Genomic DNA, 221972 nt, shown 5'->3' with positions numbered 1-221972 from the left:
CACGGAGTCGGGAGTCGCCGAACAGCTGGGAACCAGCAGGGCGCCGGTCCGCGAGGCGCTGCGCCAACTGGAGCAGGAGGGCCTGGTGATCTCCTACCCCTACCGCGGTACGGAGGTGCTCGGCGTCTCCCAGGAGGAGATCGAGAACGTTCTCGTACCGGTCCGCCTCTCCCTGGAGAAGTTCGCCTTCCGCAAGGCGATGCCCCGTCTGACCGACGCGGATTACGCCCATCTCCAGTCGCTCGTCCGCAACATGGAGGAAGCAGCCGACGCGTCCGACGCGGCACTGCTCGCCGACGAGGACATCCGCTTCCACGAGGCGGTCGTGACCTTGTCGGGGCAGCAGCACTGCCTGCAGATCTGGCGGTCGATCCAGCCCCGCGTGCGCGCCTACTTCCGGCGCGACGCGAGCCACTACCCGGACGCGACCGTGGTCGCCGGGCAGCACCGCGAGCTCATCGACGCACTTCGCGCGGGCGACGAGCACGCACTGGACCGCGCCGTCACCACCCACATCCAGACCCACTCCAGAACCACCGAGGACTCCTCCGAATGACCAGAACGATCTTGATCACCGGCGGCGGAAGCGGCATCGGCCGCGCCACCGCGTTCGAAGCCGCACGTCGGGGCTGGGCCGTCGGCGTCCTGGACCGTGACGGCGAGAGCGCCGAGCGGGCCGCGGCCGAGGCCCGGCGCGTCGGCGCCCGCAGAGCCTGGTCGGCCGCGGCGGACGTCACCGGCGAACGGGAGCTCGTCGACGCGTTCGGCGCGGCGAGCACCGCACTGGGCCCGGTGGACGGGGTGATCGCGAGCGCCGGCATCGAGGTCAACGCGCCCCTGCCGCAGATGCCTCTCGACACATGGCGCCGCGTTCTCGACGTGAATCTCACCGGCGCCTTCCTGACCGTACGCACGGCCGCGCAGGCTCTGCGGGACGCCGGGAGGCCGGGCTCCCTCGTGTGCGTGTCCTCCCCTTCCGCCTTCGTCGGCTTCGCGGGCGGCTCGAACAGCGCGTACGGGGCGTCCAAGGGCGGAGTCTCCGCGTTCGTGCGGGCGGCCGCCATCGACCTCGCCCCTCACGGCATCCGCGTCAACGCGGTCGTCCCCGGTGCCACCGACACGCCGATGCTCTACTTCGGCCTCGACGGTGACGCACTCGAAGCGGAGCGCGCGCGCCTGAGAGACGCCGCGGCACGGCAGATCCCGCTCGGGCGGATGGCCGACCCCGCCGAGATCGCGCGCGCCGCCGCCTGGCTGCTCTCCGACGACGCCTCGTATGTCACGGGCAGTCACCTGGTCTGCGACGGCGGCCTCATGGCCAAGAGCGCGAACGATTTCTGACCGGACTCCCGGCAAGCCCCGAAAACCCACCGCAGAAAGGCCGGACTCACATGACAACTCAGGCGATCGGCGCCACGACATGGGTGGTCGCGGACGGCTACATCCCCCCGAGCAGCACCGGACCGGCACCCGCGATGACCAGCCATGACAGCATCTGCATGCTCAACGCTGGCGACGACCCCGCACACGTCGCCGTCGAGGTCTTCCACACCGACCGCGAGCCGGTCGGACCCTATGAACTCACCGTTCCCGCACGCCGCGCACACCACCAGCGGATCAATGATCTCCGCGGCCCCGAGCCGATCCTTCCGGGCGTCGACTACTGCCTCGTGATCCGGAGCGACCACCCCATCGTCGTCCAGCACACCCGCCTCGACTCCCGGCAGGCGGAGAACGCCCTGATGTCCACCATCGCCTACCCCTCCTCCCGGTGATCCCCCATGGCCCATTTGGTCGACAATCCACAATCGACAAGGATCGGTTCGTCATGTCCCACGCACACCCCGGTGAGAGCGGCCGCCTGACCCGCCGGGTGGCCGCGATGGCGGTGGCCGCCGCCATCGGCGGCTTCCTCTTCGGATTCGACACCGCAGTGGTCAACGGCGCTGTGAACGCCATCGAGACCAACTTCGCGCTGGACTCCATCGGCCTCGGCACGATCATCGCCGTCACCCTGCTGGGCGCCGCGCTCGGCTCCTTCACCGCCGGCTGGCTCGCCGACCGCATCGGGCGACCCCGCACCATGGCGGTGGCCGGTGCCGTCTTCCTCGTCGCCGCGATCGGCTGCGGCCTCGCCCAGGGCCTCTGGGATCTCGCGATCTGGCGCCTGCTCACCGGCTACGGCGTCGGATTCGCGACGGTGATCGGACCGCTCTACATCTCGGAGATCGCTCCGGCGAACGTGCGCGGCCGCCTCGCGTCGCTCCAGCAGATGGCCATCGTCCTCGGCATCTTCGCCGCTCTCCTCTCCGACAGCTCGATCGCGCTCGCGCTCGAAGGCGCGGACGCGCGGGCGTTCCTCGGGCTCCCCGCATGGCGGTGGATGTTCATCGTGGGCATCGTGCCGGCCCTCGTCTACCTGGTCATCGCGCTCACGGTCCCCGAGTCGCCACGGTTCCTCGTCGCGCGCGGGCGAGCCGCCGAAGCGCGCGACGTGCTGCAGAGGCTCCAGGACATCACGGCCGAAGAAGCCGCCACACTGACCGACCGCATGACCGCGACGCTGCGGACCGGCCGCTCCGCCCGCTTCCAGGACCTCCTCGACCGGCGGCGCGTCCTTCTCCCCGTCGTCTGGACGGGGATCGGGCTCGCGGCCCTTCAGGCCCTGGTCGGCGTCGACGTCATCTTCTACTACTCCACGTCGCTGTGGCAGTCGGTCGGCTTCGGTGAGTCGGCGGCGTTCGCGCTGTCGGTGCTGAGTTCCTTCGTGAACGTGGCCGCGACGGTGGTCGCGATGCTGCTCATCGACAGGGTGGGCCGCCGCCGGCTGCTGCTCGCCGGATCGACGGGCATGTTCCTGAGTCTCGTCACGGTGGCGGTGGGCTTCTCCACCGCCACCGTCGCCGCGGACGGTGAGCCCGCGCTGTCCGGGATCTGGGGACCGGTCACCCTTGTCGGCGCGAACCTGTTCGTCGTGGCCTTCGCCGTCTCCTGGGGCCCGGCCGTCTGGGTCCTTCTCGGCGAGATGTTCCCCAACCGCATACGCGGCCTCGCGCTGTCGGCGTGCGCCGCCGCCAACTGGCTCGCCGGCGTCCTGCTCAACTTCACGTTCCCGAGCCTGCGCGACCTCTCCCTGGCGGGAAGCTACGGGGTCTACGCGTTCATGGCTCTGCTCTCGTGGCTGCTCGTGTTCTTCTTCGTCGGTGAGACGAAGGGGCGCTCACTGGAGGACGTGCAGGAAGACGCCACGCCCGTGATCAGCCCGCTGAAGTGAAACGCGCCGACGAGGCGCCGGGTACCGCGGCGCTCAGGCCCGGCCTGACCGGACAGGACAGCCCCAGACGCAGGTATCGAGCGCGACGGCGAGGACCATGGCCGTCCGTCTGACGCGCGGTCAGGAGCCCGCGTCGGGTGTGGCCGAAGACACCTGACGCCCTGCCCGGTCCGCGGCGCCCGGCCGCCATGCCGGCCTTCCGGGACTCGTGCACCGCGTCGTAGCCGTCGCGCTGGAGCACGGTGAGAACACCGCTGGTCGGCAATCTCCAGCGGATGCGTAGACGCTTGAACTGCTGGAGCCACGCGAATGTGCGACGCGGAGACCTTCACCGGGAACTCGGAGCCCCCATCCGCGCCGACCGCCGCCTATGTCCTTCCCTCGTCCGCGTCCGAGCCCGGTCCTGCCCTGCCCGCGGTCTGAGCGGGCGCTGCACGCTCCTTCCGCGTCCCCACCCCCGGACGCATGGCACTCGGCGGGGCGGAGTCCCACCGAGTCCCGGGGGCGAGCGTGCCGCGGCGCGCCGCCCGGCTCCTCAGGGGCCGGGCCGTACATCTCCAGCCCGCGGAGCAGATGGTGCTGGTGACCAGTTCGTGGTGAAGACCAGCTCTTCCGGATCCCACTCGCCCGTTCGCGCACCTTGGGCCGCCGCCGGGGCTGCCCTCTCCGCGCTGCTTCAGGACATCCTGAGCAAGGAGACATTGCAGAAGCGGCTCACCGCCGTCGACCGGCGAGCCCTGTCCCGCTGCTCTGGAGCCACGTAAACCCCTATGGCCGGTTCGAACTGGACATGAACTCCCACCTCAACCTGGCCCTTGCCGCTGCGGCTGCGGCTGCGGCTGCGGAAGGTGTTACAGGGCTGGCATCATGAAGGCCCGTATTCCCAGAATCGCTCCTGGGCGCCAGGCGCCCTGTGCGGTGCGCTTCTCGTGCACAGCCCAGTCACCGCTCCTGCCTTCCCCGATCGGCGAACCACTTGCCGCCGCACACTTGGCCGCTTTGGCTCGGTCCCCCGGACGGTCCACGGCGGTGGCCGGCTTCTTGCCCCTGCGGGAACGTGGCAGTGGCCACGGAGAGCGCGAGGACCCACCACGCCGTCCAGGCCGTCGCCGCCCTGCACAACCTCGCCCTGACAGGGTGAAAACAGCAGGTCAGCCGCCACTCAACCCTGCCCACCACCGACCTTCTGCAACACCTTCAGCACTCCAGCCGTAGATCGTGGCTGGCTGGAGTTGGCTCATGCTCTCCGAGGCTTGCGAGGCTTGGCCCAGTTGCCGTGTGGTCGGTTTCGTTCCTGGGCCAGCATTGCCGCGTCGAACTCGACCTTGGTGGTGACCGTTCGTGGTTCGGGTTCGAGCACTGCCGCAGTCGACCGCCACGGGACAGTCGCGGCCCAGCCGACGAGGGGCATGGTCTCGTTGAAGTGGGGGGCGAACTGCGCGATGACGAGGGCCGGCATCTGGTAATTCAGGTCACGCGCGTGCTCGATGAACGCTTCGGGGAGCAGGACGTGGTGCGTTTCCACGTAGTGTGGGAAATCCTGGCGCCAGAGCCAGGTGCCGTCGGTGACCAGCGATGAGCAGCCCAGGGAGTGGCGGTGCGCGCTCCCGGTGATGACGTCACGGCCCCCTTCCATGACGTCGATGAGGATGTGGCCAGCATCCAGGTAGGCCACCAGGTCTGCCTCGTCCGGCTCTCCGACGGGCTGGACGGCATCGCGTAGGGATCCGTTCGGCTGGCCGGGGCGGTTGTCGATTTCGTCGTAGAAACCCAGCAGTCCCAGCACCGCATCTCCCTCCACGACGGGCCTTCCGTCCCGCTGGCACCCATGCGCTCGGCCACCGCTGATCATCGGTGTCTGAAGACCAACGTTCTTGCGGTGGCCGCGGTTCACAGCGTAGACCCTGCCCGCTGGCAGGAGGCGTTCGAGATCCTGATGGGCCGGTTCGCGCGGGTGGAGCCCTGGCGCCAGGTGCGGGAACTGGTGCTGGGGGCTGTTGTCGGACCTGCCGCGCAAGAACTGCTGGTCGATCGCCGAGCAGGGCGGGCCGCGCTCGGCGTCGCCGACCGTCAGCGACAGCACCGGCGCGTACAGGTCACCGAGCCCGCCGGAGGCCTGGACGTCAGAACGCGGCGACCGTCTCGTTGAACGGGTCCTTCGGGTCGTAGCGGGTCAGCGGCCACACCCGGTGAGTGGGTCCTCGGGCCGCCGGACGCGCACAGGCTTGGGCCGCAGCGGCAGACCGTCGTCGGCCTCGGCTTCCGCGAGCGCCCGTTTAGAGCGAGACGACCGGCGGGGACCTGCCCGCGTTCTTCCGGGTCTTGATGGTCAGCTTCTTCGCGATCTCGGGGACGGGGACGTCCTTGTCCTCGCGCGCGACGGCGAAGGTGAGCATGTCGTCGTCGATGACGGCGAAGAACATGGTGCCCATGCCATTGGGGTGGTAGATCCCGGTGAGCGGACCGGTGAGGAGTTCGAGCTGGATGCCGCCGGCCTGGAGCTCGGCGGACAGCGTCATCAGCTCGGCCGCGTTGCGCGCGAACCGCTTGAGCTCGTGGACGGTGAGGATGTCCGGGGTTTCGGGGGCGGCCTCCTGGCCAACGACTGCTGCTTCGCCCGCAGCAACACCACCGGCTGCCTCGGACTCCTGCACGCCCTCCGCCTCACCGACGCCATCCGCTTCCACCTCAAGGCAGGCGAACCACCGCACCCCACCCAGGACCAGCAGGTCACCGACGCCCTGGCCACCGGCCGCGCACGCGCCGTGCTGTCCGGGGCCGGCTGGGAACTGAAGGCATACATCTGGCCCGAGCAGCTCACCCGCTGGTTCGGCATGCCCCTGGCCACCACCGGCACCGCGGCCGGTGTCCTCATGCCACGCGTGACCTCCTCGGCCGGCGCACCCGCGCACGTGAACGCCGACCGCAGCAACAAGGTCACCGCCGACGTCTTCGTGACCTCGGGCGAGGAGCGCCACCCCGACTTCCTCGGCTTCACCGACGCACACAACAGCGGAACGCCCGGCGCGCACACCGAAACCCTTCACCACCTGAACGGGCTGCCGCAGCAGGCCGTCGACCTGAACCACAACCCGGCGGCCAACGCACACGTGCTCGCTGCCTTCACAGCATCGCTCCAGCCGATGACACCCAGGTGACGACGGCGTCCGGGAAGCCGCACAACGAAGCTGCGGCAGAACACCGCCCGTCCGCCGCCCAAGGACCGTCGCACCCTGTCCCGGGCGCGGGCGGGGTTCGGAGCCCAGCCGCTGTGCCATCCCCACCCTGTCGTCTGCGCGTCCGTCGCGCGGCCGGTCCGCGTCTCGGCCATCTCGTGTCCTGGCCGGTCCGTCATGTTTCCGGTCAGGGGAAAGGCGCGTCGAAGAAGCACCGGAAAGGGAGCGGCGTTCCCTGGAGCAGCAGGCCAGCCGGCCAGTGACCGTCCGGCGCCGGCTGTGTGGTCCACCGGGCGGTGGCGCTACGCGCCCGTCATGGCACGGCAGGACTGGCCGGACGGGACGGTCCGCTACCTGATGGAGATGGACCTGCACGGGACGACGTCCGTCACGGCCCGGACGTACCGGTGCCCGCAGCCCGGACTGCGCAAGGCCCACGGAAGCAACTGCAAGCCGATCACGACGGGCACGGACGAGACACGATAAGGCGGCCTGCCGCGGACAATCCGTTGAGCAGACAGGCCGACCTCGTAGGCCAGCTAGTAGGCGACAGAGAGCGCTGGGTCTCAGGTCGAGCGGGGACCGCGCGGAGTCGAGGCCGGCATCCCCGGTCGCTCATCGATGACCCGCGTGGAACTCCTCAACGCCCGCACCGGCAGGAAAGGTCGCCGCACCGCACGGGCGTCCTGACGCTGCCAGCACTCGAAGCCAGGGTGACGGCCCGCGCTGGGGGGATATCCCCAGCGCGGGCCTGGGGTGCGCCGGATCGCACCGCAGAGAGGGCGAAATTAGCGTTCGTCCATGCCTTCGACTCTGCGAAAGCACCTCGCTGTGACACTCGGTGTAGCTACGCTGCTCGCCGCCGAGGTGGGCACCGCCGTCGCCCAGCCCGCCGGTCCCGCTTCTGTGAAGCAGTTGCGCCAGGACACCAAGGCGATCCATGCCCTTGGTATCAGCGGTGTGCAGGCCAGGAGGATCGGGCCTGACGGTCGGCAGTCGGTCGCCACCAGTGGAACCGCCGACCTGAACACCGGCCGCCCGGTCCCCTCCGACGGCTACTTCCGCATGGCCAGTACGTCCAAGACACTGGTCGCCACCGTGGTCCTCCAGCTGGATGCCGCGGACAGGCTGTCCCTGGACGACACAGTCGACCACTGGCTGCCGGGAGTGGTGCAGGGCAACGGCAACGACGGCAACCGGATCACCATCCGCCAACTGCTGCAGCACACCAGCGGCATCCGTGACGACCTGCCCGGATACACCACGCCGGAGGAGTATTACCAGCAGCGCCAACGTCTACGGCCCCGAGCAGCTGGTTGCCCGCGCCATGGCCCACACGCCGGACTTCCCACCCGGCGAGGGCTGGGAGTACTCCAACACCGGCTACGTCCTGCTCAGCATGATCATCCAGAAGGCGACCGGTCAGGCCGTTCACCAGGAGATCGAAGACCGCATCCTGCGCCCGCTCGGACTCCACGAGACCCGGTGGATGGGAACCTCGCGGGTACCGCGAACACATAGCCGGGGTCGGCGCCGTCCGAGGCCTCGCGCAACTCCTGGCTGCGTCCGTACACCTCGTCCCGGTTGCCCACTTCGGTCTCATCCCGGCGGCCAGCGCCCGTTTCGTCTGCGCGAGGGCGAGCGCCGGCTTGGTGGCGAATGCGTGATCCTTGGGAAACCCGCCGTCGCCATCCGCGTCGGATCGGCGAACCCGTCGGCCCGCACGTACAGGTCCCGATCGATGAGGGCGAGACCCCGCACCGCGCACCGTGAGACCCGGGACGGAAAGAGGTCAGCCCTGGGGTGTGGTGCCGGGCCGGAACGTCACGTTCGGGGTGTAGTAGAAGCTTCCGCCGCTGACCTGGTTGCCGGTGACCAGGACATCGCTCACCGGTGAGACGAACCCGACCGTGTCCGCGCTGACGCGGACCGCGTTGCGCGCGACTCCGGAAGCGCCTGGCGTGATCGTCACCTGGTTGTCGACGATGTCTATCCCGGAGATGGGGTTCGGTCCCACCTGGACGGGTGGCTGGCTGACCGTCCTCGCCGACACGGAACTGACGTAGACCCCGCCGACGCTGTTGTTGATCGTGTTGCCGCGGACGGTGATCTGGGTGGTGTTCATCGCGCCGATGGCGTCCCACTTGGCGTTGTCCACGACATTGCCCTCGATCAGGACGCGCGCGTGCACATGGCCCACCTTCTCGCCGCCGGTGTGCGAGCCGACCAGCTTCGCCCAGGACGGCTGGGAGCCGGACGCACCGGCGTAGTTGCGCTGGACCTGCACATCCACGGTCGGTGTGCCGTCACTGGCCCCCGCCCAGGTGTTGTTCGCGAGCGGGAGGTCGAGCTGGACGGCCTCACCCTGCCACAGGCCCCACGTGGGGTTCTCGACCCAGCCCTTGAAGAAGCAGTCCCGGACCGCGCCCCGGCGCACGGCGTTGAGTTCCACCGCGTGCCACCACTTGACGTTCCAGACCGTCACGCCTTCGACCTCCACGTCCTGGGTGTGGGTGAAGGTCAGCACGTTCATCGGCGGAGCCTTGTCGGCACGCGCCCGCACCGCCCCCGAATCCGCCCACACCCACGCCGAGATGGGGTCCCACTCACCGCCCTTGACCATGATGTTGCCCGGCGCCGAATAGCCCGTCGTGCCCGCGGCGACATGGTTGATCAGCATGGTGGACCTGGTGCCGCTGACGGCGGGCGCGGTGAACATGCCCTGACTGTCTGTCACATACGTGGGACTGGGGGAGTGCGAATTCGTCCGGTCCAGCTTGTACTGCTTCATGACGGTGCCGAACTTGGCGACGAACCGCGCACCGGTGGCATCGAGAACCGTGTTGCCGCCGATGACCAGGGTCTTGAGCAGCGTGTAGGTGGGAACGCCCGCGCACCCGGCCTTCACGATGATCCGGCCCTTGCCGTCGACGCCGTGCGGGCCGACAATGCCCGCCGCCGCGTCGTCCAGCGCCTTGCGCAGCGCCCGGACGTGCGCCGCTTCATCCGCTACCGTCGGATTGATGCCCTCGGCACTGGCCCCGGCCGCCGAGGCCGCAGCCCCCAGGACCGTGACGGCCCCGGCCACCACACCCCCGCGCAGCAGCCCCCGTCGACTAATTCCTGTCATGTTCCTGCCCCCACCTCTCGGCCATCTGGCCGCCTTGTCCGAACAGCCGGGGATGCCTCAGGCATCCGCACAGCGGTCCGGTTCTGTACGGTCGATACCGGCGCCGACGGCGCCCGCCTCTCAAACTTCACGATCTCATGAGCCGGTGTCAGCACGCCCGGAACCAGGGCTTCTGCGACCGGCAGGACCCTCTCGGCGTCGGGATGTTCTGCCTGGCCGCGGAAACGGCCCGACGCTTCGCTGGTCCGGGCGCCGCCCGACCCTCCGGGAACCGCCTCTGTCCACAAAGGGCCGGGCAGCAGAAGAACGGACCACCTCATGCGAAGGAGCCGGCCGTCCGGCACTTCACGGAGGCAGCGGGTCAGAGAGTGATCATGACCTTGCCCTGGTCGCAGTAGGTGCTGTGGCTGGCGCGGACGGCGATGTTGCCGTCCTTGGTGTGAACGATCATGTCGGCCTTGCCGTCGCTGTCGATGTCGGCCGAGTAGTTCCGGTCGCGGTTACGGACGTCCTTCACCCAGTCCGCGAGGCCGTCGACCCTGGCGTCCACCGCACCGGTCCGGGTCTCGGTCTCGCCGAAGCACCCACCCTGCCAGGAAAGACTGTGGACGGCGGTCAGCTCGACCTCAGCGCCCTTGCGGCGCAGGGCCGGGCCACCGGCGTCGCCCTTGCAGACGGAGACTCCGTCCTGGCCGGTCAGCGCCACGGTGGTGCCGGCCACGGAATCCACCCGGAAGTCACCCGTGTGCAACTGGTCCGGGACCCACTCGGTGGCGGTCCGCCCGAATCCGGAACCGAGCAGGGTCTCACCCGCCGTGGGGGCGTCGGCGGCCAGGACCACCGGCTTGACCGCGGTGACGGGCTCGGCCAGCCGGACCATGGCCACGTCCCGGTCGTCGCGCGGAACCACCTCGACGACGTCGAGGGTCTGCTTGCCCACGGTCGCGCTGGACTTCAACACAGGCTTGCCCGGCTTGACGACGGCACCCGGAGTGGGAGCGAAACAGCTCGTGGCCGTCAGCAGCCACTGCTGCTGCACCAGCGCGCCGGAGCAGGCGCGCATGGTGTCGCCCTCGCCGATGCGGAGCCGGGCGGCGAACGCGTAGTCGCTTGCCGCTGCGGGCTTTCCCGAAAGCGCCTGCGCAGCCGGCCCCGCGGTGAACATCCCTGCGTCGACCGCCAGGACGACACCGGCGGCTACAGCTCCGCGAGTCCGCCGAGTACAGATTCCTATGTTGGACAACACTGCTTCCCTATTCTGTTCATCAGCAACTAACGGGCGTCTGCCACGGCGATGGGGCTCCCTGCGGTGCTGCGGACGGACAAAAAAGGGACGCTTGCGGTGGGCTGCTGAGAAATCCTGGTCTCGCCCAGTGACGCACACACCGTCGAGCCCTTGGACCCGCCTTCACCACGGTGCCACTCAGCCGGTCACGCGGAGCTCAAGGAGCACGGTCGCCGCCGAGCCGACTCCCTCGCCCACTCCCTTGAACTCGCCCTTGGCCAGGTTCACTTCCTGCGACTTTCATTCGGCGCTCAGCTCTACGTGGAGAGCTCTCGCTTCAGTCTGCAGTGCATACACCTCGGGCACTTCCGGGCTCAGATAACCGGAGGTGGAGGTGGTGCGGAAGCAGAATTTTCCGTCACTGTTCTTGCGGGACCAGACCTGTATCTGCTGAGAGGAATTATCGCAGTCTGCGAAGACAATCCGGCCGTCCCCCTTGAAGAGCTTTATACCCTTATCTTGAAAAATTCGACCGGCTCCTGGATGTTCGAAGCTCTCGACGGTCGACGGAGGCGTGGACCCGGCAGTGACCGCTCGCGGTTCGGTGCCAGGAGAGCGGCGGGACACAGTGTCGGCGATGGCCAGCGTCGAGGCGCCGACGACACTGAGTGCGGCGAGCAGGGCGGCGAATATCGGCTTGCGGAGATGTCGCATCACGACGGTTCCCCCTCTTGGATGGAACGGGCTCAGCATGGCACCGATCCGGATCGCCCTCCGGCGTCTCAGATCTGCGCCTAGCGCGTCGATCGGTGAGGCCCTCCGCACCTGAATTCCCCGCCGGACACGACGCGGAGAGACCAGCCTCCCCGGCAAGGACCCACGTACGACTGCACAGCCCGTTCCAGAAGGCCGGCACCCAAGTCACCGTGACCGCGCCCGAACAGCCGGTGCGAAGGATCGTGCTCGTCCTGTCCGTCGAGAGGGCGACGGGAGCAAGTACGGCCACAGCCTGGACGAGATCGGGCGGCTGCCTCCGGATCTGCGCGAGCACACTGCCTTCGCCGCACCGACGTACAGCGACTCTCCTTGGCTGGTCGACCACGCAACCCACCCGCTGCTCATCGAGGCCGCCGGCAGCCCCGAGCGGCTCAACGACTACGACGCACGGCACAACCTGCGCCGCCACGCACAAGCACTACGCCGCACCCGCGCATCGCGCTCGGGGGCACCGGCACCCTGGAAGCCGACTGGCATGCCAGCCACCGGCTCTTCCAGGCCCACCACATCCCCCACCGCGCCTACCGCGACGCCCCGGCAGACCACCGCTGGGACGTCGCGCGGCCGGCACCGGCGATGCAGCATTTACTCGCTCTGGAAGCCACACTCGCCTCCCGGGGGTGGGCGCCACAGCTCAGTCCTTCAGCATCTTGTCGCGCACCGGAATCCAGTCCAGCACAGATCGGATGCTCTGCTCCAAGGACAGCTTCGGCGTCCACCCCAGCATGCTGACGACGTTGTTGAAAGCCGCGCACAGCTCCCGCACCGTGGTCCCGTTGCCGGTACCGAGGTTGACCGCCACCGCCCGCTGCGCCTGAGTGCAGATGGTATCGAAGCGCTCGATCGCCGCGATGTGGGCCGCGGCCAGGTCCCAGACGTGCACGTAGTCACGGATACCCGTTCCGTCCCGGGTCGGGTAGTTCACGCCGGTGACCGAAAACGCCGTGCCCGCCTGGTGGGCCTGGATCAGCTTGCCCAACGCGTGGCTGGGCCGCTTGAGCTGAAGCCCGGTACGCAGCTCGGGGTCGGAGCCGACCGGATTGAAGTATCGCAGCGACAGCACCCGCATCTTCGCCGGAGTCCAGGTACACGTCCTCCGCCGGATCGCCGGCCACGGCTCCCTGACCACCACCCGGCCCTATCTACACCCCGACGTACACAGGGTTACGGCCGCCGGGGCGGCGCTCTCCGCACACCTCAGCGTACTCCGCGCACCTCGCTCGCTGCCGAGCCCGATCGTCGCGACCCGCTGACCCCCGTCAAGGGCGCCGGTCCCCATCTGGTCCCCGAAAATGATCAAGGGCCGGTTCCGGATGCCTCCGAAACCGGCCCTGACCTGCGACTGTCTCCAGTCGGGACGACAGGATTTGAACCTGCGACCCCTTGACCCCCAGTCAAGTGCGCTACCAAGCTGCGCCACGTCCCGATGCGCTCACGTGCGGTGGACCGCGTGAACGCGCAGGTAAACATTACCGCACGCGCGCGGGTGCTCTCAGCCGGTGGGCGAGGCGGTGGGTTCGTGGTCGGGGTCCACGTCCTTGGCGTAGGCGAGGAAGTCGTCGACCATGCGGTGGAACAGGGTGGCGAGCTGGCCGAGTTCGTCCGCGGACCAGTTGGACAGGGCGGCCTCCATGCCGCGGGCGCCGACCTCGCGGACCCGGGCTATGGCGTCGCGGCCCGTCTCGGTGAGCCGGATGCGCTGGGCCCGCCGGTCGTCGGGGTCGGGGACACGGGTGACGTGCCCGGTCTTCTCCAGTTGCTGCACGGTGCGGGTGACGTGCGAGGCCTCCACGCCGAGGCGGTGCGCCAGTTCGCCGGGGCGCAGCGGTTCGGAGTCGGCGATCTGGCGCAGCAGCGCGACCGCGGCGCGGTCCAGCGGGACTCCGGCCAGGCCCATCATCTTCTCGTGCTGCCGGGCCCGCGTGCTCAGATAGGTGATCCTGGTGAGCGCGCGCTCGATCTCGGCCACTTCGGGCGAGACGGGTCCGGGCGACGGGGATGATGCAGAGGCCATGGCTCCAGTTTACCATATCGTTGCGTTACTCAAGTAGTTCGCGAGTGCACAGCGGGTGAGGGCCGCGCCCAGCTCGGCTTCCGCCGGATGCTGATTCCCCGGAGCGATCGTTGCGGTGTGCCCGCCGCGCGGTCCCGGGGACGTCCCCGCCGTCCCCGGGACGCGGGGACGGCATCGGGGGCGGCCGACGCGGAAACGCTGGGCGACGTGTGATCACGTCAGGTGGTCACCGTCACCGGAACGACAGCCCGGAGGTTTCCATGATCCGACGGACCCTCACCGGCGGCCTGCTGGCCACGGTCGCGATGCTCGCGCTCGTGCCCACGGCAGCCGAGGCCACCCCCGCCACCCCGCGCGCCGCGGTGTCGACGGCCGCCCCGACCACATCGTCCGCGCCCGCCGCACGGCCCGCGCACCACGTCAACCACCGGGCCACGCACGGCCGTTCGACACACGCCTACGGACGGGTGATCACCCGCCACTCCCCGCTGCTGGTCCGCTCCGGCCCGGGTACCGGCTACCGGGTGACCGGCCGGCTGCGCGCGGGCAGTCTGGTGGCGCTCCGGTGCCGGACGAACGGCTCCTCGGTGCACGGCACACGCCAGTGGTACCGGCTCGCCCAGAGCCGCGGCTATGTCTCGGCGCACTACGTGCGGGTGGTGCGCGGCACGCTGCCCTGGTGCTGACGCCCCTCCCCCGGCCGTGACCGGCGCCCGTCGCGGCCGGTGACGGACGGGGCCGCCGCCGCCCGGCTGGTTCCCGTGGGCGGCGGCGGGCCCGTACCCGGCTCACCCTTCTCATACCGGCCGGATGTGTGGCGGTGCCCCCGTCCCGGGAAGCCATGGGGGCATCCGGGGTGAAATCACCCGAAGCGGCACGGAGTCGGGAGCAGCACATGCGCCAGCCCCAGGAAGCGGCACCCTCGTCCGGGCCGCTGGCGGCGAATCTGCGCGAGCTGAGGGGGCGCACCGGTCTCAGTCTGGCGGCCCTGGCCGCGCGCACCCCGTACAGCAAGTCCGCCTGGCACCGCTATCTCAACGGCGCCAAGCACCCGCCCCGCTCGGCCGTGGAGGCGCTGGCCCGGCTCGCGGGCACCGACCCGGGCCCGGCACTGGCCCTCTGGGCGGCACCGGTGGAGACCGGGCCCCGGGCGGACACCTGTACCGGGGCGGACCTCGCACCGCTTGCGCACTCCGCACCCGGCGTCCCCGCACAACGCGCGCCGGCCCCACCGACCGCGCCCGTCCCACCGACCGTGCCCGTCCCACCAACCTCGCCCATCCCACCGACCTCGCCTGTCCCACCTACCGTTTCCGACCCTGAAGGCGGGTCCGAAGCAGCGTCCGGCCGTCCGGGCGCCGCCCGGCCGCGGCGGCGGGGCCGGGGGCTGGTGCTGCCCGCGCTCACCCTGCTCACCGCGCTCGCCGCGGTGGTCACGGCCCTGGCCACCTCCTCGCGCGGTGCCTCCCCGGGCGCGCGGGCCGCCGTACTGGCCGCCCTGCGCTGCCACGGCCGGTCCTGCCAGGGCGCGTTGCCCGGCGCCTCGGCCTGCGCCCGGGACGCCCGCACCGAGAGTTCCGTCGCCGACGCGACGTACACGGTGCGGCTGCGCTGGTCGCCGTCCTGCCGTGCCGTCTGGTCCCAGGTGGCGGTGCGCGGCGCGGTGGCCCGGGAGGTCTCCGTGCGGAGCGAGGAGGACACCCTGTCCGCCGCCTACTCCGCCGCGGACACCGCAGGCGACGCCAGTCCGATGCTGGCCGTCTCCTCGCCGCGCGGGGTGGAGGCGTGCGCCGTGGTGCGCGGGAGGGTGGCATGCACCGGTCTGGACGACGCCGGGGCCGGACGGGTGCTCTGAGTCTGAGTCTGAGTCCGGGGCGGCCGGAGCGGCCCCGCCTTTCCCGCGCCCCACCGCGCTTCCCGCACCCCACCGCGCGGGCGCCAGGTCACTTGATGACCGCGTTGGCCACCACGACGAGCAGTCCGAACAGGGCGTCCACGAACCCGGTGGCCAGCGCCGCCGTCCAGCGCCGCCCGGCCCGTCTGGCCGAGGCCAGGCCGAGGGCGAACAGCAGGGCGATGTTGAGGACGAACGCCGGGTACTCCACGCCGTCCGCGGACCACCAGCCCCAGCCGGCCCCGGCGAGGATCAGCACCGTGGGCAGCATGGCCGCGACCAGTGGCCACTCGGCGGCGAGCGCGCGCAGCGCCTCGCCGCGCCGGTGCGGTCCGCGTTCGGCGATGTGGTGGGAGTAGCCGTGGGCGAGGGCCGAGGCGAAGGCGGTGACCAGCAGCCAGGCGGCGTCGTAGCGGCGGGCGGCCGGTGAGGTGTGCCCGTACTCGGTGAGCGCGGCGACCATGGCACAGGCCACGACGGCGCCGTAGACCCCGCCGAACAGCAGCATGGCCCGGGGGTCGTCGTGGGCGGGCCGCGCGGGCACGGCCGACGTGGGGTCCGCCATGGGCTGCTCGCTTCCCGGGCGTACGGAGTCGCAACCCCCCAACGATCACCCGGGGCGCCCGCCCGCGCCACTCCACAGAGCGCGACGAAGTGTCCGCGCCCGCGCGCCGATCCCGCACACTGTGTCCACGCCGCGCGGCGGCGTCCCCCCGTTAGGGTCCCCGCATGACCCACAGTTTCGCGCTCCACGTACCGGCCGTCCCCGACAGCGAGCTGGTCCCCGAACCGCTCGACCCGGCACAGATCGTCTCCGGCAGCCCGGAGGTCACCGGGAAGGTCCTCTGGGAGTCGGCCGACGGCCGGCAGGCGCGCGGGATCTGGCAGATCACCCCGGGCGTCGTCACCGACACCGAGGCGGACGAGCTGTTCTTCGTGGTCAGCGGCTCGGCGACGATCGAGGTGGATGACGGCCCGACCCTGCGCGTCGGCCCCGGCGACGTGGCGGTGCTGCGGGAGGGCGACCGTACGACATGGACGGTGCACGAGACGCTGCGCAAGGTGTACGCGGTCGATCTCTGAGCGTTCGGCAGAAGACGGAAGACGGAAGACGGAAGACGGGTGGCGGGTGGCGGGTGGCGGGAGGCCGCCGAGACGGCGGCTGGCTGGGGCGGGCCCCGGCGCCGCGCTCAGGCACCCCGCCAGACGTTGGCGAAGGCGGCGTCCTCGATGGCGCGGCGGCGGCGCACCGCCTCCAGTTCCATCACCGCGTCGTGCACGGCGGCGAGCACGGTGAGGACCGTGTCGTCGGTGGCCGTCGGCTCGTCCGGGGCGATCTCGTCGCGGATCCCGGCCGCCGCGGCGAGGGCGAGCAGTACGGGCTCGTCGGCGGCCCAGCGGTACGCCGCCCGCCGCCGTGCCGCGGTGTCGCCGAGGACGGTGCGTCCGCCGCGGAACGGCAGCCACCGGCTCCGTTCCCAGGACACGTGCCCCTCCTCCGCGAGCGCGGCCAGCCGGAGCGAGGCCAGGCCGCGTCCGCGCCGCCAGAGCCAGTCCGGCAGCGACTCGTAGGGCGCCTCGCGCCGGAGTGCGGCGGCGGCCTCCTCCAGGAGCCGGTCCGCAGGTCCGGGGCCGGGGCCGGGGCCGGGTTCCGGACCCGGTCCGTGGCCGGTGCGGGGTACCGGCAGGATGCGTCCGCCGCCGTCCAGGACGATCGTCCCGGCCCGGAGCAGGTCGTACGCCTCCGCACCGGCCAGCGCGAGCGAGAGGTCGCCGCGTTCCAGGCGGCGGGCCGGTGCCGTGTCCAGGGCGACGATCATCAGGTCACGCGCTGTGCTCATGAGGCTCCCCGTCGAAGGGCGTGTCCGGCACCGGCACCGGCACCGCGCCACCTGCGGCCGTCACGGCCGCCGGTGATGCCGTACCAGGGGCGACTCTAGCGCGGGCGGTGCGCCCGGGGACGGGACGCGGGTCCGGCCGGGCCGCCGCCGGACACCCGCGCGACCCCGGTCGCCGGACACCCGCGCGGACCGGGCCGCCGGTTCGCCCCACCGGGGTGGACGTCAGTCCGCCCCCGCCCGCGTCAGGCGCCGCAGGATCGCAGGAAGCGGCGGGTGCGTACGGCGATGGGCAGGGGCGCGTCCGGCGCGCACGGGTACATGTCCTGTTCGACGATCGCGAACAGGTCGACGCCCAGCTTCTGCGCGGCGGCCAGGACGGGCTCCAGGTCCGGGACCCCGGAGGGCGGTTCGCACATCACCCCGCGCCGCACGGCGGGCCCGAACGGCACCCCGTCGGCCACCACCCGGGCCAGGATCTCCGGGTCGACCTGCTTGAGGTGCAGATAGCCGATCCGGTCGCCGTAGGTCTCGATCAGCCGCACGCTGTCCCCGCCGCAGTAGGCGTAGTGCCCGGTGTCCAGGCACAGCCGGACCAGGTCGGGGTCGGTGGCGTCGAGGAAGCGGGCGACGTGCGGTTCGGTGTCGATGTGGGTGTCGGCGTGCGGGTGGACGACGATGTCGAGGCCGTAGGTCTCCTTGACCTCGCGGCCGAGGCGTTCCGTGCCCCGGGCCAGGTGCCCCCACTGCTCGCTCGTCAGCTCGGGCGGCTCCAGGATCTCGGCCGTCCTGTCGTCCCGCCAGAAGGAGGGGATGACGACGAGGTGCCGTGCGCCCATGGCGCGGGTGAGCGCGGCGACGCGGCCGACGTGCTCCCAGGTGTCCTGCCACACGGACGGGCCGCGGTGCAGGCCGGTGAAGACGGTGCCCGCGGAGACCTTCAGGCCGCGCCGGTCCAGTTCGTCGGTGAGCCGGGCCGGGTCGGTCGGCAGATAGCCGTACGGGCCGAGTTCGATCCAGGGGTAACCGGCCTCGGCCACCTCGTCCAGGAAGCGGTGCCAGGGGGTCTGCCGCGGGTCGTCGGGGAACCAGACGCCCCAGGAGTCGGGGGCCGAGCCGACCCGGATCCGGTCGAGCGCGGGGGCCGTGGCCATGGCAGCCGTTCCCTTCGGGGGTCGTCGGTGCGGGCCCGGCGGGGTCCCGCGTCGTCCTCCCCCGCGAGTCCACCCCGTGGCGCGCCCGCTGTCAATCCACCGCCGCCGATCCGCGGTCAGGACACGGGCTCCGCACGGCGGTCTGGCGGAAACGGGTGTGTTCGGGTGTGATCGGGGGAGCAGAGGAGGGAGATCATCCGATGACGTCCACGCCCGCCGCCGCGCCCGGAGCCGGCGGCCCCGCCGCACCCGGCCCCCGGCTCCATCTCCCCGCGGGCCGGGCCGCCGACGGCCCCTACGCCGTGCGGGTCACGCCCGAGTCCGCGGGCTGGGGCCACTCCTCGCTCCGGATCCTGGAGCTGGCGCCGGGCGGCTCGCACACCTTCGACACCGGCGACAGCGAGTGGATCGTCCTGCCGCTCGGCGGGGCCTGCGAGGTCGGCTGCTCCGACGGCTTCGGGCACGGCACGTTCGCGCTCACCGGCCGGGAGAGCGTGTTCGCCGGGGTGAGCGACTTCGCGTACGTGCCCCGGGACGCGCGGGTGACCGTCTCGTCCGGCGGGGGCGGGCGCTTCGCGCTCACCGGCGCGCGCTGCGCCCGCCGCCTGCCCGCCCGGTACGGACCGGCGGCCGGGGTGCCGGTGGAGCTGCGCGGCAGCGGATCGTGTTCGCGCCAGGTCAACAACTTCGCCGCGGCGGGCGTGTTCGACTGCGACCGGCTGATCGCCGTGGAGGTGCTCACCCCGGGCGGCAACTGGTCGTCGTTCCCGCCGCACAAGCACGACGAGGACCGGCCCGGCGAGGAGTCCGTCCTGGAGGAGATCTACTACTTCGAGTTCGGCTGCGAGTTCAGCGGCCACGACGGCACGCCGGGGCTCGGCTACCAGCGGGTGTCGCCGTCCGGGCCGGGCCGGGACACGGACGTGCTCGCGGAGGTCCGCGACGGCGACGTGGTACTGATCCCGGACGGCTGGCACGGACCGTCGATGGCGGTACCGGGCCACCACATGTACTACCTCAACGTCATGGCGGGCCCGGGGGCCGACCGGGCGTGGCTGATCCGCGACCACCCGGACCACGCCTGGATCCGCGGCATCTGGCCCGAGCAGCCCGTCGACCCCCGCCTCCCCTTCTACCGCGCCCCGGAGCCGTCCCGATGAGCACCCGCACCCCCGCGACCGGTCCCGGCCCCGGTCCCGATCCCGGCCGCTCCCCCGGCACCCGCCGGACGACCGTCGCCCAGGCCCTGATCCGGTTCCTGGCCGCCCAGTACACCGAACGCGACGGTGTGCGGCGGCGGTTGATCGCCGGTACCTGGGGCATCTTCGGCCACGGCAACGTGGCGGGCGTCGGACAGGCGCTCGTCGAGCACGCGGACGTGATGCCGTACCACCAGGGCCGCAACGAGCAGGCGATGGTGCACGCGGCGGTCGGCTTCGCCCGCCGCAGCGGGCGGCTGTCCACGATGGCGGTCACCACGTCCATCGGGCCGGGCGCCACCAACCTGGTCACCGGCGCGGCCCTGGCGACGGTCAACCGGCTGCCCGTGCTGCTGCTGCCCGGCGACTACTTCGCCACCCACCGGGCCGATCCGCTGCTCCAGCAGCTGGAGCATCCCTCGGCGGCCGACGTGTCCGTCAACGACACGCTGCGCCCGGTCTCCCGCTTCTTCGACCGGATCACCCGCCCCGAGGCGCTGATCCCGTCCGCACTGCACGCCGTACGGGTCCTCACCGACCCGGCGGAGACCGGCGCGGTCACGCTCGCGCTGCCGCAGGACGTGCAGGCGGAGGCGTACGACTGGCCCGAGGAGTTCTGGGCGGAGCGGGTGTGGCGCGTCCGGAGGCCCGCCCCCGACCCGGCCGAACTCGCCGCCGCAGCCGAGGCGGTCAGGTCGGCGGCCCGTCCGCTGATCGTCGCGGGCGGCGGGGTCCGGCACAGCGCGGCCGAGGACGCGCTGCGGGCGCTGGCCGACGCCACCGGCATCCCGGTCGCCTCCACCCAGGCGGGCAAGGGGGCGCTGCGGTACGACCATCCGGCGGACGTCGGCGGTGTCGGGCACACCGGCACCGAGGTCGCCGACGGGCTGGCGCGCGGCGCCGATCTGGTCCTCGGCGTCGGCACCCGCTACACCGACTTCACCACGGCCTCGGGGACGCTCTTCCGGCATCCGGACGTCCGCTTCGTCAACCTCAACATCAGCGCGGCGGACGCCCACAAGATGGCGGGCACCACCGTGGTGTGCGACGCGCGGGCCGGGCTCACCGCGCTCACCGCCGCGCTGACCGGGCACCGCGTCGACGCCGCCCACGAGGCCGCGTGCCGGGAGGGGAAGCGGCGCTGGGAGCGGGTGGTCGAGGCCGCCTTCCGCGCCGACGACGACGCCGTGCCGACGCAGACGCAGGTGCTGGGCGCGCTGGACGCGGTGGTCGGCGACGAGGACGTGGTGATCAACGCGGCCGGTTCGCTCCCCGGCGACCTGCACAAGCTGTGGCGGGCGCGTTCGCCGCACCAGTACCACGTGGAGTACGGCTACTCCTGCATGGGCTACGAGATCCCGGCCGCCATCGGCGTGCAGCAGGCGGCGCCCGGCGTGCCGGTGTGGGCGCTGGTCGGCGACGGCACCTATCTGATGATGCCCACGGAGATCGTCACCGCCGTCCAGGAGGGTCTGCCGGTCAAGCTCCTGCTGGTGCAGAACCACGGGTACGCCTCCATCGGCGGTCTGTCGGAGGCGGTGGGCGCCGAACGCTTCGGCACCGCCTACCGCCACCGCGGGGCCGACGGCGCCTTCACCGGCGCCCCGCTCCCGGTCGACCTCGCCGCCAACGCCGCCAGCCTCGGCATGGACGTGCTGCGCGCCCGGACCGCGGGCGAGCTGCGCGCCGCGCTGCGCACGGCCCGTGCCGCCGACCGGCCGACGTGCGTGTACGTCGAGACGGACACCTCGGACGGAGGCGCGGCGGCGCCGCCCGCCGCGGCCTGGTGGGACGTGCCGGTGGCCGAGGTCTCCGGCCGCGAGGCCGCGGTCCGGGCCCGTACCGCCTACGACCGCGAGGCCGCCGCCCGCCGCCACGCGCTGTGAGGCGCAGTCGCTCCCGGCGGCGGCCTACGTACGGCCGTAGCCGGTGAGGGGCGGGGTGCGCAGGGCCAGGACCGCCATGTCGTCGTGGCCGTCGCTGGGATGGTGCTCGGCCAGTGCCCGGCACAGTTCCTCGGGCGGCTGTCCGGCGTGGCGCGACGCGGTGGCGGCGAGTTCGGCGAGGCCCTCGTCGATGGATTGGCCGGGGACCTCCACCAGGCCGTCCGTGTACAGGACGACGGTGCTGTCCACGGGCACGGACTCGCGGTGGTCGGGCCGGGCGAGGTCGGCCGCCACGCCGAGGGGCAGTCCGGGGTCGGTGTCCAGGTAGCGGACGCGGCCGTCGGGCAGCAGCAGGAGCGGCGGCGGATGCCCGGCGCTGGACCAGTGCAACTGCCAGGCGCCTTCGACGGGTTCGAGGCGGGCCAGCAGCGCGGTGGCGACGGGCGCCTCGTCCAGGGAGTGGATGATGCGGTCGAGCCGGGTGAGGGAGGTGCTGGGCGGGGTGCCCCGGTCGTAGTAGAGCGCCCGCAGCATGTTGCGGATCTGCGCCATGTCGGCGGCGGCCCGCAGATCGTGGCCGACCACGTCGCCGATGACGGCCACGCAGGCGCCGTCGGGCAGCCGCATCGCGTCGTACCAGTCGCCGCCCACCGCGGCCGGTGCGCTGGCCGGGCGGTAGGCCGCGCCGGCGGCGAAGGGTCTCAGGTCGGGCAGCCGGGGCAGCAGGAGCCGCTGGAACTGCTCGGCGCTGTTGCGGGCCTGGTGGTAGAGGCGGGCGTTCTCGATGGCCACCCCGGCGGTGCCGGCGAGCGCCCGGATGACGCCCTCGTCGTGCCGGTCGAAGGGCCGGCCGTCCTTGCGCTCGGCGAGGTAGAGGTTGCCGTAGACGCGTCCGCGCACGCTGATGGCCACGCCGAGCAGGGTGTTCATCGGCGGGTGGCCGGGCGGGAACCCGGCGGACTCCGGATGCCGGGAGATGTCGCGCACCCGCAGCGGCTCGGGGTGGTGGATCAGGTGGCCCAGCAGCCCCCGGCCCCGGGGCAGCTCCACGCCCTTCAGGTCCGCGAGTTCCTGCGCGCTCAGACCGAGCGGGATGAACTCGTCCAGCAGCCGCCCCTCCTCGTCGAGGACGCCCATGGCGCCGTAGCGCGCGCCGACCAGGTCCATGGCGGTGCGCACGATACGGCGCAGCACCCTGGGCAGTTCCAGGTCCCCGGTGATGTCGACGACCGCCTGGAGGAGTTCCTGAAGGGTGCTCTGGGCACGGGCCAGGGCGTGCAGTTGCTCGCCGATGCGGTTCAGGTCGGAGCTGAGCGGCAGGCCGAGCAGTGAGGCGTACGGGTCCTCCCCCGCCGCGTCGCGTGTCCGCGGCTCCTCGTCCCCGTCCCGTGGCCCGTTCCGGTCGTCCGCCATCACCGCTCCGCCGTCCTCCGCCGTCCGCCGCCCGCAGTCCGCTCCGGGCGACCCTCGCGCCCGGCCGTGGTCCGGCCCGTCGCCCGGACCGACTCCGACATATGAACCGCGGACCTGCTCCCACCGCCCGGCGACGGGCCCGCACGCCGCGCGGGGACACCCTATCGGCCCCCTCTTCGGGGCGCGGCGGGGGCGGGGCCGGGGCACCGGGGCGTGCCGTCCGGCGCCCCGGCCGCCGTGTCCGCGCACGGGGACACGGCGGGCCGGAAGAGGACCGGAAAGGGGCCGGAAGAGGGCCGGAAGAGGGGCGGTGACGGTGTGTGTGGGGGGACGGTGCGTCGGCGGGTCAGGAGGCCGGGACGCTCGCCCGGGGCCGTCCGGCGACGCGCAGTGCCTTGTGGGCGAGGGCGTCGGTCAGGGCCTGCATGGCGGCGACGACGACACTGGCGTGCACACCGGTCGTGGTCCACTCCCGTTCGGCGTCGCGGGAGACGACGAGGACGCGGGTCAGCGCGGTGCTGTCCGCGGAGCCGTCCGCTGAGCCGTCGGTCACCGCGTCCAGGACGCGGACGCTGTGGTCGGCGAGGCGGACCTCGTCGAGCCACGGCAGGTGCGGGGCCAGGGCCCGGCGCAGGGCCGCGTCGAGCGCTTCGAGGGGGCCGTTGCCCTCGGCGGTCGCGGCGGCCTCCCGGGTGCTCCGGCCGGTCGCCGGGGCGCTGCCGACCGTGCCGGGCCCGCCGACCGTGCCACCCATGTCGTCGTTCCCGTCCGTGCCCTCCGTGCTGTCCGTGTCGGGCAGGCTCAGCCGGACCGTCGCCTCGGAGACGACCGCGCCGTCCGGGGCGCGGCGCTCCACGACCTGGTACGACAGGGGGGTGAAGGGCGGGAACGGGCGTCCCGGCCCGCCCCGGCCGCCGGGCTCGGCGGCCGTCAGTTCGTCGTGCAGGAGCAGTTCCAGGGAGGCGTCCGCCGCCTCGAAGGACCAGCCGCCCGCCTCCAGACGCTTGATCCGGGCGACCGCCCGGGAGAGGACTTCCAGGTCGTCGAGTCCGAAGCCGAGTTCCAGGCACTTGAGTTCCAGGCTGGTGCGCCCGGCCATCTCGCTCACCAGGATGCGGGTGCCGTTGCCCACGACGTCCGGGTCGATGTGGTGGTAGAGCGCGGGGTCCGCCTTGATCGCGCTGGCGTGCAGGCCCGCCTTGTGGGCAAAGGCCGCAGCGCCGACGTAGGGCTGGTGCCGGTCGGGGCTGAGGTGCGCGGTCTCGGCGAGGGCGCGGGCGGTGCGGGTGAGGTCGCCGAGCCGGGGGCGCGGCACCACCGGCATGCCGAGCTTGGTGGTGAGGTTGCCGATGACCGCGAACAGGTCGGCGTTGCCCGCCCGTTCGCCGTAGCCGTTGGCGGTGCACTGGACGTGGGTGGCGCCCGCCTCCACGGCGGCGATCGTGTTGGCCACGGCGCACCCGGTGTCGTCCTGGCAGTGGATGCCGATACGGAACCCGGTGCGGGCGGCGACCTCGCCGACGGTCTCGGCGAGCCGGCCGGGGAGCTGGCCGCCGTTGGTGTCGCACAGGACGGCGACGTCGGCGCCCGCGCCCATGGCGGCGTCCAGCACCCGCAGCGCGGTGGCGGGGTCGGCGGCGTAGCCGTCGAAGAAGTGCTCGGCGTCGAGGAAGACCCGGCGGCCCTCGGCCACCAGGAGGCGCACAGTGTCCCGGACCATCGCGCAGTTCTCCGCCACGTCCGTGCGCAGCGCCCGTTCGATGTGCCGCCGGTCGGACTTGGCGACCAGGGTGATCACCGGGGCCCGGGAGTCGAGCAGGGCCCGTACCTGCGGGTCCTGCTCGGCGCTGCGGCCCGGCTTGCGGGTGCTGCCGAAGGCGACCAACGCGGCGTGCTTCAGGTGCAGTTCCTCCGCCGCGCGGGCGAAGAAAGCGGTGTCCTTGGGCAGTGCGCCCGGCCAGCCGCCCTCGATGAAGCCGACGCCCAGGGCGTCCAGGGTGCGGGCGGTGGTGAGCTTCTCCGCGACGGAGTAGGAGATCCCCTCGCGCTGCGCGCCGTCGCGGAGGGTGGTGTCGTACAGATGGAAACCGTCGCCGAGGGGGGTGTCTGCCGGTGTGGTGCGGGTGTGAGCCACTGGGCGTCCTTCCTGGGGAGTTCCTGGGTCCGTGCGCGGCGGTCTACGGGAGCACGGTCCTGCGGCGCGAGCGGTCGCCGTCCCAGGCGGCGCGGTTGACCGGTGCGGCGGGGAGGTCGCCGCGCAGCGCCGTCCCGAGCTGGGTGACCGCGGAGTCGGTCATCCGCACGATGGTCTCGGCGGTCAGTCCGGCGGTGTGCGGGGTGAGGATGACGCGCGGGTGGCTGAGCAGCGGGTGCCCGGCGGGCAGCGGCTCCGGTTCGACGACGTCGAGTCCGGCCGCCGCGACATGGCCGCTCTCCAGCGCGGCGACCAGCGCCTCGGTGTCGAGGACGCCGCCGCGGGAGCAGTTGACGACGAAGGAGCCGCGCGGCAGCCGGGCGAGCTGGTCGGCTCCGATCAGCTCCCGCGAGGTCGCGGTCAGGGCGGGTGCGAGCGCGAGGATCGTGGACCGGGACAGCAACTCGTCCAGATCGGGGACGAGTTCGGCGCCGACCAGATGGGCGATGCGGGGGTCGGCGTACGGGTCGTAGGCGAGTACGTCCGCGCCGAATCCGGTGGTCAGCTTCCGGGCGGTCTCGGCGCCGACGTAGCCGAGTCCGACGACGCCCACCGTCCTGCCGTGCAGTTCGTGGAGGCTGAGATCGCTGCGCTGCCGCCAGGCGGAGCCGTCGCGGGTGGCCGGGTCGGCCCAGTTGAGCTGTTTGAGCGTGGCCAGGATCAGCATGACGATGTGTTCGCTGACCGGAATCCGGCCGAAACCGAGCTGGTTGACGACGAGGATCCCGTATTCGGTGGCCGCCTCGATATCGACGTTGTCGGTGCCGAATCCGGAGGTGGAGACGACGGTGAGCCGGGGGGCCGCCGCGAGTATCCGGCGGCTGACCTTCTCGGGATAGCGCACCCACAGCGCGTCGGCGTCGGCCACCGCCGCCGTCACCTCGGATTCCTCCGAGGAATCCACGACGACGACTTCGGCGCCGAGGCCGCGCAGTCTTTCGGCGCCCGAGGAGTCGTACATCGGACGCCAGAGAACGATCTTTGTCACTTCTTCTCTTCCCATCCCCGGATGCTCACGCACGCGGAATCGGCGGTGTCGGAGGGGCGGTGTGCGGGCCACGCGGCACGGGACGGGCGCGGAAACGGCCGCCGGGGCGGTCGCTTCGCGTGCGGTCACCGTGGAACGCGTGCGCGCGGGCACGCCGGAATAGGCCCCCGACGGGGCTAGGCGAGGATGGAGAAACCCGGCGCCGAAAGCGTGCGGCGCCCTGTCTCGGCATGCGGGAGATTCCCGTAACGCATCAGCACCATCCTCGTGGGCCTCGTCGTGACACCTGCGGGCGGCAATCTGACTTCCGGGGATCTCTCCCCGGTCACAGTGGCGGGACCGTGCCGGATTCTCACCGGCTTCCCCGCTTCGCAGGCACTGGTGGTCCATGTATAGCAGCGGGCCCCGTTCCCCGGACCCCCCTACGGCCGCCGCGAACCCCCCTATTCGGTAGGGGAATTCACGAGGGGTCGGGCGGAGCGCCGCCCGCCCGGGTGCCCGGCGGTCACACTCCGGCGAGCAGGGCGGCGAGCGGCGCCGGTACGTGCCCCGGTGCGAGGGCCTCCACGAGGACCCGGCCGTAGTGGATCTTGCGGCCCTTCTTGGTGCCGAGGAAGCGCCGCAGCCGCTGCTGCGCGGTGCGCTCGCGCTGCGCGGGCTGGTTCCCGAAGGTCCGCAGGGCGCGCAGGTCGCCCTCGTCCCGGATCAGCTCCTCGACGCGGGCGGTGCCCAGGGCCCGGACGAGTTCGTCCTCCAGGTCCGCCGCGCACACGAAGTACGCGTCCGGTGCCGCACCGGCCGGGGCGAGGGCACGGGCGTAGTAGCGGCGCTCCCCCTCGTCGCACAGTCCGGTGAGGCGCAGGCCGAGACCGGTGGGGCCGAGGAGGCGGGCGAAGCGCCCGACGTTGGTGACACCGCCCATCGGCAGCACGCAGACGCCCTCGGCCGCCAGGTCCCGGCCGTGCAGGGCGGCCAGCGCGTCGACCGCCGCCGCGTCGCTCGGCCCTTCGAGCAGGACGGCGGTCCGGACGGGCGGCAGCGCGGCCAGTTCGCGCGCGGGACCGCCGGGTCCGCCCGACGCCCACGCGAGGACCGCTTCCCGGAACGCGTCCATGTCAGCCATGGGAGGAGTCTCCGCCCCGCTCACGCCACCGTGCCAGAGGATTTCCCCGGCCCCCGCCCCGGACCTGGCCCCGGCCTACGTGAGCGGCCCGGCGCCCGTGACCGGATAGGGCACGAAGGTGCTGCTGTGGTGGTCGATGAGCAGCGGGCGGCCGAGCGGTGGCGCGGCCCGCTGCGAGCAGTCGAGGCGTTCGCAGACGCGGCAGCCCATGCCGATGGGGGTGGCCGCCGCGGTGTTGCCGAGGTCCAGGCCCTCGGAGTACACGAGGCGGTGGGCGTGGCGGATCTCGCAGCCGAGGCCGATGGCGTAGACCCGGCCGGGCTCGCCCCAGCCGCCGCGGTGCCGGGTGACCGCGCGGGCGGTCCACAGGTAGCGGCGCCCGTCGGGCATGGCGGCGATCTGCACATGGATGCGGCCGGGCACGGCGAACGCCTCGTACACGTTCCACAGCGGGCAGGTGCCGCCGCCCCGGGAGAAGTGGAAGTCGGTGGCCGACTGGCGCTTGGACATGTTGCCGGCCCGGTCGACGCGGACGAAGGAGAAGGGGACGCCGAGCAGCCGGGGCCGCTGGAGGGTGCTCAGCCGGTGGCAGACGGTCTCGTAGCCGACTCCGTAGTGGTCGGTGAGGCGTTCGATGTCGTAGCGGGCCTCCTCGGCCGCCGCGTGGAACGCGGTGTACGGGAGGATCAGCGCGGCGGCGAAGTAGTGGGCGATGCCGATGCGGGTCAGGCCGTGGGCCGGGGTGCCGGGGGCGAAGTCCTCGGCGGCCAGCCGGGCGAAGTCGTCGCCGTGTTCCAGCAGGGCGAGCTGGGTGGCCATGCGGAAGGCGCGGCGGCCGGGGCGCAGCCGCGGGGACAGGTGCAGGGTGCGGGTGCTCTCGTCGTAGTGGTGCAGCCGGTCGCCGGTCTCGGCGGCCAGGTGGACGCCGTGGGAGGCGGCGAGCCGGGCGGTGAGGGCGGCGGTCGTCTCGCCCGGCCGGACCCCGGTCCGCGCGGCCAGGTCCTCGGCGGCGAGGTCGGTGGCGTGCAGGTAGTTGCGCCGCCGGTAGAAGAAGTCCCGTACCTCCTCGTGCGGTGAGGAGACGGGGGTGCGCGCGCCGTCCCGGCCGTCGGTGGCACCGGCCAGCCGCTCGGACAGCTCCTGGTTGCGGCGGCCGAGGTCCAGCAGCACCCGGGCCACGGCGGGCGTCCGGGAGGCGAGGTCGGCGAGATCGGCCGCGGTGACCCGGGACTCGGCGATCTCCCCGGCCAGCGCCTCGCGCAGGTCGGCCACCAGCCGGGTGGTGTCGCGCTCGGAGAAGAAGCCCGGGTCGATGCCGAAGGTCTCGGTCAGCCGGAGCAGCACGGGCACGGTGAGCGGCCGGGAGTCGTGCTCCATCTGGTTCAGATAGCTGGGCGAGATGCACAGCACCCGGGCCAGTTCGGCCTGGCTCATCCGGCGGTCCTCGCGCAGCCGCCGCAGCCGGGCGCCCGCGTACGTCCTGCTCACCGCTCACTCCTCCGGGCCGACGGCGCGTCCCGCCCAGCCTAGGCGAACCGGCGTCGCGCGCGGTCTTCGCAACCTTGGCAAAAAGCGAGGGAAAGATACGCAGAACTTGGCAGCCGTCCACGGTTGTTGGCACTCAGTGCCAGTGCCAGAGTCGTAGTGCGGCCCGCCGGAACGGGCCGGCGCCACCGGGGAGCGGGGTCCGATTCACCGCCCTGACGTCGGAGATCCTGACACCGGTGGCGTCCTGGACCGGCAACGTTGCTCACGTGCGCCCACCACCGGTGGCGGCGGGCCGCACCCTTCGACGAGCCGTTCAAGACACGCAGTGCCATTGCATGCCATGACGGCCGGTGAATTCGCATCCGTGGCAGACCGAGGAGACGGTGACAGACATGACCAAGCCGAACACACAGGCGGCCGCGGAACTCGCGCGGCGCTGGGCCACCGACCCGCGCTGGCAGGGCGTCGAGCGCACCTACGGCGCCGAGGACGTGGTCCGCCTCTCCGGCAGCGTCCGCGAGGAGCACACCCTGGCCCGGCGCGGCGCCGAGCGGCTGTGGCGGCAACTGCACGAACTCGACTACGTGCACGCGCTCGGCGCGCTCACCGGCGGCCAGGCCGTCCAGCAGGTCAGGGCGGGTCTCCAGGCGGTCTACCTGTCCGGCTGGCAGGTCGCCGCCGACGCCAACCAGGCCGGTCACACCTACCCGGACCAGAGCCTGTACCCGGCCAACTCCGTGCCCCAGGTGGTGCGCCGGATCAACAACGCGCTGCTGCGCGCCGATCAGATCGCCACCGCCGAGGGCGTGGGCGACACCACCGACTGGCTGGCGCCGGTGGTCGCCGACGCGGAGGCCGGCTTCGGCGGCCCGCTCAACGCCTTCGAACTGACCAAGGCGATGATCGCGGCGGGCGCTGCGGGCATCCACTACGAGGACCAGCTCGCCTCCGAGAAGAAGTGCGGCCACCTCGGCGGCAAGGTCCTGGTGCCCACCTCGCAGCACATCCGCACCCTCAACGCGGCCCGGCTGGCCGCCGACATCGCCGATGTGCCCACGGTGATCGTGGCCCGCACCGACGCGCTCGCCGCCACCCTGCTGACCAGCGATGTCGACGAACAGGACGCGGAGTTCACCACCGGCGAGCGCACCGCCGAGGGCTTCTACCGGGTCCGCGGCGGCATGGACCCGGTGATCGCCCGCGGGCTGGCCTACGCCCCCTACGCCGACCTGCTGTGGATGGAGACCGGCACGCCCGACCTGGAGCAGGCGCGCACGTTCGCCGAGGCGATCCACGCCCGGTACCCGGACCAGCTGCTGGCGTACAACTGCTCGCCGTCCTTCAACTGGAAGGCGGCCCTGGACGACGACCGGATCGCCAAGTTCCAGCGTGAACTGGGCGCGATGGGCTACCGGTTCCAGTTCATCACGCTGGCCGGATTCCACTCGCTCAACCACGGCATGTTCGATCTGGCCCGCGGCTACGCCGAGCACGGCATGACCGCGTATGTCGACCTCCAGGAGCGCGAGTTCGCCGCGCAGGCCGACGGGTTCACGGCGGTCAGGCACCAACGCGAGGTCGGCACCGGCTACTTCGACCTGGTCTCCACGGCCGTCAACCCCGCCTCCTCCACCACCGCCCTGGCCGGCTCCACGGAGGAGGAGCAGTTCCACTAGGCGGTGCACGGCTTGTACGGCGGTACGGCTTGTACGGCTGTACGGCGCGGCCCCCGCCCGGGGCCGCACGTGGGTCCTGTCGCGTCCGAAGGAGAACCCGATGACCACCCTCGCACCGCCCCGGCCCGTCCGTGTCCTCGCCGCTCCCGGCCCCCGGCACGAGGAGATCCTGACCCCCGAGGCCCTGGACTTCGTCGGCCGGCTGGCCGCCGCGTTCGCGGAGCGCCGACGCGGCCTGCTGAAGGAGCGGCGCCGCCAGGCGATGCGGCTGGCGGCGGGCTCTCCGCCCAACTTCCCCATGGTGACCGCCGCGGTGCGCGCCGACCCGTTCTGGCGGGTCGCGCCGCCCGCGCCCGGTCTGGCCGACCGACGGGTGGAGATCACCGGGCCGCCCGACCGCCGGACTGCGGTCGCCGCGCTGACCTCCGGCGCCCAGGTGTGGACGGCCGACTTCGAGGACGCCACCGCACCGCTGTGGGACAACGTCGTGGGCGGGCAACTGACCCTGCTGGACACCGTCGAGGGCCGGATCGGCCTGCCCGCACCCGGCGGCGGGGAGCACCGGGCGGACGGCGGACGGCTCCCCGCCGTCATGGTCCGCCCGCGCGGCTGGCACCTCGACGAGGCGCACCTGGAGCACGACGGCGCACCGGTGCCCGCCGCCCTGGCCGACTTCGGCCTGTACTTCTTCCACTGCGCCCGGGGGCTGACCGAGTCCGGGAGCGGCACGTACTTCTCGCTGCCCAAGCTGGAGAACCGGTACGAGGCACGGCTGTGGAACGACGTGTTCCTGCTCGCCCAGGAGCTGCTGGGCATCCCCCGGGGCACCGTCCGGGCCACCGTGCTGATCGAGACGGTCACCGCCGCCTTCGAGATGGAGGAGATCCTCCACGAGCTGCGCGAGCACGGCGCGGGCCTGACCGCGGGCCGCCGGGACTACCTGTTCAGTCTTGTGCGCACCTTCGGCCACCGCACCGACTTCCTGCTGCCGGACCGCGCGGGGGTGACGATGACGGCGCCGTTCCTGCGGGCGTACACCGAGCTGCTGGTGCGCACCTGCCACCGGCGCGGCGCGCATGCCGTCGGCGGCCGGGCCGCCCAGGTGCCGGGCGCGGACGCGGCGGCGCGCGAGGCGGCTGTCGCGGCGGTCCGGCTGGACAAGGAGCGGGAGGCGGAGGACGGCTTCGACGGGTCCCAGGTGGCCTGTGCCGAGCTGGTCCCGGTCTGCCGGGAGGCGTTCGACGGGGTCCTCGGCGAGCGGCCGCACCAGCTCGACCGCACCCGCGCGGACGTCGAGGTGAGCGCCGCCGATCTGCTGTCGGTGCGCCGGACCGGCGCCCCGCCGGTCCCGGAGGGGGTGCGCACGAGCGTCGCCGTCGCGCTGCGCTGCTTCGCGGCCTGGCTCGGCGGGCGGGGCACCGTCGTCGTGGACGGGGTGCTGGTGGACACGGCCGACGCCGAGGTGGCCCGGACGCGGATCTGGCAGTGGCTGCGGCACCGGGTGGTCGACCGGGAGACGGTGGAGCGGGTGCTCGACGACGAGCTGGCCGCGCTGGGCGCCGCCTACCCGTGGGCGCCGCTGGAGGAGGTGCGCGCGCTGTTCGAGCGCACCGCGCTCGCCGCCGAGCTGCCGCTGTTCTTCACCCCCGACGCGTACGCGCGCCACCTGGTGCGCCGCACGGGAGCCGGGGGGTGCGAGCGGGGATGAGCCTGCGGCCGGACTGAGGGGTCCGGGCGCGGCGCGTGCCGAGGGGTGCGCGACGGCACCGGTGCGGTGAGGGCCGCGGCGGTGCCCCGGGAGACGGGCGGGCAGCGCGGGTACGGCGCTTCCCGCCCGTGCCGTTTCCGGGTCCGCGCGCCGTGCGCCGCCGCCACCGCGACAGGGCTTAGGTATACCTAAGTTTTCCCGAAGACACAACATCTGGGGCTGTGCACCACGGCAGTGTTCTAGATGTAGTGTTGGCCGTGCTGGTGGTTCGCCAGGCACTCCGGTGCCCGGCGAGGCAAGAGGGAACCCGGTGGGAATCCGGGACTGCCCCGCAGCGGTGAGCGGGAACGACCGCCGTCATACGCACTGGACCCGGTGGACCGGGCCTGGGAAGCGACGGCCAGTAGACGTCTCGTACGACACGAGACACGCCCGCGAGTCCGAAGACCTGCCACCGGTGCGTACGCCGACGAGCGGCGTGCGTGCTCCGAGGCCCCGAGGGAGGGCCGCGTGGCAGCAGCACGGACCCGGGTCCGGCGTGCCCTTCTTCCGCCGCCGCCCGGCCCCGCCGTACGCGCCGCGACGCTCCTCCTCCCCCGGTCCTCGGACAGGGACGGGAACGAGCGAGAGGAGCGGCGGTCGATGAGCGGCCTCGTGTATTTCTCCAGCGTCTCGGAGAACACCAAGCGCTTCGTGGAGAAGCTGGGTCTGCCCGCCACGCGCATCCCCCTGCATCCGCACCGCGCCGGCCTGCCGCGGGTGGCCGGGCCGTATGTGCTGATCACGCCGACCTACGGCGGCGGCGAACGCGCCGGGGCGGTCCCCAGGCAGGTGATCCGCTTTCTGAACGTCGAGGCCAACCGCGCGCTGCTGCGCGGGGTCATCGCGTCCGGCAACACCAACTTCGGCGCGGACTACTGCCTGGCCGGACGGGTGATCGCGGCGAAGTGCGGGGTTCCCGAGCTGTACCGATTCGAACTGCTGGGCACGGAGCGCGACGTCCGTGCCGTGAGGGAAGGACTGAGGACGTTTTGGACACGACACTCATCGGCGGCGGCGTGATCACCGCCCCGCGCGAATCGGTCGGTACGCGCAAGGACTACCACGCGCTCAACGCCCTGCTGAACATGTACGACTGCGACGGCCGCATCCAGTTCGACAAGGACCGCGAGGCCGTACGCCAGTACTTCCTCCAGCACGTCAACCCGAACACGGTGGTCTTCCCCACCCTCAAGGAGAAGATCGACCACCTGATCGAGAACGACTACTACGAGGAAGCCCCGATCCGGCGCTACGACTGGGAGTTCGTCAAGGGCCTGTACCGGCGGGCGTACGCCCACGAGCACCGCTTCCGCACCTTCCTCGGCGCGTTCAAGTACTACACGTCGTACACGCTCAAGACCTTCGACGGCTCCCGCTACCTGGAGCGCTACGAGGACCGGGTGGCCGCGACCGCGCTCTTCCTCGGCGCCGGGGACGAGGCGCTGGCGTCCCGGCTGGTGGACGAGATGATGACCGGCCGCTTCCAGCCGGCCACCCCGACCTTCCTCAACGCGGGCAAGGCGCAGCGCGGCGAGCTGGTCTCCTGTTTCCTGCTGCGCGTCGAGGACAACCTGGAGTCCATCGGCCGGGGCGTCAACTCGGCGCTCCAACTGTCCAAGCGCGGCGGCGGGGTGGCGCTGCTGCTGACCAACCTGCGCGAACAGGGCGCCCCGATCAAGAAGATCGAGAACCAGTCCTCCGGGGTGGTCCCGGTGATGAAGCTGCTGGAGGACTCCTTCTCCTACGCCAACCAGCTCGGCGCGCGCCAGGGCGCGGGCGCGGTCTACCTGCACGCCCACCACCCGGACATCATGCGGTTCCTGGACACCAAGCGGGAGAACGCGGACGAGAAGATCCGCATCAAGACGCTGTCGCTGGGCGTGGTCGTCCCCGACATCACCTTCGAACTGGCCAAGCGCAACGAGGACATGCACCTGTTCTCGCCCTACGACGTGGAACGCGAGTACGGCAGGCCGCTGGCCGATCTCTCCGTCAGCGAGCACTACGACGACCTGGTCGCCAACCCGCGCATCCGCAGCACCACGCTCAGCGCCCGCGAGTTCTTCAAGACGATCGCGGAGCTCCAGTTCGAGTCGGGCTACCCGTATCTGCTGTTCGAGGACACCGTGAACCGGGCCAACCCGATCCCGGGCTGGATCAACATGTCCAACCTGTGCTCGGAGATCCTCCAGGTCAACACGCCGAGCACGTACGACGCCTCGCTCGGCTACGAGACCGTCGGCCGGGACATCTCCTGCAACCTGGGCTCGCTGAACATCGCCGCCGCCATGGCCTCCCCCGACCTCGGCGCGAGCGTGGAGACGGCGGTGCGCGGTCTGACGTCCGTCTCCGACCAGTCGCACATCGACGCGGTGCCGTCCGTGGCACACGGCAACGACCTCTCGCACTCCATCGGCCTGGGCCAGATGAACCTGCACGGCTACCTCGCCTCGCAGCGCGTCCACTACGGCAGCGCGGAGGGCGTCGACTTCACCGACCTGTACTTCTACACGATCGCCTATCACGCGCTGCGCGCCTCGAACCGGATCGCGATCGAACGCGGCACCGCCTTCGACGGGTTCGAGAAGTCCGCGTACGCCGACGGCTCGTACTTCGACCGGTACACCGAGCGGGCGTGGGAGCCGGCCACCGCGCGGGTGCGGGAGCTGTTCGCCGACGCGGGGATCGCGCTGCCCACCCAGGACGACTGGCGCGAGCTGAAGCGGTCGGTGCGGGAGCACGGCATCTACAACCAGTACCTCCAGGCCGTGCCGCCGACCGGATCCATCAGCTACATCAACGACTCGACCGCCTCCATCCACCCGATCGCCTCCAAGGTGGAGATCCGCAAGGAGGGCAAGCTCGGCCGCGTCTACTACCCGGCGCCGCACATGGACAACGACAACCTGGAGTACTTCCAGGACGCGTACGAGATCGGCTACGAGAAGATCATCGCCACCTACGCGGCGGCCACCCGCCATGTCGACCAGGGGCTCAGCTGCACCCTGTTCTTCCGGGACACGGCCACCACCCGCGACCTCAACAAGGCGCAGATCCTCGCCTGGCGCCAGGGCATCAAGACGCTCTACTACATCCGGCTGCGCCAGGAGGCCCTGGAGGGCACCGAGATCGAGAACTGCCTGTCCTGCACCCTGTGACCCCCTCGCACGCCCCGTTCACGAAAGCACCCCGATGACCACCACCCCCGCCCCGCTGACCGAGATCTCGGTCACCCCGCCGGCCTTCCGCCAGGACCCGGCCGCCCGGCTGCGCCCGGTCAACTGGAACCGCGTCACCGACGAGAAGGACCTGGAGGTGTGGAACCGGCTCACCGCCAACTTCTGGCTGCCCGAGAAGGTGCCGCTCTCCAACGACGTGGGCGCCTGGCAGCAGCGGCTCACCGCGGACGAACGCACCCTGACCATGCGGGTGTTCACCGGTCTGACCATGCTCGACACCGTGCAGGCCACGGTCGGCGAGATCGTGCAGATCCAGGACGCGCGCACCGAGCACGAGCAGGCCGTCTACACCAACATCGCCTTCATGCAGGCCGTGCACGCCCGCAGCTACTCCTCGGTGTTCTCCACCCTCGCCAGCACCCCGGAGATCGACGACGCCTACCACTGGGCGGTGGCCAACGACGTCCTCCAGCAGCGCTGCAAGACGGTGCTCGCGCACTACTACGGCGACGACCCGCTCAAGCGGAAGGTCGCCTCCACGCTGCTGTCGTCCCTGCTGCTGTACGCGGGCTTCTATCTGCCGCTGCACTTCTCCACGCACGCGCTGCTCACCAACACCGCCGACATGATCCGGCTGATCCTGCGCGACAAGGCGGTGCACGGCTACTACTCCGGCTACAAGTTCCAGCGCGGCCTGGAGCGGCTGACTGCGGCGGGCCAGGAGGAGATGCGCGCCTTCACCCACGCGCTGCTGGAGGAGCTGTACGAGCTGGAGCTGCGCTACTCGGGCGAGCTGTACGAGCCGCTGGGCCTGATGGACGACGTGGCCGTCTTCGTCCGCTACAACGCGAACAAGGCGCTGATGAACCTCGGTTACCCGGCCCGCTTCGGCGCCGCGGAGACCGAGGTCAACCCGGAGATCCTGGCGGCGCTCTCGCCGGGCGCGGACGAGAACCACGACTTCTTCTCCGGTTCCGGCTCCTCGTACGTCATGGGCAAGGCGGAGAACACCTCCGACGACGACTGGGACTTCTGAGAGGCTCATATGTCCGGCAACCCCCAGGTGCCCGCTCCCCGGGCGGGCACCGCGCCGCACGGCGCCTGCGTCCTGCTCAAGCACGGCGAGATCTTCCTCAAGGGCCGCAACCGGCAGCGCTTCACCGAGCGGCTGCACGACAACCTGCGGATCGCGCTGCGCGGGATCGGCGGCTCGACCTGGATCAAGACCGCGCAGAACGTCACCGTGGTCGGCGGGCAGGTCCCGCAGGACGCGCTGGTGGAGCGAGCGCGCCGGGTGATCGGCTTCAACTCCGTCGAACCGGCCCTGCGGGTGCCCAGCACCCTGGAGGAGATCACCCGGACGGCCGTCGCGGAGCTGCGCGCGGCCGGTGCCGAGCGGCCCGGACTCGGCTTCGCGGTCCGGGCCCGGCGCCGGGACAAGCAGTTCCCGCTGACGTCGTCGCAGGTGGCGGGGTATCTGGGGGCGGAGGTGCTGCGCGCGGTCCCCGGACTGCGCGTCGACCTCACCCGGCCCGAGGTGACGCTGTCCGTGGAGATCGACCGCAAGGAGACGTATCTGTCCTGGCGGCGGCACCGGGGGCTGACCGGGCTGCCGGTCGGCTCCAGCGGGCGGGCCCTCGTGCTGCTGTCCGGGGGCTACGACTCTCCGGTGGCCGCGCACCGGGCCATGCGGCGCGGGCTGCACTGCGACTTCGTGCACTTCAGCGGCGCCCCGTACACGAACCCGGCGTCGGTGTACAAGGCGTACGCCCTGGCCCGGGAGCTGAACCGGTACCAGCCGCCCGGACGGCTGCACGTCATCGCGCTGGGCAAGGCGCAGAAGCAGCTCGCCGTGGCGGGCGCCGGGCGGCTCCAGGTCGTCGCCCAGCGCCGCCTCATGGTCCGCACCGCCTCGGCACTCGCCGCCCGTACCGGCGCCGAGGCGCTGGTGACCGGCGACAGCCTGGGGCAGGTGGCCAGCCAGACGCTGGCCAACCTCGCGGCGGTGGACGAGGCGGCGGCGCTGCCGGTGCTGCGTCCGCTGATCGGCTGGGAGAAACAGGAGATCATCGACGAGGCGGGGCGCGTCGGCACCGCGGAGATCTCGGTGCTGCCCGACGAGGACTGCTGCCAGTTGCTGGCACCGCCACGCGCCAGCACCCGCGCGGGTCTGCCCCAGCTACGCGCCGTGGAGCGCCGCCTCGACCTCGACGAGGTGACGGCGGCACTGCTGGAGAGCGCCCGGGTGATGCTGCCCGGCGCGGACACCGACCCCCTCCCCGAGACCCCGGTGGCCGCCTGCCCGGCCCCCGCACCCGCCTGACCGGCACGCGACCGCGCCACGCCCACGGGCCCGGCACGACAGGCACCACCGCACGGCCCGGCCGCTCACCACGACGCCCCACCCCGGCGGCCGGGCCGCGCGGCCGGGCACGGCCGCCCACCGCGGTGACGCTGCCCTGCGCCGGCATCGAGACCCGCCGCGACAAGACCCCCGTCCCCGACCGCTCCACACCCGCACCCGCCTGAACACCGCACGCCCACGGCCACCCACAGTCCCACCGACCGGTTCGGCGCGTCAGGACACGCCGAACCGGCCCGGCCGCTCACCACGACGGCCCACCCCGGCGGCCGGGCCGCGCGGCCCCGGTCCCGCCGCCCGCCCGCCGTCGGGACGCGCGGCGACGCGCCGCCCCGCCACCGGCGCTCTTCCCGGTGCTCCGGGCGCGCGGCGGCGCGTCGTCGTCTCACTCACCCGAGCGGCCTACGCCACACTCGGGGAGAGAACAAGGTCACAACCTCGGCCTCTGCCTGCGCTCCACCGGACTGTCCTAGCATCCGACCATGACGGTCCTGCCTGACGACGGGCTCTCCCTGGCGGCCGACTTCCCTGACGCGACGCATGAGCAGTGGCGCCACCTGGTGGCGGGTGTGCTGCGCAAGTCGGGCCGGGAAGTACCGGACGACGAGGCGGAGGGCGCTCTGTCCACCGCGCTGGAGGACGGGTTGCGCGCCCGCCCCCTGTACACCGCGCGCGACCACGCGCCCGACCCCGGCCTGCCCGGCTTCCCGCCGTTCGTGCGCGGCGGGAAGGCCGAGGGGAGCACGGTCGGCGGCTGGGACGTGCGCCAGCGGCACACGGTGGCCGAGGCGGCGCCCGTCCTGAACGACCTGGAGAACGGCGTCACCTCGCTGTGGCTGGCCGTCGGCGACCGCGGCATCCCCGTCTCCGCGCTCGGCACCGTCCTCGACGGCGTGTACCTCGACCTGGCCCCGGTCGTGCTGGACGCGGGCGAGGCGGCGGAACCGGCCGCGCGCGAGCTGCTGCGGCTGTTCGCCGCGCGCGAGGTGGCCGCCGACGCGGCCCGCGGCAATCTGGGCGCCGACCCGCTGGGCCTGGAGGCCCGCACCGGCCGGCCCGGCGACCCGGCGTCCGCGACGGAGGCGGCCCGGCTGTGCGCGGCACGGTACCCGGGGCTGCGCGCGCTGACCGTGGACGCGCTGCCGTACCACGAGGCCGGCGGCTCGGCCGCGCAGGAGCTGGGCTGCTCGCTGGCGACCGGCGTCGCCTATCTGCGTGAACTGACCGGGGCCGGGCTGGACACCGCCCAGGCGCTGGCGCAGCTGGAGTTCCGCTACACCGCGACCGCCGACCAGTTCCTGACCATCGCCAAGCTGCGCGCCGCCCGGCGGCTGTGGGCGCGGGTGGCCGAGGTGTGCGGGGCACCCCGCGCGGGCGGTCAGCTCCAGCACGCGGTGACCTCCTCGGTGATGATGACGCGCCGCGACCCGTGGGTGAACATCCTGCGCACCACGGTGGCCGCGCTGGCCGCCGGGGTGGGCGGCGCCGACGCGGTGACCGTGCTGCCCTTCGACCACGCGCTCGGCCTGCCCGACGCGTTCGCCCGGCGGATCGCCCGCAACACCTCCGTCATCCTCGTCGAGGAGTCGCAGCTGTCCCGGGTGGTCGACCCGGCGGGCGGCTCCTGGTACGTGGAGCGGCTGACCGACGAACTCGCCCACGCGGGCTGGGAGTTCTTCCAGGAGATCGAGCGCGCCGGAGGCCAGGGGCCCGCGCTGCGCTCCGGGCTGGTCGGCGAGCGGCTGGCGGCGACCTGGGCCGCGCGCAGCGCGAAACTCGCCAAGCGCCGCGAACCGGTCACCGGCGTCAGCGAGTTCCCGCACCTGGCGGAGAAGCCGGTGGTGCGCGAACCGGCGCCCGAGCCGCCGTCCGGCGGGCTGCCCCGGGTGCGCCGGGACGAGGCGTTCGAGGAGCTGCGGGCCCGCTCCGACGCCCACCTCGCCGCGACCGGGGCCCGGCCCCGCGTGTATCTGGCGGCGCTCGGCCCGGCCGCCGCGCACACCGCCCGGCTCACCTTCGCCGCCAACCTGTTCCAGGCGGGCGGCATCGAACCGGTCACCGAGGGCACCTTCGAGGAGAGCGGCGCGCGCGAGGCGTGCCTGTGCTCCAGCGACGCGCTGTACGAGGAGCAGTCCGGCGCGGTCGTCCGGGGCCTGCGGGAGGCGGGCGCCGCGCATGTGTTCCTCGCCGGCCGCCCCGGACCGTACGAGGACGTGGACACCTATGTCTTCGCCGGCTGCGACGCCGTCGCCGTGCTCTTTGCCGCACTCGACCGCATGGGAGTGTCCTGATGTCCGTCCCCGACTTCTCGGCGATCGAGCTGGGTCAGCCGCGCCCCGACGGCGGCGCCGACGAGTGGCGTACCGCCGTGCAGAAGGCCGCCGACGGCGACGACCTGCTGTGGGAGACGCCCGAGGGCATCACCGTCAAGCCGCTGTACACCGGGCAGGACGTGGAGGGCCTGGACTTCCTGGACACCTTCCCGGGCGTCGCCCCGTATCTGCGCGGCCCGTACCCGACGATGTACGTCAACCAGCCCTGGACGATCCGCCAGTACGCGGGTTTCTCCACGGCGGAGGAGTCCAACGCGTTCTACCGGCGCAATCTGGCGGCCGGTCAGAAGGGCCTGTCGGTCGCCTTCGACCTGCCCACGCACCGCGGCTACGACAGCGACCACCCGCGGGTGACCGGTGACGTCGGCATGGCGGGCGTGGCGATCGACTCGATCTACGACATGCGGCAGCTCTTCGACGGCATCCCGCTGGACCGGATGACGGTGTCGATGACGATGAACGGCGCGGTGCTGCCGGTGCTGGCGCTGTACATCGTGGCCGCGGAGGAGCAGGGCGTCCCCGCGGAGAAGCTGGCCGGGACCATCCAGAACGACATCCTCAAGGAGTTCATGGTCCGCAACACCTACATCTATCCGCCGAAGCCGTCGATGCGGATCATCTCCGACATCTTCGCCTTCACCTCGCAGCGGATGCCCCGCTACAACTCCATCTCGATCTCCGGGTACCACATCCAGGAGGCGGGCGCGACGGCCGACCTGGAGCTGGCGTACACGCTGGCGGACGGCGTGGAGTACATCCGGGCGGGCCGGGACGCGGGCCTGGACGTGGACGCCTTCGCGCCCCGGCTGTCGTTCTTCTGGGCGATCGGCATGAACTTCTTCATGGAGATCGCCAAGTTGCGCGCGGCCCGGCTGCTGTGGGCCAAGCTGGTCAGGCAGTTCGACCCGAAGAACGCCAAGTCGCTCTCCCTGCGCACCCATTCGCAGACCTCCGGCTGGTCGCTGACCGCGCAGGACGTGTTCAACAACGTCACGCGCACCTGTGTGGAGGCGATGGCGGCCACCCAGGGGCACACCCAGTCGCTGCACACCAACGCCCTGGACGAGGCGCTGGCGCTGCCCACCGACTTCTCCGCGCGCATCGCCCGCAACACCCAGCTGCTGATCCAGCAGGAGTCCGGCACCACCCGGGTGATCGACCCGTGGGGCGGCAGCGCGTACGTGGAGCGGCTGACGTACGACCTGGCCCGCCGGGCGTGGCAGCACATCCAGGAGGTGGAGCAGGCGGGCGGCATGGCGCAGGCCATCGACGCGGGCATCCCCAAGCTGCGCGTGGAGGAGGCGGCGGCCCGCACCCAGGCGCGCATCGACTCCGGTCGGCAGCCGGTGATCGGGGTGAACAAGTACCGGGTGGACAGCGACGAGCAGATCGAGGTGCTCAAGGTCGACAACTCCTCGGTGCGCACCCAGCAGATCGCCAAGCTGCGGCGGCTGCGCGAGGAACGGGACGAGACGGCGTGCCGGGACGCGCTGGACGCCCTGACCCGGACGGCCGGCGGCGAGGGCAACCTGCTGGAGCTGGCGGTGCGGGCGGCCCGCGCCAAGGCGACCGTCGGGGAGATCAGCGACGCCCTGGAGAAGGTGTACGGGCGGCACGCGGGCCAGATCCGTACCATCTCCGGTGTGTACCGCAACGAGGCAGGCCAGTCGCCGAACGTGGACCGCACCCGCGCGGTGGTGGACGACTTCGCGGAGGCCGAGGGCCGGCGGCCGCGCATCCTGGTCGCCAAGATGGGCCAGGACGGGCACGACCGCGGCCAGAAGGTGATCGCCACGGCCTTCGCCGACCTGGGCTTCGACGTGGACGTCGGCCCGCTGTTCCAGACCCCGGCGGAGGTCGCCCGGCAGGCCGTCGAGGCGGACGTGCACATCGTCGGGGTGTCGTCGCTGGCGGCCGGGCATCTGACGCTGGTGCCCGCGCTGCGCGAGGCACTCGCCGAGGAGGGCCGCGGCGACATCATGATCGTGGTGGGCGGGGTGATCCCGCCGCAGGACGTACCGACGCTCCTGGAGATGGGCGCGACGGCCGTCTTCCCGCCCGGCACGGTGATCCCCGACGCGGCCCGCGACCTGGTGACGCGGCTGGCGGCGGATCTCGGCCACGACGAGCTGTGAGCCGGTGAGCTGATGGCCATCGATCTGGACACGTACGTCAAGGGCGTCCTGGACGGCAAGCGGGCGCTGGTGGCCCGCGCGATCACGCTGGTGGAGTCGGTGCGGCCGCAGCACCGGGCGCTGGCCCAGGAGTTGCTGACCCAGCTGATGCCGCACAGCGGCCGGGCCCGGCGGATCGGGGTGAGCGGGGTGCCGGGCGTCGGCAAGTCGACGTTCATCGACGCCTTCGGCACCATGCTGACCGGGCAGGGGCACCGGGTGGCGGTGCTCGCCGTCGACCCGTCCTCCACCCGGACCGGCGGTTCCATCCTCGGCGACAAGACCCGTATGGAGCGGCTGGCCGTCGACCCGGCGGCGTTCGTCCGGCCCTCCCCCAGCGCGGGCACGCTCGGCGGGGTGGCCAAGGCGACCCGCGAGTCGATCGTGGTCATGGAGGCCGCGGGCTACGACGTGGTGCTGGTGGAGACGGTCGGGGTGGGCCAGTCCGAGACGGCCGTCGCGGGCATGGTCGACTCCTTCCTGCTGCTCACCCTGGCCCGCACCGGCGACCAGTTGCAGGGCATCAAGAAGGGTGTGCTGGAGCTGGCCGATGTGATCGCGGTGAACAAGGCGGACGGGCCGCACGAGCGCGACGCCCGCGCGGCGGGCCGCGAACTGGCCGGTGCGCTGCGGCTGATGCACGGGAAGGACGCCTTCTGGACGCCGCCGGTGCTCAGTTGCAGCGCCCGCGAGTCGACCGGTCTGGACACCGTCTGGGAACGCCTGGAGCAGCACCGCGTCCTGCTGGACTCGGCGGGCCGCCTCACCGCCAAGCGCCGTGCGCAGCAGGTCGACTGGACCTGGAGCATGGTCCACGACGAGCTGCTGGGCCGGCTGCACGCCGACCCGGCCGTCCGTTCTCTCGCGCCCGAGCTGGAACAGCAGGTCAGGCAGGGCGGTCTGACGGCCACTCTCGCCGCCGAACGGATCCTGCGCGCCTTCGCCGGGGGCGGCGCTCCGTCCGGCTCCGGCGGTCCCGGACCCGGGCCCGGACCCGGCCATGGAGCAACGTGACATTGTATAGTGGGAGGTCATCGGGCTGAGCACCGCAGACCGGTCACACGGAGGAGCGCACAGATGGCCCATCTCGAACCGCGGGCGATCTCCGTCCAGACCCATCTGCGCGACCAGGTCGCCGACGCGCTGCGGGCGGCGCTCATCGCCGGTGAGCTGCGCCCGGGGGTGATCTACTCGGCTCCCGCCCTCGCGGGCGAACTCGGCGTCTCCGCCACCCCGGTGCGCGAGGCCATGCTGGACCTGGCCCGGGAGGGCCTGGTCGAGGCGGTGCGCAACAAGGGCTTCCGGGTCACGGAGATGACCGAGCGGGACCTCGACGAGTTCACCGACATCCGTGCCCTGATCGAGGTCCCCACCGTGGGCCGCGTCGCCGCGTCGGCGACCACCGAGCAGTTGGAGGCGCTGCGCCCGCTGGCGCAGCAGATCGTCACGGCGGCGCGGGAGCACGACGTCCTGAAGTACCTGGAGGCCGACCACCGGTTCCATCTGGAACTGCTGTCCCTGGCGGGCAACCACCACCTGGTGGCCGTGGTGGCCGATCTGCGCAAGCGCTCAAGGCTGTTCGGGCTCGGCAGCCTGAACGAGACCGGCCGCCTGGTCGCCTCCGCCGAGGAGCACGTCGAACTCCTCGATCTGCTGGTGGCCGGCCGGGGCCGGGAGGCGGAGGAGTGCATGCGCCGCCACCTCTCGCATGTGCGCACCCTGTGGGCGGACGGCCGGCCCGAGCCCGAGCAGCCCGGACCGGCCCTGCGGCTCGGCAACCGCTGACCCTGCCCGCCACCCGGACCGCCCCCCTCTCACCCGTCCCACCCGTCCCTCCCGTCCCGATCCCGCCGCGCCGGCCGAGTCCGGCGCGGCGGCTTTCGTGTGCCCCGCCGCCGTACGGACACCTGCCGCCGCACGCCCGGCCGCCCCGCCCCTCCCCGTCCATCTGCGGGAAGCCCTCAATTCCTCCAGACGCCTTCCCTGAGACATGTGACCTGTGCAATGGTACATGGCGCAGGTCGTGGCCATGTCAATCGTGGCGCGGCCGTGCGATCCGATCCGTCGGCGGCACGGCCCTCCCCTGAACACGACCTCCCCATCCCATCGGCCACGCACCGCGTGGCCCGACCCCTCATGGGAGGCGCAGTGAGAAAGTCACCGGTCCGGCGAGCCCGGCGAAGTCTGGGCGCGGCAGTGCCGCTGGCCCTGGCCCTCGCCCTGGCCGTCGGTCTGCCGGCACAGCAGGCCGACGCGCGGACGGCGACCCCCGCGTCCGCCCCGTCCGCCGCGCCCGCCCCCGCGGCGCACGGCGCGCGGCACACCGGAGCCCCACCCGCGGCGCAGTCCGCCACGACCGCGGCCGGACACACGGGCCGGGGACGCCTGAAGGCGTCCGAGCTGCCCCCACTGGCCGCGAGCGACGACGCCCTCAAGGAGCCCTACGGCGAGACGGCGAAGCCGCCGGTGCGGCCCTCCAAGTCGATGGAGACGGCGGCAGGCAACGCTGCGGGGAAACAGCGCGCCGCCGCCACGTGCGACGTCTCCGGCTTCACCACCCGCACCGGCAGTGCTCTGGTGCGGCAGATCCAGACATCCACGACCGACTGCGTGAACACTCTGTTCAACCTGACCGGCAACGACGCGCGCAACGCCTTCCGCGAAGCCCAGATGGCCACCGTCGCCGACGCGCTGCGCGACGGCTCGGCCGCCTACCCCGGCGACGCGAGCACCGGCATGCCGCAGACCGTCCTCTACCTGCGCGCCGGCTACTACGTGCAGTACTACAACGCGGGCACGGTGGGCCCCTACGGCAGCACCCTGCGCACCGCGATCCGCGGCGGCCTCGACGCCTTCTTCGCGAGCGCGCACTCCCACGACGTCACCGACGCCAACGGCGAGACCCTCGCCGAGGCCGTCACCCTCATCGACAGCGCCGAGGAGAACGCCCGCTACCTCTACGTCCTCAAGCGGCTGCTGGCGGACTACGACACGTCGTGGAACGCGTCCTGGTGGATGCTCAACGCGGTCAACAACGTGTACACGGTGACCTTCCGTGGCCACCAGGTGCCCGAGTTCGTCACGGCGGTCGAAGCGGACCCGAGCCTGATCGACTCCCTGTACCGCTTCGCCTCGGGCCACCTCGCCCTGCTCGGCACGGACCAGTCGTATCTGACGTCCAACGCGGGCCGGGAACTCGGCCGGTTCCTCCAGCACGCCTCGCTGCGGTCCAAGGTCCAGCCGCTCGCCGTCGCCCTGCTGCACGCCGGCTCGATCACCGGCGCCACCGCGCCGCTGTGGGTCGGCGTCGCCGAGATGACGGACTACTACGACCGGGCGAACTGCTCCGTGTACGGCACCTGCGACCTCGCGGCGCAGCTGACCAGGGCCGTCCTCACCACCACCTACCCGTGCAGCTCCAGCATCACGATCAAGGCGCAGCAGATGACCTCGGCGGAACTGGCCGCCACCTGCACCAGCCTGCGCAGCCAGGACGCCTACTTCCACGGTGTGGTCAAGGACAAGGGCCCGGTGGCCGGTGACCGCAACAGCACCATCGAGGTCGTCGTCTACGACTCCAGCGCCGACTACCAGACCTACGCCGGTGCCATGTACGGCATCGACACCAACAACGGCGGCATGTATCTGGAGGGCGACCCGGCGGCGGCCGGAAACCAGCCGCGCTTCGTCGCCTACGAGGCCGAATGGCTGCGCCCGGACTTCCAGATCTGGAACCTCAACCACGAGTACACGCACTACCTCGACGGCCGTTTCGACATGTACGGCGACTTCGACGCGGGCGTCACCACGCCGACCGTCTGGTGGATCGAGGGCTTCGCGGAGTACGTCTCCTACTCCTACCGCGGGGTCCCCTACCCCGAGGCGATGGACGAGGCGGGCCGCGGCACGTACGCCCTGAGCACGCTGTTCGACACCACCTACGACAACGACACCACCCGCGTCTACCGCTGGGGCTATCTCGCCGTCCGGTACATGCTGGAGCACCATCCCTCCGACATGGCCACGGTGCTCGGCGACTACCGCGCCGGTGACTGGAACGCCGCCCGCAGCTATCTCACCGGCACCATCGGCACCCGCTACGACAGCGACTGGCGCACCTGGCTGGCGTCCTGCGCGGCCGGCAGGTGCAGCGGCGGCGGCACCACCACCCCGCCCGGCACCCCGTGCACCGGCACCGACGCGCGGGAGCTGGGCCAGAACTGCACACGCGCCGGCCAGTCCGCCACCACCGGGAACTACGCCTACCTCTATCTGCGCGTCCCGGCCGGCACCTCCCGGCTGACCGTCACCACCTCCGGCGGCACGGGCGACGCCGACCTGTACTACAGCGCCGTCGGCTGGGCGGGCACCGGCAGTTACACCCAGCGCGCCACCGGCCCCGGCAACAGCCACACCCTGACGGTCGACAACCCGCCGGCCGGCACCCACTACATCAGCCTGTACGCGGTGAACGGCTTCAGCGGAGTGAGCGTCGCCACCGCCTACTGAGCCGGACGGCCGCCCCGCGCCGGCAGAGCGCTGACCATCACGGGCGCGGGGCGGCCGCCGTCCGATGCCGCCTACGCCTGCGGGCCGCCCTCACCCTGGGCGGCCCGCAGGTCGGCGAGCAGTTCGGCCTGGCCCGCAAGGACCCCGGACAGGATGGTGCGGGCCACCCTGAGCAGCTCCGCCACATGCGGGCTGGTCAGGGAGTAGTACACGGTCGAGCCCTCCTTGCGGGTCACGACCAGGTTGGCGCGGCGCAGCACGGCCAGTTGCTGGGAGAGGTGCGCGGGCTCGATACCGATCTCGGGCAGCATCTCGGCGACCGCGTGCTCGCGCTCGCTCAGCAGCTCCAGGACGCGGATGCGCGCCGGATGGCCGAGCGTCTTGAAGAACTCGGCCTTCAGCTGGTACAGCGGGGTGCTCATGCTGCTGCCGTCGCCTCTCCCGCCCGCCGGTACGGCCGACCGGACCGGACCTCGGCGCATCACATCCACCCACTCGTCGTGCCGAACTCGTCGATTGCCGAGGTCAGCAATTCTATACACCGTGTCTTCCGGGTTCAGAGGGGCAGGGTGATCCAGATCGTCTTGCCCTGCCCGTCGGCGTCGCCGCGCACGACCGCGGTGCCGCCCAGGCCGAGGGTGAGTTCCATGACGGTGGCCAGGCCCCCGGCGGCCGTACCGCCGATCATCCCGGTCAGCCGCGGCCGGTAGGGGTGGCGGTCGTGGACGCCGAAGGCCAGGCAGTCCGCGCCCGCCGCGTAGAGCACAGTGGTCTGCGGGGAGAGCGCGGCCGCGTGCCGTACGGCATTGGTGACCAGCTCGCTGACGATCAGCAGCGCCTGGCCGACGGCGGGATGGAACAGGCTGACACCCCACTCCGTCAGTGCCTGCTCGGCGGTCTCCCGCGCCAGGCGCACGGCGGACGGCAGTGTCGGCACGGTCAGGACGTGGCGGTGGGGCAGGGCTTCGAGCCGCGTGGTCACGGTCATGCTCCTTCAGCCCCGTACCCGGGCCGGCCGGGACGGACCGCTGCCCGCTCCCGCCGGGCGTACACCGGCCGCCCCGGGCGGCCGCCCTCCAGGAGCCACGGGGCCTCGGGGCCGGAGACCCCGGTCATGCGCAGCGCTGCGCGGGCGGTGCTCATCGGACGGGTTCCTCACTGCCGCGCTGCGGCCGGGCGGGGACGGCGGCGGGTTCGGCGGCGGGTTCGGCGGGCAGCGGCCCGGCCAGGTCGACGTGGTCGCGCGCGCCGCGCAGCGCCTCCGCGGTGGTCGCGTACTCGCGGCCCTCGCGGCGCAGCAGCTCCAGCGCGCCGACCGAGTCGAGGACCCGGCGCTGTCCCGGCCGTATCCCCGAGGTCATCACGGCGATGCCGCGCCGGTTCAGCTTCTCGACCACGTCCTTGAGGACCAGCGCGCCGGTGGCGTCCACCGTCGTCACCCGCGACATGCGCAGGACGACCACCCGGACCCCGGCGACCTCGCCCAGTTCCCGCAGGAAGCGGTGGGCGGCGGCGAAGAACAGCGGCCCGTCGATGCGGTAGGCGACGATGTGCCCGGCCGACAGGGCGTCGGCCGCGGCCGTGCGCTCGCCCTCCCCGTCGTCCCGCCCGTCCGGCTCGTCCGGCTCGTCCAGCGGCATCCGGTCTAGGCGGACCTGCCGGGCGACCGCGCGCAGGGCGAGGGCGCCCGCGACGACGAGGCCGATGATCACGGCGTAGACCAGGTCGAGGACGAGGGTCGCGGCGGCCGTGAGGACGAGGGTCAGCGCGTCCGAGCGGGTGGCGCGCGCCATCGCCTTCAGCGAGGCCACCTCGACCATGCGGACCGCGGTGGCCAGCAGTACGCCCGCGAGCGCGGCGAGCGGGATCTGCGACACGAGCGGCGCGGCGGCGAAGACGATCACCGCGAGGACGGCGGCGTGGGTCAGTGCGGCGAGCCGGGAGCGCGCCCCGGTGCGGACGTTGACCGCGGTGCGCGCGATGGCGCCGGTGGCGGGCACCCCGCCGAACAGCGGGGCCGCGATGTTGGCGAGGCCCTGCCCGAACAGCTCCCGGTCCGGGTCGTGCTTCTGTCCGGTCGTCATCCCGTCGGCCACCGAGGCGGACAGCAGCGACTCCAGCGCGGCCAGGGCGGCCACCGCGACCGCGGGTGCGAGCAGCGAGCCGAGCGCTCCCGCGTCGAGGAAGGCCAGCGACGGCGCGGGCAGTCCGGCGGGCAGGTCGCCGATCGGCGCGGCCGCGTCCAGACCGGCGAGCCGCGCCACCACGGTGGCGGCCACGACGGCGACGACGGAGAACGGGACGGCGGGACGGCGGCGGGCACCGGCCAGCATGAGCGCCGCCACGGCGACGGCGAGGCCGACCGCCGTCCAGTTCGGCGTCCTCGCGAACTCCTCGACGGCCCGCCAGGTCACCACCAGCACACGGTCACCCTCGGGTTTGGCCACGCCCAGTGCGTTCGGCACCTGCTGCAAGCCGATCACACAGGCGATGCCGAGCGTGAAGCCCTCCACCACGGGGGCGGGCACGTACTGCATGTACTTCCCCGCCCGCAGCACGGCGAGGGCGACCAGCAGGAAGCCTGCGATCAGGCCGACGGTGAGCACCCCGCCCGCCCCGTACCGGCCGAAGATCGGTACCAGGACGACGGTCATGGCACCGGTGGGCCCGGACACCTGGAGGTTCGACCCGCCGAAGACAGCCGCGACCGCCCCGGCCACCACGGCGGTCGCGAGGCCCGCCTCCGCGCCGAGTCCGGAGGACACCCCGAAGCCGAGCGCGAGCGGCAGCGCCACGATCGCCACGGTCAGACCGGCCAGCAGGTCGCGGCGCGGATCCCGGCGGACGTCCGCCAGGTCGGACCGCGCGGGCAGCAGCGAGCGCGCCGAGCGGGCGGCCCGTGTCAGCGGGGTGCTCATCGCGCGACGACCTCGGCTTTCCGCAGCACATTCCGTACCGGCACCGGCCCGACCCCTCGACTGTCGACTCTCCCGCCGTCCGCCCCAGGCCGGGCGCACGCACAAGGCTGTGCCCGCGCTTCCTGCGGGCACAGCCAACACAGCATCTAACCAATTGCGAACTTTTGCAATTCAGCAGCACCCCTCACTGCCGCGCATCTCACCGCCGCCGCACCGCGCCGCGGCGGCGCCTCGCAGCGGCCGCTCGGCTCTCCCGTCCGCTACGAGGCGGCCTCCCGCGCGGCCCGGCGGTGGCGCCGTACGGCGTCACGGTTGGCGCAGGCGTGGGAGCAGTACCGCTGGCGCCCCGGCCGACTGTGGTCGACGTAGGCGTCACCACACTCGGGCAGGGCGCAGCGGCCGAGGCGCCGCATCCCGTGCGCGGTGAGGTGCTGGGCCGCCGCGACGGTGGTGGAGGCGGTGAGGACCGCGCCCAGACCCGCGCCGTCCGGCCGGTAGTGCAGGTGCCAGCCGCTGCCGTCGTGGTCGGTGACGGTGGGCGGCCCCGCGTAGCGGGTCAGCAGCGCGTTGAGGACCGCGACGCGGGCCGGTTCGTCCTCGGCGTCGACCAGGCGCCGCCAGCCGCGGAGATAGTCGCACACCAGTGCGGCGTCGCCCTCGCGGGCCTCGTTCTCCAGGGGCATGCCGACGGCGACCCAGCGCGCGGTGATGTCCTCGATGCCGGTGGGCGGCCGGTTGAGCAGGTCGGTCACGTTGTCCAGCAGCGGGCGCCCGTAAGGGTTTACATGCACAAGAGCATTACATCACTGTCGGGCCATGACCGCCCGCGACCGCATCCGCACCCTGCCCCCGACGACGCCCGACGCCCCTCGCGCCCCTTCGCGCGCCGCCCCGGCGGGGACCGGGAGCGGACCGGGGTGGCTGCCGCTGGCCGCCTGCTGCCTCGGTACGTTCCTGCTCCTGCTGTACACGACGGTCGTGACCGTCGCCCTGCCCGGCATCGGCGCCGGTCTCGGCGCGGACCACGGCGCCCAGCAGTGGGTGATCGACGTCTACACCCTCGCGCTGGCCGGACTGCTGCTCGGTGCCGGTGCGATCGGCGACGCGCTCGGCAGCCGCCGGGTGTGCCTCGCGGGGCTGGCCGGGTTCACCCTGGCCACCCTGGCGTGCGGGCTCGCCACCTCGCCGGGCCTACTGATCGCGGCGCGGGCCGGCCAGGGCGTGGCCGGGGCCGCGATGCTCGCCACCATCGTCCCGCTGATCGGACTGACCTACGCACGCCCCGGGCAGCGGGCGACCGCGTTCGCGGTCTGGGGCGCGGTGGCGGGGGCCGCGTCGGCGGTCGGCACCGTCTGCGGCGGCGTACTGACGGAGTACGCCGGATGGCGCTGGCTGTTCCTCGGCTCGCTCCCCCTGTGCGCCGTGGCGCTGGCGCTGGCCGCCCGCTCGTTGCCGCACGCGACAGTGCCTCCGTCACCGGCCTCGGCCCCCGCCCCGGCCCCGGCACCGGAGTCGGGCTTCACCCCGTGCGGGGCCCGGACGGCCCGGCGGCTGTTCCGCACCCGGGTGGACTGGCCGGGCATCGTGCTGGTCAGCGTCGCGGTGACGGGTCTCGCCTACGCGGTGATCTCCGGCGGCGAATCGGGGTGGGGCGCGCCGGACTCGCTCGCGGGCTGGCTCACGGCCCTGTGCGCGGGGGGCGGGTTCGTGCTGGCCGAACGCCGTTGCCCGCGGCCCATCCTGCCGCCCGCGCTCATCACGGCACCGAGGTTCGTCGCGGTCCTGCTGGCGGCCTTCGGCTACTACTTCGCCGCGTTCGGGGCGCTGCCCGCCCTGGCGACGTGGATGCAGACCGGTCTCGGCCTGGCCTCGCCGGCCGTCTCCCTCGTCCTCGTCGCCCAGCTCGTGGTCTTCGTCGCGGTCTCCGGCCTGGTCAGCAGGCATCTCCACGCGCTCCACCCGGCCTGGACCCTCGGCGCGGGCACGATCCTGGTCGGCGTCGGCGCGCTCACCGCCACCGCGGTGGCCGGGCGGCCGGACTGGCCCGTGCTGCTGCCGTTCCTGGTGCTCAGCGGAGTCGGCGCGGGCGTGGTCTCGCCCGTGCTGCCCGCCGTCGCCATCGCCACGGCCCCGCCCCACCACGCGGGCGCGGCCGGCGGCGCGGCCAACGCCGTCCGGCAGCTCGGCCTCACCCTCGGCGTGGCGGTCTGCGGCACCCTCACCCACACCTCGACCGCCCCCCGCATGTCCCTCGCCTGCGCCGCCTGCGCGCTCGTCGCCATCACCACGGGAGCACTCGCCGTCCGGCTGCTGCGACGCTCCGACAGCAGCTGAGCGGCCCGTACCGGACCGGGCCGCCCCCCCGGAACCGGAAAACGCTCAGGGGCGGTCTCCAGTCGGGACGACAGGATGTGAACCTGCGACCCCTTGACTTGACCCCCAGATCGATGGGTCGGGGGGAAAATCATGACACGTGCTACGACATGGACGCTGGTCCCCAACTGGTCCCCAAGTGCGCCACCCTGACCCTCGGGCTGTCCTCGTCACAAACGGTCGCTAGGCGACCGCAGCTACGGCCACGACAAGTACCGCCGCCTGGTCCGGGGCCTCGGCGTGAAGCCGTTGATCGCGCGCCGCGGCACCGAGCACGGCTCCGGCCTGGCCGCCCAACGCTGATACGCAGAGCGCGTGTTCGCCCATCTGTCCTGTTCCACAGCCTGCGGATCCGCTGGGAGATACGCGACGACATCCACGAAGCCCCCCTCACCCTCGGATGCGCACTCATCGGCCGGCGACGCCTGAAGTCATTCCGATAGGAGTTCTTACTAGACAGGCTCGGCGGCTCTCCGGATTACCCACCGGTCATATGGTCACGCCTCTTACCGGGAGACTGCTCGGGCCGTTACGTTCCCGGCCAACCCGATCGTCTACGCGCGTCACGTCGCCAGGAGAAGTTCATGAGCATGCGTAAGGCCGTCCTGCCCGCAATCGCCCTGCTCGGTGCGGTGGCTGCCGTGGTCGCCACCACAGGAGTGACCGCGGCCCGGACAAGTGACGCGCCGACGACCACGGCCCCCCGATGGGAACCGGCCGGACACGACATGCGAAGCGGCATCAGCGGGCTCGCCGTCGTCTCACGCTCGGGCGGCACCTACCGAACCCTGATCGCCCGGGACAACAAGCTGCCCGGAGAGAACCGCATCGCCCGACTCACCTACCGCCCCGGTGAGCCTGGGCGCGCAACCGTCGTGCAGCCGCTCGATTGGAGGGGCGATGCCGAGCCGATCGACCTGGAGGCTCTCGAAGCGGTGCCCGGCACCTCCGACGAGTACCTGGCCGTGGCGAGCCGGGGACTCATGTACCACCTCAAGGTCACCGACGACGGGAACGCGGCCGAGGTCCGCGACCTCTCGCCGCTCCCGGCGATCGGTCAGGGCGACAACTTCGAGAGCCTCACGCTGGTTTCGCGCCATGGCAAGCTGGTGGCGGTCTGGGCCGACAGGGGCGAGGGCGATGACCGAGCGGCGACGCTCTACGCGGCACCACTGTCGTTCAACACGTACGGGGAGTCGGTGTTCGGCGCCGTGACGAAGGCCGTCTACCGTGCTCCGTATCCCACGGGAGACGTCCGGCACGTCTCCGACCTCTCCGTCACAGACTCGGGCCGGCTGCTGATCGCTTCGGCGTCGGACGAGGGTGATGACGGGCCGTTCGACTCGGCGGTGAGCGACGCGGGCTCGGTGTCGCTCGACCGCTCGGGCCAGGTGCGGCTCACGGTGGCCAAGTCCCCAAAGGTGCTGCGGAAGTTCAAGGGCCACAAGGTCGAGGCATTGGACTGCGTGTCCGGCTCCGGCGTCGCGGTCCTTGGCACGGACGACGAGAATGCGGGCGGCGGCGTAACGACCGCCCGTATCTGTGACTGACCCTCGGCTCAGCTCGGGAGCCGGTCCGGATGCCGCTTGCGTCCTGGGTGCCTGGTCCGTCACTCGACCTCGGGCAGCAGCGGCTCGATCACCGCCCACAGCTCATCGCCGACCTCCCACGGCTTCGGCCGTGCCACTTCGCACCCCCAGATCACCGGTTCCGGAGTGGTCCGACCACCTCGGAGATCATTTCCAGTCCGGAGCCGTGGGCGACGCCGCGTCGGGCGATCAGCTGGGCTGCGCGCGCGGGAGCGCTCCGCAGCGCGCGGCTGCGGAGCACCCAGTGGCGTTCAGTCGACTATCTTGCCGTTTTGCGTACCACCCACGCAGGTCCCGGTGTGGGGTATCTGCGCCTTGCTCCAGTCGACCGTTCCGCCGCCCGCCGTGCACTCGCCCGGGGTGAGGGCGGCGCCGTCCTGACTCGGGGTGTGGGTGGCGGCGGTGGCGGTGGCGGCGCCCGTGAGGCCGAGTCCGGTGAGGGCTGCCGTGGCGATGACGGCGGCGAGGGCTCGTCGAATGCGCATTTGTTTTCCCCTTCTGCGGATTGCCTTGACTGGGACACTCACCAGCGTGATGTTCACCCGTATGGGTGGCACGCCACGTTAGGCCGTTCGAGTGACGGTGCTGTCGGGTGAGGGGTCGGCGACGCGGCCCGTCGGACAACCAGGGACCCGCTTGCCGGAACACGCGTAGCGGCCCACCGTGTACAGGCGAGCCGCCAGGCGGGATGACCCGAAGATCAGGAGCCGCTGCCCGTGGGCATACGGTGGGCCACCCACGAATCGGCCATTCGCTGCGCCTGGCCGACGGTGAATCGGTACATGCACGCGTCGTCCATCCATGTCCCTGTAGTGGTGCAGGTCGAAGGGTGCCTCGGGGCACCCTTGGGTGGGTGGCACCGTGGTCGAAACGGCGCCGAGCAGGGCCTGCGGCGGGAGCTGACGGTGCTGATGAGTCCTTCGGCCTGGCCGAGCAGTTCGCGCGCCTTGTCGTCGTGGCCGCACGGGCTGGTCACAGGCGAGCCAGGCCCGGCCGGTGGCAGCGTCCACGGAGTCCTTCGTCAGCCAGGCCGCCCACCAGGGCGTGCAGTCGTCGGGCGTGTCGAGGTGAAGAAGGGCCTGGTCGCGGAATCGGAGCACCGCGTCGGGGTCGTGTCGTCGGCCGGCGGCAAAGACCCGGCGGCATTACGGCCGCCGGGGCGGCGCTCTCCGCACGCCTCAGCGCTCTTCGCGCACCTCGCTCGCTGCCGAGCCCGATCGTCGCGCCCCGCTGACCCCCGTCAAGGACGCCGGTCCCCATCTGGTCCCCAAAAATGATCAAGGGCCGGTTTCGAATTCCTCCGAAACCGGCCCTGACCTGCGACTGTCTCCAGTCGGGACGACAGGATTTGAACCTGCGACCCCTTGACCCCCAGTCAAGTGCGCTACCAAGCTGCGCCACGTCCCGATGCGCTCTCGTGCGGTGGACCGCGTGATCGCGCGAAGGTCACTTTACCGCACGCCGGGGGCGGTGCCGAAGGGGGCACTCGGGGCGGCACGGCGACAAGGGAGAATCGTGGGTATGAGCAGCACATCATCCGACCGGGTGGCCGGTGCGCGGGACCGGGACAGTGAGGGGCGGGCGCGCAACGCCCGGCCACGCGACGGCCTGGGGCGCCCGCTGCCCTACGGCGCGGACGGAGTGGCGCGGCAGCCCGAGGGGGTGGTGCGCACCCCGGACCGGACGGTCGCCGAGGCGCAGACGCTGCTGGACGCGGGACGGCCGTTCCACGCGCACGAGGTCTTCGAGGACGCCTGGAAGTCCGGGCCCGAGGGCGAGCGCGGGCTGTGGCGCGCGCTGGCCCAGCTCGCGGTGGGCCTCACGCACTCCGCCCGCGGCAATGTGACCGGCGGCGCCCGCCTGCTGCGGCGCGGCGCGCAGGGCGTACGGGACTGGACGGCGGACTCCGGGGTGCGGGAGCCGTACGGCATGGACGCGGCCGGGCTCGTGGGCTGGGCGCGGGCGCTGGCCGACGCGGTGGAGGACGGGACGGCCGGGGTGGTGGACGCGGCACGGAGCGCGCCCCGGCTGCGCGCCGGGGCGTAAGCGCCGGAGCGTAGGCGCCCCGGCGGATCCGCCCCGAAAAAGCGCCGCCGGTGACCGGGCGCAGCACCTGGTGCACGCGGTGTCAGTGCCCTGCGGCACACTCGGAGGGTGCGAGAGATTCATGTCATCGGTATCGGTGCGGGCGACCCCGACCAGCTCACGTTGCAGGCGGTCAGGGCGCTGCGCGACACGGACGTGTTCTTCGTCCTGGACAAGGGCGAGGTGAAGTCGGACCTCGTGCGGCTGCGCCGGGACATCCTGGACGCCCATCTGCCCGAGGGCGGGTACCGGGTGGTGGAGGCGCGCGACCCGGAGCGGGACCGCGCGGCGGGCGGCCGGGGCTACTCCCCCGCCGTCGACCAGTGGCGCAGCGCCCGCGCGGACATCTACGAGGGGCTGATCACCGGCGAGCTGGGCGAGGACGAGACCGGCGCGTTCCTCGTCTGGGGCGATCCCGCGCTGTACGACAGCACCCTCGGCATCCTGGAGGAGGTGCTGGCGCGCGGTGCCGTGGAGTTCTCGTACGACGTGGTGCCCGGCATCAGCAGTGTCTCCGCGCTGGTGGCCCGGCACCGCACCGGGCTCAACCGGGTGGCCCGGCCGGTGCAGATCACCACGGGACGGCGGCTGGCCGAGGGGTTCCCCGAGGGGGTGGACGACGTGGTGGTGATGCTCGACGCGCAGCAGGCGTTCCGGCAGTACGCCGACCAGGACATCGACATCTACTGGGGCGCCTACATAGGCACCCCGGACGAGATCCTCGCCTCCGGTCCGATCGCCGAGGCCGGGCCGCGCATCGAGCGGCTGCGCGCCGAGGCCCGGGAGCGCAAGGGCTGGATCATGGACACGTATCTGCTGCGCCGCAGGCCGCAGGGGTAGGCGGGGCGCCGGGAGGCGGCGCGGCCGGGGGGTGTGCGCCGGTGCGCCGACGGCTCCCGGTCCGGCCGGTCACCTCGTGTTCCGCCAGGGTGCCCACGTCCCAGCCGGCCTCCCGGCAGGCGGCGACGAGGCCGGGCAGGGCGCCGAGGGCGGCGTGCCAGCAGCCGGGGGCCGAGGCGCGGTCGGTGTCGTGCAGCAGGACCGTGCCGCCGCCGCGCAGATCCGCCATGACGCTCGCGTGCACGGAGGCGGCGGTCGCGTCCGCCGTCCAGTCCCGGCCCCACGCGCTCCACAGCACGGGCCGCAGGCCCAGGCGCCGGGCGGCGGCCCAGCGGCCGCCGGTGAGGATGCCGTAGGGCGGCCGGTACCAGAGCGGGCGGCGGCCCGTGAGAGCGTGCACGGCGCGGACCGCGCGCGCCGTCTCCCGCAGGTCCCGGCCCGGGTCGGGCAGCCAGGGGCGGCTGTGGGTCCAGCCGTGCACGGCGATCTCGTGTCCGCGTCCGGCGATGGCGCGGACGAGTCCGGGGTGGCGGACCGCGCTCTCGCCGAGCACGAAGAAGGTGGCGCGGACGTCGAGCCGGTCCAGCGCGTCCAGGAAGTGCGGGGTGCTCGCGGGGTCGGGGCCGTCGTCGAAGGTGAGCGCGACATGGCCGGTCCGGCCGTGTCCGGCCAGGTGCGGCAGACAGCGGGAGCGGAAGCGCGGCAGCCAGGACGCCGCCGGGGCGATGTGCGCGGCGGCCAGGGCGGCCACGGCGGCGAGGGAGGCCACGGGCACGAGCGTCCCCGCCGAGGCGAGGGGGCCGACGGGAGCGACGGAGGTGGCGGAGGCGACGGGGGTGGCGCTTTCCGCGGTGGGAAGGGGCGTGCGGGGCACCGGCGTAGAGCGCTGTTCCACGCCCTCGGCCCACCGGCCCGCCCCCTTCGCTGGTCCCCCGCCGCTCATGGGCCTGTTCCCGCGCATCGGCCCTCACCCGAAGCGTGAGGCGAGGCGCCGGTACAGGGCGGGTGCGGCGCCGCGGATCCGGCCGGGCAGCCGGGTCCAGCCGGGGACGTAGATCTCGTCCCGGCCGCGGGCGACCGCCTCCCACACGGCGTCGGCGACCCGGCCCGCCGGAACGGGCCGGGGCCGCGCGCGCCGGTACGGCACACCCCGGCGGTCGAAGAAGGGCGTGTCCACGACGCCGGGCACCACATGGCTGATGCCGACGCCGGTGCCGCGCAGTTCGTAGCGGACGGCGTCGGCGAAGGTGGCCAGGGCGGCCTTCGCGGCCGAGTAGACCGCCTCGTCGCGTACGCCGACCGTGCCCGCGAGGGAGCCGATGATGACCACGCGGCCGGTGCCCCGTCCCACCATGTGCGGCAGCAGCAGCCGGACCAGGTGCACCGTGGCGAGCACATTGACGTCGAAGACCTCGTCGATCGCGGGCTGGGGCATGGTGCTGAAGGGGCCGGCCCAGCCGATGCCCGCGCCCGCCACCAGCAGGTCCACCCCGCCGACGCGGTCGAGGGCGAACTGGGCGAGGCGGCGCTCGGCCCCCGGCCCCGACAGGTCCGCGGCGTAGGCCAGTGCCGAGGTGCCCCGGGCGACCTCCTCCAGGCGGGTGCGGTCGCGTCCGTTGAGCACCATCCGCCAGCCGCCCTCGGCGGCGAGCCGCCGGGCGACGGCCGCGCCGATCCCGGAGGAGGCGCCGGTGACCAGCGCGCCCCCGCCGGCCGGTCTGCCGCCGTCGCCTCCGCGACGCTCGGTGCCCGGCGCCGCCGGTGCCCCGGGGCGGGTCCCGGAGCCGGACCGTGCGCGGGAAGGGGCTTGGGTCATCGGGGCACCTCTGGATCGACGGGCCCGGGACCGGCGGTGCGGCCCCGGCGGTCCGGTACGGCGTGCCGGGCGTGGAGCGTCCCGGGGGCCGGGTCTGAAACGCGGGACTGGCGGGGGTGTCCGTGTCTGAGACGCGGGACGGGCGGGGGTGTCCGTCCAGACGGGCTGGGTGTCCGTTCGGGTGACTGCGGTTCGTTTGGCTGCGGTGCGTGAGGGTTACTCACTTCCAGTGTCGTCCGAAACGCCCGTACCGCCACCGGTGCCCGCCGCTCGGGGCCCCCTGACCGGCCCGGGGGCCGCCGCTCCCGCCGCGTCCGAAGGCCCCGCCGCCGAGGGGACCGCCGCCGGGGCCGGGCGGCTGCTCGTCGTCAGCGCGTCCATGGGCTCGGGGCACGACACGGTCGCCGCCGAGCTGGTGCGCCGGGCCCGCGCCGCCGGGAAGGAGGCGCGGGCCGTCGACGTGCTGGAGCTGCTGCCCTGGGGCCTGGGGACGGGGCTGCGCGGCGGCTACCAGGCCGCCGTACGGCACTGCCCGTGGCTCTACGGCGGTGTCTACGACCTCTTTTTGCGGCCCGGTCCCCGGCCCCGGCCGAGCGGGACGCCGCTGGCGCGGCTGGCCGGTGACCGGCTGCTGGAGCTGGTGCGGCAGACGCGTGCCGATGTGGTGGTGCCGGTGTTCCATCTGGCGGCCCAGCTCACCGGCCATCTGCGGGCGCGCGGGGCGCTGCGGGTGCCCAGCGCGGTGGTCGTGGTGGACTTCGCGGTGCACCGCCAGTGGCTGCACCCCGGCAACGATCTGCACCTGTGCCTCACGGACCGGGCCGCCGACGAGGTGCGCGCGGCCCTGGGGCGGCCCGCCCGGGTGACCGGCCCGGTGGTGGACCCCGCGTTCTTCGCCGGACCGGCCCCCGGCACACCGGAGCCGACGCGCCCCCCAGAGTCGTCGGGGTCGCCGAGGTCACCGAGGTCGCCGAATTCATCGGATTCACCGGAATCAGCGGAGTGGCGGCGTCGCTTCGAGCCGTACGGACCGGGTCGTCCGGCGGTCCTGGTCTCGGCGGGCGCCTGGGGGGCCGGGGCGCGGCTGCACCGCACCGCGCGGCTGCTCGCCGCGCACGGCTACCTGCCCGTCGTGCTCTGCGGGCGCAACGACCGGCTGCGCCGCGCCCTGTCCGGTGTGCCCGGGGTGCTCACGCCCGGCTGGGTGACGGACATGCCCGCCCTGCTGCGCGCCTGCGCCGCCCTGGTGGACAACGCGGCCGGGCAGACCGCCGTCCAGGCGCTCGCCGCGGGGCTGCCGGTCGTGGGCTACCGGCCGCTGCCGGGGCACGGGGCGGAGGGGGTCCGCCGGATGGCGGCGGCCGGGGTGTCCGACCACGTACCGGACGAGGCCGGGCTGCTGGACTCCCTCGCCCGGCTGACGGCGCGCGGTCCGGAGCGCGCGCGGCGCGTCGCCGCCGGGCACGCGCTGTTCCGCGCGGACGCGCTGGCGGAGGCCGTACGCCTGCCCGGCTGACCACCGGCGTCCCGGTGGCCCCGGCCCGTCACGCCTCCTGGGCCCTCGCCTCGTCCAGGCGTCCGACGACGGCGATGTTCTCGCGGTCCTCGGCGTCCTCGCTGGGTGCGGCGGCGAACCAGGCGTCGAGGATCTCGTCGAGCAGCGGCTGGGAGGTCAGCCGCAGGCCGAGGGCGAGGACGTTGGCGTCGTTCCAGCGGCGGGCGCCCTCCGCCGTGGCGGCGTCGGTGCACAGGGCCGCGCGGACGCCGGGCACCTTGTTGGCGGCGATGGACGCGCCGGTGCCGGTCCAGCAGCACACGACCGCCTGGTCGCAGCGGCCCTCGGCGACGTCCCGCGCCGCCGCCTGTGAGCACACCGCCCAGCGCGGGTCGCCGCCGGGGCGCAGCGCGCCGTGGGCGGTGACGTCGTGGCCGCGCTTGGCGAGCGCGGCGACCAGGGCGCGGGCCACGGGCGCGTCCAGGTCGGAGGAGACGGAGATCCGCATGCCCGGCAGGCTACGCCTGGAACAGGCTCATGCCGAGCAGCAGTGCGCAGACGAACAGGGCCGCACCGCCGAGCACGGCGACCAGGCGGGAGTGGCGGCGCAGCGAGGTGCGCAGGCCGGGGCGGCGCGCGGGCACGCGGTGGACAGTGGTGTTCCAGCCGGTGTCCACGGCGGACGCCCGCGGGTGCGCGGCGCGGTCGGGAGCGCCCTGGGGCGCCGCCCGGTGCCGGGCGGGCGAGGCGGGTGCGTAGGGCTCGACGGCGTGGCCGGGCAGCTCCGGCGGCAGCGGTTCCGGTGCGCCCCGCCAGGCGCCGCTGCGGAACCAGTCCGCCGTCTGCCGGGCGGTGGGCCGCTCCTCGGGCCGCTTGGCGAGCAGGCTCAGCAGGTACGCCTCGAAGGCGGGCGGCAGCACGGCGCCGCGCTGGTGCGGCGGCACGGGCGGGGAGTCGACGTGCTGGTAGAGCAGCCCGGTGGCGGTGTCCGACTCGAAGGGCGGGCGGCCGACGGCCAGTTGGTAGAGCACGCAGCCCAGTGAGTACAGGTCGGAGGCCGGGGAGGCGGGGGTGCCGATGGCGCGCTCGGGGGCCAGGTAGAGGCCGGTGCCGACGATCTGCCCGGTGGTGGTGAGTCCGGCGGACGGGTCGTCGAGGAAGCGCGCGATGCCGAAGTCGCCGATGCGGACCGTGCCGTCGCGGTCGCTGAGCAGGTTGCCCGGCTTGATGTCGCGGTGCACGATGCCCTGGGTGTGGGCGGCGGCCAGGCCCTCGGCGGCCTGTTCGGCGACCTGGGCCAGCCGGTCGGGGGTGAGCGGGCCGCCCGCGTTCAGTTCGCCCGAGAGGCTGCCGCCGTCGACCAGTTCCATGACGAGGAAGCAGCGGTGCTCCCAGGTGCCGAAGTCGAGCGTGCCCACCACGTGCGGGTGGTGGAGCCGGGCGGAGGTCTGCGCCTCCAGCCGGAAGCGGGCCTCGGCCGAGGCGTCGGCGAGGTCGCTCAACAGCAGTTTGACCGCGACCGGCCGGCCGAGGACCTCGTCCTGGGCCTGCCAGACCTCCCCCATCCCGCCCCGCCCGATGACCGCGTGGAGCCGGTACCGATCCGCCACCAGCACCTGTAGACCGCCCTCTGTCCCCGAAGTCGACACTGTCCCTACCCCCTGTGCCCGCCCCGTCCCGGTGGTGGGCACGGCGGCAGCCGAGCCACCGCCTCCGGGTCGCGGCAACCGGCTCATCTTAACGATCACTTGGCCTGCCGCCGACCGGATCATTGCCCTCGCGCCCGCCGGCGGGCCGGGGCCGCCCGCCGTACTGGATCCTTCCGGGTGAAAAGCGGAACGTCGCTCTTCGTACCAGTATGTAGAACTGATCATGTATGTCATGGTCGCCCCTGACCCACTGATCCACTGGGAAGGGAGAGGACGACCTTGGACCCACTGACCTGGCTGCTCATCCCGCTGGCGACCGTGATCATGGCCGCTCTGTGGGGCCTCTGCGCGGGGCGTCCGCGGCGTGCCGACGACTGGACGAACGTGCAGCGCTACGACCGGCTGCGGGCGGCCCTGGCCCGTGCCACCGCGTCCGCCTCGGCCCCGGCGTCCACGGCCTCGTAAGGCGTAAGGCGCAGGGCGTAGGACGTACCCCGGGCCGTGCCTCAGGTGAGCAGCAGTTGCACGCCCCCCACGACCGTCGCCGCGATCACCAGCCGTTCGAAGAGCCGCTGGTCGATCCGGTCGACGGCCCACCGGCCGAGCAGCGCCCCGGGCACCACGAACACCGCGAGGGCCGCGTCGAGCAGCAGCGAGCGGCCGTCGATCAGGCCGAGGCCCGCGCTGAACGGCACCTTGGCGACGTTGACGATCAGGAAGAAGAAGGCCGACGTCCCGAGGAACCCGAGCTTGCGGAAGCCCGCGGAGAGCAGATAGAGCGACATCACCGGGCCGCCCGCGTTGGCGACCATCGTGGTGAAGCCGCCGAGGACGCCGTAGGAGCGGGCCTTGAGGCGGCCGGAGCGGGTGGTGACCGCCTCGGGTCCACCGGGGCGGTCGGCCGCCCGGCGCCGCAGGACCGTGACGGCCGCCATCAGCAGCAGGATGGCGCCGATCGAGACGCGTACGACCCCGTCGTCGGCCCACAGCAGGAACAGCGTGCCGACGACCACCCCGGCGGCGACGGCCGGGAACAGCCGCCACAGCGTGGGCCAGTGGGCGTGGCGCCGGTAGGTGAGCACGGCGAGGACGTCCCCCGCGATCAGCAGCGGCAGCAGCACCCCGGTCGAGGCGCGGGCGGGCAGCAGGGCCGCGAAGATCGCGAGGCTGACCGTGTTGGCCCCGCTGACGGCGGTCTTGGAGAAGCCGACGAGCAGGGCCGCGAAGGCGAGCGCCGCGAAGCCCCAGCCGGTGAGGTGCCACAGATTCATCGTGTCCATGCGGACACCGATGCTATGTCCGCACGCGCGGTGCGGGCTCCGGCGGGGTGTGCGTCAGATGTCCGGCGTGTGGTCCGGCAGGTGTTCCGGCGTCTGTTCCGGCGGGAGTTCCGGCAGGTGTTCCGGCGGGAGTTCCGGTGCAGGTCCCGTCAGGCGTACCGCGCCCGCAGCTCGCGCTTGAGCACCTTCATGCTGGGGCCGAGCGGCAGCGCGTCGGTGAACTCCACGCGGCGCGGGTACTTGTGGCGGCCCAGGTGCTCCTTGGCCCAGGCGGTGACGGCGGCGGCGTCCGGCCCGGCGCCGGGTGCCGGGACGACGACCGCGCACACCTCCTCGCCGTGCAGTTCGTCGGGCAGGCCGATGACGGCCGCCTGGGCGACGGCGGGGTGGCGCAGCAGCACCTCCTCGACCTCGCGCGGGTAGACGTTGTAGCCGCCGCGGATGATGACGTCCTTCTTGCGGTCGACGATGCGCAGGAAGCCCTCGTCGTCCTTGGTGCCGAGGTCGCCGGTGCGGAACCAGCCGTCGACGAGCGCCTCGGCGGTGGCCTCGGGGCGGCCGAGGTACCCGGAGAAGACGTTGTGGCCGCGCACCACGACCTCGCCGACCTCGCCCGGCGGCAGCAGTTCGACGCGGTCCTCGGTCTCGGCGCGGGCGATCTCGACGTCCACGCCCCACAGCGGGTGGCCGATGGAGCCGGGCCGTGTGCCGAACACCGGCTGGTTGACGGCCGCGGCCGGGGAGGTCTCCGAGAGCCCGTAGCCCTCGTGGATCCTCGCGCCGAACGCCGCCTCGAACCGCTCCAGCACGGCGACCGGCAGGGAGGCGCCGCCGGAGACGCACAGGCGCAGGTCCGGCAGGACGTCGGCGCCGGGCGCCGCGGCGGCCAGGGAGACGAACATGGTCGGCACGCCGTGGAAGGTGTTGACGTCCTCCTTCACCATCAGCTCGATCGCCCGGGACGCGTCGAAGCGCGGCAGCAGCACGAGGGTGGCCCCGGCCCGCCAGGTGGAGTTCATGGACACCGTCTGGCCGAAGGCGTGGAACAGCGGGAGCGCGCCGAGGGCGATGTCGTCGGGGCGGATGTCGTTGGCGTCGAAGGCGTTGACGGTCGCGTTCATCACCAGGTTGAAGTGGCTGAGCACGGCGCCCTTGGGGACGCCGGTGGTGCCGCTGGTGTAGAAGACGACGGCCGGGTCGTCGGCGGCCCGGGTGACGTAGGAGGGCAGCGGTTCGGCGCCGGCCGCCAGCGACTCCAGTTCGGCGCCCAGGGTGACGACGCGCACCCCGGTGGCGCGGGCGGCGGCGGTGCCCGTGTCCGCCTGCGCCGGGTGGCACAGCAGCAGCGCGGCGCCGCTGTCCCGCAGGACATGCTCGACCTCCGCGGCGGACAGCAGCAGGTGCACGGGGACGACGACCGCCCCGGCGGCGGCGATGGCGTAGTACGCCTGCGGGAACTCGGCGATGTTGGGCGCCATCAGGGCGACGCGGTCCCCCGGCCGGATCCCGAGCCCGGTGAGCGCCCCGGCCTGCGCGCGGGCCCGCTGCCACACCTGGGCGAAGCTGAGCCGCAGGTCGCCTTCGACCAGGGCCGTCCGGTGGGGGCGGCGGCGGGCGTTCTCGGCGAGGATCGCGGCGACGGAGAGGGTGGCCATGGGGGTGCTCCCTAGGTGGTGCTGTGGTGCGGCGATGGTGCTGATGGTGCTGTGGTGGGGCTCGGGTGGGATCGGTGGCGTGGGGGGTGCGTGCGGCCGGAGAGCCGGGGGCGGGGCGGCGCAGGGCGGGGCGGTCAGGGGCGTTCGACCAGGACGGCGCTGCCCTGGCCGACGCCCACGCACATCGTGGCGAGGCCGCGGGCCGCGCCGGTGCGGCGCATGCGGTGCAGCAGCGTGGTGAGGATGCGGGCGCCGGAGCAGCCGAGCGGGTGGCCCAGCGCGATGGCGCCGCCGCTCGGGTTGACCAGGTCCTCGTCGATGCCGAGCTGGTCGACGCAGGCGAGGGCCTGGGCCGCGAACGCCTCGTTGAACTCGGCCTCCTCGATGCCGCCGATCTCCCATCCGGCGCGGGCCAGCACCTTGCGGGTGGCGGGGACGGGGCCGATGCCCATCACGTCCGGGTGCACGCCCGCCGAGGCCCCGGCGACATAGCGGCCCAGGGACGTCAGACCGAGGTCGTCCAGGGCCTCCTCGCTCACCAGGAGCAGTCCGGCGGCGCCGTCGTTCATCGGGGAGGCGTTGCCCGCGGTGACCGTGCCGCCCTCGCGGAAGACGGGCCGCAGCCGGGCCAGCTTCTCGTACGAGGTGTCCTCGCGGACGCACTCGTCGGTGTCGACCAGGACGCCGTCGGGGCGCTCGACGGGCAGGAGTTCCCGGTCGAAGTGGCCCTCGGCGCGGGCGCGGGCGGCGCGCCGGTGGCTGCGCAGCGCGAAGTCGTCCTGCCGCTCGCGGGTGATGCCGTACCGGGCGGCGACCTCCTCGGCGGTCTCCCCCATGGACAGCAGCCCGTGCAGATCCTTCATCGCCGGGTTGACCAGGCGCCAGCCGAGCCGGGTGTCGTACGTCTCCATACGGTGCGGCAGCGCCTCGTCCGGGCGGGGCAGCACGAAGGGGGCGCGGCTCATCGACTCGGAGCCGCCCGCGAGCACGATGTCGGCCTCTCCGGCGGCCACGGCGCGCGCGGCGGTGGTGACCGCCTCCAGCCCGGAGGCGCACAGCCGGTTGACGGTGGCGCCGGGCACGGACTCGGGGAGTCCGGCGAGCAGGGCGGCCATCCGGGCGACGTTGCGGTTGTCCTCGCCCGCCTGGTTGGCGGCGCCCCAGTAGACGTCGTCGACGCGGGCCGGGTCGAGCGCGGGCGCGTCGGCGAGCAGGGCGCGCAGCACCGCGGCGGCCAGGTCGTCGGGGCGCACGGAGGACAGGCTGCCGCGCACCTTGCCGATCGGGGTGCGGCGGGCGGCCGCGAAGTGGACGGGGCGCACGGCAGGTCTCCCAGGAGGCTCGCACGGTGGCGTACGGACCGGCGGCGGCCGCGCGGGCCCGGACGGGCACTCGGCCGGCTCGGCCGCGTACGGCCAACAATCATTAATTAGCACTGCTAGTTTTATACTGTTCTGGACTATAGCCCGCGGACCGGCCCGCTGGGAAGATCCCCACAGGGTCCGCCGACGCCGTTGGAGGAGAGATGAGCGACACCCGCGAGCACGTCCTCACCGGGTCCCGGGGCGCCGTCCGCGTCCGCGTGTGGCCGCGTCCGCACCCGCGCTTCCTCGCCCTGCTGGTCCACGGCTACGGCGAGCACGCCGGGCGGTACGAGGAGGTGGCCGGTGTGCTCGGGGGGCTCGGCGCGGCGGTGTACGCCCCCGACCACCGCGGGCACGGCGGCTCGGCGGGCGAACGGGCGGTGATCGAGGACTTCGAGGACGTGGTCGCCGATGTGCACGCGGTGGCGGACCTCGCCCGCGCCGCGCACCCGGGGCTGCCGCTGGTCCTGCTCGGCCACTCCATGGGCGGTCTGATCGCGGCCCGCTACGCCCAGCGGTACGGCGCCGAGCTGACCGCGCTCGTGCTGTCGGGGCCGGTCATCGGCGCCTGGGAGCTGCCCGGCCGGCTGCTCGCCCTGGACGAGATCCCCGACACGCCGATCAGCCCGGCCGCGCTCTCCCGGGACCCGGCGGTCGGCGCCGCGTACCGGGCGGACCCGCTGGTGTGGCACAGCCCGATGAAGCGGCCCACGCTGGAGGCGTTCGCGCGGACCCTGCGGACGGTGGCCGAGGGCGGGGACGTGGGGCGGCTCCCGGTGCTGTGGCTGCACGGCGACGACGACCGGCTGGTGCCGCTCGACGGCAGCCGGGCCGGCGTGGAGCGGCTCACCGGCGGCCCGGACGGCGGCGGCGAGCTGACCGAGCGGATCTATCCGGGCGCCCGGCACGAGGTGTTCCTGGAGACCGACCGGGCCCAGGTCTTCGCGGACGTGACGGCCTTCCTCCGGCGGGTCCTGCCCCGCTGACCCGCCCCGCCTCCCCGTGCGGTCCGGCCGGGGCGGGACCGGTTTGCGACGGTCTCCGGCGGGCACCCGCCCGGTACCGCCAGAGACGACCCCACGAGGGAGAACCACCGCATGACTGTCGTGAAGAGCACGATTCCCGAGGCGGCACGCCAGGTCACCGGGGAGGCGCTCCAGAGCACCCTGGTGGACCTCCTCGGCCTGTCGCTGATCGGGAAGCAGGCGCACTGGAACATCGTCGGTCCCCGTTTCCGCTCCATCCACCTGCAACTGGACGAGGTGGTGGCCTCGGCCCGCGAGTTCGCCGACACCGTCGCCGAGCGCTCCTCGGCGCTCGGCCTGCCGCCGGACGGCCGCCCGGAGACCATCGCCTCCGCGTTCACGCTGCCCAGCCCGAAGGACGGCTGGATCCGTGACGACGACGTCGTCCAGGTGATCGTCGAGGCGCTGGAGGCGGCCATCGCCCGGCTGCGCGAGCGCATCGACGCGACCGAGAAGCCGGACCCGGTCACCCAGGACCTGTTGATCACGATCACCGCGGAGCTGGAGAAGCAGCGCTGGATGTTCGCGGCCGAGAACGTCTCCCGCGACTGACCGCACGGCCGACTGACCGCACGGCCGACTGACTTCACGGCCGCCGAGAGGCGCACGACCGCCGAAGAGGTGTCGGCGGGTTCCGGCGGGTGCCGCGGGACGACCGGTGAGAGAGGCGCGTGATGGACCGAGCCGTCGAGACCGTCGGGACGACAGCCGAGGCCGTCGGAGACGTCCGGTGAGCGCGGGGACGCGGAGCCGTGAGGCCGGGATCGTGCGCGACCTGGTCGCCGAGCACGGCGAGACCTTCGCCCACGAGGCCGGAATCCCGCTGAAGGACACCCCGCAGCCGCTCTACCGGCTGCTGGTCCTCGCCGTGCTGCTCAGCGCCCGGATCCGGGGCTCGGTCGCCGTCGCGGCGGCGAGGGAGCTGTCCGAGGCCGGGCTGCGCGATCCGCGCCGCATGGCCGCCGCCGGGTGGCAGCGGCGCGTGGACGCGCTGGGCCGCGGCGGCTACCGGCGCTACGACGAGCGCACCGCCACCCAGCTCGGCGAGGGCGCCGAACTGGTGCAGGAGCGCTGGGGCGGCGATCTGCGGCGGCTGCACCGGGAGGCGGGCGGCGACGTGGCGGCGCTGCGCGACCTGCTCCAGGAGGTCCCGGGCCTCGGCCCGGCGGGCGCCGACATCTTCCTGCGCGAGGCGCAGGCCGTGTGGACCGACATCGCTCCGTACCTGGACGCCAAGGCGCTGTCCGGTGCGGAGCGCCTCGGGCTGCCCGAGGACCCGGAGCGGCTGGCCTCGGTGGCGGGCGACACGGATCCGGCCGCCCTCGCGGCGGCGCTCGTACGCGCGGCGCTGGACAAGAAGGTGGCGGAGTCGGTCCGGTGAGCCCGGCGCCCGCGCCGTGCGCCGCGTCAGTCCCGTGCGCCGGTGCCCGTGCCCGCCGCGCGCGGCCCGGCCGGCGGCAGTTGCGCCGGGAGGTCCAGCAGGCGGGCGATGGTGCGCAGGACGCCGTTGTCGTTGTTGGAGGGGGCCAGGTGGCGGGCCCGCCGGACGACCTCGGGGTGCGCGTTCTCCATGGCGAACGACCACTCGGCGGCGTCCAGCATCTCCAGGTCGTTGAGGTAGTCGCCGAACACCAGGGTCTGCGCGGGCGTGATGCCCAGGTCCCGCTGGAGGCGGCGCAGCGCGGCGCCCTTGTCGGCGGTGCGGTTCATGACGTCGACCCAGTGCTCGCCCGAGACGACCACCTGGTGGGTGGCGGTGAACGGCGCCAGGGCCGGGGCGACGGTCCGCTCGGCGGACCCGAAGTCGAAGAGCGCGACCTTGATGATGTCGTCGTCGACCGCGGTGGCGTCCGCCACGACGCGGTGCCGTACGTAGTACTTGCGGACCTCGGCGAGGAACGGCTCGTCGCTGCGCTCGACGTAGGCGGACCGCTTGCCGCAGACCACGGCGCCGACGTCGGCGCCGCGCCCGGCCAGTTCCCGCACGGTGGCGACCAGCCGGGCGGCCACGGCCGCGTCCAGCGGGTCGGAGCTGAGCTCGACGCCGTCACGGACGACATAGGTGCCGTTCTCCGCGATGAACACCATGCCCTCGTCGGCACCGGCGAACTGCTCGGCCAGCGTGGCGTACTGGCGTCCGCTGGCCGGGCTGAAGAGCACTCCGCGGCGGCGCAGCTCGGCCAGGACCGGCCACAGCCCCGGCGGGATCCGCTTGCCGTCGTCGAGGAGCGTGCCGTCCATGTCCGTGACGATCAGACGTATGTCGGCAGGGGCGCCGGAACCAGCGGATCCGGCGGGGCCTGGGGCGCCGTCGTCGGCGGTGGTGAGCGCGGGCGAGGGGGTGCTGGACATGTACCGGTTCCTGTGGGAGGGCGGAGCGGGCGGGCGGTGCGGCGGCGGGCCGGGGGCGGGGCCGCACGGCCGGGCCCCGGCCCGCCGGTCTCCGAGACAAACACGGCGCGCGCCCCGCGGGCAAACGCCGTCCGCGGGGCGCGCGTCCGGTCCGGTCCGCCGATTCCCGGGACACCGTGATCACCGCGCGGCACAATGGCTGGGACCGGCGGGTGGACGACGCCGCCGTGATACACGCGTAGACGGGACCGGGACGTACGACCGGACACTGACGACCGGGACGTACGACGGACACAGACGAACCAGGGAGCACGGACGTGAGCGAGAGCAACACCCCGTCGGGCGGGTCGCCGAGGCTGAACACCGGGGTGGCGCACAACGCGCGGGTCTGGAACTACTGGGTGGGCGGCAAGGACAACTACGAGGTCGACCAGCAGGTCGGCGAGCACGTCGCCGGGATGTTCCCGGTGATCCGCGAGGTCGCGCGCGCGGACCGCGAGTTCCTGGGCCGGGCGGTGCGTTTCCTGACCGCCGAGCGCGGGATACGGCAGTTCCTCGACATCGGCACCGGGCTGCCCACGGTCGACAACACGCACGAGATCGCCCAGCGGCTCGCCCCCGACGCGCGGATCGTGTACGTCGACAACGACCCGATCGTCCTCGCCCACGCCCGCACCCTGCTGACCAGCACCGCCGCCGGGGCCACCGACTACATCGACGCCGATGTGCACGACCCGGACGCCATCGTCGAGCGGGCCTCCGAGACCCTGGACCTCGGCCGCCCGGTCGCGGTGATGATGCTCGGCATCCTGAACTTCGTCCTGGACACCGACAAGGCCCGCGAGATCGTCCGCCGGGTCGTGGCGGCCGTCCCGCCGGGCAGCTTCCTGGTCCTCACCCACCCGACCCTCGACGCCGACCTGGGCGGCGAGGGCAACGTGGGTGCCATGGCGTTCTGGAACGAGAACGCCACTCCCCCCATCACCGCCCGGCCGCGCGCCGAGGTCGCCGCCTTCTTCGAGGGCCTGGACCTGGTCGAGCCGGGTCTGGTGCCCTGCTCGCGGTGGCGGCCCGAGGCCGGGCCGTCCGCCGTGGTGCCGCAGTTCGGCGCGGTGGCCGTGAAGCCGTGACGCGGGGCGGCGCGCCCGCCGCCCTCCCCCATCGGGAATGACTGAAAGTATGATCAAGCAATGTCTGACATGACCGAGATCACGCCCGGTTGGCTGAGCACCGACGAACTGGAGTCGGCGCGCGCCCGCATGCCGATCCTGTACGTCGAGGCGGTGCCGGTGCGGGTCGACGACAGCGGCGAAGTGACCAGCATCGGACTGCTGCTGCGCATCGGACCGGACGGTACGGTCAGCCGGACGCTGGTCTCCGGCCGGGTGCTGCACCACGAACGGGTGCGCGACGCCCTGCTGCGCCACCTGGAGAAGGACCTCGGGCCGGTGGCGCTGCCCCGGGTGCCCGCCTCCCTCCAGCCGTTCACGGTGGCGGAGTACTTCCCGACGGTGGGCGTCACGCCGTACCACGACCCGCGTCAGCACGCCGTCTCGCTCGCGTACGTCGTCCCGGTGGCCGGTGACTGCCGGCCCCGGCAGGACGCCCTGGACCTGGTCTGGTTCACGCCGCAGGAGGCGGTCTCCGCCGCCCTCCAGAGCGAGATGCCGGGCGGGCACGGCGTGCTGCTGAAGCAGGCGCTGGCGCACGTCGGGTACGTGGCCTGAGCCGGGTCCCTCGCGCGGTGCACGGCCCTCAGGGGCGCGCGTGCTGCGGTGTGCCCTCGGGTGCCCCGCCGCCGTCCTCGCCCATGAGGTGGTCGGCCGGGCCCTCCGGGTCGAGCAGCCGGCCCAGCCTGCCCGGCACGTCGAGACCGACCAGCAGCACCACGATCATCGTCCCGGCGAAGGTGAGGACGGCCAGCGCCTGCCCCAGGTCCATGCCCGAGGCGAGGTGCGCGCCGAGCACGGGCGCCACGGCGCCGCCCAGCGCACCCACGTTGTAGGTGAAGCCCAGGGCGGCGGCCCGGGAGTGGGTCGGGAAGTGCCCGCCGATGTAGCGCGGCAGCAGCCCGGAGATGCCGAAGCTGGTGGCCTGGAGCACGAACAGCAGCACGCCGAGCAGCGGCAGGCTGTCCTTGACCGCGAACACCGGGAAGACGAAGGCCAGCGACGCGAGCAGGGTGAAGGCGTACGCCTTCTTGGTGCCGATCCAGTCGCCGACGAAGCCCGCCAGCCAGCAGCCGGCCATCGTGCCGAAGCCCGCGTAGAACAGCACGTCGGTGACCTGGCCCGGGTCGTAGCCCAGGTCGGACTTCAGATAGGTGGGCAGCAGCGCCTGGATGGGCCAGGAGTACAGGAACGCGAAGAAGATCGTGACGATCATCGAGACATAGAGGAGCCAGCCGCGCCGCCCGCCGAGCTGCACGGCGAAGGCGATCAGGCAGATTCCGGCCACCACCGACAGCAGCGGCACCAGGCCGTCGCCGAGCGGGGTGAAGACCGCGAAGAGCGAGACGGTGGCCGCGACCGCGAGCACCACGTTCACGGTGGCCCTGGCAGAGGTGGCGAAGAGCGGGCGGAAGGGGTTCGGCCGCTGTCCGCGCTCGGCGACGGACGCCTTCCAGTCGGCGGCCTCGGGCAGGGCGCGGCGCATCCACAGCGCGATCAGGACGGGGATCAGGCCCAGATAGAACATCCAGCGCCAGCCGAGGTTCGGCACCACCCACTTGTACACCTCGGCGGCCAGGACCGTGCCCACCGAGTATCCGGAGATCAGGAAGCCGCTGGCCCGGTTGCGCATGTGCACCGGCCAGCTCTCCATCACATAGGTGGCGCTGGACGAGTACTCGCCCGCCATGCCCATGCCGATGGCGAGCCGGGCGACGAACAGGCTGGTGTAGTCCCAGGCGAACCCGCAGGCGAAGCTGCCCAGCGAGTACAGCAGGATGCTCACCACCATCGACAGCTTCCGGCCGAAGCGGTCGCCGAGGGCGCCGAGCACCGCCCCGCCGAGCCAGCGGGTGATGAAGGCGGCGGAGACCAGGCTGGCGGCCTGGACCGTGTCCAGGTGGAAGTCGTCGCTGATCTCGGTGAGCACCAGGGTGATCAGGACGAAGTCGAAGCCGTCGAGGAGATAGCCGATCCAGGCGGCGAAGAACGACTTCCACTGGCTGCGGCCCACCTGGCGGTACCAGGGGGACGAGGGCGGCGCGGTGGTGTGGGGCACGGTGACTCCAGGATGCCGGACGGACTCGTCGTCGAGTGCGGTCGGGAACGAGGGAGAACGCTCAGGGACGGGTGAGACGGGTCACGAACCGCCGGGTGAGCGCGGTCGGGGCGGTGATGGCGGTGCCGACGACGACACTGTGGGCGCCCTTCTCCAGCGCGGCGGCGGCCTCCTCGGGGGTGCCGATACGGCCCTCGGCGACGACCGGGGCGGCGGTCGCGGCGGCGAGGGCGGCGACCAGGTCCAGGTCGGGTCCGGACCGCCGCGGGGATCCGGGCACGTATCCGGACAGGGTGGTGGAGACGAAGTCCGCGCCCTGTCCGGCGGCGCGCACGCCTTCCTCCAGGGTGGCGACGTCGGCCATGACCAGGGCGCCCGCCGCGTGCACGGCGGCCACCAGATCGGCGAACGAGCCGCCGTCCGGGCGGGGCCGCCCGGTGGCGTCGGCGGCGACCACGTGCGCACCGGCCTCGGCGACGGCGAGGGCGTGGCGCACGGTCGGGGTGATGTAGACGCCGGTGTCGCCTTCCTTCCACAGGCCGATCACGGGCAGGTCCACGGCGGCCCGGACGGCGGCCACCACCTCGGGTTCGTTGACGCGGATGCCCGCGGCGCCCCCGGCCGCGGCGGCGCGGGCCAGCGCGACCAGGGTCGGCGTCCCGCGCATCGGGTCGCCGGGCGGTGCCTGGCAGGAGACGATCAGCCGGCCGCGGACGGCGGCGGCGACGGATGCCGCGGACAGGGTCATCGGGTTCCTCCGGGTGGGGGCTGGGGCACGGCCGGGCCGGGCGCGGGGGCCGCGGGACCGTGCAGCGGGGTGGTGCGGGTGAGCAGGGCGGCGCCCCGGACGGCCGCGTCGGCGCCCAGGCGCGGGGGCACGGGGCGCAGCGCGCGCAGCGGGGCCATCAGTTCGGCGCGGAAGGCTTCGGTGAGCGCGGTCCAGTACAGCGCGCCGATGCGCGGCACGCCGCCGCCGACGACGACCCGGTCCGGGCCCAGCGCGTTGGCCAGACCGCCCAGCACCCGTCCGGTGGCGCGGGCCCCGGTGGTGATCGCCCGCCGGGCGGCGGCGTCGCCCCGCGCGGCGCGCCCGGCCACGTCCTGGAGCTGTGCGACAGGCTCGCCGGTGAGCCGTCCGTACAGGGCGGTGATGGCGGGCCCGGCGGCCACGGCCTCCAGATGGCCGCTGCCGCCGCAGGTGCAGGGCAGCCCCTCGGCCTCCGGGCTGGGCACATGGCCGAGGTGACCGGCGATGCCCGCGCTGCCGTGCAGCATCCGGCCGTCGACCGCGACGGCGCCGCCGACCCCGGTGCCCACGGCGGCCAGGACGAGCGAGCGGCGCGGGCCGCCGAGCGCGGCCAGTTCCGTGGCGGCGGTGGCGCGTACGTCGTTGTCGCAGGCGACCGGCAGGCCGGTGCGCGCGGACAGGCCCGCGGCCAGTGCGGTGCCGGCCCAGCCGGTGAGGGAGTCGGTGGCGCTGGTGACGGTCCCGGTGACCGGGTCGATGACACCGGCGGCGGCGACGCCGATCGCCCCGGCGCCGTCGTCCACCTCGCGGGCGGCGGCGGCCAGCGCGTCCAGGACCGCCGCCGCGCCCGCGCGGGCGGGGGTGGGCCGGGTGCGGCGGCGCAGCACCGTGCCGTCCGCGGCGACCAGGGCGGCGTCGATCTTGGTCCCGCCGAGGTCGAGGCCGATGACGGGACCGGCCGCCGTGCCCGTCCCGGGGCCGGGTCCGGCCGTACCGGACGGCTGGGCGGCGGTCATCGGACCGGGGTGAGTCCGGCGGCGCGCAGCCGGGCGGCGACGGCGGCGACGGACGAGGCGCTCAGCGGGATCTGCGGGAACGCGGTGTCGCCGTGGTCGATGACGCCCAGCAGCCGCAGCGCGGCCTTGAACGCGCCGAGCGCGGAGGAGCTGCGGCCCATCTCGTCCTCGGGGCCCGCGTCGACCATGGCGAACAGGGCGGCCAGCCGCTCCTGCTCCGCGGCCGCGCGCGACCAGTCACCGGCTCGGGCCGCGTCGTGGAGGCGTACGTAACCGGCGGGGTCGACGTTGCCCAGTCCGGGGACGACGCCGTCGGCGCCCGCGAGCAGGGCCGCGTCCACGGTCAGCTCGGACCCGGTCAGCACCGAGAAGGCGGGGACCGGTCCGGCGGCGCGCCCTTCCCGGCCGCCGAGCGCGACGAGCAGGCGGCGCAGCGAGCCCTCGTCGCCGCTGCTGTCCTTGACGCCCGCGAGGGTGCCGTCGGCGGCCAGGTCGAGCACCAGGGCGGGCGAGAGCTTGCTGTGCACGGAGACCGGGAGGTCGTAGGCGAACAGCGGCAGGTCCACCCGGTCCCGGACGCGGCGGAAGTGCGCGGCGGTCTCCCGGGGGTGGGTGCGGGTGTAGAAGGGCGCGGTGGCGACCAGCGCGTCGGCCCCGAGCCGGGCCGCGGCGCGGGCGTGGTCGAGGACGCGGGGCGTGGTGGTGTCGATGACCCCGGCGAGCACCGGTACCCGCCCGTCGACCACGTTCACCACGGTCTCCAGTACGGCACCGCGCTGCTCGTCGGTGAGGTACGCGACCTCGCTGGTGGAGCCGAGGGCGAACAGGCCGTGGACCCCGCCGTCGAGCAGGTGCTCGACCAGCCGGGCCAGGGAGCCCGTGTCGATGTCTCCCTGGGCGTCGAGCGGGGTGCAGACGGGCGGGACGACGCCGCGCAGGGGTGCGGTCAAGGGCATGAGTACTTCTCCGTGGATGGTGCCGGACAGGGACGTAGGACGTCTGACGTCCGAACTTTAAGCACCCTTCGGGCGGGCGGGTCAAGAGGGAGGTGGGTCACAGGTGGGGACGTGAAGGGGGCAGGGCGGGAGCGATACATGTCGATGCATGGCATGCACATGACAATCACAGTCGACACACCGGGCACCCCGGGGCTCCTCCGGCTCCCGGGGCTTCGAAGCTCCCGGGAGCCGGAGGAACGGGGTAACGACCGGAGGGCGGCGGAGGACGCCGGGCCGGGCGGGTGTCAGGAGGCGGGCGCGGCCCCGGTCGCCGTGCCGTCCTGAGCGGCGCGGGCCTGGGCCAGCCGGGCGCGTACGGGTGCGTAGTGACCGGCGAGGGCGCGCGAGAAGGCGTCCGCGTCGCGGTCCCTGACCGCGCGGACCAGGGCACGGTGGTCGGCGACCGTACCGGCCTCGTCCGCCTCGGAGCCGCCCTGGAGATGCGGCGCCACGAGGGCGTACACGTCCCAGAACGCCTGGGAGAGCTGGCTGACCAGCTGGTTGCCGATCGGCTCCATCAGCCGTTCGTGGAAGGCGCGGTCACAGGCCGCGAGGTCCTCGCCCGCGGCGCCGAGGGCGTCCATCTCGTCCACCAGCGCGTCCAGCGCGTCCAGATCGCCGGGGGCGAGCGCCGCCAGGATGCGCTCGGCCATGCCGCGCTCGATCAGCTCGCGCACCTCGATCAGCTCGGACAGGATCCGGAAGTCGTCCTGGGGGCTGAGCAGGCCGCGGAAGACCAGGCCCTCCACCAGCGCGGACAGGCTGAGCCGGCCCACGTACGTCCCGTGGCCGTGCCGCACCTCCACGATGTCGAGCACGGCCAGGGCCTTGACCGCCTCGCGGATGCTGGACCGGCTGGCGCCGAGCGCGGCGCACAGCTCGGCCTCGGACGGCAGCGGGTCCCCCGGCTTGAGGCGGTTGTCGAGGATGTACCTCTTGATCGCCTCCGAGACCTCCTGCCGCAGCGACGGCCGGGCCGTCGTCCGGAACTCCTGCGGACGCGACGGGTTCACTCCTGCCCCCTCCTCGATGACTGCGCCTGCCCCTTGCGCAGGCCGCACCCCAGCGTATCAAGGTACGACATCAGACATCTGATGACCCGTGGACCAGCGCTCCGGCGGCCCGTCCGCCGCCATCGCTCCGTCCGCCACCGCGCCGTCCGCCGCCGCTCCGCCCGTCGCCCGCTGCCTCGCCCGGCCGGTGCTCAGATCCCGGCGGCGCGGTGGGTGGGGCGGCCGGCCACCACCGTGAGCAGGACCGGCAGCTCCGCCAGATCCGCGTCGGCCACGTCGAGGGGGTTGTCGGCGAGCACCGTGAGATCGGCACGGTACCCGACGGCGAGACGGCCGGCCCGGTGCTCCTCCCCCGCGACCCAGGCCGGGTTGAGGGTGATCCCGCGCAGCGCCCGGAGCGGGGTCAGCGCCTGCTCGGGGCCGTGCGGCGGCCGGGAGAGGTCGCCGGGGCGGCGGTGCCGGGCGCCCGCCATGACACCGAGGGGCGGATAGGGCGCGATGGGCCAGTCGGAGCCGAGGACGACCCGGGCGCCCGCGTCCCACAGGTCGCGGCAGCGGAACGCCCGCGACGCCCGCTCCTCGCCGAGGCGGCGCGACCAGTTGTCGGTGTGGTCGGCGCGCGTGTACTCGCAGCAGTGGGTGGGCTGCATCGAGGCCGCCACCCCGAGCCGGGCGAAGCGCGGCACGGTGTCGTCCGGGACGGTCTCGATGTGCTCCACCCGGTGCCGTACCGTCGCGCCGTCCGCCGCCGGGCTCTCCGCCTGCGCCCGCTCCACCGAGTCCAGGACGTGACGCACGGCGGCGTCCCCGATGGCGTGGGTGGCCGTGGGCACCCCGGCCCGGTGCAGCGCGCCGACCACCCGGCGGTACTGGTCGGGGTCGGGCCAGAAGGCGTCCCGGGACTCCCCGTGGCAGTCGGGGCTCTCCAGCCAGGCGGTGCCGTTGTCGATGGTGCCGTCCATGAACATCTTCACCCCGGCGACCTGCCACAGCCTGCCGCCGGTGCCCTGCTGCCGGACGAGTCCGTCGACCGCCTCCGCGTCGGCGCCGGGCTGGCACCAGGGCGCCACCCGCAGCCGCAGGGGCAGTTCGCCGTCGCCCTCCAGCGCGCCGAGAATGTCGAGGGTCGCGCCGTTCGCGTCCATGGCGTGCCCGCCGGTCAGCCCGGTCGCGGCCATCTCCCGCAGCACCTCGGCGGTCCGTGCCCGCACCTCGTCCCCGGTGGGCCGGGGCGCGACGGCCTCGACGAGTTCGCAGGCCGCGTCCTCCAGCAGCAGCCCGGTGGGGCGGCCCGCCTCGTCGCAGACGATCTCGGCGGCCTGCTCGAACCGGCGGGGCCCGTCGACACCCGCCTGCTCCAGCGCACGGGCACTGGCCAGCATGGAGTGCCCGTCGAACAGGTCGATCAGGGCCGGTACGCCGTCGAGGACCGGGCCGAGGGACGCGGCGGCCACGGGCGCGTCGCCGAAGGTGTTCGGGTCCAGGCCCCAGCCGCGCAGCCAGCCGCCGGGCGCGAGCGCCGCGGCCGGCCCGGCGAGCGCCGCGCGCACGTCCGCCAGGTCGCGGCAGGCGGAGAGGTCCACGCCCATGGTGCGTTCGGCGCCGGAGACCGGGTGCAGATGGCCGTCCGTGAAGCCCGCGGTCACCACCGCGCCCTTCAGGTCGATCACGGTGGTCGCCGGTCCGGCCAGCGCCCGGATCTCGCGGTCGTCCCCGAGGTGGGTGATACGGCCGTCTCCGGCGGCCAGCGCGGTGTGCGGCAGGAGCGAGCCCGTGCCCGGGTCGAGCAGCCGGGCGGAGAGCAGGACGAGATCGGGGGACACGGGTCACTCCTTGCGAACTGGTGGTGCGGATGTGCGGGGTGTGCGGGGTCCGGTGGGGCGGTGGGCGGTGGCGCCGCTACGGGGCGGAGGACTCCGAGGGCTCCAGGGGCTCCGAGGGCTCCGTGCGGGCGGCCGGGGCCGCTCCGGAAGCGGACCGGGGCCCGTGACCGGAGCCGGATCCAGGGCCGGAGGCGACGGTGGACGCGGCGGGGGCAGCGGCGGCGGCCGTGGTCCGTGCCGACGCGCGGGCGCTCCCCTCGTCGGGGGCGTTCCGTACGGCGGGAACCGCGCCCTCGGCGGGTGCGGCGAGCGTGCCCGCGGGCAGCCCGAGCGCGTTCTCCGCCGTGGCGGCGGCCATGCCGCTCACCGCCGCCGGGTGCTCGGCCGTACCGGTGTTCGCGTGCGCGCCGAGGCCGTCGAGGACGACGAGGATCTGGACGACGGCCACGGACACGTCGGCCGGGCGGAACTCGCCCGCGTCGACGCCTTCCTGGACGAGCGCGCCGAGACGACCGCGCCAGGCGGCCTCCTGTCCGACGACCCGCTCGCGCAGTTCGGGCCGGTAGCGGCTCAGGTGCCGGGCGTTGATCCACAGCCGGCTCATCGTGTCGTAGGCGTCGCCCGTCGTGCGGGCGAGGAACCGGGCCAGGCGCAGGGTGGGCGTCTCGCCGGGCCGCCCGGCCGGGACCAGGGCGTCCAGCTCGCCGGTCGCGGCGCTGCCGAACGCCTCCGCCACGAGATCGTCGGCGGCGGGGAAGTAGTGGCTGATCAGCCCCGGGCGCACCTCCAGTTCCTCGGCGATCCGGCGCAGGGTGACGCACTCCAGCCCCTCGGCCAGCGCGATCGCCGCGGCGGTGCCGACGATCTCCGCACGCCGGGTGGCCGGGTCTTTGCGAATTCGTTTGCGGCTGACGCTTGACGACATGTGCCGGATGCTATTGAGTGACCGACCAATAAGCAAGCTCCGACCGGTGAGCACGCTCCGAACGCCCGGAGGGACAATGGCGTCCACGATCCCCGACCCGCACCCGGACGTCGACGACCGTCCCGGCGCGCCGCCGCCCCCCGAGCGCGCGGCGCGCGTCGAGGCCCACGGCATCGACCACATCCCGGACGGCGAACGCCGTGGTCGGCCACGGGAGTTGTTCTCCGTGTGGGCCGCCGCGAACGTCAACTACCTGAGCCTGGTGGTCGGCGGCGCGCTCGTCCTGATGGGCCTCGGTCTGTGGCAGGCGCTCGCGGTGATCGTGGTGGGCAACGCGTTCTGGCTGCTGACCGGGGTGCTGGCCGTCTCCGGCCCGGCCGCGGGCACACCGAGCGAGGTGATCACCCGCGCCATGTACGGGATCCGCGGCAACCGCGTGAACAACGCCGTCGTCGGCTGGCTGATCTCCGTCTGCTACTTCGCGCTCAACCTCGCCGCCGCCGCGACGGCGGCCTTCTCCCTGGCCGGTGAGGCGGGCCTGCCGGTGAACACCGGGGTGAAGATCGTCGTGGTGGTGCTCGTCGCGGCCCTGACCCTCACCATCAGCGTCTACGGCCACGCACTGATCATGAAGCTGTACCTCCCGATCACCCTGGCCCTCACCATCGCCTTCGCGGGCGTCGCGGTCGCCGTCGTCCGGCACGCGGACTTCTCCTACACGCCCGAGCAGCCGCTGACCGGCACCGGACTGTGGGCGGCCGTCCTCGGCGGGATCGCCCTGGTCGCCTCGGGCCCGCTGTCGTACACGACCAGCGCGGACTTCTCCCGCTATCTGCCCCGTACGACATCGGCGCGGGCGATCGTCGGCTGGACGGCGCTCGGCGGCTTCCTGCCGGGCACGCTGGTCTGCGCGCTGGGCGCGTTCGCCGCGACCGCCGTCGACATGACCGACCCGCAGAGCGCGCTGCGCGGGATCCTGCCCGGCTGGTTCGACCCGGTCTTCCTGCTGGCGCTGATCCTCGGCACCGTCGCCATCAACGCCCTGACCGCCTACAGCGCGGGCCTGGCCCTCCAGGCGGTGGGCGTGCGCATCCGCCGCTCGCTCAGCGTCCTCGTCGACGGCACGGTCTCGGTCGCGCTCACCCTGTACGCGCTGCTCGTGTCGAACTTCCTCGACACGGTGAACAACGTCCTCCAGCTCACCGTGGCCCTGCTCGGCCCCAGCATGGCCGTCTACGCCACCGACATCCTGCTGCGCCGCAACCGCTACGACGGGCGCGCCCTGATGGACGAGACGCCGGGCAGCTCCTTCTGGTACTCCGGCGGCGTGAACCGGGCCGGAGCGGTCGCCGTCCTCGCGGGCACCGCCGTCGCGTCCCTGTGCGTCGACACCCTCTACTACACCGGGCCGATCGCGTCCGCCCTCGGCGGCGTGGACCTCGCCCTGCCGGTGGGCCTGGTGGTCGCGTCGGTGCTGTACGCCGCGCTGCTGCCGAGGACGGGTCCGGGGCTCCGGCTCGATCCGCCTCCCGCCGACCGGCGGTAGGCAGGCCGGGGGCCGGGGGCCGGTCCCGGTGGTGGTTCAGGGCAGCAGGCGCTGTTCCTTGGCCACCGCCACGGCGCCCGCGCGGGTGTCGACGCCCAGCTTGTCGTAGATGCGCCCCAGGTGGGTCTTGACCGTGGCCTCGCTCAGGAACAGGGCCTTGGCGATGTCCCGGTTGGTGAGCCCGCGGGCGAGCTGGCCGAGGATGTCGCGCTCGCGGTCGGTGAGGCCGGGGCGCGGGCTGCGCATCCGGGCCATGACCCGGTGGGCGACCGGCGCCGACAGCGCGGTACGGCCGGCGGCGGCGCTGTGGATCGCCGTGAACAGCTCGTCGGGGCGCTCGGCCTTCAGCAGGTACCCGGTGGCGCCCGCCTCGATGGCACGGGTGATGTCCGCGTCGGTGTCGTACGTGGTCAGGACCAGGACGTGGACGGCGCCACCGGAAGCGGCGGTGATCCGGCGGGTGGCCTCCACACCGTCCATCGCCTCCCCCAGTTGCAGGTCCATGAGGACCACGTCGGGGGCGAGCTTCGCGGCGAGCGCGACCGCCTCCGCCCCGCTGTCCGCCTCGCCCACCACCTCGATGCCCGCCGCGCTGCCCAGCAGGGCGCGCAGACCGGCGCGGACCACGGCGTGGTCGTCGCACAGCACCAGCCGCACGGACGGCGCCGCAGCAGGCGTGGCGGACGCGGCCCGCTGCTGTGCTCCGGTCGGTCCGTACGGTTCATCAGCCTCGTCGTACGAGCCGGTCGGGACATCTGCTTCGTACGGGCCGGTCGGGTCATCAGCTGCGTCCGGGCCGGTCGAGCCGGTCGGTCGGGGGTGGTTCACGGTGCGGGGACCTCCGTGGGACTGGAGCCGGGGCCGGGTGCCGCGGGGAGCGGTACGGCGGCCGAGACGACGGTGCCGTCGCCGGGCGCGGACTCGACGGTCAGGGTGCCGCCGAGCTGGCGGACCCGGGCGCGGATCGCGGGCAGCCCGTGCCCGCGCACCCCGGAGGGCCCGTCGGCGCGCACCGCCCGCGCGCCGGTGTCCAGGCCGCGCCCGTCGTCCGCGACGTCAAGACGGACCTGGTCGCCCAGATAGGTGAGGGTGAGGGCGGCCCGGGTCGCGCCGGAGTGCTCACGGACGTTGGCGAGGGCGCCCTGCGCGATGCGCAGCAGCGCGGACTGCACCCGGTCGGGGAGCCCGGCAGGCCCCGGGGTGCCGTCGATGTGGCAGGTGACGGTGCGCTCGGGTGTGCTCTCGCGGGAGGCGAGGCCGCGCAGCGCCGCTTCCAGGCCGTCGCCCTCGGCGAGGTCGGCCGGTGCCAGGTCGTGCACGAACCGGCGGGCCTCGGTGAGACTGCGCTCGGCGATCGTGCCGGCGGTGCGCACATGGGCGCGCGCCTGCTCCGGATCGGTGTGCCACAGCCGGTCGGCGGCCTGGAGCAGCATCCGCTGGCTGGACAGGCTCTGGGCGAGCGTGTCGTGGATCTCCATGGCGAGCCGCTGGCGCTCGGCCAGGGTGCCTTCGCGGCGTTCGGTGGCGGCCAGTTCGCGGCGGGTGCGGACCAGGTCGCGGATGAGCGCGGCCTGACGGGTCGCCTGCCGGTCCATGCGGGTGAAGACGGCGGTCGCCAGGAGGGCCACGGCCGGCGGGCCGACCACCAGGTCGACGTCGATCCGGTCGGCCAGCCGCAGTTGCGCCACCACCACGAAGGCGGTGAAGAACGCCACCAGCGTGTACGCGGCGCGTTCGGGCAGAGTGCGCAGCGCGGTGTAGAAGAGCGGCACCGCGCACCAGGCGAAACTGGGCGCCAGCGCGACCAGCACCGCCCAGACCGCGACCAGCGCGCCCAGCCGCAGCAGCCCGCCGGGCGACGGCCGCCGCTGTCCGGGGGCCGCGCCCGCGGCGCCCGCGTCCCCGGCGGCGAGTCGGTCGCCGGGCGGCCCGTCGGCCGTGCGCCCGCCGATGACGTACAGCACCGCCAGCGCCCCGGCCAGCGCCAGGACGGCGGGCACCTGCGGCTGGGCGCCGTGCCGCTGCACATAGCGGGCCAGGGCCGAACCCAGCAGCAGGAAGAACGCCAGATGGACGGCGAACGCGAGCCCGCGCGCCCCGCCGTCGCCGGACCTCGGCCCGCCCGGGACGGGACGGCTGCTGGACTGCATGGACTGCTCCGCTCCTCCCCGGACGGGGCTTCTGGCGCCTTCTGTCATGTTCTGGAACCGGCTGCGGCATCTTCCCGCACCGGGACGCACGGCGGCGCCGACGGCATCGGCGTACGGCGGCACTGACATTGTCGCCCCGGCCGCGCCTCGCGGGGTCAACCGTTCGGATGACCCCGCCGTCAGCCGTACCGCGCGCCGGAGCGAGCCGGTACGCCGACGGCGGCGCGGGGTGAGGGGCCCGAGGCTGGAGGCACGGCGCGGACAGCACCGCGCCACGACACCACCGGGGAGTTGCCCGTCATGCAGCACAAGGCCAAGAAGTTCTCCACCCGCGCCAGGACCGTCACCGCCGTGGCGGCCGTGGCGGCGGTCGGTGCCGGGGTGGCCGGCGCGGTGTCCGCCTCCGCCGACACCCCGGCCGCCGCCCCCGTCGCGGCGACCGCCGCGGTGAAGGGCAGGGCCACGACCACCAGCACCCATCTGACGGTCGAGGCCGCCACCGACGCCGCGCGGGCGGCCCTCAAGGCGGCGCAGAAGGAGGGCCAGCGGGTGACCGTCGCGGTGGTGGACCGCAACGGCAACACGGTCGTCACCCTGCGCGGGGACGGCGCCGGTCCGCAGTCCTACGACTCCGCGATCAAGAAGGCGTACACCGCCGTGTCCTGGAACGCCCCCACCTCCCAGCTGGTCAAGCGCCTGGACGGGGCGCCCACCCTCAAGGACATCCCGGGCACCCTGTTCCTCGCGGGCGGCGCCCCGGTCGCGTACGAGAACGCGCCGATCGCGGGCGTCGGCGTGGCGGGCGCGCCCTCCGGCGACCTGGACGAGAAGTTCGCCCAGGCCGGCGTGGCGGCGATCAGCAACGGCCGCTGACCCCGGCTCCCACCGCCCGCCCGCGGCCCAGCACACTCGTTCCTGTCCGCTGCCACCCCGTGGAGGAGTTCCGTCGTGGCCAAGAAGTCGATTTCCCCGGCCGACCGCGCCCTGCTGGACGCCGCGCGGCGCGGTGACACCGCCGCCGTACGCGCCGCGCTGGACGCGGGCGCCCGGCTGGAGGCACGCGACGAGGACGGCCGTACACCGCTCCTGCGGGCGGCCCTCGCCGACCAGGTCGCCGCCGCCGAGGCGCTGGTCGGCGCGGGCGCGGACGTGAACGCGCAGGACGCCCGGCAGGACAGCGCCTGGCTGGTGACCGGGGTGACCGGCAGCGTGGCGATGATGCGCGCGCTGCTGCCCGGCGGCCCGGACCTGACGCTGACCAACCGGTTCGGCGGGGTGTCCGTGATCCCGGCGAGCGAGCGCGGCCATGTGGCGTACGTACGGGCGGTGCTGGCAGAGACGGACATCGACGTGAATCACGTCAACCGGCTCTGCTGGACCGCCCTGCTGGAGGCGGTGATCCTCGGCGACGGCGGACGCACCCACCAGGAGGTGGTGGAGGTGCTGCTCGCGGCGGGCGCCGACCCGCTGCTGCCGGACGGCGACGGCACGACGGCGCTCGCCCACGCGGAGCGCCGGGGTTTCGCGGGGATCGCGGCCGTCCTGCGGGAGGCCGAGGGGCGGCCGGGTCCGGGCGGCCGGGAGGCAGGGCGATGACGCGGCCGGGGCCGGGGGCCGGGGCATCGCGGGCGTCGGCGGTGCTGGCCGCGCTGACGGCCTGTGCGGTGCTCGCCGGATGCGCGGCGGACGCCGGGCGCGACGACGGTGCGGGCGCTCCCGCCCGTGCTCCCGCCGCGACGGCCGGTCCCGCGGACCCGTCCCCGGCGGGCGCGCTGCCCGAAGGCGCCCTGCTGGTGACCGACTTCGGCGCCGACACGGTGACCTTCGTCGACCCGGCGCGCCGCGGCCGCGCGGCCGTACTGGGCTCGGTGACCGTGGGCACGGCTCCGTACGGCGTCGCACCGGGCGCCGACGGCATGGCGTGGGTGGCGACGGCCGAGGGCGTGGCGGTCGTGGACACCGGGGCCCGGCGCCGCGTCGCGCTGATCCGGTACGCCACGGCCACGGGCCCGGTGACCACCGGTGAGTACCGGGGCGGCGGCATGGGCATCGCGCTGTCCCCGGACGGCACGCGGGTGTACGTCGGGGTGAACGTCCCCGGCGGTGACGGCACCCTGGAAGTGATCGACACGCGCCGTCGCGCGGTGGTGCGGACCGTGCCGGTGGGGCGCCGCCCCTTCGACGTCGACGTCTCGCGCGACGGCCGCCAGGTCTATGCCACCGGGCACGACTCGTTCGACGTCACGGTCGTCGACACCGGCACCTGGTCCGCGCGCCGCGTCGAGGTGGCCCCGTACGGCACCGAGGGCGGCCTCGGCTCATGGCTGAAGCCGCACTACGCGGCCGTACGGCCGTCCGACGGGGCGCTGCTGCTGCCGTTCGAGGGCGAGCGGCTCGCGGTGGTGGACCCCCGCTCCGGCCGGGTCCGGGTCGAGCCCATGACCGCCGACACCCATCAGCACGGGGTCACGATCGGCGCGGACGGCACGCTGTACGTGGTCGGCACCGGGCCGATCGATCCGTCCCGGGACCGGGGGCCGTCACTGACGGTGCGCTCCCCCGGCGGCCGTGAGCGGGTCGTCCCGCTCGACGGGCCGCACGAGGACGTCGCCGTGTCGGCGGACGGCCGGACCGCCTATGTGTCGGGCGGCTTCACCCGGGACGGACACTGGGACGGGATCAGCGTCGTCGACCTCGGCACGGGCCGCGTCACCCGGCTGACGGCCGGTCACCGGCCGCTGGGCATCGCGGTGTTGTAGCCGCGCACGGGCGTCGGCCAGTCACGAGCCGTCCGTGCGCCGCCGGTGGAACTCGTGGTGCAGCGCGCGCAGCCGGGAGGTGAGCGCCGGGGCGGGCCCGCGCACGTCGAGGCCGGGCACCACGTCCCGCAGCGGCAGACAGCGCACCGGGGACGGCGGCGCGTCCAGGGCGGTCAGCCACTCGGTCAGCTCGGCGGCCGAGTGGGCGTAGACGACGGTCCCGAGCCCGGCCCAGCCGTGGGCGGCGGCGCACATGGCGCAGTGCTCGCCCGAGGTGAAGACGGTCGCCGCCGCCCGCTCGCGCGCGTCGAGATGCTCGACGGCCCAGCGCACCAGGGCGAACTCGGGGTGCCGGGTGCGGTCGCCCAGGGTGTGCACCCGGTTGCGGTCCTCCGCCAGGATCCGCCCGTCGCCGCCGACCAGGAGCGAACCGAACGGCTCGTCCCCGGCGCCGAGCGCCTCGGCCGCCAGGTCGACGGCGCGTTCCAGGTAGGGCAGGTCGGCGGCGGTCGCCTCGGCGGGGCGGCGGGCGGAGGAGCGCCCGGAGGGCTCTCCTCCGGAATCCCTGGTGGACGCTTCGGTGGGGTTCACGGTCGCACCGCCCCTCAGGCGGCCGTGGGGGCACCGGCGACGCGGCGCTCACCGCCGTTGCGCTCCTGCCACAGCCGGTAGACGTCGACGGCGTCCTCGCGCGGCTCGTGCCGCATCGGCAGTCGGCGCTCGCGCCAGTCCTTGGCGAACTCGCCGTAGAAGGTGTCGAGTTCGAAGTACTTGCGGTCGTCGACGTAGTGGGGTTCGTAGGCGTCGCGGGTGGTGAGGAAGACGACCTCGTCCGGCGAGCAGTAGTAGAGCGAGCCCAGGCACATCGGGCAGGGGTGGGCGAGGACGTAGACGGTGGCACCGACGAGGTGTTCCGTGCCGAGCCGGGTGCACGCCTCGCGTACGGCGAGGATCTCGGCGTGGGCGGTGGGGTCGCTGGTCTGGGCGACCTGGTTGGCGCTCTCGGCCAGGATCTCGCCGTCCTTGACGATGACAGTGGCGAACGGGCGCCCGCCCTCGGCGACATTGCGGCGGGCGAGGTCGATGGTGCGCTGTACGAAGTCCATGTGGAGCGGCTTTCGGTGAGTTCTGCGGAGTGAGGGCTCGGGCGGGGCGGCCCCGGACGTCAGGGCGGGCCCGGAGGTCCGGGCGGGGCGGGCCGGGAAGTCGCGGTACGACCGCCCCGGCCCGGCCCCGTACACCGGCGGCCGGGCGGTCAGAAGGGCCTGGTCGGCAGGTACTTGCCGTCCAGGGTGATCACGGCGCGCTCGCCGCCCTCGGGGTCGGCGACCTTCTTCACGTCCAGCTTGAAGTTGATCGCGGAGATGATGCCGTCGCCGAACTGCTCGTGCACGAGTGCCTTGAGCGTGGTGCCGTACACCTGGAGCATCTCGTAGAAGCGGTAGATGGTCGGGTCGGTGGGCACGGCACCGGCCAGGGAGCCGCGGGTCGGGATCGTCCGGAGCAGCGTCACGGCGTCGTCGTCCAGGCCGAGCAGCTCGGCGACGGCCGCGGCGGACCGCTCGGGCAGGGCGTGCTGGCCGAGCACGGCGGCGGTGGTGAAGGCCACGGAGAGGCCGGCCGCGTCCGCGATCTGCTGCCAGCTGAGGTCCTTGCGGATCTTGGCCTCGACGGCGGTGACGGCGAGGGCCTGCCGGGCGGTGGGGTCGAGCTGGGCGTGCGTCATCAGGGGATGTCCTTCCTGGATACAAGGGTGGGGGAACGCCCGGTCCGCCGCGACACGGCGACGGCCGGGAGACAGGGGTGCCCGGAGCCCGGAGAGGGCGGACGGGCGCCGGGGCCGGGGCCCGGCGGTCAGGCCGCCGGAGCCGGGGTGGCCGGGGCAGCCGGGGCGGGGGCAGCGGCGGAGGTGAGGACCTCCACCCCGCCGGTGGCGATGTCGTAGACCCACCCGTGCGCGGTGAGGGTGCCCTCGGCCAGGGCGCGGGCCACGGAGGGGTGGGTGGCGAGGGCCGCCAGCTGGGCGAGCACGTTCTGCCGGACCAGGGCGGTGACGTCCCCGCGCACGGCGGTGCGGGCACGGGAGGCGTCCGCGTGCCGCAGCCATCCGGCGACCGCCGGGACACCGCTGAGGTCGTGCGCCTCGGCCAGCGCCGTCATCGCGCCGCAGCCCGAGTGCCCGCAGATCACGACGTCACGGACGCCGAGGACGGCGACGGCGTACTCGATACCGGCCGCCACCGCGTCGGGGCCCGGTGCGTACGCGGGGACGAGGTTGCCCGCGGTGCGGACGACGAACAGCTCGCCCGGTTCGCTGGCGGTGATCAGTTCGGGGACCACGCGGGCGTCGGAGCAGCCGATGAACAGCGTGTGCGGCGCGTGGTGCCCGGCGAGACGGGCGAACAGGTCCGCCTTGGCGGGATGGACGTGCCGCTGGAATCGCGAGACGCCCTCGGCGAGGTCACGCATGGGGGCACTCCCTTCGGTGGGTCTGCGGTGGGCCTTCGGCGGGTCCCTCGATGGGCCCGGCCGGTCGGCCTCGATGCATCCACCCTGCATGACCTGTACCTATAGTGTCCAAGACGCAATACTCATGCCTGCCATTGCTGATATCTATACTTGGCCGCGACCCGACTCCCGCCCGGCCCTACAGTGGCGTCCATGGCCCTGGAACTGCGTCATCTGCGCTATCTGCTCGCCGTGGCCGAGCACGGCAGCTTCACCCGCGCCGCGGAGGAGCTGCGCATCTCGCAGCCGACCCTCTCCCAGCAGGTCAGGCAGCTGGAGCGGACCGTGGGCGCACAGCTGCTCGACCGGACCGGCCGTAGCGTGCGGCTCACCGACGCCGGTGAGACCTACGCGCTGCACGCCCGCCGGGCCCTCAGGGACCTGGCCGCCGCCGAGCGCGCCGTCCGGGACGTCCGCGACCTCACGCGCGGCCACCTCCGCCTGGCCGTGACGCCCACCTTCACCGCGTATCTGGTGGGCCCCCTGGTCGCCGGACTGCACACCCGGCACCCGGGCGTCACCCTGGATCTGAAGGAGATGACCCAGGACCGCATCGAGTCGGCGCTGCTCGCCGACGACATCGACCTCGGCATCGCCTTCGCGGGCACCCATCTGCCCGGGATCACCGCGACGACCCTGTTCACCGAGACCCTGAGCCTGGTCACCGGTGCCCGCACCCCGGAGGACGGCCCGCCCCGCCCGCTACCGATCCACGAACTGACGGGCTATCACCTAGGTTTGCTCAGCGGTGACTTCGCCACCCGAGGCCACATCGACGCCCACTTCGCGGCCCACGGGGTGCGCCCGCGCATCGCGGTCGAGGCCAACTCCGTCCAGGCCCTCGTCGAGATCGTGCGCCGCACGACGATCAGCACCGTGCTCCCCGACGCCATCACCCACGACCATCGCCACCTCACCCCCGTCCCCCTCACCCCCGCCCTCCCCGCCCGCACCGTCACCCTCCTGCGCCGGGGCAACGCCTACGAGACCGCCGCCGCCCAGGCGTTCACCCGCCTCACCCACGACATCGTCCGCAACCGGGGCTACGCCGACGCGGCGGACCACGCCGCCCCGCCCCCACCCCTACCCTGAGTCCATTTATGGGCAGAACTGTCCGGATCATGCACATGCCTGCTAGCGTGCGTGCCGACCGGCGGGGCATGACGCCTCGTCAACCGGCAAGGGGGACACCGGTACTGTGAGAATCAAGGCAGTGACAGCCAAGGGAATCGCGGTGCTCGCCGCCGCTCTCGCCGCAGCGACCACCGGGCTGACCGGTCCGGCGGCGGCCGCCCAGCAGTTTCCCTCTGGGGACTCGGGAGGGTTCCGGGTGGACTGGAGCGGTCAGTGGGTCAATGCGCGGCGGATGGAAGACATCACGCTCCAGTTGTGCGACGCGAGCCCGGCCGACAAGAACAAGGCGACGGCCCGGCTCCAGGGATATGTGTTCGCGGGCGGCACCTCGAAGATCAGGGTGGCACCGACGGTCTTCCAGGTACCCATCGGTGACAAGAAGTGCTACGCCTGGCGGCATGTCCTCTTGACCTACTTCCAGAACGGGGAACGGCTGGACTACGCGCGCGTCGCCTTCGGCGGCTCCGAGGAGCCGCCGAAGACATCGGCCACCAAGTGGGTGCGCAATCCGTTCGTGGACCCCTGACGCCACCGCCCCGCGATCGGTTGGAGAGCCGATGAAACTCCGCAAGTCGGCGGTCGTCGCCGCCGGTGTCATCGCCCTGGCGGCTCCGGCGGCACTGCCCGCGCACGCCGCACCCGCCGCGCCCGCAACCTGTTTGCTCACGGCGTTCGGCCACGCGATGCCGTACGTCTGCGGAAGCAGAACCCTGTCGCCCGACTGGGACCACGACGGGCAGCGCGACGAGGTGTTCGCCGTGAGCCCTCCGAACAACTACATCTACCGCATCTCGGCCGGCAGCAACGGCCCTGTCCGGGTCGGCAACGGCCGGGCCGCCACCATGCGCAACTGGGAGATCCGGCCCAGCACGCAGCGGCGCGTGTACGCCGTGACGGCGACGAACCACGTCTACTACTCGTACCTCGGGACCGGCGGCTGGAGCGACTGGTACCCCTACGTTCCTTAGCCGGAGCACGAGTTCGGGAGCTTCGTACGGACAGGTGTCCGTACGAAGCTCCCGCGGCGTCGCCTACCGGGAGCCGTACGGCAGCAGGGCCATCTCACGGGCGTTCTTGACGGCCCGCGCCATCCGGCGCTGCTGCTGCCGCGTCACCCCGGACACCCGGCGGCTGCGGATCTTGCCCCGGTCGGAGAGGAACTTCCGCAGCAGATCGGTGTCCTTGTAGTCGATGAAGGTGATACCGGCGGCGTCCAGCGGGTTGGCGCGGCGGCGCTCGGGATGCTTCCGGCCGGTGGTGGCGGGGCGGGGCATGGCGTGGTGCGGTCCTTTCCTCAGGTGATGGTGCGGGGACGGGCGGGCGGGATTCCCGGTTCCCGGGCCGGGCCGGGGGCGGTCCGTCAGACCACCGGGTCGAGCAAGTCGTCGAAGGCGTGCGGGAGTTGTTGCCAGCGTTCCCGGCCCGCCGCGTACTCCTCGTCGGTGAGCAGACAGGCGTCGAGCACGGCCGCCAGGCCGTCCCGGTCCAGGCCGGGCGAGGTGAAGCTGAGGTGCTGGCAGCGGTCGCCGTGCGCGGGATGCCAGTCCACGGCGGCGGCGAGACGGCGTTCGGCGGGCACCATCTCCCAGGCCGCGTCGGGCAGGGCGGCCAGCCAGGGGCCCGCCGATTCGACACACAGCGCACCGCCCGCCGCGTCCCAGGTGAGCAGGGTGTCAGGGCGGTCCGCCAGCCAGAACCGCCCGCGGCTGCGGGCGGCGGCGCAGGTCAGGTCCTCCAGTGCCGCGTAGAGGCGCTGCGGGTGGAAGGGGCGTTCGCGCCGCCAGACGAAGGTGCCGACGCCGTGCTCGTCGCAGTCCTGCGGCAGCAGCGCGCAGGCCGGGTGCACCCGGGCCGCCGCCGCTGTCACGTCGAAGCCCGCCAGCAGCGCGTCCGCCAGGGCGCCGCCGTCCGCCCGCACCTTGCGTGCGCCCGGGGTGAGTTGGACGAGCAGGGCGTGGTCGGTGTCGTCGGCGGCCTCGACGTGCGGTCCGGCCTGCGTGCCCTCGACGACGGCGATGACTGTGGGGTACTCCAGTTGCCGGGCGAAGGTGTCGGCGACCGTGCGCTGGTCGGTGGGGGCGGCGGCGAGCCCGATGTCGGCGAGGTCGTCGCCGTTGGCGAGGTAGGGCAGCACGAGGGCCGGGTCGACCGCGGTGGCGGTCCCCGTGAGGACCAGCGGTCCGTCCGCTGCGGCGATGACCGGGGCCATGGCCTGGGGCTCCACGGAGTCCCACAGCTCCACGACGGCCAGGCGGTACCGGCCCTCCTCGGCCAGCCGCAGCAGTTCGGGGAGCAGGTCCTCCCGGAGCGCGCAGCAGGCGCAGTCGTTCACCAGGGGTGCTTCGCCGCTGCTCAGAGTGGCGCCCGCGTCCCGTACGGTGCGGCGCACCGCGCGGTCGGCGGCGGCCGTCAGGTCGTGGTGGAGCGCGACCGAGCCGGGAACCGTGCGCAGGATCTGTTCGACGGCGGTCCGGCGGGCGTCGGCGTGCAGTCCGGCGACGATCGCGACGGGCAGGCGTCCCTGACGGCCGATCACTGTCCGCCTCCGGTAAGGCCGTTGTGCCCCGCGTCGCCACGTCCGCCGTCACGTCCGCCACGTCCGCCACCGCCACGGCCGCCCTCTCGGGCGTAGCGCCGCTGGAAGCGTTCGACACGTCCGGCGGTGTCCAGGACCCGCTGGGTGCCGGTGTAGAAGGGGTGGCTCGCCGAGGAGATCTCGACGTCGATCACCGGGTAGGTGTGACCGTCCTCCCACTCGACGGTCCTGTCGCTCGTCGCCGTCGACCTGGTCAGGAAGGCGAAGCCGGCCGCGCGGTCACGGAAGACGACCGGGCCGTACTCGGGGTGGATTCCGGGCTTCATCGCGCTCAGCGCTCCTCTCGGAAGTCGACGTGGCGGCCGACGACCGGATCGTACTTGCGCAGGGTGAGCCGGTCGGGGTCGTTCCGGCGGTTCTTGCGGGTCACATAGGTGTAGCCGGTGCCGGCGGTGGACCTCAGCTTGATGATCGGGCGCAGTTCGTTACGGGCCATGGACGGCACCATACACGTATTGGTTTTCATTTTCATTAAGCTGCTAGAGTGCCGCCCCGGTACCAAGGAGGAACGAGGAACATGTCAGCACACTGCCAACTCACCGGCCGCCGGCCCGGCTTCGGGCACCAGATCTCGCACTCGCACCGGCGCACCAAGCGCCGCTTCGACCCCAACATCCAGCACAAGCGCTACTGGCTGCCCAGCGAGGGCCGCCATGTCCGGCTCACCCTCTCCGCCAAGGGACTCAAGACGGTCGACGCGATCGGCATCGAGGCGGCGGTGGCCCGGATCCGCGCCCGGGGAGGGAAGGTCTGATGGCGAAGAAGAGCAAGATCGCCAAGAACGAGCAGCGGCGCCGCACCGTGGCCCGCTGTGCCGCGCGCCGCGCGGAGCTGAAGGCGGTCCTCGCCTCGCCGGACACCTCCGCCGAGGACCGGGCCGCCGCCCAGCGGGAACTGCGCCGCCAGCCCCGCGACGCCTCCGCCACCCGTGTCCGCAACCGCGACGCCGTGGACGGCCGCCCCCGCGGCCACCTCCGCACCTTCGGCCTGTCCCGCATCCGCGTCCGCGAGCTCGCCCACGCGGGGCAGCTTCCCGGGGTGACCAAGAGCAGTTGGTGATGCGCGTGTGAACGATGCGGGGTGGCGGCGGGCCGCCGGGCCACCGCCTCGCGCAGCGGCCGAGGCCGGTTCCGGGCATCTCCGACCGGAACCGGCCTCGGCGGTGTGACCGGCGGCGGCTGCGCCGAACCGGGCGCTCTCAGGTGACAGGCACGCCAGCGGTGGACGGCCGCCGGTCCAGCCACACCCCGTCCCGCATGACGACTCTCCCCCGCAGCTCCGGCTCGCCGCGCCACGCGCGCACTGTCCTCAGGACCACGCGCACATACACGAAGGACCCTTCCTCCGCGCGAGGGTCCCACCCGAACTTGCCCGCGTACGCCTGCGCGGCCTCCGCGGGCACCTCCTGGTCCGGGAAGCACTCCGCCTCGCCCTGGAGGAGCACCACGTCGAAGGTGTCCGGCAGCGACAGCCGCACGCGCGGCTCCCGGCGGAGATTCCGCACGGTGGCCGAAGAGGCGCCGGTGCACATCCACACCGCCCGCCCGTCCCACAGGAACCACAGCGGCACCTGGTGCGGTCCGTGGTCGGGGTGCGCCGTCGCCACCCATACGTCCCGCTCGGTGCCGAGCCGTTCCAGCACGTCGCGCGTGCGCTCCGCCGTCCGGCGACGGGCGGTTCCCGTGGTCTCCATGGGGACCGACCCTAGCCAGGCGGGCGCGCAGCGCGCCTCAGGCGCCGGACCTACTCCCGACGACCGAGGGACTCCTCCGCCTCCACGTCACCCATAGGCCCGCCTTATGAGGCCATCGAACGGCTGCCGCTACCGGCCCGCTGCGGTCTGGGCGAGGTTGAGACGGCGGACCGGCAAGGCGTCGGTCGCGGCCGAGCGAACAGGAATCCCAGGTGACGACGCGCCTTTCGACCCGTACTCCGGCGCCCGCGCGAGGAGACCGGGTCCGGCGGGCATTGCCGGGCCTCAGCACGGCCGTACGCCTCGCCCTCGCGCTCGTCTGGGGCTGGGCCGGATGGACGAAGATCCAGGACCCGGCCGCGTCCGTCCAGGCGGTACGCGCCTTCCGGATCCTGCCCGAAGCGCTGGTCACTCCGGTCGGCCACGGCTTGCCCGCGCTGGAACTCGCCCTCGCAGGGCTCCTGTTGGCGGGACTGCGGGTCCGGCTCGCCGCGGTGCTGTCCGCGCTGCTGCTCACCGGGTTCCTGGCCGGGATCGTGCAGGCGTGGGCCCGCGGCCTGAGCATCGACTGCGGCTGCTTCGGCGGCGGCGGAGAGGTCGACTCCGCGGACACCCACTACCTCCGGGAAGTCCTCAGGGACGCCGGGCTGCTCGTCCTGAGCGCCTGGGCGGCCCGGTGGCCCGTGAGCCGCTTCTCGCTCGACGCCGCACTCGCACCGTGACGGCGCCCCGCACCTCACCCCTCCCTCACCCCCTCTCTCCCGAACAGGTCCCGCATGAGCAAGTCCACCGCCCGTACCCGGGCCCGTCAGGCACGCGAACGCCTGCGGGCCGAACGCGAACGAGCCGCCCGGCGCTCCCGCCGCAAGCGCAAGGCCGCGGTGAGCGCCGGGGTCGTGGCGGCCCTGGTCACGGTCGTCGCGGGCGCCGTCGTGGTGCAGTCCGGCCGGACGGCGGACAACCGGCCGGTCATCGCGCCCGCGGGTGCCACGGGCGACGAGAAGCTGGTCATCCCCAGCGGCCGGGCGGACGCCCCCGCGACCCTGACGGTCTACGAGGATCCCCGCTGCCCGGGATGCGCCAAGTTCGAGCACGAGCTGCACGCGACGATCAACAAGCTCCAGGACGAGGGCAAGCTGCGCGTCGACTACCACATCCTGTCCTTCGTCGACCGCATCGTCTCCGGCAAGGGGTCGAAGTACGCCGCCAACGCCCTGGCGGCAGCGCAGAACGCGGGGAAGTTCCGCGAGTACCACGACGCCCTCTACGCTTCCCCTCCGCCCTCCGAGAGGGAGGACACCTTCGGGGACAAACAAGCCCTGCTGGACCTCGGGAGGAAGGTCGCCGGGCTGGACATGGTGAAGTTCACCGCCGCGGTCAGCGAGGGCACGCACGACACATGGGTGAAGAAGGTGCAGCAGAAATTCGACCGGCAGACCGCCGTCCGGGCCACACCGGCCGTGTTCCTGAAGGGCAAGAACCTGCTCAAGGACCCGGAACACCCGCTCACCCCCGAGCGGTTGACCCAGTTGGTGGAGGCGGAGTCCTCCCACCGGACACCGGGCCGGTGAGCCGTCGGCGACGGCCGGCCGCCCACGCCGCTGACATCGTCCGGCGGATCTGACAAGGTGGACCATGCCCAACGCCGCGCCATCCCGCTCCGGTTCACCGGGACCGATCGAGTTCAGAGCACTCGGTCACGCCGATCTCCCCCTTCTGCACCGGTGGTTGAGCGCACCTCATGTCCGCGCGTGGTGGCGTGACGCCCTCAGCCCGGAAGAGGTGGAACGCAAGTACGGGCCCCGGATCGACGGGACAGGACCGACCCGCTGCTTCGTCATCGAGGCCGGGGGCGACCCCATCGGAATGATCCAGGGCTACCGCCACGCCGATCTCCCCGCCGGGGACCGCGCCATCGGCATTCCGGCCGCCGCGGGCATCGACTACCTCATCGGCGACGCGTCCCGCTGCGGCCACGGGACCGGTTCGCGGGTGATCTCCGCGTTCGCAGCCGTGCTCTTCCGCCTCCACCCGGACGTCTCCACGATCGTCGCCACTCCCCAGAAGGACAACACCGCATCCTGCCGAGCACTGGAGAAGGCGGGCTTCACCCTGTCCCACGACGCGGTACTCGACACCGGCGATCCCTCGGACAGCGGAGTCAGCGCAGTCTACGCACTCCCCCGGCCGGTCTGAGCCCGGCCCCGGCAGCCACGGGAGTCCCCGGAGCACCGGGCGGCAATGACCGAGGGCCGGTGTCGGATGTCTCCGATACCGGCCCTGATCTGCGACTCTTTCGAGTCGGGACGACAGGATTTGAACCTGCGACCCCTTGACCCCCAGTCAAGTGCGCTACCAAGCTGCGCCACGTCCCGATGCCCGTCTGACCTGGGGTTTCCCCCGGGGTGACGTGCAGGAAAACCATACCGCACTCGGGTTGGTGGTCGCGCACGCCTTTGCCGGGGGCCGAGTGGCCGGATGCGGTGCTTGACCTCAAGTTTGGTCGAGGTTGCACGATCGTCGGCATGACGACCACCGACGAACTCGGGCGCACCCACGGGTACGCCGACCTGCCCCGGCTGATGGGGCTCATGACGGGCGACGAGAAGCACGGTCCGGCGGCCACGTCGACGCTCGATGTGCTGTGGGTCCTCTACGACCGGGTCCTGCGGGTGGGACCGGAGCGGCGGGACGACCCGGAGCGCGACCGGTTCCTGCTCTCCAAGGGGCACGGGCCGATGGCGTACTACGCCGTCCTCGCCGCCAAGGGCTTCCTGCCCGTGGACTGGCTGCCGGGCTTCGGCGCCTACGACTCCCCGCTCGGGCACCATCCGGACCGCACGCTGGTGCCGGGCGCGGAGATCGGCAGCGGCTCGCTGGGGCACGGGCTGCCCCTCGCGGTCGGCTCGGCGCTCGGGCTGCGCGCCCAGGGGCTGCGCGAACCCCGGGTGTGGGTGCTGATCGGGGACGCCGAGCTGGACGAGGGGAGCAACCACGAGGCGATCGCCTTCGCCGGTCCCGCGGGGCTGGACCGGCTGCACACCGTCGTCGTCGACAACTCCTCCGCCAGCCACGCCCGCCCCGGCGGGATCGCGGCCCGCTTCGAGGCGGCCGGCTGGTCGGCGGCGACCGTCGACGGCCGCGACCACGAGGCGCTGTACGACGCGTTCACCGCGCCGCACCCGGGCCGCCCGCACGTGGTGGTGGCGCGGGTGGAGCCGAAGGACTCCTGATGGGGCGGCCGGTCCCCGGCACCCGGATCCGCGCACCCCGAACGCCCCGTACATCCCGAACGCAGAAGGGCTCGACCCCCATGGACACCATGCGTGACCGTTTCGCTCCCGTTGTCACACGCCTCCTCGACGAGGACCCGCGGGTCGCGGTCGTCCTCGCCGAGATCGGCAAGGACGGCTTCGCCGAGGCGCTGCGGCGGCATCCCGACCGCGTGATCAACGTGGGCATCCGCGAGCAGTTGCTCGTCGGCGCCGGTGCGGGCCTCGCGCTGACCGGCATGCGGCCGGTGGTGCACACCTTCGCCAGTTTTCTCGTGGAGCGGCCCTTCGAACAGGTGAAACTGGATCTGGGCCACCAGGGCATGGGCGCGGTGCTGGTGAGCGCGGCGGCCTCGTTCGACTGGCCGGCCGGCGGGTTCACCCATATGGCGCCCGGTGATGTCGCCCTGCTGGACACCCTCGACGGCTGGACCGTCCAGGTGCCCGGCCATCCGGACGAGGCCGAGACGCTGCTGCGGCACGCGGTCGCGGCCGGGGACGACCGGGTCTATGTGCGGCTGTCCGTGCAGTCGAACGCCCGCGGTCGCACGGTCGACGGCGAGCACTTCCTGACGGTGCGCGAGGGCCGTCGCGGGGTCGTGGTCGCGGTCGGGCCGCTGCTGGACGCGGTGCTCGACGCGACGGAGGGCCTGGACGTCACCGTGCTGTACGCGACGACCGTACGGCCGTTCGACGCAGACGCCCTGCGCCGTGCCGTCCGGGGTGCCGGGCCCGACGTGGTGCTCGTCGAGCCGTATCTGGCGGGCACGTCGACCGCGGCGGCGAACGACGCGCTCTCCGCCGTCCCGCACCGGGTCCTGGGCCTCGGGGTGGGCCGGGCCGAACTGCGGCGTTACGGCACGCTCGAGGAGCACACCGCCGCGCACGGCCTCGACGCGGCGTCCCTGCGGGCGCGGATCTCCGCGTTCCTCGGGGCGGGCGCGCCGAGTCGGTGACCGGGACGGGCGGTCAGTGCTTCGCCGGCCGCGCCCGGCGTATGTGAGGGCCGGGCGGGTCGGCGCGTACCAGGCCGCTGATCGCGGGGACGGCGAGCAGCACGACCGGAACGACGACGCTCGCCGCCGCGGACACCAGCAGCACATGGCCCGCGCCGAGGGCGGAGGCAGCGGGTCCGGCGAGCGCCTGGCCCACGGGCATCATGGCGAGGGAGCCCGCCACGTCGTAGGCGTGGATGCGGTTGAGGACGTCCGAGGGGACCTGGGTCTGGACGCTGGTCGCCCACATCACACCCCAGAACGCCTGACCCGCACCGGCGACCGCGGCTCCCGCGGCCATGGCCTCCACGCCGAGGCCCGCGCCGACCGCCGCCGGGAAGCAGCAGAAGGCGAAGAGCGCGACCGCCCCGGCGCGCAGCATCCGGCGCGGGCGCAGCCGCAGCGCGAGGAAACCACCGACGACGGTGCCCGCGCCGAGGGCGGAGTTGATCAGACCGTAGGCACGCGGGCCGTGCTGCTGGACCACCTCGGTGGCCACCAGCGGCACGGTCGGGCCCCATACGGCGATCATGTAGAGGCACCAGACGGCGATGACTCCCCACAGCCAGGCGCGCGAGCGGAACTCCCGCCAGCCCTCGACCAGGTCGGCCCGGAAGGTGCCCCAGCCGGATCCGTGCGCGGCCGCCGCCGGGCGGCTGCCGGGCGGGAGCGGAGGCAGCCTGAGCAGGAGCAGGCACAGCGCGCTGACCGCGTAGGTCGCGGCGTGGGCGGCGAAGACCCCGCCGGGCGAGGCGAAGCCCACGAGGACACCGGCGACGGCCGGGCCCGCGAGCTGGGCGGCGGACTCGGCGATCCGTATCGCGCCGTTGGCGCCCTGGATGTCGGCGGCGAGCCGGGGCACCGTGCTGGCGACGCCCGGCTGGAAGACGGCTCCCGCCACGCCGTTGGCGAGCCCGATGACGCAGATCTCCCAGAGCACCACGTGCCCCGAGTAGAAGAGGACCGCGGCCAGGGACTGGGTGCCGAGCCGCACCAGGTCCGCGCCGATCATCAGCTTGCGGGTGCTGAAGCGGTCGGCGATGACGCCGCCGAAGACCACGAGCCCGGCGAAGGCGGCGGCCGTCGAGGCCATGGCGAGTCCCACCGCGCCCGCGCCGTACCCGTGTTGCAGCAGTCCGGCGGCGAGCGCCACGGGCAGCATGGTGTCGCCCAGCCGGGCGACGGCCCGCGCGACGAAGAACAGCGCGAAGTCCCGTGACCAGACCGGCCTCGCCCCGGGACCGGGTCCGGCCCCGGGTCCGGCTCCGGCCTCGCTCCCGGCACCGGCGACGCTGTCCTGCGGTGACGGCTGTGATGACGTCTCGGTCATCCGTTCGACGCTCCCCTCCCTGGCATGTACCGCCCCCGTGCCCCGTGTCCCCGAATCCCCCGCGCCGTCAGGCCCGTACGGGCTGCCCGCCGTTCCGGTCCCCCGTCCCGGCCCCCGGCCGAAACCCGTTCGCGCCCCGCACCTCCGGATCATGCCATGGCCCACCGACAACGCCCGCGGGATTTTCAGGGAGGGGATCTTCGAAGGCCGGTCCTTCGAAGGCGGGTCATTCGGAGGCGGGCTCTTCAGGGGGCGGCGGGCAGCCCCAGCTCCGGATGGGCCTCCAGGAGCCGGCCCGGGGCGGCCTGGCGCCAGGAGTCCGCGAGGATGTCGCGCAGCTCGGCCTCGTCCTCCAGCGCGGCCAGCCGCACCCTCACCCAGGCGAACTGCGCCTCGTGACCGGCGATCCAGAACTTCCCCGGCTCGGCCAGGACCAGTTCGGCGCGCTCCTCCTTGGGGCAGCGCACGGCGACGGAGGTCTCCTCCTCGGGCAGCGTGGCGAACATCTTGCCCGCGACCCGGAACGTGGGCATGCTCCAGGCCGTCTTCTCCGTCGTGTCCGGCAGGGACAGGGCGATACGGCGTACGTCTTCTGCATCCGGCATGCCCCGCACGCTAGCGGCACCCACTGACAGCCACCCGCCCCGGGCGCGCTCGGCCCGCCCAGCGCTCGGCCCGCTCAGCGCCCGTCCCGCCCGATGCCGCCCCCGTCCCACCCGGTCCTGCCCTGTCCCGCCCTGTCCCGCCCTGTCCCGCCCTCAGGAACGCGCCGCCGCGTGCAGCGCGTCCAGCACCGGCCGGATCAGCGGGTGCTCCTCCGCGCCCCGGCGCACCGCGGCGAAGACGCGCCGGGTGGGCGCGACCCCGTCGACCGGGCGCACGACCACGCCCGTGAGGTCCATGCCGCGCAGCGCGGAGCGCGGGACGAGGGCCACGCCCGCGTCGGCGGCGGCGAGGGCCACGACCGCGCGGAAGTCATCGGACGAATGTTCGATACGCGGCGGGAAGCCCGCGTTCTCGCAGGCCAGCACCGACACGTCATGGCAGGGGTTGCCCGGATACGGGCTGATCCACGCGTCCTTGGCCAGCTCGGCGAGCGGGACCTCGGGGGCGTCCGCCACCCGGTGGGCGACCGGGACCACCACGTCGAAGGGCTCGGCGTAGAGCGGGACGTGGGTCAGGCGCGGGTCGTCGGCGGACGGCGCGCCCCGGTACTCGACGGCGACGGCGACGTCCACCTGCCGGTCCAGCACCATCGGCAGGCTGGCGTCGCCCTCGGCGTCGTGGACGCGGATGCGGATGCCGGGCGCCGACGCGGCCAGCCGGGCGAGTGCCGGGGCGACCACCTCGGCGATGCCGGTGGCGAAGGCGGCCACGGTGACCGTGCCGGCCTCCCCCGAGCCGTAGGCCGCCAGCTCCGCCTCCGCGCGCTCCAGCTGGGCGAGGACCGCGTTGGTGTGGCTGAGCAGGATCTCACCGGCCGGGGTCAGCCGTACGCCCTTGGCGCCGCGTTCCACGAGCCGGTGGCCCGTCTCCTGCTCCAGCGCGGTGAGCTGCTGGGAGACCGCCGAGGGGGTGAGGTAGAGCGCGGCGGCCGCGGCCGTCACCGTACGGTGGTCGGCCACTGCCCGGAGGATGTGCAGCCGCCGCGCTTCGATCATGGAACCGATTATCTCAGGAGTGCGGGACAGGTGTGTCCCCGCAGGTCAGCCGTCCAGCTCGGTACGGGCGGCGACGAAGGCGTCGACCGCGCGGTTGACGTCGGCGGTCGAGTGCGCGGCGGACAGCTGCACGCGGATGCGGGCCTGGCCCTGCGGCACCACCGGGTAGGAGAAGCCGATCACGTACACCCCGCGCTCCAGCAGCAGTTCCGCCATCCGGGCCGCCTCGGCGGCGTCGCCGATCATCACCGGGGCGATGGCGTGGTCGCCGGGCAGCACGTCGAAGCCCGCCTCGGTCATCCGGGAGCGGAACAGCTTGGTGTTCTCGGCCAGCCGGACGCGCAGGTCGTCGGCCGACTCCAGCAGGTCGAGGACCTTCAGGGAGGCCGCCGCGATCACCGGGGCGAGGGTGTTGGAGAACAGGTACGGCCGGGAGCGCTGGCGCAGCAGGGCGACGATCTCGGCGCGGGCGGCGACATAGCCGCCGGAGGCGCCGCCGAGCGCCTTGCCGAGGGTGCCGGTGATGATGTCGACGCGGTCCATGACGCCGTGCAGCTCGGGGGTGCCGCGCCCGCCGGGGCCGACGAAGCCGACGGCGTGCGAGTCGTCCACCATCACCATGGCGTCGTAGCGGTCGGCGAGGTCGCAGATCTCCGCCAGGGGCGCCACGTAGCCGTCCATGGAGAAGACGCCGTCGGTGACGATCAGCCTGCGGCGGGCATCGCCGGCGGCCTTGAGCTGTGCCTCCAGGTCGGCCATGTCGCGGTTGGCGTAGCGCAGGCGGCGGGCCTTGGACAGGCGGATGCCGTCGATGATGGAGGCGTGGTTGAGGGCGTCGGAGATCACCGCGTCCTCGGCCCCGAGCAGGGTCTCGAAGACACCGCCGTTGGCGTCGAAGCAGGAGGAGTAGAGGATCGTGTCCTCCTGGCCGAGGAAGCCCGACAGCCGGGCCTCCAGCTCCTTGTGCACCTCCTGCGTGCCGCAGATGAAGCGCACGGACGCCATGCCGTAGCCCCAGCGGTCCAGGGCCTGGTGGGCGGCGGCCACGACCTCGGGGTGGTCGGCGAGGCCCAGGTAGTTGTTGGCGCAGAAGTTGAGCACCTCGCCGGGCCGGCCGCCCGCGGTGACCTCGACGGTCGCGGACTGCGGGGTGCCGATGACCCGCTCGGGCTTGTGCAGACCGGCGGCACGGATCTCGTCGAGGGTGGCGCGCAGATCGTCACGCACGGAGTCGAACATGGGAAAGCTCCTCGGATGCTTGCCTGAAGGCGAAGGGCTGCCCGCTGCGAAGGCGCAGGACCGGCAGGACGGCCCGCGCCGACGCGAAGGGCACGGTGGCGGGTGCGGGCTACGCGGTCCAGTCCAGGATGACCTTGCCGCCCCGGCCTCCGGCGGCGTCGTCGAAGGCGGCCTCGAAGTCGGCGTAGCCGTACCGGCCGGTGATCACCGGGGCGAGGTCGAGCCCGCCCTCCAGCAGCACCGACATGGCGTACCAGGTCTCGAACATCTCGCGGCCGTAGATGCCCTTGACGGTGATCATCGAGGTGACGATCCGGGCCCAGTCGACCGGGAACTCCTGGGCGGGCAGGCCGAGCATGGCGATCCGGCCGCCGTGCGTCATGTTGGCGATCATGTCGCGCATCGCCTCGGGCCGCCCGGACATCTCCAGGCCGATGTCGAAGCCCTCGCGCAGACCGAGCACGCGCTGCCCGTCGGCGATGGTGGCGCCGCGGACGTCGAGGGCGAGGCTGACCCCTATCTTGCGGGCGATTTCGAGGCGCTCCTCGCTGACGTCGGTGATGACGACGTTGCGGGCGCCCGCGTGCTTGGCGACGGCCGCCGCCATCAGGCCGATCGGCCCGGCGCCGGTGATCAGCACGTCCTCGCCGACCAGCGGGAAGGACAGCGCGGTGTGCACGGCGTTGCCGAACGGGTCGAAGATCGCGGCGATGTCGAGGTCGACGGGGACGCGGTGCACCCACACGTTCCCGGCGGGCAGGGCGACGTACTCGGCGAACGCGCCGTCGCGGCCCACGCCCAGGCCGACCGTGGCGCGGCAGAGGTGGCGGCGCCCGGCCAGGCAGTTGCGGCACTTGCCGCACACGAGGTGGCCCTCGCCGCTGACCCGGTCGCCGGTCTTGATCTCGGTGACGTCGCGGCCGGTGGCGACGACCTCGCCGACGAACTCGTGGCCGACCGTGAGCGGGGTGCGGATCGCCTGCTGCGCCCAGCCGTCCCACGCCCGGATGTGCAGGTCGGTCCCGCAGATGCCGGTCCGCAGGACCTTGATCAGTACGTCACCGGGTCCGACGGCGGGCTCGGGCACGTCCGTGAGCCAGAGCCCCGGCTCCGCCTTCTCCTTGACCAGCGCCTTCACGCTACGGCTCCTGTGGGTCGAGCCCGGTCCGGGTCCGGCGCACGCCGGAGGGACCCGCATCCGGGACGAGGGGGTGGAATCACCTGGCAATCTGCCGTACGCGGGGTGCGCCGGTCCATCGAGGATTTCTTAACCACGGCCACAGCTTTCCTTCACGCCGTCCGGAAGACGGCCCGCGACACGGCCGTGCCCCCGGGTCCCCGGCCGGTTCAGCCCGGCGGCGCACCGTCCGGGCCACCCAGCCTCTCTGGACCGTTCGGACCCTCCGGGCCGTTCGGGCCGTCCGGGCCGCGCTCGGCCTCGCGGCGCCGCAGCCGTCGGCTCAGTTCGGCCGCCGCCGCCTTGATGGTGTCCAGCCCCTCCCGGCCCCACGGCCGCGGCTCGACGTCGACGACGCACACCGTGCCCAGCACCATGCCCGCGCTGTCCACCAGCGGCGCGCCGAGGTAGGAGCGGATGCCGAACTCGTCGACCACCGCGTTGCCCGCGAACCGCGGGTAGTCGCGGACGTCCTCCAGCACCAGCGCCTTGCCGCGCACCAGCACGTGCGGGCAGAAACCCTGGTCGCGCGTCAGACGGCGGCCCAGTTCCCGGTGCGCTCCCGCACCGGCCGCCGGGGCGCCGGGGCGCGGCGGGCCGTGCGGTGCCGGGGCGTCCACGTCCAGCACGTCCCGGGACGGCCGGTGCAGTCCGGCGAAGAACTGCCCGTGCTCGCCAGGGAAGTTGACCATGGCGTACGGCGCCCGGGTGCGTCCGGCGAGCCGGTCGGCGAAGGCGTCGAGGGCCGGTTCGGCGCGCTCGCCCAGGCCCAGTCGGCGCAGCCGCCGGGCACGGGCCGGTGCCTCCCTGTCCTCCGGGGTGAGCAGCAGCCGACCGGCCGGGCGCGGCGGGTCGTAGGTCATCGCCGGGCTCCGGCGTCGTGGGCGTGTGTCATGGACGGGCTCCGTGGCGGGTTCGGGGCAGGGCTCCGTGGCGGTTCGGGACAGCGGCGGGGCCGGGCCCGGGACGTGGTCGCGGCCGGGCGGGGCGGTCACAGGTGGGCGCCGTGGCTGGCCTCCGGTGCGGACGCGTGGGCGATGAGGTGCCGTACGAGGGTCAGCAGGGTCTGGACGCCGGAGCTGGAGATACGGGCGTCGCAGCGCACCACGGGGATCTCCTCGGCGAGGTCGAGCGCGGAGCGGATGTCGTCCAGGCGGTAGCGGTGGGCGCCGTCGAACTCGTTGACGGCGACGATGAAGGCGAGGCCGCGCTGCTCGAAGAAGTCGACGGCGGCGAAGCACTCCCCCAGGCGGCGGGTGTCGGCGAGGATGACCGCGCCGAGGGCGCCCTCCGACAGCTCGTCCCACATGAACCAGAACCGCTCCTGCCCGGGGGTGCCGAACAGGTACAGGACGTGCTCCGCGTCCAGGGTGATCCGGCCGAAGTCCATCGCGACGGTCGTCTCGACCTTGTTCTCGATGCCGTCGAGGCTGTCGGTGTCGGCGCCGGCCGTGGTGAGCAGTTCCTCCGTGCTGAGCGGCGCGATCTCGCTCACCGCGCCGACGAAGGTCGTCTTGCCCACGCCGAACCCGCCCGCCACCAGGATCTTCAGCGCGGTGGGGAAGGGGTCGGCGGGGCCGTCGTCGGCGGCGGGAGGCGGCGGGGCTCCTGTGTACGGGTGGTGCGTCGCCGTGCCGCCGTCGTGGCCCGCGGGGCCGTCGCCGTGGTCAGAGCTGTCGTCGTAGTCCATCGAGCACTGCCTCCAGTAGGGCCCGGTCGGTGGGAAGGTGGGGGGTGACGGGCGGTTTGGTGGTCAGGGCGCCGCAGTCGACGAGGTCGGACAGCAGCACCTTGGCCACCGCCGCGGGCAGCTTCAGGTGGGCGGCCACCTCGGCCACCGAGACCGGGGCCAGGCACAGGTCGAGTGCCTCGCCGTGCTCGGGTCCGAGGTACCCCAGCGGCGTCACCCCGGTCGCCATCACCTGGGACATCAGGTCGAAGGCGATGGTGGGCCGGGTGCGGCCGTTGCTGACCGTGAAAGGGCGCACCAGCCGCCCGGCCGCGTCGTCGAGCCAGGGCCCGTCGCCGGTCACCGCCGCGCTCAAGGCCGCAGCGCCGGGGGTTCGGCGGTGTGCTGGCGGGGCGCGGTCACGAGGTACGGGCGGACGCTCTTGACCAGCATCGCCATCTCGTAGCCGAGCACCGCCGCGTCGGCCTCGCGGCCCGCGAGCACGGCGAGACAGGTGCCGGAACCGGCGGTGCTGACGAACAGCAGGGTCGAGTCGAGTTCGACGACGACCTGCCGCACGTCGCCGCCGTCGCCGAAGCGGATACCGGCGCTGCGGCCGAGGGAGTACAGGCCGGAGGCCAGCGCGGCCATGTGGTCGGCGCTGTCGGGGTCGAGGCCGTGCACGGACTTCACCAGTCCGTCGCAGGACAGCAGGACCGCGCTGGTCGTGTGCGGTACGCGCTGCACGAGGCCGCTCATCAGCCAGTCGAGGTCGGAAACATGGCCGGTCGGCGCATCGCTCGCCATGGTGGATCGACTCCTTGGGGTACGAAGGTCCGGGGGCGCGCCGAAGTTGGGGGCGCAGGCGGGGGGACGAGTGGGGGTCGGGACGGAGGTGTGCGGGCGGGTGGGGGCGGTCGTGCGGGTCATCCGGCGGGCGTGCTCCCGTCGTGGTGCGCGGCCTCGGCCGGCTCCGGGGACGCGTCCTGGCGCTGGCGGGCCTCGGCGAGCCCGATCCCGCGCTGGAAGGCGGCCATCAGACCGGGATCGTGGCCCACGGTGTCGTCGCTGTCCTGGCGGGGCGCGGGGCCGCCGCGCAGCTGGGGCGCGATGTGCTGCTGGGCGCGGCGCCGGGGCAGGCTGGGCGGTTCCATGACGCCGCGCACCACGTCGACGCGCGGCACGGGCAGGACACCGGCGTTCGCCGCCACGGCGGCCCGGTCGTGCGGCCGGATGCCGGGGGCGGCCTCCGCCGGGTTCGCCCGTCCGTCCCGGTCACCGCGTCGCGGCAGGGGCGCGGGCTCCTGGTGGTGGGAGGGCACGGCCGGTTCGGCGTACGGCCCGGCGGCCGCGTGGGTGCCGTCCCCGGCCGGTCCGGGATCCCCGCCCCCGGCGGACGGGACGGGGACGGCGGGCAGGGCCGGTACGCCGCCGTCGCGCGCCGGGACCTGCGGGTGGGCGCCGGGGGTGTCGGGGGCGCCGGGAGTGTCGGCGGCGGGGGTTCCGAACCCGGCAGAGGCGGCGGGGGCGGCGGGGACGCCGTCCCTAGCCGAGTCCTGGGTACCGGCGTAGGGGGCGGCACCGGCCGCACCGGCTCCCCCGGCCCGTGCTCCCGCCCCCGCTCCGGACCTTGCCCCGGCTCCGGCTCCGGCACCGGCCCCGGTGCCGGGCTCCGCTCCGAGCAGCGCCTGCGGCACCACGAGCACCGCCTGCACGCCGCCGTAGATGTTGGTCTGCAACCGGACGTCGATGCCGTGCCGCTTGGCCAGTTGGGAGACGACGAACAGCCCGATACGGCCGTCCGCGAGCAGTCCGGCCACGTCGGCCTGGTCCGGGTCGGCGAGCAGGGTGTTCATCCGGACCTGTTCGCCGACCGGCATGCCGAGGCCCCGGTCCTCCACCTCCACGGCCAGTCCCGAGGTCACCAGGCCCGCGCGCAGCAGCACTTGGGTGTTCGGGGCGGAGAACACCGTGGCGTTCTCGACGAGTTCGGCCAGCAGATGGATGACGTCGGCGACGGCGTGGCCGCGCAGCCGGCCGTCGACGGGCGGGACGAGCTTCACCCGCGAGTACTGCTCGACCTCCGCGATGGCCGAGCGCAGCACCTCGGTCATGGAGACGGGGTGGCTCCACTGACGCCGGGAGACGGCGCCGCCGAGGACGGCGAGGTTCTCGGCGTGGCGGCGGATGCGGGTGGCGAGGTGGTCGACGTGGAAGAGGCCCTTGAGCAGGTCGGGGTCCTCGATCTCGTTCTCCAGCTCGTCGAGGATGGAGATCTCGCGGTGCACCAGGGACTGGAGGCGCCGGGCGAGGTTGAGGAAGACCTCCAGCTTCTGCTCGCTGCCGTCGCGGCCGGAGAGCCGGGCGGCCTGCACGACGGCGTCGACCGCCCCCTCGTGGGCGCGGGCCAGGTCGGCGGCGAGCAGCTCGAACCCGTCGGCGTCACCGGGCGCGCCGCCGGGCGGGGTGCGCGGGGGCAGGGTCTCGCCGTGCCGCAACGCCTCGACGAGCGCGGTCAGTTCGTCCTCGCGGTGCGCGGTGCCGCGGCGCAGCGCGTCGAGCCGCTCGTGCACGGAGGCGGCCGCGCGCCCGGCGGCGACGGCGGCGGTCACGATGCCCGCGACCGTGACCGACAGCGCCCCCGCGAGCACCGCCCACAGGGCGAGGCCGGGCCGGGCGCCGGTGGAGCGCACGGTGAAGAGCACGGCCGCGCCCGCGCCGAGCGCCACCGCCAGGGGCGGCAGCACGGCCAGCCGCAGCAGTTGGGGCCGTATGCGGGGCTCGGGCAGCGAGGGGACGGTGCGGGCCACCGGCCGCCCGTGCCGTCCGCCGCCCTCGCGGCGATCTGCGCGGGCGGCCGGTGCGCGGAGGTGAGACATCTGTTCCTCGTACTGGATTCCGTCGGGCCTGTGCGCTCGCGCGGGAGACGCGAGCGGGCGTACGCCATCGCTGTGCCGGACGGCCAGGCACTGGAGAGCGCCTCTACGTCGTCCGGCGGACACTCACAGTAGTCACCGAGGCATCATGTGCGATGAGCAGTCGCCAAAATCCCCCGCCGAGCGTCCCGCTCTGGTATGAGGCGTCGTACGGCCGACCGAAAAAACATGTGTGCCGGAAGAACATCCGTGCCGAAAGCACATCCGCGCCGGAAGAACGTCCGCGCCGCAAGCCCCCGCATCGGAAAACGTCGGCGTCGGAAACGTCCGCTGGCGGGACCGATGAAGCGGGCGGCCGGTGTCAGGCGCAGGCGCCGGGGTCCGCCGCGAGATGGGCCACCAGGGCGCCGAGGCCGCCCGCGCCGTCGCCACCGGCCGCGGCGCGCAGCGCCGACTCGTGGGCGGCGGCGAGCGCGTCGAGGCGGGTCAGCCGGTCCCGGCCGCGCCGGGAGAGGTGGACGCGGATGCTGCGCCGGTCGGTGTCGGACTGCCGGCGGTAGACCCAGCCGTCGTCGGCGAGCGCGTCCACCAGGCGGGTCAGGGAGGCGTGCGGGATGAGCAGCCCTTGCGACAGCTCGCCCATGGGGCGGCCCGCGTCGTCGGCGAGGGCGCGCAGGACGCGCCACTGGTCGACGGTGCAGCGCTCCTCGCCGAGCACGGCGGCCAGCCCCTGGACGAGCCGCCGCTGGGCGAGGGTGAGGATCTCCACGAGCGGGGGCCCGCCGGTGCGGGCGGCAACAGAGCCGGGCGGCGCCGGGCGGCCCGGCGCGGACGCCACCGCGGGGGCCGGGGGCGGTGCGGTGTCTGCGACGGGATCCGGCCGTACGCTCCCCACGCGCACTCACCTCCTCCGTCCGCCGCTTCCTGGAGCATACTCGCGGCGTGGACTACGGCGTGAACCTCCAGGCGCGGCTGATCGAGCCGCTCGACGCGCTGTACGCGCCGGGTGACGCGGCGGCGTTCCGGCTCTGCCTGGTGGTGCCGCAGTCCGGGGCGCTGGGCCTGATCGGACCGTCCGCGCTGGACGCGGCCGTGCTGGCGGCGCACGAGATCAACGCGGCGGGCGGGATCGCGGCCGCGCCCGGGGGCCGTGGGACGGCGGCGCGGGCGCGGCGGGCCGAGGGGCCGGCGGATGCCCGGCCCGCCGGGTCGGGACGGGGCGTCCGCCGGGTGCGGGACCGTGCCGTTCCGTGTGCCGAACACCGGATGGACCTGGTGCTGGTGGACGGCGGCCGGGCCCCGGCGGCGGTCGCCGGGCAGGTCGCGGAACTGGTCGGCGCGGGGGCGGTGGACGCGGTGGCCGGTTTCCACTCCAGCGATGTCCACCGGGCCGTCGAGGCGGTGGTGAGCGGCCGGGTGCCGTACGTCTTCACCCCGCCGCACGAGGGAGGTGCCCGGCTGGCGGGGGTGGCCTGCACCGGCGTCGGACCCCGGGAGCAACTGACCGACGCCGTCGGATACTTGACGGTACGTCATCAGGTGCGCCGCTGGGCGCTGGTGGGCAACGACTACATCTGGCCACGGGCCGTGCACCGGGCCGCCCGCGACGCCGCGGCCGGGTGCCACGCGCAGGTGGTGCTGGAGCACCGGGTGCCGCTGGGGCAGGTGGACCGGGCGCTGGGGCGGCTGGTGGAGGAGCTGCGCGCGCACCGGGTCCAGGCGGTCCTGGTGAGTCTGATCGGGCGGGATCTGGTGGCGTTCAACCGGGGGCTGCGGCACAGCGGTCTCGACCGCCGGCTGGTGCGGCTGTCCGGGGCGCTGGAGGAGAACGGCCTGCTGGCCTGTGGCGGCGACGACACCGGCGCCCTGTACTCCTGCATGGACTCCTTCGCCGCGCTGGCCGACGACCGCGCGCTCGCCCTGACCGAGCGGCACCGCGCCCTGCTCGGCCCGACCGCTCCGGTGCTGGACTCCTACGCGCGCGGCCTCTACGACGGCGTGCACCTGGTCGCGGCGCTGGCCGCGCGCCGAGCGCTGCGGGCGGACGCCGCTCTGCCCGCGGCCGTACGGCGCCTGCTGGCCGCGCGGGGGCCGGGCCCGCGCGAGGCGTGGCGCGCCGCACCGCAGGGACCGCCACGGCCCGCCCTGCACCTGGCCCGCGCGGACGGCCCCGACCTGCGGGTGGTGGCCTCGTTCCGCGCCCGGGGCCACTGACCCGCCGCCCTCGGCGCCGGGGTTCCGCGACCCTCCCCCGTCGAGATACTTCCATCTGGAAATAAGTGGCCGTACGCTCTCCCCGCAACGCGCGGGCACCCCGCAGTGAGGAGAACGCCATGTCCGAACCACCGGCTTCCGGCACGCTGGAGAGCTACGGCTACCGGCAGGAACTGCACCGCTCGCTGAGCTTCCGGGACCTGCTCGTCTACGGCCTGGTCTTCATGGTGCCCATCGCACCCTTCGGGATCTTCGGCAGCGTCTTCCAGAGCTCCGGCGGCATGGTCGCCCTGACCTACGCGGTCGGCATGGTGGCGATGATGTTCACGGCCCTGTCGTACGCGCAGATGGCGAAGGCGTTCCCGATGTCCGGCTCGGTCTACGCCTACGCGGGCCGCGGGATCGCCGCCCCGGTCGGCTTCCTCTCCGGCTGGATGATCCTCCTCGACTACGTCCTGGTGCCCGGCCTGCTGTACCTGATCGCCGGGATCGCCATGAACTCGCTGGTCCCGGCCGTCCCCGTATGGCTGTGGCTGGTGGGCTTCGTGCTGCTCAACACCGCGGTCAACTACACCGGCATCCGGATGACCGCGCGGGTCAACAAGCTGATGCTGCTCGCCGAACTCGTGGTGCTGGCCGTCTTCCTGGTGATCGGCGTGATCGCCCTGGCCCAGGGCAAGGGTCGGGGCTTCGACTTCACGGCGGTCTACAACGGGCACACCTTCTCCTGGTCGCTGGTGTTCGGGGCCGTCTCCGTGGCCGTGCTGAGCTTCCTCGGCTTCGACGGCATCTCGACGCTCGCCGAGGAGAACAAGGACTCGGCCCGCGCCATCGGCCGTTCGATGGTGGCGGCGCTGGTGCTGGCGGGCGCCCTGTTCATCGTCCAGACCTGGCTGGCGTCGCTGCTGGTGCCCGCACCGGACCGGCTGCTCACCGAGGGCGATCCCGGCGGCACCGCCTTCTACGACGCGGCCCGGGTCGCCTCCGGCGAGTGGCTGGCCACCCTGACCGCCGCCGCCACCGCGGTGGCCTGGGGCTTCGCCAACTCGCTGGTGGCGCAGGCCGCCACCTCGCGCCTGCTGTACGCGATGGCCCGGGACCGCCAACTGCCCGCGTTCCTGGCCAAGGTGCACCCGCGCCACCGGGTGCCGGTGAACGCGACCCTGCTCACGGCCGCCGTCTCGCTGGCGCTGGGCCTCTACATGAACTCCCGCGACGACGGGGTGACCCTGCTGAGCAGCCTGGTCAACTTCGGTGCCCTGACGACGTTCCTGGTGCTGCACGTGTCCGTGGTCGTGCACTATCTGGTCCGGCGGCGCAGCCGCGACTTCTGGCGGCATCTGATCGCACCCGCGATCGGCTTCGCGATCCTGGCGTACGTGGTGGTGAACGCCGACATCGCGGCGCAGCGGCTGGGGTTCGTGTGGCTCGGCATCGGCGTCGTGGTCCTGGCCGGGCTGCTGCTGACCGGCCGGCGGCCCGACCTGGCGGCCGTGGAGCACGCGGAGAGCACGGACGATCCGGTGGCCCCGCCGCCCGCCGGGTAGTCCTCCCCCGGGTGCCGCCGTACGCGGCGCCCTGTCCCTCGCCCGCCCGTCCCGCCCGCGTTCGCATCCGCGATCCGGCACTCAGGAGGAACCTCCCGCATGAACACTTCCGCCCCGGTGATCGACGTCCCCTCGGATCCCGCCCGTTACGCCTACGCCTTCGGCGGCGGGTCGCCCGTGGTGACGGTGGAGCCCGGCAGCATCGTGGAGCTGACCACCGAGGACTGCTTCGGCGGCCGGGTGCGCGGACCGGCCGATCTGCCCAGCAGGGTCTGCTCGTTCCCGTACCTGAACCCGGTCACCGGTCCGATCGCGGTGGCCGGGGCCGAGCCCGGCGACACGCTCGCGGTGCACTTCGTGGACATCGCACCGGCCCGCGACTGGGGCGTGTCCAGTACGTTCCCGCACTTCGGGGCGCTGACCGCGACGCACACCACGGCCATGCTGCACCCCGCGCTGGAGGAGCGGGTGTGGGTCTACGCCATCGACGCGAAGGCCGGCACCTGCCGGTTCGAGGCGACCCGCGGCGACTTCGCGGTGGAGCTGCCGCTGGACCCGATGCACGGCACGGTGGGGGTGGCCCCGGCGGCGGGCGAGCGGCTGATGTCGATCTCCCCGGGGGTGCACGGCGGCAACATGGACACGCCCGAGCTGCGGGCCGGGACCACCGTCTACTTCGGCGTCAATGTCGAGGGCGCGATGCTGGCCGTCGGCGACGGCCATGCCCGGCAGGGCGAGGGCGAGGTGTGCGGTACGGCGGTGGAGACGGCGATGAACACGGTGGTGGCCGTGGATCTCGTCAAGGGCGGCGGGCCCGCCGTGCCGCGGCTGGAGAACGACGGGTTCCTGCTGAGCACCGGGCACGCCCGGCCGCTGGAGGACGCCTTCCGCATCAGCCAGCACGACCTGGTGCAGTGGACCTCCGAGCTGCTCGGGCTCGATCAGCTCGACGCGTACCAGCTGGTGAGCCAGGCGGGTCTGGCGCCCGCGGCGAACGTCTGCGACACCCTCTACACGATGGTCGCCAAGCTGCCCAAGCGGGTGCTGGGCGCGGCCCGCGCCTACGAGGGTGTCCACGACCGGCTGCGGGATCTCGGCGCGGCCTACCTGAGCGGCCGCTGAGCCCAGAGGGGCGAAAGAGGCCCGCGGGTGGTCCAGTCGGCCGCCGCGGGCCCTGTGCAGGCGAATGAGTTTCCGGACCGGCAAATTGGTCTAGTCCCTTTTTGGTCCAGACCATTGACCCACCTGGTCGGCGGGCGCTATCCCATACGCATCAACTTCTCTACCCCGTACGGGATCCGGCGAACTCCCCCTCCACACACCGGGACTGACATGAGACTCAGGCGTTCCTTCCGCGCGGTCCTCACCGCGGCCGTCACCACGGCGGCCTCGGTGGGCCTCGCCCTGGCGGGCACCGGCACGGCGCAGGCGGCGACACCGCTGCCCGCGCACGTCTTCGCGCCCTACTTCGAGGCCTGGACCGGCGAGAGCCCCGCCGCACTGGCCGCCCAGTCGGGCGCCAAGCACCTGACGATGGCCTTCCTCCAGACCGCGTCCAAGGGCTCGTGCACGCCGTACTGGAACGGCGACACCGGCATGCCGATCTCCCAGTCGACCTTCGGCAGCGACATCAAGACCATCCAGAACAACGGCGGGGACGTCATCCCCTCGTTCGGCGGCTACACGGCCGACACCACGGGCACCGAGATCGCCGACAGCTGCACCGACGTCCAGCAGATCGCCGCCGCGTACGAGAAGGTCATCACGACCTACGACATCTCGCGGCTCGACATGGACATCGAGGCCGACTCGATCGACAACTCGGCCGGCATCGACCGCCGCAACAAGGCGATCAAGCTGGTCCAGGACTGGGCGGCGGCCAACGGCCGCACGGTGGAGTTCTCCTACACCCTGCCGACCACCACGCACGGCCTCGCCGACAACGGCGTCCAGCTGCTGAAGAACGCGGTCAGCAACGGCACCCGGATCGACGTCGTCAACCTGATGACGTTCGACTACTACGACAACCAGTCCCACGACATGGCGAAGGACACCCAGACCGCCGCCCAGGGCCTGGTCACCACGCTCGGCCAGCTCTACCCGAGCAAGACCTCCGCACAGCTGTGGGGCATGGTCGGCGTCACCGAGATGCCCGGCGTCGACGACTTCGGACCGGCCGAGACCTTCACCCTGGCCAACGCCACCTCGGTCTACAACTGGGCCGTCTCCAAGGGCATCAACACCCTGTCCTTCTGGGCCCTCCAGCGTGACAACGGCAGTTGTGCGGGCGGCGCCGCCGCCGACAACTGCTCCGGGATCCAGCAGAACACCTGGGACTTCTCCCACATCTTCGAGCCGTTCACCAGCGGCAGCACCGCCCCGTCCAACGACTTCTCGGTGGCGCTCGGCGCGGCCTCCGGCAGCGTGACGGCGGGCCAGTCCGCCACCACCACGGTGAAGACGGCCGTGACCAAGGGCGACGCGCAGACGGTGAACCTCAGCGTCAGCGGCGCCCCGGCGGGCGTCACCGCCTCGGTCAGCCCCACCTCGGTCACCGCGGGCGGCTCCGCGACGCTCTCCCTGGCCACCACCTCGGCGGCGGTCTCGGGCACCTACAACATCACCGTCACCGGTTCGAGCGCCTCCGGCAGCCACTCGGCGACGTACGCCCTGACCATCACCGGCGGCAACGGCAACCAGTGCACCGCCGCCCCGTGGGCCAAGGGCACCGTCTACACCGGCGGCCAGCAGGTCTCCTACAAGAGCCACAACTGGAAGGCCAAGTGGTGGACGACGGGCGAGGAGCCCGGCACCACCGGTGAGTGGGGCGTCTGGCAGGACCTCGGCGCCTGCTGATCCGCTCCCGTACGGCTGAACGGCCCGGAGTCCGCCCCCCGTGGGCACGGACTCCGGGCCGCTCGTCCATGTCCGGCGGCCGGCTCAGTACCGCTGCGCCTTCGCCAGCCGGGCCGTCAGCTTCTTGTCGGCCGACTGGCGGCTGAACGCGATCGGCTGCGCCTTCTTCCCCGGTTCGAGGTCCTGCGCCCCGACGTACCGGGTCTCGGCCACCTTGCCGTCGGCGTCGACGAAGTCGACCTGGACGGCGTACGACGCCTTGCGGTCGGTCTTGTTGGTGATCGTCACCAGCACGGCGAGCACCCCGCCGGTCCGGTCCCGGGGCACCCCGGTCATCCCGACCTCGCCCACGGCGTTGCCCCTGCCCGGCACGCCCTTCAGCGCCTTCTCGGCCGTCGCGGCGGAGCGGGCGGTGTCCGCCGACACCGACGCCTCGAACTCGGAGGCGCGCGCCTCCAGGGAGGAGGCCGCCGCCGAGACCGACGCCCGCGCGGAGGACACGGCCGCCGAGGCGGACGAGGCCAGCGCGGACGGCAGGGTCCCGGCGGAGAAGGAGCCCGTCTCGGGTGCGCTCGGCGTCCGGGTGGCGGATCCGCCCTGCTCGTTGCCGCCGCCGCATCCGGTCAGCGTGCCGGCCGCCAGGGCGCAGAGGAGTGCGGCCGCCGTGAGGGCGGTGGGGCGCGGCCCGGAAGGGCCCGCGCGACGCGGGAGAGGCATCGGCCCGTCCTTAGGGGTGAGGAACCTTGACCTCATCGTCGGCGCGGTCCGCGCGGCGCGCGACCCGGCCGCCGCCGCCCCGGTGACGCGGCCCCTCCCCCGGCCCGGAAGGTGCTAGTCCTTGCGGGCCACGATGATGTCCCGGTTGATCGCCTGGTCCACGCGGTGCTCGAAGCCCCGGTACGCCGCGGAGTCGCGGACGGTGAAGCCGTGGGCCTCCAGGATCTCGGCCAGTTGCTCCCGGCCCGCCACATGGGTGTTCCAGGAGATGCCGAGGGCGCCGCCGGGCCGCAGCAGCGGCTGCCAGACCGGGACGGCGGCGGCCAGCAGGTCCACCGGACTGCGGGAGAGCCGTCCGGCGTTCCCGCCGCCGTGCGGGCGGCTGCCGTGCTGCACGCCGTACGGCGCGTCGGTGACGATCAGGTCGAACTCGCCGCGCCGGAAGAAGTCGCCGCCGCGGAGGGTGTCCGCGTTGACGACGGTCACGTCGATGGTGCTGCCCTCGCGGTACAGCTCCTTGGAGGCGCCGAGGGCGACCTGGAGCCGGCGCCCCAGGGTCGCCTTCTGCCGCCGTACGGTGCCGGTCTCGGCGCGGTGCTTGAGGCGGCTGTTCTTCAGCCAGGTGCGGAAGAACGCGGAGTAGGCGTCGAAGTCCTTGGGGTCGATCTCGATCCCCGAGGCGTCCATGCCGTACATGACGGCCTGGTTGAGCGTGGTGCCCCGGCCGCACATCGGGTCGAGCAGGCGCAGGTCGCCGGTGAGCAGCCGGGCGGGCTCGTCCGAGGCCAGCGCGGTCACGTTCAGCAGGAGCCGGGTGAAGTCCTCGTTGGTCTTGCCCGCGTACTTCTGGATGGTGAGCAGGTCGCTCTCGAACAGGTCGAGGGGCTGCCTGGCGACCGGCCGCAGCAGATCGCCCTCGACGGCGAAGAGGGCGTACAGCGACGACAGGTTCGACAGCAGCCGGATGTCGGTGCCGGACAGCTCCGCGGCGCTGAACGTGACGTAGGGCACCCCGCCGATCTCGGTGACGCCGGTGTCCCGGACACCGCCGTCGATCACGGTCTCGCCGAACGCCTCCAGCTCCGCCAGGGCCAGCGCGGGCGCCGACCGGGCGTACACGCGGTTGTGCGAGGGCGAGACGAGAAACCCGTACCTGCTCATGTGTTGCGGATCCTGCTTTCCAGGGGCTTCCGGCGGCGGCCGCGGTGGTGCTGGTGCCCGGGGCGCGGCCCTGCTCGGGGCCGGTTGAATGACACACCGACCTTACCCGAGCCGCCCGCCGCGCCCGGCCCGGTGCGGGGCACCGGACCGGGCGCGCACGGTCAGCGGGTCCGGCCCGCCGACGCCTCGAAGCGGTGGAAGGCGATCTCCTGGCGCCACTCCAGCCGCGCCTTGAGGCTGGCGTCCAGCAGCCGGGCGCACGCGCCGCCCGGCCGGTCGACGCCGGGGCGCACCCCGCGGCAGGCGGCCACGGACGTGTAGCCGGAGCGGGTGGGGTTGCCCTGCCAGAGGCTGGCACCGGGCGCGAACGCGTACTCCAGGGAGGCCCGCGCCAGGTCCTTCAGCTCGGGGTAGGCCAGCGCGTACGTCAGGGAGGCGTACTGGTACTCGTGGGTGATGTCGATCCGGCTCACCCCGGGGTCGTCGGTGGCGAGCACGACCGGTACGCCGTAGCGGCGGTAGGTCCCGAAGGGGTGCTCGGCGCCCTTGACGCCGAGGATCTGCGCGTTGCTGGTGAACGGCACCTCGACGGCCGTCTCCCGGGCGGCCATCGTGCGGGCGGTGCGCTGCCAGTCGTCCTCGTGGACGAGGTCGACGCCGTGGCCGATGCGCTCGGCACCGGCGACGTCCACCGCCTCCTTGATGTGGAACTTCAGGTCGGCGGGCTTGACCAGGCCCGGCCACAGCTCCCCGGCGTGCAGGGTGAGATGGGCGTGCGGGTAGACGGTGCGCAGGTACTTGAGCATGCGCATCTGGAGGCTGTAGTCGCGCAGGGCGGTCTCGCCGTCCTCCGGCTGGACCAGGTTGACCGCGACGAAGCGGTGGTCGCGCTCGGACAGGCGCATGCCGAGGGCCATCTGTGTGAAGACGCGCTGCGGTGAACTGCCGCGCGAGACCTGGGAGATCCAGCGCACGGTGACGGTGCAGCCGGGACGGGCGGTCCTGGTCCCGCAGTGCTCGGCGGTGCGGAACTCGGCGTCGCCGTCGTCGGCTTCCGTACGGGCCTGGGCGACCACCTGGTCGAGTCCGCCGCCGGCCGTCAACTTGCGGTGCAGGGCGGCCAGGTCGGGGTCCCAGCCGACCTGGTCGGCGAGCTTCTTCGCGCCGTCGGAGGCGGGCGTGACCAGCGTCTCCAGATAGGACTGGTTCTGGACGGCGAGGTGGTCGGCGACGTCGGCGAGCAGCTTGCCCCGGTGGCGCCAGGTCACCTCGCCGAACTTGCCGAAGGTGTCGAAGAAGTGGTCGTGGCCGTTGCCGCCGGGCGGGAAGTCCTGCATGGACCAGGCGCGCACGATCGCGTCGCGGAACGCCTTGTCGGTGCGGGCGTCGGCGGCGGGCCGGGTACCGGCGCCGCAGGGCGGGGGCACGGCCGTCATCGTCGCGGTCTGGATGCACAGGCCGTCCTCGGCGGCCAGTTCGACGAGGTACTCGGTGGTGACCGCGCCGGAGAGGTGGTTGTGCAGGTCGCCGCCCTTGGGCATGCGCTGGAAGAAGCGGCGCAGGGCCGCGGGGTCGCGCCGGATCGAGCGCAGGTAGGCGTCGGTCGCGGCTTCCGCCCGGGTGGCGGGCGGCCGTGCGGCGGCGGGGCGGCTCGCGGGCCGGGCGGCCGTGGCGGAGGCGGCGGCCGGCGCGGCCGGTACGGCGGCCAGCGTCGAGAGCGCGGTGAACAGGACGACACCTGAGGTGGTCAGAGCCCTGCGTCGGGGCCCGGACCGCGTGGATTCGGTAATCACGCCTGCATCATCACGATGCCGGGCGCCCCGGGTCAGGCGAGCGGGCGGAGATCCACTCGACAGGGTGACACCGGCCCGCGGCCGTACGGGGTGCTCACCCCGGACCGCCGCGCGCGTGCGCCCCGCCGGGCGCCGTCGGTCCGGCGCCGGGCGGGGCGGGTGTGCCGCGTCAGCCGGCCAGTCCGAACTGCAGCTCGGGGTGGGCCTCGGCGATCTCGATCAGCCGGTTGTACTTGGCGACGCGCTCCCCGCGGGCCGGGGCACCGGACTTGAGCTGGCCGCAGCCGGTGCCGACGGCCAGGTCGGCGATGAAGGCGTCCTCGGTCTCGCCCGAGCGGTGGGAGACCATCTGCGTGTACCCGGCCTCCCGGCAGATCCGCATCGCCTCCAGGGTCTCGGTGACGGTGCCGATCTGATTGACCTTGATGAGCGCGGAGTTGGCGACCTTCCGGCCGATCGCCTCGGTGAGGATGGCCGGGTTGGTGACGAAGATGTCGTCGCCCATGATCTGCGTCCCGTGGCCCAGCCGGGCGGTCAGCCGGACCCAGCCGTCCCAGTCGTCCTCGGCCAGGCCGTCCTCGATCGACCAGACCGGGAAGCGGTCGACGATCTCCTCGTAAGCGGTCGATGAGGCGGTCCGTGCTCAGTTGCTCTCCCGCCACCCGGTAGCCGTCGCCGTCGCGGAACTCGCTGGCCGCCGGGTCCAGGGCGATGGCCACCCCGTCCCGGCCGGGGGTGTGGCCCGCGTCGCCGATCGCCTCGACGAGCAGCCGCAGGACGTCCTCGGGCCGGTCGACGGCGGGGGCGAAGCCGCCCTCGTCGCCCAGCCCGGTGGTGTGCCCTTCCGCGGCGAGCCGGGCCTTGAGCCGCCCGTAGATCTCCGCTCCGGCCCGCACCGCCTCGGGCAGGCTCGGCGCGCCGAGCGGGGCGAGCATGAACTCCTGGAAGTCGAGCGCGTTCGCGGCGTGGGCGCCGCCGTTGACGACGTTGAAGTGCGGCACCGGCAGCCGCGGGGTGGTGCCCGCGACCCGGGCGAGGTGCTGCCACAGCTCCCGCCCGGCGAGGGCGGCCTCGGCGCGCCAGGCGGCGAGGGAGACCCCGACGACGGCGTTGGCGCCGAGCCGGGACTTGGTGCCGGTGCCGTCCAGCTCGATCAGTGCCCGGTCGAGGTCGGCGGCCGAGTCGAAGGCGCGGCCGGTCAGGGCGCGGGCGATCTCGCCGTTGACGTGCCCGACCGCGGCCAGGACGCCCTGGCCCCGGTAGCGGGCCTCGTCCCCGTCGCGCAGTTCGACGGCCTCCCGGGTGCCGGTGGAGGCCCCGGAGGGCACACCGGCCCGGGTCCGGGTGCCGTCGTCGGTCGTGAGGGTGACGGCGAGGGTGGGGCGGGCGCGGGAGTCGAGGATCTCGACGGCGTGCAGCTCGGCGGGGCGCAGAGTCATGGGGGTCTTCCTCCGGGGTGCGGGGGTGGTGGATCGAGGGCGGGGCGCCGGGGTCAGTGGCCCTCGGCGGCCACCAGGTCGGCGCGGGCGGCGCTGCCGGGGTCCAGGTAGGTGCCGTGGCGTACGAGGGGACGCAGGTCGCCGTCGAAGTCGTGGCGCAGGGGTGCGCCGGTGGGGATGTCGAGCCGTTCCGCCTCGTCGCCGGTGAGGCGGTCCAGCACGGCCGCCAGCGCGCGCAGGGAGTTGCCGTGCGCGACGACCAGCACGGTGGCTCCGGTGCGCAGTTGGGGTACGAGGACGTCGGTCCAGTAGGGGACGACCCGGGTGATCATGTCGGCCAGGCTCTCCACGGCGGGCACCGCGTCGGGACGCAGGGCCGCGTAGCGCGGGTCGGCGCGCAGCCGGGCCAGCGCGTCGGCGGGCAGCGGGGCGGGGCGGCCGTGCAGCGAGCGGCGCCAGTGCCGGTAGCGGCCGGGGCCCGCCTCCTGCCGGACCTCGTGCTTGAGGCGGCCGGTCAGGGCCCCGTACTGGCGCTCGTTCAGCCGCCAGCTGCGGCGTACGGGGATCCACAGCCGGTCCAGCGTGCCGAGGGCGAGGTCGGCGCTGTGCACGGAGCGGCGCAGCAGGGAGGTGTGGACGACGTCCGGCAGGAGCCCTTCGCGGGCGATCGACCGGGCCGCCCGGACGGTCTCTTCCTCGCCCCGGGGGGTGAGGGGCACGTCGGTCCAGCCGGTGAAGCGGCCCTCCGCGTTGGTGGTGCTCTGGCCGTGCCGCATGAGGACCAGGGTGCCCACCGGGCGGGCGCGCGGCTCAGTCACCGGTCGTTCCCGGGGTGGCCGCGGCCCGCTCCCGGGCGGCACCGATCTCCGCGTACGCCTGCTCGCGGCCCTCCCAGTGGGAGCCCTCGACGGACTTGCCGGGTTCCAGGTCCTTGTAGACCTCGAAGAAGTGGGTGATCTCCAGGCGGTCGAACTCGGGGACGTCGTCGATGTCCCGCAGGGGCGCGTAGCGCGGGTCGTGGGCGGGGACGCAGAGGATCTTCTCGTCCGGGCCGTGCTCGTCCTTCATGACGAACATGCCCACCGCCCGGCATTCGACGGCGCAGCCGGGGAAGGTCGGCTCGCCGGTGAGCACCAGCGCGTCCAGCGGGTCGCCGTCGCGGCCCAGGGTGCCCTCGATGTAGCCGTAGTCGGCCGGGTACTTGGTGGAGGTGAACAGCAGCCGGTCCAGCCGGATGCGGTGCAGTTCGTGGTCCATCTCGTACTTGTTGCGGGACCCCTGCGGGATCTCCACGGTCACATCGAACTCCACGGGAGCCTCCTGGCGACGGGAGCCGTCCTCATGGCACGGCTCAGCTGTTCTGCCAGGGACCGTCAGCGGCATGATGCCGCGGTTCGCGGTGAGCCCCATCACCGACGCGCTGGGCGCATCCACAGTGTGCCCCATGGATCACCTGCACGGGTATCCAGGGTACGCCGGACGGAGCAGCTCCGTGGGCGGAGCCCCGCGACGTACGCTGGAGGTGCGGGAAGACCCGGGGAGGATGCCATGTCCGGCGCCGTCTCCAGCTCCCACGGGAGCGCGCACCTCACTGTCTCGGCGGGACTCTTCGCGCCCGCGTGGCTGCCGCCCGGGGGCCGGGGCAACGGTCTGCGGGCGGTGTCCTGGGCGCCGGTCGCCGACATCCCCGCGCGCCGGGTCGACGAGGTGCTCGACGCGCTGCGCGAGGCGGGGGTGCCCGCGCACGCGGCGCCCGCGCCCCGGCCGGTCCGGGTCGTGACGCCGGGCGAAGGCGCGCCGGGGACCGTGTGGCGGCTGCGGGTGGGCTCGCAGGCCTACGGGAGGGCCGAGGACGTGCTGATGCGGCTGCTGCGGTGAGCCGCCCGGTCCCGCGCGGCGCTCAGGCGATGTGGCGCACCTTGAGCAGCAGCGGGACCGCGGCCAGTTGCAGGGCTACGGAGAAGACCACCAGGCCGGTGACGGAGTGGTCGTAGAGGGCCCCGAGGGCGAGGCTGCCCGCGCACCAGCACAGGCCGAAGCCGGTGTCGAAGAGGCCGAAGGCGGAGGCCCGGCGGCCGGGGGCGGTCATGCCGGTGAGGGCGGCCCGGACCACGGACTCCTGGGCGGCCGTGCCCAGCCCCCACAGCACCACGCCGCACACGGCGGCCACCGGGCCGCCGAGGAAGACCAGCGGCGGGAAGCACGCCGTCAGCAGGGTCGCGCCCACCACCGTCCGCAGCCCCCACCGGTCGAACAGACGGCCGAGCGTGAGCGCGGCGAGGGCCTCGGTGGCCATGGCGACGGCGTACAGGACGGGGATCCAGGGGGCGGCGACGACGTGCGCCCGGCCGAAGTGGTAGGCGATGAGCGGGTAGTCGGCGTAGGCGGCGGCGATCAGGCCCATGGCCGCCAGATAGGTCCGGAAGGCCCGGGGGGTGCCGTGTCTGCCGGGGACGTCCTCGCCGGTGTCCAGGCCGGACGGGTCGGGGTACTGCCGCCACGCGGCGGCCAGGACGAGCAGGGTGAGCGCGGCCGGTACGGCGAGCACGGCGAAGCCCGTGCGGTAGCCGCCGTGCAGCGCGAGCACACCGGCCACGACGAGCGGGCCGGTCATCGCGCCGGCCGCGTCCAGGGCCTCCCGTACGCCGAAGACCCGGCCGCGGCCCAGCTCGGCGGTGGCGTGGGCGAGCATCGCGTCCCGGGCGGGGGTGCGCAGGGCGCGTCCGGCGCGCTCGGCGGCGATCAGCACGGCGGCCACCGGCCACTGCCCGGCCAGGGCGAGCAGCGGCACCGCGACCATCTGCACCAGGTAGCCGGCGGCGGTGATCGGCCAGTACCGGCCGGTGCGGTCGGCGGCCCGGCCGGACACGAACCGCAGTGCGTAGCCGAGGAGTTCGCCGGCGCCCGCGATCACGGAGACGGCGAGGGCACCGGCGCCGAGCGAGCCGAGGAAGGGGCCGGTGATGCCGCGCGCGCCCTCGTGGGCCATGTCGGAGAACAGGCTCACCACGCCGATGAGCAGCACGAAGCGCAGCGCGGTGCCGCCCGCCGGGCCGCGGCGGCCGGCGCCGCTCACCGCTTCGGGTCCGCCGGTGGCTCCGGGGAGCCGTGCGCGAGCCCGCGGCCCGTGCTCCGGCCGGAGCCGTCCGCGCCGCCGTCCGGCGGGAGGCCGCAGGGGACGTCGGTGACGCGGCGGCGGCGCAGGCCCGCGTGGCGGGCCAGGGCGCGGGCGGCGCCGTGCAGGGTGCGATAGGCGCCGATCTCGTGGGCGGTGCCCGCGGGGACGGCGACCCAGCGGGCGCGGCGGCCGTCGCGGTGGTGGCGGGCGCGGCCGAGCGGGCGTCCGCCGACCGCGACGACCTGGATGACGAAGTGGCCGGGGAAGAGCGGGGTGCAGGCCAGGCGGCCGGTGCGGGCGAGCCGGCCGAGGGCCTGCTCCTCGCGCAGGTGCCACTCGGCGTTGACGACGGTGACGCGGGCCGTGCGCAGGGCCGCCACCGCCGCCCGGTCGAGGTCTGTCATGGCGCGGTGCTCCTGTCGGGCGTCAGCCGCGGACCAGCCGCCGGTGGGTGACCGGGTGCGGGCGGGCGGCCTCCTCGCCCAGACGCTGCCGCTTGTTGGCCTCGTAGTCGGCGAAGTTGCCCTCGAACCAGAACCAGTGGGCGCCGCCCTCCCAGGCGAGCACATGGGTGGCGACGCGGTCCAGGAACCACCGGTCGTGCGCGGTGATCACGGCGCAGCCGGGGAAGGCGAGCAGCGCGTGCTCCAGCGAGGCCAGGGTCTCCACGTCGAGGTCGTTGGTCGGCTCGTCCAGCAGCAGCAGGTTGCCGCCCTGCTTGAGGGTGAGCGCCAGGTTGAGCCGGTTGCGCTCGCCGCCGGACATCAGGCCGACGGGCTTCTGCTGGTCGGCGCCCTTGAAGCCGAAGGTGGCGACATAGGCGCGCGAGGGCAGTTCCACACCGCCGACGCGCAGGTGCTCCTGGCCGCCGGAGACCGCCTCCCACACGCCGGCGGCCGGGTCGAGCCCGGCGCGGTCCTGGTCGGCGTAGGAGATGCGGACCGTGTCGCCCAGGCGCAGGGTGCCGCTGTCGGGCCGCTCCTCGCCGACGATCATCCTGAAGAGCGTCGTCTTGCCGACGCCGTTGGGGCCGATCACGCCGACGAGGCCGCCGCGCGGCAGCGAGAAGGACAGGTCCTCCATCAGCAGCCGGTCGCCGTGGCCCTTGGTGAGGTGGTCGGCCTCCAGGACGAGGCTGCCCAGGCGCGGGCCCGGCGGGATCCGGATCTCCTCGAAGTCCGGTTCGCGGCGGCGCGCGGCCTCGCTCGCCAGTTCCTCGTAGCGCTGCACGCGTGCCTTGGAGGCGGCCTGCCGGCCCTTGGCGCCCGCGCGCACCCAGGCCAGTTCCTCGGCGAGCCGCTTCTGCCGCTTGGCGTCCTTGCGGCCCTCCACCTGGAGGCGGGCGGCCTTGGTCTCCAGGTAGGTGGAGTAGTTCCCCTCGTAGGGGTGGACGCGGCCGCGGTCGATCTCCAGGATCCAGCGGGCGACGTTGTCCAGGAAGTACCGGTCGTGGGTGACCGCGACGACCGTGCCCGGGTAGTCGGCCAGGTGCTGTTCCAGCCAGGCCACGGACTCGGCGTCCAGGTGGTTGGTCGGCTCGTCCAGGAGCAGCAGGTCCGGCTGGGACAGCAGCAGCCGGCACAGCGCGACCCGGCGGCGCTCACCGCCCGACAGTCCGCGGACCGGGGTGCCGGGCGGCGGGCAGCGCAGGGCGTCCATGGCCTGCTCCAGGCGGGAGTCGATGTCCCAGGCGCCCGCGTGGTCCAGGGCCTCCTGGAGCGCGCCGAGTTCGTCCAGGAGGTCCTGCGCCTCCGGTCCTTCGGCCCGGCCGAGGCGCGCGGTGACCTCCTCGTAGCGGCGCAGCATGTCCCGGACGCCCGCGACGCCCTCCTCGACGTTGTCCCGGACGGTGGCCGTGTCGTCGAGCCGGGGCTCCTGCTCCAGGATGCCGACGCGGGTGTCCGGGGCCGGGGCCGCCTGCCCGCGCGCGGGCTGTTCGCGTCCCGCCATGATCCGCAGGAGGGTGGACTTGCCCATGCCGTTGGGGCCGACCACGCCGATCTTGGCGCCGGGCCGGAACGAGAGGGTGACGTCGTCCAGGACGACCTTGTCGCCGTGGGCCATCCGCACGTTGCGCATCGTGTACGCGTACATCCGCGATGCCTCCGTAACCGGGCCGCCGGGGAGGCGGCCGTCGTTCACAGAGGCCATCAGCACGGGGTGTGCGGTCAAGGGCGAGCCTCATCGCCGTCTCCGTCCATGGTGCCCACAGCGGGCGTCCGCGCGCCAGCCCGAGCCGCCCGCACCCGGTGGCGACGGACGTCAGGTGGACAAGGCAGGCATATCCGGCGGCCGGGCCGGGGAGAATGAACGTGCCGGGGCGATGGGGCTCGCCCGTGACCGCACGGACCGCCGTGCTGATGGCCTCTACGTGGACCGCCGTACCACGGGAGGAGCCTGCGATGGAGATCATGGTCATGGTGGCGGCGACGGTCGGATCGCCGTTCGCACCGCACGACGGATCGGACGGGCACGACGTGGCCGCCGCGGGCTCGACCCGCGTGACCGGCTACCCGGTCGGCGCCGGCCGGATCGACGACACCCTCACCGAGGACGGCGAGCCGACCGCCGTCCTGCTGCTGATGGAGGAACCGGCGCTGCCGGGCCGGACCGTGCGGGCCCGGCCGGTCGCGCTGGTGCACGCGCTCAGGGACGGCCGTCCGTGCCCGGAGCTGGTGTGTGTACCGGCGCACGACGCCAACTTCGCGGCCCTCACCGGCGTACGGGCGCTGCGTGCCTGGCATGCGGACGAGGGCACCCTCGCCACCGTGCTGCACCGGCTCGACCCGGCGCACCACTGGCGGGTCGAGGAGTGCGAAGACCCCGCGGCCGCCGAGGAGTTCCTGACCCGGGCCCGGCAGGCGTACGCGCGTCTCACGGGCTGTCTGGACTAGACCCGCGCCGCGGGGCCGGGACACCGATGGCGGCGGCGGCCTTGACCGGCGCCGCCCGGACCGGTTCACTCGGACTCGGCGATGGATCCCGCCTGGGCCGTTCTCCGGCCCGAACCGCCCTCCTCCGGGCTGATGGTTCCTGACCGACGTCAGGACCGCATGCCCTCGGGAGGTACCCACGTGGACGCTTCGCCGTCGTCCGTGCACGCTCACGGACCCACTCCCCCGCACCGCCCGGAGCGCCGCCCGCGTCCGGGGCACCCGCCGGGTGCGCCGCGCCCGTCCGGCCCCGACCGGGACGGAGCGATGCGATGATCTGCTTCGACTGTCAGGAACTCGACGTCACGACGGCCGCCGTCGCCGTCTGCCGTACGTGCGGCGCGGGGATCTGCCGCGGTCACGGGCGGCCCACTCCGCAGACGCTGCACGACCTGACCGGGGCCGGTCTGGCCACCAAGCCGCGTGCAGCGCGGCGGATGGTGTGCCGCACCTGCCTCGCCGCGGAGCGCAGCGGGTGACCGGTTCCCGGCACCTGCCCCGACCGCCCTTCAGCGCGGGTCCCTCCGAGGCGCACACCCGCGCGCCCCGGTCGCGAGAAGGGCACAGGTGAGGGGTGCGCCGTGTCCTGACCGGCGCACCCCTCACCCCATCCTCGCGCGCTCCGTCCGTCAGCCGCGCTCGCGCAGATACGCGTCCAGTTCGGCGGCCCCGGCCAGCAGGGCGCGCCCGCGGTCGCTGAGCCGGTCCCGCCAGTCGCGCAGGGTGGCCTCCAGCGGTTCGGGGCCGCCCGCCGCGCGGACCCGTTCGATCAACGGCGCGATCTGCTCCAGCGGATGGCCGCCGCGTCTGAGCTGGTGCACCAGCCGGGCGTCGCGCACGGCGGCCTCGTCGTACACCCGGTAGCCGGTGCGCGGATCGCGGCGCGGGCGGACCAGTCCGGCGCGCTCCCACTTGCGCAGGGTCGCGGGCCGGATGCCGAGCCGCCCGGCCAGCGGGCCGATGAAGCCGCCCGAGGTCCCGGCCCGCGGACCGGAGTCCCCGGCGCGCGGGGCGGAGGCGGGCACCGGGCCGGAACCGGGCGCGGCGGGTGTGTTGAGGCCCCGGAGGGCCTGTTCGACCGCCTGGAGGGTCAGCCGGTCCTCCAGGAGCTGGGCGTGGCTCTCGTCGATCAGGCGCAGTGCCTCCTCCACCGCGCCCTCCCCGACCGCCCGCATCACCGCGGCCGCCGTGCGGTGGCCGTGGCCGGGCACCAGGGCGAGGAAGGTGCGCAGGGCGCGCGCGTGCAACGGGGTGTAGGTGCGGTAGCCGTGCTCGGTGCGGGCGGCGGCCGGGAGGATGCCGGCCTCCTCGTAGTTCCTGACCGCCTGGGTCGACACCCCGTGCGCACGGGCCAGGTCGACCGGCCTGAGCCGTCGGGTGCTTTGAGGGTTGGACTCCATGATCCTGCCGTTTTCCGGGGCTCTTGAAGGGGGTGGTCGGAAAAAGTTTCCACGGAGGGTTCAACGATAGCGTTGAAGGCATGGCTACCGGTATCAGGAACACCGCCCATGCCGTGGACGCCGCCGCCGTGCTGCGGCTGCTCCCGTCCCGGCCCCGGATCCTCGCCCTGGGCGAGCCCACCCACGGCGAGGACGCGCTCCTCGCACCGCGCGACGCGCTGTTCCGGCAACTCGTCGAGGAAGAGGGGTACCGCACCATCGCGATCGAGAGCGACTGTCTGCGGGGCCTGGCCGTGGACGACTACGTCACCTGGGGCAGGGGCTCCCTGGACGAGGTGATGGAGCGCGGCTTCAGTCACGAGTGGTTCAACGTGTCGGCGCCCAACCGTGAACTGGTGCGCTGGATGCGGGAGTTCAACGAGGGGCGACCGCTGTCCGAGCGGGTGCGCTTCGCCGGGATCGACGGCCCGCTGGAGATGACCGGCGCCGAGAGCCCCCGGCACGCCCTGACCGCGCTGCACGCCTTTCTCGCCGCCCGGGTGGACGCCGGTCTGCTTCCGTGCGCCGCGCCGGAGCTGGACCGGCTGCTCGGCGCCGACGGCCGCTGGAGCGAACCGGCCGCGATGCGGGACCCGGCCCGGTCGGTGGGGCGCTCGGCCGAGGCCGCGCGGCTCCGGCTGATCGCCGACGACCTGGTGACGCTGCTCGACACCCAGACACCGCTGCTCATGGAGGCGGCCGCGCCACCGGAGCTGGAACGGGCGCGCCTGTACGGGCGTACCGCCGCCGGGCTGCTGCGCTACCACTCCCGGACGGCCGACACCTCACCGGCCCGGATGACCTGGCTGGTGGCCCTGCGGGACCGGATGATGGCGGCCAACCTGCTGGCCCTCGCCGAACGCGGCCCGGTCCTGGTCCACGCCCACAACGGCCATCTCCAGCGGGAGCAGAGCACCATCCGCATGGACGGCACTCCTGTGCGGTGGTGGAGCGCGGGCGCGCTGGTGGGCGCCCGCCTGGGCGAGCGGTACGCGTTCCTGGCCACCGCCCTCGGCACGCTCCGCCACCGGGGCGTGGACATCCCGCCGCCGGACACCCTCGAAGGGATCCTGTACGCCCTCCCGGGAGCCGACTGTCCCCGTGTCGTCGACGCGCGCGGCCTTGCGGACGCCCTCGCGAGCGGCATCCCGCCCGTCCCCCGGCAGTCGCCGTACCACGGCTACGCCCCGCTCGACCCGGCGCACCTGGCCCGGACCGACGGGATCGTGTTCGTGAAGGACGTCCCGGAGGCCGGACGGGCGCACACCTGACAGCAGGGCGCGGCGGAGGCCGCACGGGCGCGGCGGGTGGCTCAGTCCTCGTCAGTCTTCGTTCAGTCCTCGGCCAGCAGGTCGAGGCCGCGGGCGGTGCTCAGGCCCAGTTCGGGCGCCGGCCACCTGCGGGCGCGGGCCGACCGGGACACGTCGCGCCACCACGGGAGCGCGGGCAGCTCACCGGCCGGTTCGAAGGGCCGGCCCGGGACGGGCAGGGCCAGTGCCTGGCCGACCGCGTCCGCCGCGGCCAGCGCCCACTCCGCCGGTTCCGACCAGGGGTGCAGGGCGAGGTTGAACGTCCCCCAGTGGATGGGCAGCATGACGCCCTCGGCCCGGCCCTGTTGCAGGTCGAGGTGGCTCTGCACGCCCTGGGTGGGGTTCATGTGGATGTCCGGCCAGGCGCCCGGCAGCGGCCCGGCGTCCGGCTGGTCCTCGGGCCAGAAGTCGGAGTACGCGCCGAGCTGGATCATCGTGGCGTCGAAGGGGCCGTGGTCGGCGCCGATGTCCCGGAAGCCGTCGAAGTAGCCGGTGTCGCCGCTGTGGTAGACGCGGTGCTCGTCACCGGCGACGACCCAGGAGGCCCACAGGGTGTGCTGGGTGTTGCGCAGGCCGCGGCCGCAGAAGTGCCGGGCGGGGGTGGCGGTCAGGGTCAGTCCGCCGACCTTGGTGGCCTCGTGCCAGTCCAGTTCGCGCAGCCGGTCGGCGGAGACACCCCAGTGTTCGAGGTGGGCGCCGACGCCGAGCGGCACCGCGAAGAGGGTGTCCGTGGCGGCCAGCGCCTTGATGGTGGGCAGGTCCAGGTGGTCGTAGTGGTCGTGGGAGATGACCACCACGTCGACCGGGCCGAGCGCGGCCAGCGGCAGGGGCACCGGGTGCAGCCTGCGGGGGCCCGCGAAGGGGAACGGCGAGCAGCGCTCGCCCCACACCGGGTCGAAGAGCACCCGGTGCCCGTCGATCTCCACGAGCACACTGGAGTGCCCGAGCCAGGTCAGGCGCAGTCCGCTGGCCGCGGGACGGGCCAGGTCGGCGAAGGTGGTGGCGTGCACCGGGATATTGCCCCGGGGCGAGCGCCGGACCCGCTCGTCCTTGTCGAAGTAGTGCTTGGCGAAGTCGAGCATCGAGCCCGAGGGCCGGATGCTCGCCGGGCCTCCCGGGTTCTGGAAGACGCCGTCCTTGAAGTGCGGGGAGCGGCGGATCCGCGCCATGCGCGCACCGCCGGGGTCCACGCCGAAGGCCTCGGGCCGCAGGGCGCTCAGCCCGGGAATCGAGGGACGGAAGCCGGCCACGTTACCTCCAGGTGGGGTCGCTCAGGTGGTCCATTATGAGGGGGCCGCCGCGCCGTTCCCGGGCCGCCCCGCGCCGTCCCCGCCGGGTGCCTGGCACAGATCTTGTCTGAGAGGCAAGACCCATTAGGGTGACTCGCGTGGCGAGAGTGCGGTTGAGCGTGGCGGAGCGGCGCGAGGAGTTGCTGCGGGCCGCCATCGGGCAGATCGAGGCGCGCGGTGTGGCGGCGGTGCGGATCGCCGACGTGGCCGCGGTCCTCGGGGTGAGCAACGCGCTGGTGCTCTACCACTTCTCGACCAAGGAGAACCTGGTGGCCGCCGCGTTCGCCCGCGCCGCCGAGGACGATCTGGCGCGGCTGCGCACGCTCCTCGGGCGGCGTACGACGGCGGTGCGCAGGCTGCGGGCGGCGGTGCGCTGGTACGCGCCGACGGGCAGCGCCAAGGGCTGGCGGCTGTGGATCGAGGGCTGGGCCGCCGCGGTGCGCGAACCCGCGCTGCGGGAGGTCACCCGGGACCTGGACCGGCGCTGGAAGGCGTCGCTCACGGCGGTCGCGGCCGAGGGGGTGGCGGCGGGCGAGTTCCACTGCCCCGACCCGGCCGGTACGGCCCTGCGGCTGACGGCCTATCTGGACGGTCTCGCCGTACAGCTGACCTGCTACGGGGGCACGCTGTCCCGCACCCGGGCGCTGGAGTGGGTCGACGACGCCCTGGCCCGCGAACTGGGCCTGGACCGGGAGGCGTTGACCGCCGCGGCCCGGTGAGCGCGCCCGATGCCCCGCCGGGCTCCGGTGGGTGCGGGGGGGCCGGTGGCCGGGGCCCGCGCGCGGCGGGTCCCGGTCGGCCTGCCTCAGGCCACCGACGCGATCCGCGTCCTGATGTCGTCCGGGGACAGCGTCCCCTTGGCCGTCACGGCGTCCCCCGAGGACTCGCCCCGCAGCCGGCGGCCGATCCACGGGACCAGGTACTCGCGGGCCCAGTGGACGTCGTCGCGGCGGACCTCCAGCGTGCCGCGCGGCGGCAGCGGGGGCCAGGGCTGGTCCGGGTCGGCCGGTACGTCGACGCCGAGGACCTGTCCGGCGCGCAGCGCGACGCGGGTGTGCCCCTCGGGCGAGAGGTGCAGCCGGTCGTGGTCCCAGGCCCGCCGGTCCTGGACGGTCCTGAGCGACCACAGGTCGAGCACGGGGCAGCCGTAGCGGTCGGCGACGGCGCGCACATGCCCGTTGTACGTGGCGATCTTGCCGCGCAGGTGTTTGAGCAGGGGTACGCCGCGGGTGTCGAAGCCGGTGGTGACCAGGACGGTGCCGGCCGCCGCGGTGAGCCGGGCGACCGCCTTCTCGAACCGTTCGGCCACGTCGTCCGGGTCGGTGCCGGGCCGGATGATGTCGTTGCCGCCCGCGCAGAAGGAGATCAGGTCGGGGGCGAGTGAGGCCGCCCGCGGCACCTGGTCCGCCACGATCTGGTCGAGCAGTTTTCCGCGCACGGCGAGGTTGGTGTACCTGAAGTCGCCCTCGGGTCGCCGGTCGGCGAGCAGCACGGCGAGCCGGTCGGCCCAGCCGACGAACGCTCCGTCGGGTCCGGGGTCTCCGACGCCCTCGGTGAAGCTGTCCCCCACCGCCACGTACGACCCGATCACTGATCTGCTGTCACTCTTCGAATCGTCTGCCACGTCGGCCCATGATTCACCTTCCGATGTGACTTACGCGACCGTAGGCAGGGGTTGACGGTCGGTGAGAAAGGCCACTCCGACAGCATCGCCGAGCCGGGAATACGCCCGCCCGCACCAGGCGGTACGGCGGCTCTGCCGCCCCGGGAGGGCATGTCGTATCGTCGGGACCGCGCCCGCCGACGAGCCGCGAAGGCGGGCCGGACAGGGAGGAGCCCCCGTGACGCAGCAGGTGCCGTCGACCGAGCCGGAGCTGACCGGAGTCCGCAACTTCCGCGACGTGGGCGGGCTGCCGACCGTGGACGGGCGGCGGGTGCGGCACGGAGTGCTGTTCCGCAGCGGCCACCTGGCGCACGCCACCGAGCAGGACACCGCCTTCCTCGCCTCGCTGGGCCTGCACACCGTCTTCGACTTCCGCAACGCGGCCGACCAGAAGCTCGAAGGGCCGGACGTCGCGCTGCCCGGGGTGCGCAATGTGAACCTGCCGCTGAGCGACCCCGCCGACGGCACCGAGTTCTGGAAGATGGTCCGCGACGGCGACCTGGACCAGTTGCGGGCGATCCTGGACGGCGGCAAGGGCGCGGACCGGATGATCGCCTCCTACCGCACGATGGTCACGGAGCGCACCGCCGAGCACTCCCAGGTGCTGCACGCGCTCGCCGAGGACAGCGTCCCGGCCCTGATGCACTGCGCGGCGGGCAAGGACCGCGCCGGTCTCTCGATCGCCGTGACCCTGCTCGCGCTGGGCGTGGAGCGGGACGCGATCGTCGCGGACTACCTGGAGTCCAACGCCCTGCACCGCCGCTACAAGGTGCGCCGCAGCGGCACCTCGCCCGCGGCCCGCTCCCCCGAGGTGATGGAGCTGCTGAGCCCGCTGTTCGACGCGCGGGCGGAGTATCTGACCGCGGCCCTGGAGACCGCCGAGGAGACCTGGGGCGGGGTCGACGCCTATATGGAGCGGGGGCTCAGGCTCGCGCCGCCGGTCAGGGAGCGGCTGCGCGAGCGCCTGCTGGACTGAGCCCCGGGCCCGCCGCGTGCGGCGCCCGCCTCACTTGGCGCCGATCTCGAAGAGCAGCCAGATGAACGCGGCGAAGAGGTGTCCGACGGCGATGTAGATGATCAGCCGGACCCACAGGGCGCGCGGGAACTTCTCCTCCATGTCGCTCATGGCATCTCTCCGGTGTGGGGGCCCAGGCACAGCGCGGCCGTGGGACTTTGCAGCAGGGTGTGGACGAAGAGCAGGTCGAGCCCGTCGGGGTCCTCGGCCGCGATGCGGTGCGGGGTCAGCGAGTCGAAGTGCGCGCTGTCGCCGGGGGCGAGCAGGTGGGTGCTGTCGCCCAGGCGCAGCCGCAGCCGGCCCTTGAGGACGTACAGCCACTCCTCGCCGGGGTGCACACGTACGATGTCGCCCTGGGAGCCGTGCGGCACACGGACCCGCAGGGCCTGCATGCCGCGCCCGGGAGAGCCCGCCTGCCAGTAGGTCCAGCCGCCGGCGGGGGTGGGCTCCATGTCCCCGGAGCGCACGACGGCGTCCCGGTCGGCGGCGCTCTCGCCGAGCAGTTCGGAGACGGTCGTACCGTAGACGCGGGCGAGCGACAGGAGCATCGGCAGTGAGGGCTGGCGCTGCCCGGTCTCCAGCCGGGAGAGATGGGCGGGCGACAGCCCGGCGGCACGGGCGGCGACCTCCAGGGTGAGGGAGGCCCGGCGGCGCAGCGCGCGCAGTTGGGGCGCCACGGCGGGCAGGGTCTCGGCCTGCCCCTCCGGTGGCCCGGACTCGGGGGTGGTCATGCCTCCATTCAGCCGCAGGATTGCCCCTGGGGCAAATTTCTTGCCTCAGGGGCAAAAGCCGGCTGCCACGGCGTGCTCCGTGGCGGCTACCGGTTGGCGACCGCCTGCTTGACCAGCGTCTTTCCGAAGTCCCACATCAGGCCGCCGCCGTGCGCGTCGTCCATCACCGCCGTGAAGGCGTCCACGAACCGGTCCACGTCCGCCTCGTCGATCACCAGCGGCGGGATCAGCTTGATCACCTCCAGGTGGTCGCCGGAGACCTGGGTGAGGATCCGGTGGCGCTGGAGCAGCGGGACGACCACCATCTGCGCGAACAGGCCCTTGCGGGCCGCCTGGAGCATGGTCCAGCGCCCGCGCAGCTTCAGCGACTTCGGCCGGCCGAACTCGATGCCGATCATCAGGCCCCGGCCGCGTACGTCGGCGAGCAGCTCGTACTTGTCGGTGAGCGCCGCCAGCCGGGACTTCAGCAGGTCGCCCACGGTCCGCACGTGGGCGACGGTCTGCTCGTTCTCCATGACCGACAGCACCGCGAGACCCGCCGCCATGGCCTGCGCGTTGGAGCCGAAGCTCGCCGAGTGCACCAGCACCCGGTCGATCGAGGAGTAGACCTTCTTGAAGATCCAGTCCTTTCCGAGGGTCGCGCTCACCGGCACATAGCCGCCGGAGAGGGCCTTGGCCACGCAGACCAGGTCCGGTTCGACACCGGCCTCGTGCTGGTAGGCGTAGAAGTCGCCGGTGCGGCCGAGGCCGGTCTGCACCTCGTCGGCGATGAGCAGGGCCTTGTGCCGGTGCAGCAGCTCCTGCGCGGCCCGCAGATAGCCCGGCGGGGTCTCGTGCACGCCCTTGCCCTGGACGGGCTCCACGATCAGGGCGGCCACGTCGCCCTTCTTCAGTTCGCGGGCGAGCGCGTCGAGGTCGCCGAGCGGGACGGCGGTGTCGGGCAGCAGCGGGGCGAAGCCGTCGCGGAAGCCCTCCTCGCCGTTCACGGAGAGCGAGCCGGTGGTCAGGCCGTGGAAGGAGTGCTCGCAGTAGAGGACGCGCTGTCTGCCGGTGGCGCGGCGGGCGAACTTGAGCGCGGTCTCGACCGCCTCGGTGCCGCTGTTGCCGAAGAACACCCGGTCCAGGTGCGGGCTGTGGGCGAGCAGCCGCTCCGCCAGCAGGCCGGGCAGCGGCTGGCAGTCGAAGCGGGTGAGGTCGGCGAGGCCGGCGTCCAGCACGTCGTGCAGGGCCTTGCGGACGACCGGGTGGTGCCGGCCCAGGCCCATCACGCCGAACCCGGCGAGCATGTCCAGGTAGTCGTTGCCGTCGGCGTCCCAGAAGTGGGCGCCCTCGGCCCGTTCGTAGACCTTGTCGAAACCGATGGTGTGCAGCATGCGCGGCAGCTGGTGGTTCAGGTGCTTGCTGTGCAGCTCGTAGCGCTCGGCGCCGCGCTCGGCCAGCAGGGCGCCGAGGTCGAACTCCGTGGTCATTCAGTTTTCTCCTTGACTGCCATGACGGCCCCGGCCGGACCGGCGGCCTCGCCGGCCGCGGCGGGCTGCTGCGCGGGGACGGTCCCGGTCCGCTCCGGCCGGGGCCCGCCGCCGTCCCGGGCGGCCAGGCTCGCGCCGATCCGGCCGGCGACCTCCACCGGGGTCAGCCCGATGTCGGCCAGCACCTCACCGCGTTTGGCGTGGGCGAGGAACTGCTCCGGGACACCGAACCGCCGCACCGGTACGTCCACTTCGGCGTCGCCCAGGGCCAGGGCCACCGCGGAGCCGACCCCGGCGGCGCGGCTGTTGTCCTCGACCACGGCGACCAGCCGGTGCGCGGCGGCCAGCTCCGGCAGCGCCGGGTCGACGGGTTTGACCCAGCGGGGATCGACGACCGTGCAGCCGATGCCGCGCGCCTGGAGCAGCCCGGCGGCCTGGAGACACACCGGCGCCATCACGCCGACGGCCACCAGCAGCACCTCGGGCCGCTCCGCCCGGTGCAGGACGTCCATGCCGCCCACCCGGTCGACCGCCGGGATGTCCGGGCCCACGGACTCCTTGGGGAAGCGCACCAGTGTCGGCGCGTCGTCCACCGCGACGGCCTCGCGCAACTGGGCGCGCAACTGCCCGGCGTCGCGCGGCGCGGCGATCCTGAGGCCGGGCACGACCTGGAGGATCGACATGTCCCACATGCCGTTGTGGGAGGCGCCGTCCACACCGGTGACCCCGGCCCGGTCCAGGACGAAGGTGACCCCGCACCGGTGCAGCGCCACGTCCATCAGCACCTGGTCGAAGGCGCGGTTGAGGAAGGTGGCGTAGACGGCGACGACCGGGTGCAGCCCGCCGGTGGCCAGGCCCGCCGCAGAGACCGCCGCGTGCTGCTCGGCGATGCCGACGTCCCAGACCCGGTCCGGGAACCGCTCGGCGAACGCGCCGAGGCCCACCGGGTGCAGCATGGCCGCCGTGACGGCCACGACGTCCGCGCGCTCCTCGCCGATCCGGACGATCTCCTCGCCGAACACCGAGGTCCAGGACGGGCCGCCGGACGGGGCGAGGGGCGCGCAGGTGAGCGGGTCCATCGCGCCGACCGTGTGGAAGTGGTCCGCCTGGTCGGCCAGGGCGGGTTCGTAGCCGCGGCCCTTCTCGGTGAGGCAGTGCACGAGCACCGGCCCGCCGAAGCGCTTGGCGCGGCGCAGCGCCGACTCCAGGGCGCGCACGTCGTGACCGTCGATCGGGCCGAGGTACTTCAGGCCCAGGTCCTCGAACATGCCCTGCGGCGCGAAGGCGTCCTTGAAGCCCTTCTTCGCGCCGTGCAGCGACTCGTAGAGGGTGCCGCCGACGACGGGGGTGCGCTGGAGCAGCTCCTTGCCCCAGGCGAGGAACTTCTCGTAGCCGTCGGTGGTGCGCAGGGTGGCCAGGTGGTTGGCGAGGCCGCCGATGGTGGGCGCGTAGGAGCGCTCGTTGTCGTTGACGACGATGATCAGCGGCCGGTCGCGGGCGGCGGCGATGTTGTTCAGCGCCTCCCAGGCCATGCCGCCGGTGAGCGCGCCGTCCCCGATGACGGCGACGACATGCCCCTTCTCCCCTTGCACGTCCCGGGCTTTGGCGAGGCCGTCGGCCCAGCCGAGCGCGGTCGAGGCGTGGCTGTTCTCGATGATGTCGTGCTCGGACTCCTCGCGGGAGGGGTAGCCGGACAGGCCGCCCTTGCCGCGCAGCTTGGAGAAGTCCTGACGGCCCGTCAGCAGCTTGTGCACATAGCTCTGGTGGCCGGTGTCCCACAGGATCCGGTCGGCCGGCGACTCGAAGACCCGGTGCAGTGCGACGGTGAGTTCCACCACCCCCAGGTTGGGCCCGAGGTGACCGCCGGTCCTGGCGACCGCGTGCACCAGGAAGTCGCGTATCTCACCGGACAGTTCGCCGAGTTCCGCCTCGGACAGCGCCTTCAGGTCGCGTGGTCCCCGGATCGTCTCCAGAATGGTCACGCTGGGCCCCCTCTCGGTCCGTGCCGTACGTCAACTCACCGTCACCGTGGGTGTTCCGGTGGCGGCGGGAGCGTCTGCCGCGACGCCGTCCGCCTCCATCTGCTCGGCCAGCTTCATGGCCTCCTCGATCAGGGTCTCCACGATCTTCGACTCGGGCACCGTCTTGATCACCTCACCCTTCACGAAGATCTGCCCCTTCCCATTGCCCGACGCCACACCCAGATCAGCCTCACGCGCCTCACCCGGACCATTGACGACACAGCCCATCACCGCGACCCGCAACGGCACCTCCATGCCCGTCAGACCCGCCGTGACCTCCTCCGCCAGCTTGTACACATCCACCTGCGCCCGCCCGCACGACGGACACGACACGATCTCCAGACCCCGCTGCCGCAGATTCAGCGACTCCAGGATCTGGATACCCACCTTCACCTCCTCCACCGGAGGCGCCGACAACGACACCCGGATCGTGTCCCCGATCCCCTGCGACAGCAGCGCACCGAACGCCACCGCCGACTTGACCGTCCCCTGGAACGCCGGACCCGCCTCCGTCACACCGAGGTGCAGCGGATAGTCGCACTGCTGCGCCAGCTGCCGGTACGCCTCGATCATCACGACCGGATCGTTGTGCTTCACCGAGATCTTGATGTCCCGGAAACCATGCTCCTCGAACAGCGACGCCTCCCACAGCGCCGACTCCACCAGCGCCTCCGGCGTCGCCTTCCCGTACTTCTGCAACAACCGCCGGTCCAGCGACCCCGCGTTCACCCCGATCCGGACCGGGGTGCCATGATCCTTCGCCGCCCGCGCGATCTCCCGCACCTGATCGTCGAACTTCTTGATGTTCCCCGGATTCACCCGCACCGCCGCACACCCCGCCTCGATCGCGGCGAACACATACTTCGGCTGGAAATGAATGTCCGCGATCACCGGGATCTGCGACTTCCGCGCGATCACCGCCAGCGCATCCGCGTCATCCTGCGTCGGACACGCCACCCGCACGATCTGGCACCCCGACGCCGTCAACTCCGCGATCTGCTGCAACGTCGCACCGATGTCCGACGTACGCGTCGTCGTCATCGACTGCACCGACACCGGGGCCCCGCCCCCGACGGCCACCGGCCCGACCTGGATCTGCCGCGACACACGCCGCGCGGCGACCGGCCGGGCCGGTACCTCGGGAACGCCCAAGGAAACGGCCGTCACGGCGTCAGTTCCGGTTTCCCGAGACGGTCTCGCGCATGGCGCGCAGGGACTCCTTGAGGGAACCCATGGTGGCGAGGACGGCGGTGGGCTCGTAGCCGCAGTGCGCCATGCAGTTGGCGCAGCGCGGGTCCTTGCCGCGGCCGTACTTGTCCCAGTCGGTCTTCTCGACGAGTTCGCGGTACGTCGGGACGTAGCCGTCGCTCATCAGGTAGCAGGGGCGCTGCCAGCCGAAGAGCGAGTAGTTCGGGATCGCCCAGGCGGTGCACGGGAAGTCGACCTTGCCCTCCAGGAAGTCCAGGAAGAGCGGGGAGTGGTTGAGCCGCCAGCGCAGCCGGTTGCCGCCCGAGAACGCCTTCTTGAACAGCTCGCGGGTCTGCTCGACGCCCAGGAAGTGCTCCTGGTCGGGGGCCTTCTCGTAGGCGTAGGCGGGCGAGATCATCATCTCGTCGACCTTGAGGTCGTCGTTGAGGAAGTTGAGCACCTCGATGATGGTCTGCGGGGTGTCGGTGTTGAAGAAGGTGGAGTTGGTGGTTACCCGGAAGCCGCGTCGCTTGGCCTCCTTGATGGCGGCCACGGCCTCGTCGAACACCCCCTCCTTCGCCACCGACTCGTCGTGCCGTTCGCGCAGACCGTCGATGTGCACGGCGAAGGCGAAGTAGGGCGACGGGGTGAACTTGTCCATCTTCTTGCGCAGCAGCATGGCGTTGGTGCACAGGAAGACGTACTTGCGCTTGGCCACCAACTGGCGGACGATCTCGTCGATCTGAGGGTGCATCAGCGGCTCACCGCCGGCAATGGACACCATCGGCGCACCGGACTCCAGCACCGCGCCCACGGCCTGGGCCACGGGCATGCGCTGCTTGAGCACCCCGGCGGGGTGCTGGATCTTGCCGCAGCCCTCGCACTTCAGGTTGCAGGCGAAGAGCGGTTCCAGCTCCACGATCAGCGGGAACTTGTCCCGCTTGCGGAGCTTCTGTTCGGCCAGATATGTAGCGACCTTGATGGACTGGCGCAGCGGCATGGCCATCTGGCTCACCTCCTGGGGAGCAGCACATTACGGTGCCATTCGAAGAAAGTAGGGAGGACGGCACGGAGAACGCGGAAGGCTGATATTCCACCGCGCACCGTGCCGATGCGTACGAGTTCGTGTTCCGGAGCGTCCACGACCACCCGGACGGCCGCAACCGGGCGCTCACCGGCGCGGACGGCGCCGAGCAGCGTGGCCGCCGACTCCATGTCGACCGCGATGGCACCGGTGGCCAGCAGATCGGACCGCTCGGGACCGCGGACGACGTGGTCGGACCCGGTGACGGGCCCGGTGTGCACCCTGCGGCCGGGCAGGGTGCGGGCGAGTTCCTTGACGAGCAGTTCGGTGCCGACGCAGGCGACGGTGCCGCGCGGGTCCCGGGTCTCCTCGGCGACGACCAGGTCGCCGGGGTGCATGCCCGGGGCGAGCCCGGCGCAGAAGCCGGTGGCCAGCACGGCGGACCGGGCCCACGCCGGTTCGGCCAGGGCCCGGGTGACGGAGCGTTCCGCCGCCCGGGGTCCCATGCCGGTGCGCAGGACGGTGACCGGCCCGGCGCCGGAGCGCCGGTCCGTGCCGTCCGCGGTGCGCCGCCGGCCCGCCCGCCGGGCGCCGCGGTCACCGCTGCGCAGGGCGAGGTGCTCGATGCCGAGCGCACAGGCGATCAGCAGCGGGTCCGGGGCGGGCCGGGTGCTCATCAGCTCCCCTGCGCCTCGGCGCGGGGCCGCTCGGCCCGTGCCCGGTCGGCGAAGGGTTCACCGTGCACGTACCGGCCGAGCGCGGTGAGCGGGAAGACCTGCCGGTAGAGGTGGTAGTTGATGGAGAAGTCCCAGGGGAAGCCGGTTCCGGTGAAGTACGGCTCGTCCCAGGAGCCGTCCTCCCGCTGGGTGTCGGCGAGCCAGCGCACGCCGCGCTCCACCGCCTTGGAGTCCCGCTCGCCGGCCGCGAGCAGCGCCATCAGCGCCCACGCGGTCTGCGAGGCGGTCGAGGCGCCCTTGCCGCTCCACTCCTTGGAGTCGTGGTAGGAGCGCAGGTCCTCGCCCCAGCCGCCGTCGTCGTTCTGCACCCGCTCCAGCCAGGCCACCGCGCGGCGGATCGCCGGGTGGGAGCCGGGCAGTCCGGCCGCGGTCAGGGCGGGCACCACGGAGCCGGTGCCGTAGACGTAGTTGACGCCCCAGCGGCCGAACCAGGAGCCGTCCGGCTCCTGTTCGTCCAGCAGCCAGCGGATGCCGCGCCGGGTGCGCGGGTCGTGGGCCAGGCCCTCGACGGCCAGCATCTCCACGACGTGCGCGGTCACATCGGCCGACGGCGGGTCGATGACCTCGCCGAAGTCGCAGAACGGCAGCCGGTTGGGGAAGGGGCTGGTGTTGTCGACGTCGAACGCGCCCCAGGCGCCGTTCTTCGACTGCATGCCGAGGTTCCAGCGCACCCCGCGGCCGATGGCCTTGTCGACGCGCTCCGGGTCGTGGTGGCGGACCCGGCGCAGGGCCAGGACCACCTCGGCGGTGTCGTCGATGTCCGGGTAGTTGTCGTTGTGGAACTCGAACGCCCAGCCGCCCGGGGGCAGTCCGGGCCGGCGCACCGACCAGTCTCCGGGGCGCACGATCTGTTCGCCGAGCATCCAGTCGGCGGCCTTGACCAGTTGCGGATGGTCGGCGGGCAGTCCGGCGTCGGCGAGCGCGATGGTGGCCAGACAGGTGTCCCAGACCGGGGACTGGCAGGCCTCGATCATCCGGGCGCCGTCCTCGCGCCAGACCGTGAAGCGGTCCAGCGACTCCAGACCGGCCCGCATCACGGGGTGGTTGAGGTCGTAGCCCATCAGGTGCAGGGCGATGACCGAGTACACGGCGGGCGGCTGGATACCGCCCCAGCAGCCGTCGTTCTCCTGCCGTTCGATGATCCAGCGGACGGCGGAGTTCATCGCGGCCCGGCGCAGCCGCTTCGGCGCCACCTTGCGGAACATCTGAAGGCCCAGGTCCAGGCGCTGGAAGACGCCGTCCCAGCTCGCCGCGGGGGCGAGCGGCCGGGGCGGGTTGGGCCGCAGCGGATCGGTGTGCAGCTCGTCCAGCGGGAACGGCGCGGGGCGCACCGGGCGCTTGGCCGAGACGACGGTGAGCGGCACGATGGTCTGCCGGGCCCAGCAGCCGAAGTCGTAGATGTTGAGCGGCATCCAGTCGGGGAAGTAGATCAGCTCCGGAGGCATCTCCGGCAGGTCCTCCCACTTCCACCAGCCGAACAGGGCGAGCCAGATCCGGGTGAACACCCGGGCGGCGGCGATGCCGCCCCGCTCGCGGATCCAGGCGGAGGCCCTCGCCATGTGCGGGGCGTCGGGCGCGTCGCCGGCCAGCCGGAGGGCGACGTAGGCCTCGATGGTGGTGGACAGCTCCCCCGGGCCGCCGTGGAAGGTGGCCCAGGTGCCGTCCGCGCGCTGCTCGCCGCGGATGAAGAGCGCGGCGGCGCGGGTGGTCGCCTCGTCGGCGATCCCCAGGAACTGGCGCAGGAGCAGGTCCTCGGCGTCCATCGTGACGTTGGTCTCGAGGTCGCCCTTCCACCAGCCCTCGGCGTCCTGCTGCGCGAGCAGGAAGTCGGTGGCACGCCGGGTGGCGTGTGCGGCGGCTTCTTGTACCCCGGCCGTCACGGGGGTGGTGAGTACGGTTTCGCTGGCCGCGGCAGCGCGGGACGGCAGTGTGGCCCCGGTGCTTCCGTCGGTCGTCGCTGTCATGGCTTCCCCTTCGTGCAGTCGTGCAAGTCGTGCTGCTGTGGGTCCGCCGTCGGCCGGTGCCTGAAACCTTTCGGCACCGGCCGGCGACTACGCGAGGGTGGGTGCGATAGTGATCATCTCTTTCGTACGACGACGAAGTCGGCGAGCGCCGCGAACGCGGACCTGACCTGGTCGGGCATGTTCACGGAGTCGAGGGCTTCGATGGCGATGGTGTGCTGACGGCGTGCCTCCTGGGCGGTCCACTCGCGGCCGCCCGCCTCCTCGATCAGGGCGGCGCGGGCCGCGAACTCCTCCTCGGAGAAGTTCTCGAAGTCGCTGCTCTTGGCGTCGGCGGCGAGGATCTCGCCGAGCCGCTCGGAGGCGTCTCCGCCCGCCGCGAGGGCGGCCACCACCGGCAGGGACTTCTTGCGCTGGCGCAGATCGCTCCAGGTCTGCTTGCCGGTGGACTCCGGGTCGCCCCAGATGCCGAGGAGGTCGTCGACGGCCTGGAACGCCAGGCCGAGGTGGTAGCCGTACTTCTCCAGGGTGTCGGCGGTCGCGTCGTCGGCGCCGCCGAGCACCGCCCCGATGGAGCTGGCGCAGGCGAGCAGGGCGCCGGTCTTGTTGCCCTCCATCTCCAGGCACTCCTCGACGCTCACCCGGTCGCGGTGCTCGTAGGAGATGTCCTGGGCCTGGCCGTCGATCAGGGCGCGGGTGGCCGCGGTGAGGCGGCGGGCGGCGCGGCCCGCCTCGACGGTGCCCAGCTCCAGCAGGACTTCGTTCGCCAGGGCGAACAGGGCGTCGCCGACCAGGATGGCCTGGGCGGGGCCGTGCACCTTCCAGACGGTGTCGCGGTGGCGGCGCTGCTCGTCGCCGTCCATGAGGTCGTCGTGCAGCAGGGAGAAGTTGTGGACGAGCTCGACGGCGACCGCGCCGGGCACCCCGGCCTCGGGGGCGGCGCCGGTGACCTCGGCGGAGAGCACCGCGAGGGCGGGGCGCACGGCCTTGCCGCCGTCGCCGTGGGCCGGGTTGCCGGCGGCGTCGATCCAGCCGAAGTGGTAGGCGGCGACGGTGTCCATGGGAGGGGCCAGGCGGTCGACGGCCTCCCGCAGGACCGGGGTCGCCAGGGTCCGGCCGCGCTCCAGGAGCGCGGTCACGTCCACCGCGGTCTGCCGAGCGGCCGGCGAGGCCGGGGGCACAGTGGGCACAGTCTCTCCTATTGTCACAGTGCCGGCGGCGCCGGCAGTACCGGCCGCGGGCTGCTGGTCGACCTTCACCGGATCCCCCCTCGCTGGGCGGCGCCGGTCTCTCCCGGTTGTCGGCCGGGGCCCCGGGGGGTGTCCCCGGGGACAGTGCGGTGGGCCGTCTCCTTCATGGTGAACAGACGGCTGGGGCGGGGCCGGCCCAGGGCGCGCAGCGCGGCGTCCGCCGCGCCGACACCGCTGCGGACCGCGCTCTCCATGGTCGCGGGCCAGCCGGTGGCGGTCCACGCGCCGGCCAGATACAGGCCGGGTGCCTTGGTGCGGGCGCCGGGACGCAGCCGTCCGACGCCCGGGGTGGGGGCGAACGTGGCCGTGCGCTCGCGGGTGACGAAGAAGTCCTTCACCTCGGCGCCGCGCGACCGCGGCAGCAGCCGGCGCAGCTCGGGCAGGTAGCGCTCGCGCAGCTCGGCCACGGGGGCGTCGATCTCGTCCTGCGCCACCGACTGGGACAGCGCCAGGTACTGGCCGTGCTTCAGGCCGGAGGCGTCGGTGCGGTCGAAGACCCACTGCACGGGGGTGCCGAGGGCGGCGACGAAGGGCCGGCCGAGGACCTTGCGGTCGTAGACGACGTGGACGTTGAGGATGGGGGCGGTGCCGATGTCGAGGAGCCGTTCGGGGGCGTCCAGGGCGCCCGGCGGCAGCAGCTCGTACGCCTCGCGCTGGGGTACGGCGAGGACGACCGTGTCGGCGTCCAGGGTCTCGCCGGGAACCTGGACGCTCCAGCGGCCGTTCTCGTGGGGGGAGACGGAGGTGACGCGTGTACGGACCTCGGTACGGACGCCCGCGGAGTCGAGCGCCCTGCGGGCCAGGCGGTCGTGCAGTTCGCCCAGCGGGACGCGGGCCCAGCCGATGTCGGCCGCGCCCGGGTCGGACAGCAGACCGGTCTTGAACACCATCGCGGCCAGCCCCAGTGAGGCGTCGGAGGCGACCGCGTTGAGGGTGGCGACCCCCACGAGGTCCCACAGTGCCTCGACGGCGCGGGGCGACTGGCCGTGCGCGGCCAGCCAGCTGCCGAAGTCCTGGGCGTCCAGCGCGGGATCGGTGGGGTCCAGTGCCTTGAGGGCGAGCGCGGCGCGGCCGACCCTGGCGCGCTCGGCGAGCGAGAGGTGCGGATAGGTGGCCAGGCTGCGCCCGAGGTGCAGGGGTACGGGCAGCGCGTCGCGGCGGAGTCTGCCGAGCCGGCGCCCCTCGGGTCTGGCGGCGTCCAGGACGGGCACGTCGAGCCGGTTCTGGAGCGGGGCGAGCGCGGCGCCCTCGATCCGGTCGAGGAACCAGCGGTAGGCGGTGCAGCAGCGCAGGTAGACGTGCTGGCCGTTGTCGACGGTGAGGTCGCCGCGCCGGAAGGAGAAGGCGAGGCCGCCCAGGCGGGGTCTGCTCTCCAGCAGTGTCACGCGTACTCCGGCGTCGGCGAGGGCGAGCGCGGAGGTCAGGCCGGCGAGGCCGCCGCCGACGACGACGGCGTGCCGTCCGGGCGCCGCCGCCGTCCGGTCGCCGTCCGGTCGCGTCCCGTCGGTCATCGTGCGCCCTCCCCTGTACGTCCGCCGCGGTGGGCGCGTGCTCCCCGGCCGGCCGTCGCCGTCAGTGACGCCGTCGGGGACGCGAAGGTTGCCCGTCGGCGCGGGCCCGCGTGCCGCCCTGTGGTCGAGGTGCCCATCAGGCACGCCTCCTGACGGTCTGCCGGGTGACGTGCCGGGTGTCCAGGCCGGACAGTCCGCGCACGGCGACGTACGCCTTCTCGCGGCCGGGCAGGGAGACCCGGCCGCGCAGCACGGCCTCGGGCTCGCGGGCGATGCGGTCGAGCAGCCGGCGGTAGATCCCGGCCATGGCGGCGACACAGGCACCGCTGCGCCGGTCCAGCATGGGCAGCAGTTGGTAGCCCTCGGCGAACAGGGCGCGGGCGCGCCGTACTTCGAAGTGGACCAGGCCCGCGAAGTCGGAGCCCTCCGGCGGGGTGGAGCCGCGGAAACCGGCCGAGCAGCCGAACTTGGCCAGGTCGTCGGCGGGCAGGTAGGTGCGGCCGCCCTCGGCGTCCTCGCGGACGTCGCGGAGGATGTTGGTCAGTTGCAGCGCCAGACCCAGCGTGTCGGCGTACTCGGGGGCGCGCTCGGCGCCGCGCGCGCCGGGCTCGGTGCCGAACACGCCGAGCGAGAGCCGTCCGATGGCCCCGGCCACGCACCGGCAGTAGACCTTCAGGTCGTCCCAGGTCTCGTACGTCTCGCCGCGCACGTCGGCGAGGACGCCGTCGATGAGTTCGTCCAGGCCGCCCAGCGGGATCGGGAAGGTGCGGGCGGCGTGGGCGAGCGCCACGGCGACGGGGTCGGTGTCGTCGTCCTCGACGCCGCCCTCGCGGATCCGGTCCAGCAGGGCCCTGGTGTCCTGTAGCCGCACGGCCTTGACATCGGCCGCCAGCGCGCCGTCGCCGATGTCGTCGACCCGCCGTGAGAACGCGTACAGCGCCGACATCGCGCGGCGCTTGGGCGCCGGCAGGAGTCTGATGCCGTAGGCGAAGTTACGGGCCTGCTGTCCGGTGACGGCCTCGCAGTAGCTGTAGGCGGCGAGTACCGGTGCGGACGCGTGCTGTTCCGACTCCACGGACCGGATCACCCCTCTCCTCGCAGAGTCACGCCCACCTCGCGCAGCAACTGGACCTTGCCGGGCTTGGGCGGGCCGGGTAGTACGTCGTATTCGGCGGCGGCGATCGCGCGGACCGCCGCCCTCCCTCCCGCCACGAACCCCGCGAGCAGCAGCCTGAGCCTGCCGTGGACGCTACCCACCAGGGGGGCGCCTTCATTCAGGAGTTCACGGGCGCGTTCGGCTTCGTACGCGACCAGCGCGCGCACCGATGCGCCCGCGGTGGGTGCGGCGAGGTCCGCCTCCTGGACGTGGAAGCGCTTCATGTCCGAGGCGGGCAGGTAGATGCGGTCGCGGGCGAGGTCCTCGGCGACGTCCTGGAGGTGCTCGACGATCTGGAGGGCGGTGCAGATCGCGTCGGAGCGGCGGATCCGCTCGGGGGTGGAGGTGCCGGTGACGGCGAGGACGAGGCGGCCCACGGGGTTGGCGGACAGCTCGCAGTAGGCGAGCAGGTCGTCGTAGGTCTCGTACCGGGCGACGAGCTGGTCCTGACGGTTGGCGGCGATCAGGCCGAGGAAGGGCTCGGGGGTCAGCCCGCGGCGGCGGACCGTGTGCTGGAGGCGGCGCAGCAGGGGGTGGCCCGGGGTGCCGTCGAAGACCCGGCGCAGATCGGCCTCGAAGGCGTCGAGCAGGGCGAGGCGGTCCTCGGCCTGCTCGGGCGTCGCGCCGAGCAGCCGGGCGTCGGCGCCGCCGGGGGCGAGGTCGCCGTCGCCGATGTCGTCGACCAGGCGGGCGAAGCCGTAGACGGCCATGAGGTCGGTGCGCCAGGCGCGGGGCAGGAAGAACGGGGCCACGGGGAAGTTCTCGCCCGCGGCCTTGTCGAGGGTGGCGCGTTCCGGATCGGGCGCCCCATTCCTCCGCGTCATCGTCCGCTGCCCGGCGCGGGGACGGCACACGCTCCGTTGAGCAGGGGAGTTTCCGTAGCCATTGCCGTCACATCTCCCGTTCTACACTGCCGACCCAAGACACACTATTTCGGACACGCCGCCCGGCCCTTCGCGGGAGCGGCCCGGCGGAGGGTGTCGCGCATTATCTCCCCACTTGCCGCTTTCCGGGACCGGTACAGCTTACGTTGTACAACGCCGGGGGTCGCAGGGGGGGTGTCCCGCAGATCACAACAACACACCGATCGCGTTCAAGATTCCCCAGAACCGCGCGAGTTGACGCTTCCTTTACGGACGAGGGGCCCGCCGGAATACTCCGGCGGGCCCCTGCCCCGGTGTCGTCTATTTACCTGTGAACTTCTCGTACTCCTTGAGCACCTCGTCCGTGGGACCGTCCATCCGGAGTTCCCCGCGTTCCAGCCACAGGACCCGGTCACAGGTGTCACGGATCGACTTGTTGTTGTGGCTCACCAGGAACACGGTGCCCGCTTCCTTGCGCAGCTCCCGGATACGTTCCTCGGAGCGCTTCTGGAACTTGCGGTCGCCGGTGGCCAGCGCCTCGTCGATCATGAGGACGTCGTGGTCCTTGGCGGCGGCGATGGAGAAGCGCAGCCGGGCCGCCATGCCGGAGGAGTAGGTGCGCATGGGCAGCGTGATGAAGTCACCCTTCTCGTTGATACCCGAGAAGTCCACGATGTCCTGGTAGCGCTCCTTGATCTCCTCGCGGGACATGCCCATGGCCAGACCGCCGAGGATCACGTTGCGCTCGCCGGTGAGATCGTTCATCAGCGCCGCGTTCACCCCCAGCAGCGAGGGCTGGCCGTCGGTGTAGACCTTGCCGCGCTCGGCCGGGAGCAGCCCGGCGATGGCGCGCAGCAGGGTGGACTTGCCGGAACCGTTGGAGCCGATCAGACCGACGGCCTCGCCGCGGTAGGCGACGAAGGAGACGCCCTTGACGGCGTGCACCTTGCGCACACCGCGCGCCGAGTCGTCCTTGCCGCGCTTGACGATCCGGCTGAGTGCCGCGGTGGCGCTGCCCTTGCCGGTCTTGGCGCCGTTGACGCGGTAGACGATGTGCAGCTCGTCCGCGATCACGGTCGGGACACGGGCCGCGCCGGCGCGTGCGACGTCCTTGCCGGAGTTCTGCTCAGCCACGGCCATACCTTTCCTCCGCCTTCCAGAAGTACACGAAACCGCCGGCGAAGAAGACCACGGCCCACAGCACGGCGAAGGCCCAGACGTGCGGCGGGAGGTGCGAGGAACCGTAGCCGTCGATCAGCGCGAAGCGCATCAGGTCCATGTAGACGGCGGCCGGGTTGACCTGCATCAGCCGGATGACCCATTCGGGGCGGCCCTTGAGCACGCTGTCGATGGAGAACATCACGCCCGAGGCGTACATCCAGGTGCGCATGATGAACGGCATGAGCTGGGCGAGGTCGGGCGTCTTGGCGCCCATCCGGGCCACGATCAGCGACAGGCCCGTGTTGAACAGGAACTGGAGCGCCAGGACCGGGACGATCAGCAGCCAGGACATCGCCGGCAGGCTGCCGAAGACGACCACCAGGACGAACAGCACGATCATCGAGAACAGCAGCTGCTGGAGCTGCTGGAGCGCGAAGGAGACCGGCAGCGAGGCCCGCGGGAAGTGCAGCGCGCGGACCAGGCCGAGGTTGCCGGAGATGGCGCGCACCCCCGCCATGACCGAGTTCTGCGTGAAGGTGAACACGAACACGCCGGTGACCAGGAACGGCAGGTAGGTGTCGTGGGACAGGCCCCGGTTGGCCTTGAGGATCACGCCGAAGATGAAGTAGTACACGGCCGCGTTCAGCAGCGGCGTGGCCACCTGCCAGAGCTGGCCGAGTTTGGCCTGGCTGTACTGGGCGGTCAGCTTCGCCTGGGAGAAGGCGAGGATGAAGTGGCGCCTGCCCCACAGCTGGCGCACGTACTCCACGAGGCGGGGCCGGGCGCCGCTGACGGTCAGCCCGTACTTGGCGGCGAGGCGGTCCGCCGCAAGCCCGTCGTCGGGCGAGGGAGCCGCGTCGAGGGCGACGCCGCCGTCATGCGTTGTCTCACTCACAAGGAAATACTTTCGTCTTCGGGATGCGCGGCCTCGCGATGGGACGGGCAGGGCACGCGCATGGGCCGGGTGCGGCCGTGCCGCTCGGCTTCGAGCTTGTCAGATGACCGGCGGCCGGCCCAGCCGGGTGAGCCGCCACACCGTACGCCATCTCATGGGCCGGCGCGGCCCGCACGGAGTGGTCCAGCCCTCCCGGAACCCACCGAACCAGGCCTTCAGGGCCGGACGCGAGGGGCGCCGGGCCAGTGTGAGGAACATCCAGACGCCCAGGTAGACCGGGATCAGCGGGGCCGGGAGGTTGCGGCGGGCCAGCCAGACCCGGTTGCGGGCGACCATGCGGTGGTAGACCGCGTGCCGCGAGGGCGCGGTCGTGGGGTGGTACAGCACCATGTCGGCCCGGTAGTCGATCATCCAGCCCGCGTCCAGGGCCCGCCAGGCCAGGTCGGTCTCCTCATGGGCGTAGAAGAACTCGTCCGGCAGGCCGCCGACCTCGGCGAGGACCTGGGTGCGGACGGCGTTGGCGCCGCCGAGGAAGGTGGTGACCCGGGAGGAGCGCATCGGGTCGGAGGCCCGCAGCCGGGGCACGTGGCGGCGCTGGGTGACCCCGGTGTCGGGGTCGGCGATGCGGAAGCTGACGATGCCCAGCTTGTCGTCGTCCGCGAAGGCGCGGCGGCACAGCTCGGCGGTGTCCTGGCGGGCGAGCAGGCCGTCGTCGTCGAGGAAGAGCAGGATGTCGACGTCGGTGCCGCCGGGGCCGAAGGCCTCGATGCCCACGTTGCGTCCGCCGGGGATGCCGAGGTTCTCGGGCAGCTCGACGGTGCGGACACCCTCGGGGACGTCCGGGACGGGCGAGCCGTTGCCGACGACGACGACCTCGACCGGGTCGCCGTCCTGCTTGGCCACGGAGTCGAGCAGCGCGCGCAGCTCGTCGGGGCGGTTGCCCATGGTGATGACGACGGCCCCGACCTTCGCCGGCGTGGCCGCGCCGGTCACCGCAGCCTGCTGGAGACGAGGACCGACACCAGGTGCAGCAGGGTCTGGAGGACCGCGATGCCGGCCAGGACGGCGGTGCCGAGGCGGGTGAAGAACAGGTCGCCCCGTATCTGGTCGACGACGGCGAGGACCAGGATCAGCAGCGAGGCCTCCATGCCGAGGATCAGCCGGTGGAACTTGAGCGCGGCGGCGGCGCGGCGGGCCAGCGCCATCCCGGAGGAGCGCGGTTCGGCGGCGCTCTCCTTGACCGGGGGCAGCCCGCCCTGGTGCCGGGCCACGCCGACCAGGTCGGTCTCGGCCTTGATCAGGATCGCGCCGAGCGCGGCCAGGGTGCCCAGGAAGGCCCACAGCCAGTCGATGCGCCCGCTGCCGAACAGGTCGGCGGCGCGCAGGCCGAGGCCGACCAGGACGGCGGCGTCGGTCAGATAGGCGCCGACCCGGTCCAGGTAGACCCCGCCGAGCGAGAACTGCTGCTTCCAGCGGGCGACCTCGCCGTCGACGCAGTCCAGCAGCAGATAGAGCTGGACCGCGACGACTCCGAGCACCGCGCCCCAGATGCCCGGCACCAGCAGGGCCGGGGCGGCGAGCACCCCGCACACCGTCATCAGGTACGTGAGCTGGTTGGGTGTGACCTTGGTGTTCACCAGGTAGCGGTCGACCCGCAGGGACACCTCGCGCATGTAGAGGCGTCCCATCCAGTGCTCACCGCTGCGCCGGTCCTTGACCCCCGCGGGGTGCACGACCGGTCTGAGTTCAGCTACCGATGGCCTTGACATAGTCGGCGTAGGCGTCCTTGATCTGTTCGGTCTTGAGGTCGAGGTGTTCGAGGATCGTGTAGCGGCCGGGCCGGGTCTCCGGGGCGAACTCCACCGCGCGGACGAACTCGTCCACCGTGAAGCCGATGTCCTGCGGCAGCACCGGCAGGCCGTGCCGGCGCAGCACCTGGGCCATCAGCACCGCCTCCTCGTGCGCGCCGCGCAGGTGCATCGCGAAGGCCGCGCCCAGTCCGCACTGCTCGCCGTGGCTGGCGGCGCGCCGGGGGTACAGCAGGTCGAAGGCGTGGTTGATCTCGTGGCAGGAGCCGGAGGCGGGGCGCGAGTCGCCGGAGACGGCCATGGCGATGCCGGTGAGGACCAGGGCCTCGGCCAGCACCTGGAGGAAGCCGCTGTCCGCGATGCCGCCCGGGTGCCGCAGCACCGCCTCGCCCGCCTGCCGGGCCATGGCGGCGGCCAGGCCGTCGATCTTCTCGCCGTTCACGCGGTGGGCGAGCTCCCAGTCCGCGATCGCGTTGATGTTCGAGACGGCGTCGCCGATGCCCGAGCGGACGAAGCGGGCCGGGGCCGCGCGGATGACGTCCAGGTCGATGACGACGGCGATCGGGTTGGGCACGCCGTAGGAGCCGCGGCCCGCGTCGTTGTCCAGGGTGGCGACCGGGGAGCACAGGCCGTCGTGCGCGAGGTTGGTCGGCACGGCGACCAGCGGAAGGCCGACGCGCGCGGCGGCGAACTTGGCGCAGTCGATGATCTTGCCGCCGCCGAGGCCCACCACGGCGTCGTAGTGGCCGCTCTTCATCTCGCCGGCCAGCCGGATCGCGTCGTCCAGGCTGCCGCCGCCGACCTCGTACCAGGTGGCGCCGGGCAGGGTCGGGGCGATCCGCTCGCGCAGCCGGGCGCCGGAGCCGCCGCTGACGGCGACGGCGAGCCGCCCGGAGTGCGAGACGCGTTCGTCGGCGAGGACACCGGCCAGGTCGTCGAGGGCGCCGGGCCGGATGTCCACCGCGACCGGCGAGGGGATCAGCCGGGTCAGTAGCGGCACGCGATCTCCCGTCCCCGGGCGAGGTCGTCGTGGTTGTCGATCTCGACCCAGTCGACCTCGCCGATGGGCGCCACGTCGATCCGGAAGCCGCGGTCGACCAGCTCCTGGTAGCCGTCCTCGTAGTACAGCTGCGGGTCGCGCTCGAAGGTGGTCCTCAGCGCGTCGGCCAGGTCGGCGGCGGCCTCGCCCTCGATGAGGGTGACGCCGATGTACTCGCCGGTCGCCTCGGCCGGGTCCATCAGCTTGGTGATCCGGCGCACCCCGGTGGCCGGGTCGGCGACGACCTTCATCTCCTCGTCGGCCAGCGTCTTGACGGTGTCCAGGGCGAGGATGATCCGCTTGCCGTCGCCGCGGGCCGCGAGCAGGGTCTTCTCGACGGAGACGGGGTGGACGGTGTCGCCGTTGGCGAGGATCACGCCGTCCTTGAGGGCGTCACGGCCGCACCACAGGGAGTAGGCGTTGTTCCACTCCTCGGCCTTGTCGTTGTCGATGAGGGTGAGCTTGAGGCCGTACTTCTGCTCCAGGGCCGCCTTGCGCTCCTGGACGGCCTCCTTGCGGTAGCCGACGATGATCCCGGCCTCGGTCAGGCCGATCTCGGCGAAGTTGGCGAGGGTGAGATCGAGGACGGTGAGCCCGTCGGAGCCGTCCTCTATGCCCGCGGGCCCGACCGGCACCAGCGCCTTGGGCAGGGTGTCGGTGTAGGGGCGCAGACGCCGTCCGGCGCCGGCCGCCAGCACGAGGCCGATCATGCGGGTTCTCCTTCATCGTGTACGGCGGGCGCACCGTCCTTGTGGGCGGTGACCCAGAAGCGGATGCTCTCGGCGAGCACCACCACGGCGACGAGCACGGCGACGGCCGTGAGCGCGGCCTTGAACTGCGCGGCGGTGAGCAGCGCCGCCAGTACGGCGACGAGCAGGGTCCGCCCCTCCTGTCCCCCGACGGCGCGCACCAGGCTGCGCGGCGGCGCTCCGGCGTCGCCGCGGATGCGGTACACCGTGTCGTAGTGATGGTAGGCGACGGCCGCCACCAGCCCGAACGCCGCCGGAAGGGCTCCGCGCACATCGGCGCGGGCGGCCAGGGCCAGCACGGTGCCGTACTCGGCGGCGCGGAAGAACGGCGGGACCAGCCAGTCGAGGGCGCCCTTGAGGGGGCGGGCGACGGCGAGCGCCGAGGTGAGGACGTAGCAGAGCGCGCCGACGACCGGCCAGGGGCCGCCGAAGTCGGTGAGGGCCGCGGTGGCGACGACGGCGAGGCCGCCGGCCAGGGCCACGGCGGGCGCGGCGATGCCGGGCAGCCGGCGGGCGGGCCGGGCGAGCAGGCGGGCCAGGACCTCGGTGAGCGGGCCGCTGTCGGCGAGGTCGGCCAGCGCCTGCGCGGCGCGGTCGGTGCGGGTGGCCCGGCGGGTCACCGAGCGCAGCAGCCGGCCCGCGGTGGTGTACGTGGCGGCGAAGGCGCAGCCGATGAGCAGGACGTACAGGGTGATGCGGGGGGTGGTCACGGCGGTGAGCACCGCGATCATCGCCCAGCGCTCGCCGATGGGCAGCACGATCATCCGGCGCAGCCACACCGTCCAGCCGACGCTGTCGAGCCGGTCGGAGAGGGCGGCGGTGGGGCTGGTGTTGGCGGTGGCGTCGTGGTTCGCCTCGTTGAAGGAGAAGTCGACGACGTGCCGGCAGGTCTGGAGCACCATCGCGCCCAGGGCGAGCGCCCACACGTCGTCGCCGCCGCGGGCGGCGCCCAGGGCGAGCCCGGCGTAGTAGGCGTACTCCTTGGCCCGGTCGAAGGTGGCGTCGAGCCAGGCGCCGAGGGTGGAGTACTGGAGCGAGTAGCGGGCGAGCTGGCCGTCGGTGCAGTCCAGGACGAACGAGGCGATCAGGAGCACGCCGGCGGCGACGAAGCCGCCGCGGGTGCCGGTGGCGGCGCAGCCGGCCGCTATGAGCGCGGTGAGCAGCGAGGCGGTGGTGACCTGGTTGGGGGTCAGGCCTCGGCGGGCGCACCAGCGGGCGAGGTAGCGCGAGTACGGGCTGATGAAGAACGTGGTGAAGAAGCCGTCGCGGGCCTTGACGGCCGACTTGAGGCGGACGGCCTCGTCGTCGACGGCGGCGACGGCCTGCCGTGCCTCGTTGCGGGCCTGCGGGTCGGCGGGGACGACGGCGACGAGGCGGCCGAGTTCGGGGTGGTGCACGGCGGCGCCGTCGGCGTGCAGGGCGGTGACGGCGCGGTCGGCGACGCTGTCCACGGCGAGCGCGGTGCCGCCGCCTGGGGTGTCCTGCCGGGCCAGCGCGCGGGTCAGGGCCGGCCGGGCGGCGGGCTGAGCGGTGACGGCGCCGGGGACGGCGGCCAGCGGGAAGCGGGGGTCGGTCAGTCCCAGGCGCAGGGCGTGGGGGTGGCCGACGAAGCGGGCGTCGACGACGGCGACGCGTTCCCCGCCGGGCACCCGGGCGAGGAGGGTCTCGGCGTCACCGGCGTCGGCGGCGTGCCGCACGTCGAAGCCGAGGGACCGCAGATCGGCCTCGATCGACGATCCGGGGACCGGCTGACCGGTGAGGATGGCGGTCGACAACCGAACTCACTCCCTGGTGCCGGCGCGCGCCGGTCATGTGCATGGTGGAGGGGTGCCGCTCGCCACGGGGCGGCCGGGCGGCATGTCGGCAGAGGCTATCGGATGCCGGGAAGCCCGTGTTCACCGCCCGTTCACGGGCCGATCGACGTCATCTGCCGCAGCCTGCGCCGCGATCATCATGGGTGATCCGGGGGCCGGGTCACAAACTCCGCACCGGATCCGGGCGTTCACCCCGTCGCGTGAAGCGCGGGGCGGACGGCGGCGCGCGGGCCGCGCGCCGGGGCGCCGCCCCGCCGAAACGTTCTGACCTGCGGATCGTTTACGCAGGTCAGAGCACATGACAACGGTGTTCAGTGCCGCGTTGCCCCATACCCCCCACCCGTAGTTCACTGTGGTTCCTGGCGGATACCCGGGACGGAACACAGGAGGGTGGAGAGGCTATGGGGGCCGGTCACGACCACGGGCACACGCACGGCGCCGCCGGCACGGCGGCGGCCGCCCATCGCGGGACGCTGCGCGTCGCGCTGTGCATCACGCTCGCCGTCATGGTGGTGGAGATCGTCGGCGGAGTGCTCGCGGACTCGCTCGCCCTGGTGGCGGACGCGGCGCACATGGCCACGGACGCCCTGGGCCTGGGCATGGCGCTGCTCGCCATCCACTTCGCGAACCGGCCGGCGGGCGGCAACCGCACCTTCGGCTACGCCCGCGCCGAGATCCTCGCCGCGCTGGCCAACTGCCTGCTGCTGCTCGGCGTCGGCGGGTACGTCCTGTACGAGGCGGTGCAGCGGTTCATGACGCCCGCCGAGACGCACGGCGGGCTGATGATCGTGTTCGGTCTGATCGGCCTGGTGGCGAACTCGGTGTCGCTGACGCTGCTGATGCGGGGCCAGCAGGAGAGCCTGAACGTGCGGGGCGCCTTCCTGGAGGTGGCCGCGGACGCGCTCGGCTCGCTGGCCGTCATGATCTCGGCCGCGGTCATCCTGCTCACCGGCTGGCAGGCCGCCGACCCGATCGCCTCGCTCGCCATCGGCCTGCTGATCGTGCCGCGCACGGTCAAGCTGCTGCGCGAGACCCTGGACGTCCTGCTGGAGGCCGCCCCGAAGAACGTGGACATGGACGAGGTCCGCGCGCACATCCTGGCCCTGGACGGCGTCGAGGACGTCCACGATCTGCACGCCTGGACGATCACCTCCGGCCTTCCGGTACTGTCCGCGCACGTGGTGGTCAGTTCCGAGGTGCTGAGCGCCATCGGTCACGAAAAGCTGTTGCACGAGTTGCAGGGCTGCCTCGGCCACCACTTCGACGTGGAGCACTGCACCTTCCAGCTGGAGCCCGGCGGGCACGCCGAGCACGAGGCGCGCCTGTGCCACTGAGCGCCGTTGGGGGCGCCGGTCCGCCGGGGGATCCGGACGGTTCCGCCGGTGTCCGGCAGGGCACGATCAGTAACCGGGCCCCTGTGCGCTGACGTCCCCGTCCGGCCGTGTCCACGGCCGGACGCGGGACATGCGGGTACGCCGGGAAGTGCCGGGAGTGCCGGTTTCGTGCGGCAGACTTGGGGCTCGAGGACCGATGCGAAGGATGGGTATGCCGATCACACCTGCCACCGCGACGCACAGCTCGTCGAACGGCACCGCGGACGCGATCTTGCTGGAACTCGTCGACGAGGACGGCGCGACGATCGGCACCGCGGAGAAGCTCGCCGCGCACCAGCCGCCGGGGCAGCTGCACCGCGCCTTCTCCGTGTTCCTCTTCGACGAGCAGGGCCGGCTGCTGCTCCAGCAGCGGGCGCTGGGCAAGTACCACTCCCCCGGCGTGTGGTCCAACACCTGCTGCGGCCATCCGTACCCCGGCGAGTCGCCGTTCGCGGCGGCGGCCCGGCGGACCTACGAGGAGCTGGGGGTCTCCCCGACGCTGCTCGCGGAGGCGGGCACCGTCCGCTACAACCACCCGGACCCCGCGTCGGGCCTGGTGGAGCAGGAGTTCAACCATCTGTTCGTCGGCCTGGTGCAGTCGGCGCTGCGGCCCGATCCGGAGGAGGTCGGCGCGACCGCGTTCGTCTCCCCGGCGGAGCTGGCCGAGCGGCACGCGCGCGACCCGTTCTCCGCGTGGTTCATGACGGTGCTGGACGCGGCCCGTCCGGCGGTCCGGGAGCTGACCGGCCCCGCGGGCTGGTGAGGCCGTAGGGCCGACCCGCTGCGGCTACGGCGCGAGGGTGAGCGGCAGGGCGGCCCAGATCACCTTGCCGCCGCCCGCCGTGTGCTGGACGTCGCAGACCCCGCCCGCCTCCCGGGCGATCTCGCGCACCAGCAGCAGCCCGCGTCCGCCGGTGCGGCCGTGGTCGGTCTCCAGCGCGGTCGGCCGGTAGGGGTGGTCGTCCTCCACGGAGATCCGCAGCCACTCGGCGCCGACGGCCACCTCGACGGCGAGCACCGGCGACACCACCGCCGCGTGCCGCACCGCGTTCGTGACCAGCTCGGACACGATCAGCAGCAGTCCGTGCACCAGGTCGTCGGAGACCGGCACCCGCTGGCGCAGCAGCAGATCGCGCACGGCGTGCCGGGCCTGCGGGACGGAGGCGTCGACGGCGGGCGCGGTGAAGCGCCAGACGCCCTCGTACGGCAGCGGATGCGGCGGTGTTCCGGTCGGCGGGGCTCCCGTGCCGCCTGCCGGGCGCGGTCCGTTCCCGCGCCCCTGGTCGTCCATCGTCCGGTCGCCGCCCTCGCGCTCGATTGTCACCACACGTCGAGTGTTGGTAACGCGGCGCTCATCCCCAAGGACTGACGCAAGTCGGCCGGTATCCGGCGCGTCCCGATCGTTCCTGGCTGTTCCGGCCCCTCAGAGAAACGGTTCTGCTCAGTCGGTGCCGCGTTTGCGAACTCTTCGGGTTGTACGGATCGTACGGGCGCCGCCGCCCGGGGAGCGCGGTCGTACCCGTCCCGTTCGCACACCTGGTCGCCCCGATAGCATCCGGGCCATGGAGCCGCAGCTGCTGCACGACGTCACCGACGCGGTCGCCACCGTCGTCGTCCGCCACCCGGCCAAGCGCAACGCCATGACGGCCGCGATGTGGCGCGCGCTGCCACCGCTCCTGGACCGCCTGGCCGCCGATCCGGGCGTACGGGTCCTGGTGCTGACCGGCGCGGACGGGACGTTCTGCGCCGGGGCGGACATCTCCACGCTCCGGCGCTCGCCCGAGGAGGCGCAGACGCTGGCGGTGGCGGCCGAGGAGGCGCTCGCCGCCTTCCCCAAGCCGACCCTGGCGGCGGTGCGCGGACACTGCGTCGGCGGCGGCGCCCAGCTCGCGGCCGCCTGCGACCTGCGGTTCGCCGAGGAGGGCGCGCTGTTCGGGGTGACCCCGGCGAAGCTCGGCATCGTCTATCCCGCCTCCGCGACCCGGCGGCTGGTGTCCCTGGTGGGCCCGGCCACCACCAAGTACCTGCTCTTCTCCGGCGAGCTGATCGACGCGTGGCGGGCGCTGCGCACCGGTCTCGTCGACGAGGTGCTGCCCGAGGGCGGGCTCGGCAAGCGGGTCGCGGAGTTCACCGGCGTGCTGGCCGCGCGCTCGCAGCTGACGCAGGCCGCGGCCAAGGAGTTCGCGGACGGCCGCACCGGCCGGGAGGCCCACTGGAGCGCCGAGGCACGCGGCAGCGGCGACACCGCCGAAGGGGTCGCCGCCTTCCTGGAGCGCAGGGCACCGCGCTTCACCTGGAGCGCCGGGTAGGGCTCCGGGTCAGCGCGCGCGTCCGGCGCCGCGAAGCTCCGCCACCAGGTGGGCGGGCGCCTTCTGCGGGGATCCGGCGTCGTAGGGCGGCTGGGGGTCGTACTCGATCAGGAGCTGGACGGCCTGTGCCCGCTCGTCGCCCGCGATCCGGCCGAGCAGGGTCAGGCCCATGTCGATGCCGGCCGAGACACCGGCGGCGGTGACGTACTTGCCGTCGGTCACCACCCGCTCGCCGGTGGGCTCGGCACCGAGGGTCCCGAGGTGGTCGAGGGCCAGCCAGTGCGAGGTGGCGCGCCGGCCGCGCAGCAGCCCGGCGGCGCCCAGCAGCAGGGAGCCGGTGCAGACCGAGGTGGTCCAGGTGGTGGTCGCGTCGGCGGCGCGCAGCCAGTCCAGGAGCACCGGGTTGTCCATCTGGGTCCGCTGCCCGGGGCCGCCCGGCACGACCACGACGTCGGGGGACGGTACGTCGGCCAGGGTGCGGTCGGCGCTCAGGGCGAGGTTGTCGGTGTCGGCGCGCACGGGCCCGGTCCGCTCGGCGACGAAGACGGTGTCCGCCCCGGGCAGCCGGCCCAGCGTCTCGTAGGGGCCCACGGCGTCCAGGGCGGTGAAGTGGTCGTAGAGGACGATGGCGATCTGCATGGTGTTCCCTCCGGTGGGGGGCGTGTGGTGTGCGCGGGGCGGTCAGGCGGTGGGGGCGGGGCGGAAGCGGCGGCGGTACTCCGCCGGGGCGGCGCCCAGGGTGCGGACGAAGGCGCGCCGCATGGCCTCGGGCGTGCCGTAGCCGCTGGCCCGGGAGATCTCCTCGACGCCGTCGGCGGTGTCCTCCAGCAGCCGCCGGGCGTGTTCGAGCCGGACCCGGTCGACGTACCGGCCGGGCGTCATGCCCGTCTCGGCGCGGAAGGCACGGGCGAAGTGGCGCGGCGAGAGGGCCGCGCGGGCGGCCAGCGCGTCCACGCCCAGGTCGCCGTCCGGGTGCTCGGTGATCCACTGCTGGAGGTCCCGGAGCGGGTCGCGGTGCGCCGTCTGGGCGGTGAGCTGGGCGCTGAACTGGGCCTGGTTGCCCGGCCTGCGCAGGAACACCACCAGATGGCGGGCGACGCGGAGCGCGGTGTCCCGGCCCAGATCCTCCTCGACGAGCGCGAGCGCCAGGTCGATCCCCGCGGTGACCCCGGCCGAGGTCGACACCGTGCCGTCCCGTACGAAGATCGGATCGGCCTCGACCCGCACGGCCGGGTGGTCGCGGGCCAGGGTGGCGCAGTACGCCCAGTGGGTGGTGCACCGGCGGCCGTCCAGCAGGCCCGCTCGGGCCAGCAGGATCGCGCCGGTGCACACCGAGACCAGCCGGGCCGCGCGCGGCCCCTGTCCGCGCACCCAGTCGACCAGGCGCGGATCGGGCCTGCGGGTGCCCTCGCCGCCGGGCAGGACCAGGGTGTGCGGAGCGGGCGCCTCTTCGAGCGAGGAGTCCGGTACGACGTTCAGACCGCTGGAGGTACGGACGGGTGCGCCGTCCAGGGAGGCCGTGCGGACGCGGTAGCTGCCGGGGGCGTGCTTCTCGGCACCGGCGAAGACCTCCAGGGGGCCGGTGACGTCCAGGCTCTGCACGCCGTCGAAGAGGACGAAGAGAACGGTTCGCTGCGCCATGGTCCCGATTCTCGGCGGCCCCGCCGACGGCCGCAACGACGGATTTCCCACCTTTCCTGCCATGCGCCCGGCGGACGCCCGGCGGGGCGCGCGCAGCGCGTGCGGCGCGGTCCGGGCGCGCGACGCGCCCCGCCGGACACCGCCCTGTCCCCCGCTTGTCGGTGCCGCCTGCCACAATTGCCGCGCAACCCGAAGTGGAGAAGGCGGTACGGGAACGTGACGACACCCCTCACAGGGTCCATCGAAGGCAGGATCGCCGAGGAACTCGGCGTACGGGAGCGGCAGGTCAAGGCCGCCGTGGAGCTGCTCGACGGCGGTTCGACGGTGCCCTTCATCGCCCGCTACCGCAAGGAGGCCACCGAGACGCTCGACGACGCGCAGCTGCGCACGATCGAGGAGCGGCTGCGCTATCTGCGGGAGCTGGAGGACCGGCGGGCCGCGATCCTGGAGTCGGTGCGCGAGCAGGGCAGGCTCACCGACGAGCTGGAGGCGCGGATCCGCGGCGCCGAGACCAAGGCGCGGCTGGAGGACATCTACCTGCCGTTCAAGCCGAAGCGGCGCACCAAGGCGCAGATCGCGCGCGAGGCGGGCCTCGAACCGCTGGCGGACGGCCTGCTCGGCGACCCGGGTGTCGAACCGTCGGCTGCGGCGGCGGCGTTCGTGGACGCGGACAAGGGCGTCGCCGATCCGCAGGCCGCCCTGGACGGGGCCCGCGCGATCCTCACCGAGCGGTTCTCCGAGGACGCCGACCTGATCGGCGAGCTGCGCGAGCGCATGTGGACGCGCGGGCGGCTGGCCGCGAAGGTGCGCGAGGGCAAGGAGGAGGCGGGCGCGAAGTTCGCCGACTACTTCGACTTCGCCGAGCCGTTCACCGACCTGCCCTCGCACCGGATCCTCGCGATGCTGCGCGGCGAGAAGGAGGAGGTCCTCGACCTCGTCCTGGAGCCCGAGGAGGCCACCGAGGGACCGTCCTCGTACGAGGGGACGGTGGCGCACCGCTTCGGCATCGCCGACCGCGGGCGGCCCGCCGACGAGTGGCTGAAGGACACGGTCCGCTGGGCCTGGCGCACCCGGATCCTCGTCCATCTCGGCATCGACCTGCGGCTGCGGCTGCGCACGGCCGCCGAGGACGAGGCGGTGGACGTGTTCGCGGCCAACCTGCGCGACCTGCTGCTGGCCGCCCCGGCCGGCACCCGCACCACGCTCGGCCTGGACCCGGGCTTCCGTACGGGCGTGAAGGTCGCCGTGGTCGACGCGACCGGCAAGGCCGTCGCCACGGACGTGATCCACCCGCACGTCCCGGCCAACAAGTGGGACCAGTCCATCGCCACGCTGGCGCGGCTGGCCAGGGAGCACGCGGTCGAGCTGGTCGCCATCGGGAACGGCACGGCCTCGCGGGAGACCGACAAGCTCGCCGCCGACCTGATCAGCAGGCACCCGGAGCTGAACCTCACCAAGGTGATGGTGTCGGAGGCGGGCGCCTCGGTGTACTCGGCCTCCGCCTATGCCTCGCAGGAGCTGCCCGGCATGGACGTGTCGCTGCGCGGCGCGGTGTCCATCGCGCGCCGCCTCCAGGACCCGCTGGCCGAGCTGGTGAAGATCGACCCGAAGTCGATCGGCGTCGGCCAGTACCAGCACGACCTGTCCGAGGTGAAGCTGTCCCGCTCCCTGGACGCGGTGGTCGAGGACTGTGTGAACGGCGTGGGCGTGGACGTCAACACGGCGTCCGTGCCGCTGCTCGCGCGGGTCTCCGGCATCACCTCGGGCCTCGCCGAGAACATCGTGTCGCACCGCGACGCCAACGGCCCCTTCACCTCGCGCGCCCAGCTGAAGAAGGTCTCCCGGCTCGGCCCCAAGGCGTACGAGCAGTGCGCGGGCTTCCTGCGGATCCGCGGCGGCGACGACCCGCTGGACGCCTCCAGCGTCCACCCGGAGGCGTATCCGGTGGTGCGCCGCATGGTGAAGACGGCGGGCCAGGAGGTGGCCTCCCTCGTGGGCAACACGGGCGTGCTGCGCGCGCTGCGCCCGGCCGACTTCGTCGACGACACCTTCGGTCTGCCCACGGTCTCCGACATCCTCAAGGAGCTGGAGAAGCCGGGGCGCGACCCGCGGCCCGCCTTCCGGACGGCCACCTTCAAGGAGGGCGTGGAGAAGATCTCCGACCTGTCCTCCGGGATGGTGCTGGAGGGCGTGGTGACGAATGTGGCGGCCTTCGGCGCGTTCGTGGACGTCGGCGTCCACCAGGACGGCCTGGTGCATGTCTCCGCGATGTCGAGGACGTTCGTCAAGGACCCGCGGGACGTGGTCAAGCCCGGTGACATCGTCAAGGTGAAGGTCCTGGACGTCGACATCCCGCGCAAGCGGATCTCGCTGACGCTGCGCCTGGACGACACGGCGGCTCCGCAGGAGCGGCAGCAGGGCCAGGGCGGCGGCGGTGAGGCGCGCAGGCAGCGCGGCGGGCGGCCGCCGCAGCAGCGGCAGGGCCAGGGCCAGGGGCGCGGCGGCGGTGGGGGCGGCGGCGGTGCGCGTCAGACGCCGCCGGCCAACAGCGCCATGGCGGACGCGCTGCGCCGCGCGGGTCTGCTGAACGGCGGGGACAAGGGCCGCCGCTGACGCACCGCGGGCCCGGACCGTGCCGCCGTGCGGCGGCGCGGTCCGGGCCCGGTGGTCCTGCGGCCCCCGAAAAGGCCCCGGCGCGGCCGGCCGTCCACCGTCCGGTGCGTGTCACTGCCTGGGACACGCGGACGGGACGGGCCGGGTGCGACGGGGCCGGGGAGACCCGGCGGCGCTGCGGGACGTCAGCGCGGGCCCTGGCCGGGGGGCAGCGCGGAGTGCGCGCGGGGACCGGCGCCGCGTCCGGCGGGGCCGGGCTCGAAGGCGCCCGACGGCTGGCCCGTCCGCATCACCTGGTCGAGCTCCCTCCGTATGCTCGTCGCCGCGTCACGGACCCGGGCGGGCACGTCCCCGCGTTCGGCGACGAGTTGGTGGTAGATGGGCGCGTCCTGGAACATGGACAACCATGCCTTTCGGTCTGCGGTGCGGTCTCTGTGCGCTGGACAACGGTTGCCGAGTGTAAAGCCCCGTGGGTACGGCCCCGGTGGGCGCCTCCCGGGTCCGCCGCCGTGCCCGGCCCTCAGAACGCGCCCGGGTACTCGCTCACCTTGCCGTCCACGACCTCCAGGCGGCGGGTGGTGCGGACGGCCCGCAGCATGCGCCGGTCGTGGGTCACCAGCAGGAGAGTGCCCTCGTAGGCGTCCAGGGCGGACTCCAGCTGCTCGATGGCGGGCAGGTCCAGGTGGTTGGTCGGCTCGTCCAGGACGAGCAGATTGACGCCCCTGCCCTGGAGGAGGGCGAGCGCGGCCCTGGTGCGCTCGCCCGGCGAGAGCGTCGCGGCGGAGCGCAGCACGTGGTCCGCCTTCAGGCCGAACTTGGCGAGCAGGGTGCGCACGTCGGCGGGCTCGGTGTCCGGGACGGCCGCGCGAAAGGCGTCCAGCAGCGATTCGGAACCGTGGAACAGGTGCCGGGCCTGGTCGACCTCGCCGACCAGGACGCCGGAGCCGAGGGCCGCGTGCCCCGCGTCCAGCGGAAGGCGGCCCAGCAGCGCGGCCAGCAGGGTCGACTTGCCCGCGCCGTTGGCCCCGGTGACCGCCACCCGGTCCGCCCAGTCGATCTGGAGGGAGACGGGACCGAGCACGAAGGAGCCGCGCCGCACCTCCGCGTCGCGCAGGGTCGCGACGACCGCGCCCGAGCGGGGGGCCGCCGCGATCTCCATGTGCAGCTCCCACTCCTTGCGGGGCTCCTCCACGGTCTCCAGGCGTTCGATCATGCGCTGGGTCTGGCGGGCCTTGGCGGCCTGCTTCTCGCTGGCCTCGCTGCGGAACTTGCGGCCGATCTTGTCGTTGTCGCTTCCCGCCTTGCGCCGGGCGTTCTTCACGCCCTTGTCCATCCAGGCCCGCTGCGTCTGCGCGCGCTCCTGGAGGGCCGCCTTCTTGTCGGCGTACTCCTCGTAGTCGTCGCGGGCGTGCCGGCGGGCGACCTCGCGCTCCTCCAGATAGGCCGCGTAGCCGCCGCCGTAGAGGTTGATCTGCCGCTGGGCGAGGTCGAGTTCGAGGACCTTGGTGACGGTGCGGGTGAGGAACTCGCGGTCGTGGCTGACGACGACCGTGCCCGCGCGCAGACCGGTGACGAAGCGTTCGAGCCGGTCCAGGCCGTCCAGGTCCAGGTCGTTGGTCGGTTCGTCGAGCAGGAAGACGTCGTAGCGGGAGAGCAGCAGGGAAGCGAGCCCGGCGCGGGCCGCCTGGCCGCCCGACAGGGATGTCATGGCCTGGTCCAGGTCGACGGCGAGACCGAGCGAGCCGGTGGTCTCCTCGGCGCGCTCGTCGAGGTCGGCGCCGCCGAGGCCGAGCCAGCGGTCCAGAGCGGCGGCGTAGGCGTCGTCCGCGCCCGGGGCACCGTCGACGAGCGCCTGGGTGGCCTCGTCCATGGCGCGCTGGGCGGCGGCGACCCCGGTGCGGCGGCCCAGGAACTCCCGTACGGTCTCGCCGGGGCGGCGTTCGGGCTCCTGGGGCAGGTGGCCGACGGTCGCGGTCGGCGGGGAGAGCGCGAGGTCGCCCTGCTCGGGCGCGGCCAGTCCGGCGAGGATCCGCAGCAGCGTGGACTTGCCCGCGCCGTTGGCGCCGACGAGACCGATCACGTCCGAGGGGGCGACGACGAGGTCGAGCCCGGTGAACAGCGCGCGGTCGCCGTGTCCGGCGGCAAGGTTCTTGGCGACGAGGGTGGCAGTCATCAGAGGGCCGATCTTAGGGCCTGGCGGTGCCCGGCCCGCAGCCCGGTGCGGGCCGGGCACGGGATCCGGCCGGGCGCGCCCAGGCGCCTTCGGCTACGGTCCCGGGATGAACGGTGAACTGAGCGGCGATGTGGTGGTGGTCGGCGGCGGGGTCATAGGACTGACCACCGCCGTGGTGCTGGCCGAGAGCGGCAGGCGGGTGCGGGTGTGGACGCGCGAGCCCGCCGAGCAAACGACCTCGGCGGTGGCCGGCGGCCTGTGGTGGCCGTACCGGATCGAGCCGGAGGCGCTCGTCGGGGAGTGGGCGCTGCACACCCTGGACAGGTACACGGAGCTGGCCGCGCGCCCCGAGGAGACCGGCGTGCGGATGGTCGAGGGCGTGCACGGCGGGACCCGGCTGGACGGGCTCGGGCCGTGGGCGGCGCGGGTGCCGGGGCTGCGCCCGGCGCGCGCCGGGGAGTACGCGGGTACGGCGCTGTGGGCGCGGCTGCCGGTGGTCGACATGTCGGTTCATCTGCCGTGGCTGCGGGAGCGGCTGCGCGCGGCGGGCGGGGTGCTCCAGGAGCGGGCGGTGCCGGATCTGGCCGCCGTGGACGCCCCGGTGGTGGTGAACTGCACCGGGCTCGGGGCGCGCGATCTCGTTCCCGATCCGGAGGTGCATCCGGTGCGCGGGCAGCTGGTGGTCGTGGAGAACCCGGGGGTCACGACCTGGCTGACCGCCGTCGACGACGTCTCGGCGGAGTCGGTCTACTACATCCCGCAGCCGGGCGGTCTCCTGCTCGGCGGGACGGCCGAGGAGGACGACTGGTCGACGGAGCCGGATCCGGCGGTGGCCGAGCGGATCGTCGCCCGGTGCGCGGTCCTGCGGCCGGAGATCGCCGGTGCGCGGGTGCTGGCACACCGGGTCGGTCTGCGCCCGGCGCGGCGCACCGGCGTACGCCTGGAGCGCGAGACCCTGCCGGACGGCCGGACCCTGGTGCACAACTACGGCCACGGCGGCGCGGGAGTGACCGTGGCCTGGGGCTGCGCGCGGCGCGCCGCCGGCCTCGCGGTCCCGGCCCCTTCGAACTGACCGCGCCTCGCGACCGCGCCCGCGTGACGGCAGCCCGGACCCGGCCGGGCGGCGGACGCGGGAGGGCACCCGCCCGGTCCGCGCGTGAGCGGTACGCGCGGTGCGCGGCGCGGTGTCACCCGCTCGACCCGGCGGGACGGCGGTGCGCGGGGGCAGGTGCGCCGGTTTGATGCGGGCGGACGTGTAGGCGGACGCGTGCGGCCCGGCGCCGGAGCGCGCGACGGCACGGGCGCGGGCACGGACCGGCGGCGCGCGCGCCGGTCCGGCGGACGAGAAGGCGCGCGCGGGGCGAGCAGGCCGGTCAGGGCGCGCAGGGACGCGGCCCGGACGTGGCGGAGAGAGCGGGGGTCTCAGGGCGGCTGCCGGTCGGTGCCGTGCGCCGGACCGGCCGGACCGGGTGGTGCGGGCGGTGGACAGGGAGGTCGCCGGGCCCGCCTCCGGCGCGGTCGCGACGCCGCTCGGTGCCGGGGCCGTCACCGGCCGGGCACCGGATGAGCCGTGCGGAGGGCCGAGCGCGGGGCGAGCAGGCCGGTCAGGGCGCGGGAACACCGTCCGGCCGTGCCGGAGAGGGAGGCAGGCCCGTGGCAAGGCTGTCGGCCGGTGCCGCGTGCCGGACCGGCGGGCCCGGCACGCGGCACCGGCCGACGCGAGGGGCGGCCGGACCCGTCGGTCCGGCCGCCCCCGTTCGTTCGGCGCGCTCGCGGCGCGTGTCAGTGCCGGGCCGTCACCGGCCGGGCAGCGGGTGGGTGGTGTGCGGGGCGCGCAGGCCGGTCAGGGCGTGCGGGGACACGGTGCGGCCGGTCGTGGCAGAGGCGGCGGCGGTGGCGCGGGTGAACGCGGGTGCGCCGCCGACCAGCGGGAGGGCGGCCGAGGTGCGCGACAGGTCCAGGGTGAGGGTCGGGGTGGTGGACGGCGGATCGATGAGGTCCTTGTCCGTGCCCGCGACGATCAGCGCCAGGCGGTGGCCCCGGGGCACGACGTGGTCGGTCGCGGCCAGGTCGAGCGTGAGCGTGTACGCCTTGCCCGGGACGAGCGGGCCGCCCTTGCCCTGCGGGGTGCGGTGGCCGAGGTCGGCCCAGCCGCGGCTGACGACGGTGAAGCCGACCGCGGTCGTCTTCGCGGCCGTCTCCAGGTAGCAGGCGCTGTCACCGGCGGTGCTCGCGCCCCAGCAGGTGCGGTCGGTGAGCGTGGTGATGCCCTCGCCGCCGTCGGTGTAGTCGCGGATGGTGTCGGGGCCGATGTCCACGAGGACGGCGGACAGATGGGCGCTCGCGGTGGTGGACGTGGCGGTCACGGTGACCTGTGAGGAGCCGGACAGCCGCAGGTCGCGGGTGAGCGGACCGGTGACGAACCCGGCCTTGTCCGGAGTCGGACTGTCGATCTGCGCGGCCCAGTCGGTCTCGCTGCGCTTCGGGTCGTCGGTGAATTTCTCCGTGCCCCGGGCGGGCCGCAGACCGAGGGTGCCGACGCCCGCGCGGGTGCCGGGCGCGGGGCGCAGGGTGGTCGTCGCGGTGCCGCGCGGCGGCCAGAGGGGGCTGGTCTCCCACTGGTCGGGGTGGCGTTCGACGTCGGCCATGGGTTCGCGGTCGATACCGTTGTCGTAGCCGAGGAGTTCGTGGTCGAACCAGCGGTGCAGGGTGTCGACCCAGGCGCCGCGGCGGTAGTCGAACGGGTCGACGTGGCCGGTCTGGGAGAGCCAGATCTTGCGCTCCACGCCATGGGCGGCGAGGGCGTCCCACCACTGGCCGAAGTTCTTGGTGCGGACGTTGAGGTCCTGCATGCCGTGCACGACGAAGACGCTGGCCCGGACCTTGCCCGCGTCCTTGACGTAGTCGCGCTCGGACCACAGGGAGGTCCAGTCGCCGTTGCGCGGGGCGCCGTCGACGAGTTTCTGCTGCACGGCGGCGCAGTGGGCGTGCGCGGCGTCGCTCTCGACGGCGTCGGAGAGCCATTCGGGGCCCGAGCCGTACAGCGGGGCGCCCTGGGAGAAGTAGTAGTCGTACCAGGAGGAGATGGCGCTGATCGGCACGATGGTCTTCAGGCCCTTGACGCCGGTGGCGGCCACGCCGTTGGCGATGGTGCCGTCCCAGCTCTTGCCGATCATGCCGGTCTTCCCGTCGGTCCAGGTGGCCTTGACGGGGGTGGTGCCGGTGCGGGTGCTGTAGGCCCTGGCGCGGCCGTTGAGCCAGTCGACGACGGCCTTGGCCGACTGGATGTCGGAGCGGCCGCCGACGTCGACGCAGCCGTCCGAGCGGTTGGTGCCGGTCAGGTCGACGCCGACGAAGGCGTAGCCGCGCGGCACGAAGTAGTTGTCGTAGTTCAGGGGCATCTGCACGACGTGGCCGTCCGCGTCGTACGTCTTCAGCTGGCTCTCGTTGCCGCGTCCGCAGCAGGAGTAGTAGGGGCTGGCGTCCATGATCACGGGCACCTTGCGGCCCTGCTGGGCCGCTTCCCGGGGCCGGACGATGTCGGCGGCGACGCGGTCGGACTTCCCGTCGCCGTCCCCGTCGAGTCCGGTGTCGACCCAGACGGACTCGCGGACGGCGTCGGCGTAGGAGTAGACGGGCCGGCTCTCGCGGGGGCCGCGGGCGTCCTGGTGGGCGGCGTGCGCCGCCGGGCTGAGGAGGACGGCCGCCAGGACGGCGACGGCCGCCACGGCGAGCGTTCTCCAGGTGGTCATGCGCATGCTGTTCGGCATGAGCGGGACGGTACAGGGGGCAACTGCCGTGCAGAAGAGGGAAGCTGACGTGTCGCCGGGACAGGGGTGACGAAAGGGACCACAGGAGCACGAGAGTGTTTCGCTCATGACGGCCGAATGGCGATCTTGTGACAGCGGTGGCCATGGACATGGCTGGTGTCACAGGGACTCAATAGGCTCCGAACAGACCTCGTCCCCCTAAGACTTGGAGCTGACGTGCACCGCAGAATCATCGTGCCGGGCACTCTGGCGGCGGCCTCCCTCCTGCTGGCGATCCCGGCGTCGGCCGCGAGCCACTCCCCCGGCGCGCCGGGCTTCGGCGACCCCTACTACCCCGACTACGGCAACGGCGGCTACGACGTCTCCCACTACGACCTCCGGCTGACGTACCAGCCCGCGACGGACGAGCTGGAGGGCACCGCGACGATCTCGGCGCGGACCACGCAGGACCTGTCCAGCTTCGACCTGGACTTCCTGCTGGACGTGAGCGAGGTGCGGGTCAACGGGACCAAGGCCGCCTTCACCACGGCCCGGCAGCACGAGCTGGTGGTCACGCCGAAGAGCCCGCTGGCCAAGGGCACACCGGTCACGGTGGTCGTGCGCTACCGCGGTGTGCCCTCCACCAAGAGCGCGTACGGCTTCTCCACCTGGCACCGCACCCCGGACGGCGCCGTCGCGGCGGACGAGCCCGAGGCCGCCTGGTGGTGGTTCCCGAGCAACGACCACCCCGGCGACAAGGCCACCTACGACGTGTCGGTGGCGGTGCCGGACGGTACGCAGGCGATCTCCAACGGCACCCTCCAGTCGGTCTCCTCCAAGCTGGGCTGGACCCGCTACAACTGGCGGCAGAACAAGCCGCAGGCGACCTATCTGTCCACGCTCGCGCTCGGGAAGTTCGACATCACCACCGGCACCTCCGAGGGCGGTGTCCCGATCGTCAACGCCTACAGCAAGGACCTCGGCGACAACGATGGCGCGGCGCGGGCGAGCGTGGAGCGCACCGGGGAGATCGTCGACTGGCTGAGCGGCTATTTCGGGCCGTATCCGTTCAGCTCGGCGGGCGGCTACGTGCCGAACACGACCACCGGGTACGCGCTGGAGACGCAGACCCGCGTCTACTACAGCCCCGCGCAGTTCGCCAACGGCTCCAACACCTCCGTGGTGGTGCACGAGCTGGCCCACCAGTGGTACGGGGACAGCGTGTCGCTCAAGGGCTGGAAGGACATCTGGATCAACGAGGGCTTCGCGCGGTACGCGCAGTGGCTGTGGTCCGAGCACGAGGGCGAGGGCACGGCGCAGCAGCTGGCGGACTACGTGTACGCCTCGCACCCGGCGGACGACGCCTTCTGGACGGTGAAGCCGGGCGACCCGGGCCCCGACCACCAGTTCGACGCGCCGGTCTACGACCGGGGTGCCGTCGCCATCCAGGCGCTGCGCAACGCGATCGGTGACAAGGCGTTCTTCGCCCTGCTGAAGGGCTGGCCGCAGCAGCACGCCTACGGCAACGCCTCCGTGGCCGACTTCCAGAAGTACGCCGAGCAGGTGTCCGGCAAGCCGCTGGCCGCGCTCTTCGACACCTGGCTCTTCCAGCCGGTCAAGCCGGCCGCTCCCGCGGCACGGGCGGCGTCCTTCGCCGCCCCGGCCGGGGCCGCCCCGGCGCAGCCCCGCTCGTGGAAGAAGATCGAGGCGACGAACGACGTCCACGCCAGGTGACCCGCGACCGGACCGCTCCCGGCCCCCGGCGGGCTAGGGGGCGGTCCGGGGCGGTGTCGATCGCCTCGTAGGGCGCGGTCGCGGTACCAGGCCCGGTACGCGGCCTCCGGCTCCGGGCAGCGGTCGGAGAGCGCGAGCACGAAGCCCCGGCCCCAGCCGCCCCGGTCGTCGCAGACAGGGGCGATCACCTTGGGGCCCGCTGCCCGCGGGGCGGTGGCGTCACCCCGGACATACCTGATCTCCGACATGACGCCACCGTACGGACCGCCCCTGACAGCGGCCCCGACCTGCTACTTCGTGAGGGACGGCGCCTCGGCGGCCTGCTCGGTGACGCGGCGGCGCACCCCGAACCAGCCGGCGACCAGCAGCACGGCGATCAGCGGGATCATGAGCAGGGTCTTGCGGCCGACGTCGGGGTCGTTCCACATCAGGCCCAGGCAGGCCAGCAGGAAGACGATGGTCACGCTCTCGGTGACCGGGCTGCCCGGGAGGCGGAAGTGCGGCCGGTCGAGCAGGCCCGCCTTCGCCCGGCGGACGAAGACCAGGTGGCAGACCATGATGATCACCCAGGTGCTGACGATGCCGAGCGAGGCGACGTTCAGCACGATCTCGAAGGCCTGGCTGGGCACCAGGTAGTTCAGCACCACGCCGAGCACGCAGACCGCGCAGGTCAGCAGGATGCCGCCGTAGGGGACCTGGCTGCGGCTCATCACGCGGGTGAACTTCGGGGCCGAGCCGGACATCGCCATGGAGCGCAGGATCCGGCCGGTGGAGTACAGACCGGAGTTCAGGGAGGACATGGCCGCGGTGAGCACCACGAGGTTCATCACGTCACCGGCGGCGGGCACGCCGATCTTGGACAGCACCGTGACGAAGGGGCTCTCCCCGGCCGAGTAGACCGAGCCGGGCAGCAGCAGGGCGAGCAGCACGACCGAGCCGACGTAGAACAGGGCGACGCGCCACATGATCGAGTTCACCGCGCGCGGGACGACCTTCTCCGGCTCCGCGGTCTCGCCCGCGGCGACACCGACCAGCTCCAGCGCGGCGTAGGCGAAGATCACGCCCTGCATGACCAGGACGACCGGCATCGCGCCGTGCGGCAGCAGGCCGCCGTGGTCGCTGATCACGCTCCAGCCGGGCGTCGTGCCGTCCACCTGGTGCTGCGTGGTCAGCAGGAAGATGCCGATCAGCATGAAGCCGACCAGGGTGGCCACCTTGACGATCGCGAACCAGAACTCCATCTCGCCGAAGATCTTCACCGAGATCAGGTTCACGGTGAGGACGACGGCGAGCGCGATCAGCGCCAGCACCCACTGCGGGACGGGCGTGAACAGGCTCCAGTAGTGCGTGTAGAGGGCGATCGCGGTGATGTCGGCGATGCCGGTCGTCGACCAGTTCAGGAAGTACATCCACCCGGCGACGTAGGCGCCCTTCTCGCCGAGGAACTCGCGCGCGTACGACACGAAGGATCCGGAGGAGGGCCGGTACAGGACCAGTTCGCCGAGGGCGCGTACGACGAAGAACGCGAAGATGCCGCAGACCAGGTAGGCGACCGCCAGCGCCGGTCCGGCGGTGTGCAGCCGGCCGCCGGCGCCCAGGAAGAGGCCGGTGCCGATCGCGCCGCCGATGGCGATCATGTTGACGTGGCGGTGCTTGAGGTCCTTGCTGTACCCGGCGTCACCCGCGTCGGCGGGTGCGGCGGTCGCCCGGGTATCGCCGGTGACCTGTGCCGTGCGCACGGAATCCTTGCTCACGCGGTGGTTTCCACTCTCTGGGGGCCGGGCAGAGGTGCGCCCGGGTGTCCGTACAATTCCGGCTCGGACCACTGGGGACGCGGTACAGGCCAGACAAGCAGCTTCCCCGAGAGATCACTTCTCATGCGATGACAGATGTCACACAGCGGGCCTTCTCACACTTTCCACGCAGATCGGTCACCGGCTTTCACACCATTGGTGCGACAGCGATACTGCTGCACATGACGACCACCGACACCGGCGAGCCGGCCCTCACCATCGACGAGCTGGCCGCGCGTGCCGGGGTCACGGTGCGCACGGTCCGGTTCTACGGCAGCCGGGGCCTCCTGCCGCCGCCCGTGATCGGCCCGCGCCGGGTGGGGCGCTACGGCCGCGACCATCTCGCGCGCCTGGAGCTGATCGAGGAGATGCAGCACCAGGGCATGACCCTGGCGGCGATCGAACGCCATCTGCGGCAGCTCCCGCCCGGTCTGAGCCCGCACGACCTGGCCGTGCACCGCGCGGTGGTCGCCTCCTGGGCGCCGGAGGGCGTGGAGACGCTGTCCCGGCCCGAGCTGGCGCGGCGGGCCGGGCGGCGGCTGAGCGACGAGGACGTGGAGCGGCTGGCCGCGATGAGCGTGCTGACCCGGCAGGACGGCGCGTTCCGGGTCGACACCGGGCTGCTGCGGCTCGGGGTGGAGCTGCTCGACGTGCCGCTGTCCGAGGAGACCGTGCTCGCCGCCCGTACGGCGCTGATCGAGCACGCGCGCGCGGCGGCCCGGGAGCTGTCGGGGCTGCTGCGCGACGCGGTGGCCGAGCGGGACACCGAGGACGTGAGGTCCCTGTCCGCGCACATGCACCCGCTGGTGGTGCAGGCGCTGCTGACCACCTTCCAGCGCTCGCTGAAGGAGGAGCTGCGGGAGTGGGTCGGCTCCCCCGAGGGCGCGCCCGAGAGCGCGCCCGGGACCCCGGGCAATTCCGGGGCCGAGGACGCGCCCTCCGGCTGAGCCGTGCCTCAGCGGGCGTCGGTGAAGGTCTCTCCGCGCTCCGCCTTGGCGACCAGCAGGGCGGGCGGGGTGAACCGCTCGCCGTAGCGCCCGGCCAGCTCCCGGGCACGGGCCACGAAGCCGGGCAGCCCGCCCTCGTAGCCGTTGATGTACTGGAGCACGCCGCCGGTCCAGCCGGGGAAGCCGATGCCGAACACGGAGCCGATGTTGGCGTCGGCGACCGAGGTCAGGACGCCCTCCTCCAGCAGCTTGACGGTGTCGAGCGCCTCGGCGAAGAGCATCCGCTCCTGCATGTCGCGGAAGGGGATCTCGTACCCGGGCTTGGTGAAGTGCTCGCGCAGTCCCGGCCACAGCCCGGCGCGCCGGCCGTCCTCGCCGTACGCGTAGAAGCCCGCGCCGCCGCTGCGTCCGGTGCGGCCGAACTCGTCGACCATGCGGTCGATGACCGCCTCGGCGGGGTGCGTGGGCCAGGTGCCGCCCGCCTCCTCGACGGCCCGCTTCGTCTCGGTGCGGATCTTGCGGGGCAGGGTGAGGGTCAGCTCGTCCATCAGGGAGAGCACCTTGGCCGGGTAGCCGGCCTGGGCGGCGGCCTGCTCGACGGAGGCGGGCTCGATGCCCTCGCCGACCATCGCCACGCCCTCGTTGATGAAGTGGCCGATGACCCGGGAGGTGAAGAAGCCGCGCGAGTCGTTGACCACGATCGGGGTCTTCTTGATCTGCCGGACCAGGTCGAAGGCGCGGGCCAGCGCCTCGTCGCCGGTGCGCTCGCCCCGGATGATCTCGACCAGGGGCATCTTGTCGACCGGGGAGAAGAAGTGCAGCCCGATGAAGTCGCCCTGGCGCTCCACGCCCTCGGCGAGCGCGGTGATGGGCAGCGTGGAGGTGTTGGAGCACAGCAGCGCGTCCGGGGCGACGACGTGCTCGATCTCCTGGAACACCTTGTGCTTGAGGGCCGGGTCCTCGAAGACGGCCTCGATCACCGCGTCGCAGCCCGCGAGGTCGGCCGCCTCGGCGGTGGGGGTGATCCGGGCGAGCAGCGCGTCCGCCTTCTCCTGGCTGGTACGGCCCCGGGAGACGGCCTTGGCGCACAGCTTCTCGGAGTAGCCCTTGCCCTTGACGGCGGACTCCAGGGAGACGTCCTTGAGGAGGACCTCGATGCCCGCGCGGGCGCACGAGTAGGCGATGCCCGCGCCCATCATCCCGGCACCGAGGACGGCGACCCTGCGCACCGGGCGGGGCTCGATGCCCTGGGGGCGGTTGGCGCCGGAGTTGACGGCCTGGAGGTCGAAGAAGAACGCCTGGATCATGTTCTTCGCGGTCTGCCCGGCGGCCAGCTCCACGAAGTAGCGGGCCTCGATGACCTGGGCGGTCTCGAAGTCGACCTGGGCGCCCTCGACGGCGGCGGCCATGATGTTGCGCGGCGCCGGGTAGGGCGCGCCAGCCGTCTGCTTGCGCAGGTTGGCCGGGAAGGCGGGCAGGTTGGCGGCGAACTTCGGGTGCGCGGGGGTGCCGCCCGGGATGCGGTAGCCGGGCCGGTCCCAGGGCTGCTGCGACTCGGGGTGCGCGTCGATGAAGGCGCGGGCCTTGGCCAGCAGTTCCCCGGGGGTCTCGGCCACCTCGTCGACCAGGCCGTTCTCCTGGGCGCGGCGGGCGTTGTACTGGGTGCCCTGGAGCAGCACCTTGAGCAGGGCGTCGGTGATGCCGAGCAGCCGGACGGTGCGGACGACTCCGCCGCCGCCGGGAAGGAGGCCGAGGGTGACCTCGGGGCAGCCGATCCGGGTGCCGGGCGTGTCGAGGGCGACGCGGTGGTGGCAGGCGAGGGCCAGTTCGTAGCCGCCGCCGAGCGCAGCGCCGCCCAGGGCGGCGACGACAGGCTTGCCCAGGGTCTCGATGCGGCGCAGGTTCCGCTTGATGGCGAGGCCGCCGTCGAAGAGGTCCTGCGCGGTGTCCGGGGTGACCCGGATCAGGTCGCGCAGGTCGCCGCCGGCGAAGAAGGTCTTCTTGGCGGAGGTGAGGATGACGCCGCGCACGGAGTCCTTCTCGGCCTCCAGGCGGTCGGTGATCGCGGCGAGCGAGTCGCGGAACGCCTGGTTCATGGTGTTCGCGGACTGGTTCGGGTCGTCGAGGACGAGGGTGACGACACCGGTGTCGTCCTGTTCCCAGCGGATGGTCGTGCTCTCGGTCATGTCAGGGTCTCCGTAGAAGTCCGGGGGTCCTGGGCGCTGCCGGCCCGGGGTGCCGCTGGGGGTCAGACGCGCTCGACGACGGTGGCGATGCCCATGCCGCCGCCGACACACAGGGTGGCCAGGCCGTAGCGCTTGTCCTGGCGCTCCAGTTCGTCGACGAGGGTGCCGAGGATCATCGCGCCGGTGGCGCCGAGCGGGTGGCCGAGCGCGATGGCGCCGCCGTTGACGTTGATCTTGTCCAGCGACAGGCCCATGTCCTTCGCGAAGCGCAGCACGACCGCGGCGAACGCCTCGTTGATCTCGACGAGGTCGATGTCGTCGATGGTCAGTCCGGCCTTGGCGAGGGCCTTGCGGGTGGCGGGGGCGGGCCCGGTGAGCATGATGGTGGGCTCGGAGCCGGAGACGGCGGCGGAGACGATCCGCGCGCGCGGGGTGAGGCCGTGGCGCTCGCCGGTCTCGCGCGAGCCGATGGCGACGAGCGAGGCGCCGTCCACGATGCCGGAGGAGTTGCCCGCGTGGTGGACGTGGTCGATCTTCTCCACCCAGTGGTACTTCTGGAGGGCGACGGCGTCGAAGCCGCCCAGCTCGCCGATGTCGGCGAAGGACGGCTTGAGCCCGGCGAGGGAGTCGGCGGTGGTGCCGGGGCGCGGGTGCTCGTCGTGGTCGAGGACGACGAGGCCGTTGCGGTCCTTCACCGGGACCAGGGAGCGGGCGAAGCGGCCCTCCTTGACGGCGGTGGCGGCGCGTTCCTGCGAGAGGGCCGCGTACTCGTCGACGTCGCGCCGGGTGAAGCCCTCGACGGTGGCGATCAGGTCGGCGCCGATGCCCTGGGGCACGAAGCCGGTGGCCAGGTTGGTCATCGGGTCGTTGAACCAGGCACCGCCGTCCGAGGCCATCGGCACCCGGGACATCGACTCGACGCCGCCCGCCAGGACCAGGTCCTCCCAGCCGGAGCGCACCTTGGCGGCGGCCAGGTTGACGGCTTCGAGGCCCGAGGCGCAGAAGCGGTTCTCCTGGACCCCGGCCACGGTGTCCGGGAGTCCGGCGGCGACGGCGGCGATCCGGGCGATGTCGGAGCCCTGGTCGCCGACCGGGCCGACGACGCCGAGCACGATGTCGTCCACCGCGGCCGGGTCGAGGTCCGGGAAGCGGGCGCGGATCTCGTGGATGAGTCCGACGACCAGGTCGACGGGCTTCGTGCCGTGCAGGGCGCCGTTCGCCTTGCCGCGTCCGCGCGGGGTGCGGATCGCGTCGTACACGTACGCTTCGGTGGTCACGGGCAGACCTTTCACTGAGGGTTTTCCGGGAGCGGGGTCGCGGGCGGGACGGACAGGGCGGGCAGGTGCCAGTCGGCGGCCACGGTGTCGGCGCCGTGGCCGGGCCCGGCGGGCGCGGTGCGCACGGTGGCGGGGGTCGCGGAGAAGCGGGGCGCGGGGGCCGGCTGGGTGAGGCCGGCGTGTTCGGTGAAGGTGCCGCGCGCGGCGAGGTGCGGGTGGTGCGGCGCCTCGCGCAGCGACAGGACGGGCGCCACGCAGGCGTCGGATTCCTCGAACACGGCCGTCCACTCGTCCCGGGTACGGGTGCGGAAGCGGGCGGCGATCGCCTCGCGCAACGCGCCCCAGCGGGTCATGTCGTCGCGGGCGGGCGCCTGCCCGGGGATGCCGAGGCGGGTCATGAACTCGTCGTAGAACCGCTGTTCCAGCGCGCCGACCGCCATGTACCGGCCGTCGGCGGTCTCGTAGGTGCCGTAGAAGGGGCAGCCGCCGTCCAGGAGGTTGGCGTGGCGGCGGTCCTGCCAGGCGCCGGCGGCGAGCATGCCGTGCAGCATCGCCGACAGATGGGCGGTGCCGTCGACCACGGCGGCGTCCACGACCTGTCCCTCACCGGTGGCGCGGGCGTGGTGCAGGGCGGCGAGGACGCCGACGACGAGGTAGAGGGAGCCGCCCGCGTAGTCGCCGAGCAGGTTGGCGGGGACGGCCGGGGGCCGGTCCGGCTCGCCGATCAGGCCGAGGGCGCCGGTGACGGCGATGTAGGAGATGTCGTGCCCCGCGCGCGGGGCGAGCGGTCCGTCCTGTCCCCAGCCGGTCATCCGGCCGTAGACCAGGCGGGGGTTGCGGGCACGGCACTCCTCGGGGCCGACGCCGAGGCGTTCGGCGACGCCGGGCCGGTAGCCCTCGATCAGGATGTCGGCGCGGGCGGCGAGGTCGAGGACGCGGGCGGATCCTTCCGGGGACTTCAGGTCGACGACCACCGCGCGCTTGTTGCGGTGGGTGACGTCGGCGGCCGGGTCGATGCCGAGGCCGGCGCCGCCGGGGCGGTCCACCCGCACCACGTCCGCGCCGAGGTCGCCGAGCAGCATCGCGGCGAAGGGCCCGGGGCCGATCCCGGCCAGCTCCACCACGCGCACCCCGGTCAGCGGGCCGTCCCGTCCGGGTGTCCGTCCTGTCGCCATCCGGGGCCCCCTCGCTGTGACACAACCGATGTGACACCGACGATGCTATGAACGCGCCGCACCCGGCACAAGCCCTGAACGAGCAAGCGCTTAGCCAAACCCGGCCGGACGCGCCGCGCGTGCGCCCGCCGTGCGCGCCGGACCACCGCACCCGCGCCCGCGCCCGGCCGGTCTCGCCCGGTTCCGCCGGTCCCGGCCGCCGTCGGCCGTTCCCGCGCGCGCCGGACGCCACCCGCGTCGCCCGGTCCGGCCCTCTCACGCTAGCCTCGGCCACCGGCAGTGGCGCGGGGACGCCGTCCGGCGGAGCGAGGGGTGTCATGAGCAGGATGAACAAGGCGGAACGTCCGTACGACATCGTGCTCTTCGGAGCCACCGGGTTCGTGGGGACGCTCACCGCGCGGTATCTGGCCGAGCACGCCCCCGAGGGGCTGCGGTGGGCGGTCGCGGGCCGCAGCGAGCGGCGGCTGAAGGAGCTGCGCGAGGAACTGCCCGGCGGCGCGGACGTCGCCGTGCTGCGCGCGGACGCCACCGACCCGGCCTCCGTACGGGAACTGGCCCGGCGGACCCGCGTGCTGGCCACCACCGTGGGTCCCTACGTGGCCCACGGCGAGGAACTGGTCGCCGCCTGCGCGGACAGCGGCACCGACTATCTGGACCTCACGGGCGAGCCCGAGTTCGTCGATCTGATGTACGTACGGCACGACGCACGCGCGCGGGAGACCGGGGCGCGGCTGGTGCACGCCTGCGGGTTCGACTCGGTGCCGCACGACCTGGGCGTGTACGTCACCGTGCGGCAGCTCCCCGAGGGCGTGCCGCTGGCCGTGGACGGGTTCGTCCGGGCGCACGCCGGCTTCTCGGGCGGGACGCTGGCCTCCGCGCTCAACCAGTTCGCGCGGCCGCTGCGGATGCGCGCGGCGGCGCGGGAGCGCGCGCGGCACGAGCCGCGGCTGCCGGGGCGCCGGGTCTCGGTGCCGCCGGTGTGCGCGCCGCGCTTCGCGCCGGAGGTGGGCGCCTGGGCGCTGCCGCTGCCGACCCTCGATCCGCAGATCGTGCTGCGCTCCGCGCGGGCGCTGGAGCGCTACGGCCCCGACTTCCGCTACCGCCACTACGCGGCCGTACGGCACCTTCCCGTCGCCCTCGGCGGGGTGGCCGCCGTCACCACGCTCACGGCGGCCGTCCAACTCCCCCCGGCCCGGCGCTGGCTGTCCGGCCGGATCAGTCCCGGGCAGGGGCCGAGCCCCGAGCGGCGGGCCAGGAGCTGGTTCTCGGTGCGCTTCGTGGGCGAGGGCGGCGGACGGCGGGTGCGCACCGAGGTGGCGGGCGGCGACCCCGGGTACGACGAGACGGCGAAGATGTTCGCCGAGTCGGCCCTCAGCCTCGCCCTGGACGACCTGCCCGACACGGCGGGCCAGGTCACGACGGCCGTCGCGATGGGCGACGCGCTGGTCGAGCGGCTGCGCGCGGCGGGCATCGCCTTCCGCACGACGACGGCGGACCGTTAGGGTCTTTCGTCCGGATCAGGCCGGACGGGCGTCCGCCGTCGCCTCCTTGAGCGCCCTGCGGCACAGGGCGTCCGCCCGGCGGGTGGTCTCCGGGAGCCGGTAGGAGGGGGTGAGCGCGAGGGTGTGGGCGCAGGCGTTGTCCAGGCTCACCCGGTGGCCCACGGAGACGAAGACGGGTTTGACGCCGTCGCGGGTGCGCAGGGCGCGGCCCACCTCGTCCGGACCGGCCAGCAGCGGCGCCGCGCTGCCGCGCGCGCTGCCCGGGTCGTCGTGGGTGAAGGTGAACGGGTTCTTGGCGACGCCGATCGTCGGCAGCCCGGTGAGCACACCGAGGTGGCAGGCGAGGCCGAAGCGGCGGGGATGGGCGAGGCCGTAGCCGTCGCAGACGACCAGGCCGGGCTCCCGGTCCAGGGCGCCGAGGGCGGCGAGCACCGTGGGGATCTCCCGGAAGGCCAGCAGACCGGGGACGTACGGGAAGGAGATCCGGCCGACGGCGGTGGCCTCGGCGACCACCCGCAGCGTGGCGGCGTCCAGCACGACGGCCGCCGCGGCGACGACGTCCGACTCGTCGTCGTAGGCGACGTCGACCCCTGTCACATGCCCCGTCCCCGGCGGCGGTCCCGGCTCGTCCAGCACCAGGCGGGCGCGCAACTCGTCCTGGCGGGCGCGGGCCTGCTCCTCGGTCGTGGGCCAGCCCTCGGGAATGCCTACGGTCGTCGTCATGGTGCGAGGAGCCTACGGCGTGGCACGGCCGGGCCGGGGCGGCGGGGTGGGGCCTTGCCGTGCGGGGTGGGGCCTTGCCGTGCAGGGTGGGGCCTTGCCGTGCAGGGTGGGGCCTTGCCGTGCAGGGCGGGGAGGACGTCCGCTCCCGGTGCTCCGGGACGGGCTCGCGGTCCGGCCGCGTGTGCCGGTGGCGGGCCCGTCCCGCGCGGGCCCGGTCAGTTCTTGCCCAGGGCCCGCTGGAGCTGCTGCTTGTTCATGTCCGAACGGCCGTGGATGTTGCGCCGCTTGGCCTCTTCGTAGAGCTGGTCGTAGGTGGGACCCTGGGAGCCGTGGCCCGAGCGCTGTCCGCCGCGCCGGCCGGAGGACATGTCCTGCGTCGAGACGCGGCTCGCGGTCCTGGACTCGCCCGAGCGGGCGCGTTCCTTGTTGACCGTGCGCGCGGCGATCTCCTCGGCCCGGCCGGTGCTCCGGCCCCGCTCCAGCTCGCTCTCCTTGATGTGTTCGTACTGGCGCTCGCGTTTGGGACTCGACCCGCGTGGCATGCCGTTCACTTCCTCTCTGTCAAGGAACGGATACCCGCATCCTGGAACAATTCGTCACATCAGGCGATGTTCAGTCCGCCAGTCGAGCGATCCGCCCCTTCTCCCCGGATGCCCAGCATCCGCCGTCCCAGGCACAGTCGACGGTGTCGTACGAACCGGTGTCGACCGTGCGCCAGGTCCGGCCGCCGTCGGTGGTGAGGTCGGTCCCGGTGGGGCCGACCGCGAGGGCGGACGCCCGGGTGTACGGGAGCCAGGCGGCGCCGGAGCGGTAGGCCGGCGGCGGCGCGGCGGACGGCCGCCAGGTGCGGCCGCCGTCGGAGGTCGTGGCGGACGCGCGCGGGGACGCCTGGTCGGGGCGGTAGTCGCCGCCGACCGCCAGCGCGTGCGCGCGGTCCCGGACGGCCAGCGCGAAGACGCCCCTGGCCGGGTCGCCCGCCGGGACCGGCACATCGGTGGCCCGCCAGGTCAGCCCGCGGTCAGAAGAGCGCAGCACGCGCGCGCGTGCGCCGCCGCCGGTGGCCAGCCACACGTCCCGGGACCCGGAGGCGACCAGGCACTGGCCGCTCGCGGCGAACCCCGCCTCGCCGGGCTGGGCGGCCGGCATGCCCCGGTCGGGCAGCACCTTCCAGGAGCGGCCGCCGTCGGCGGTGGACAGGATGCGGAACCTGCCGTCGACCGGGTCGCTCATCGCCAGGCCGTGCCGGGAGTCGAAGAAGGCGAGGCAGTCGTAGAAGGCGGCGGTGTCGGTGTTGCGGAAGGACTCCGTCCAGGTCGCCCCGCCGTCCTCGGTGCGGTACACCCGGGAGGCCTCGCCCTCGCCGATGGCCAGCGCCACGGCCCGCCGCGCGTCGAACGCCTCGATGTCCCGGAACTCCAGGTCCGCGCCGCCGGCCGGGGAGACGTTCCGCCAGGAGGCGCCGCCGTCGGTGGTGCGCAGCACGGTGCCGCCGGTACCGGCCACCCAGGCGGTGCGGCGGCTGACGGCGGACAGCCCGCGGAAGCGGACGTCCGGGGCGCCGCCGTCCGTCAGCCGCCAGTGCGGCGCGTGCGGCCGCCGTGCCCCCGCCGCGTCCCGGTCCCCGCCGCCCGCCTGGGCGGGCACGGCCGCCGACACGGCCAGCACCGCCACTCCCAGGACCACGGCCGCCGTCCGCCCGGTCCGGGCCGCCGGTCCCCTCCCCCGGCTCGTGCTGCTCATGCTGCTCGTACGGCTCATGCTGCTCGTACGGCTCTCGCGGCTCATCCATCGCATCGTTCCCCAGCGCCTCATGGCGGGCGAAGCTAGCCCACCGGCCGGACGGCGTCCAGACTTCTCCGCCAACTCCCGCCGCACGCACGGCGGAACACCGGACGGACGGTCCGGCCGAGACTCATGTCACTCGCATGCATGAACGCGGTGACCGAGGTCACTCGCTCCCCGTGTGCACTCAACGGCTGATTCAGTCGTCTCTTCCAGTGCCCGAGCTTCATCCACCCGGACGTGTCCCCCGGCCGTCAGACGTCACAAGGGAGCAAGGCGTTGTCCACCGTCATCGAGCAGACCGTCGAGGCACGCCTGGTCGCGGCAGCCCCGCGGATGCCCAGCATCCCCGCCACACTGCACTACGACCGGAGCGACCCGTTCGCCGTCCGCATGACCTTCCCGGCGCCCGCCACCCTCGAAGGTGTCGAGGTCTGCTGGACGTTCGCCCGCGATCTGCTGGCGGCCGGTCTGCGCGAGCCCGAGGGACACGGGGACGTCCGTGTCCGCCCCTACGGATACGACCGCACCGTCCTGGAGTTCCACGCCCCGGAGGGCACCGCCGTGGTGCACGTCCTCAGCGGTGAGATACGGCGTTTCCTCCGGGCGACGGGTGAGCTGGTGCCCATGGGCCTGGAGTACCGGCAGCTCGACCTCGACCACGACCTCGCCGAGCTGATGCGGGACGTGCTCTGACCCGCTCCGGGCCGGGAGCGACCCCAGGACCGGCTGCCAGGGCCTGCTCCTAGGTCCGGTCGGCGCGGGCCGCGAGCGCGTTCAGGGCGGCGTAGCCGAAGCCGTCCGCCGGGGCGCCGAGGGTGCCCCGCGCCAGCAGTTCCCGCACGGCACGGCGGGCGGCGGCGTAGGCGGTCTCGGCGAGGGCGGATCCGGCGCTCACCCGTGCGACACCGAGCGCGGCCAGCTCGGTGACCGGCGGGGCGCCGGGCACGGCCAGCACGTTGAGCGGGCCGTCGACGCCGTCGGCGAGCACCTTCACCACGCCCGGATCGACGGCCCCGGGCACGAAGACGCCGTCGGCGCCCGCCGCGCGGTAGGCGGCCGCCCGCTCCAGGGTGGCGTCCACTCCCCCGGCACCGCGCAGGAAGGTGTCGACGCGGGCGTTGACGAACAGCGGCACCCCTGCCGCGTCCGCCGCCTCGCGCGCCGCCGCCAGCCGCTCCGCCTGTTCGGCCACCGGCCGCAGCGCGCCCCCGCCCGCCGTGTGCGCGGCGTCCTCGATGTTGACGCCCACCGCCCCGGCGGCGAGCACCGCCCGGACGGTGGCGGCCACTGCGGCGGCGTCCTCGGCGTAGCCGCTCTCGATGTCCGCGCTGACCGGCAGGCCGGTGACGGCGGTGACGCGGGCGAGGGCGGCCAGCGCCCGGTCCCGGTCCAGCCGGTCGCCGTCCGCCTCGCCCAGCGCCCAGGCGAGCCCCGCGCTAGTGGTCGCCACGGCCGCCGCGCCCGCCTCCTCGGCGAGCCGCGCGCTCATCGCGTCCCAGGCGTTGGGCAGCACCAGCGGGCGGCCCGGGACGTGCAGGGCGTGAAAGGCGAGGGCGCGCTCGCGCAGGGCGTTCGTATCGGCGTTCGAGTTCGTCATGCCCGGAACCCAACCAGGCGGACGCCGGGCACGGCTGGCAGGAATCCGCCGTGTACGCGGCGCGCCGGGCGGGGCGGAGCCGGACGGTCCGGGCCGAGGGCCGAGACGCCGGGCGGACGGACCCCGGGCGGGCCGGGCCGCGTGGGTCCGTACGAGTCGAGCCGGACAGGCAGGCAGACAGGCAGGCAGGTCCAGGGCCGACGCGGTTCAGCCGCGTGCGGGTGCCGCCGCCGGGACCGTCGCGGACAGCGCGGCGCGCAGCTCGTCGAGGACCCGGCCGAGGGCGGGGTCCGCCGCCGCGGCGCGCCCGGCCAGATCGTCGGCGCGCCGCTCCCGGGCCGCCCGGTCGGCGCCGGGCGGGGCGGGAAGCAGCCCCGCGGCCACCGCGAGGACCACGACGAGCGCGTCGCGCGCGTCGGCCGTCGCGGCGGGCCGGGTGCCGTCCAGCAGGCGTCGCGCCCGCTCGCGCAGAGCGGCCGGTACCCCGGCGCGCGCCGGGGTGTACCGCGCGGGCGGCAGGAAGCCGAGCGCGCGCCGGGGCCCGGGGCGCAGCCATCCCCCGGCGGTCAACTGGTCCCGTACGGCCGTGAAGGTGTACCCGGCCCACGCGCCCACCCAGGCCCGCCAGGGGCGCGGCCCGGACTCGCGGACGAGTTCGAGCAGGCCGTCCAGGACCGGGTCGCCGGTCGAGGAGTCGAGGTCGGCGGGGGTGGCGATGCCGTGGTCGTCGACGAGCAGTCCGCGCTGGGCCAGTTCGGCCAGGGCACCGGCCCGCACCAGGCGGGGCAGGACGCCGCCGTGCGGCGGCCGGGCGGTGTCCCAGGCCAGCAGGGACAGCCGGGCGGGCAGGGAGAGCGGGGGCCGCCGGGGGGCGGCGGGGCGCGCGCCGTCGGTCATGGGCGGCCTCCTTCTTCCCGGGGCGGGGGTCCGCCCGTAATCGCGTTGACAGCCCTGGGGGCCGCTCCTACGGTGTACAGCGATTCTGTTGCCGTCGATCGGAGAAGGACGTTGTCCGTCTGAGGTCCTGAGACACCGCGTCACACCGCACAGGTGTGTGCGTCGCGTGCGACCTCGGCGTCGAGCCGTCCTGACGGAGTCCGGCCCAGGGCTTTTCTACTGCCCCGTGGCGTCCCTCCCACACGGTGTCCGTGGTCCCGCGGTGTCCAGGTGCATGTCCGCTTCCCGTACCCACCGCATCCAGCACCCGCGAGGCGCCCATGTCAGCATCCCTCACCTGTTCGTCCCTGTCCTTCGCCTGGCCGGACGGGACCTCCGTCCTCTCCGGCCTCGACGCCGCCTTCGGCCCCGGCCGCACCGGGCTCGTCGGCGTCAACGGCTCGGGCAAGTCCACCCTGTTGAAACTGCTCGCCGGTGAACTGACCCCGTCCGGCGGCACGGTCCGCGCGGTCGGCGAGGTCGGACACCTCCCGCAGAACGTCACGCTCGACACCGCGCTCCGCGTCGACGAGGCGCTCGGCATCGCCGCACGGCGGTCCGCGCTGCACGCCATCGAGGCGGGCGACGCGTCCGAGGAGCACTTCGAGACCGTCGGCGACGACTGGGACGTGGAGGAGCGCGCCCTGGCCGCCCTCGGCGAACTCGGGCTCGGCCACCTCGGGCTCGACCGCACCGTCGGGGAGGTGTCCGGCGGCGAGTCGGTCCTGCTGCGGCTGGCCGCGCTGCTGCTGCGCCGCCCCGAGGTGCTGCTCCTGGACGAGCCGACCAACAACCTCGACCTGTACGCGCGGCGCCGCCTGTACGCGGCCGTCTCCGCCTGGCCGGGCGTGCTGGTCGTGGTCAGCCACGACCGCGGCCTGCTGGAGCGGGTCGACCGGATCGCCGATCTGCGCTCCGGGGAGATCAGCTGGTACGGCGGCAGCTTCTCGGCGTACGAGCAGGCGCTCGCCGTCGAGCAGGAGGCCGCCGAGCGGATGGTCCGGGTCGCCGGGACCGATCTGCGCCGCCAGCGCCGCGAACTGGCCGACGCCCACGTGAAACTGGCCCGCCGCAAGCGCTACGGCCAGAAGATGTACGACACCAGACGCGAGCCCAGGGCGGTGATGAACCAGCGCAAGCGCTCCGCGCAGGAGTCGGCGGGCAAGCACCGCCTGATGCACGAGGAGAAGCTGGCCGAGGCCAGGGAGCGGCTCGACGAGGCGGTGGAGGCGGTGCGCGACGACGACGAGATCCGGATCGAGCTGCCGTACACGGCCGTACCGCCGGGCCGCGCCGTCCTCGCCCTGCGGGACCTGGAGACGGCCCACGGCGCGTGTGTGCGCGGCGGTCTGGACCTGTACGGACCGGAACGGATCGCGCTGGTCGGGCGCAACGGCGCGGGCAAGACGACGCTGCTGCGCACGGTCGCCGGGGAGCTGGCGCCGGTGGCGGGCGAGGCGGTGGCGCATGTGCCGCTGCGGTTCCTGCCGCAGCGCCTCGATGTCCTGGACGACGAGCTGAGCGTCGCCCAGAACGTGGCCCGGTTCGCGCCGGACGCCACGGACAACCGGGTCCGGGCCCGGCTCGCCCACTTCCTGTTCCGGGGCGCCCGCGCCGACCAGCGGGCGGCGACGCTGTCCGGCGGCGAGCGCTTCCGGGCGGCGCTGGCCGCGCTGATGCTGGCCGAGCCCGCGCCGCAGCTCCTGCTGCTGGACGAGCCGACGAACAATCTGGACCTGGCGAGCGTGCGGCGGCTGACCACCGCTCTGGAGTCCTACGAGGGCGCCCTGTTGGTGGCGAGCCACGATCTGCCGTTCCTGGAGTCGATCGGCGTCACCCGGTGGCTGCTCCTGGAGGAGGGGAGACTGACGGAGACCACCCGGGAGGCGGTCGGGGGCCCCGCGTAGCGGCCGGACCCCGAGGGTGTGACATGCCTCTCGTACGGCGTGGCGCACGGCACCCTCGTCCGGGTGAACGGGTCGCCCGTCCGGCTCCGGGACCTGCGGGTCCCGGAGCCGTCCCGCACCCGCCGCTTCCCTCGGGCGTGCGGCCTGATCAGTGATCTTTACGACGCCCTTAACCTACGGCTTCGTAACCTACGGTCTCGTAGCCTACGATCCCGTAGGTTCACGGATCCGGCACCGCTCGCCGGTTCCCGCGTACATCGAGCTGTCCCCCCGCACGTCGCCGTGCGCTCTGTTCCCGCATGCACCCGCCGGCCCCGCCCGCGCGCGCGTCCCCTTGGAGTTCCCTTGACGATCACCTCCTCGCACCTCGGCAGTTCGTCCGCCTGGACCGACGCGCGGCTGCTCTTCGCGCTGGAAGAGGTGGTCGAGAAGGAACTCGACCGGCATCTGCGGGTCGCCAAGGACTGGATGCCGCACGAGTACGTCCCCTGGAGCGACGGCCGGAACTTCCCCGGCATCTTCGAGGACGGCGAGGCGTGGGAGAAGGAGCAGTCGAAGGTCACGGAGATCGGCCGGATCGCCCTCGTCGTCAATCTGCTGACCGAGGACAACCTGCCCAGCTACCACCACGAGATCGCCACGCTCTTCGGCCGCGACGGCGCCTGGGGGACCTGGGTGCACCGCTGGACCGCGGAGGAGGGCAGGCACGGCATCGTGATGCGCGACTACCTGCTGACCTCGCGCGCGGTCGACCCGGACCAGCTGGAGCGGTTCCGGATGTCGCACATGAGCGAGGGCTTCGAGTCCGACAACAGCCACTCGATGCTGCACTCGGTGGCCTATGTCGCCTTCCAGGAGCTGGCCACCCGGATCTCGCACCGCAACACCGGCCACCAGTCGGGCGACCCGGTCTGCGACCGCATGCTCGCGCGCATCGCGGCCGACGAGAACCTGCACATGATCTTCTACCGCAATCTGCTCAAGGCGGCCTTCGAGATCGCCCCCGACCTCACGATGCGGGCGGTGCGGGACGTCGTGGTCGACTTCCGCATGCCGGGCCACGGCATCCCGGGCTTCGAGCGGGCGGCGGCCCAGATGGCCATCGGCGAGGTCTACAACCTGCGCATCCACCACGACGACGTGCTCCAGCCCGTGCTGCGCTTTCTGAAGATCATGGAGATCGGCGGTCTCGGCCCCGAGGGGCTGCGCGCGCAGGAGGAGCTGGGCCTGTTCATGGGCGGCCTGAACACGGAGGCCGCCAAGTTCGACGAGAAGCTGGCGGCGCGCAAGGCGCGGCTGGCGGCGCGGGCCGGCGGCTGACCCTACTGCGCCCTGCGGCGCAGGTTCTGCCGTTCCTTCTCGGACAGGCCGCCCCAGACGCCGAAGCGCTCGTCGTTGGCCAGCGCGTACTCCAGGCAGGCCGGGCGCATCTCGCACAGCGCGCAGATGCGCTTGGCCTCGCGCACGGAGCTGCCCGGTTCCGGGAAGAAGAACTCCGCCCCGGTCTGCGCGCACAGGGCCTGGGCCTGCCAGGCGGGGTCGGCCGGTGTGATCGTTTCGATGTGCATGGGCGAGATCGTGCCGGACGGCGAAAAACGTTCGATCAACGCGCGGTCAACGCCGATGGCAGGCGGCTTCCGCCGCCCTCCCCCGGCGCCTTCTGACGCCTTCCGGTGCCTTCCGGCACCTTCCGATGATGGCCTCCCGGACAGCCGCCGCGCACGGCGGCGCGCGGAGCGGCGGCGCATGGAGCGGCGGCGCTTCGGCGGCGGTCGTCCGGGGGCGGTGCGAGACTCGGTGGAGCGGACCACGCGTCCCTTCGAAGGAGGGCGACGATGCTCACCACCCGTTTCGCCGACGGCGCTCCGAACTGGACCGACGTCACCGTGCCCGATCCCGGCGCCGCCCGTTCCTTCTACGGCGGGCTCTTCGGCTGGGAGTTCCGGTCGGCCGGACCCGACGCCGGCGGCTACGGCTTCTTCCTGCTCGACGGCCGGATCACGGCCGGTTCGATGCCCGCCCCGGCGGATGGGGGGCCGTCCGCCTGGACCGTGTACTTCCGCTGTGCCGACGCGGCGGGGACCGCGCGGGCCGCCGAGCAGGCGCACGGCAGGGTGCTGGCCGCGCCGGTGGACGTACTGGGCCAGGGGCACACGGCCCTTCTCGCCGACCGCGCCGGGGCGCCGTTCGGCCTCTGGCAGCCGGAGCGGCGCCAGGGGCTCGACGCGGCCGGGGAGCCCGGCTCGCTGTGCTGGGTGGAGCTGTACACCCCCGACCTGGCGGCGGCGGCCGCCTTCTACCACCGGGTACTCGGCCTGGAGACCTCGGCGGCCCCCCTCCCCGAGGGCACCTACACCTGCCTCAACCCCGCCGGTGGCGGCCAGGACGCCATGTTCGGCGGTGTCGTCCCGCTCGGCGACGATCCGGTGGCGGCCCGGACCGGGCCGTACTGGCTGCCGTACTTCGCCGTCGCGGACGCCGACGCCGCCGAGGCCCGCGCCGTGGAGCTGGGCGGCGGGATCCACCTGCCGGTCACCGAGGTCGCGGACGTCGGCCGCGTCGCCCGGCTCACCGATCCGTCCGGCGCCCGCTTCGCGATCCTCGAACCGGCACCGCGACGGCAACCGGGGCAACCGGGGTAGCCAGGCGATCCGGACGTGCGGCGGGCGGCTTCGGAGCCGGGGTGCCGAAGGGAAGAACCGGGGTGCCGAAGGGAAGGGAGCCGCTCACCGCGATGCCTCGTGTGCCTCGTATGCCTCGTATGCCTCGTATGCCTCGCGGATGGTTGCGGGAATGCGCCCGCGATCGTTGACGAGGTAGCCGTTCGCGCGGGCCCAAAGGCGTATCGCCTCGGCCTGCGCACCGCCATCGGGCACACGGCGCCCTGCCGTCCCTTCTGCGCCGCGCCCTTCCAGATCGTCGGCCACGGCCTGGAAGAAGGCGGTCAACGAGGCGTGTTCGGCGTCGCGGGGGAAGGCACCTTCGGTCCAGGAACCGACCGTCCCCGTGCGCGTGTCCAGGAAGCTCCCGTAGAAGCCGTCGCTCTCCGCGGCGACCGGCACCCACTCCCGGCGCCATGACGGGTGGTCGGGGTCCGCGGACGGCTCCCGCTCCGCCATGGCCGTTCTGTGGAGGTGGACACGCTCGATGTCCGTGAGGCCGAGGAGCAGTCCGCCGCCGGGGAGGACTCCTCCGCATCCCAGCGCCACCAGAGGCGATCCGGGATCAGGCCGCCTACCGGCATCGATGTCGTTCGCCAGCAGCCACTGCCGCATCTCCGTGGGGAACACCAAGCCCATGCGCGTCTCGGTGGCCCTGACGGCCGTCGCGCTTCCCGGGCCGCCGAGGGCGGCGAAGACGGCCGGAGCGTGCTGCTCCAGCCATCCGGTCACCCGGCCCCACGCCTGTCGTACGTCTCCCACGTCGTGCTCCGGCATGCCGCTCATGGGGGAACCGTATGCGGAGCCACTGACATCGAGCCCGATGGCGGTGGCCGGCCGGGGCCGCAGCGGTGCGGCCGGGAAGCGGTGCGGGTACGGCCGGGGTGCGCTACGCGGACGCCCGGCGGATCAGCTCCGTCGGCAGGACGAGACTGCGTCCGGTGCCCCCGGTGCCCCCGGTGCCCCCGGTGGGGCCGGGCGGGGCGGTGTCGGGGCCGCGCAGCAGCAGGCGGGCCATCAGGCGGCCCATCCCTTCGATGTCCTGGCGGACCGTCGTCAGGGGCGGGTCGGTCTGTTCGGCCAGCGGGAGCATGTCGTCGAAGCCGACGACGGCGACGTCCTCGGGCACCCGCAGTCCGCGGGCGCGCAGCACGCGCAGCGCGCCGGAGGCGGTGAGGTCGTTCGCGGCGAAGACGGCGTCGAGATCGGGCACCCGGTCCAGGAGTTCACCGAGGGCGCGCTCGCCCCCGGCGGGCGTGAAGTCGCTCTCCGCGATCAGCCGGGGATCGCCGCCGTCCATGACGTCCCGGTAGCCTTCGAGCCGGTCCGCCGCCGAGGTCTGGTCCAGCGGCCCGCAGATGTGGGCGATCCGCCGACGGCCGAGCCCGGCCAGGTGCCGTACGGCCGTCCGGGCGCCGCCCCGGTTGTCGGTGTCGACGTAGGCCGCCTCGCGCACGCCGTCGCTCCAGCCGGGCCGCCCGCCGAACACGGTCGGCACCCCGGCGCGCTGGATCAGCGCGGGCAGCGGGTCGTCGAGGTGGAGGGAGAAGACCAGCGCGCCGTCGACATGGCCGCCCGCCAGATAGCGCCCGACCCGGGCGTGGTCCTCGCGGCCCTCGGTGAGCAGCAGCACGAGCTGGGTGTCGTGGGCCGTCAGTTCCTTGCTGATGCCGCGCAGTTGACGGGCGAAGAAGGGGTCGGCGAAGACCCGGGTCTCCGGTTCGGCGATGACGACGGCGACGGCGTCGTGCCGCTTGGTCACCAGGCTGCGGGCCGCCTGGTTGGGCACGTAGCCGAGTTCGTCCACGGCCCGGCGCACCCGTGCGGCGAGCGGTTCGCGCACGCCGTCCCCGCCGTTGACCACCCGGGACACGGTGGCCCGTGACACCCCCGCCCGCGCGGCCACCGCCTCCAGCGTGGGACGCGGCGCGGTCTCGCTCACTTCGGGACTCCTCACAGGCGGCTGCGGATCAGGATAGCCCGCTGGTCCGCCCGTGGTGAGAGCGCTTTCCCGGCCGGTGCCGGGCCGCGGAAGGCCGCTCTCAGCCGAGGAGGTCGACATGCCGTCCGACCCCCAGTTCCCCGGCGCGCCGGTACGCGGACCAGGCGACCGCCAGATCCTGCCAGGGCAGCCCGACCGGCGCGTAGACGGTACGGGCCGCGGCGTCGGGCCGCCCGGGACGCGTGCCGTCCAGCACCTCGCCGAGGGTGGCGTCGGCGGCCGAGGCGGGCAGGGACGCCGCGGCCAGCACGCCCATGGCGGCGGCCAGTTCGCGGTCGTCGACCACGAGCACGGCGGCGCGCAGCAGATCGGCGGCCAGTTCCCGCTTGCCCGGCTCGTCGCTGCCCAGGCTGGTCAGGTGGGTGCCCTCCCGGATGTCGGCGAGGCCCAGCAGCGGCTGCCGGGACCAGGTGGCCAGGACGACGGTCCTGGCGCGGGCTGCGACCTCGGCGGCGGAGGACAGCACCCGGCCGCCGTGCCGCGCGGCGAACTCGGCCGCGCGGCCGGGGTCCAGGTCGTGGACGACCAGGTCCCGGCGGGGACGCAGGGTGTCCAGGGCGCGTACGGTCGCCTCGGCCTGGGCGCCCGCGCCCACCACACCGAGGACCGTGTCGTCCCCGGGCGCGGCCAGCAGATGGGTGCCCAGGGCGGCGGCCGTGCCGGTGCGCCGGGCGGTGACGGTGGCGGAGTCCAGCAGGGCGAGCAGTTCACCGTCCCGGCCGCTGTGCAGGCAGATCACCCCGCGCAGAGCGGGGCGCGCGCCGGGGAACTTGGCGTTGACCTTGACGGTGTAGGCGTCGATGCCCGGCAGCAGTCCGGGGATCAGGGCGGTGGCCGTCCCGGGGAAGGGCAGGTCGGTGCGGATCCGCTGTCCGGGGACCGTGGTGTGCGGGGCGCGGCGGAAGCCCTCGCGCAGGGCGTCGACGCAGTCGGCGGGGTCCAGGACGGCTTCGAGGTCGCGGCGGGTGAGCAGAAGGGTCACCCGCCCATGATCCGCCGGTGCGGGCGCGGCGCGTCTGCCGGGTTCCGGTCCCGGTCCCGTCTCCCGTCGTACGCCGTGCTCCGCGGGCGGTGCCCGCCTGCTGTCCCGCCCCGGCTCGCAAGGTGCTCCCGGCCCGGCCCAAGAGCCGTTCCCGGCCCGGCTCAAGGGCCGCTCCCGGCCCCGGCTCAAGAGCCGCTCCCCGTCCGGCTCAGGAGGCGGCGGGGTCCTGCCCGGCGGCCCTGGCCCGGCTCGGCTGCACCCGCTTCGGCTCCCCCGGCATCTTCGGGTACTCGGGCGGATACGGCAGATCGCCCAGCCCGTGGTCGCGTTCGTCGCGCGCGGCCAGGTCGAGCAGGGCGTCCAGCGCGTAGGCGTGGTCGTCCATGTCGGCGTGCACGTCACCGGCCTCGGCGAAGCGGGCGGGCATCGTGGTGATGTCGAAGTCGCGCGGGCGGGCCGTGGGCACCTCCTCCCAGCGCAGCGGCGCCGAGACGGGGGCGTGCGGGCGTGGGCGTACCGAGTAGGCGGAGGCGATGGTGCGGTCGCGGGCGGTCTGGTTGTAGTCGACGAAGATGCGCGCGCCGCGCTCCTCCTTCCACCACTTGGTGGTGACCTGCTCCGGCATGCGGCGCTCCAGCTCCCGGCCCACCGCGATGGCGGCCCGCCGCACCTGGGTGAAGGTCCAGCGCGGCTCGATGGGCACGAAGACATGCAGTCCGCGTCCGCCGGAGGTCTTGGGCCAGCCGTGCAGGCCGCCGAACTCGTCGAGGACGGCGCGCAGTTCACCGGCGGCGCGGACGGCGTCGGTGTAGTCGGTGCCGGGCTGCGGGTCGAGGTCGATGCGCAGTTCGTCGGGGTGCTCGACGTCGTCGCGCCGGACCGGCCAGGGGTGGAAGGTGAGGGTGCCGTACTGGGCCGCCCAGACCACCGCCGCCTGCTCGGTGGGGCACATCTCGTCGGCGCTGCGGCCGCTGGGGAAGGTGATGTGGGCGGTCGGGATCCAGTCGGGCATGCCGCGGGGCGCGCGCTTCTGGTAGAACCACTCGCCGTCGATGCCGTCCGGGTAGCGCTCCAGGGTGGTGGGCCGTTCGCGCAGGGCGCGCAGGATGCCGGGCGCGACCGCCTGGTAGTACCGGGCGACGTCCAGCTTGGTGTACCCGTGCTCCGGGAAGAACACCTTGTCCGGGCTGGACAGCCGTACGGTCCGGCCGGCCACGTCGAGTTCCACCGCTTCGCCCATGCGAGCCACGGTAGGCGTACCCCGCACACCTCGCACACCGGGCGAAAGGCGCGTTCCGCGCGCACAATCGCAGCCATGGAGCTGCCCGTGATGCCGCCCGTGAAGCCCATGCTCGCCAAGCCGGTGGCGCGCATCCCGCCGGGGATGCACTACGAGGCGAAGTGGGACGGGTTCCGGGCCATCGTGTTCCGCGACGGGTCCGAGGTGGAGCTGGGCAGCCGTACGGGCAAGCCGCTGACCAGGTACTTCCCGGAGCTGGTCGGGGCGTTCCGGGAGCGGCTGCCCGAGCGGTGCGTGCTGGACGGGGAGATCGTGATCGCGCGCGAGGGGCGGCTCGACTTCGACGCGCTGACCGAGCGGATCCATCCGGCCGACTCCCGGGTGCGCACGCTGGCCGAGCGGACCCCGGCCTCCTTCGTGGCGTTCGACCTGCTGGCGCTGGACGCCGAGGCCCTGCTCGACGTGCCGCTGGCGGACCGGCGGGCGCTGCTGGAGCGGGCGCTCGCGGGGGCGGGGGCGCCGGTGCACGTGGCGCCGGCGACGACGGACGCCGAGGTGGCCCGGCAGTGGTTCGAGCAGTACGAGGGGGCGGGGCTCGACGGGGTGATCGCCAAGCCGCCGGGGCTGCCCTACCTCCAGGACCAGCGGGCCATGTTCAAGATCAAGCACGAGCGGACGGCGGACGTGGTGGTGGCCGGTTACCGCCTGCACAAGAGCGGCCCGGTCGTGGGCTCGCTGCTGCTCGGGCTCTACGACGGCCGGGGCGTCCTCCAGCACGTGGGGGTGGCGGCGGCGTTCCCGATGCAGCGCCGCGCCGAACTGGTCGGGGAACTGGCGCCGTTGCGCATGGACGATCCGTCCGGGCATCCGTGGGCCGCGTGGTCCGAGGAGGCGGCGCACGAGTCGGCCCGGCTGCCGGGCGCGCCGAGCCGCTGGTCGGGCCGCAAGGACCTGTCGTGGGTGCCGCTGCGGCCGGAGCGGGTGGCCGAGGTGGCGTACGACCACATGGAGAACGGGGCGCGGTTCCGGCACACGGCGCGCTTTCGCCGCTGGCGTCCGGACCGGGCCCCGGAAAGCTGCACGTACGCCCAACTGGAGGAGCCCGTCCGCTACGACCTGGCGCGGATCCTCGGCCCCTGACGCGGGCCGGTCTCCCGCTCCGCCGGGGCGCCGGATGTCATGTCCGCCGGGTCAGGACGTCATGAGGATCTCCGCCGGATCAGGGCGTCATGAGGATCTCCAGCGCGCCGTCCTGCTGGTGGGCGGCGAAGTCGCCGACGCGGAGCGGGTCGTCGTCGGTGCCGAGCGGATCGTCGTCGGTGAGGTGGGGCAGGAAGCCGTCGTCGGTCGGCTCCCCGATCACGGGGTCGGGGGCGTCCCCCACCCGGACGCCACGCTTGCCCTTCAGGCGCGGGCGGCGGGTTCCACCGGGTTGCGCAGGCCCTCGGCGGCGTCCGCGACGCGCCGGATCAGGTCGAAGAACTGGGTCTGCTCGGCGGGGCTGAGCGGGCCCAGGAAGACCTGGTTCATCCGGGCCGTGCGCACGGTGAGCCTGCGGTGGGTGCGCTCGCCCTCCGCGGTCGGCCGGAGCAGGAAGCGGCGGCCGTCCCCGGGGTCGCGGACCTTGCCGAGCAGACCGCGGCGTTCGAGACGGCTGACGACCTCGGCGATGGTGGAGCGGTCGAGCCCGACCCGCTCCCCCACGGTGCGCTGGTCGAGTCCGGGCTCGGCGACCAGCGCGTTGAGCACGGCGAACTGCGGTGAGGTGATCTCCTCGGAGACCATCGTGTTCCACAGCAGGTAGTGGGCCTGCTGGAGGCGCCGGGCCAGGTGCCCGGGGTGGGTCGTCAGGTCCACCGCGGCCATGAGCGCTCCTCGTTCTCGCAGTTTTCGCAGTTCTCGCAGTTCTCGCACGGTTCTCGCCGGTTCGCGCGGGCGCGTGGCGCTCGCCCGGTCTGTAGGTGCACTGAACAGTATCTCCATCGAGCCACCGTCCGGTCCTGCGACACGCGGATGATGTGAACCACTGGTCAGAACCCTTGACGGTCTCCGATGACGGTGGCAGCGTGAGGGCCGCTCGCGGAAATACTCAGTGCCCTGACTATCTCCGGACCACCTGTGACGCCCGTCTGCGGCGACCATCCGCGGCACCGGACGGCAGGGCCCCGGCAGAGACGAGGCGTGTTTCGATGGACAAGGTGGTCCCCACCGCCGCCCAGGCGGTGGCCGACGTGGGCGACGGCGCCTCGCTGGCGGTGGGCGGATTCGGGCTCAGCGGTGTGCCGAACGTGCTGATCCAGGCGCTGTACGAGCGCGGGAGCGGCGCCCTGTCGGTCGTCTCGAACAACTGCGGCGCACTGGACTCCGGCCTCGCCGTGCTCCTCGCGGCCGGCCGGATCGCCCGGGTGACCGGCTCCTACATCGGCGCCAACAAGGAGTTCGCCCGCCAGTACCTGTCCGGCGAGCTGGAGGTGGAGCTGATCCCGCAGGGCACGCTGGCCGAGCGGCTGCGGGCCGGCGGCGCCGGGATCCCGGCCTTCTACACCCCCGCCGGTGTCGGCACCCAGGTCGCCGACGGCGGACTGCCCTGGCGCTACGACGGACAGGGCGGCGTCGCGCTCGCCTCGCCGCCGAAGGAGGTCCGCGACTTCGACGGCGCCTCCTACGTCCTGGAGCGCGGCATCCGCACCGACTTCGCGCTGGTCCGCGCCGCCCGCGGCGACCGGCACGGGAACCTGGTGTTCGCCAGGTCCGCCCGCAACTTCAACCCGCTGGCGGCCATGGCGGGCAGGGTGACCGTCGCGGAGGTCGAGGAACTGGTCGAGCCGGGCGAGCTGGACCCGGACGCGGTGCACCTGCCCGGGATCTTCGTGCAGCGCGTGGTCGCGCTCACCGCCGAGCAGGCCGCCGACAAGCGGATCGAGAAGCGGACGGTGAGTGCCTGATGGCCTGGACCCGTGAGGAGATGGCCGCCCGTGCGGCGCGCGAGCTGCGCGACGGCCAGTACGTGAACCTCGGCATCGGGCTGCCGACGCTCATCCCGAACCACCTGCCGCCGGGCGTCGAGGTGGTGCTGGAGTCGGAGAACGGCATCCTGGGCACCGGCCCCTACCCCGCCGAGGACGCCGTCGACCCGGACCTGATCAACGCCGGCAAGGAGACCGTCACGGTGCTGCCGGGCGCCTCCTTCTTCGACTCGGCGCTGTCCTTCGCGATGATCCGCGGCGGGCACATCGACGTGGCCGTGCTCGGCGCCATGCAGGTGTCCGCGGGCGGCGACCTGGCCAACTGGGCGGTCCCCGGCAAGATGATCACCGGGATCGGCGGGGCGATGGACCTGGTGCACGGCGCCCGCACGGTCGTCGTCGTGATGACCCACACCGCCAAGGACGGCTCCCCGAAGATCGTCGAGCGGTGCACGCTGCCGCTGACCGGCGCGGCCTGCGTCGACCGGATCGTCACCGACCTCGGCGTCCTGGACGTCACCGGCGACGGACTCGTCCTGACCGAGACCGCGCCCGGGGTCACCGCCGAGGAGATCACCGCCAGGACCGACGCCGAGGTCCGTGTCCCGGGAGCGCCGCGATGACCAGGACCGTCTATGTCGTCGACGCCGTCCGCACCCCCTTCGGCCGCTACGGCGGCGCCCTGGCCGAGGTGCGCCCGGACGACCTGGCCGCGCACGCCCTGCGCGCGCTCCTCGCCCGCACCCCCGGCCTGGACCCGGCCCGGATCGAGGACGTGTACCTCGGCAACGCCAACGGCGCGGGCGAGGAGAACCGCAACGTCGGCCGCATGGCCGCCCTGCTCGCCGGACTGCCCACCTCCGTGCCCGGCGTGACCGTCAACCGGCTGTGCGCCTCCGGTCTTGAGGCGGTGGTCCAGGCGGCCCGCGCCGTCGCCGTCGGGGACGCCTCCGTCGTCGTGGCGGGCGGGGTCGAGTCCATGACCCGCGCCCCCTATGTGCTGCCCAAGGCGGACCGCCCCTTCCCGGCCGGGCACACCGAGCTGTACTCGACCACGCTGGGCTGGCGGATGGTCAACCCGCGGATGGAGCCGCAGTGGACGGTCCCGCTGGGCGAGTCCGCCGAACTGATCGCCGACAAGCACGCGATCAGCCGCGCACAGCAGGACGAGTTCGCCCTGGACAGCCAGCGCAAGGCCGCCGCCGCGCAGCGGGCCGGGCTGTTCGACGCCGAGCTGGCGCCGCTCACGCTGCCCCGGCGCAAGGGCGAGCCGGTGGTGTTCGCCGCCGACGAGTCCGTACGGCCGGACACCTCCCCGGCGGCGCTGGCCGCCCTGAGACCGGCGTTCCGCACGGAAGGCGGCACGGTCACCGCGGGCAACGCCTCCCCGCTGAACGACGGCGCCGCCGCCCTGCTGCTGACCGACGAGGAGGGCCTGCGGGCCACCGGCCGCGAGCCGCTGGCCCGGATCTCGGCCACCGGCGTCTGCGCCACCGACCCGCACTACTTCGGGCTCGCCCCCGTCGAGGCCGTCCGGCGCGCCCTGGCCAGGGCCGGGAGGAGCTTCGACGACCTGGACGTCCTCGAACTCAACGAGGCGTTCGCCGCGCAGGTGCTCGGCTGCCTCGCCGAGTGGCCCGCGCTCGACCCGGCCGTCCTCAACCCGCAGGGCGGCGCCATCGCCCTCGGCCACCCGCTCGGCGCCTCCGGCGCCCGGCTCGCCGGCACCGTCGCCCACCAGCTCGCCCGCAAGGGCTCGGGCACCGGCATAGCCACCCTCTGCATCGGCGTCGGACAGGGCCTCGCCCTCGTCCTGGAACGCTAGGAGACCGCCCCATGACCCTCACCCAGCAGGACATCGACCAGGAGATCGCGGCCGAGCACGCCGCGTACGAGAAGCGGCTCGCCCAGGGCGCCCCCGTCGAGCACCACCCGCGCCGCGACTACGCGCCCTACCGCTCCTCCGTGCTGCGGCACCCGAAGCGGCCGCTGGTCGCCATCGACACCGCCAAGGACCCGGAACTGGTCGAGCTGACCTCGCCCGCCTTCGGCGAGCGGGACCTCACCGAGACCGACAACGACCTCACCCGGCAGCACACCGGGGAGCCGGTCGGCGAGCGCATCACCGTCTCGGGCCGGCTCCTGGACCGCGCCGGACGCCCGGTGCGCGGGCAGCTCATCGAGATCTGGCAGGCCAACTCCGCGGGCCGCTACGCCCATCGGCGCGAGCAGCACGACGCCCCGCTCGACCCGAACTTCACCGGCGTCGGCCGCACCCTGACCGACGCCGACGGCCGCTACCGCTTCACGACGATCCAGCCCGGCCCCTATCCGTGGCGCAACCACCTCAACGCCTGGCGGCCCGCGCACATCCACTTCTCCGTCTTCGGCGCGGCCTTCACCCAGCGTCTGGTGACGCAGATGTACTTCCCGAACGACCCGCTCTTCCCGTACGACCCGATCCTTCAGTCCGTGACGGACGACGCCGCCCGGCAGCGGCTGATCGCCGCCTATGACCACAGCCTGTCGGTACCGGAGTTCTCCCTCGGCTACCGCTGGGACATCGTGCTCGACGGCCCCGCCGCCACCTGGCTCGAAGAAGGGCGCTGAGCTGCCATGACGACGACCGACACCGGCCTCCCCGAGGGTCCCGGGGGCGCGGCGCCCACCCCGTCGCACACCGTGGGCCCCTTCTACGGCTACGCACTGCCCTTCCCCGGCGGCGAGGACGTCGCGCCCCACGGCCACCCTGACACCGTCACCGTGCACGGGTACGTGACGGACGGCGAGGGCCGTCCGCTGCCCGACGCGCTGATCGAGACCTGGGGCCCGGACCCGGACGGGCGCATACTCGCCGTGGACGGCTCGATGCGGCGCGACCCCGCCTCCGGCGGCTTCCTCGGCCGCAACGGCGTGGAGTTCACCGGCTTCGGCCGGATCCAGACCGACGCGGACGGCCACTGGTACGTGCGCACCCTGCGGCCCGGCGCCCGCGGGGGCCACGCCCCGTACCTGAGCGTCTGCGTCTTCGCGCGCGGTCTGCTCGTCCACCTGTTCACCCGGATCTACCTGCCCGGCGACGACGCCGCCCTGGCCGCCGATCCGCTGCTCTCCCGGCTGGACGAGGAACGGCGCGCCACGCTGGTCGCGGCGCGCGAGGACAGCGGGGCATACCGTTTCGACATCCGCCTTCAGGGCGAGGGCGAGACGGTCTTCCTGGAGTTCCGGTGACACCATCCGCACCACGGCCCGACAGCACCCGCGCCGAGGCCGGGCTGCTCGCGCCCGGCTGGACCGGTTCCGCCGCCGCGGCGGCGACCGGCGACGCCGCCTTCCTGAGCGCGCTGCTGGAGGCGGAGGCCGCGCTCACCCGGGCGCAGGCCGCGCTCGGCCTCGTCCCCGAGGGCGCGGCCGAGGCGGTGACCCGGGCGGCCGACCCGGCCCGCTTCGACCTGAGGGCGCTGGCCGAACGCGCCCGCGGCGGCGGCAATCCCGTGATCCCGCTGGCCGCCGACCTGACCGCGGCGGTGACCGAGGCGGCGGGCGAGGAGTACGGCGCCTGCGTGCACCGGGGCGCGACCAGCCAGGACATCATGGACACGGCCGCCATGCTGGTCGCCGTGCGCACGCTGGACCTGGTCCTCGCCGACCTGGCCCGCACCGAGGCCGCCCTCGCCCGGACGGCCGCCGCGCACCGCGACACCGTGCTGCCCGGCCGGACGCTGACCCAGCACGCCGTGCCGACCACGTTCGGGCTGAAGGCGGCCGGCTGGCGCGCGCTCGTCCTGGACGCCCGGGACCGCGTCGCGCGGGTACGGGACGCGCTGCCGGTGCAACTGGGCGGCGCGGCGGGCACCTTGGCGGCGTTCGCGGCCTACGGCTCCGAGGACCCGGCCGCGCTGGTGGCGGCGTACGCCCGCGAACTCGGGCTGCGCGCCCCGCTGCTGCCCTGGCACACCCTGCGCACCCCGGTCGCCGACCTGGCCGGCTGCCTCGCCTTCACGGCGGGCGCCCTGGGCAAGACGGCCGCCGACGTGCTGACGCTGTGCCGCACCGAGATCGCCGAACTGGCCGAGGGCAGCGGCGGCGGCTCCTCCGCGATGCCGCACAAGGCGAACCCGGTGCGCTCCACTCTGATCGCCGCCGCCGCCCGGCGCGCCCCGCAGCTCGCGGCCACGCTGTACGCGTCCATGGCCGCCGAGGACGAGCGCCCCGCGGGCGCCTGGCACGCCGAGTGGGAGCCGCTGCGCGATCTGCTGCGGCTGGTGGGCGGTGCGGCCCGCGACGCGGCGGAGCTGGCCGAGGGGCTGCGGGTGGACACCGGTGCGATGCGCGCGCACCTCGGCCTCACCCACGGACTGATCGTCTCCGAGCGGCTGTCGGCCGAACTGTCCGGGGTGCTCGGCCGCGCCCGCGCCCGGGAACTCCTCACCGAACTGGCCCGCCGTGCCTACGCCGAGGACCGCCCGCTCGCCGGACTCCTCGCCGAGGTGCCGGAGTTGCGGGACACCGACCTGGCGGGCCCGACCGACCCCACCCGTTACACCGGCTGCGCCGGACCCCTCACCGACCGTGCTCTGGAGCGACGTTGACCGTGCACCACCGTGCCGAAGGCCCCGCCACGGCACCCGCCCTGCTGCTCGGCCCCTCCCTGGGCACCTCCTCGGCGCTGTGGGACCGGGTCGCCCCGGAACTGGCCGCCTCCCACCGGGTGGTCCGCTGGGACCTGCCCGGACACGGCGGTTCGGCGGCCGGTCTCATCGGTCCGGGCGCGACCGTGGCCGACCTCGCCGCGCTGGTCCTGGAGCTGGCGGACACGCTCGGCCTGGAACGGTTCGCGTACGCGGGGGTGTCCCTGGGCGGCGCCGTGGGGCTGCATCTCGCCGTGTACCACCCCGAGCGGCTGACGTCCCTGGCGGTGATCTGCTCCTCGGCCCACTTCGGCGGGGAGCGGGCATGGCGGCAGCGGGCCGCGCTGGTGCGCCGGGAAGGGCTCGCCGACCTGGCCGCGAGCGCCGGATCCCGCTGGTTCGCCGGTGACTTCACCGTGCCCGAGCTGATCCGCGACCACCGGGAGGCCGACCCGGAGGCGTACGCCGCCTGCTGCGACGCGCTGGCCGCCTTCGACCTCACCGGCAGGCTCCGCGACATCCGCACGCCCACGCTGCTGATCGCGGGCCGCCGGGACCCGGCGACACCGCCCGCGCACCTGCGGGAGATCGCCGACGCGGTGCCCGGCGCGGCCCTCGTCGAGATCCCGGGCGCCTCGCACCTGGCGCCCGCGCAGTGCCCCGGGGCCGTGCTGAGCGCGCTGCGCACGCAACTGGACGGCCCCGCCCGGCAGGGCATGCGGGTACGGCGCGAGGTGCTGGGCGACGCGCACGTGGACCGCGCGCAGGCCCGGCAGACCCCGTTCACGGCCCGCTTCCAGGACTTGATCTCCCGTTATGCCTGGGGCGAGATCTGGACCGACCCCACGCTCACCCGGCGCGAACGCAGCATGATCACCATGACCGCGCTGGTCGCCCACGGCCATCACGACGAGCTGGCGATGCACGTCCGCGCGGCCCGCCGCAACGGGCTGACCCCCGAGGAGATCGGCGCGGTGCTCCTCCAGAGCGCGGTGTACTGCGGGGTGCCCGCGGCCAACTCGGCGTTCGCGGTGGCCCAGCGGGTGCTGGCGGAGGAGCCGGACGCGGGCGGGCCGGGCGAGACGGACGGGCCGGGAGCGGGCTGAGGCCGCCGCCGGGCACGGGTCCGTCGCCGGGTCCGGGAGACCGGCAGTTCGCGGCGGGCGAGCGGGCCCGCTCAGTCCGTGTCCTCCAGCGGGAATCCGTTCGACTCCAGTGCCGCGCGGGCGCGGTCCGCCAGGCCGTCCGCGCCGCAGGACCGGGCCAGTGCCAGACCGCGCCGCAGCTCGGCCGCCGACCCGGCGGCGATGCCGTGCTCGACGCGGGCGGCGGCGTGTTCGTACTGGCAGGGCGACGCCTCCAGAAAGGTGACGGCCTGGGCGGCGAGGGCGACCGCCCGCGGGCCGGTCTCCAGCGCGGCGGCGCAGCGCAGCGCCTCCCCTATGGCGGTGTCGGTGCCGAACCGCTCGGCCTGGCGGCGCACGTCGGAGGCGAGCCGCGCGGCACGGGCCGGGTCCTCCACGGCGAGGGCACGGGCCAGATCCGCCGCCCAGGGCACCATGACCGGATTGTGGTGGCCGCGCACGGCGGCGGCCTGCTCGGCGGCCTCCAGTTCGGCCACGCCCTCCTTGGTGCGGCCCGCGGCGAGCAGCAGCCGGCCGCGGACGCTGCGCGGGTCCGGGATGACGATGGTGGCCGGGTAGGGCGGCGCGAAGCCGTACCGCTCCGCGATCTCCCAGGCCTCCTCGACATGGCCGCGGGCGAGCAGGGTGTCCACCAGGTTGCAGGTGGCGGTCCAGTACAACGGCAGCCCGCGGCCGACCCGTTCGGCGATGGCCAGCGACTCGCGCAGGGCCTGCTCCGCCTCGCGCAACCGGCCGCGCCTGCGGTGGCCGAGGCCCACGTAGGCGTACGCGAGGGCCAGGTGGCCGCCGCTCCAGTGCGCGTTCTCGTAGGCGCGCAGCGCTTCGTTGTAGAGGGCTTCGGCGCGGTCCAGGCGGTCGCTGTAGGCGTAGGCGCTGGCGAGCATCAGCAGCAGTTCGATGCCCCACTCGGTGTCGGTCCAGCCGAGTCCGGGAGCGAGACGGCCGTTGACGAGGGCGCGGTCGCACAGCTCCGCGACCTCCTCGGCGTTCTCGCCGCGCGCCATGGCGTCGAAGCCGCGCAGGATCAGCAGGGCGCGCTCGGAGTTGTCGCGTCCGGTGCAGCCGGCGGCGAGTTCGGCCAGCCGTTCGGAGCGGTCGGGGGTGATGGTCTCGCCGGTGTGCAGGCCCTCCCACATGAACTGGACGGCCTGGAGGCGCAGCCGCACGGGGCCCGGCGGGTGCCGGGCGGCCTCGGCCTCGACCGTGCGGACGGCGTCCTCCAGCTGGTTGTTGTGCAGCAGTGCCTGGGACAGCCGCCAGACGGCGTCCACGCGGGTGGTGCCGTCCAGGCCGGGCATGCTCAGCGCCAGTTGGAGGTGGTCGATGGTGGTGGCGGGAGCGGTGAGCAGGGTGGCGCAGCCCAGTTCGTACAGCACGCGCGCGTGCACCTCGGGAGTGGGCGGTTCCAGCAGGGCCCGCTCCAGGCAGCGGCGGGCGGCCTCCGGGGCGCCGACGGCGAGGTGTTCGCGGGCGGCCTGCCGCAACTGGTCGACGAGTTCCTCGTCGTCGTCCGGGTGGACCTGGAGCAGATGCCGGGAGGCGGCCGCGGCGCCGAGACCGGAGTCGGTGACGACTTGGGCCGCGATGCCGTGCATGGCGGTGCGCAGCGCGTCCGGGATCGAGCTGTAGACGGCGGTGGCGATGAGCGGGTGCACGAACTCCAGGTCGCCTTCGCCTGCGCCCGCGGTGGCCGGATCGGGCTCGGTGAGGATACGGGCCTCGCGCAGCAGTTCGGCGCAGCGCGCGGCGTCGTCGCGGTTCATGGTCGCGAGCCGGGCGACCAGCTGGACGGAGATGTCGGTGCCCAGGATGGCGGCGGCCCACGCGAACCGGGTGGCGTCGATGCCGAGTTCCTCCAGGCGGGCGACGAGGCCGCCGCCGCGGGCGGAGCGGTTCAGGTCGCGCAGTTCGCCCGCGTGCGCCTCGACCGGGTCCAGCTCGCTGTCGCGGACCTTGGCGAGGAGTTCGACGGTGTCGTAGGGGTTGCCGTCGGTGACCGCCCACACCTCGCGGCAGAACGGGCCGTCGGCGTGCGCGCCGAGCGTGCTGCGGGTGAGCGCGGCGGTGGCCTCCGGGGAGAGGCAGCTGAGGGTGCGGACCCCTGCGGCGGCCGCGACCGCCTCCAGCAACTGGGCGCTGTCGCCGCTCACTTCGCCGGGGCGGCGGGTCACGACGAGGAGCACGGACAGCTCGGTGAGGCGTCCGGCGAAGGCGGCGAGCCAGCGCAGGCTCTCCTCGTCGGCCCAGTGGACGTCGTCGATCATCAGCACGAGCGGCCAGTCCCGCCCGGCCAGCCGGCTCACCGCGGCGACCAGTCCCTCGCACACGCTCCGCGGGTCGGCCTGTCCGCCGCCGGGTTCCGCTATGCCGAGGGCGGGCCCGGCGATGCCGTACCACTCGCCCAGGTACTCGCGGGCCTCCTCGGGCATGAGCGACAGCAGTGCGGGCTGGAGCAGTTGGCGCACCACGTTGAAGGGGACGGAGCGCAGGACCTCGCCGCCGCGCGCCGACCAGACGGTGCAGCCGCGTGCCTCGGCGATGCGGCGGGTGCGGGCGAGCAGGGTGGTCTTGCCCAGCCCGGCCTCGCCCTGGAGCACCAGCAGTTCTCCGTGGGACGCGCGGTCGGAGCACAGGGCCTCCACCGCGCGGAGGATGGCGGTGACTTCCTCGTCGCGCTCCCACAGGGAGTCCGAGGCGGCCGGTCCCGGCCGTACCTCCGTCATCCCGCTACCTCCCAAGTCGCCCGAACGACGTACGAATGCCGAGCCTAGCGGCCGGGCCGCCCGAGCGGAGCCCGGTCGGGCCACCTCTTGCCGTGACGGGTGACGGGTGCCGTGCGCGGCCCCGGCCGCGGCGGCGGAACCGGGCCGCAACGGGTCCCTCTCATACCGCTTTCACGGACGCCTCATACGGTGGGGGCATGACGCAGGTGACTCCTCCCGGGTGGTACCCCGACCCGGGCCAGACGAATGACGGTCCCGCCACCGAGCGCTGGTGGGACGGCAAGGCGTGGACGGACCGGGTCCGCCCGGCCGGTCCGGCCGCCGCGTGGGGTCCGCCGGCGCACCCGGCCGCCGGTCCGGTGCCCCCGGAGCAGCCGGTGCGGCCGCCGTCCCCGGAGCCCCGGGACGACGCGGGCGGGCCGCCGTACGCCGGACAGCCGGGGCAGCCCGGTCCGCAGGGACTGCCGGAGCAGCCGGGACAGCCGGGGGCGCCGGTGCAGCCCGGGTATCCGGTGCATCCGGGCTATCCCGGGTACCCGGCGCAGCCGCCGGCCCGTTCGCGGCGCGGGCTGCGGACCGGCATAGCCGTCGCGGTGACGGCCGCGGTGCTGGCGAGCATCGGGGTCGGCGTGTACGCGCTGAGCAAGGACGACGGCGGCAGCAGCCGCGCCGGGTCCCAGCAGGGTCCCGGCGGGCAGCGCGGCCCCGGGGACCGGGAGGGCTCCGGCGGCCGGGGCGGCCCGTTCGGCGGCGGTCCCGGCGGCTCGGGCGGGTCGGACGGCTCCGGGGGCCTCGGCGGCTCCGGGGGTCTCGGCGGCTCGGGCGGTTCCGGCGGGCCGGGCGGCTCGGGCGGTTCCGGTGGATCCGGTGACCCGGACGGGTCCGGGGGCGGTGCCGAGGCGCCGAAGATCCGCAGCGGTTCGGTGGCCGACCCGGTCAACGGCATCAGCCTGCCCGTCCCGGACGGCTGGTACGGCCAGCAGATCGGCGTGGGCGCCCAGCTCACCTCCGACAGCGGCTACAAGTGCCCCGGCGACACCTCGAAGTCCTGCACCAAGGGCGGCGCCTACTCGGTGCCCGCCGCGGCGCTGCGCACCGCGGGCAGCACGCCCGAGGAGGTCGCCAAGGCCGACATCGAGGCCAATGTGAAGGAGTCGTACGGCGGGACGACCTACGGGGCTGTGACCTCGCACCAGGTGCTCGCCTCCAAGGCGGTGACCGTGGCCGGCCAGAAGGGCTACCTGGTGCGCTGGAAGGCGGTCACGAGCAAGGGCGCGGACGGGATCGTCGAGTCCCTGGTCTTCCCGTCCCCGGCGCGGCCGGGCCAGTTGGTCGTGGTGCGCTTCGGGGTGGACGCCGACCAGCCGCAGTCGCTGCTGGACGACATCACCAAGGGCATCAAGGTGTCCTCGGGCGGCGGCAGCGGCCAGAGCGCCTGACGCCGCGCGTCCCGCTTTGCCGGCCGGGCGGGCTCCCTCTCCGCTCAAGAGGGGCCGCCCGGCCGGGAGCGCGCCGCCCCCGTCCCCACGGTGCGGCGCGTGCAGGCCGTCGTCCGGTCATCCCGTGGACGGCGGCCTGGGTCAGGGATCGAGGCCGAGTGCGGGCAGCACGGCGGCCTCGACGAACCGGACGAGGTAGTCCGGGTCGGCGTAGGTCCCGTCGATGACGGGCCGGATGCGTACGACGCCGAACATCTGCGCGGGCACATAGGCCAGCGCCGGGTTGTCCGGGGCCACCTCGCCGCGTTCGACGCCACGGCGCAGGATCTCGCGCAGCGCGGCGATCTCCGGCTCCACGACGGCCTCGCGCAGCGCCTGCTTCAGCTCCGGGTCCTGCATGATGGCGTGCCCGAGCGCCTGGAGCAACCGGGTGTCCTTGCCCGACCACTCCCCCGCCGCCCGCGCGGCCCGGCGCAGGTCCTCGGCCAGCGAGCCGGTATCGATCCCGCCGAAGCGGCTGCGCCGGTTGGCGCGCAGGGCGGCCACCACGAACTGCGGCTTGTTCTTCCACTGCCGGTAGAGCGTGGACTTGCTGCACCGGGTGGTGGCGGCGACACCCTCCATGGTCACGGCGTCGTACCCGCACTCGCGGACCTGTTCGAGGACGGCGTCGAAGAACTCCTGCTCACGCTCGGGCGTGATCTTGGAGCGGCGCGAGGCGACGACCGTGTCAGGTCCGTCCGCGGCCTGCGACGTCATCGCTCTTCTCCTCGCTCGTGGCTCCAGCGCGGCTCCAGCCGCTCTCCAGTGTGGTTCATGTCCGGCGTGAGAGACCTCAGCCGTGTGTGAGAAGCCTCAATCGATACGCCAGTGTACCGGTACACCATCGTATCGGTACACTGGCGTATCGGTACGATGTCGTATCGATGCTACGGGTACGGGCGGCTCGCCCCTACCGGGACGCACCCACTCACCACACACGCACACACGGACGCGAAGGGGCCGGGGCATGACATCCCGAACCGAGGGCGCCGCCGCGGCACCCGCGAGGCCCGCGCGGCCCGCGCTCGTGCGCGAGCTGCTGCTCGTCGCGGGGCTGTTCCTCGTCTACAAGCTCGGCCGCCAGCTGGCCGCCGACCACACCGGCGAGGCCTTCCGCAACGCGGACCACGTGTGGCACCTGGAACGGGCGCTGCACCTGCCCGGCGAGGGCGCCGTCCAGTCGCTGCTGCTGCACGGCGACACCCTGGTGCGCGTGGCGAACACCTATTACGCGACCGTGCACTTCCCGGCCACCGTCGGACTGCTGGTCTGGCTGTATCTGCGCCGCCCGGCGCACTACCTGTGGACCCGCCGCGTCCTCGCCGCGCTGACCGCCGCCGCCCTGGTGCTGCACCTGGCGTTCCCGCTCGCCCCGCCGCGCATGCTCGCCGCCACCGGCCTGATCGACACCGCGCACGTGTACGGGCCCTCGGTGTACGGGCCGCCCAGGACGGACCATCTGTCGAACCAGTTCGCGGCCATGCCCTCGCTGCACTTCGGCTGGGCGCTGATGGTGGCCCTCGCCCTGGTCGCCGCCACCCGGTCCCGCCGGCGCTGGCTGTGGCTGCTGCACCCGCTGCTGACCCTGCTGGTGATCGTGGGCACCGCCAACCACTACTGGCTCGACGCGATCGTCGCCACGGCGCTGCTCGCCCTGGCCCTCGCCCTCCTGCCGCGGCCGAGCGGCCGGACGCTCGTCGTGGCACGCGGCCCCGGCCGGCCCGTACCGGCCGAGGACGGCACGCTCGTGGGGGCCGTCCGATGAGCGCCGCCCTGCTCGCCCTGGTCCTCTCGCTCTTCTCGGCCGTCGCCTACGCCGCCGCCGCGGTCGCCCAGGAGCGGCTCGCCGCGCGGGCGGCCGCCACCGGCGCGCTCGCGCTGCTGCGCCGCGGCGCCTGGTGGGGAGCGGTGGCGCTGAACGGATCGGCGGCGCTGCTGCACGTGGTGGCCCTGAAGTACGGGCCGCTGACCGTGGTCCAGCCGCTCGGCGCGCTCACCCTCGTGGCCGCCGTGCCGATGGGCGCGCGGCTGGCCGGGCGGAAGGTCGCCGCCGCCGAGTGGCGCGGCACGGCCTGCACGCTGCTCGGTCTCGCCGCGCTGCTGGTCGCCGCGTCCGGGCCCGCGCCCGAGCAGGTGCTGAGCCCGGCCGAGGCGCTGGCGGTGGCGGGCACCACGGCCGTCCTCATCGGTGTGCTGTCCCGGCCCGGCGCCCGGCCGGGCCTGCGGCACGCGACCGCCTCCGGCCTGGCCTCGGGAGTCGCCTCGGCGCTCACCCAGACGGTGACCGTGGCCGCCACGGACCACACCGGACCGCTGCTGAGCGCGCGGGTGATCGTGGTGGCGCTGCTGGTCGCGGCGTTCGCGACGGGCGGGCTGCTGCTCTCGCAGACCGCGTACCGGGGCGGTCTGGGCGCGCCGCTGGCCGTGGTCACGCTGGCCAATCCGGTGGCCGCCGCTGTGATCGGCCTCACCCTGCTCGGGCAGGGGCTCCAGGGCGGGGTGCGCGGGGTGCTGCTCGCCCTGGCCGGTGCGGCGCTCGCCGCCTGGGGCGTCGTCGAACTGACCCGGGCGACCCCGTCGCGTACGGAACCGGCCACGGCGGACGGGGGGCGGGGGCTCGCGACGGCGGCCGACACCGGGACCGGTGCCGCTGCCGGGGCGGCCGGACTCGTGCCGGACGCCGGGGCCGGGGCATCGCCCGCGCTCGCCGCCGTACCGGCGCCCGCACCCGCACCCGGAGCGCCGCCGGTACGGGAGACCGTCCCCGCGCCCGCGCGCACGCCCGTACAAGGCAGCGGCCACGAGGAGCACCCCGTGGCCGCTGTGCTGGCCCTGGAAGCCGGGTCGGCCGCCCGGGAACCGGCGCTGCGCGTGCGGCGCCGGACGCGCCGCTCCCGCCGGTCCGGGCCGGACCGCCTCACCAAGCTCTGAAAGCTCCGGGCGCGCTGCGGGCCCTCCGCCGGGGCGTGTCAGCCCAGGCCGCGCGCGTCCTGCTTGAGCGCCGTGTCCACGGTCAGCGCCGTCGCCACCACGAGGCTCAGCAGCGGCTCGGGCAGCTGGTAGTGGATCTGGAGGACGTAGTTGTCGGCCGTCGTGAACATCGTCTTGGCCAGGCCCTCCCAGGTCTTGGTGATCCGGGCGACCTCGCTGTCGGCGTGGTCGACGATCGCGAAGTTCCAGGCCCGCCAGTTCTCCGCCTTGATGGCGCCGACCTGCTGCCCGTTCGCGTTCATCGCGAAGTTGATCTTGCCGAAGACGTTCTGCTGGACGATCTCGCCGACCTGCGAGCCGTCCGGGCGGGAGACGATCACCCGCGACTTGAGGAACTTCGCGGGCCGGGTCAGCACCAGCTGCGGCTGCCCGTAGGCGTCCCGGATCTCCAGCCGGTGCGTCATGAACTGGTCGATGCTGGAGACGAACCGCACGACCTTGCGCAGGGCGCTCTGGCCGATCTCGGTGACGACGCCGAGCCGGTTGCCGTTCTGGTCGAAGACCTCGTACTCGTTGGTCAGCTCGATCAGCTTGGCCTTCTGGTTCACCACGAGGACCGGCTCGCTGAACAGCGTGCCCCCGCCGACGTTGCCGGACGCGACACCGGCCTCCTCCCGCACCTGCTGCTGCACGCGCGGGTCGAACCCGGCCTGCGGGGCCGCCGCGGGCGACTGGGCCTGCGGCGGCACCTGCTGGACGGCGGGAGCCTGCTGGGCGGCGTGGGTGTGCTCGGTCCACTGCGCGCCGTCCCAGTAGCGCAGCGTCTGCGCCGCCCCGTGGGGGTCCGGGTACCAGCCTGCAGGTGTGTTCGAATGCGTGGTCACCGGGGCACACTACCGCGAGCCGGCCGGAAAGCAACCGCCGCGCGGAGGCCGGTCAGCCGGCCGCGATCGCGGGGTCGCTCACTCCGGGAAGGCCGTTCTCGACATGCCCGGCGAACCTCCGCACGAAGGACGGGTCGGCCGCGGAGGTGACCGTCAGGTCGTACCAGCGGCGGCTCGCGGCGAGTGCGAACCGGTGGCGCACCGTGGCCCCCGCCTTCACCGCGACCTCCACCGGCCGGCCGCCGTAGCCGACGCTCACCCTGAGCCGTGCCGTGCCCGTCCCCCGGTGCGTGAAGGTGAGCTCCACGTCGTCGCCCGCGTAGCCCGCGGTGACCTCCGGGCCCGCCGTGCGGCCGGGGCCGCGGAAGGTGCGCAGGAAGCCGTTGGGCCCGTGCACGGTCAGGTCGTACGAGCCACCGGAGTAGGCCGAGTTCCAGGTGTCGGAGACGGTCTTGCCCGCCTCGGTGGTGTACGTCCAGGGGCCGTCGGTGCGGTTGCCCGAGGTGATCAGGAAGGCGGCCCCGGCCTGCGCTCCGGAGGCGAAGGACAGGGTGAACTTCCCGGCCGCCGGGTCCGCCGAACCGTCCACCACGGGGGCGTACTTGAGCGGACGGGCGGGCCGGCTGCCGGGTTCCTGGCGGGGCAGGGCGCCCTGGGCGGGCGGCACCGGGACGTAGTCGGGGTGGCGGTCGCGGTCCGGCGGCGCGTACCCGGAGGTGTCCGGCAGGGAGACCGGGCGGCTGTCCGCGCGGGAGAAGTCGAACGCGGCCGTCAGATCGCCGCAGACCGCCCGCCGCCAGGGCGAGATGTTCGGCTCGCGCACCCCGAAGCGGCGCTCCATGAACCGGATGATCGAGGTGTGGTCGAAGGTCTCGGAGCAGACGAACCCGCCCTTGCTCCAGGGCGAGACGACGAGCATCGGCACCCGCTGGCCGAGCCCGTAGGGACCGGCGACCTGACCGGCGCCGCCCTTGAACAGGTCCGCGCCCGGGTCGACGGTGGACAGTCCCTGGTCGGCCGAGTCCGGCGGGAAGGGCGGCACGAGGTGGTCGAAGAAGCCGTCGTTCTCGTCGTAGGTGATGAACAGGGCGGTTCTCGCCCACACCTGCGGATCGCCGGTGAGCGCGTCCAGGACCTGGGAGATGTACCAGGCGCCGTAGTTGGCGGGCCAGTTGGGGTGCTCGGTGAACGCCTCGGGGGCGACGACCCACGATATCTGGGGCAGCCGGCCGCCCTTGACGTCGGCCCGCAGCCGGTCGAAGAAGCCCTCGCCCCGGCTCGCGTCGGTGCCGGTGCGGGCCTTGTCGTAGAGCGGGTCGCCGGGCCGGGCGTTGCGGTACTGGTCGAAGTACAGCAGCGAGTTGTCGCCGTAGTTGCCCCGGTAGGCGTCCTGGATCCAGCCCCAGCCGCCGCCGGCGTCGAGTCCGTCGCCGATGTCCTGGTAGATCTTCCAGGAGACCCCGGCCCGCTCCAGCCGCTCGGGGTAGGTCGTCCAGCTGTAGCCCGCCTCGTCGTTGCCGATGACCGGGCCGCCGCCCTTGCCGTCGTTGCCGGTGTATCCCGTCCACATGTAGTAGCGGTTGGGGTCGGTGGAGCCGATCAGCGAGCAGTGGTAGGCGTCGCAGACGGTGAAGGCGTCGGCGAGCGCGTGGTGGAAGGGGATGTCCTGGCGGGTCAGGTACGCCATCGTCGTACTGCCCTTGGTGGGCACCCAGCGGTCGTAGCGGCCCCGGGCGTGGGCGGCGTGGCCGTCGTTCCAGCCGTGCGGGAGGTCCTGGACGAAGGCGAGGCCGAGGTCGTCGGCGTCGGGGCGGAAGGGCAGGATCTCCCGGCCCGCGGCGTCCTTCTGGTACCAGACCGGCTTGCCTCCGGGCAGGGTGACCGGGCGCGGGTCGCCGAAGCCGCGCACACCCCGCAGGGTGCCGAAGTAGTGGTCGAAGGACCGGTTCTCCTGCATGAGGACGACGATGTGCTCGACGTCCTCGACCGATCCGGTGCGGTGGTGGGCGGGCAGTGCGGCGGCGCGCTGGATGCTGTTGCCGAGCGCGGTGAACGCCGTGGTGGCGCCCGCGATCTGAAGGAAGCGGCGCCGGTTGACCTCGGGGGTGGGTGACGGCATGGGGGGTCCTCTCCTCCTGGTGTGCGGATGGCCGGAACAGTCGGAGTGCTGCGCGCCGAGTGTTCCAAGAGCATCGGACGGGAGGGAAGGGTGCGGTGTCACCCGTGTGAAGGCCGGTGGTACGCGGGGCTACGGGACCACCGCGGGCGCGGCCGGTATCCGTTCCAGCACGCCGCCCGCGAACACGTCGTACAGCGGCAGGGTCTCCAGGTGGACGTAGCCGATGTGGCAGTCGCAGACGGCGAGCGGGCAGGGGCGCGGGCGCAGCGCGGCCCGGTAGGAGCCGTCGTAGAGGTTGCCGAGTGCGGCGCGGACGAAGTGGCAGCGGCGCACGGTGCCCTCGCCGTCGACGGAGACGACGGACTCGCCGGTGCGGCAGGGCAGTCCGGCGCTGGTGTGCGGGTGGCGGCTGTAGGGGAAGAGCGGGTCGATCGCGGTCCAGCGGCCGGCCTCGGTGTCGTCGTAGACGTGTCCCTCGGCGGCGTTGATCCACAGATAGACGTGCGCGGGCAGGTCGGCGCGCAGGCGGCGGGCCTCGGGCAGGTGCTCGGGCAGGCCGACCACGCCGACGCTGAACCGGATCGAACGGTCCGCCAGGTCGCGGCACTTGGCGAGGAAGCGGTCGTACGGGGTCTGGCCCGGGTGGTAGGTGCACCACAGGGCCAGGGTGTCCGGGTCGGCGTCGGCGAGCCAGTCGGTGCGGCAGCTCAGGTTGGTCTGGATCGCCACCCGCCGGATGTGCGGCAGGCGGGACAGTTCGACGAGTGTGCGCCGGTACCAGGAGCGCACCAGGCCCTCGCCCCAGGGGGTGAACAGGAGGGAGAGCCGGTCGCCTTCCTGCCCGGCGGCCCAGTCGGCGAACCGTTCCAGGGCGGCGCGGTCGGCGCGCAGTTGCTCGCGGCTGTCGCGCCGCTTGGCGAACGGGCAGTACGGGCAGTCGTAGTCGCAGGAGGCGAGGGGGCCTCGGTAGAGGAGGGTGAGATCCATGGCGCGGCTCACTTGCGGGCGTAGGCGGTCATGGCGGCGCGGACCGCGGGCGAGAACAGTTCCGGTCCGAGGGCGTCGGAGTGCGCCAGGCCCTCCGGGGTGAGCCGCAGGGCGGTGCGCGGGTCGGTGGCGGCGAGCCAGCCCCGCTCGGCGAACCGGGCGAGTTCGGCCGGGAAGTCGTCCTCGGGCGTGGTGCCGAAGCGGGTCCGGTACTCGGCCGTGCCGAGGCCGTCGGCCTGGAGCAGCGACTGGAGCAGATGGCGGCGTCGGGCCTCGTCGGCGTCGACGCGGCGGCCGTACTCGGCGTGCGCGAAGTCGGCGGCGGGGCGGGTGACGTAGTCGTCGACGATGGCGCGTATCTCGTGGGTGCCGACCGCGTAGTCGAAGGAGTAGTGCAGGTCCGCGGTGTAGGAGCGGGCGCCGCAGCCCAGTCCGATCATGCCGTCGCTCTGGCAGGCGTAGTCGTCGGCGCCCTGCGGCGGGGCGTCGGTGCGGCGGAACATGCGCATGGACTGCTGGGTGTAGCCGTGGGCGAGGAGGTGGTCGCGGCCCGTCCGGTACAGCCGCAGCCGCTGTGCGTCCCAGGCCGGGTCGGGTCCGGTGGCGCGGCGGCCGAGTCCGGTCAGCGGGCGGATGTAGAGCGGGTACAGATACAGCTCCTCGGGCCGCCAGGCCAGGGCCGCGTCCAGGGAGCGCAGCCAACTGGCCTCCGTCTGCCCGTCGATGCCGTAGATCAGGTCGATGTTGAGCACCGGGACGCGCGCGTCGCGGATCCGGGCGAGGGCCGCCTCGACGTCCGCGCGGCGCTGCGGGCGCACCGCCGCCCGTGCCTCGGTGTCGTCGAAGCTCTGCACGCCGAGGCTGAGCCGGGTGGTGCCGCGGTCGGCCAGGACCTCCAGCCGGTCGGCGGTGGCGGTGGCGGGCGAGGCCTCCACCGACAGCGGGACGGCCCGCAGGTCGGCGCCCATGCGGTGTTCGGCGATGTCGCAGAGCCGGGTCAGCTCGGCGGCGGTGAGGAAGGTGGGGGTGCCGCCGCCGAAGGCCGCGGTGGCGAACCGGACCGGCTCGCCGTCCCCGAGCGCGTCGCGGACGGCGCCCGCCTGGCGTTCCAGGGCGTCCAGATAGGCGCCGGTCAGTCCGTCGGGGGCGCCGATGCGGGTGAAGAGGTTGCAGAAGCCGCAGCGCACCTCGCAGAACGGGATGTGCAGGTAGAGCGAGAGCGCGTCCTTGGGTTCGGCGGCCCACAGGGAGGCGAGCCGGGGGCGGTCGGGCAGCCGCCGGTAGGCCGTCTTGTGCGGGTAGGCGTAGACGTAGTGCTGGTACGGGCTCGGCGGTGCGGGTGCCTTCCCGGCGGGCCGCAGGCTGGTCACGGTGGTCATCGGGGGGCTCCGGAGGGGGCTCGGGCTGCGGTGGGGCTGAGGGGTCCGGGCTCGGCGCCGGGTCCGGGCTCCAGGAAGAAGTGGGCGTAGGGCACCGTCCACACGGACTCGTGGCCGAGGCGGTGGCCGGTGTAGCCGTCGTCGCCGTAGGCCGTGCCGTGGTCGGAGCAGACGACGGCGAAGCAGCGGCGGCGGCTGCTCGCGGCGGCGAACAGGCGGCCGATGTGCCGGTCGACGTACTCCAGGGCGGCGGCGTGCGTCTCCCGGCTGTCGCCCGCCTCGCGGGTGGCGCCGGGCCGATGGAACCAGTTCGGCTGATGCAGGGCCGACACATTGACGAAGAGGAACAGCCGCTGTTCGCGGGGCAGTCGGCGCACCGCCTGCTCGGCGCACGCCACCTGCGCCTCGAAGGACGTCGGGGAGGCCACGCCGAAGCCGGGCTCCCAGTGGGACTCGTGGAAGAGCCCCGGCAGCACCGAGCCCAGCGCGCCCTGCTTGTTGAAGAAGCCCACACCGCCGACGCACACCGTGTGGTAACCGGCCTGGGCGAGGCCGGAGACGAGGTCGGGGGTGTCGAAGACCCAGGTGCCGTCCTTGGTCGTCTCGCTGCCCGCGAAGCTCGCCGCGAACAGGCGCGGGTGCGGTCCCGGCGCGGCCGGGGTGGGCAGGAACCCGGCGAAGATCGCCTGGTGGGAGGCGTAGGTGAAGGAGCCGGGGGCGTGCCGTCGCTCCCAGCGGCCGCCGGGCAGATGGCGGGCGAGGTGCGGGATGCGGCCGGCCGCGGCGAGTTCGGCGGCGACGTCGTGGCGCAGGGTGTCCAGGGTGACCAGGAGCAGGTCGTGGCTGCCGACCACCGCGTGCATGTCCGGGCTCGCCCCGGCGGGTGCGGCCGGGGGTGCGGGGCTGACGCGGCGCCGCGGCGGGTCGTGGGGCGGGGGCGTCGGGTCAGGCGACGGCATGGCCGGGTCCTGTTCTGTGCTGGGGTGCGGGCCGGGACGGCCGGGAAGGCAGGGAGGGCAAGGAAGACGAGGAAGAGGAGGAAGGCAGGGACGGCGGGGAGGGCGGGGAGGGCGGGGACGGCCGGGAGGAGCGGGCCGGGGCCTCGGCCCGGGGATACGGGCGGGCGGGGGCGCCGAGGACGGCGGCGACCTGCGCCGCGTAGGTGTCGAGCCCCTCGGCGCCGCTGCCCGGCAGACCGGTGAGCCGGGGCAGCAGATCGCCGAAGGCGTTGACCTCGCCGACCGCGAAGCGGCGCCAGCCGACAGCCGGCAGCAGGTCGACGCCGACGCACAGGGTGCGCGGGAAGCAGGCCGCGGCCCGCTCGCACACACCGAGCACGTCGGACCAGCGGCCCCCGGCGGCCTCCACCGCGCGCCGCGCCGCGTCGAGGTCGCCGCGGGCGCCGCCCAGGTGGAGGTTGGTCAGGGGCGCGGTGCTCGTGCGCACCACGGCGTGGGTGGCGCGCCCGGCGACGACGAGCACCCGCAGGTCGGCGGCGCGGCCGTGCTGGGACGCCTTGGGCACCCAGCGCTCCATGTGCAGCCCGTCGGGCGCCAGGGTGTCCACGACGGCGGCGATGTCGCGCTCGTCCTCGTAGCGGCGGATCCGCAGCGAGTTGTACAGCCGTCCGTCCTCGGCGCGTTCGACGGAGGTCGTGGCCCGTACGCGGCCCCTGCCGCCGGACTCCACGGCCAGGACGCCGGAGGCCGAGGAGCCGTGCGCGAGCTTGACGAACAGCCGGGGCATGCGGTGTTCCCGCATCAGCCGCCGTACGTCGTCCCAGCCGCCGACCGCCGCGGCGGCGGGCCCGGACGTCGGGGAGGACGGCACGGGCACACCGGCCGCGTCGAGGACGGCGTGACAGCGCCGCTTGTCGAAGAGCACCGCCAGGTCGCCGGGATCGTCGAGGCGTACGCCGCCGCGCAGGCCGCCCACGGCGGTCAGGAACCGTGTGTACCAGCGGGCCGAGCCCTCGACGCGGGTGGGGTCGTCCACGCCGCGCAGCAGCAGGTCGGCCTCCGCGTTCTCCCCGGGCGAGTCCAGGCGTACGGTCTCGCCGGGCGCGAACTCGGCCCCGCCCGCCCGCAGCACCTCGGTCCACGGCACGACGCGGGGCGCGGGCAGTCCGGCGGCGCGCACGGCCGCGGTGAACAGCGCCACCCGGCGGTTCTCCGGGTTGCCGACCACCGCGAACCGCGGCGCGCCCTCACTCTCCGACGGCGACATAGCGCTCCCGTCCACCGCCGCTGTGGCGGGCGGGGGTGAGTGTGAGGTCCACGCCGTGCGGTGCGAGGGTGTCGCGCAGCCGCCCGGTGAGCGCCTCGCTCATGAAGTGGTGGCCGAGGTCCAGCGACGTCAGATGGGTGAGCGGCTGCCCGGCCAGCAGGGCGGCGCCGCCGTCGTCACCCAGGGTGCCCATGGACAGGTCGAGCGAGTCGAGCCCGGCGACGACGGGCGCGGCGGCCACGGCGGCGGCGATGTCGTCCTGGATGTCGCTGTTCCTCAGGCCCAGATGGCGCAGACGGGGCCGGTCGCCGAGCGAGGCCAGCAGCGCGTCGGCGTCCGCGCGGGTGCAGTCGCCGCCGTACCAGGAGGTGCCCAGCCACAGATCGAGGTGTTCCAGGGCGGGCAGGTCGCAGGCGCTCACCGCGTGCACCACCGGGCGGGGCAGGCCGCCGGACTCGATGCGCAGCGTGCGCAGTCCCTCGTGCCGCAGCGGTTCGAGCACCAGGTCCTCGGCGCCGCGGACGCCCAGTTCCGCCAGGTGCGGCCAGGCGCGCAGGACGGTGCTCACCTCGCCCTGCTTGATCCAGGAGATCTCGGACTCCTCGGACTCCACGTCGGCGAGGAACAGCGCCCGCAGCCGCGGGAAGCGGTGGGCCTCGGCGGTCAGCGCCTCCAGGACCGGGCCGATGCCGTGCTCGTCCCACTCGTCCCACCAGGCGCCCAGGACGAGGGCGGTGACCTGTTCGGTGGGCACCTCGTCGAGGAACCGGGGCCACAGCGTCGCGAAGGGGATCTCCTCCCACAGGCAGGACAGCCGCCAGGCGACCGCGCCGGGCTCGGGCGGTGCGGCGGGGGCCTTGCGGCGGGGCTCGGGCGCCGCGAAGTCGTGCACCGGCAGGCCGTGGAAGCTCGTCAGGTGCGAGGGGTGGTAGCGCATCGGGGTCTCACTCCCCCGCCGCGACATAGCGGACGACGGTGCCGTCGCTGTCCTCGTACTCGTCGACATCGCTCGCGTCGAGGTCGATCTCGACGCCCGCCGGTTCCAGCGTGGCGCGTATGCGCTGCTGGAGGGGTTCGGTGACGTAGTGGTGGTGCAGGTCGAGCTTCTTGAGGTGGGTCAGCGGCTGGCCGCCCAGCAGGGCGGTGGCGCCGTCGTCGGTCAGGACGCCCATCGACAGGTCGAGCACCTCGAGACGGGCCACGACGGGGGCGGCGGCCACGGCCGCGGCCACCGCGTCCTGGATCTCGCTGTTGCGCAGCGCCAGGTGGCGCAGCCGGGGCAGCCGGGCGCCGCCGAGGACCGGTTCGAGGTCGGCGGGTTCGGAGTCGGCGCCGTACCAGGACGTGCCCAGCCACAGGTCGAGGTGTTCCAGGGCGGGCAGGTCGCTGGCGCCGATGCCGCGTACCACCGCGACGGGCAGCCCGCCGGTCTGCACCGTCAGCGAGCGCAGGTGTTCGTGGCGCAGGGCCGGGAAGGCGAGGCCGGTGCCGCCGCGCACCCCGAACTCCTCCAGTTCCGGGAAGCCGCGCAGCACCGTGGTCACGTCGGTCTGCGTGATCCAGGACAGCTCGCACTCCTCGGAGACCATGTCCCCCAGGAACAGGGCCCGCAGCGCGGGCAGCCGGTCGCGGGCGGCGAGCAGGGCCTCGATCTCGGCGTCGGGGCCCTTGTCGAAGGGCTCGTCCCAGGGGCCGACGATCAGCGCGCGCACCCGGGTGGTGTCGACCGCGGCGCAGAACCGCTCGAACTGCTTGCGCCAGCCGTCCTCCTCGTCCTCGATCTCGACGGCGATGCGCCAGGCGACGCTGTCCGGGGCGGGCAGGTCCACCGCCGTCGGGTCCTCGGGGCAGGCGAAGGCCGGCAGGCCGTACAACTCGGAAAGGTGCTCGTAGAGGGCCATGCGGGCGGCTCCTGACAGGCGGCGGTGAACGGGATCTCGACTGTGCGAGCAGTTCTACCAACCGGCACTGACAACGCCGGGCGGCGGGGCGGGGCCGCGCGCCACCGCCCGGCGTCCGGCGGACCGTTGTCAGTGGTGGCTCGTACTGTCCTCGTCATGGCCCGGGGCGCGGTGCGCCGGGCGGAAAGGGGGCTGTCCGTGTACCGGCAGGGAGATGTGCTGATCGTGCCCGTCACCGAGGAGGCGGTGCCGCCGCACGCGCGGCGGGCGCCGAAGGAGCCGCGGGACGCGCGCGGCCGGATGGTCCTGGCCCTGGGCGAGGTCACCGGTCACGCCCACGCGGTGGTGGGCCCGGGGCAACTGGTCCGGGAGCCGGGCCCGTTCGGGCCGATGCTGCTGCGGCTGCCCGAGGGCGGCCGGGTGGTGCACGAGGAGCACGCGGCGATCACCCTGCCCAAGGGGTGGTACCGGGTGATCCGGCAGCGGGAGTACGTGCCCGGTTCGGTGCGGATCGTCGCGGACTGACGGGGTGGGCACGGTGGAGCGGACGACGTTGACGGACCAGCCGGAACAGACGGAACAGACGGAGCAGGGGGACACGATGACGGTGGCGCGGTGGCGGTCCTCCTCGGCCGCGGCACGGCCCGCCGACCGGGCCGCGGCCGAGGAGGGCGTACGGCTGGCCTACCGGCGGGCCGGGCTCGCCGAGCCGGAGCGCATCGTGTGGGCGCCGTCCCCGCGGGCGGGTGTGCGGCTGGTGCAGGACCTCCAGGACGCCGGTCCCAGCGTCCGGGACGCGGTCCGCACCGGCCCGTGGGCGGCCGAGCGGCGCCGGACGCAGACGGAGCTGGGCGCGGCCGGCTGGTCGGCGCACTGGGCGGCGACCGGCGGTCCGCTCTGGGAGCCGACACAGGCCCTGGTGGACCGGATCCGCCGAGGAGTGCTGGACGATCTCACCGCGGCGGCCGACGGCGGCGGGACGGACACCGGCGCGGGGGCCGGTGGCGGCACCGGGACCGGCAGCGGGACCGGCAGCGGGTCCGGAAGCGAGGCCCGGAGCGAGGCCGAGGCCGAGCTGCGGCTGATCCTGCTGGACGCGGTGCTGGGCCAGCACGACGCGCCGTGGCTGGCCGCGTTCGACACGGACCGGCCGCCGCTCGACGGGCTGGCGCTGGTGTGCCGCAGCGCCGGCTGGTGGTGGCCGTTCGAGAAGGCCGCGGTGATCTGCGAGCGGCCCGTCGCCCTGCACCGCGACGAGGCGGGGCGCCTGGACCGCGGGGACGGCCCCGCGCTCGCCTACCCGGACGGCTTCGCGCTGTACGCGTGGCGGGGCATGCCGGTCCCGGCCGCCTTCCTGGCGGAGCTGGACGCCCTCACCCCGGAGCGCATCCGCACCGAGGAGAACGCGGAGCTGCGCCGCGTGATGCTGGAGCACTACGGCTACGACCGGTATCTCGCGGACTCCGGGGCCGTCCCGGTGCACCGGGACGAGACCGGCACCCTCTGGCGGATCCACCTGGAGCGGGACGAGCCGGTGGTGATGGTGGAGGTGCTCAACTCCACACCGGAGCCGGACGGCACCCGCCGCACCTACTGGCTGCGGGTGCCGCCGTCGACCCGGACGGCCCGGGAGGGCGTCGCCTGGACGTTCGGTCTCGGCGCCGAGGCGTACGCGCCGCTGAAGGAGACCTGAGCGGCGGCGGGCGCGGTGCGGCCCCGCCGCCGCCCGGCGCGGGGTCAGGGCGCCGTGTACGCCTCCACCTCGCTGAACTGCCCGGCCGGCCAGCCGGTGTTGCCGGTGACGGTCAGCCGCAGCCAGCGCAGGCCGGTGCCGCTCGGCAGGGCGACGGTGGCGCTGTTGCCGCTCGCCGGGTCGAAGCGGTAGCCCTGCGCGCCCGCCACGGTGGTGTAGTTCGCGCCGTCGGTGCTGCCCAGGACCGCGACGGTCTGGGTGCGGGCGCCCCAGGCGGCGGACGGCGGGAGCTTCAGCACCAGCCGTCGCACGGTCTGGCTCGATCCGAGGTCGACCGTGAGGGACTGCGGGAAGGCGTTGTTGGCGGACTCCCAGTAGCTGTTCGCGTCGCCGTCGACCGCCTTGCCGGGGGTGTACACGTCCTGGGAGCCGGTGGCGGTGGCCGGGCGGCCCTTGGCGAGGTTGCGGTTCGGGTCGGGGTCCGGATTGCCCTGTCCCGGCTGCGGCCAGGTGGAGCAGTCCGACCAGGTGCTCGTCCAGCCGGAGTTGCCGCCGCCGTCGGTGAGCGCGAAGCCGCCCGAGCCGTTCGGGTAGGGGCAGTTGTAGACACCGGCCGCGCCCACCCCGGTCGCGGTGACGTCGCGGAAGGTGGCGGCGCCCTGCGCCTCGGCCTGGACGACGACCGTGCCGGTGTTCTTCACGGTGGCCCCGGTGACGTTGACGTTCCTGACCGGGTAGCCCTGCCCGCCGCCGGAGACGAACTCGAAGGCGCTGTAGGGGCTGTCGGTGACGGTGGTGTCGGTGATGTTGACGGTGGCGTTGATGGCGCTGTCGTAGGAGTCGACGCGCAGGGCGCCCATCGGGTGGTTCCAGTTGGGGTTGAGCGCGCCCGCCCGCACCAGGGTGTTGCCGTCGACCGTGATGGTCCCGGCCAGCGGGGAGAAGGGGTCCATGAACTTCTGGTTGGAGATGGCGATCCCGCTGCCGAGGGCGTTGGTGTCGGAGACCAGGTTGCCGCGGACGGTGATGTCGGTGCCGCCGTAGACGGCGATGCCGTTGGCGAGGTTGGGCTGCGAGACGGTGTTGTTCTCGAAGCTGCTGTCCGTGTCGGGCGCGTACAGGGACCACATGGCCAGGGAGTCGTCGCCCTGGTTGCGCAGGAAGTTGTTGCGCACCCGTACGCCCTTGGCGTTGCCGTTGAGGTTGAGGCCGTCGGCGGTGGTGTCGAGGATGCGGTTGTTCTCCACGACGAGGTTGTCGTTGACGCCGGTGAGCCACAGACCGCACTTGAGGTGCTGGATCCACATGCCGGAGACGGACGAGCCCGGTCCGAGGGAGCCGTTGACGAAGTTGTCGGGGCTGCCGTCGTTGCGTTCGGTGACCTCGCCGATGACCGCGAAGTCCTTGAGGTGGACGTTGCCGGCGGAGCTGCCCTGGTTGACGAAGCTGGAGCTGTGCACGACGGAGTACCAGCTGCCCGCGCCCTGGAGGGTGACGTTCTGCACGCCGCCGAGCGCGGAGGTCAGCCGGTAGTCGCCCGGCGGGATCCACACCACCCCGCCCTGCGCGGCGTTGACGGCGTCGCGGAAGGCCTGTGTGGAGTCGCCCTGACCGGTGGGGTCGGCGCCCTTGGCGGTGACGGAGACCGATCCGGCGGGCTGGGCGGCGGCCGGTGCGACCTGTTCGAAGTCGGCGACGTCCACGGTGACCTGGACGTTCGTGGCCACCAGGGCGACCTTGTCGCCGGCCTGGACGTTCTGCCCGAGCAGCAGCCGGGCGTTGTCGTAGAAGTGGTGGGTCTTGGCCCCGGCGATCCAGCCGGTGTCCACGTAGGAGTACTTGGAGGTGACGGTGAGCGTCCTGGCCAGCCGGGTGCCGTTGACGTAGACGTCGAGGGTGCCGGACTGGCCGTCGGGGACGGTGTAGGAGACGTTCAGGGCGTTGGCGGCGCGCGGTGCGGTGAACTCCACGCGCTGTCCGGAGGCGAGGCGGACGGCCTGGCGGCCCGACGCCTCGGAGGCGAGGGTGCCCTGGGTGTGGTCGGGGCCGATCTTCGTGCCGGTGGTGGTGGCGGACTCGGCCTCGACCGAGGTGAAGGGGAGGTTCGCGCCCGCCGCCGCGTGCGCGGCGGGCGCGGTGAGGGTGACGAGCATGCCGGCGCCGAGGGCGACGGTGGCCGCGAGAGCCGGCAGGCGACGGGCGGATCTGGGCGTGCTGGTGCCGTACATGTGCTGATCCCTTCGTGGTGGGGTGCGGGGATAGCGCTGTGCGGGTCGGCGGCCGGGGCCCCCTCCGGCCGGGGGGAGGAAGCCGGCCGGTGGAGGGCCCCGGTGCTGCGCGGGCTCAGTCGCGCAGCCAGACCGCCGTGTCCTGCGGGATGCGGCCCGAGTCGTCCAGGGGTCCGCTGGCCAGCAGGAGTCGGGTGTGAGCGGGTGGTGCCACGGGGTCGGCGCCGAGGTTGACCACACAGGCCGTGCCCTCGGCGCGGCGGAAGGAGAGGACCCCGTCGGGGGCGTCCTGCCAGGTGAGGGGGGCGTCGCCGAAGTGCGGGCGGAGCCGGATCGCCTCCCGGTACAGGGCCAGCACGGAGCCGGGGTCGCGCTGCTGCCGGTCGACGGCGTGGACGGCCCAGCCCGCGGGCTGCGGCAGCCACGGTTCCCGGTCGGCGGCGGTGCCGAAGCCGGTGTGGGGCGCGTCGGCCGTCCAGGGCAGCGGGACCCGGCAGCCGTCGCGGCCCGGGTCGGTGCCGCCGGAGCGTACGTGCATCGGGTCCTCGATGCGCTTCAGCGGGATGTCGGCCTCGGGCAGGCCCAGTTCCTCCCCCTGGTAGACGTAGACGGCACCGGGCAGGGCCAGTGACAGCAGGGCCGCCGCGCGGGCCCGGCGGGTGCCGAGGACCGGGTCGGTGGGGGTGCCGAACGCCTTGGCGGCGAAGTCGAATCCGGTGTCGGCGCGGCCGTAGCGGGTGACGGTCCGGGTGACGTCGTGGTTGCACAGCACCCAGGTGGCGGGGGCGCCCACGGGCGCGTGCTCGGCCAGCGTCTCGTCGATGGAGCGGCGCAGCCGGGCCGCGTCCCAGGGGCAGGCCATGAAGGCGAAGTTGAAGGCGCTGTGCAGTTCGTCGGGGCGCAGATAGCGGGCGAAGCGCTCGCTGTCGGGGAGCCACACCTCGCCGACG

At 73.7% G+C, this 221972-nt stretch carries 205 protein-coding genes, 3 tRNA genes, 5 pseudogenes and 6 riboswitches (2 of these 219 cut by a window edge); of the genes and pseudogenes, 86 read left to right on the top strand and 127 right to left on the bottom strand.

Going from position 1 to position 221972, the window contains the following annotated elements:
• The 4 genes in view from ACWDYF_RS02505 to ACWDYF_RS02490 are tightly spaced (at most 53 nt apart) and all read left to right on the top strand, a layout consistent with a single transcriptional unit that may run on beyond the window.
• On the top strand, positions 1–556 hold the 3' portion of the coding sequence (locus ACWDYF_RS02505; protein WP_389463585.1) for a GntR family transcriptional regulator. 122 nt of this gene lie to the left of the window's left edge; 556 of the gene's 678 nt are visible here — the last part of the coding sequence; its start codon lies beyond the left edge, outside the window; the stop codon is at positions 554–556.
• Positions 553–1341, top strand: a complete 789-nt coding sequence (locus ACWDYF_RS02500; protein ID WP_389463584.1) for an SDR family NAD(P)-dependent oxidoreductase — start codon at positions 553–555, stop codon at positions 1339–1341. Before ACWDYF_RS02505 ends, ACWDYF_RS02500 begins: the two co-directional genes overlap by 4 nt.
• Positions 1342–1391: 50 nt before the next feature.
• Positions 1392–1775, top strand: coding sequence for a sensory rhodopsin transducer (locus ACWDYF_RS02495; RefSeq protein ID WP_344515372.1), 384 nt, complete (start codon positions 1392–1394; stop codon positions 1773–1775).
• Positions 1776–1828: 53 nt separating this feature from the next.
• Complete coding sequence (locus ACWDYF_RS02490) at positions 1829–3274, top strand: sugar porter family MFS transporter (protein WP_389463581.1); 1446 nt, start codon at positions 1829–1831, stop codon at positions 3272–3274.
• 1237 nt (positions 3275–4511) lie between these two features.
• On the opposite strand, the gene ACWDYF_RS02485 is transcribed toward ACWDYF_RS02490, so the two are convergent.
• Positions 4512–5060, bottom strand: a complete 549-nt coding sequence (locus tag ACWDYF_RS02485; RefSeq protein WP_389463578.1) for a hypothetical protein — start codon at positions 5058–5060, stop codon at positions 4512–4514.
• A gap of 93 nt (positions 5061–5153) precedes the next feature.
• Between ACWDYF_RS02485 and ACWDYF_RS02480 the strand changes: the two are divergent.
• Positions 5154–5331: pseudogene (locus ACWDYF_RS02480) on the top strand (IS701 family transposase); the annotation flags it as partial.
• 219 nt (positions 5332–5550) lie between these two features.
• Here the strand turns inward: ACWDYF_RS02480 and ACWDYF_RS02475 are convergent.
• Entirely contained in the window at positions 5551–5928 is a 378-nt protein-coding gene (locus ACWDYF_RS02475) for a recombinase family protein (RefSeq protein WP_389463572.1), read from the bottom strand.
• Between ACWDYF_RS02475 and ACWDYF_RS02470 the strand changes: the two genes are divergently transcribed.
• The 4 genes and pseudogenes from ACWDYF_RS02470 to ACWDYF_RS02455 all read left to right on the top strand — a co-directional run bounded on the left by ACWDYF_RS02470 (position 5830) and on the right by ACWDYF_RS02455 (position 8347).
• Complete coding sequence (locus tag ACWDYF_RS02470; protein WP_389463935.1) at positions 5830–6432, top strand: hypothetical protein; 603 nt, start codon at positions 5830–5832, stop codon at positions 6430–6432. The genes ACWDYF_RS02475 and ACWDYF_RS02470 overlap by 99 nt on opposite strands.
• 333 nt (positions 6433–6765) lie before the next feature.
• Entirely contained in the window at positions 6766–6936 is a 171-nt protein-coding gene (locus ACWDYF_RS02465) for a hypothetical protein (RefSeq protein ID WP_389463569.1), read from the top strand.
• A gap of 315 nt (positions 6937–7251) precedes the next feature.
• Positions 7252–7695 (top strand): annotated as a pseudogene (locus ACWDYF_RS02460) (serine hydrolase domain-containing protein); the annotation flags it as partial.
• Between the two features lie 82 nt (positions 7696–7777).
• Complete coding sequence (locus ACWDYF_RS02455) at positions 7778–8347, top strand: serine hydrolase (protein WP_389463566.1); 570 nt, start codon at positions 7778–7780, stop codon at positions 8345–8347.
• Here ACWDYF_RS02455 and ACWDYF_RS02450 read toward each other — a convergent pair.
• The 4 genes from ACWDYF_RS02450 to ACWDYF_RS02435 form a co-directional block, all read right to left on the bottom strand.
• A complete protein-coding gene (locus ACWDYF_RS02450) occupies positions 8243–9580 on the bottom strand; it encodes a hypothetical protein (protein ID WP_389463565.1) in 1338 nt (445 codons plus the stop codon). The genes ACWDYF_RS02455 and ACWDYF_RS02450 overlap by 105 nt on opposite strands.
• Positions 9581–9941: 361 nt before the next feature.
• Positions 9942–10745, bottom strand: coding sequence for a S1 family peptidase (locus ACWDYF_RS02445; protein WP_389463562.1), 804 nt, complete (start codon positions 10743–10745; stop codon positions 9942–9944).
• A 360-nt stretch (positions 10746–11105) separates the two neighbouring features.
• Positions 11106–11522, bottom strand: a complete 417-nt coding sequence (locus ACWDYF_RS02440) for a hypothetical protein (protein WP_389463559.1) — start codon at positions 11520–11522, stop codon at positions 11106–11108.
• Between the two features lie 694 nt (positions 11523–12216).
• Positions 12217–12651: an NAD-dependent epimerase/dehydratase family protein gene (locus tag ACWDYF_RS02435; RefSeq protein ID WP_389463555.1), complete on the bottom strand. Its 435-nt coding sequence runs from the start codon at positions 12649–12651 to the stop codon at positions 12217–12219.
• Positions 12652–12655: 4 nt separating this feature from the next.
• On the opposite strand from ACWDYF_RS02435, the pseudogene ACWDYF_RS02430 reads away from it, so the two are divergent.
• Positions 12656–12835, top strand: a pseudogene (locus ACWDYF_RS02430) (site-specific integrase); the annotation flags it as partial.
• 99 nt (positions 12836–12934) lie between these two features.
• Here the strand turns inward: ACWDYF_RS02430 and ACWDYF_RS02425 are convergent.
• Positions 12935–13008: transfer RNA gene (locus ACWDYF_RS02425), tRNA-Pro, on the bottom strand.
• A gap of 66 nt (positions 13009–13074) precedes the next feature.
• On the bottom strand, positions 13075–13596 hold the full coding sequence (locus ACWDYF_RS02420; protein WP_037889940.1) for a MarR family winged helix-turn-helix transcriptional regulator: 522 nt from the start codon (positions 13594–13596) through the stop codon (positions 13075–13077).
• Between the two features lie 260 nt (positions 13597–13856).
• Here ACWDYF_RS02420 and ACWDYF_RS02415 point away from each other — a divergent pair, with 260 nt between their 5' ends.
• Positions 13857–14282 (top strand): SH3 domain-containing protein, encoded by a 426-nt coding sequence (locus tag ACWDYF_RS02415; RefSeq protein ID WP_389463552.1) that lies wholly within the window; start codon positions 13857–13859, stop codon positions 14280–14282.
• 209 nt (positions 14283–14491) lie between these two features.
• Positions 14492–15451, top strand: coding sequence for a helix-turn-helix domain-containing protein (locus tag ACWDYF_RS02410; protein WP_389463551.1), 960 nt, complete (start codon positions 14492–14494; stop codon positions 15449–15451).
• 88 nt (positions 15452–15539) lie between these two features.
• Here ACWDYF_RS02410 and ACWDYF_RS02405 read toward each other — a convergent pair whose 3' ends face one another.
• The gene (locus ACWDYF_RS02405; protein WP_381743985.1) at positions 15540–16055 is read right to left on the bottom strand and encodes a hypothetical protein; all 516 of its coding nucleotides are present in this window, start codon (positions 16053–16055) and stop codon (positions 15540–15542) included.
• Positions 16056–16219: 164 nt separating this feature from the next.
• Here ACWDYF_RS02405 and ACWDYF_RS02400 point away from each other — a divergent pair, with 164 nt between their 5' ends.
• The gene (locus tag ACWDYF_RS02400) at positions 16220–16573 is read left to right on the top strand and encodes a cupin domain-containing protein (protein WP_389463549.1); all 354 of its coding nucleotides are present in this window, start codon (positions 16220–16222) and stop codon (positions 16571–16573) included.
• Positions 16574–16680: 107 nt separating this feature from the next.
• Here the strand turns inward: ACWDYF_RS02400 and ACWDYF_RS02395 are convergent, their stop codons facing one another.
• Both ACWDYF_RS02395 and ACWDYF_RS02390 read right to left on the bottom strand, forming a co-directional pair.
• Positions 16681–17331, bottom strand: coding sequence for a GPP34 family phosphoprotein (locus ACWDYF_RS02395; RefSeq protein WP_389463548.1), 651 nt, complete (start codon positions 17329–17331; stop codon positions 16681–16683).
• A 242-nt stretch (positions 17332–17573) separates the two neighbouring features.
• Positions 17574–18482, bottom strand: coding sequence for a sugar phosphate isomerase/epimerase family protein (locus ACWDYF_RS02390; protein WP_389463546.1), 909 nt, complete (start codon positions 18480–18482; stop codon positions 17574–17576).
• Between the two features lie 200 nt (positions 18483–18682).
• Here ACWDYF_RS02390 and iolB point away from each other — a divergent pair, with 200 nt between their 5' ends.
• Both iolB and iolD read left to right on the top strand, forming a co-directional pair.
• On the top strand, positions 18683–19642 hold the full coding sequence (gene iolB / locus ACWDYF_RS02385; protein ID WP_389463544.1) for a 5-deoxy-glucuronate isomerase: 960 nt from the start codon (positions 18683–18685) through the stop codon (positions 19640–19642).
• On the top strand, positions 19639–21567 hold the full coding sequence (gene iolD, locus ACWDYF_RS02380; protein ID WP_389463542.1) for a 3D-(3,5/4)-trihydroxycyclohexane-1,2-dione acylhydrolase (decyclizing): 1929 nt from the start codon (positions 19639–19641) through the stop codon (positions 21565–21567). The genes iolB and iolD overlap by 4 nt, the downstream gene beginning before the upstream one ends.
• Before the next feature lie 24 nt (positions 21568–21591).
• Here iolD and ACWDYF_RS02375 read toward each other — a convergent pair whose 3' ends face one another.
• The 5 genes from ACWDYF_RS02375 to ACWDYF_RS02355 form a co-directional block, all read right to left on the bottom strand.
• A complete protein-coding gene (locus ACWDYF_RS02375; RefSeq protein WP_381743979.1) occupies positions 21592–22980 on the bottom strand; it encodes a PP2C family protein-serine/threonine phosphatase in 1389 nt (462 codons plus the stop codon).
• Between the two features lie 346 nt (positions 22981–23326).
• The gene (cimA, locus tag ACWDYF_RS02370; protein ID WP_389463541.1) at positions 23327–25114 is read right to left on the bottom strand and encodes a citramalate synthase; all 1788 of its coding nucleotides are present in this window, start codon (positions 25112–25114) and stop codon (positions 23327–23329) included.
• 43 nt (positions 25115–25157) lie between these two features.
• Positions 25158–26162 carry an NAD(P)-dependent oxidoreductase gene (locus ACWDYF_RS02365; protein WP_381743977.1) on the bottom strand — a complete coding sequence of 335 codons (1005 nt, stop codon included), beginning with the start codon at positions 26160–26162 and terminating at the stop codon, positions 25158–25160.
• Positions 26163–26408: 246 nt separating this feature from the next.
• A riboswitch (adenosylcobalamin (AdoCbl) riboswitch) is annotated at positions 26409–26553 on the bottom strand.
• A gap of 114 nt (positions 26554–26667) precedes the next feature.
• Complete coding sequence (locus ACWDYF_RS02360) at positions 26668–27285, bottom strand: TOPRIM nucleotidyl transferase/hydrolase domain-containing protein (RefSeq protein WP_389463539.1); 618 nt, start codon at positions 27283–27285, stop codon at positions 26668–26670.
• Positions 27286–27360: 75 nt separating this feature from the next.
• Entirely contained in the window at positions 27361–28773 is a 1413-nt protein-coding gene (locus ACWDYF_RS02355; protein WP_389463537.1) for a short-chain fatty acyl-CoA regulator family protein, read from the bottom strand.
• A gap of 392 nt (positions 28774–29165) precedes the next feature.
• Between ACWDYF_RS02355 and aceA the strand changes: the two genes are divergently transcribed.
• The 11 genes from aceA to ACWDYF_RS02300 all read left to right on the top strand — a co-directional run bounded on the left by aceA (position 29166) and on the right by ACWDYF_RS02300 (position 46756).
• Complete coding sequence (gene aceA, locus ACWDYF_RS02350; RefSeq protein ID WP_389463535.1) at positions 29166–30449, top strand: isocitrate lyase; 1284 nt, start codon at positions 29166–29168, stop codon at positions 30447–30449.
• 100 nt (positions 30450–30549) lie between these two features.
• The gene (locus ACWDYF_RS02345; RefSeq protein ID WP_389463533.1) at positions 30550–32157 is read left to right on the top strand and encodes a malate synthase; all 1608 of its coding nucleotides are present in this window, start codon (positions 30550–30552) and stop codon (positions 32155–32157) included.
• A 247-nt stretch (positions 32158–32404) separates the two neighbouring features.
• Positions 32405–32627, top strand: a riboswitch (cobalamin riboswitch).
• A gap of 172 nt (positions 32628–32799) precedes the next feature.
• Positions 32800–33219 carry a class Ib ribonucleoside-diphosphate reductase assembly flavoprotein NrdI gene (gene nrdI / locus ACWDYF_RS02340; RefSeq protein ID WP_381743972.1) on the top strand — a complete coding sequence of 140 codons (420 nt, stop codon included), beginning with the start codon at positions 32800–32802 and terminating at the stop codon, positions 33217–33219.
• Positions 33189–35357 (top strand): class 1b ribonucleoside-diphosphate reductase subunit alpha, encoded by a 2169-nt coding sequence (nrdE, locus tag ACWDYF_RS02335; protein ID WP_389463532.1) that lies wholly within the window; start codon positions 33189–33191, stop codon positions 35355–35357. Before nrdI ends, nrdE begins: the two co-directional genes overlap by 31 nt.
• Positions 35358–35391: 34 nt before the next feature.
• Positions 35392–36414 carry a class 1b ribonucleoside-diphosphate reductase subunit beta gene (gene nrdF, locus ACWDYF_RS02330; protein ID WP_389463530.1) on the top strand — a complete coding sequence of 341 codons (1023 nt, stop codon included), beginning with the start codon at positions 35392–35394 and terminating at the stop codon, positions 36412–36414.
• 9 nt (positions 36415–36423) lie between these two features.
• Positions 36424–37701 carry a tRNA uracil 4-sulfurtransferase ThiI gene (gene thiI, locus ACWDYF_RS02325; protein ID WP_389463529.1) on the top strand — a complete coding sequence of 426 codons (1278 nt, stop codon included), beginning with the start codon at positions 36424–36426 and terminating at the stop codon, positions 37699–37701.
• A gap of 521 nt (positions 37702–38222) precedes the next feature.
• Entirely contained in the window at positions 38223–40031 is a 1809-nt protein-coding gene (locus ACWDYF_RS02320; RefSeq protein WP_389463527.1) for a methylmalonyl-CoA mutase family protein, read from the top strand.
• Complete coding sequence (gene scpA, locus ACWDYF_RS02315; RefSeq protein ID WP_389463525.1) at positions 40031–42208, top strand: methylmalonyl-CoA mutase; 2178 nt, start codon at positions 40031–40033, stop codon at positions 42206–42208. The genes ACWDYF_RS02320 and scpA overlap by 1 nt, the downstream gene beginning before the upstream one ends.
• Positions 42209–42220: 12 nt before the next feature.
• Positions 42221–43261, top strand: coding sequence for a methylmalonyl Co-A mutase-associated GTPase MeaB (meaB, locus tag ACWDYF_RS02310; protein WP_389463523.1), 1041 nt, complete (start codon positions 42221–42223; stop codon positions 43259–43261).
• Positions 43262–43324: 63 nt separating this feature from the next.
• Positions 43325–44032 carry a GntR family transcriptional regulator gene (locus ACWDYF_RS02305; protein WP_018566710.1) on the top strand — a complete coding sequence of 236 codons (708 nt, stop codon included), beginning with the start codon at positions 43325–43327 and terminating at the stop codon, positions 44030–44032.
• Between the two features lie 351 nt (positions 44033–44383).
• On the top strand, positions 44384–46756 hold the full coding sequence (locus ACWDYF_RS02300) for a M9 family metallopeptidase (protein ID WP_389463521.1): 2373 nt from the start codon (positions 44384–44386) through the stop codon (positions 46754–46756).
• 71 nt (positions 46757–46827) lie between these two features.
• Here ACWDYF_RS02300 and ACWDYF_RS02295 read toward each other — a convergent pair whose 3' ends face one another.
• The 4 genes from ACWDYF_RS02295 to ACWDYF_RS02280 all read right to left on the bottom strand — a co-directional run bounded on the left by ACWDYF_RS02295 (position 46828) and on the right by ACWDYF_RS02280 (position 50465).
• Positions 46828–47178, bottom strand: a complete 351-nt coding sequence (locus ACWDYF_RS02295; RefSeq protein ID WP_018566712.1) for an ArsR/SmtB family transcription factor — start codon at positions 47176–47178, stop codon at positions 46828–46830.
• Between the two features lie 134 nt (positions 47179–47312).
• Positions 47313–47744, bottom strand: a complete 432-nt coding sequence (locus ACWDYF_RS02290) for an ATP-binding protein (RefSeq protein ID WP_389463519.1) — start codon at positions 47742–47744, stop codon at positions 47313–47315.
• Positions 47745–47895: 151 nt separating this feature from the next.
• Entirely contained in the window at positions 47896–49674 is a 1779-nt protein-coding gene (locus tag ACWDYF_RS02285; RefSeq protein WP_389463517.1) for a SulP family inorganic anion transporter, read from the bottom strand.
• Positions 49675–49934: 260 nt separating this feature from the next.
• Positions 49935–50465 carry a CGNR zinc finger domain-containing protein gene (locus ACWDYF_RS02280; protein WP_389463516.1) on the bottom strand — a complete coding sequence of 177 codons (531 nt, stop codon included), beginning with the start codon at positions 50463–50465 and terminating at the stop codon, positions 49935–49937.
• Between the two features lie 25 nt (positions 50466–50490).
• On the opposite strand from ACWDYF_RS02280, the gene ACWDYF_RS02275 reads away from it, so the two are divergent.
• Both ACWDYF_RS02275 and ACWDYF_RS02270 read left to right on the top strand, forming a co-directional pair.
• Positions 50491–52008: an MFS transporter gene (locus ACWDYF_RS02275; RefSeq protein WP_389463514.1), complete on the top strand. Its 1518-nt coding sequence runs from the start codon at positions 50491–50493 to the stop codon at positions 52006–52008.
• 623 nt (positions 52009–52631) lie between these two features.
• Positions 52632–53597, top strand: coding sequence for a hypothetical protein (locus tag ACWDYF_RS02270; protein ID WP_389463511.1), 966 nt, complete (start codon positions 52632–52634; stop codon positions 53595–53597).
• A 290-nt stretch (positions 53598–53887) separates the two neighbouring features.
• Here the strand turns inward: ACWDYF_RS02270 and ACWDYF_RS02265 are convergent, their stop codons facing one another.
• Together ACWDYF_RS02265 and ACWDYF_RS02260 are read right to left on the bottom strand one after the other, a co-directional pair.
• Entirely contained in the window at positions 53888–54121 is a 234-nt protein-coding gene (locus ACWDYF_RS02265; RefSeq protein WP_018566721.1) for a hypothetical protein, read from the bottom strand.
• A gap of 848 nt (positions 54122–54969) precedes the next feature.
• Positions 54970–55043, bottom strand: a tRNA-Pro gene (locus ACWDYF_RS02260).
• 114 nt (positions 55044–55157) lie between these two features.
• On the opposite strand from ACWDYF_RS02260, the gene ACWDYF_RS02255 reads away from it, so the two are divergent.
• Positions 55158–55682 (top strand): DUF309 domain-containing protein, encoded by a 525-nt coding sequence (locus ACWDYF_RS02255; RefSeq protein ID WP_381739146.1) that lies wholly within the window; start codon positions 55158–55160, stop codon positions 55680–55682.
• A 108-nt stretch (positions 55683–55790) separates the two neighbouring features.
• Positions 55791–56561 (top strand): precorrin-6A synthase (deacetylating), encoded by a 771-nt coding sequence (gene cobF, locus ACWDYF_RS02250; protein WP_389463505.1) that lies wholly within the window; start codon positions 55791–55793, stop codon positions 56559–56561.
• On the opposite strand, the gene ACWDYF_RS02245 is transcribed toward cobF, so the two are convergent.
• Together ACWDYF_RS02245 and ACWDYF_RS02240 are read right to left on the bottom strand one after the other, a co-directional pair.
• Positions 56521–57330 (bottom strand): polysaccharide deacetylase family protein, encoded by an 810-nt coding sequence (locus ACWDYF_RS02245; RefSeq protein ID WP_389463503.1) that lies wholly within the window; start codon positions 57328–57330, stop codon positions 56521–56523. The two genes, cobF and ACWDYF_RS02245, sit on opposite strands and share 41 nt — an antisense overlap.
• Positions 57331–57528: 198 nt before the next feature.
• Complete coding sequence (locus ACWDYF_RS02240) at positions 57529–58377, bottom strand: SDR family NAD(P)-dependent oxidoreductase (RefSeq protein ID WP_389463502.1); 849 nt, start codon at positions 58375–58377, stop codon at positions 57529–57531.
• 259 nt (positions 58378–58636) lie between these two features.
• On the opposite strand from ACWDYF_RS02240, the gene ACWDYF_RS02235 reads away from it, so the two are divergent.
• On the top strand, positions 58637–59893 hold the full coding sequence (locus ACWDYF_RS02235) for an MGDG synthase family glycosyltransferase (protein ID WP_451584258.1): 1257 nt from the start codon (positions 58637–58639) through the stop codon (positions 59891–59893).
• 28 nt (positions 59894–59921) lie between these two features.
• Here ACWDYF_RS02235 and ACWDYF_RS02230 read toward each other — a convergent pair whose 3' ends face one another.
• Both ACWDYF_RS02230 and ACWDYF_RS02225 read right to left on the bottom strand, forming a co-directional pair.
• Entirely contained in the window at positions 59922–60380 is a 459-nt protein-coding gene (locus ACWDYF_RS02230) for an RpiB/LacA/LacB family sugar-phosphate isomerase (protein ID WP_389463500.1), read from the bottom strand.
• A gap of 10 nt (positions 60381–60390) precedes the next feature.
• Positions 60391–61482, bottom strand: a complete 1092-nt coding sequence (locus ACWDYF_RS02225) for a serine/threonine-protein kinase (protein ID WP_389463498.1) — start codon at positions 61480–61482, stop codon at positions 60391–60393.
• 318 nt (positions 61483–61800) lie between these two features.
• Between ACWDYF_RS02225 and ACWDYF_RS02220 the strand changes: the two genes are divergently transcribed.
• Positions 61801–61986, top strand: a complete 186-nt coding sequence (locus ACWDYF_RS02220) for a hypothetical protein (RefSeq protein WP_018566730.1) — start codon at positions 61801–61803, stop codon at positions 61984–61986.
• A 41-nt stretch (positions 61987–62027) separates the two neighbouring features.
• Here ACWDYF_RS02220 and ACWDYF_RS02215 read toward each other — a convergent pair whose 3' ends face one another.
• The 3 genes from ACWDYF_RS02215 to ACWDYF_RS02205 all read right to left on the bottom strand — a co-directional run bounded on the left by ACWDYF_RS02215 (position 62028) and on the right by ACWDYF_RS02205 (position 65778).
• Positions 62028–62801: a sulfite exporter TauE/SafE family protein gene (locus tag ACWDYF_RS02215; RefSeq protein WP_389463495.1), complete on the bottom strand. Its 774-nt coding sequence runs from the start codon at positions 62799–62801 to the stop codon at positions 62028–62030.
• A 149-nt stretch (positions 62802–62950) separates the two neighbouring features.
• On the bottom strand, positions 62951–64456 hold the full coding sequence (locus tag ACWDYF_RS02210) for a long-chain-fatty-acid--CoA ligase (protein WP_389463493.1): 1506 nt from the start codon (positions 64454–64456) through the stop codon (positions 62951–62953).
• Between the two features lie 134 nt (positions 64457–64590).
• Positions 64591–65778 carry a thiolase family protein gene (locus tag ACWDYF_RS02205; protein ID WP_389463491.1) on the bottom strand — a complete coding sequence of 396 codons (1188 nt, stop codon included), beginning with the start codon at positions 65776–65778 and terminating at the stop codon, positions 64591–64593.
• A 203-nt stretch (positions 65779–65981) separates the two neighbouring features.
• Here ACWDYF_RS02205 and ACWDYF_RS02200 point away from each other — a divergent pair, with 203 nt between their 5' ends.
• The 3 genes from ACWDYF_RS02200 to ACWDYF_RS02190 all read left to right on the top strand — a co-directional run bounded on the left by ACWDYF_RS02200 (position 65982) and on the right by ACWDYF_RS02190 (position 68226).
• Positions 65982–66806 carry an alpha/beta hydrolase gene (locus ACWDYF_RS02200; RefSeq protein WP_389463490.1) on the top strand — a complete coding sequence of 275 codons (825 nt, stop codon included), beginning with the start codon at positions 65982–65984 and terminating at the stop codon, positions 66804–66806.
• 111 nt (positions 66807–66917) lie between these two features.
• Positions 66918–67397 (top strand): Dps family protein, encoded by a 480-nt coding sequence (locus ACWDYF_RS02195; protein WP_018566735.1) that lies wholly within the window; start codon positions 66918–66920, stop codon positions 67395–67397.
• Between the two features lie 178 nt (positions 67398–67575).
• The gene (locus ACWDYF_RS02190; RefSeq protein ID WP_389463489.1) at positions 67576–68226 is read left to right on the top strand and encodes an HhH-GDP family DNA glycosylase; all 651 of its coding nucleotides are present in this window, start codon (positions 67576–67578) and stop codon (positions 68224–68226) included.
• Between the two features lie 26 nt (positions 68227–68252).
• Here ACWDYF_RS02190 and ACWDYF_RS02185 read toward each other — a convergent pair whose 3' ends face one another.
• Complete coding sequence (locus ACWDYF_RS02185) at positions 68253–69197, bottom strand: Cof-type HAD-IIB family hydrolase (protein ID WP_389463488.1); 945 nt, start codon at positions 69195–69197, stop codon at positions 68253–68255.
• Between the two features lie 317 nt (positions 69198–69514).
• Between ACWDYF_RS02185 and ACWDYF_RS02180 the strand changes: the two genes are divergently transcribed.
• Positions 69515–70327 (top strand): SAM-dependent methyltransferase, encoded by an 813-nt coding sequence (locus ACWDYF_RS02180; RefSeq protein ID WP_389463486.1) that lies wholly within the window; start codon positions 69515–69517, stop codon positions 70325–70327.
• Between the two features lie 69 nt (positions 70328–70396).
• Positions 70397–70924, top strand: coding sequence for an NUDIX hydrolase family protein (locus ACWDYF_RS02175; RefSeq protein WP_018566739.1), 528 nt, complete (start codon positions 70397–70399; stop codon positions 70922–70924).
• Positions 70925–70952: 28 nt separating this feature from the next.
• On the opposite strand, the gene ACWDYF_RS02170 is transcribed toward ACWDYF_RS02175, so the two are convergent.
• From ACWDYF_RS02170 to ACWDYF_RS02140, 7 genes are all read right to left on the bottom strand, one after another.
• Positions 70953–72425 carry a sialate:H+ symport family MFS transporter gene (locus ACWDYF_RS02170; RefSeq protein WP_389463483.1) on the bottom strand — a complete coding sequence of 491 codons (1473 nt, stop codon included), beginning with the start codon at positions 72423–72425 and terminating at the stop codon, positions 70953–70955.
• A 61-nt stretch (positions 72426–72486) separates the two neighbouring features.
• Positions 72487–73173, bottom strand: a complete 687-nt coding sequence (locus tag ACWDYF_RS02165; protein WP_389463480.1) for an N-acetylmannosamine-6-phosphate 2-epimerase — start codon at positions 73171–73173, stop codon at positions 72487–72489.
• Complete coding sequence (locus ACWDYF_RS02160) at positions 73170–74189, bottom strand: ROK family protein (RefSeq protein ID WP_389463477.1); 1020 nt, start codon at positions 74187–74189, stop codon at positions 73170–73172. Before ACWDYF_RS02160 ends, ACWDYF_RS02165 begins: the two co-directional genes overlap by 4 nt.
• A complete protein-coding gene (locus ACWDYF_RS02155; RefSeq protein WP_389463475.1) occupies positions 74186–75145 on the bottom strand; it encodes a dihydrodipicolinate synthase family protein in 960 nt (319 codons plus the stop codon). Before ACWDYF_RS02155 ends, ACWDYF_RS02160 begins: the two co-directional genes overlap by 4 nt.
• 287 nt (positions 75146–75432) lie before the next feature.
• Positions 75433–76200: a FadR/GntR family transcriptional regulator gene (locus ACWDYF_RS02150; RefSeq protein ID WP_389463472.1), complete on the bottom strand. Its 768-nt coding sequence runs from the start codon at positions 76198–76200 to the stop codon at positions 75433–75435.
• A gap of 191 nt (positions 76201–76391) precedes the next feature.
• Positions 76392–78023 (bottom strand): amidohydrolase, encoded by a 1632-nt coding sequence (locus ACWDYF_RS02145; RefSeq protein WP_389463469.1) that lies wholly within the window; start codon positions 78021–78023, stop codon positions 76392–76394.
• Between the two features lie 76 nt (positions 78024–78099).
• Positions 78100–78948: a TetR/AcrR family transcriptional regulator gene (locus ACWDYF_RS02140; RefSeq protein ID WP_389463467.1), complete on the bottom strand. Its 849-nt coding sequence runs from the start codon at positions 78946–78948 to the stop codon at positions 78100–78102.
• 76 nt (positions 78949–79024) lie between these two features.
• On the opposite strand from ACWDYF_RS02140, the gene ACWDYF_RS02135 reads away from it, so the two are divergent.
• The gene (locus tag ACWDYF_RS02135) at positions 79025–80494 is read left to right on the top strand and encodes a purine-cytosine permease family protein (RefSeq protein WP_389463465.1); all 1470 of its coding nucleotides are present in this window, start codon (positions 79025–79027) and stop codon (positions 80492–80494) included.
• 36 nt (positions 80495–80530) lie between these two features.
• Here ACWDYF_RS02135 and ACWDYF_RS02130 read toward each other — a convergent pair whose 3' ends face one another.
• Together ACWDYF_RS02130 and ACWDYF_RS02125 are read right to left on the bottom strand one after the other, a co-directional pair.
• On the bottom strand, positions 80531–81151 hold the full coding sequence (locus tag ACWDYF_RS02130) for a response regulator (RefSeq protein WP_037889860.1): 621 nt from the start codon (positions 81149–81151) through the stop codon (positions 80531–80533).
• A 167-nt stretch (positions 81152–81318) separates the two neighbouring features.
• Complete coding sequence (locus tag ACWDYF_RS02125; RefSeq protein WP_389463462.1) at positions 81319–82644, bottom strand: sensor histidine kinase; 1326 nt, start codon at positions 82642–82644, stop codon at positions 81319–81321.
• Positions 82645–82944: 300 nt separating this feature from the next.
• Here ACWDYF_RS02125 and ACWDYF_RS02120 point away from each other — a divergent pair, with 300 nt between their 5' ends.
• From ACWDYF_RS02120 to ACWDYF_RS02110, 3 genes are all read left to right on the top strand, one after another.
• On the top strand, positions 82945–83517 hold the full coding sequence (locus tag ACWDYF_RS02120) for a GlcG/HbpS family heme-binding protein (protein WP_018566750.1): 573 nt from the start codon (positions 82945–82947) through the stop codon (positions 83515–83517).
• A 75-nt stretch (positions 83518–83592) separates the two neighbouring features.
• Positions 83593–84240 (top strand): ankyrin repeat domain-containing protein, encoded by a 648-nt coding sequence (locus ACWDYF_RS02115; protein WP_389463459.1) that lies wholly within the window; start codon positions 83593–83595, stop codon positions 84238–84240.
• Positions 84237–85403 carry a YncE family protein gene (locus ACWDYF_RS02110; RefSeq protein ID WP_389463456.1) on the top strand — a complete coding sequence of 389 codons (1167 nt, stop codon included), beginning with the start codon at positions 84237–84239 and terminating at the stop codon, positions 85401–85403. The genes ACWDYF_RS02115 and ACWDYF_RS02110 overlap by 4 nt, the downstream gene beginning before the upstream one ends.
• Before the next feature lie 21 nt (positions 85404–85424).
• On the opposite strand, the gene ACWDYF_RS02105 is transcribed toward ACWDYF_RS02110, so the two are convergent.
• The 4 genes from ACWDYF_RS02105 to ACWDYF_RS02090 form a co-directional block, all read right to left on the bottom strand.
• Complete coding sequence (locus ACWDYF_RS02105; RefSeq protein ID WP_389463453.1) at positions 85425–85994, bottom strand: nucleoside deaminase; 570 nt, start codon at positions 85992–85994, stop codon at positions 85425–85427.
• Positions 85995–86008: 14 nt separating this feature from the next.
• Positions 86009–86509 (bottom strand): nucleoside deaminase, encoded by a 501-nt coding sequence (locus ACWDYF_RS02100; protein WP_381739187.1) that lies wholly within the window; start codon positions 86507–86509, stop codon positions 86009–86011.
• A 149-nt stretch (positions 86510–86658) separates the two neighbouring features.
• Positions 86659–87129, bottom strand: a complete 471-nt coding sequence (cynS, locus tag ACWDYF_RS02095) for a cyanase (protein WP_018566755.1) — start codon at positions 87127–87129, stop codon at positions 86659–86661.
• Positions 87130–87257: 128 nt separating this feature from the next.
• Positions 87258–87872, bottom strand: coding sequence for a carbonic anhydrase (locus ACWDYF_RS02090; protein WP_389463448.1), 615 nt, complete (start codon positions 87870–87872; stop codon positions 87258–87260).
• A 192-nt stretch (positions 87873–88064) separates the two neighbouring features.
• Between ACWDYF_RS02090 and cynR the strand changes: the two genes are divergently transcribed.
• From cynR to ACWDYF_RS02075, 3 genes are all read left to right on the top strand, one after another.
• Positions 88065–89003 (top strand): transcriptional regulator CynR, encoded by a 939-nt coding sequence (gene cynR / locus ACWDYF_RS02085; RefSeq protein WP_389463446.1) that lies wholly within the window; start codon positions 88065–88067, stop codon positions 89001–89003.
• A 121-nt stretch (positions 89004–89124) separates the two neighbouring features.
• Positions 89125–89571, top strand: a complete 447-nt coding sequence (locus ACWDYF_RS02080) for a hypothetical protein (RefSeq protein WP_389463443.1) — start codon at positions 89125–89127, stop codon at positions 89569–89571.
• A 31-nt stretch (positions 89572–89602) separates the two neighbouring features.
• Entirely contained in the window at positions 89603–90013 is a 411-nt protein-coding gene (locus tag ACWDYF_RS02075) for a hypothetical protein (protein WP_389463440.1), read from the top strand.
• 63 nt (positions 90014–90076) lie between these two features.
• On the opposite strand, the gene rpsR is transcribed toward ACWDYF_RS02075, so the two are convergent.
• From rpsR to rpmG, 4 genes are all read right to left on the bottom strand, one after another.
• On the bottom strand, positions 90077–90319 hold the full coding sequence (rpsR, locus tag ACWDYF_RS02070; protein ID WP_037889850.1) for a 30S ribosomal protein S18: 243 nt from the start codon (positions 90317–90319) through the stop codon (positions 90077–90079).
• An 86-nt stretch (positions 90320–90405) separates the two neighbouring features.
• Positions 90406–91581 carry a CobW family GTP-binding protein gene (locus ACWDYF_RS02065; RefSeq protein WP_389463438.1) on the bottom strand — a complete coding sequence of 392 codons (1176 nt, stop codon included), beginning with the start codon at positions 91579–91581 and terminating at the stop codon, positions 90406–90408.
• Entirely contained in the window at positions 91578–91907 is a 330-nt protein-coding gene (locus tag ACWDYF_RS02060; protein ID WP_389463436.1) for a type B 50S ribosomal protein L31, read from the bottom strand. Before ACWDYF_RS02060 ends, ACWDYF_RS02065 begins: the two co-directional genes overlap by 4 nt.
• Before the next feature lie 5 nt (positions 91908–91912).
• Positions 91913–92077, bottom strand: a complete 165-nt coding sequence (gene rpmG, locus ACWDYF_RS02055; RefSeq protein WP_026252351.1) for a 50S ribosomal protein L33 — start codon at positions 92075–92077, stop codon at positions 91913–91915.
• Positions 92078–92158: 81 nt separating this feature from the next.
• Here rpmG and rpmB point away from each other — a divergent pair, with 81 nt between their 5' ends.
• Positions 92159–92395: a 50S ribosomal protein L28 gene (gene rpmB, locus ACWDYF_RS02050; protein WP_018566764.1), complete on the top strand. Its 237-nt coding sequence runs from the start codon at positions 92159–92161 to the stop codon at positions 92393–92395.
• Positions 92395–92700 (top strand): 30S ribosomal protein S14, encoded by a 306-nt coding sequence (gene rpsN, locus ACWDYF_RS02045; protein ID WP_389463433.1) that lies wholly within the window; start codon positions 92395–92397, stop codon positions 92698–92700. The genes rpmB and rpsN overlap by 1 nt, the downstream gene beginning before the upstream one ends.
• Positions 92701–92839: 139 nt before the next feature.
• On the opposite strand, the gene ACWDYF_RS02040 is transcribed toward rpsN, so the two are convergent.
• Positions 92840–93334: a pyridoxamine 5'-phosphate oxidase family protein gene (locus tag ACWDYF_RS02040; RefSeq protein WP_389463430.1), complete on the bottom strand. Its 495-nt coding sequence runs from the start codon at positions 93332–93334 to the stop codon at positions 92840–92842.
• 212 nt (positions 93335–93546) lie between these two features.
• On the opposite strand from ACWDYF_RS02040, the gene ACWDYF_RS02035 reads away from it, so the two are divergent.
• The 3 genes from ACWDYF_RS02035 to ACWDYF_RS02025 all read left to right on the top strand — a co-directional run bounded on the left by ACWDYF_RS02035 (position 93547) and on the right by ACWDYF_RS02025 (position 95530).
• The gene (locus ACWDYF_RS02035; RefSeq protein ID WP_389463427.1) at positions 93547–94056 is read left to right on the top strand and encodes a MauE/DoxX family redox-associated membrane protein; all 510 of its coding nucleotides are present in this window, start codon (positions 93547–93549) and stop codon (positions 94054–94056) included.
• A gap of 54 nt (positions 94057–94110) precedes the next feature.
• Positions 94111–94905, top strand: a complete 795-nt coding sequence (locus tag ACWDYF_RS02030; RefSeq protein WP_389463425.1) for a DsbA family protein — start codon at positions 94111–94113, stop codon at positions 94903–94905.
• A 64-nt stretch (positions 94906–94969) separates the two neighbouring features.
• Positions 94970–95530 (top strand): GNAT family N-acetyltransferase, encoded by a 561-nt coding sequence (locus tag ACWDYF_RS02025; RefSeq protein ID WP_389463423.1) that lies wholly within the window; start codon positions 94970–94972, stop codon positions 95528–95530.
• 105 nt (positions 95531–95635) lie between these two features.
• Here ACWDYF_RS02025 and ACWDYF_RS02020 read toward each other — a convergent pair.
• A tRNA-Pro gene (locus ACWDYF_RS02020) sits at positions 95636–95709 on the bottom strand.
• Between the two features lie 150 nt (positions 95710–95859).
• Between ACWDYF_RS02020 and ACWDYF_RS02015 the strand changes: the two genes are divergently transcribed.
• On the top strand, positions 95860–96567 hold the full coding sequence (locus ACWDYF_RS02015; RefSeq protein WP_037889834.1) for a thiamine pyrophosphate-dependent enzyme: 708 nt from the start codon (positions 95860–95862) through the stop codon (positions 96565–96567).
• Between the two features lie 80 nt (positions 96568–96647).
• Positions 96648–97562 carry a transketolase family protein gene (locus ACWDYF_RS02010; protein WP_389463420.1) on the top strand — a complete coding sequence of 305 codons (915 nt, stop codon included), beginning with the start codon at positions 96648–96650 and terminating at the stop codon, positions 97560–97562.
• Between the two features lie 13 nt (positions 97563–97575).
• Here ACWDYF_RS02010 and ACWDYF_RS02005 read toward each other — a convergent pair whose 3' ends face one another.
• The 11 genes from ACWDYF_RS02005 to ACWDYF_RS01955 all read right to left on the bottom strand — a co-directional run bounded on the left by ACWDYF_RS02005 (position 97576) and on the right by ACWDYF_RS01955 (position 108448).
• Positions 97576–98931 carry an MFS transporter gene (locus ACWDYF_RS02005; protein WP_389463418.1) on the bottom strand — a complete coding sequence of 452 codons (1356 nt, stop codon included), beginning with the start codon at positions 98929–98931 and terminating at the stop codon, positions 97576–97578.
• 245 nt (positions 98932–99176) lie between these two features.
• Entirely contained in the window at positions 99177–99536 is a 360-nt protein-coding gene (locus ACWDYF_RS02000; protein ID WP_064536385.1) for an MmcQ/YjbR family DNA-binding protein, read from the bottom strand.
• Positions 99537–99689: 153 nt separating this feature from the next.
• Positions 99690–100592, bottom strand: a complete 903-nt coding sequence (locus tag ACWDYF_RS01995) for a LysR family transcriptional regulator (protein WP_018566778.1) — start codon at positions 100590–100592, stop codon at positions 99690–99692.
• 45 nt (positions 100593–100637) lie between these two features.
• Complete coding sequence (locus ACWDYF_RS01990; RefSeq protein ID WP_381739220.1) at positions 100638–101831, bottom strand: glycine C-acetyltransferase; 1194 nt, start codon at positions 101829–101831, stop codon at positions 100638–100640.
• Positions 101832–101940: 109 nt separating this feature from the next.
• Complete coding sequence (gene tdh / locus ACWDYF_RS01985) at positions 101941–102969, bottom strand: L-threonine 3-dehydrogenase (RefSeq protein WP_389463414.1); 1029 nt, start codon at positions 102967–102969, stop codon at positions 101941–101943.
• Between the two features lie 209 nt (positions 102970–103178).
• Positions 103179–103871, bottom strand: a complete 693-nt coding sequence (locus ACWDYF_RS01980; RefSeq protein WP_389463412.1) for a GAF domain-containing protein — start codon at positions 103869–103871, stop codon at positions 103179–103181.
• Positions 103872–103999: 128 nt separating this feature from the next.
• A complete protein-coding gene (locus tag ACWDYF_RS01975) occupies positions 104000–104698 on the bottom strand; it encodes a GTP-binding protein (protein ID WP_381739225.1) in 699 nt (232 codons plus the stop codon).
• Positions 104676–105053 carry a DUF742 domain-containing protein gene (locus tag ACWDYF_RS01970; RefSeq protein WP_381739227.1) on the bottom strand — a complete coding sequence of 126 codons (378 nt, stop codon included), beginning with the start codon at positions 105051–105053 and terminating at the stop codon, positions 104676–104678. The genes ACWDYF_RS01975 and ACWDYF_RS01970 overlap by 23 nt, the downstream gene beginning before the upstream one ends.
• Positions 105050–105484: a roadblock/LC7 domain-containing protein gene (locus ACWDYF_RS01965; RefSeq protein ID WP_018566784.1), complete on the bottom strand. Its 435-nt coding sequence runs from the start codon at positions 105482–105484 to the stop codon at positions 105050–105052. Before ACWDYF_RS01965 ends, ACWDYF_RS01970 begins: the two co-directional genes overlap by 4 nt.
• A 119-nt stretch (positions 105485–105603) precedes the next feature.
• On the bottom strand, positions 105604–107556 hold the full coding sequence (locus tag ACWDYF_RS01960; RefSeq protein ID WP_389463406.1) for a sensor histidine kinase: 1953 nt from the start codon (positions 107554–107556) through the stop codon (positions 105604–105606).
• A gap of 358 nt (positions 107557–107914) precedes the next feature.
• A complete protein-coding gene (locus ACWDYF_RS01955) occupies positions 107915–108448 on the bottom strand; it encodes a MarR family winged helix-turn-helix transcriptional regulator (protein WP_389463403.1) in 534 nt (177 codons plus the stop codon).
• 47 nt (positions 108449–108495) lie between these two features.
• Here ACWDYF_RS01955 and ACWDYF_RS01950 point away from each other — a divergent pair, with 47 nt between their 5' ends.
• From ACWDYF_RS01950 to ACWDYF_RS01935, 4 genes are all read left to right on the top strand, one after another.
• Positions 108496–109767, top strand: a complete 1272-nt coding sequence (locus ACWDYF_RS01950; RefSeq protein WP_389463401.1) for an ABC transporter substrate-binding protein — start codon at positions 108496–108498, stop codon at positions 109765–109767.
• A gap of 119 nt (positions 109768–109886) precedes the next feature.
• Positions 109887–111314 (top strand): APC family permease, encoded by a 1428-nt coding sequence (locus ACWDYF_RS01945; protein WP_018566788.1) that lies wholly within the window; start codon positions 109887–109889, stop codon positions 111312–111314.
• Positions 111315–111413: 99 nt separating this feature from the next.
• The gene (locus tag ACWDYF_RS01940) at positions 111414–112436 is read left to right on the top strand and encodes an acetamidase/formamidase family protein (RefSeq protein ID WP_389463397.1); all 1023 of its coding nucleotides are present in this window, start codon (positions 111414–111416) and stop codon (positions 112434–112436) included.
• Between the two features lie 210 nt (positions 112437–112646).
• A complete protein-coding gene (locus tag ACWDYF_RS01935) occupies positions 112647–114170 on the top strand; it encodes a chitinase (RefSeq protein ID WP_389463395.1) in 1524 nt (507 codons plus the stop codon).
• Between the two features lie 84 nt (positions 114171–114254).
• On the opposite strand, the gene ACWDYF_RS01930 is transcribed toward ACWDYF_RS01935, so the two are convergent.
• The 6 genes and pseudogenes from ACWDYF_RS01930 to ACWDYF_RS01905 all read right to left on the bottom strand — a co-directional run bounded on the left by ACWDYF_RS01930 (position 114255) and on the right by ACWDYF_RS01905 (position 120591).
• Entirely contained in the window at positions 114255–114887 is a 633-nt protein-coding gene (locus tag ACWDYF_RS01930) for an FxLYD domain-containing protein (protein WP_037889820.1), read from the bottom strand.
• Between the two features lie 114 nt (positions 114888–115001).
• The gene (locus tag ACWDYF_RS01925) at positions 115002–116048 is read right to left on the bottom strand and encodes a TRM11 family SAM-dependent methyltransferase (protein ID WP_389463393.1); all 1047 of its coding nucleotides are present in this window, start codon (positions 116046–116048) and stop codon (positions 115002–115004) included.
• A gap of 161 nt (positions 116049–116209) precedes the next feature.
• The gene (locus ACWDYF_RS01920; RefSeq protein ID WP_381739335.1) at positions 116210–117838 is read right to left on the bottom strand and encodes an adenosine deaminase family protein; all 1629 of its coding nucleotides are present in this window, start codon (positions 117836–117838) and stop codon (positions 116210–116212) included.
• Between the two features lie 172 nt (positions 117839–118010).
• Positions 118011–119280: pseudogene (eno, locus tag ACWDYF_RS01915) on the bottom strand (phosphopyruvate hydratase).
• A 53-nt stretch (positions 119281–119333) separates the two neighbouring features.
• Positions 119334–120056 carry a 2,3-bisphosphoglycerate-dependent phosphoglycerate mutase gene (locus ACWDYF_RS01910; RefSeq protein ID WP_389463912.1) on the bottom strand — a complete coding sequence of 241 codons (723 nt, stop codon included), beginning with the start codon at positions 120054–120056 and terminating at the stop codon, positions 119334–119336.
• Positions 120057–120090: 34 nt separating this feature from the next.
• Complete coding sequence (locus ACWDYF_RS01905) at positions 120091–120591, bottom strand: inorganic diphosphatase (protein ID WP_381739338.1); 501 nt, start codon at positions 120589–120591, stop codon at positions 120091–120093.
• A gap of 46 nt (positions 120592–120637) precedes the next feature.
• A riboswitch (Fluoride riboswitch) is annotated at positions 120638–120703 on the bottom strand.
• A 125-nt stretch (positions 120704–120828) separates the two neighbouring features.
• Here ACWDYF_RS01905 and ACWDYF_RS01900 point away from each other — a divergent pair.
• Positions 120829–121158, top strand: coding sequence for a hypothetical protein (locus ACWDYF_RS01900; RefSeq protein WP_381739239.1), 330 nt, complete (start codon positions 120829–120831; stop codon positions 121156–121158).
• Positions 121159–121180: 22 nt separating this feature from the next.
• Here ACWDYF_RS01900 and ACWDYF_RS01895 read toward each other — a convergent pair whose 3' ends face one another.
• The 3 genes from ACWDYF_RS01895 to ettA are packed head-to-tail and all read right to left on the bottom strand — an operon-like array spanning position 121181 to position 124492.
• Positions 121181–122356: an MFS transporter gene (locus ACWDYF_RS01895; RefSeq protein WP_389463389.1), complete on the bottom strand. Its 1176-nt coding sequence runs from the start codon at positions 122354–122356 to the stop codon at positions 121181–121183.
• Positions 122353–122802: a hypothetical protein gene (locus ACWDYF_RS01890; RefSeq protein WP_381739242.1), complete on the bottom strand. Its 450-nt coding sequence runs from the start codon at positions 122800–122802 to the stop codon at positions 122353–122355. Before ACWDYF_RS01890 ends, ACWDYF_RS01895 begins: the two co-directional genes overlap by 4 nt.
• A gap of 22 nt (positions 122803–122824) precedes the next feature.
• Complete coding sequence (ettA, locus tag ACWDYF_RS01885; RefSeq protein ID WP_389463386.1) at positions 122825–124492, bottom strand: energy-dependent translational throttle protein EttA; 1668 nt, start codon at positions 124490–124492, stop codon at positions 122825–122827.
• 40 nt (positions 124493–124532) lie between these two features.
• Positions 124533–124596: riboswitch (Fluoride riboswitch) on the bottom strand.
• A 112-nt stretch (positions 124597–124708) separates the two neighbouring features.
• A riboswitch (Fluoride riboswitch) is annotated at positions 124709–124775 on the top strand.
• Positions 124776–124800: 25 nt separating this feature from the next.
• On the opposite strand from ettA, the gene ACWDYF_RS01880 reads away from it, so the two are divergent.
• Together ACWDYF_RS01880 and ACWDYF_RS01875 are read left to right on the top strand one after the other, a co-directional pair.
• The gene (locus ACWDYF_RS01880) at positions 124801–125292 is read left to right on the top strand and encodes an inorganic diphosphatase (RefSeq protein WP_389463383.1); all 492 of its coding nucleotides are present in this window, start codon (positions 124801–124803) and stop codon (positions 125290–125292) included.
• 68 nt (positions 125293–125360) lie between these two features.
• Positions 125361–125441: riboswitch (Fluoride riboswitch) on the top strand.
• 162 nt (positions 125442–125603) lie between these two features.
• The gene (locus ACWDYF_RS01875; protein ID WP_381739247.1) at positions 125604–125810 is read left to right on the top strand and encodes a DUF2180 family protein; all 207 of its coding nucleotides are present in this window, start codon (positions 125604–125606) and stop codon (positions 125808–125810) included.
• A 150-nt stretch (positions 125811–125960) separates the two neighbouring features.
• Here the strand turns inward: ACWDYF_RS01875 and ACWDYF_RS01870 are convergent, their stop codons facing one another.
• On the bottom strand, positions 125961–126731 hold the full coding sequence (locus ACWDYF_RS01870; RefSeq protein ID WP_389463379.1) for a TioE family transcriptional regulator: 771 nt from the start codon (positions 126729–126731) through the stop codon (positions 125961–125963).
• 80 nt (positions 126732–126811) lie between these two features.
• Between ACWDYF_RS01870 and ACWDYF_RS01865 the strand changes: the two genes are divergently transcribed.
• Positions 126812–128041: an erythromycin esterase family protein gene (locus tag ACWDYF_RS01865; RefSeq protein ID WP_389463377.1), complete on the top strand. Its 1230-nt coding sequence runs from the start codon at positions 126812–126814 to the stop codon at positions 128039–128041.
• A gap of 62 nt (positions 128042–128103) precedes the next feature.
• Here ACWDYF_RS01865 and ACWDYF_RS01860 read toward each other — a convergent pair whose 3' ends face one another.
• A complete protein-coding gene (locus ACWDYF_RS01860) occupies positions 128104–129330 on the bottom strand; it encodes an MBL fold metallo-hydrolase (RefSeq protein ID WP_389463376.1) in 1227 nt (408 codons plus the stop codon).
• A 137-nt stretch (positions 129331–129467) separates the two neighbouring features.
• Between ACWDYF_RS01860 and ACWDYF_RS01855 the strand changes: the two genes are divergently transcribed.
• Positions 129468–130088, top strand: a complete 621-nt coding sequence (locus ACWDYF_RS01855) for a TetR/AcrR family transcriptional regulator (protein WP_389463374.1) — start codon at positions 129468–129470, stop codon at positions 130086–130088.
• A gap of 86 nt (positions 130089–130174) precedes the next feature.
• On the opposite strand, the gene ACWDYF_RS01850 is transcribed toward ACWDYF_RS01855, so the two are convergent.
• Positions 130175–130960: an SGNH/GDSL hydrolase family protein gene (locus tag ACWDYF_RS01850; RefSeq protein ID WP_389463910.1), complete on the bottom strand. Its 786-nt coding sequence runs from the start codon at positions 130958–130960 to the stop codon at positions 130175–130177.
• 250 nt (positions 130961–131210) lie between these two features.
• Here ACWDYF_RS01850 and ACWDYF_RS01845 point away from each other — a divergent pair, with 250 nt between their 5' ends.
• Positions 131211–132008, top strand: coding sequence for a tyrosine-protein phosphatase (locus ACWDYF_RS01845; protein WP_389463372.1), 798 nt, complete (start codon positions 131211–131213; stop codon positions 132006–132008).
• Positions 132009–132038: 30 nt separating this feature from the next.
• Here ACWDYF_RS01845 and ACWDYF_RS01840 read toward each other — a convergent pair whose 3' ends face one another.
• From ACWDYF_RS01840 to ACWDYF_RS01745, 20 genes are all read right to left on the bottom strand, one after another.
• The gene (locus tag ACWDYF_RS01840) at positions 132039–132158 is read right to left on the bottom strand and encodes a DUF6126 family protein (protein ID WP_018566809.1); all 120 of its coding nucleotides are present in this window, start codon (positions 132156–132158) and stop codon (positions 132039–132041) included.
• The gene (locus ACWDYF_RS01835) at positions 132155–132778 is read right to left on the bottom strand and encodes a helix-turn-helix domain-containing protein (protein WP_381739253.1); all 624 of its coding nucleotides are present in this window, start codon (positions 132776–132778) and stop codon (positions 132155–132157) included. The genes ACWDYF_RS01840 and ACWDYF_RS01835 overlap by 4 nt, the downstream gene beginning before the upstream one ends.
• A gap of 86 nt (positions 132779–132864) precedes the next feature.
• A complete protein-coding gene (locus ACWDYF_RS01830) occupies positions 132865–134247 on the bottom strand; it encodes an aspartate aminotransferase family protein (RefSeq protein ID WP_381739255.1) in 1383 nt (460 codons plus the stop codon).
• On the bottom strand, positions 134244–136229 hold the full coding sequence (gene dxs / locus ACWDYF_RS01825; protein ID WP_389463368.1) for a 1-deoxy-D-xylulose-5-phosphate synthase: 1986 nt from the start codon (positions 136227–136229) through the stop codon (positions 134244–134246). Before dxs ends, ACWDYF_RS01830 begins: the two co-directional genes overlap by 4 nt.
• A 30-nt stretch (positions 136230–136259) precedes the next feature.
• Entirely contained in the window at positions 136260–137435 is a 1176-nt protein-coding gene (gene ispG / locus ACWDYF_RS01820) for a flavodoxin-dependent (E)-4-hydroxy-3-methylbut-2-enyl-diphosphate synthase (RefSeq protein WP_381739259.1), read from the bottom strand.
• Positions 137436–137439: 4 nt separating this feature from the next.
• Positions 137440–138462 (bottom strand): adenosyl-hopene transferase HpnH, encoded by a 1023-nt coding sequence (hpnH, locus tag ACWDYF_RS01815; protein ID WP_018568734.1) that lies wholly within the window; start codon positions 138460–138462, stop codon positions 137440–137442.
• Between the two features lie 5 nt (positions 138463–138467).
• Positions 138468–139157 carry a 5'-methylthioadenosine/S-adenosylhomocysteine nucleosidase family protein gene (locus ACWDYF_RS01810; RefSeq protein WP_389463365.1) on the bottom strand — a complete coding sequence of 230 codons (690 nt, stop codon included), beginning with the start codon at positions 139155–139157 and terminating at the stop codon, positions 138468–138470.
• On the bottom strand, positions 139157–141181 hold the full coding sequence (shc, locus tag ACWDYF_RS01805; protein WP_389463363.1) for a squalene--hopene cyclase: 2025 nt from the start codon (positions 141179–141181) through the stop codon (positions 139157–139159). The genes ACWDYF_RS01810 and shc overlap by 1 nt, the downstream gene beginning before the upstream one ends.
• Positions 141182–141294: 113 nt before the next feature.
• Positions 141295–142437: a polyprenyl synthetase family protein gene (locus tag ACWDYF_RS01800; protein ID WP_381739264.1), complete on the bottom strand. Its 1143-nt coding sequence runs from the start codon at positions 142435–142437 to the stop codon at positions 141295–141297.
• The gene (hpnE, locus tag ACWDYF_RS01795; RefSeq protein WP_389463360.1) at positions 142434–143939 is read right to left on the bottom strand and encodes a hydroxysqualene dehydroxylase HpnE; all 1506 of its coding nucleotides are present in this window, start codon (positions 143937–143939) and stop codon (positions 142434–142436) included. The genes ACWDYF_RS01800 and hpnE overlap by 4 nt, the downstream gene beginning before the upstream one ends.
• Positions 143936–144076 (bottom strand): DUF6380 family protein, encoded by a 141-nt coding sequence (locus tag ACWDYF_RS01790; RefSeq protein WP_381739268.1) that lies wholly within the window; start codon positions 144074–144076, stop codon positions 143936–143938. The genes hpnE and ACWDYF_RS01790 overlap by 4 nt, the downstream gene beginning before the upstream one ends.
• Positions 144076–145026 (bottom strand): presqualene diphosphate synthase HpnD, encoded by a 951-nt coding sequence (gene hpnD / locus ACWDYF_RS01785; protein ID WP_018568729.1) that lies wholly within the window; start codon positions 145024–145026, stop codon positions 144076–144078. Before hpnD ends, ACWDYF_RS01790 begins: the two co-directional genes overlap by 1 nt.
• The gene (gene hpnC, locus ACWDYF_RS01780) at positions 145023–145919 is read right to left on the bottom strand and encodes a squalene synthase HpnC (protein ID WP_381739270.1); all 897 of its coding nucleotides are present in this window, start codon (positions 145917–145919) and stop codon (positions 145023–145025) included. The genes hpnD and hpnC overlap by 4 nt, the downstream gene beginning before the upstream one ends.
• A 360-nt stretch (positions 145920–146279) precedes the next feature.
• Complete coding sequence (locus ACWDYF_RS01775; RefSeq protein ID WP_389463357.1) at positions 146280–147098, bottom strand: ABC transporter ATP-binding protein; 819 nt, start codon at positions 147096–147098, stop codon at positions 146280–146282.
• Complete coding sequence (locus ACWDYF_RS01770; RefSeq protein WP_018568726.1) at positions 147085–148014, bottom strand: ABC transporter permease; 930 nt, start codon at positions 148012–148014, stop codon at positions 147085–147087. Before ACWDYF_RS01770 ends, ACWDYF_RS01775 begins: the two co-directional genes overlap by 14 nt.
• Before the next feature lie 99 nt (positions 148015–148113).
• Entirely contained in the window at positions 148114–148959 is an 846-nt protein-coding gene (locus ACWDYF_RS01765; RefSeq protein ID WP_037873819.1) for a glycosyltransferase family 2 protein, read from the bottom strand.
• A gap of 44 nt (positions 148960–149003) precedes the next feature.
• Complete coding sequence (locus ACWDYF_RS01760) at positions 149004–149783, bottom strand: CDP-alcohol phosphatidyltransferase family protein (RefSeq protein ID WP_199785537.1); 780 nt, start codon at positions 149781–149783, stop codon at positions 149004–149006.
• Positions 149761–150822: an iron-containing alcohol dehydrogenase family protein gene (locus ACWDYF_RS01755; protein WP_018568723.1), complete on the bottom strand. Its 1062-nt coding sequence runs from the start codon at positions 150820–150822 to the stop codon at positions 149761–149763. The genes ACWDYF_RS01760 and ACWDYF_RS01755 overlap by 23 nt, the downstream gene beginning before the upstream one ends.
• Complete coding sequence (locus tag ACWDYF_RS01750) at positions 150810–151571, bottom strand: phosphocholine cytidylyltransferase family protein (RefSeq protein WP_381739273.1); 762 nt, start codon at positions 151569–151571, stop codon at positions 150810–150812. Before ACWDYF_RS01750 ends, ACWDYF_RS01755 begins: the two co-directional genes overlap by 13 nt.
• The gene (locus ACWDYF_RS01745; protein ID WP_381739275.1) at positions 151568–153385 is read right to left on the bottom strand and encodes a DUF5941 domain-containing protein; all 1818 of its coding nucleotides are present in this window, start codon (positions 153383–153385) and stop codon (positions 151568–151570) included. Before ACWDYF_RS01745 ends, ACWDYF_RS01750 begins: the two co-directional genes overlap by 4 nt.
• Before the next feature lie 440 nt (positions 153386–153825).
• On the opposite strand from ACWDYF_RS01745, the gene ACWDYF_RS01740 reads away from it, so the two are divergent.
• On the top strand, positions 153826–154758 hold the full coding sequence (locus ACWDYF_RS01740; protein WP_381739277.1) for a cation diffusion facilitator family transporter: 933 nt from the start codon (positions 153826–153828) through the stop codon (positions 154756–154758).
• Between the two features lie 211 nt (positions 154759–154969).
• A complete protein-coding gene (idi, locus tag ACWDYF_RS01735) occupies positions 154970–155560 on the top strand; it encodes an isopentenyl-diphosphate Delta-isomerase (RefSeq protein WP_381739279.1) in 591 nt (196 codons plus the stop codon).
• Between the two features lie 24 nt (positions 155561–155584).
• Here idi and ACWDYF_RS01730 read toward each other — a convergent pair whose 3' ends face one another.
• Positions 155585–156088 (bottom strand): ATP-binding protein, encoded by a 504-nt coding sequence (locus tag ACWDYF_RS01730; RefSeq protein WP_051115896.1) that lies wholly within the window; start codon positions 156086–156088, stop codon positions 155585–155587.
• A 271-nt stretch (positions 156089–156359) separates the two neighbouring features.
• Between ACWDYF_RS01730 and ACWDYF_RS01725 the strand changes: the two genes are divergently transcribed.
• Complete coding sequence (locus tag ACWDYF_RS01725) at positions 156360–157106, top strand: enoyl-CoA hydratase/isomerase family protein (protein WP_389463348.1); 747 nt, start codon at positions 156360–156362, stop codon at positions 157104–157106.
• A gap of 9 nt (positions 157107–157115) precedes the next feature.
• Here ACWDYF_RS01725 and ACWDYF_RS01720 read toward each other — a convergent pair whose 3' ends face one another.
• The gene (locus tag ACWDYF_RS01720) at positions 157116–157745 is read right to left on the bottom strand and encodes a DJ-1/PfpI family protein (protein WP_381739281.1); all 630 of its coding nucleotides are present in this window, start codon (positions 157743–157745) and stop codon (positions 157116–157118) included.
• Between the two features lie 42 nt (positions 157746–157787).
• Positions 157788–158747 (bottom strand): GlxA family transcriptional regulator, encoded by a 960-nt coding sequence (locus tag ACWDYF_RS01715; protein WP_381739283.1) that lies wholly within the window; start codon positions 158745–158747, stop codon positions 157788–157790.
• Positions 158748–158963: 216 nt separating this feature from the next.
• Between ACWDYF_RS01715 and ACWDYF_RS01710 the strand changes: the two genes are divergently transcribed.
• Entirely contained in the window at positions 158964–161360 is a 2397-nt protein-coding gene (locus ACWDYF_RS01710) for a Tex family protein (RefSeq protein ID WP_389463343.1), read from the top strand.
• Between the two features lie 185 nt (positions 161361–161545).
• Here the strand turns inward: ACWDYF_RS01710 and ACWDYF_RS01705 are convergent, their stop codons facing one another.
• Both ACWDYF_RS01705 and ACWDYF_RS01700 read right to left on the bottom strand, forming a co-directional pair.
• Positions 161546–161758, bottom strand: coding sequence for a hypothetical protein (locus ACWDYF_RS01705; protein WP_018568713.1), 213 nt, complete (start codon positions 161756–161758; stop codon positions 161546–161548).
• A gap of 122 nt (positions 161759–161880) precedes the next feature.
• Positions 161881–163533: an ABC-F family ATP-binding cassette domain-containing protein gene (locus ACWDYF_RS01700; protein WP_389463339.1), complete on the bottom strand. Its 1653-nt coding sequence runs from the start codon at positions 163531–163533 to the stop codon at positions 161881–161883.
• 106 nt (positions 163534–163639) lie between these two features.
• On the opposite strand from ACWDYF_RS01700, the gene ACWDYF_RS01695 reads away from it, so the two are divergent.
• Positions 163640–164605 carry an NAD(P)/FAD-dependent oxidoreductase gene (locus ACWDYF_RS01695; protein ID WP_389463337.1) on the top strand — a complete coding sequence of 322 codons (966 nt, stop codon included), beginning with the start codon at positions 163640–163642 and terminating at the stop codon, positions 164603–164605.
• A 724-nt stretch (positions 164606–165329) separates the two neighbouring features.
• On the opposite strand, the gene ACWDYF_RS01690 is transcribed toward ACWDYF_RS01695, so the two are convergent.
• A complete protein-coding gene (locus tag ACWDYF_RS01690; RefSeq protein WP_389464304.1) occupies positions 165330–167303 on the bottom strand; it encodes a Xaa-Pro dipeptidyl-peptidase in 1974 nt (657 codons plus the stop codon).
• Positions 167304–167519: 216 nt separating this feature from the next.
• Between ACWDYF_RS01690 and ACWDYF_RS01685 the strand changes: the two genes are divergently transcribed.
• A complete protein-coding gene (locus tag ACWDYF_RS01685; RefSeq protein WP_381739290.1) occupies positions 167520–169016 on the top strand; it encodes a M1 family metallopeptidase in 1497 nt (498 codons plus the stop codon).
• Between the two features lie 71 nt (positions 169017–169087).
• Here the strand turns inward: ACWDYF_RS01685 and ACWDYF_RS01680 are convergent.
• Together ACWDYF_RS01680 and ACWDYF_RS01675 are read right to left on the bottom strand one after the other, a co-directional pair.
• Positions 169088–169264: pseudogene (locus tag ACWDYF_RS01680) on the bottom strand (Appr-1-p processing protein); the annotation flags it as partial.
• 42 nt (positions 169265–169306) lie between these two features.
• The gene (locus ACWDYF_RS01675) at positions 169307–170770 is read right to left on the bottom strand and encodes an amino acid permease (RefSeq protein ID WP_389464306.1); all 1464 of its coding nucleotides are present in this window, start codon (positions 170768–170770) and stop codon (positions 169307–169309) included.
• A 221-nt stretch (positions 170771–170991) separates the two neighbouring features.
• Between ACWDYF_RS01675 and ACWDYF_RS01670 the strand changes: the two genes are divergently transcribed.
• Complete coding sequence (locus ACWDYF_RS01670) at positions 170992–171756, top strand: MerR family transcriptional regulator (protein WP_389464308.1); 765 nt, start codon at positions 170992–170994, stop codon at positions 171754–171756.
• An 8-nt stretch (positions 171757–171764) separates the two neighbouring features.
• On the opposite strand, the gene ACWDYF_RS01665 is transcribed toward ACWDYF_RS01670, so the two are convergent.
• The 3 genes from ACWDYF_RS01665 to ACWDYF_RS01655 all read right to left on the bottom strand — a co-directional run bounded on the left by ACWDYF_RS01665 (position 171765) and on the right by ACWDYF_RS01655 (position 176394).
• Complete coding sequence (locus ACWDYF_RS01665; RefSeq protein ID WP_389464310.1) at positions 171765–173942, bottom strand: 3-hydroxyacyl-CoA dehydrogenase NAD-binding domain-containing protein; 2178 nt, start codon at positions 173940–173942, stop codon at positions 171765–171767.
• Between the two features lie 62 nt (positions 173943–174004).
• Positions 174005–175219: an acetyl-CoA C-acetyltransferase gene (locus ACWDYF_RS01660; RefSeq protein ID WP_389464312.1), complete on the bottom strand. Its 1215-nt coding sequence runs from the start codon at positions 175217–175219 to the stop codon at positions 174005–174007.
• 11 nt (positions 175220–175230) lie between these two features.
• Positions 175231–176394, bottom strand: a complete 1164-nt coding sequence (locus tag ACWDYF_RS01655) for a CaiB/BaiF CoA transferase family protein (RefSeq protein WP_389464313.1) — start codon at positions 176392–176394, stop codon at positions 175231–175233.
• A 317-nt stretch (positions 176395–176711) separates the two neighbouring features.
• On the opposite strand from ACWDYF_RS01655, the gene ACWDYF_RS01650 reads away from it, so the two are divergent.
• On the top strand, positions 176712–177896 hold the full coding sequence (locus ACWDYF_RS01650; protein WP_389464315.1) for a saccharopine dehydrogenase family protein: 1185 nt from the start codon (positions 176712–176714) through the stop codon (positions 177894–177896).
• Positions 177897–177911: 15 nt separating this feature from the next.
• Here the strand turns inward: ACWDYF_RS01650 and ACWDYF_RS01645 are convergent, their stop codons facing one another.
• The 3 genes from ACWDYF_RS01645 to ACWDYF_RS01635 all read right to left on the bottom strand — a co-directional run bounded on the left by ACWDYF_RS01645 (position 177912) and on the right by ACWDYF_RS01635 (position 180404).
• On the bottom strand, positions 177912–178619 hold the full coding sequence (locus ACWDYF_RS01645) for an endonuclease V (protein WP_389464317.1): 708 nt from the start codon (positions 178617–178619) through the stop codon (positions 177912–177914).
• Positions 178620–178834: 215 nt separating this feature from the next.
• Positions 178835–179161 carry a plasmid stabilization protein gene (locus ACWDYF_RS01640; RefSeq protein ID WP_381739307.1) on the bottom strand — a complete coding sequence of 109 codons (327 nt, stop codon included), beginning with the start codon at positions 179159–179161 and terminating at the stop codon, positions 178835–178837.
• Between the two features lie 70 nt (positions 179162–179231).
• The gene (locus ACWDYF_RS01635; protein ID WP_389464319.1) at positions 179232–180404 is read right to left on the bottom strand and encodes a WD40/YVTN/BNR-like repeat-containing protein; all 1173 of its coding nucleotides are present in this window, start codon (positions 180402–180404) and stop codon (positions 179232–179234) included.
• Positions 180405–180680: 276 nt separating this feature from the next.
• Between ACWDYF_RS01635 and ACWDYF_RS01630 the strand changes: the two genes are divergently transcribed.
• Entirely contained in the window at positions 180681–181097 is a 417-nt protein-coding gene (locus ACWDYF_RS01630; protein ID WP_381739310.1) for a spore wall synthesis regulator SsgD, read from the top strand.
• Between the two features lie 49 nt (positions 181098–181146).
• Here ACWDYF_RS01630 and ACWDYF_RS01625 read toward each other — a convergent pair whose 3' ends face one another.
• Together ACWDYF_RS01625 and ACWDYF_RS01620 are read right to left on the bottom strand one after the other, a co-directional pair.
• Positions 181147–182001, bottom strand: a complete 855-nt coding sequence (locus ACWDYF_RS01625) for an isocitrate lyase/PEP mutase family protein (protein WP_381739312.1) — start codon at positions 181999–182001, stop codon at positions 181147–181149.
• A gap of 207 nt (positions 182002–182208) precedes the next feature.
• Positions 182209–182898, bottom strand: coding sequence for a GOLPH3/VPS74 family protein (locus ACWDYF_RS01620; protein ID WP_389464322.1), 690 nt, complete (start codon positions 182896–182898; stop codon positions 182209–182211).
• Between the two features lie 320 nt (positions 182899–183218).
• Between ACWDYF_RS01620 and ACWDYF_RS01615 the strand changes: the two genes are divergently transcribed.
• Positions 183219–184844 carry an ABC-F family ATP-binding cassette domain-containing protein gene (locus ACWDYF_RS01615; RefSeq protein ID WP_389464324.1) on the top strand — a complete coding sequence of 542 codons (1626 nt, stop codon included), beginning with the start codon at positions 183219–183221 and terminating at the stop codon, positions 184842–184844.
• Between the two features lie 345 nt (positions 184845–185189).
• Entirely contained in the window at positions 185190–186164 is a 975-nt protein-coding gene (locus ACWDYF_RS01610) for an acyl-ACP desaturase (protein WP_381739317.1), read from the top strand.
• 2 nt (positions 186165–186166) lie between these two features.
• Here the strand turns inward: ACWDYF_RS01610 and ACWDYF_RS01605 are convergent, their stop codons facing one another.
• On the bottom strand, positions 186167–186412 hold the full coding sequence (locus ACWDYF_RS01605; RefSeq protein WP_018568690.1) for a WhiB family transcriptional regulator: 246 nt from the start codon (positions 186410–186412) through the stop codon (positions 186167–186169).
• A 267-nt stretch (positions 186413–186679) separates the two neighbouring features.
• Here ACWDYF_RS01605 and ACWDYF_RS01600 point away from each other — a divergent pair, with 267 nt between their 5' ends.
• On the top strand, positions 186680–187486 hold the full coding sequence (locus ACWDYF_RS01600; RefSeq protein ID WP_389464327.1) for a VOC family protein: 807 nt from the start codon (positions 186680–186682) through the stop codon (positions 187484–187486).
• 84 nt (positions 187487–187570) lie between these two features.
• Here the strand turns inward: ACWDYF_RS01600 and ACWDYF_RS01595 are convergent, their stop codons facing one another.
• From ACWDYF_RS01595 to ligD, 4 genes are all read right to left on the bottom strand, one after another.
• On the bottom strand, positions 187571–188290 hold the full coding sequence (locus ACWDYF_RS01595) for an Lsr2 family DNA-binding protein (RefSeq protein WP_389464329.1): 720 nt from the start codon (positions 188288–188290) through the stop codon (positions 187571–187573).
• Between the two features lie 103 nt (positions 188291–188393).
• Positions 188394–189446, bottom strand: coding sequence for a LacI family DNA-binding transcriptional regulator (locus ACWDYF_RS01590; RefSeq protein WP_389464331.1), 1053 nt, complete (start codon positions 189444–189446; stop codon positions 188394–188396).
• 100 nt (positions 189447–189546) lie between these two features.
• Positions 189547–190488, bottom strand: coding sequence for an ornithine cyclodeaminase family protein (locus ACWDYF_RS01585; RefSeq protein WP_389464333.1), 942 nt, complete (start codon positions 190486–190488; stop codon positions 189547–189549).
• Positions 190489–190696: 208 nt separating this feature from the next.
• On the bottom strand, positions 190697–191728 hold the full coding sequence (gene ligD / locus ACWDYF_RS01580; protein WP_018568685.1) for a non-homologous end-joining DNA ligase: 1032 nt from the start codon (positions 191726–191728) through the stop codon (positions 190697–190699).
• A 75-nt stretch (positions 191729–191803) separates the two neighbouring features.
• Between ligD and ACWDYF_RS01575 the strand changes: the two genes are divergently transcribed.
• A complete protein-coding gene (locus tag ACWDYF_RS01575; RefSeq protein WP_389464335.1) occupies positions 191804–192868 on the top strand; it encodes an ATP-dependent DNA ligase in 1065 nt (354 codons plus the stop codon).
• Positions 192869–192947: 79 nt separating this feature from the next.
• Here the strand turns inward: ACWDYF_RS01575 and ACWDYF_RS01570 are convergent, their stop codons facing one another.
• Positions 192948–193112: a hypothetical protein gene (locus ACWDYF_RS01570; protein WP_389464337.1), complete on the bottom strand. Its 165-nt coding sequence runs from the start codon at positions 193110–193112 to the stop codon at positions 192948–192950.
• 20 nt (positions 193113–193132) lie between these two features.
• Complete coding sequence (locus tag ACWDYF_RS01565) at positions 193133–193594, bottom strand: MarR family winged helix-turn-helix transcriptional regulator (protein ID WP_037889732.1); 462 nt, start codon at positions 193592–193594, stop codon at positions 193133–193135.
• A gap of 323 nt (positions 193595–193917) precedes the next feature.
• Here ACWDYF_RS01565 and ACWDYF_RS01560 point away from each other — a divergent pair, with 323 nt between their 5' ends.
• The 7 genes from ACWDYF_RS01560 to pcaDC are packed head-to-tail and all read left to right on the top strand — an operon-like array spanning position 193918 to position 200431.
• On the top strand, positions 193918–194673 hold the full coding sequence (locus tag ACWDYF_RS01560; protein ID WP_389464339.1) for a CoA transferase subunit A: 756 nt from the start codon (positions 193918–193920) through the stop codon (positions 194671–194673).
• Positions 194673–195317, top strand: a complete 645-nt coding sequence (locus ACWDYF_RS01555) for a CoA transferase subunit B (RefSeq protein ID WP_389464340.1) — start codon at positions 194673–194675, stop codon at positions 195315–195317. Before ACWDYF_RS01560 ends, ACWDYF_RS01555 begins: the two co-directional genes overlap by 1 nt.
• The gene (locus ACWDYF_RS01550) at positions 195314–196519 is read left to right on the top strand and encodes an acetyl-CoA C-acyltransferase (protein ID WP_018568680.1); all 1206 of its coding nucleotides are present in this window, start codon (positions 195314–195316) and stop codon (positions 196517–196519) included. Before ACWDYF_RS01555 ends, ACWDYF_RS01550 begins: the two co-directional genes overlap by 4 nt.
• Before the next feature lie 11 nt (positions 196520–196530).
• Positions 196531–197304, top strand: coding sequence for a protocatechuate 3,4-dioxygenase subunit beta (pcaH, locus tag ACWDYF_RS01545; RefSeq protein ID WP_389464341.1), 774 nt, complete (start codon positions 196531–196533; stop codon positions 197302–197304).
• Positions 197305–197310: 6 nt separating this feature from the next.
• The gene (gene pcaG, locus ACWDYF_RS01540) at positions 197311–197925 is read left to right on the top strand and encodes a protocatechuate 3,4-dioxygenase subunit alpha (RefSeq protein WP_389464342.1); all 615 of its coding nucleotides are present in this window, start codon (positions 197311–197313) and stop codon (positions 197923–197925) included.
• A complete protein-coding gene (gene pcaB, locus ACWDYF_RS01535) occupies positions 197922–199286 on the top strand; it encodes a 3-carboxy-cis,cis-muconate cycloisomerase (RefSeq protein WP_389464344.1) in 1365 nt (454 codons plus the stop codon). Before pcaG ends, pcaB begins: the two co-directional genes overlap by 4 nt.
• A complete protein-coding gene (gene pcaDC / locus ACWDYF_RS01530; RefSeq protein ID WP_389464346.1) occupies positions 199283–200431 on the top strand; it encodes a bifunctional 3-oxoadipate enol-lactonase/4-carboxymuconolactone decarboxylase PcaDC in 1149 nt (382 codons plus the stop codon). Before pcaB ends, pcaDC begins: the two co-directional genes overlap by 4 nt.
• Before the next feature lie 71 nt (positions 200432–200502).
• On the opposite strand, the gene ACWDYF_RS01525 is transcribed toward pcaDC, so the two are convergent.
• Positions 200503–203193, bottom strand: a complete 2691-nt coding sequence (locus ACWDYF_RS01525; RefSeq protein ID WP_018568675.1) for an ATP-binding protein — start codon at positions 203191–203193, stop codon at positions 200503–200505.
• A 197-nt stretch (positions 203194–203390) separates the two neighbouring features.
• Here ACWDYF_RS01525 and ACWDYF_RS01520 point away from each other — a divergent pair, with 197 nt between their 5' ends.
• The gene (locus ACWDYF_RS01520) at positions 203391–204632 is read left to right on the top strand and encodes a DUF2510 domain-containing protein (RefSeq protein ID WP_389464349.1); all 1242 of its coding nucleotides are present in this window, start codon (positions 203391–203393) and stop codon (positions 204630–204632) included.
• A 141-nt stretch (positions 204633–204773) separates the two neighbouring features.
• On the opposite strand, the gene ACWDYF_RS01515 is transcribed toward ACWDYF_RS01520, so the two are convergent.
• The gene (locus tag ACWDYF_RS01515) at positions 204774–205391 is read right to left on the bottom strand and encodes a TetR/AcrR family transcriptional regulator (RefSeq protein ID WP_381740297.1); all 618 of its coding nucleotides are present in this window, start codon (positions 205389–205391) and stop codon (positions 204774–204776) included.
• Positions 205392–205641: 250 nt separating this feature from the next.
• Between ACWDYF_RS01515 and ACWDYF_RS01510 the strand changes: the two genes are divergently transcribed.
• Both ACWDYF_RS01510 and ACWDYF_RS01505 read left to right on the top strand, forming a co-directional pair.
• On the top strand, positions 205642–206439 hold the full coding sequence (locus tag ACWDYF_RS01510) for a phosphatase PAP2 family protein (RefSeq protein WP_381740295.1): 798 nt from the start codon (positions 205642–205644) through the stop codon (positions 206437–206439).
• Positions 206436–207605, top strand: coding sequence for a DMT family protein (locus ACWDYF_RS01505; RefSeq protein ID WP_389464352.1), 1170 nt, complete (start codon positions 206436–206438; stop codon positions 207603–207605). The genes ACWDYF_RS01510 and ACWDYF_RS01505 overlap by 4 nt, the downstream gene beginning before the upstream one ends.
• Positions 207606–207643: 38 nt before the next feature.
• On the opposite strand, the gene ACWDYF_RS01500 is transcribed toward ACWDYF_RS01505, so the two are convergent.
• From ACWDYF_RS01500 to ACWDYF_RS01465, 8 genes are all read right to left on the bottom strand, one after another.
• Complete coding sequence (locus tag ACWDYF_RS01500; RefSeq protein WP_389464353.1) at positions 207644–208489, bottom strand: phospholipid scramblase-related protein; 846 nt, start codon at positions 208487–208489, stop codon at positions 207644–207646.
• A 52-nt stretch (positions 208490–208541) separates the two neighbouring features.
• Positions 208542–210608, bottom strand: coding sequence for a phosphocholine-specific phospholipase C (locus ACWDYF_RS01495; protein ID WP_389464354.1), 2067 nt, complete (start codon positions 210606–210608; stop codon positions 208542–208544).
• Positions 210609–210737: 129 nt separating this feature from the next.
• Positions 210738–211595 carry an STM4011 family radical SAM protein gene (locus tag ACWDYF_RS01490; protein ID WP_389464356.1) on the bottom strand — a complete coding sequence of 286 codons (858 nt, stop codon included), beginning with the start codon at positions 211593–211595 and terminating at the stop codon, positions 210738–210740.
• Positions 211596–211603: 8 nt separating this feature from the next.
• Positions 211604–212974, bottom strand: coding sequence for an STM4012 family radical SAM protein (locus tag ACWDYF_RS01485; RefSeq protein WP_389464358.1), 1371 nt, complete (start codon positions 212972–212974; stop codon positions 211604–211606).
• Positions 212971–213837 carry an STM4013/SEN3800 family hydrolase gene (locus ACWDYF_RS01480; protein ID WP_381740376.1) on the bottom strand — a complete coding sequence of 289 codons (867 nt, stop codon included), beginning with the start codon at positions 213835–213837 and terminating at the stop codon, positions 212971–212973. The genes ACWDYF_RS01485 and ACWDYF_RS01480 overlap by 4 nt, the downstream gene beginning before the upstream one ends.
• 82 nt (positions 213838–213919) lie before the next feature.
• On the bottom strand, positions 213920–215200 hold the full coding sequence (locus ACWDYF_RS01475; RefSeq protein ID WP_389464360.1) for an STM4014 family protein: 1281 nt from the start codon (positions 215198–215200) through the stop codon (positions 213920–213922).
• On the bottom strand, positions 215181–216137 hold the full coding sequence (locus ACWDYF_RS01470) for an STM4015 family protein (RefSeq protein ID WP_381740283.1): 957 nt from the start codon (positions 216135–216137) through the stop codon (positions 215181–215183). The genes ACWDYF_RS01475 and ACWDYF_RS01470 overlap by 20 nt, the downstream gene beginning before the upstream one ends.
• Before the next feature lie 7 nt (positions 216138–216144).
• Positions 216145–217101 (bottom strand): STM4015 family protein, encoded by a 957-nt coding sequence (locus ACWDYF_RS01465; protein WP_381740281.1) that lies wholly within the window; start codon positions 217099–217101, stop codon positions 216145–216147.
• 198 nt (positions 217102–217299) lie between these two features.
• On the opposite strand from ACWDYF_RS01465, the gene ACWDYF_RS01460 reads away from it, so the two are divergent.
• Both ACWDYF_RS01460 and ACWDYF_RS01455 read left to right on the top strand, forming a co-directional pair.
• Positions 217300–217626, top strand: a complete 327-nt coding sequence (locus tag ACWDYF_RS01460) for a hypothetical protein (RefSeq protein ID WP_026252664.1) — start codon at positions 217300–217302, stop codon at positions 217624–217626.
• Between the two features lie 76 nt (positions 217627–217702).
• Positions 217703–218794, top strand: coding sequence for a DUF6745 domain-containing protein (locus ACWDYF_RS01455; protein ID WP_389464617.1), 1092 nt, complete (start codon positions 217703–217705; stop codon positions 218792–218794).
• A 44-nt stretch (positions 218795–218838) separates the two neighbouring features.
• Here the strand turns inward: ACWDYF_RS01455 and ACWDYF_RS01450 are convergent, their stop codons facing one another.
• Positions 218839–221022, bottom strand: coding sequence for a discoidin domain-containing protein (locus ACWDYF_RS01450; protein ID WP_389464363.1), 2184 nt, complete (start codon positions 221020–221022; stop codon positions 218839–218841).
• A gap of 115 nt (positions 221023–221137) precedes the next feature.
• On the bottom strand, positions 221138–221972 hold the 3' portion of the coding sequence (locus ACWDYF_RS01445; protein WP_389464365.1) for a glycoside hydrolase family 13 protein. The gene runs 770 nt beyond the window's last position; only the last 835 of its 1605 coding nucleotides appear in the window; its start codon lies beyond the right edge, outside the window — the gene reads right to left on this strand; its stop codon occupies positions 221138–221140.

The organism is Streptomyces sp. NPDC003284 (assembly GCF_053589675.1).
The sequence above is the reverse complement of the archived record's forward strand: the minus strand, read 5'-3'. Positions and strand labels throughout refer to the sequence as shown.

Coding starts and splice junctions, on each gene's coding strand:
- ACWDYF_RS01925 (WP_389463393.1), bottom strand. CDS start 116,048: ATGAGCAGGTACGGGTTTCTCGTCTCGCCCTCGCACAACCGCGTGTAC.
- ACWDYF_RS01935 (WP_389463395.1), top strand. CDS start 112,647: ATGAGACTCAGGCGTTCCTTCCGCGCGGTCCTCACCGCGGCCGTCACC.
- ACWDYF_RS01840 (WP_018566809.1), bottom strand. CDS start 132,158: ATGAGCGACATGGAGGAGAAGTTCCCGCGCGCCCTGTGGGTCCGGCTG.
- ACWDYF_RS01730 (WP_051115896.1), bottom strand. CDS start 156,088: ATGGACGACCAGGGGCGCGGGAACGGACCGCGCCCGGCAGGCGGCACG.
- ACWDYF_RS02155 (WP_389463475.1), bottom strand. CDS start 75,145: ATGCCCTTGACCGCACCCCTGCGCGGCGTCGTCCCGCCCGTCTGCACC.
- ACWDYF_RS01625 (WP_381739312.1), bottom strand. CDS start 182,001: ATGACGAACTCGAACGCCGATACGAACGCCCTGCGCGAGCGCGCCCTC.
- ACWDYF_RS01765 (WP_037873819.1), bottom strand. CDS start 148,959: ATGGGCAACCGCCCCGACGAGCTGCGCGCGCTGCTCGACTCCGTGGCC.
- rpmG (WP_026252351.1), bottom strand. CDS start 92,077: ATGGCCCGTAACGAACTGCGCCCGATCATCAAGCTGAGGTCCACCGCC.
- ACWDYF_RS01465 (WP_381740281.1), bottom strand. CDS start 217,101: ATGGCCCTCTACGAGCACCTTTCCGAGTTGTACGGCCTGCCGGCCTTC.
- rpsN (WP_389463433.1), top strand. CDS start 92,395: ATGGCGAAGAAGAGCAAGATCGCCAAGAACGAGCAGCGGCGCCGCACC.
- hpnE (WP_389463360.1), bottom strand. CDS start 143,939: ATGACCGACGGGACGCGACCGGACGGCGACCGGACGGCGGCGGCGCCC.
- ACWDYF_RS02305 (WP_018566710.1), top strand. CDS start 43,325: ATGGCCCATCTCGAACCGCGGGCGATCTCCGTCCAGACCCATCTGCGC.
- rpsR (WP_037889850.1), bottom strand. CDS start 90,319: ATGCCCCGCCCCGCCACCACCGGCCGGAAGCATCCCGAGCGCCGCCGC.
- ACWDYF_RS01975 (WP_381739225.1), bottom strand. CDS start 104,698: ATGGACTACGACGACAGCTCTGACCACGGCGACGGCCCCGCGGGCCAC.
- ACWDYF_RS01720 (WP_381739281.1), bottom strand. CDS start 157,745: ATGCAGATCGCCATCGTCCTCTACGACCACTTCACCGCCCTGGACGCC.
- ACWDYF_RS01870 (WP_389463379.1), bottom strand. CDS start 126,731: ATGGAGTCCAACCCTCAAAGCACCCGACGGCTCAGGCCGGTCGACCTG.
- ACWDYF_RS01595 (WP_389464329.1), bottom strand. CDS start 188,290: ATGAGCGGCATGCCGGAGCACGACGTGGGAGACGTACGACAGGCGTGG.
- ACWDYF_RS01470 (WP_381740283.1), bottom strand. CDS start 216,137: ATGCGCTACCACCCCTCGCACCTGACGAGCTTCCACGGCCTGCCGGTG.
- ACWDYF_RS02160 (WP_389463477.1), bottom strand. CDS start 74,189: ATGACCGCCGCCCAGCCGTCCGGTACGGCCGGACCCGGCCCCGGGACG.
- ACWDYF_RS01670 (WP_389464308.1), top strand. CDS start 170,992: ATGACGACCACCGACACCGGCGAGCCGGCCCTCACCATCGACGAGCTG.
- ACWDYF_RS01715 (WP_381739283.1), bottom strand. CDS start 158,747: ATGGCGCAGCGAACCGTTCTCTTCGTCCTCTTCGACGGCGTGCAGAGC.
- ACWDYF_RS01835 (WP_381739253.1), bottom strand. CDS start 132,778: ATGACCACCCCCGAGTCCGGGCCACCGGAGGGGCAGGCCGAGACCCTG.
- ACWDYF_RS01830 (WP_381739255.1), bottom strand. CDS start 134,247: ATGACCACGGAGTTCGACCTCGGCGCCCTGCTGGCCGAGCGCGGCGCC.
- ACWDYF_RS02120 (WP_018566750.1), top strand. CDS start 82,945: ATGCAGCACAAGGCCAAGAAGTTCTCCACCCGCGCCAGGACCGTCACC.
- ACWDYF_RS02175 (WP_018566739.1), top strand. CDS start 70,397: ATGACCGAGATCACGCCCGGTTGGCTGAGCACCGACGAACTGGAGTCG.
- ACWDYF_RS02165 (WP_389463480.1), bottom strand. CDS start 73,173: ATGACCCTGTCCGCGGCATCCGTCGCCGCCGCCGTCCGCGGCCGGCTG.
- ACWDYF_RS01880 (WP_389463383.1), top strand. CDS start 124,801: ATGGAGATCATGGTCATGGTGGCGGCGACGGTCGGATCGCCGTTCGCA.
- ACWDYF_RS01635 (WP_389464319.1), bottom strand. CDS start 180,404: ATGAGCCGCGAGAGCCGTACGAGCAGCATGAGCCGTACGAGCAGCATG.
- ACWDYF_RS02025 (WP_389463423.1), top strand. CDS start 94,970: ATGCCCAACGCCGCGCCATCCCGCTCCGGTTCACCGGGACCGATCGAG.
- ACWDYF_RS02100 (WP_381739187.1), bottom strand. CDS start 86,509: ATGGACTTCGTACAGCGCACCATCGACCTCGCCCGCCGCAATGTCGCC.
- ACWDYF_RS02465 (WP_389463569.1), top strand. CDS start 6,766: ATGGCACGGCAGGACTGGCCGGACGGGACGGTCCGCTACCTGATGGAG.
- ACWDYF_RS01605 (WP_018568690.1), bottom strand. CDS start 186,412: ATGCACATCGAAACGATCACACCGGCCGACCCCGCCTGGCAGGCCCAG.
- ACWDYF_RS01930 (WP_037889820.1), bottom strand. CDS start 114,887: ATGCCTCTCCCGCGTCGCGCGGGCCCTTCCGGGCCGCGCCCCACCGCC.
- ACWDYF_RS01995 (WP_018566778.1), bottom strand. CDS start 100,592: ATGATCGAAGCGCGGCGGCTGCACATCCTCCGGGCAGTGGCCGACCAC.
- ACWDYF_RS01705 (WP_018568713.1), bottom strand. CDS start 161,758: ATGTTCCAGGACGCGCCCATCTACCACCAACTCGTCGCCGAACGCGGG.
- ACWDYF_RS01455 (WP_389464617.1), top strand. CDS start 217,703: ATGACGGTGGCGCGGTGGCGGTCCTCCTCGGCCGCGGCACGGCCCGCC.
- ACWDYF_RS01620 (WP_389464322.1), bottom strand. CDS start 182,898: ATGACCGACGGCGCGCGCCCCGCCGCCCCCCGGCGGCCCCCGCTCTCC.
- ACWDYF_RS01865 (WP_389463377.1), top strand. CDS start 126,812: ATGGCTACCGGTATCAGGAACACCGCCCATGCCGTGGACGCCGCCGCC.
- aceA (WP_389463535.1), top strand. CDS start 29,166: ATGACCAAGCCGAACACACAGGCGGCCGCGGAACTCGCGCGGCGCTGG.
- ACWDYF_RS01990 (WP_381739220.1), bottom strand. CDS start 101,831: ATGTTCGACTCCGTGCGTGACGATCTGCGCGCCACCCTCGACGAGATC.
- ACWDYF_RS02290 (WP_389463519.1), bottom strand. CDS start 47,744: ATGACCGTGACCACGCGGCTCGAAGCCCTGCCCCACCGCCACGTCCTG.
- ACWDYF_RS02230 (WP_389463500.1), bottom strand. CDS start 60,380: ATGCGGATCTCCGTCTCCTCCGACCTGGACGCGCCCGTGGCCCGCGCC.
- ACWDYF_RS01525 (WP_018568675.1), bottom strand. CDS start 203,193: ATGACGGAGGTACGGCCGGGACCGGCCGCCTCGGACTCCCTGTGGGAG.
- ACWDYF_RS01480 (WP_381740376.1), bottom strand. CDS start 213,837: ATGCACGCGGTGGTCGGCAGCCACGACCTGCTCCTGGTCACCCTGGAC.
- ettA (WP_389463386.1), bottom strand. CDS start 124,492: ATGTACGCGTACACGATGCGCAACGTGCGGATGGCCCACGGCGACAAG.
- ACWDYF_RS02455 (WP_389463566.1), top strand. CDS start 7,778: ATGGCCCACACGCCGGACTTCCCACCCGGCGAGGGCTGGGAGTACTCC.
- rpmB (WP_018566764.1), top strand. CDS start 92,159: ATGTCAGCACACTGCCAACTCACCGGCCGCCGGCCCGGCTTCGGGCAC.
- ACWDYF_RS02360 (WP_389463539.1), bottom strand. CDS start 27,285: ATGGCTGACATGGACGCGTTCCGGGAAGCGGTCCTCGCGTGGGCGTCG.
- ACWDYF_RS02135 (WP_389463465.1), top strand. CDS start 79,025: ATGGCGTCCACGATCCCCGACCCGCACCCGGACGTCGACGACCGTCCC.
- ACWDYF_RS02270 (WP_389463511.1), top strand. CDS start 52,632: ATGAGCATGCGTAAGGCCGTCCTGCCCGCAATCGCCCTGCTCGGTGCG.
- ACWDYF_RS02275 (WP_389463514.1), top strand. CDS start 50,491: ATGACCGCCCGCGACCGCATCCGCACCCTGCCCCCGACGACGCCCGAC.
- ACWDYF_RS01690 (WP_389464304.1), bottom strand. CDS start 167,303: ATGCCGAACAGCATGCGCATGACCACCTGGAGAACGCTCGCCGTGGCG.
- ACWDYF_RS01960 (WP_389463406.1), bottom strand. CDS start 107,556: ATGTCTCACCTCCGCGCACCGGCCGCCCGCGCAGATCGCCGCGAGGGC.
- ACWDYF_RS02075 (WP_389463440.1), top strand. CDS start 89,603: ATGAAACTCCGCAAGTCGGCGGTCGTCGCCGCCGGTGTCATCGCCCTG.
- ACWDYF_RS01490 (WP_389464356.1), bottom strand. CDS start 211,595: ATGGATCTCACCCTCCTCTACCGAGGCCCCCTCGCCTCCTGCGACTAC.
- ACWDYF_RS01695 (WP_389463337.1), top strand. CDS start 163,640: ATGAACGGTGAACTGAGCGGCGATGTGGTGGTGGTCGGCGGCGGGGTC.
- ACWDYF_RS01945 (WP_018566788.1), top strand. CDS start 109,887: ATGTCCGAACCACCGGCTTCCGGCACGCTGGAGAGCTACGGCTACCGG.
- ACWDYF_RS02265 (WP_018566721.1), bottom strand. CDS start 54,121: ATGCGCATTCGACGAGCCCTCGCCGCCGTCATCGCCACGGCAGCCCTC.
- ACWDYF_RS02090 (WP_389463448.1), bottom strand. CDS start 87,872: ATGCGTGACCTCGCCGAGGGCGTCTCGCGATTCCAGCGGCACGTCCAT.
- ACWDYF_RS02060 (WP_389463436.1), bottom strand. CDS start 91,907: ATGAAGCCCGGAATCCACCCCGAGTACGGCCCGGTCGTCTTCCGTGAC.
- ACWDYF_RS01810 (WP_389463365.1), bottom strand. CDS start 139,157: ATGAGCACCCGGCCCGCCCCGGACCCGCTGCTGATCGCCTGTGCGCTC.
- ACWDYF_RS02450 (WP_389463565.1), bottom strand. CDS start 9,580: ATGACAGGAATTAGTCGACGGGGGCTGCTGCGCGGGGGTGTGGTGGCC.
- ACWDYF_RS01760 (WP_199785537.1), bottom strand. CDS start 149,783: ATGTCAAGGCCATCGGTAGCTGAACTCAGACCGGTCGTGCACCCCGCG.
- ACWDYF_RS02195 (WP_018566735.1), top strand. CDS start 66,918: ATGACTGTCGTGAAGAGCACGATTCCCGAGGCGGCACGCCAGGTCACC.
- ACWDYF_RS02010 (WP_389463420.1), top strand. CDS start 96,648: ATGGACACCATGCGTGACCGTTTCGCTCCCGTTGTCACACGCCTCCTC.
- ACWDYF_RS01510 (WP_381740295.1), top strand. CDS start 205,642: ATGACATCCCGAACCGAGGGCGCCGCCGCGGCACCCGCGAGGCCCGCG.
- ACWDYF_RS02125 (WP_389463462.1), bottom strand. CDS start 82,644: ATGCAGTCCAGCAGCCGTCCCGTCCCGGGCGGGCCGAGGTCCGGCGAC.
- ACWDYF_RS01875 (WP_381739247.1), top strand. CDS start 125,604: ATGATCTGCTTCGACTGTCAGGAACTCGACGTCACGACGGCCGCCGTC.
- ACWDYF_RS01520 (WP_389464349.1), top strand. CDS start 203,391: ATGACGCAGGTGACTCCTCCCGGGTGGTACCCCGACCCGGGCCAGACG.
- ACWDYF_RS02140 (WP_389463467.1), bottom strand. CDS start 78,948: ATGTCGTCAAGCGTCAGCCGCAAACGAATTCGCAAAGACCCGGCCACC.
- ACWDYF_RS01750 (WP_381739273.1), bottom strand. CDS start 151,571: ATGATCGGCCTCGTGCTGGCGGCCGGCGCCGGACGGCGTCTGCGCCCC.
- ACWDYF_RS01665 (WP_389464310.1), bottom strand. CDS start 173,942: ATGACCGAGAGCACGACCATCCGCTGGGAACAGGACGACACCGGTGTC.
- ACWDYF_RS02500 (WP_389463584.1), top strand. CDS start 553: ATGACCAGAACGATCTTGATCACCGGCGGCGGAAGCGGCATCGGCCGC.
- ACWDYF_RS01615 (WP_389464324.1), top strand. CDS start 183,219: ATGTCAGCATCCCTCACCTGTTCGTCCCTGTCCTTCGCCTGGCCGGAC.
- cynR (WP_389463446.1), top strand. CDS start 88,065: ATGGCCCTGGAACTGCGTCATCTGCGCTATCTGCTCGCCGTGGCCGAG.
- ACWDYF_RS02495 (WP_344515372.1), top strand. CDS start 1,392: ATGACAACTCAGGCGATCGGCGCCACGACATGGGTGGTCGCGGACGGC.
- ACWDYF_RS01700 (WP_389463339.1), bottom strand. CDS start 163,533: ATGACTGCCACCCTCGTCGCCAAGAACCTTGCCGCCGGACACGGCGAC.
- ACWDYF_RS02215 (WP_389463495.1), bottom strand. CDS start 62,801: ATGGACACGATGAATCTGTGGCACCTCACCGGCTGGGGCTTCGCGGCG.
- ACWDYF_RS01645 (WP_389464317.1), bottom strand. CDS start 178,619: ATGACGACGACCGTAGGCATTCCCGAGGGCTGGCCCACGACCGAGGAG.
- ACWDYF_RS02200 (WP_389463490.1), top strand. CDS start 65,982: ATGAGCGACACCCGCGAGCACGTCCTCACCGGGTCCCGGGGCGCCGTC.
- thiI (WP_389463529.1), top strand. CDS start 36,424: ATGTCCGGCAACCCCCAGGTGCCCGCTCCCCGGGCGGGCACCGCGCCG.
- ACWDYF_RS02435 (WP_389463555.1), bottom strand. CDS start 12,651: ATGCGGGTGCTGTCGCTGCGATACTTCAATCCGGTCGGCTCCGACCCC.
- ACWDYF_RS01890 (WP_381739242.1), bottom strand. CDS start 122,802: ATGACAGACCTCGACCGGGCGGCGGTGGCGGCCCTGCGCACGGCCCGC.
- iolD (WP_389463542.1), top strand. CDS start 19,639: ATGAGCACCCGCACCCCCGCGACCGGTCCCGGCCCCGGTCCCGATCCC.
- meaB (WP_389463523.1), top strand. CDS start 42,221: ATGGCCATCGATCTGGACACGTACGTCAAGGGCGTCCTGGACGGCAAG.
- ACWDYF_RS02415 (WP_389463552.1), top strand. CDS start 13,857: ATGATCCGACGGACCCTCACCGGCGGCCTGCTGGCCACGGTCGCGATG.
- ligD (WP_018568685.1), bottom strand. CDS start 191,728: ATGGGCGAAGCGGTGGAACTCGACGTGGCCGGCCGGACCGTACGGCTG.
- ACWDYF_RS02285 (WP_389463517.1), bottom strand. CDS start 49,674: ATGAGCACCCCGCTGACACGGGCCGCCCGCTCGGCGCGCTCGCTGCTG.
- ACWDYF_RS02345 (WP_389463533.1), top strand. CDS start 30,550: ATGACCACCCTCGCACCGCCCCGGCCCGTCCGTGTCCTCGCCGCTCCC.
- hpnC (WP_381739270.1), bottom strand. CDS start 145,919: ATGACGCGGAGGAATGGGGCGCCCGATCCGGAACGCGCCACCCTCGAC.
- ACWDYF_RS02015 (WP_037889834.1), top strand. CDS start 95,860: ATGACGACCACCGACGAACTCGGGCGCACCCACGGGTACGCCGACCTG.
- ACWDYF_RS02405 (WP_381743985.1), bottom strand. CDS start 16,055: ATGGCGGACCCCACGTCGGCCGTGCCCGCGCGGCCCGCCCACGACGAC.
- ACWDYF_RS01640 (WP_381739307.1), bottom strand. CDS start 179,161: ATGCCACGCGGGTCGAGTCCCAAACGCGAGCGCCAGTACGAACACATC.
- shc (WP_389463363.1), bottom strand. CDS start 141,181: ATGACAGCGACGACCGACGGAAGCACCGGGGCCACACTGCCGTCCCGC.
- ACWDYF_RS01550 (WP_018568680.1), top strand. CDS start 195,314: ATGACCAGGACCGTCTATGTCGTCGACGCCGTCCGCACCCCCTTCGGC.
- pcaG (WP_389464342.1), top strand. CDS start 197,311: ATGACGACGACCGACACCGGCCTCCCCGAGGGTCCCGGGGGCGCGGCG.
- ACWDYF_RS01980 (WP_389463412.1), bottom strand. CDS start 103,871: ATGACCTACGACCCGCCGCGCCCGGCCGGTCGGCTGCTGCTCACCCCG.
- ACWDYF_RS01775 (WP_389463357.1), bottom strand. CDS start 147,098: ATGGCCGTGGCTGAGCAGAACTCCGGCAAGGACGTCGCACGCGCCGGC.
- ACWDYF_RS02445 (WP_389463562.1), bottom strand. CDS start 10,745: ATGTTCACCGCGGGGCCGGCTGCGCAGGCGCTTTCGGGAAAGCCCGCA.
- ACWDYF_RS02400 (WP_389463549.1), top strand. CDS start 16,220: ATGACCCACAGTTTCGCGCTCCACGTACCGGCCGTCCCCGACAGCGAG.
- ACWDYF_RS02300 (WP_389463521.1), top strand. CDS start 44,384: ATGGGAGGCGCAGTGAGAAAGTCACCGGTCCGGCGAGCCCGGCGAAGT.
- ACWDYF_RS01650 (WP_389464315.1), top strand. CDS start 176,712: ATGAGCAGGATGAACAAGGCGGAACGTCCGTACGACATCGTGCTCTTC.
- ACWDYF_RS02375 (WP_381743979.1), bottom strand. CDS start 22,980: ATGGCGGACGACCGGAACGGGCCACGGGACGGGGACGAGGAGCCGCGG.
- ACWDYF_RS01655 (WP_389464313.1), bottom strand. CDS start 176,394: ATGGCGACAGGACGGACACCCGGACGGGACGGCCCGCTGACCGGGGTG.
- cynS (WP_018566755.1), bottom strand. CDS start 87,129: ATGACGCACGCCCAGCTCGACCCCACCGCCCGGCAGGCCCTCGCCGTC.
- ACWDYF_RS02255 (WP_381739146.1), top strand. CDS start 55,158: ATGAGCAGCACATCATCCGACCGGGTGGCCGGTGCGCGGGACCGGGAC.
- ACWDYF_RS02390 (WP_389463546.1), bottom strand. CDS start 18,482: ATGGCCACGGCCCCCGCGCTCGACCGGATCCGGGTCGGCTCGGCCCCC.
- ACWDYF_RS01600 (WP_389464327.1), top strand. CDS start 186,680: ATGCTCACCACCCGTTTCGCCGACGGCGCTCCGAACTGGACCGACGTC.
- ACWDYF_RS01790 (WP_381739268.1), bottom strand. CDS start 144,076: ATGGGCACCTCGACCACAGGGCGGCACGCGGGCCCGCGCCGACGGGCA.
- ACWDYF_RS02030 (WP_389463425.1), top strand. CDS start 94,111: ATGAGCAAGTCCACCGCCCGTACCCGGGCCCGTCAGGCACGCGAACGC.
- ACWDYF_RS01910 (WP_389463912.1), bottom strand. CDS start 120,056: ATGCGGCACGGCCAGAGCACCACCAACGCGGAGGGCCGCTTCACCGGC.
- ACWDYF_RS01450 (WP_389464363.1), bottom strand. CDS start 221,022: ATGTACGGCACCAGCACGCCCAGATCCGCCCGTCGCCTGCCGGCTCTC.
- ACWDYF_RS01560 (WP_389464339.1), top strand. CDS start 193,918: ATGGACAAGGTGGTCCCCACCGCCGCCCAGGCGGTGGCCGACGTGGGC.
- nrdF (WP_389463530.1), top strand. CDS start 35,392: ATGACCACCACCCCCGCCCCGCTGACCGAGATCTCGGTCACCCCGCCG.
- ACWDYF_RS02185 (WP_389463488.1), bottom strand. CDS start 69,197: ATGTCCAGCACCCCCTCGCCCGCGCTCACCACCGCCGACGACGGCGCC.
- ACWDYF_RS01900 (WP_381739239.1), top strand. CDS start 120,829: ATGTCCGGCGCCGTCTCCAGCTCCCACGGGAGCGCGCACCTCACTGTC.
- ACWDYF_RS01940 (WP_389463397.1), top strand. CDS start 111,414: ATGAACACTTCCGCCCCGGTGATCGACGTCCCCTCGGATCCCGCCCGT.
- ACWDYF_RS01495 (WP_389464354.1), bottom strand. CDS start 210,608: ATGCCGTCACCCACCCCCGAGGTCAACCGGCGCCGCTTCCTTCAGATC.
- ACWDYF_RS01555 (WP_389464340.1), top strand. CDS start 194,673: ATGGCCTGGACCCGTGAGGAGATGGCCGCCCGTGCGGCGCGCGAGCTG.
- ACWDYF_RS02000 (WP_064536385.1), bottom strand. CDS start 99,536: ATGCCGGATGCAGAAGACGTACGCCGTATCGCCCTGTCCCTGCCGGAC.
- pcaH (WP_389464341.1), top strand. CDS start 196,531: ATGACCCTCACCCAGCAGGACATCGACCAGGAGATCGCGGCCGAGCAC.
- ACWDYF_RS01475 (WP_389464360.1), bottom strand. CDS start 215,200: ATGTCGCCGTCGGAGAGTGAGGGCGCGCCGCGGTTCGCGGTGGTCGGC.
- scpA (WP_389463525.1), top strand. CDS start 40,031: ATGTCCGTCCCCGACTTCTCGGCGATCGAGCTGGGTCAGCCGCGCCCC.
- ACWDYF_RS01965 (WP_018566784.1), bottom strand. CDS start 105,484: ATGGCGAGCGATGCGCCGACCGGCCATGTTTCCGACCTCGACTGGCTG.
- ACWDYF_RS02490 (WP_389463581.1), top strand. CDS start 1,829: ATGTCCCACGCACACCCCGGTGAGAGCGGCCGCCTGACCCGCCGGGTG.
- iolB (WP_389463544.1), top strand. CDS start 18,683: ATGACGTCCACGCCCGCCGCCGCGCCCGGAGCCGGCGGCCCCGCCGCA.
- ACWDYF_RS01575 (WP_389464335.1), top strand. CDS start 191,804: ATGGAGCTGCCCGTGATGCCGCCCGTGAAGCCCATGCTCGCCAAGCCG.
- ACWDYF_RS02395 (WP_389463548.1), bottom strand. CDS start 17,331: ATGAGCACAGCGCGTGACCTGATGATCGTCGCCCTGGACACGGCACCG.
- ACWDYF_RS01485 (WP_389464358.1), bottom strand. CDS start 212,974: ATGACCACCGTGACCAGCCTGCGGCCCGCCGGGAAGGCACCCGCACCG.
- ACWDYF_RS02040 (WP_389463430.1), bottom strand. CDS start 93,334: ATGGAGACCACGGGAACCGCCCGTCGCCGGACGGCGGAGCGCACGCGC.
- ACWDYF_RS02005 (WP_389463418.1), bottom strand. CDS start 98,931: ATGACCGAGACGTCATCACAGCCGTCACCGCAGGACAGCGTCGCCGGT.
- ACWDYF_RS02410 (WP_389463551.1), top strand. CDS start 14,492: ATGCGCCAGCCCCAGGAAGCGGCACCCTCGTCCGGGCCGCTGGCGGCG.
- hpnH (WP_018568734.1), bottom strand. CDS start 138,462: ATGGCCATGCCGCTGCGCCAGTCCATCAAGGTCGCTACATATCTGGCC.
- nrdI (WP_381743972.1), top strand. CDS start 32,800: ATGAGCGGCCTCGTGTATTTCTCCAGCGTCTCGGAGAACACCAAGCGC.
- ACWDYF_RS01565 (WP_037889732.1), bottom strand. CDS start 193,594: ATGGCCGCGGTGGACCTGACGACCCACCCCGGGCACCTGGCCCGGCGC.
- ACWDYF_RS01515 (WP_381740297.1), bottom strand. CDS start 205,391: ATGACGTCGCAGGCCGCGGACGGACCTGACACGGTCGTCGCCTCGCGC.
- ACWDYF_RS02110 (WP_389463456.1), top strand. CDS start 84,237: ATGACGCGGCCGGGGCCGGGGGCCGGGGCATCGCGGGCGTCGGCGGTG.
- ACWDYF_RS02210 (WP_389463493.1), bottom strand. CDS start 64,456: ATGGCCACCCTCTCCGTCGCCGCGATCCTCGCCGAGAACGCCCGCCGC.
- ACWDYF_RS02295 (WP_018566712.1), bottom strand. CDS start 47,178: ATGAGCACCCCGCTGTACCAGCTGAAGGCCGAGTTCTTCAAGACGCTC.
- ACWDYF_RS01740 (WP_381739277.1), top strand. CDS start 153,826: ATGGGGGCCGGTCACGACCACGGGCACACGCACGGCGCCGCCGGCACG.
- ACWDYF_RS01505 (WP_389464352.1), top strand. CDS start 206,436: ATGAGCGCCGCCCTGCTCGCCCTGGTCCTCTCGCTCTTCTCGGCCGTC.
- ACWDYF_RS02420 (WP_037889940.1), bottom strand. CDS start 13,596: ATGGCCTCTGCATCATCCCCGTCGCCCGGACCCGTCTCGCCCGAAGTG.
- idi (WP_381739279.1), top strand. CDS start 154,970: ATGCCGATCACACCTGCCACCGCGACGCACAGCTCGTCGAACGGCACC.
- ACWDYF_RS01725 (WP_389463348.1), top strand. CDS start 156,360: ATGGAGCCGCAGCTGCTGCACGACGTCACCGACGCGGTCGCCACCGTC.
- ACWDYF_RS02240 (WP_389463502.1), bottom strand. CDS start 58,377: ATGACCCAAGCCCCTTCCCGCGCACGGTCCGGCTCCGGGACCCGCCCC.
- ACWDYF_RS02320 (WP_389463527.1), top strand. CDS start 38,223: ATGACGGTCCTGCCTGACGACGGGCTCTCCCTGGCGGCCGACTTCCCT.